We start from the raw sequence: 227874 nt of genomic DNA on the forward strand, positions 1-227874 counted from the left end.
GCCGACGCCGACGAGGTTGACGACGACCTGCGTCACCAGGGCGGTGACGGCGCCCGCGAAGATGGCGCCCCAGGACACTTGGTTGAGCAGCACGGCACGGGTGTCGGCATGCGCCTCCGTGGCCAGGGGGGAACCGGTGGTCTGGATGGTGCTCACGTTTCTACTCCGGGATTTGGTTGTTCACAGGTCTTGGGCGTGGGCTCAGTCGCGGGTCGCGTTCACGAGCAGGCCAAGACCGAAGCCGACGGCACCGGCGATGAGCAGGGAGGCGAGCGGGTACTCGGCGACCTGACCGCTCACGCCGCCATGGCTGTGGCGCAGGGCGCGGGAGCCGCGATCGTAGGCATCCTCGGCGTAGTCGTAGGCGTCGTCCGCCGCGCGGCGGACGGAGCGACGGGCACGGTCGTAATGGTCTTCGGCGGCACCCTGTGCGCGGCGGGCGCGATCCTCGACATCGTCGGAGCCGACGAAACCGCCCACCGTGTCGCGGATGCGGCCGCCGATGTCGCGAGCGGTGTCGGCGACGGTCTCGGCCGCATCGCGGACGGTGTCCTTGGCCTGACCGTAGAGGTTCTCGGCCTTGCCGGCGGCCTCGCGAGCCCGGCCCTCGGCCTGGTCATGCTTCGAGCCGGTCAGGTCGCCGACCGCGCCCTGCACCTTGCCACCGAATTCCTTGGCGGCACCCGTGATCCGATCCGTATCAACCATGTCGTTCTCCTGTCGGTGTGGTGTGTGATGGGGTGGCGCCCGGTTCGGCGCGTCCCGTGAAACCCGCGTCAGTCCCGGGCCGAGCGCGAAGGCTTGGTCCCGGAGGCTTGCCCGGCGTCTTGCGCCGCCTTCGAAGCTTCGGAGGCGTTGGCGTCGCGCTTCTGCCGCCGGCCTTCAGCCTCGATCCCGGCATCGCCGGTGAGCTTGCCGAGCGCCTCCTTGACCGAGCCCTTGAGATGCTCGGCGGAAGTCGAACTCCTGTCTTCGGGCATGGGTGCTCCATCGCGTTCGAGAAACCATGGACCGAGCGGAAGATGAGGCGGCGATCTTGGTCTTCAATGAGCAATCTATACTGGTAATAAGATCATTTTGTTCCGGTCGATTGCAGGGGGAAGCCATTTTCTCGTCCCCAGACCACTGCCTCGCTGCGTTTGTGGACGCCTATTTTGCGATAGAGAGCGGCCCCATGATTGCGCACGGTGTTGCGCGACAGGTCGAGTTTGCGGGCGATCGCCGCGTCGTCCAGCCCCGAGCAGATCAGGTTCAGAATCTGGCGCTCGCGCACGGTCAGGTTGAGCACGGCGGCGTCCGTCCGCCCCGGATCGGGTCTGCGTAGGTTGGCGAGCTTCTCGATCAGCCCACGGCTGAACCACGAGGTGTCGGCCATGACCGTCTCGATGGCGTCGAACAGTTCGCGCTCGGAATGCTTGCGGTCGGTGATGTCCTGCATCACCAGCAGCAGGAATGAGTCGTCGTCGATCTCGATGCGTTCGGCCGAGACGAGGCAGTCGAGGTTTGCTCCGTCCTCGCGTCGCAGGCACACCTCGGCGCCGAGCACGTAGCCCTGCCTGTCGAGCGCCGCCTCGATCTCCAGCCGCTGGGCGTCGTTTGCCCAGAGATTGGCCTCGTCGAGGCTGCGCCCCAGGACCTGGTCCTCGCCCAGGCCAAAGACGCGGGTGAAGGCCTCGTTGATACCCGTGATCCGCGAATCCTTGCCGCGCGCCAGCACGGTCGGGACCGGCGTCATCCGGAACGCCTTGGCGAAGCGCGCCTCGCTTTGGCGAAGGGCCGTCTCGGCTTTTCGGCGCAGTTCGAGATCGGCGAAGGTGAAGAGCATGCAGGGCTCGTCACCCATCTCGATCGGCTGGCCCGCCACGATGACGAAGCGGCTGCCTCCGTCGGGGGTGCGCAGGCACGCCTCCATCTGCGGGATGGTGCCGCCTTCCTTCAGACGCGAAATGGCGAGGTCGCGGTTGCGCGCTTCGGCCAGCACGTCGATCTCGTAGACGCTGCGCCCGATCACGGCGTCGCGGGTGAAGCCGGTCATCTCCAGAAAGCCGGTATTCACCTTGAGGTGGCGCAGGTCCGACAGCCGGGTGATGATCGCGGGAGCCGGATTCGCGTTGAAGGTCGCCTCGAACCGGTCCTCCGCCTCGAACTGGTCGGTGACATCCTTGAGGATGAGGGCGAGGCAACTCGGTTTGCCGTCGCGGTCGGTCGCGACGAGGCTGCGCAGGCTGTGCACGAAGTCCTGCTCGGGCCGGTCGGTGCGCCGGACCTCGACCACGACATCGTGAAACCTCTCGCCCGCCACGACCCGCTCGATCGGGTAGTGATTCGGGGTGACGTTGTTGCGGTAGCGCAGGCAGAATCGCTCGCGGTACTCATCGACCGTAGGCCCGAGTTCGGCGAGGCTGCCCGCCCCATGCATCGCGAGTGCGGCTTCGTTGGCGTAGGCGATGGTCTGGTCGGGCTCGACCAGGATCACTCCCTCGCTCAACCCGGCGATGATCTGCCGGAGTTCATGCCTGTCGACGCCCGCGGTCACGGCTCGCTTCGCCCTGTCGTCTCGCCGCTGCCCAAACGGCAGCGACGCAAGAACAGGTTGCGCGCAAGGCGGTTCCAAAATTTATGTTAGGATGATGGTACGTGCGTATCATCGCGCACGGCCGGGATCTCTATAGTCTCGACAGGCAACCCTGCCCTTCGTTGAGATCGCGCTCCCGGCGGCCTATGGATGGCCGATGGAGATCCGCACTCACGCCGAACAACCCGTGTCGGCCCTCACCTGCCGTCCGCCTGCCTTCGGAAAGGCGGCGCCGTTCCTGCCGATGAGCCTCGCCGAGATGTCGGCGCTAGGGTGGGACGCCTGCGACATCGTGCTCGTGACGGGCGACGCCTATGTCGATCACCCGAGCTTCGGCATGGCCATCATCGGCCGCCTGCTCGAATCGCAGGGTTTCCGGGTCGGCATCATCGCCCAACCGGATTGGCAGTCGGCCGAGCCGTTCAAGGCGCTGGGCAAGCCGCGGCTGTTCTTCGGCGTGACCGGCGGCAATCTCGATTCGATGGTGAACCGCTACACGGCGGATCGGCGGCTCCGCCACGACGACGCCTATACGGCGGGCGGCGAAGGCGGAAAGCGGCCGGATCGCTGTACCATCGTCTACACGCAGCGTTGCCGTGAGGCGTTCAAGGACGTGCCGGTCGTGCTCGGCGGCATCGAGGCGTCGCTGCGCCGGATCGCCCATTACGATTACTGGTCCGACAAGGTGCGCCGCTCGATCCTGGCGGATGCGAAGGCGGATCTGCTGATCTACGGCAATGCCGAGCGCGCCGTGGTCGAGGTCGCCCAGCGCATGGCGGCGGGCGAGGCGCCGCACGAGCTCGATTCGATCCGGGGCGTCGCCCTGTTCCGCCGCGTGCCCGCCCATTACACCGAGCTTCCGGCCGACGATCTCGAGTCGACGGACGAGGCGGCCTCGCGCAAACCCGGCGATACCGTGATCCGGCTGCCGGCCTACGAGGTGGTGAAGGACGATAAGGAGGCTTACGCCCGCGCCTCCCGCGTGCTGCACCGGGAAGCCAATCCCGGCAATGCGCGCCCCATGGTCCAGCGCCACGGCGACCGCGACCTGTGGCTGAACCCGCCGCCGATCCCGCTGAGCAGCGAGGAGATGGATGCGGTCTACGACCTGCCCTACGCCCGGGCTCCGCACCCGTCCTATGGGGACGCGAAGATCCCCGCCTGGGACATGATCAAGTTCTCGGTGACGATCATGCGCGGCTGCTTCGGCGGCTGCACCTTCTGCTCGATCACCGAGCACGAGGGACGCGTCATCCAGAACCGCTCGGAGGGCTCGATCCTGAAGGAGATCGAGAAGATCCGCGACAAGACCCCCGGCTTCACGGGCGTGATCTCGGATGTCGGCGGGCCGACGGCCAACATGTACCGGATGGCCTGCAAGGACCCAAAGATCGAGGCGGCATGCCGCCTGCCGTCCTGCGTCTTCCCCGATATCTGCCCGAACCTGAACACCTCTCACGACGACCTGATCCGGCTGTACCGGAAGGTTCGCGAGGTGAAGGGCGTCAAGAAGGTGATGGTCGCCTCCGGCGTGCGCTACGACCTCGCGGTCAGGAGCCCCGAATACGTCAAGGAGCTCGTGACCCATCACGTCGGCGGTCGCCTGAAGATCGCTCCCGAGCACACCGAGCGCGGCCCCCTCGACAAGATGATGAAGCCGGGGATCGGCACCTACGACCGCTTCAAGGAGATGTTCGACGAAGCGGCCAAGCAGGCCGGCAAGAAGTACTATCTGATTCCGTACTTCATCGCGGCCCATCCGGGCACGACCGACGAGGACATGATGCACCTCGCGCTCTGGCTGAAGAAGAACGACTATCGCGCCGATCAGGTGCAGACGTTCCTGCCCTCGCCCATGGCGACGGCCACGGCCATGTATCACACGGAGATCAACCCGCTGCGGGGCGTACGGCGCGGCGACAGCGAGCCTGTCGAGGCGATCAAGGGGATGCGCCAACGGCGGCTGCACAAGGCCTTCCTGCGCTACCACGATCCCGAAAACTGGCCGATCCTCCGCGAAGCCCTGCGCGAGATGGGCCGGGCCGACTTGATCGGCCCCCGGCCGGATCAACTCGTGCCGTTCTACAACCGCCCGGAACTGGCGCCGGCGCGGGCAAGACGGCGGGCCAGAACCGGCCCCACCGCGGCGCGCCGCGCTTCACGACCAAGGGCGTTCCCCTGCGCAAATAGCGCCCTCGTGCGACTGTGATCGCGTCTTCCCGGCCGGAGAACGCTCCGGCCGAATCGTCATGGCTTCGTCCCTCGCGCTGCGACGCAGACGTAGCCGGACGCCCGGCTTGCCTTCAAAATTGTCCTGCGATCCGCGCCCTTGGAGCGCGTCCGACGGCGGCACCATAGTGCTGGTCTCGCGCTTTCTTGCCTCTGGTATATTGCATACCTGCGTAGATCATGCAGGATGCAGCCGTGCGAGCTCGCAGAAGCCGCCAGGGAGGAAGCCAATGGTACACCGTCCAGCCCTGGGTACACCGGTGGTCCAACCGGATGGGCCCAAAGATGCCGAATCGGCCAAGTGGTGGCAGCTCGCCTTCGGCGTCCTTTGCATGGCGATGATCGCCAACCTGCAATACGGCTGGACATTGTTCGTCGACCCGATCGATAGCAAGCACCACTGGGGCCGCGCGGCCATCCAGATCGCTTTCACTATCTTCGTCGCGACGGAAACTTGGCTGGTGCCGATCGAGACTTGGTTCGTCGACCGCTACGGTCCGCGGATCGTGGTCTGCTTCGGCGGCTTCATGATCGCCCTCGCCTGGGTGCTGAACGCCCATGCCGACTCTCTCGCGATGCTGTACGTCGCGGCGGTGATCGGCGGCATCGGCGCGGGCTCGGTCTACGGCACCTGCGTCGGCAACGCGCTGAAGTGGTTCCCCCATCGTCGCGGCCTCGCGGCGGGCGCCACGGCGGCCGGCTTCGGCGCGGGCGCGGCCATCACCGTCGTTCCGATCGCCAAGACCATCGCGTCGAGCGGCTACGAGACCGCGTTCCTCACGTTCGGAATCGGCCAGGGGCTCGTCGTGATCCTCCTGTCGTTCCTGCTGCGCAAGCCGTCCTCGGTCGCCCCGCCGCAGAAGCGCAGCGTGCGCGTGCCGCAGACCAAGGTCGACCGCACGCCCAAGCAGGCGGTGCGCACGCCGGTCTTCTGGGTGATGTACGCCATGTTCGTCATGGTCGCCTCGGGCGGCCTGATGGCGGCGGCGCAGATCGCCCCCATCGCCCATGACTTCAAGGTCGCCGGGGTCCCGGTCAGCCTGTTCGGCCTTCAGATGACCGCCCTCACCCTGGCGATCTCCCTGGATCGCGTCTTCGACGGCTTCGGCCGCCCGTTCTTCGGCTGGGTGTCCGACAATATCGGCCGCGAGAACACGATGTTCATCGCCTTCAGCATCGCGGCGACGGCGATGATCGTCCTGCTCAACCTCGGCACCAACCCTTACATCTTCATCCTCGCCACGGCCGTGTATTTCGGGGTGTTCGGTGAGATCTACTCGCTGTTCCCGGCCACCTGCGGCGACACGTTCGGGTCCAAGTTCGCGGCGAGCAATGCCGGGCTGCTCTACACCGCCAAGGGCACGGCCGCCTTCCTCGTCCCCTTCGCCAGCATGATCTCGGCGAGCTTCGGCTGGTCGGCCGTCTTCGCCCTGATCATCTGTCTCAACATCGTGGCCGCTGCCCTGGCGATCTTCGTGCTCAAGCCCCTGCGTCGCCGCTACCTCACCGAGGAGCCGATGAAAGCTGCCGAAACGGCGAAGGGCCAAGCGACCCGCCTGGCCTGAGCAAGGCCGCGCGCCGACCCGAGGGGCCGGCGCGCATCCCGACCCTCGAAAATCCTTGTCCAGAAATCTGGCATACCATATACCAAATCCGGCAGGACAAGCCGGGCGCAACCATCCTCCGCCTGTGACCGGGCGTGATGGCATCGACCCCAAACCATAAAGCTGGGAGGCCCTAATGACCGCTACCGCACTGGCGAAGAAGATCGATACGTCGGCCGCCGATGCCGCCATCTCCGAGTTCTACTCGCCTCAGGAGCTGACGGACGGGTTCCACCTCGTGATCGATGCCCTGAAGCTCAACGGCATCACCACGATCTACGGCGTGCCCGGCATCCCGATCACCGATCTCGGACGCATGGCCCAGGCCGAGGGGATGCGCGTCCTGTCCTTCCGGCATGAGCAGAACGCGGGCAACGCGGCGGCCATCGCGGGCTTCCTCACCAAGAAGCCGGGCATCTGCCTCACCGTTTCGGCGCCCGGCTTCCTCAACGGCCTCACCGCGCTCGCCAATGCGACCACGAACTGCTTCCCGATGATCCTGATCTCCGGCTCCTCGGAGCGTGAGATCGTCGATCTCCAGCAGGGCGATTACGAGGAGATGGATCAGCTCGCCATCGCCAAGCCCCTGTGCAAGGCGGCGTTCCGGGTGCTCCACGCCTGCGATATCGGCATCGGCGTCGCCCGCGCCATCCGCGCCGCCGTCTCCGGCCGCCCCGGCGGCGTCTATCTCGATCTGCCCGCCAAGCTGTTCTCGCAGGTCATGGATGCGGAAGCCGGTGCGAAGTCGCTCGTGAAGGTGATCGACGCGGCCCCCGCGCAATTGCCCGCACCCTCGTCCATCGCCCGCGCCCTCGACGAATTGAAGAATGCCAAGCGCCCGCTGATCGTGCTGGGTAAGGGCGCGGCCTATGCCCAGGCCGACGACCTCGTCCGCGAACTCGTGGAGCGCAGCGGTATCCCCTACGTGCCGATGAGCATGGCCAAGGGGCTCCTGCCGGACACGCACCCCCTCTCGGCGGGCGCCGCGCGCTCGACCGCGCTGAAGGATTCGGATGTCGTCCTGCTGGTCGGCGCCCGCCTCAACTGGCTGCTCTCGCACGGCAAGGGCAAGACCTGGGGCGAGCCGGGCTCCAAGCGCTTCATCCAGATCGACATCGAGCCGCGCGAGATGGACTCGAACGTCGAGATCGTCGCCCCGGTCGTCGGTGATATCGGCTCCTGTGTCGCCGCCCTGCTCGACGGCATGGGCAAGGAGTGGAAGGGCGCGCCGGCCGAGTGGGTCGAGACGATCCGCACCAAGCGCGAGGCCAACATCGCCAAGATGGCCCCGAAGCTGATGAAGAACACCGCGCCGATGGACTTCCATTCCGCGTTGGGTGCCCTGCGCACGGTGATCAAGGAGCGTCCGGACGCGATCCTCGTCAACGAAGGCGCCAACACCCTCGACCTCGCCCGAGGCATCATCGACATGTACCAGCCGCGCAAGCGCCTGGATGTCGGCACCTGGGGCGTGATGGGCATCGGCATGGGCTTCGCCGTCGCGGCGGCCGTCGAGACCGGCAAGCCGGTCCTGGCCGTCGAGGGTGACAGCGCCTTCGGCTTCTCCGGCATGGAGGTCGAGACCATCTGCCGGTACAAGCTGCCGATCTGCATCGTGATCTTCAACAACAACGGCATCTATCGGGGCACCGACACCGATCCGACCGGTCGCGATCCCGGCACCACCGTCTTCGTGCCGGATTCCCGCTACGACAAGATGATGGAAGCTTTCGGCGGCGTCGGCGCGCAGGTCTTCACCCCGGACGAGCTCAGGCGCGCCGTCGAGACGGCGATGGATTCCGGCAAGCCGACCTTGATCAACGCGGTCATCGACCCGTCCGCCGGCAGCGAGAGCGGCAATATCGGCAGCCTCAACCCGCAGAGCGTGATCAAGCGCAAGTAACGGGGAGCTCTTCGTTCGGGATGAGACAGCAATTGATCCCGCCCTTGACCTCATCCTGAGGTGCCCGCCTTGGCGGGCCTCGAAGGAGGGCTCCAGAACTCCCAGCGATCTCTGGAGGTCTCCTTCGAGGCGGCTTCGCAGCACCTCAGGATGAGGGAGTGGGTGGGATCAGGCGTGGTAGCCGGGTTGGACAACGATCCCCGCTCCCGACTCCCGAACGGTACGGCGGAACGGGGACCTCTCATGATCGACCCCAAGCTCGCAGGACGGCTCAGCGTCCCGCTCCGGCTCCCGACGGAGGATCCTCTTCCGCCGGGAACCCACATCCTCGGCCTCTTCGCCGAGCGCGATGCGCGGCTTTACGTGCCGCAGGGGCTCGCCCCGCGCCGACCCGTTCCCCTCGTGGTGCTGTTCCACGGCGGAGGCGGCAGCGCCGAGAAGATCATGCCGATGCTGGCGGTCCATGCCGAGGCGCGCGGCTTCCTGCTTCTGATTCCGCAATCGCTGCATCCGACCTGGGATCTGGTCATCGCGGGCAACGGCCCGGATCGCGACCGCCTGGAACACGCGCTCAACGCCCTCGCCTCGCATTTTCTGCTCGATCCAGGCCGCATCGCCTTCGCGGGCCATTCGGACGGGGGAAGCTATGCTCTCTCCCTCGGTCTCACCAACGGAGACCTCGTGAGCCACGTGATCGTGTCATCGGCGGGCTTCATGTCCGTGCAGACGCAGGAGGGCACGCCGCGCGTGTTCCTCTCGCATGGCACGCGGGACGAGCAGATCCCCATCGACCGCAGCGGACGCACCCATGCGGCGCTGCTGCGCGAGGCGGGCTACGACGTCACCTATGTCGAGTACGACGGCCCGCACGCCTACGACCCTGCGGTCGTGCGGCGCGCGGTCGATTTCTTCATGAGCGAGCCGGAGCATCCCCGCGCGGCTTGATCTTCAACTGGTCGATCGCCCAGAGCCAGGTTCCGTCCGGCTGCCGACGCGCCGCCTCGACGGACAGGACGCCGTTGGCGAGCCGTGCGAAAGTCAGTGCGAGACCATCCTTGACCAGGGCGGGTAAGACCTCCGCCTGCGGGAAGTCCGACTTTCTGGCGAGAAGATCCGTGTAGAACCGGCGGATCTCGCCATGGCCCGTGGCGACGACCTCACCCGCCGCCAGAACCGCATCGGGCTCATAGAGCGCCACCAGACCCTCCACGTCGCCCGCATTGGCGCGTGTGTTGAACAGGGCCGCCAGTTCGCCCGGCTCCCTGGCGCCGTCCCGCGCGTGTTCTGCCATTGTGTTCTCCCTGTCGTTCACCGAAGCCGCTCCCCGTTCCCGTCCCGCACCGACACGGCGACGGGGATGCCGACCTTCACGCTCTCCGAGACCGTGCAGAATCGCTCGAACTGGGCGAGCACCTGCTCGATCCGTGGCAAGGACGCGGAGGCGGCACCGAGCGTGATGTCGACCTTGATCCCGCCGATGCGCAGGCGCCTGTCCGCGTTGCGGACAATCGCCGCCGAGGCCCGTGCACTGACACCCCGCCCGTCCTGACCGAACTTGCCCAGCGCGAAGGCGAGGCTGGCGCAGAGGCAGTTGCTCACGCCCGCAATCAGCAATTGCTCGGGTGACGGGCCCGACCCGAGCCCGATCGGCTCCGGCTCGTCCGTCTCCAGCGCCGGGAAGGCCGCGCCGAAATCGACCACGAACTTGAAAGCCTCGATCTGCGTGATCGTGATGCTGGGTGCGAGCGTCATGCCGTCCGCCTTCTCGCTGGTCATCGCAACGTCGCGCGAAGAACTGGCTTGACTGCCATTCTACATGTGGCATACCAGATACCAATCACCGAGTCACCCGGCGGGAGGGAGAGCCTCTCGTTCAGGAAGCAAGGGAGAGAACGCCATGACCGAGCCGAGCATCGTAGTCCGGCCGCGCGCGTGAGCGCCACCATGGCCGCCGATGTCGATCTGTCCGGGCTTGTGGATGCCGTCGGAGACGCCGTCGTGGTGTCCGATCCCGATGGCGCCATCGTGGTGTGGAACCCGGCCGCTGAGCGGATCTTCGGTTTCACCAGCGCCGAAGCCCTGGGCCAGCCCCTCGATCTGATCACCCCCGACCGCCATCGGCGCCGTCACTGGGACGGCTATGCCAACACGATGCGCACGGGGGTGACCAAGTACGGCACGAAGCTCCTGCGCGTGCCGGCCCTGCACAAGGACGGGCACAGCCTGTCCATCGCCTTCACCGTCGGCCTCCTCAAGGACGAGGACGGCGTGGTGACCGGGATCGTCGCCGTCATCCGCGACGAAACCGAGCGCTGGAGCGAAGAGAAGCGTCTTCGCCAGCGAATTTCGGACTTAGAAGCCGAAAGCAAAGAGCGCATTTCGTCTTGAGAGGCCAAGTCTTCCTAAGAAGACGAAGTCTTTTTCGGTGTCAGTGTTTCGATCAACGGGAGGAACTGAAATGACCCAGCCGCTCGAAGGCATCAAGATCATCGACTTCACCCACGTCCAGGCGGGTCCGGCCTGCACGCAGCTCCTCGCGTGGTTCGGCGCCGACGTGATCAAGGTCGAGCGCCCCGGCGCGGGCGACGTGACCCGCAACCAGCTTCGTCATATCGACGATGCCGATGCCCTCTACTTCACGATGCTGAACTCGAACAAGCGTTCGCTGACCCTCGACACCAAGACCAAGCAGGGCAAGGAAGTCCTCGAGAAGCTGATCCGTGAGTCGGACGTGATGGTCGAGAACTTCGGCCCCGGCGCGCTCGACCGCATGGGCTTCTCCTGGGCGCGGATCCAGGAACTGAACCCGGGCATGATCCTCGCCTCGGTCAAGGGCTTCTCGGATGGCCACCATTACGAGGACCTGAAGGTCTACGAGAACGTGGCGCAGTGCGCGGGTGGCGCGGCCTCGACCACCGGCTTCTGGGATGGCCCGCCCACCGTGTCGGCTGCCGCCCTCGGCGATTCCAACACCGGCATGCATCTCGCCATCGGCATCCTGACGGCGCTCCACCAGAAGACCAAGACCGGCAAGGGTCAGAAGGTCGCCGTGTCGATGCAGGACTCGGTGATCAACCTCTGCCGCGTGAAGCTGCGCGACCAGCAGCGCCTCGATGCCATCGGCTACCTCGAGGAATACCCGCAATACCCGCACGGCAAGTTCACGGACGTGGTGCCACGTGGCGGCAACGCGGGCGGTGGCGGCCAGCCGGGCTGGGTGCTGAAGTGCAAGGGCTGGGAGACCGACCCGAACGCCTACATCTACTTCACCATCCAGGGTCATGCCTGGGCGCCGATCTGCAAGGCGATCGGCAAGGAGGAGTGGATCGAAGATCCGGCCTACAACACGGCTCGCGCTCGCCAGGACAAGATCTTCGACATCTTCAACACGATCGAAGCGTGGCTGGCGGACAAGACCAAGTTCGAGGCGGTCGACATCCTGCGCAAGTTCGACATCCCGTGCTCGCCGGTGCTCACCATGAAGGAGATCGCCGAGGACAAGTCGCTGCGTGAGAGCGGCACGATCGTCGAGGTGGCGCATCCGAAGCTCGGCAAGTACCTGACGGTCGGAAGCCCGATCAAGTTCTCCGATCTTCAGGTCGACATCAAAGCCTCGCCGCTGCTCGGTGAGCACACGAACGACATCCTCTCGCAGCTCGGCTACTCGCAGCAGCAGATCGCCGAGCTGCACGACGCCAAGGCCGTCTAAAAGCCTCTCACGAACCTCCCCCTGCGCCGTCGAGGCCAGGGGGAGAACTCCCGGTGAACGGGAGTTCTGTGAAGACTTCCAAGTCGACGCGCCACGGTGACGGGGCGGAGCCGCCATGGCGGCTCCGCCCCCGCCCTTCCCTTGCAGCGGCGCATCCCCGGTGCGAAGACACGGTACGATGATGAGCCGCTTCCGAGACCGTTTCGTCCCGCGCGTGGCCCAAGTCAGCCTTCTCGAGCGTGCCCGTTCGGCCAGCGGCGCCCTGCTCGGCCTGCTCTGCACCGGCCTCGTGGCCCGCGCCGCCGTGGGCTCGGGCGCGGAACTGCCCATCCTGATCGCCCCGATGGGCGCCTCCGCCGTTCTGCTCTTCGCGGTGCCATCGAGCCCGCTGGCGCAGCCCTGGTCCATCCTCGGCGGCAACATCGTCGCCGCGCTGGTCGGCGTCACCGCCGCCGCCCATCTCGGCGATGCCATGCTCGCGGGCGCGGTCGCCGTGTCGGTCGCCATCGCGCTGATGATGCTGCTCGGCTGCCTGCACCCCCCGAGCGGCGCCGTCGCGCTGACGGCCGTGCTGGGCGGCCCGGCGATCCGCGACCTCGGCTACGGTTTCGTCCTGTGGCCCGTTGGGGCGAACTCGCTGCTGCTTCTGATCTGCGCGCTCCTGTTCAACAACCTGACCGGACGCAGCTATCCGCATGTCGCCGCAGCGCCAAGCCAACCGGGCGCGGCGATGGGCTCGAGCCTGACGGCGGCCGATATCGACGCGGCACTGGCGCAGTTCGACGAGGTGATCGACATTGACCCCGGCGACCTTCAGGCCATCCTGCGCCGGGCGCAGGTCCACGCCTCGTTGCGCCAGTCCGGCCAGACCACCTGCGGCGCGCTGGTGAGGCGGAGCACGCGGGCCATCGCACCGGATACCCCCCTGCGCGACGCCCTGGCGACCCTGCGCCACAACCGCGCCACGATGGTGCCGGTGACGGACGAAAGCGCGCGGGTGCTCGGCGTCGTCACGCAGAACGATGTGCTCGACAAGACGATCGGCTGGGAGCGCCGGGTACCGCGCCTCGGGTTCGGGCGACGGATCGCCCTCATGCTTCAGCGCGGTCGCGCTCCGCACGGCGTCGTCGCCGACGTCATGACGACGGGTGCCGTGACGTTGCAACAGAACACCGCTGCCGGACAGGCCGCGTGGGTGATGATGCAGGCGGGTCTGCATCAGGCGCCGGTGGTCGGGCCGGATGGCCGGTTGATCGGCATCGTCGATCAGATGGACCTGATCGGCGCCATGCTGGCCGACATCTCGACCGACCATGCCGCGCATGCCCCGGTGGACCGTCGACGTGCCGATCGTCGGGTCGGCTAGAGCCGTCTTCGACCGCGTTGGCTCGCGTGCCTTCGTCTTTGCTTCGCTGCGCTCGCAAGGACGGCCGGGAAGCCATCGACGGGGGGCGGCTCAACTCGGTCGGATACGAGTCCAGAGGGCTTTCCGGCGAAGCAGTCGCTGGTTCCTCGACAGGGCGCGCGTGAGAAAAAGATTATGAGCTGTCGACCAGAGGCCATCAGGGCCGAGACGCCTCACAGACGTTGACGAGCGGTATTCTGTATACCAAAGTAATCGCCGGGAACCGCTTCCATAATCGCGGACCCTAAGGAGGAGCGTGATGGCCAGCGCCTTAGGCCGGACGCACGACGCCATGGCCGCCCCGTCGGCCCGCCGCGCCGGATCCCCATCCGACTGCCGACATCCCCATGCCGAAGCCCATCCGAAGGTGCGGACGGCATGAGCGAACGTCCGCACGATCCCGTAACCGAGCCGGCGAGCGCCCCGATGAAATACCTGACCATTGTCGAATGCCCGGTCGTCTATCCGGCTGAGAACGAGCACGCCCTCGCCAGCAAGGACATGCTGCCGCGCTTCGGTGTGACGTCCGGTCTCGAAAGTCAGCACGTCCGCGTGCTCGATGAGAGGATCACCTCGGTCTGCATCTGGGCGAGCGAGTTCCTCGCCAAGCGCTATTTCGGTAAGGATTGGTCCGAGAAGGCCGACGCGATCTGGGGCGACCAGTATCAGATCCGGTTCGAGCCGATCGACGCCGCCGCAAACGCCTGAACCGGTGTCGGCCGAGCCCGGCTTCCACGCCTGGAATCCCGGCCTCACCTCGGGCCTGCCCCGCCACGTCCGGCCCCTGGCGACCGTCTTCCGCACCGAGAATGTCGAGACGCGTTTCGCCGAGAGCGAGGAACTGAGCGACTTCTGCGGTCTGCCGGCGAGCAGGCTCAGCCTGTTCCGGGCGGACCGCCTCGTCGTCCATGAACTGCTGGTGCGGGTCATGGCCGATCTCTCGATCCCCCTCGGTACGGTCTACGCCGATCTCGGGGTCAATTTCCGCCGCATGGTGGCGACGATCCTGAGCGAGGGGATTCACCCGCACCTGCCCGAGATCCGGGAGACGATGCGCGCGATCCGCGACGAGGCGGAGGTGATGCTTCGCCGCGAGATCGCGTTGCTCCTCGACGGACCCGCTCAGGATCCGGCGCCCGCGCAGCTGAAGCGGGGCTGGCTCGACCGGCTCACCTTCGGCTTGTGTGCGGCCACGCCAGGCACCCCGCGTCATGCTGCGGACCAGGACGGGCCGCCCCGTCCGGCCAGCACGGACGAACGGCCTGCAGGCCTCGAGCGGGCGGTGCAGGACGCTCTGCGCACCATCGCCGCGAGCCTCACCGCCCGGCACGGCTATCTGCCTCGGGATGCCGCGTTGCTGGGCAGGCTCGGGATGATCCTCGTCTCGAACGGCTACGGCAGCCGCCGCATCGGCGCGATGATCGAGCCCTGGTTCGAGGCCATCGTCGTGCGAGAGGGCTATCGCCGGGTCCGGGCCCAGGACCGTCCCGTCGTGATGAACGTCAAGGGCGCCTCGGCCTCCGGCAAGAGTACCATCCGTCCCTACCAGCGGGCGCTGGCCGAGCGGACCGGCGCCGATTGGCAGGATTTCGCGGTCATCACACCGGACGTGTGGCGCAAGTTCCTGCTCGATTACGACAGCCTCGGCGCCGACCGCCGCTATGCCGGGCCGCTGACCGGCTACGAGGTGGAGATCGTCGATGAGAAGCTCGACCTCTACATGGCCCAGAAGGCGACGGAGGGCCGGATCTCGCATCTGCTGATCGATCGCTTCCGCTTCGACAGCTTCGCGGTCGATGCCGCGTCTGACCGCCCTGGCCAATTGCTGACCCGGTTCGGCCACACGATCTACCTGCAGTTCATGGTGACGCCGCCGGAGGAGACGGTGGAGCGCGCCTGGAAGCGGGGCGAGGAGTTCGGCCGCTACAAGGCGGTCGAGGATCTGCTCGCCCACAATGTCGAGGCCTTCGCAGGCATTCCGCGCCTGTTCTTCCTCTGGGCTTTGTGTCGCGACAAGGTCGTCGCGTTCGAGTTCCTCGACAACACGGTGCCCAACGGCGAGGTACCGCGCACCATCGCCTTCGGCGGCAACGACGCGATGACCGTCCTCGACCCGGCCGCCCTCCTCGCCATCGAGCGGTTTCGCAAGATCAACGTCTACGCCCAGACGCGCGAGCAGGTTTATGCCGGGAGTGACCCGTCGCCGGAGAGGAATGTCGGCTTCCTGCGGGCCTGCCTCGCGCGGCTCGGACAGGTCCGTTTCGCCGAGCGCGAGACCGGACGCGTCTACGCCCGGTTCGAGCGCGGTAGGCTGGTCGCCCTCGACCGGAAGGGGCTCGATCGCGCCTGCGCGGATGCGACGACCCGGGCGACCTGTGAGGCCATCGGTCTGTTCGCGGAGGGCGTCGAGGCGGGCCTCTCGCCGGATTCATCACCGCTTACGGCCGAACTGACTCTCGGCGCCGGAGGATTCCGCAGCCTGCCCTCCCGCTGAACGCGTTTTGTGCCATGCACAAATCGCAGATGGGGCTTTGGCATTTTGCACTTGGTATACAATACGCCTGGATCTATATCGCTCTCATCGCAGCGCAACATAAACCCAGGAGAACACGATGATCGTCACCACCCTCGCCGCCTTCGTCTTCTTCGCCGCCGTCCAGGGCCTGCTCGTGGTTCAGCTCGCCGACAAGCTCACGCCCGGCGGCAAGGAAGCCAAGAGTGCCGCGCGCCCGGCGGCTGGCCAGGCCCAGTACGCCTGAGCCGACCCTCTGACTTGATCGAGAGGGCCGACGCGCCGCGGCGCGGCGGCCCTACTCGGCCGCGATCTTCGGCGTCGAGCCGATGGCGCCCGACCACATGATGGCGTCGATCTCGGTGGCCGAGCAGCCGAGCACGTCGCGCAGGATCTCGTCCGTATGCTCCCCCAGCAACGGGGACCGCTGGACCGTCACCGGATTGGCCGAGAGACGCACGGGGTTGCCGACCGTCAGGTAGGATCCGCGTGTGGGGTGATCGACTTCGACCACCGTTCCGCTGGCGCGCAGCGCCTCGTCCTCGGCGATCTCCTTCATCGACAGGATCGGTCCGCACGGTATGTCGTAGGCGTTGAGGATATCCATCGCCTCGAACTTGTCGTGCTTCATCGTCCACGCCTCGATGCGCGTGAAGATCTCGTTCAGGTGCGGCAGCCGTGCCTGCGGCGAGGCATAGTCTGGGTCCGTCTTCCAGTCCGGCTCACCGATGATGTCGCAGATCGGCTTCCAGACCGCCGCCTGCGCGATGAAGTAGATATAGGCGTCCGGATCCTGCTCCCACCCACGGCATTTCAGGATGCGGCCGGGTTGTCCCCCGCCCGAATCGTTGCCGGCCCGCGGGACGGAATCGCCGAAGGGAATCCCCTCGCCGTACTGGCTGTATTCCGCGAGGGGACCACGTGCGAGACGCTGCTGATCGCGCAGCTTCACCCGGCACAGGTTGAGCACGCTGTCCTGCATCGCGCAGTCGACGCGCTGCCCACGTCCGCTTTGCACCCGGTGATACAGGGCGGTGACGATGCCGAGGGCAAGGTGCAGGCCCGTTCCGGAATCGCCGATCTGGGCGCCCGTCACCATCGGCTTGTCGCCGCGCCAGCCGGTCGTCGAGGCCGCTCCGCCCGCGCATTGGGCGACGTTCTCGTAGACCTTGCAATCCTCGTAACGGCCGGGTCCGAAGCCCTTCACCGAGGCGAGGATGAGGCGCGGATTGGCGGCCTGGATCGCGTCCCAGGTCAGACCCATCCGGTCGAGGGCGCCGGGGGCGAAGTTCTCGACGAGCACATCGCACTCACGGATGAGGCGCCACAGCACGTCCTTGCCGGTCGCGTGCTTCACATCGATCGTGATCGACCGCTTGTTGTGGTTGAGCATCGTGAAATAGAGGCTGTCGACGCCCGGGATGTCCTGCAATTGCTGCCGGGTCGCGTCGCCGCCATCGGGGCGCTCGATCTTGATGACATCCGCCCCGAACCACGCCAGCAACTGCGTGCAGGTCGGGCCGGACTGAACATGCGTGAAGTCCAGAACCTTCACGCCCGCGAGCGGCGCGCCCATCATGGCTTCCTCCCTCGTGTCGACCTGGGTGACGACAATTCACGGGGGCTTGTTCGCCTTGCTCCGTGACGTGCCCCACCGGGCCGACATCGGGCCTGTTGCGGCCACGGGTCAGCGACACCAATCGAGCACGCGGCCATTCATGGCATACCAAATACCAAACGTCAAAGGATGGTATTCGGGGAGGCTTCAGGTGATCGGCGCCGGGTTGAACAGTGTGAGGTCGTTGAATAGGCCCCAGCGGTCGGACCAGGGGCGCTTTCGCCCGCTCGCCACGTCGAGGATGAGGTGGAACAATTCCCAGCCCATCTCCTCGATGGTCGCCTCCCCGGTGGCGACGCGGCCCGCATCGAGGTCGATCAGGTCGGACCAGCGTCGGCTGAGTTCGGTGCGGGTCGCCACCTTGATCACGGGGGCCTGGGCGAGGCCGTAGGGGGTGCCGCGGCCGGTCGAGAACACTTGTAACGTGATGCCCGAGGCGAGTTGCAGCGTGCCGCAGACGAAATCGCTGGCGGGGGTCGCAGCGAAGATCAGGCCCTTCTCACGCACCCGTTCGCCCGGCGCGAGGACGCCGGAAATCGCGCTGGTGCCCGATTTCGCGACCGAGCCGAGAGCCTTCTCGACGATGTTGTTGAGGCCGCCCTTCTTGTTGCCGGGCGAGGGGTTGGCACGCCGGTCGGCGCCGCCCTTCTCCAGGTAATCGTCGTACCACGCCATCTCGCGGATGAGCGCGTCCGCCACCTCCGGCGTCGCGGCGCGGGGTGTCAGGAGGTGGATCGCATCGCGCACCTCCGTCACCTCGGAGAACAGCACCGTGGCGCCGCAGCGGACCAGTAGGTCGGCGGCGAAGCCGAGCGACGGGTTCGCGGTGACGCCGGAGAAGGCATCGCTGCCGCCGCATTGCAGGCCGACGACGAGGTCGGAGGCCGGGCAGGTTTCGCGACGGCGCTGGTCCAGCACCGCCAGACGCGCCTCGGCCATCGCCATGATGCTGTCGATCATGCTGCCGAAGCCGTCGTGGCGCTCATCCTGCAAACGGACCACGCTGTCCTCGGGCGTCCCCCTGCCCTCGGGAACGAGGCGCTCGGAGACGAGCTTCTCGCAGCCGAGGCCGACCACCATCACCTCGCCGCCGAAATTCGGGTTCTTGGCGAGGCTCTGCAACGTCCGGATCGGGATCACCGCCTCGGGCGCGTTGATCGCCACGCCGCAGCCATAGGCGTGGGTGAGGCCGATCACATCGTCCACGTTGGGGAAGCGCGGCAGCAATTCCTCGCGAATGCGCTTGATCGCGACATCGAGGGTGCCGGTCACGCATTGCACGCTGGTCGAGATTGCCAAGATATTCTTGGTGCCGACGCTGCCGTCCGGGTTGCGAAATCCGTCGAAGGTGTAGCCTTCGAGGGGTGGCAGGGGCGCGGGCACCCGCGTCGCCTTGTCGAGGGCGTCGAGCGCGGGCGCCGTCGGGGTCTCGACGCAGGATTCCTCGACCCAGGAGCCCTGCGGGATGTCGCGCAGCGCGATGCCGACCACCTCGCCGTAGCGGCGGACATGGCCGCCCACCGGGATGTCGGCGAGCGCCACCTTGTGGCCCTGCGGCACGAACTCCGTGAGCGTCAGCCCGTCCGGAAAGACCGTCCCGGCCGGGAGCCCGAAGGCGTTGACCACGATCGCGACGTTGTCGTCGTCCCGCAGGCGGATCGTGCGGGGCACGTCGCCAGCGGAACCCGTCAAGGTGGGGGTGGAAACCGCGCTCATGGGCTGTCTCGCGTGTGAAGGACCGCTGGCTCGAGGGGGCCGAGGAGGCGCCGGTCAGGCGCCGTCGACGCTCCTCGGCAGCTGCGCCGGGTTCGCGTCGGTCAGGGCCTCGGGCAGCAGCGCCTCGGGCATGTCCTGGTAGCTGACCGGCCGCAGGAAGCGGTCGATGGCGAGGCTGCCGACCGAGGTGGTCCGCCCGTCCGAGGTCGCCGGGAACGGGCCGCCATGGACCATGGCGTGGCCGACCTCGACCCCGGTTCCGAAGCCGTTGACGAGGATACGGCCGACCTTTCGCTCCAGCACGGGCAGGAGGCCGCGCGTCTCGGCGTGGTCTGCGGCATCCATGTGCAGGGCGGCGGTCAACTGGCCTTCGAGGTCTTCGAGCACCGCCCGCAGCTCGTCCGCGTCCGCGCAGCGCACCACGAGGGAGGCGGCGCCGAACACCTCCTCGCCGAGGCGGTGGTCGGCACGGAAGGCGGCGCCGGTCGTGGCGAACAGAACCGGCTGGCCCTGCTGGCCGGTGCCCTCCTGTCCCTGCGCCACCCGCTCGACCGCCGGGTTGCTCTCCAGGGCGGCGACGCCCTCGCAATAGGCCTTGTGGATCCCGGGCGTCAGCATGGTCGCCGCCGCGACGCTTGGGAGAGCCTCGGAGGCCGCCGCCAGGAACGCGTCGAGGCCTGGGCCGTCGACCGCGAGGACGAGGCCGGGATTGGTGCAGAACTGGCCCGAGCCGAGGGTGAGCGAGGCAACGAAGGCTTTGCCGATCTCCGCGCCGCGCGCCTGCAGCGCCGCCGGCATCAGGACGACCGGGTTGATGCTGCTCATCTCGGCGTAGACCGGGATCGGCGTCGCACGCGCGGCGGCGATCTGCATCAGGGCGGTGCCGCCCCGGCGCGAGCCGGTGAAGCCGATCGCGGTGACTCGGGGATCGGCGGCGAGGCGCTGCCCGATGGCAATGCCCTCTTCGAACAGCAGGGCGAACACGCCCGCTGGCAGGCCACATTCGGTCACCGCCCTCTGGATCGCGCCTCCGACCAGGGCCGAGGTGCCGGGATGGGCCGGATGCGCCTTCACGATCACCGGGCACCCGGCCGCCAGCGCCGAGGCGGTGTCACCACCCGCCACCGAGAAGGCGAGCGGGAAGTTCGAGGCGCCGAAGACCAGCACGGGGCCGACGGCGATGCGGCGCAGGCGCAGGTCCGGGCGCGGCAGGGGCTTGCGCTCGGGCTGGGCCGGATCGACACGCAGGCCGAGGAAGGCGCCGCGCCGGACCACCTCCGCGAACATCCGCAACTGCCCGACCGTGCGTCCGCGCTCCCCCTCGATCCTCGGGCGCGGCAGGCCGGTCTCCGCCATGCAGCGGGTGACGAGGTCGTCGCCGAGATCGAGGATGTTGCGGGCGATGGCGTCGAGGAAGTCGGCGCGGGCCTGGAGCGGTGTCTCCCGATAGGTGTCGAAGGCCTGGGCCGCCAAGGCACAGGCGCGCTCGGCCTGCTCGGCCGTCGCCGAGGCGAAGGCGGGCTCCAGGGCGGAACCGGTGGCGGCTTCGACCGCGCGCCACGGCGCCCCGGCACCCGGCATGCGCTCGCCGCCGATCAGGTTGTCGCTGCTGAAGGTCATGCTGTCGCTCCGGTTCGAAGGGTCGGCAGGGTCTTACCCTACCGGACGAGGCAGGGCTTCTTGTTGTCGAAGGTCCAGTTCGGAACCAGGAACTGCATCGCCGCCGCGTCGTCGCGGGCGCCGAGGCCATGATCGCGGTAGAGGGCGTTCGCCTCTTCGACCGCCGCCCAGTCGAGCTCGATCCCGAGGCCGGGCCGCTCCGGCACCCGGACGAGGCCGCCCCGGATCGCGAGCGGCTCCTTCGTCAGGCCTTCGCCGTCCTGCCAGATCCAGTGCGTGTCGATGGCGGTCACGTTGCCGGGCGCCGCCGCCGCGACATGGGTGAACATGGCGAGCGACACGTCGAAATGGTTGTTCGAGTGCGAGCCCCAGGTGAGTCCGTGGTCGCGGCAGAGCTGGGCCACACGCACCGATCCGGCCATCGTCCAGAAATGCGGATCGGCGAGCGGGATATCGACGGCGCCGAGCTGGATCGCGTGATTCATCTGCCGCCAATCGGTGGCGATCATATTGGTGGCGGTGGGCAGGCCGGTGGCCCGGCGGAACTCGGCCATGATCTCGCGGCCGGAGAAGCCGCCTTCCGCACCGCACGGGTCCTCGGCATAGGCCAGCACATGGCCCTGCCCCTTGCACAGGCGGATCGCCTCTTCGAGGGACCACGCGCCGTTCGGATCGAGGGTCACGCGGGCCTGCGGGAAGCGCTCGTGGATCGCGGTGACGGCGGCGATCTCCTCCTCACCGCGCAGGACGCCGCCCTTCAGCTTGAAGTCGTTGAAGCCGTATTGCTCGTAGGCCGCCTCCGCCAGATGGGCGATGGTCTCAGGGCTCAGAGCCTCCTCGTCGCGGAGGCGGAACCAGCCGTCGCGGGCGGTCGGGACGCGGTAGCCGAGATCGGTCTTGGTGCGATCGCCGACGTAGAACAGGTAGCCCAACATCTCGACCGCGTCGCGCTGCTGGCCCTCGCCCAGAAGCGCGGCCACCGGCACGTCGAGATATTGCCCGAGCAGGTCGAGGAAGGCGGATTCGACCGCCGTGACCGCGTGGATGGTGATGCGCAGATCGAAGGTCTGCAGGCCCCGGCCCCCGACATCGCGGTCGGCGAAATGGTGGCGCATGGTGCTCAGCACGGCGTTCCAGGCGCCGAGGGGCTGGCCGATGACGAGGTCGCGGGCATCCTCGAGCGTCTTGCGGATGCCCTCGCCGCCGGGAACTTCGCCGAGACCGGTCGCGCCGGTCGAGTCGGTGAGCACCACGAGGTTGCGGGTGAAGAACGGGCCATGCGCGCCCGAAAGGTTCAGGAGCATGCTGTCATGCCCGGCGACGGGCACGACCTTCATGTCGGTGACGGTCGGGGTGTTGCGGGCGGCGTGACGGGGCTCGAGCGACATGGCATTCCTCCTGCGGATGCGCGGGCCGAAAGCTTCGGGTGAGGAGGGCCGGCGTCGCGCGCCGGCCCCGGAAGGCGTCAGACGCCCTTCAGTTCGACGCGGCGGATCTCGCCGACCACCACGAGGTAGCAGAAGCAGGCCACCAGGGCGTTCAGGCCCACGAAGACCAGGGCGCCGTTGAACGAGCCCGTCGACTGGACGATGTAGCCGATGGCGATCGGGGTGGTGATGCCGGCGGTGTTGCCGAAGGTGTTGAACAGGCCGCCGGACAGGCCGCCACTCTCACGCGGCGAGGTGTCGGACACCACGGCCCAGCCGAGCGCTCCGATGCCCTTGCCGAAGAAGGCGAGCGCCATCAGCCCGACCACCAATGCATCAGCCTGGACGTAGTTGCAGCCGATGATGCTCATGGAGAGCAGCATGCCGCCGACGATCGGGATCTTGCGGGCGGCGGTGAGCGAGTAGCCGCGGCGCAGGAGCATGTCGGAAATCACGCCGCCGAGGATGCCGCCGATGAAGCCGCACAAAGCCGGAAGCACCGCCGCGAAACCCGCCTGAAGGATCGACAGGCCGCGCTCCTTCACGAGGTAGACCGGGAACCACGTCAGGAAGAAATAGGTCAGCACCGTGATGCAGTACTGGCCGACATAGATCCCGAGCAGCATCCGGTTGGAGAGCAGCTCACGCAGGGTCTTGCCGGTATTGGTCCGCTTCGCGGTTCCCTGCCCGTCCATATCGAGGAGGGCGCCCCCCGCCTCGATGTAGTCGCGCTCGGCCGCGTTCATCATCGGGTGCTTCTTCGGGCTGTCGATGACCTGAAGCCAAAGCAGGGCGAAGGCGAGGCCGAGGATGCCCATGCTGGTGAAGACATGGTGCCAGCCGAACGTGTGGACGATCCACGCCATCAGTGGCGTGAACAGGACGGTCGCGAAGTACTGCGCCGAGTTGAAGAAGGCCGAGGCCATTCCGCGCTCGCGGGTGGGGAACCACGCGGCCACGATGCGGGCATTGGCCGGGAAGACCGGCGCCTCGGTGAGGCCGACCGCGAGCCGCAGGGCGAAAAGCATCACGACGGCGGTGAGGCCGGTGAAGAAGCCCACCGCGCCCTGCACCAGCGTGAACCCGGACCACAGGGCGATGGCCGCCGCATAGACCCACTTCACCCCGAAGCGATCGAGGAGCCAGCCGCCGGGGATCTGGGCGAGGACGTAGGACCACGCGAAGGCCGAGAAGACATAGCCCATCTGGACCGGCGTGAGGCCGAGTTCCTTGGCCATGGACGGCCCGGCGATGGAGATGGTGGCGCGGTCGGCGTAATTGATCGTGGTGGCTGCGAACAGCATCAACACGATGAGGATGCGGACGCGGGTGCGGCGCGCCGCGTCGGCACCGACGAGCGTCGCGCTCGTGGTGCCGCTCGTAGAGGCACTCATGGACGTTCTCCCTGGATGGGCGCCGCCCGGTTGAGCCCGGGCGATCAGTCGTGCCGCCGTTGCTTCGGCGGTCGTTCGTTCGGATCGGCCGATTAGCGGCGGTCGCCGATCAGCGCCTTCAACTCGGCGATCTCGGCGGCGTCGAAATCGGTGAGCGGCGGACGGACGGGGCCCGCATGACGGCCCACGGCGGTCATGCCCGCCTTGACGATCGACACCGCGTAGCCACGCTTGCGGTTGCGGATCGCGATGTAGGGCAGCACGAAATCGCGCAGTTCCCGGTAGACGCCGTCACGGTCGCGGCGGCGGACCATGTCGTAGAAGGACAGGGCCCATTCGGGGAGGAAGTTGAAGATCGCCGAGGAATAGGTGGTGACGCCCATTTCCAGGTACGGGAGGGCGAAGGTCTCGGCGGTGGGCAGGCCGCCGACATAGGTCAGGCGATCACCGAGCCCGGCATAGACCCGGGTCATCAGTTCGACGTCGCCGACGCCGTCCTTGAAGCCTACGAGGTTCGGGTTGCGCTCGCACAGGCCCGCGAGGGTCTGCTCGTTCAACTGAGCATTGGCGCGGTTGTAGACGATGATGCCGAGCGAGGTCGCCTTGCACACCGCCTCGATATGAGCAGCCAGACCGGCCTGCTCGGAGCCGACGAGGTAGGGCGGCAGCAGCAGGATGCCGTCCGCGCCCGCAGCCTCGGCCGCCTTGGCGAGTTCGACGGCCAGCGCCGTCCCCTGCCCGGCGGGGGCGATGACCGGCGTCCGGCCACGGGTTTCCTCGATGCAGGCGCGGACCACGCGGTCGATCTCGGCGGGGGTCAGCGAGAAGAATTCGCCGGTGCCGCCCGCTGCGAACAGGCCTGAGACCTTGTAATCGGCCAGGCGGCTGAGATTATCGCGATAGGCGGCTTCGTTGACCGAGTAGTCGTCGTTGAAATGCGTCACGGGGAAGGACAGGAGGCCGGAGCCGAGAACCTGCGCCATCTCCACGGGGGTCATCCGTGACATCTGTCTCACTCCCTGTTTCGCACCTTTCCGGCGTCGAGACAGGAATAGGTCGGTGCCTTTAATGCGTCCAACATTGATTTTAACTCAATTATCCCACATCGTGCATCAATGTTCGATCTGGGGCACGCACGCAGCTTCATCGCCGTCGCCGAGGAGATGCATTTCGGCCGGGCTGCAGCGCGGCTGAACCTCACGCAATCCCCCCTGTCCCGGCAGATCCAGATGCTGGAACAGTCGCTGGGCGTCACGCTGCTGGAGCGGACGACGCGGGCGGTGCGCCTGACCCCGGGGGGCCGGACTTTCCTGGCCGAGGCCTATCGGGTGCTGGCGGCAGTCGAGAGCGCCGCCCGTCTCACCCGCCGCACCGCGAGCGGGGAGAGCGGCACGATCAGGCTGAGTTTCACGGCGGCCTCTGCCTACAGGACGCTTCCCCGCATCGTCGCCCATATTCGCGCGAAGCTGCCAGCCATCGATCTCGTCCTGGAGGAGATGGTCTCCGACGAGCAGATCCAGGCCCTGGAGGAGAACCGCATCGATGTCGGCGTGCTGAGGCCCAGTCCAGCGCTTCAGGATGCCTGCACGCCGATTGCGACCGCCGCCATCGCGCACGAACAGTTGCTGCTCGCCATTCCGCGCCGCCATCCCCTGGCGAGCGGGGATGAGCCGACCCTCCGCGATCTCGATGGGGAGGCTTTGGTGACGTGGTCGCCACGCGGCGGGCGTTACTTCATCGATCTGCTGGACAGCCTGTTCAGTGAGGCCGGTATCCGGCCGCGGGTCGTGCAGCGGGTGAACCAACTGCACGCGATGCTGGCGCTCGTCGGCGCCGAGATCGGGGTCGCCCTGGTTCCGGACAGCGCCGTCGGCATCAGCATGACGGATATCGTCTTGCGGCCCATCGCGGCACCGGAGGCGGCGCGACCCAAACTCCTGCTGGCATGGCGGCAGGACAATCCCAATCCGTGCCTGCTCTCCTTCCGGTCGAGCCTTTTGGAGATGGCTGAGTCGCCGGACGCAGAGAGGGCAAGGCGCCCGGCGCGATGAAGGGCCCGGAGGATTTCTACGAGATCGTGGACGTGGTCGAGGGCGAGAGCGTGATGAACCCGCCCGACCTGTTCGGCTGCAAGCTCGGCTCCTACACCTGAGGAGGCCGTCATGCCGAGCACGGCGGTTCTCCTCTTCCAGGCCTTCAACGGCCTAGCCTACTGAAAGTGTGCGGGACGCGCGCGGAGTCCGTGCGTCCCATCGCGTGAGCGATAATAATATTGTGCCCTATATTTTAGCTCTCTATCGAAATCGAGCCATGACAGCGCCCCGGAGATTGCACTCTGAAGGCGATCCTCACAGCTTGACGGGCTAAGCTCGGCTGCCAAGTGGGTCGTGCAGGCACATTCGTCTTTGAAAGTGCCCTGAACGTCTCACGTGGTCGGCCGCATGAATTTCGTGATCTGTCTCGCTGCGTTGTTCTTTTTGATGACCGTCGCGTATCGCGGCTACAGCGTCATCCTGTTCGCGCCGCTGGCGGCACTGGGCGCGGTTCTGATCACCGATCCCTCCGCGGTCCCGCCGATCTTCAGCGGGCTGTTCATGGAAAAGCTGGTCGGATTTCTGAAGCTTTATTTTCCCGTCTTCCTCCTCGGCGCCGTCTTCGGAAAACTGATCGAGATTTCCGGCTTCGCCCGCGCGATCGTCAGCGCGGTGACCGGTCTCCTCGGGACCAGCCGCTCGATTATCGCCATCGTGCTGGTCGGCGCGATTCTGACCTATGGCGGCGTCTCCCTGTTCGTCGCCGTGTTCGCGGTCTATCCCTTCGCCGCGGAGCTGTTCCGCCAGAGCGATATCCCGAAGCGGCTGATCCCCGGGACCATTGCGCTGGGGGCCTTCACATTCACGATGGACACGCTGCCGGGCACCCCGCAGATCCAGAACATCATCCCCTCGACCTTCTTCAAGACCAACGCCTACGCTGCGCCCATCCTCGGCATCATCGGCTCGCTCTTCATCTTCAGCGTGGGGATCGCCTATCTCGAATGGCGCCGCCGCGCCGCCGCCCGACATGGAGAGGGCTACGGAACCGGACACACCAACGAGCCCGAGGCGGTCGAGGTGGCGAGGCCGATCCATCCCGCCGTGGCCCTTCTGCCGCTTCTGATCGTCGGCTTCGGCAACAAGATTCTCCTGGGGGTCATCGCGTCGGCCTACGGCGCGCAGGCCAGCGTCGCCCTGAGCCCGGAAATGGCTGCCCATCCGGTCACCGTCGACGTGAAGGCCGTGACGGCCATCTGGGCGGTCGAGGGGGCGCTGATCCTGGGGATTCTGGCGACGCTTATCCTCGGCTTCAGGAACATTCAGGGCCGCTTCGCTGAAGGGTCCAAGGCGGCGGTCGCGGGCTCTCTCCTCGCGGGCATGAACACGGCCACGGAATACGGTTTCGGTGCCGTGATCGCGGCATTGCCGGGCTTCAAGACGATCTCGGACGGGCTCGCCGCGATCCCCAACCCTCTCGTCAACGAGGCGATCACCGTGAACGTGCTGGCGGGTGTCACCGGCTCCGCGTCGGGTGGGCTTTCGATCGCCCTGGCCGCGCTGTCCGAGCGCTTCATCCAGGGAGCGCAGGCGGCGGGCATCCCCATGGAGGTTCTGCACCGGGTTGCCTCGATGGCGAGCGGCGGCATGGATACCCTGCCGCACAACGGCGCGGTGATCACGCTGCTCGCGGTGACCGGCCTCACACACCGGCAGAGCTACGGCGACATCTTCGCCATCACCATCATCAAGACAGCAGCGGTCTTCGTGGTGATTGCGGTTTACTATCTCACGGGAATTGTCTGAGGGCGCCATCGCGATCGGCCTCGCATCCCATTGATGCGAGGCCACTGAAGCCGCCTGCCCTTGCTCGTTGGCCAACGAGGGGCCCCCAAGGCCGCTGCCTGGGAATATCGCAGTGAGCAGAGATGGCTTGCAGAACTCGTTCGAGAGCTGGCGATCGTCCAAGCGCATGTAACGCCTGAATAAAAACAGCTTCTAACACTTGCCTGGGGTGAGTTCTATTAACTCTTGCTCAGTCACTTAGCGGACTGATGGTGCCCAGGGGCGGAATCGAACCACCGACACTGCGATTTTCAGTCGCATGCTCTACCAACTGAGCTACCTGGGCGTCGACGCGGGCCGTTTCGGCTGCGGACGGCGGGGGTATAGGGGGTGCCGAGGCTCCTGTCCAGCCTCTTCGTGCGCTTCTTTCCGATGGCAACGAACACGATGCCCGCGTGGGAGCACCCTCCCCTTTTGCAGAGCTTGCGCTAAGTCGGCGTGACCCCGTCGGATGGGTTCGGGCCGTGCGGCTCCGGCGCCGAACGGGCCGGAGCGTCTGCCGCATGGATCTGGCCAAGTCCGCCGCCGCCAAGTCTGCCGCCGCCAAGTCCGCTACCCCCAAGCCCCCCGCCGCTCCGCGGCATGATCTCGACCGGAAGGCCGTGGGGGCCGTCGTCCTCGGCAACGCCCTCGAATTCTACGATTTCACCGTCTACGCCTTCTTCGCGAAGGCGATCGGCGAGGCGTTCTTTCCCGCCACGGATGCCAGCCACAGTTTGCTCGCCTCCCTGGCCCTGTTCGGGGTCGGCTACGTCATGCGACCCATCGGCGGCGCCGTGATCGGCGCGCTGGCCGACCGCGCGGGCCGCAAGCCCGCGATGCTCGTGACCATCGCCCTCATGGCCATCGGCATGCTGATGCTCGCCGCCTGCCCCAGCTACGCGCAGATCGGCGGCTGGGCGCAGGTGATCGTCATTGCCGGGCGGTTGATCCAGGGGCTCGCGCTGGGCGGTGAGGTCGGCCCCTCGACCGCCTATCTCCTCGAAGCCGCGCCGCCCCGGCATCGTGGCTTCGTCACGAGCTGGCAGATCGCGAGCCAGGGCTGCGCCGCGCTCTTCGCGGGCCTCGTCGCCACGATCCTGGCCTTCGCCATCGGCGAGGCTCCCATGGCGGAATGGGGCTGGCGCGTGATGTTCCTGCTCGGGCTCGCCGTGGTCCCGGTCGGCCTCGTCATCCGGAGCCATTTGCCCGAGACGGCAGGCGAAGGGGAGGATCCGAAGGCCGCCGGCTCCGCCTGGGAGGTCGTCCGCCGTCTCCTGCGCGAGCACGGGCGGCTTCTGGCACTGACCTTCCTCGTCATCGCGGCCTCCACGGTCTCGAATGCGGTGGGCACGAACATGCCGGTCTATGCCGGGGCGACGCTCGGCCTCAGCACGACCGTCGCGACGGCGGTGCCCATCGCCCTCGGCCTCGCCTCGGTGGGCTTCCCGCTTCTTGGGGGCTGGCTTGCGGACCGGTATGGCCGCCGTCCGGTCATGATCTGGCCCCGGGCGGCGATCCTCGTCCTGGCCGTCCCGGCCTTCCTCTGGCTGCTGCACGCCCCTGGGCCGACCGCCATCTTTGCCGTCACGTTCTTGCTCTCGGCGCTGTCCTCGATCAACGCCGCCGCGATCATCGTCGGCATCCCCGAATCGTTGCCGCGCTCGGTGCGCAGCACCGGGCTCGCTTTGGTCTATGCCCTCTCGGTCTCGATCTTCGGCGGCAGCACCAATTTCATCATCAACTGGCTGGTCACCACCACGGGGGACCGGCTCGCCCCGGCCTATTACCTCGCAGCCTTCAGCCTCGTCGGTACGATCGCCGCGATGGTTCTGCCGGAGACCCGCGACCGCGACCTCGACGACGAAACCGCCTCGTCCACGCCCGTCCGCGCCACCACCGCGTGAGGGGGACGGCACACGAGGCGAGGGACGCTGCGGTCCACGCGCTGCTCCGCGGCGCACTGGAGGACCCCGAGACCGTCTGGACCTTCGGCAGCTTCGGGGCCCTCGCACAGTTCCGGCGCGATCCCGGCGAGGTTGGGATGCCGGTGCCGGATGGCCGTCTCGGACACGTCACGCGCCGGGGGGCGATCATCCTCACCCCCTGCCCCGAACTGCGTCCGCTGGCCTATGAGACGGCCTTCGCCTCCGGCTGGAGCCATGCGATCGCCCTGTGCCTGCCGGAACAGGCATGCGCCATGGCGGGGCGACGCGTCGTCACCGAACTCGGACCCGATCGGGAGGCCGCACGAGCGGAGGACCGCCAGGCGATCCTGTTCGATCTCGGCCTCGGCCTGCGCGCCGTGGACGCCTGTCTCCGCGTGTCCGATCCAGCCCTCCTCGTATTGCTGCGGGCGCGGGATGAGCCGACGCTGGCGCAGGCGATCGCGGATCAGCCGGTCGTCTTCCTCACGCGGATCGGGCGGATCGAAGTCTATCCGCAGCCCGAGGACACACCGAGGGACAAGCGCGTCTTCATCGAGAAGCCGGTTCTGCGAGCCGGGCGCACCCATCCCGCGACGGCGCCGATCCCGGTGGGGTATGTTCCCTGCGGTGCGCTCCACCCGCCGCATCCGTGCAAGGATGCGCACGGCCGGACGATCCCCTTCGAGCGGACGCGGCATGATGCGTTCCAGACCCTCTTGAGCAGCTGGGGCGATCCTGCCCTCGTGGCCGCCAAGCGCGCCGCCGAAGCGGGGACTGCCCCTCCCCCTGGACCGGACTTGCGCAATCGCTACCTTCGGGCGGCGCTACGGGCCGCCAGGGTTCAGGCGCCCTATCTACGCGGCGACGCCTCCCTCCGGTCAGACGGGTGACAGTGGTCCCTTCCCCCTCCGAGACATCCCGCCTCAGCCGGCGGATCACCATTCTGGCCGTGTTGCTGCTCGCCGCGAATGCGGGAGCGTGGCTTTGGGCCTGGACCGCATTCGCGGACAACCCCACCCTGCTCTCGACCGCCCTGCTCGCCTACGTGTTCGGCCTTCGCCACGCCGTCGATCCCGACCATATCGCCGCCATCGACAACGTGACGCGCAAGCTGCTGCAGGCCGGACAGCGGCCGGTCTCGGTAGGACTGTGGTTCGCGCTCGGCCATTCCACCGTGGTGGTTGCGGCCGCCGCCGCCGTAGCCCTGGCGACGACCAGCCTTCTCACTGCCTCCGACGAGTTCCGGCGCCTCGGCAATCTCATCGGGACCAGTGTGTCGGCCGGCTTCCTCATCGTGATCGGGCTCGTGAACCTCGTGGTGCTGCTCGGCGTGTGGCGCAGCTTCCGGCAGGTGCGACGCACCGGGCGTTACGTGGAGGCCGACCTCGACGGGATGCTCGCCGGTCAGGGCTTTCTCGCCCGCTTGCTGCGCCCGCTGTTCCGCCTCGTCACGCGGTCCTGGCACATGTACCCGCTGGGCTTCCTCTTCGCCCTCGGCTTCGACACCGCCACAGAGGTAAGCCTGTTCGGCCTCTCGGCGGCCGAGGCGAGCCGCGGGGCCGACCCCTGGTCGATCCTCGTTTTCCCCGCCCTGTTCACGGCTGGAATGGCGCTCGTCGACACTGCCGACGGCGTGCTGATGCTCGGCGCCTATCGCTGGGCCACCGTGCAGCCCATGCGCCGCCTGTTCTACAACCTCACCATCACGGCGCTCTCGGTAGTCGTGGCCTTGGGCGTGGGGAGCCTGGAAGCCCTGAACCTCATCGGCGACAAGCTCGGCCTCGATGGAAGTTTCTGGCGCTGGATCGGAGCCGTCAACGACCATTTCGGCGTTCTGGGCTTCGCCATCGTTGGCCTGTTCGCCGCCGCATGGCTGCTCTCCGCCCTCGTCTATCGTCTCGGCGGCTTCGACCGCGTCGCCGTCGCCCCCGCCGAGCCGCGCTGAGATCCGTAAGCCTCGTCCGCCGAGATGGAGGTCGGTTCGGCGGACGAGACGGCTCCCAAGGTACGGCGCATCGCCTGTGATCCGTGAATCGGTCAACGAAGGCGCTAGCTAGAGCCGTATCCCACCCAGTTGAGCCGCCTCCGTCAGATTCTCGGCCGTCTTTGCGAGCGCAGCGAAGCAATCCAGGGAGGCGCACCGTTCTGAAGCGCCCCGCTGCCCCTGGATTGCTTTGCTGACGCTCGCAAAGACGCAGGGACGTGAGCCAACTAGTCGAAGACGGCTCTAGATGGGGCCTGCTTCCTCGTTGAGACGAGCCGTCTTGGAGGCCTTGCCGGGGCGGCGGCGCTTCATGAGGGCTTCCGCCGGATCGCTTTTGAGGGTCTCCTCGGGGACGACGATTGGATCGTCGGGTGCCGGAGCGGATGGGGCCGGCGGTTTCGGACTGAGCAGGGCAGGCAGATCGCCTTGGAAGTAGAACGGGCCGACATGAGTCGCTCGCACCCACGGGGCCGCGTAGACCGGCCCGCCGATAGCCCGCCACCGCTTGCAGAAGGTCAGATCTTCCGAGAGGAGGCGCCCATCCGGCTCACGGTCGAAGCCGAAGAATTCGACCAGCGTCTCGACGTTCGGGACAAGGTGCCGGTAGGCATCCGGGAACCGGCTCCGCGCCATCGGATAGGCTGCGTCCAGGCTGATCAGGGCGGAGCGCGAGATCATCATGAGCCCCGCTCCGCCGCCATGGATCTCGTTGAGTCCATCCCCGCTGAAGCTCGAGTTGCCGTCCAGACCGTAAAAGTTCGTGCTGTAATCGGCCATGTGCAGCGAGAGCTCCTGAGGCGTCAGGTCGGGCCTCTGGCGCGCGCTCTCGATGATCGCAGTCCAGTTGATGTGCTTGGCCGGATAGGGACCCAGGACGACGTCCCGCTGCTCGGCGAACATCCGTACGATATCGAACCCCTCGAAGCCGATGTCGGCGTCGATGTAGATCATGTGCGACAGGTCGGTGTGGTTCAGGAAGGCAGCCGCAGCGACGTTGCGGTGCTCGTGCAGCAGCGCCGTGCCACTCACGTAGAAGTACTCGAACCCGATGCCGGCTGCCGCACAGGCCCGCTGAAGGGACAGAAGCCCCGTCACGTAGGGCATGTAGCACGCTGCCCCATAGACTGGGGTGGCGACGAAGAGGCCTGGGCGGGTGGGGGCCGGTTCGGCCATCGCGTCGATTGCTCCGTGATTGCGGACGATCCGTGCGAGCCTGTGCCGGCCCACACGGATCCAACGCGCTCTAGCTCAGAGTTCGTGCGCCGCCAAGACAATATTGAATGACAAATTCCAAGAATATAGTTCGCATAAATTGCAATTTTACTTTTATGCGGACTGATGGTTGTGTTTTCGAGGTTGCCGGATAGGCCCGCCGCTCAGTGGTGGTGGGAGCCGCCATGTCCGGCTTCAGGCGCAGCGCTGCCCGGTGCCTTGGCGGCCAGAGCCTCCACCGTGAACGACACCGGCACGGACCCGGCCTTGGCGAAGGAGAGGCTACCCTTCACGCTCTCGCCCTTCTTCAGAGGGTCCTTGAGACCGAGGAACATGAGGTGGAGACCGCCCGGCTTGAGCGTCACCGTCTCGCCCGGCTTGATGACGAGGCCGTTCTCGACGGGAGCCATCTTCATCACGCCGCCCTCCATCGACATGGAGTGGATCTCGACGCTGCCCGCCTGGTCGAAGGTGCCACCGGTCAAGGTATCGGGTTCGTTGCCGGTGTTGGTGACGGTGAGATAGCCGCCCGCGACCTTGGCGCCGTTCGGCGTCGCCCGCGACCAGGGCTGGCCGATCTTGAGCGAGCCTGCGGTGAAATCCTCGGCAGCCGCACCGCCGGCCAGGAGCGGCGAGAGGCAGAGCAGCACGACTCGGGCAGTGACACGCATGGATGATCTCTCCTTCGGCGGTCCCATCCCGGGGGTGAACCGCGCCGGGCCGATGGGTTAGCGTCCCGCCCGCTCGCCGGTCAACGCGCGACGCCGCGACTTCATCGCAGGATCAGAAACTTGCGATCTCCGGTTGCAGTCCTGCAGGATCGCCGAAATCTGCGACGATAGACGCGCAGGCGCCGCGCAGTGCTGCGACGACGGCTGACCAGTCCCCTGGCCGTGTCTGCCGTGCGACGCGCAACGTCGGGTACCAGAGCGCCCGCTCGCCGCGACTCGCCCAGTGCCAAGGCTGATGCGCACCGACCGCCGCCATCCCCGGCCGGCCGACGGCGCCCGCCAGATGCGTTGCGGCGGTGTCCGGCCCGATGATGTAATCGAGGCAGGCGACCGCTGCGATCATGTCGGCGAAGCCCTCGAGGCGCAAACCCGCATCGAGGGCCTCGGGCCAGCGCGCGAGGGCGTGCCGCCCCTCCCCCATCATGAGGCTGACGGGGGTCGCGCCGGGAGGAATGGCGGCCCGAACGTCCTCCATCGCGAGGCCCTGCGCGTCGAGGCTCCAGGTAAAGCCGATCCACGGGCGCGGGTGCTCTTGCAGCGCGTGTCGCCAGCGTGCCGCGAGTGCGGCATCCGCCGTCAGGTAGGGGCGCGGGTCCGCGAGCCAGTCGCGGTCGAGATCGAAGCACCGCAGCATGCCGGGAAGCGGCAGGGTTGCCTCGCCGGGCTGGGGAGGCCCTTCTTCGAAGCCGACCGGCAGGTGGGCGGCGAGCGGCAGGAAGTGCTCCCGTGCGTGCAATTTCACCCGGCCGTCTTCGTCCGCCAAGGCGGGCAGGAAGCGGCTGAGCAGGATGAACTCGCCGGCCAGCATGTCCGGCGGCACGTCGATGCGAACCCCGATTGGCACCGCGCTCCCTGAGCGCGGCGGGAAGCGGCCCTGCGCCAGGGCGATATCCTCCGACAGTTTCAGGGCCGGTGCGTGATCCGGCTCGCGCCGAAGAATTTCGCGGCAGAGCGCCTCGGCCTCGGCAAGCCGCCCGCTCTCTCTGGCGGTGTCGGCGAGGGCGCTCAGGGCGGCGGCGGAGCCGGGATTGGCCTTCGCGAACGCCGCGAGGTCGGCGAGCGCCGCCTCGGGTTCACCCCGCACGAGGCGGATGCGGGCCAGGAGGGCACGGGCGCTCACATGGTTCGGCGCGAAAGCCAGAAGCTTCGCGCACGTCGCCTCCGCGTCGGCAAGACGCCCGGCTTCGGCTTGGCAGCGGGCGAGATGATCGAGACCGTCCCGATCCAGGGGATCTGCCAGCCACGCGCGTTCGGCCAGCGCCAGGGCTTCCCCTGTCGCTCCCCGGTGCAGGCAGCAGATCGACAGACCGCGCAGGAGAGCGGAATCCCCGGCGCCGCGTTCCAGGGCCTCGCGAAACCGTCGCTCCGCCTCAGAATGGTCGCCTCGGGTCAGGGCGACGAGGCCGATAAGCTCGGTCGCCTCCGCGTTGTCCGGGTTGCGGGCCAGCGCCGCGGCGGCGGCCTCCCCCGCTTCATCCGGATCACCCGCCAGGAGACGCCCCCGCGCGAGTGCGAGCAGAGGACTCTGCGCATCCGGCGCCAGCACGACGGCGCGCTGCCAACAGTGCCGCGCCTCCATGTGACGCCCTGCCATCTGGTACGCCGCGCCGAGGTTGGCGCAGAGGCTCGCATGAGTGGGATAGGCCGTGGCAGCGGCGCCGAGGACGTCCGTCGCCCGCGGGAGATCGCCGCGTAGCAGCAGCAGGCTGCCGTAGGCGTTCAGCACGTCGGGGTCGCTTGGGCATACGGCAAGGGCCGCCTCAATCAGCGCGGCAGCTTCCTGGGTAGACCCGGCCGCCAGGAACCGGCTCGCCGCCGCGAGCCATTCGCCGAGCTGTGCCGCCCCTTCGGTAGACACGTTCATCACCGGCGTCGCTCAGCCCATGGAGATGCGTTTGCCGTCCATCCGCAGATCCTCCGAGACCGCGACGACCTTGCTCTGTGCCGTCTCGCTGGCGATCCCGGTGACCTTTACGAGATGCGTCTCCGCCCGCAGCGAGTCCGTGCCATCCACGATGGCCGTACGGTCGCCCGCCTTCTCGATCAGCGTCCCCGCGCTGGTCTCGTGGCAGCGGGCCGAGAGGGTGAAGCGCTCGACGACGCCGGTGATGGCATTGCCGAGCCACGTCGTCGTCTCGGCCATGAGCGCGAGGCTGCGTCCCTGGAGATCGAGCCGGTCGCCCCTGAGCGCGAGGCGGCGGCGGCCGGTCAGGGTCAGCGTTTCACCCGCGACGGCAATCGCCCCGTCGCCGGGCAGCGCCAGGACTGCCCCGGTCGAACCGTCCCGCTGGAGCACCTGAAGCACGAAGCTGTCCCCGCCCTCGCGGAGCACCAGAACGGAATCGCCGGGCCGGGGGCGGATCAGGCAGCCGAAAGCGATGCTGGCGGAGCGGAGCTGCCCCTCTTCGTTGAGGTCGAGCCTCTCTCCGGTCTCGGAGATCGCGATGACCGTCGCACGGGTGAACGAAGGCACGGGAATGGAGGCGGGCGCCACACGGCGCAATTGGCGGGTGCTCATAGGAACATCGTCATCCCTGCCTGGACGCTCTTGATCGCGTCGACCTTCTCCGACATGAGTTTGCCGGCCTTTGTCTCAATATCCTTCTTCGAGTCTTTGAAATCTGATTTTTCCAAATCTGTGTGATTCTTTGTAATAGATATATTGTTGATCGATATGCTCTTGTTTGTAAATTTTAGATCGGTCTGGCCGACAACTTTGAAGTCGCTGTCGGACAGGAACTTTCTGTCATTGACGCCATTTTTCTGATCGAGGCCCGTAACCGTCTTGAACGTATTTCCAAAATTAAATTTATGTTCAATCCCAATTATCGTGTCTTTCTTCGTGCCATTTATTGTGTTCTCCTGCCTGCCAATTGTATAATTTCTATCGCTTGAAATTGTCAGTGTTAGGCGACCTCCAAGCCTAATATATTGATCGAGGCCGACTATAATCGTGTGCGATGCCGATAATTTTACGACACTTTCGGCACCGACCATCAGCGTTGATTTAAGGCCGAGAAATTCTTCTGATTTCGCGCCAACAAAGACTTTGTGCGTATTTCCAGAAACCTTTTCTTTTAAGTCTCCAAAGGCGACCTGAGTCATATGCCCTTCCGCAACGATATGAATGTTGCTGGGTGCCGCCTTTGTCCCGGCGTGAAGGGTGATCCCGCTCTGCGCGAACAGGTCGTGCTTGCCGTTCAGAACCGAGTAGGCGGAGTCGCAATCGGTGACCTGGGTGACGTGGCCCTGCCCGTACTTCTGCAGCACGGCGCCGCCCACGGTCTCGTTGAGGTCGTGGTCGGTGTAGAGCAGGACGCCGTCGTTCGAGGACGCGATGGGGGCGGACGGGATCGCTTCCAGTGAAAGGGCGCCCGACGACGGCGCACCAAAGGAGGCGGAGTAGTCCGGGCCCATGAGGCCGACGCCGTCTGCCGCGCTTTCTTCCTGCATCGCGGGCGTGCCCGACACCTTGCTCCGCGTCGTGGCCAAGTGAGTGACCAGTGGGGTCTCCTCACTGTTGTAAGCGACGTAGCTTCCCAGGCGGAAATAGGAAGAGTCCTTGAACGGGGCGTTCGGTTGCTCCGGTTGCAACAAGCGCAGGAAGGGGCGCCCCGCCCGTCCGGTGTCGTTTTGCGTCGTGTTCGTCATTGGCACCTCCTCTCTCGGCATGGGCCTCAGCGCATCGCCATGACCTTGATCTGCGATGGGGCGACGGTGATCCCGATCACGTTGGGACACAGACCGTTCTGCTTCGCGGGCATCCCGAACTTCGCGACCGGCGATCCGCACACGAATACGTTGCTCGAGCCCATCATCGCACCCGCCGGGCCCATGACGAGCCCCGACATGACGCCCATCAGGACACCGGGACTGTCGCCCATCGTCATCGGCATCACGGTACACAGGTTGTGGACCGGCAGGTTCAGAGCGAACACATGGTACTGGCTCGGGACTGCGGTGCAGAGCATGACGATGTTGGCATAGGGGATCGGGACCGGAATCGGGCCGATCGGCGTCTTGCACACGTCCATGCAGCCCAGGTTCATGCCGCCTGCATTCGCATTCCAGAATGACATCGCTTCACACCTTGGCGGCGAGCGCCCGGACGACGCTCGGATCGTAGAGTTCGCCAACGGCGCGTGCGCTCACTGTGTCGAGCCTTGTGCCGCGGTGGCCGTGGAAGATTGCGCCGTCGGTCCGCGCGCAGTGGAAATTGGTGCGCAGGAAGTGGGCGTTGCTGAAATCCGCCCGGGCGAGGTCAGCATGGTGGAACTGCGCATCATCGAGCCGGGCCCCACGGAAGGTCGCGGCCTCCGCCTCGGCACGGTGAAAAACGGTGCAAGGAAGCTGGGCCGCGTCGAAGCAGGCTCCCGCCGCACGGGCATCCTGGAACACGGCGTTGTCGAGGTGCGCCCCAGTGAAATCCGCACCGCTGAGATTCGCCCCCGCGAAGATGGTGGATGACGCTTTGGCCCGCCTCAGCGTCGCGCCCATGAGGCTCGCGTCCATGAAGCCCGAGCCGGTGAGGTCGACACCGGACAGGTTCGCCCGGTCGAGTTTCGCCCTCAGCAGGTTCATCCGCGTCAGGGTGAGTCCTCGCAGATCCCGATCAGTGAGGTCGCACTCGGCGAGGAGAACAAGGTCGCAGCGTAGATCGGTGAGAACCGCCTGGCGCAGGTCGGCCTTGGTGAAGGCCACGTTGACGAGTGTCGCCCCGGATAGATCGATGCCTTGGAGCATGCAGTCCAAGAACACGGATTCCTCTGACCTGCAGCGGGCGAGCGCCGCCGCGGCGAGGTCGCAGCGGAGCAGGCTCGCCCGTGTCAGCGCGGCGGCGGCGAAGGACGATCCCGTCAGGGTGCAACTCGTGAAGGTCGCCCCGTGCAGATGGGCCTCGCGCCACGTGCTGTCCGGCATGGTGCAGCGGACGAAGGTCGTGTTCCCCATGCTGGCCCCGTCGAACCGGCAACCGGTCAGGTCGCAGTCGCAAAAGGTCATCCGCGTGAGGTGGGCATTGGTGAAGTCGGCGCCCCGAAGGCTGGTCGTCAGCACCGTGCCGTCCGTCAGTCTCGCCCCGGCCAAGGCAGCGCCGTCGAGGGTTCCGCCTTGGTAGGGATGGTCGTGGGCGAGATGGGCGAGCCAATCCTCAATCATCGCTCGCGACCTCGAACAGGGTCCGGCCGAGATTGGCACCGGCGAGATCGGCGCCGGTGAGACGAGCATCGGCAAGGTCGGCGCCATAGAGGTTGGCCGAGGCGAAGCAGGTCCCGCGCAGGTCCGCCCGGTTGAGCTGCGCCTCCCACAGGTTGGCAAAGCTGAAATCCGCCCCGCCGAGGTCGTTGCGCGACAGGATCGCCCGCTTGAGCGACGACGCCCGCAAGTTCGCCTGCGACAGCCTCGACTCCACGAAGCAGGCACCGTCGAGCCGGGCGCGCTCGAACGACGCCCCGCGTAGGTCCGTCGTCTGGGCGCTGAACCGCTGAGCCTTCATCCGGGTGAAGTGCGCGCCCCGCAGATCGACCTCGCCCGCGAAGGTCACCCGGGTGAGCGTCGCATCACTGAAGTCGGCTCCCTCCGCGCGGACCATCAGGAAGCCGATCTCCGTCAAACGCGATCCGGGGAAGGCGATGTTCGCGCAGTCGCTGTCCAGGATCTGGATCCGCTCGACGGACGCGCCGGTCCAGTCCGTTCCCGACAGCGCGCACCGTGTGAGGATGCAGCCCGAGACCCGTGCCCTCCGGAAGGAGGCGCCCTCGAGCGCGATTCCCATGGCGGTGACGTCGGACAACTCGGCCTCGTCGAAGATCGCCTCAGCGAAACGGGCCTCGGCGACGTTTGCGTCGGCGAGGCGCGCGCCAACGAACCTAGCCCGCGTCGCGTCCACGGCGGCGAGATTGGCCGAGCCGAGATCGCAGCCGGTGAAATCGGTGCCGACGAGCGAGGCGCCGCACAGGGTCGCCCCGGAAAGCCGCGCCCCGATCAGGGACGCCCCATCGAGCCGCACGCTCTCTAGGAACGCCCCCGAAAGGTCGCACCCGGAGAGGTCGGCTCCGGACAGGTCGGCTCCCGCGAGATCTCGCCCCGCCAGCGAAACACCGTTGTGGGCCTCATCGAGGATCAGATCGCCGAAGGAGCGGGCCACGGCGGGGGTGAGCGGTTCCTCCGGCCGGGTCGGCACCGGCGACGCCTGCCGCATCGCAGCCGCAGCCTTGAGGCTCGCGTCTTCCGCCGCCGCCATCCTCTCCGTCAGGTCGGCGGACAGGGAGGCCATGTCTGCCCTTGCCTGCGCCAGCGCCTCGGCGGGCGTAGCGTATGGATCGCGCGCCGGACCTGACGCCTCAATGAGCGCGGACACGGCCGCCATGGCCCCGCCCGGAGGAGCGTCGAGGTTGGGGTAGGAGCGGCGAAGCGCGGCGTCGATCTCTGCGAGCCCGCTCTTCACCGTCGTCGCGCTACCCTCCGGGAGGGCGGGATCGTTGTCGAGACGATCAAGGATTTCGGCGAGGGGGGCGTCTGCGGGAGGCTTCGTTTCGGTCGTCCGCCCGAGAGGCTCCCAGTCGCCACCCTCGGGGATGCTCAGCCCGTCCAGGCCGGCGAGCAGGCCTGCGAAGGGGCGACCCTCGGGTAGGCCGAGGAAACGTGCCCGCGCGAGCGCCAGTTGAGCGCTCTCATCGACGGCCGGACGGGCCGCCGCCAGTATGCTCCGGCGCCAATCCTTCGCCTCCTCCAGCGTCGCGACCAGATCCGCTTGGTCTCGCGCCGCCGGAGGCAGGGACGAGGGGGCGGGAAGGTGTGCGAGGGCCGCGTCGAGCTCGGCGGGCAGCTGCGGCTGATCGAGAGCGTCAAACAGACGGTCGATCGCAGTCGGGTCCGCCTGCTCATCGTTCAGGGCGGCCAGGGCTTGGCGCTTCGGCTCGAACTCGGCCTGCACGTCCGCGAGACGGGTCTCGGCGTCGCGATGGACCGCCTCCAACGCATCGAGCAACGCCGCAAGATCGATCTCTCCGGCTGCGATCTCCTCAGGGAGAGGCAAGGGCAGTTCGGGCTCGTCCGGTCCCACGCCCGGGGGGGACGGCCATAAGGCGGGCGGCAGGCCGGATTGCGCCAACTGGCGGTGCTGGACCCAGGCCAGATTTTCGGCACGCTTCTCTTGCTTCGCCGCGTCGCGCGCGCGGCGGGCGGCGGAGCGCGCGTCGATCAGCTCCCGTGAGCGGGCGGGCGTAAGCTGGTGGTCGGACAGGGCATCCGCGGCGGTGGCGGTCGCGCCACTGTCGAGAAGCGAGCGGATCATCCGGGCATTGGCCCGACGGGCGAGAATGAGCCGCAGTAACGTGCCGCCGAAGAACAGGACCAGGATCAGGGCGATCGCTCCCGCCCGGATCTCCACCGGGACGAGGGGCGCCCACGATCCGACGACGAGGAACGGCCCGCCGAGCCAGATCGCCGCGCAGAGAGCGGCGACCCCGATGAGGGCGAGCAATCCGCGAAGGCTGGCGAAGCCGAGGAGATAGGCGCGGATCACGGCGTGGCTCCCTGTGTGGGAGCACTGCGTTCGAGCGCCTGCATCGTGGCCACGACCGGCGCGGCCTCGGCCGCGAGCCTGTATCGCTGATAGCTGTAGACGCAGACGAGGAAGAAGCCCGCCAGCGCGAAGACGATCCAGAGGGGCAGAAAATCCCGCAGCGTCGCGTCGGCACCGGTGCCGCGCCAGCCGCGCGACAATTCGGCGGGCGGCGGCGGCAGGTGCCGTGCCAGGAGATGCCTCAGATCCTCGCGCAGGGCGTCGAGGCGGTCGCGGCCATCCTCGCGTACGCGGTACAGCCCCTCGAACCCGAGTAGGAGGGCCGCTTCGATGAGCTTCAGGAGTGGAAGGTTCGTCGCCGGATCGCGCTTCGCCCGTTCGAGGATGGCGAAGACGTTCTCGCCGCCCCAGGTCTCCCCGTGGAAGCGGTTCAGCAGCGAGTTCGTCGACCAATCGCTGGTCGTCCCCCAGGAGGTCGTCATGACCGCCTCATCGACCAGCGCGCACAGGATATAGCGCGCGGTTTGCACCTGCTGCGGCGGCGCCCCCGTGCGGGCGGCCGCCTCGTCGAAGCGATAGATCCGGTCGATGACCTCGCTGCGCAGCTTCGCCACGTCCGCTTGGGCAACGCCGCCGGCGAGGCGGGCGACGAGGGTGAGGAGCGGCGATGCTGCGGCCACCAGGGCATCCGGCGACGGCGCGCCCGAATCCGCTTGAGCGGCGGCCTCCGTCGCGTCGATCCCGGCGGACGGAGGTGTGGACGCCGGTAGGCGCGGGGAAGCGGGATCGAGACCGTCGAGGAGGCCGTTTGCCGGCAGGCCCGGCCCGCCCGGGGGGGACAATCGCGCCGGACGGTAGCCGATGACGGTCGGCGGATCGAACTCGAGCGAGGCACTCATGGCCGCTTGCCCCGAATGGCCCAGAATTCAAGATGGAGATCCGGGTAATCGCCGCTGACGTGGAAGGCGAAGGCCGCCGAGCGGACCAGTCCGCGCCAGAGTTCGCCGGTTCGATCGAGCTCGAAATAGACGGCACCCTGCATGAACGGTAGTTCCCGAGGGGCGGCGGGCAGAGCCCGCAAGGGCAAGCCGGGCAGTTGCAGGTTTACAAGGTCGCGGATGACGTCCACAGAGCCGATCTTGAGCGAGACCGGCAGCTGGCTCCGCACGGTCTCGGCCGGCATGCTGGCCATCGCGATCAGGACGAAGCGCGCATCCTGGAACAGTGTCCGGTCGCTGATCGCGGCGGTGCGCACCCCGTAGCCGCGATCCTCCAGCGGCAGCGCCACGGCGGTGCGGGACACGACCACCGTCAGCCATTGCCTCAACCGGTCGAGGACCGGGCGGAACGCCCCGTCGAGGGCGAGATGCCGGTAGGCGGGGAAGTCGTCTTCGCGGCGGCGGGACTCATGGAACGTCGAGAGCTGGCCTGCGAGCGCCAAGGCGGCCCGGTAGATCGGCTCCGGATGCAGGCCCGGCGTCGTCGCGAAGTGGTCGAACACCGCCTCCTGCCCGTTGATGACGGTCAGGGCGATCAGATCGACCAGCCTCGCGCTCTCGGTACTCGCCACGCCGGTCTCCGCCTGCCCCGCCAGGGTCTCGGCCCGGCTGCGCAACAGGGCGCGGATCTCCTCGACGATGCTCATCAGGCGTGGGGAGGCATGGGCATCGAGGCAGGGCGGGATATAGCTCTCGTCGAGAATCACCGCTCCGGCCGCATCGACCTCCGCGATCCGCGCGATGGGCAGCGTGACCGTGCCGTCCTCCGCCTCCCCGTCGAGGAGCAGCCGTACCGCGAGCTGGCCCACCATGAGGCTGACGGGTTGCCGTTCGGGCGCCGTCACATCCCGCGCCATCTGCTCAACGGGCTGGTACCGGTTGCCGGTCTCGCCGCCCAGCGCACGCAGGCCGACCGCGAGCTTTACGAGGACATTGCGCGCCTGGGGTGCGATGGCGCGCGGCTCGATGACGAGGCCCGTCTCGGTCTCGATCACCGTGCCGTCGGGCATCACCGCGCTGACGGAGCGGAGGGCGAAGCGGCCGAGCGGCAGCAATTCGCTGGCGAGGACGAGCCGCCGGACACCCCAGCCGAAGGCGCTGAGCCCGCCGACCCGACCCTCGACGAGAGATTCGATCCACCGGTCGTATTGCTGGAAATGCTGGGGGCGGACCAGCATCCCCTCCGACCAGAGCGGCTTGCTCACCACCGTCATCGCCCGGCGCTCCGGTGGCAGATCCTAAGTGCAGGAAGGCTAATCATCGTTCGACTAGAAGAGTCCGTACTTGCTCGAGGTGTGCTGGAGGGTCAGCGTCACCGTCGTCGCATTGATCTTGATGAGGAAAGCGTTGTCGCGTCCCTCCGCGAGATCGGCCGTGGCCCGCCACTCAGCGGCGCTGATCTGTCGAAATCCGGCGATGACGCCGATGTGCCGGGTCGCGGACGGTGTTTCCCGCGTGAACACCTTCTTCTCGCCCGGCTTCAGCTCGAATTCGCGCTTGGCTACGAGATCCGGTCCGAGCTTGCCCGTATCGTTGTCGAGCAGTTCGAAGAAACTCGCCTGCTCGAAGACGCTCGTGGCCTTGAGCTCGTAGATGCGAACCACCACCGGCGACGGCACGTCGCTTTCGTTGGTGTTGATCTCGTCATCCGCATCGAGGGTGAAAGCGAGCGCGGTCGTCTTCTCCGAGGCGGGGGTCACGGCGCAGGCGCTGACCCATGGGGCTACCATCCCGGCCGCCAGCCAGCCGCACAGATCGCGCCGCAATGGAACGGGTGGCCGAAGGCGTTTCACCGTCACTGCGCGCGCGCTCCGGCCGGCATGATCTCGGTTTGGATGAAGTGCCGGATCGTCAGATCGATAGCGCTGGCTGCCTCCGTCGGCAGGCCGACCGCACCCTCCTCCGTCGGGCTGCCCTGTGGCAGGATCCACCGGCGGCGGGGCCGCCTTCGCCGGTGTGGAGGGCGTTGGAACAGGAAGCCGGTTCCGGGCTGCCTCCTCCTCTTCACGTTGCCGTTCGGCCTCGGCGAGGGCGCGGCGAATGGCATCCCGATGAGCCGCCAAGGCTCGGGTCAGTTCGCGCAGCGAGAACGTGTCCCGCGTCATCCGCTCGGTCACGAGCTGGTCGATGTCGCCGATTGCATCGAAGGCATAGAGGATGGCCGCCGCGTCGTCCTCGCCCGGCGCTGCCGTGCAGAGATGCGCCGCGCGACCCGCCAGCCATTCGAGGGCGCCGATCCGTGCGCGCTTTCGTGAGACGGGCGGCTGCATGGTCGCCCAATGGCGACCGATCATCTCTCTCAGAAGACCGAGCCCGGCGGCAAGGCCGCGATACCCCTCCACCCGGAACAGCGCGTAAGCCAACCAGCAGCCGACCACGAGGTCTTTGCCGTAGCTCTCGAGAATGAACAGGCAGAGGCGCACGACTTCCGGCCAATCGACGGCCGCAGGCCCCTCCGCCTCCATTGCATGAAGTCGGGATTCGAGATCCTCGTATTCCGGCGTATCGCGCAAGTCATACGCGGCACCGGCCTTGTTGAAGTCCGAGGCGCCGATGACGATCCGCGGATCCGAGAATGTCGTGTGAGATTCTTGCACCGGTCGACTGTCGTTGGAAGCTGCCCACCTGTCCTTTCGAACCCACTGTCCACATTCGATGACGTTGCTGTGACGAACAGGCTTTTAGGCCGACAGATCCATATCAAAATTTGGATTAGTAGTCGTAAATTTGGCTATTTAGTCTATAATCTACCAGATATAACAACATTATTGAGCAACTTAGTATCAAATGCAACTCTCACGGCAATCACCGGCATTATGAAATTCGGTGGCTGATACAAAAAATCTGTTTTGCGTATAATCCGTGTAGTCAGATCAAAACAACGCAACTTAATGTATCTAGAATTTTGATAACAAATTCTTTGGTTGTATCTCAAATGCGTGATGCGTCACAAAACTTACATGGATGATGCGCAGGCATAAGGGACTTACATTGCGGGAAGACGGTTCGATCGTCCCCGGCTCGCTTCTTCGGCGGTATCGTCGGCGCCGGCGGTTGGCATAGGATGTAATGGCAGTTGAGTGCGAATATTCGATATCGATATTTTCAGATCGGTTGCTATAGCATCATGATTGTGGGTCTTGTCTGTCTATTGGCGCTCATCTTTCCGTCAATGCTTCCCGCGCCGAAGGTCGACGTACCCACGCAGATCACGGTGTCGCTTGGCTCGAAGCCCAGCCAGCTGGACCGGATCCGAGCGGCCCTCGCCGAGGAGATCGCCGCCGGATCCGTGGCAGTGGAGCCGTTCGGCAGTTGGATCGCCGTGCGCATCAGCAACGGCGTCGTCTTCGCCTCCGGCGAGCCGCACGTCATACCGGCCAGTCTGGCGATCCTACGCAAAATTGCCGACGTGGTTCAGGCCGAAAAGGGGCCGGTGCGTATCGTAGGCTACACGGACGATCAGCCAATCCGGTCGGCGCGGATCTTCCGGGACAATCAGGCGCTGTCCCTCGCGCGTGCGGAGGCGGTGGCCGCCCTGATCCGCCCTGCCCTCTCGGAGACCGGACGGATCACTGTCGGCGGGCGCGGCGCGGACGAGCCGATCACCGAGAATGCGACGCCGGAAGGCCGCGCGCGCAACCGCCGTGTCGAGGTGTTGATCACCCGGCAGCCGTGAGGGCGGCCGACGGTTCGCGACGACGCTGGCAGCATCCATCCGGTCGGCGACACGCCAACGAGCGATGACACGCCGCCACCGACGAAAATCCGCCCGCCACCCTTAATGCCAAGCTTGTCTCTTGCAGAACACTTGCGGAACGCTTAACGTGTTCGCGATTTGTTTCAACGCGCCCGCCGCCATTCTGCGAGACCTGATCATGCTCACGCGTAAGCAGCTGGACCTCCTACGCTTCATCCAGCAGCGGATGCAGGAATGTGGGGTGCCGCCCTCGTTCGACGAGATGAAGGACGCTCTCGATCTCAAGTCGAAATCCGGAATCCACCGTCTGATCACCGCGCTGGAGGAGCGGGGCTTCCTGCGCCGTCTTCCCAATCGGGCGCGGGCGATCGAGGTGATCCGCCTGCCGGACGCCCTCGGGCGTGGTCCGGAGGCCGCCGAGGCTGCCGCCGCCTCGGCACCGGAGCCGCGCCGGTTTACCCCGAGCGTGGTCGAGGGCGGTCTGTCCAAGCAGCCGCCTGCCTCCCCTGCCCCGGCCCAGCCACGGGCCTACGAGGAATTCCGGGGGGTCTCGATTCCCGTCATGGGGCGGATTGCGGCGGGCACGCCCATCGCTGCCATCCAGAACCAGAGCCACTCCGTCACCATGTCGCCGGACTTCCTGGCGGGTGGCGAGCATTACGCCCTGGAGGTGCGAGGCGATTCGATGGTCGAAGCCGGCATCCTCGACGGTGACCTCGTGGTCATCCGCAAGCAGGAGACGGCCAATACCGGCGACATCATCGTCGCGCTGATCGACGATGAGGAGGCGACCCTCAAGCGTCTTCGTCGGCGCGGCTCCTCCATCGCTCTCGAAGCCGCGAACCCGGCCTACGAGACCCGCGTGCTCGGACCGGACCGGGTGCGGATCCAGGGCCGCCTCGTCAGCCTCGTGCGGCGTTACTGATCGACGGGGGACTCCCACTCCGGCGGCGTCTCCTCGGCGGGCTTTGCGGCGGGGGTGGGTCGCCAGGGTGGATGGCGTCCGGACGCATGGGCGTGGAGCGGCGCGAGGGAGCCGCCACTCAGGCTTAGCGAGGCGGCGCCCTGATCGGACAGGCGTCGCCGGTCGAGGATGAGGGGCGCTGCGCAACTCGACGGGGCCGTCAGCGCCGTGATGACGATGGCCGCGCGGGCGCAATCCTCGGGGAAGGCGCGGCTGTCCTTCACCAGCGCGATCGCCCGTCCATCCGTGAGGTGGGCGGTGCAGCCGAGGCGGTCGCAGCGGCCCGGTTGGGACGCGGCGAGGAGGTCGGCGGCCCGGCGATCGTCGCCATCGGCCTTCAGCCATTGCTCCAGAACGAAGCGCGAGGGCTTGCCGAGCAGGGTGAGGTGTCCGTCCGCGCCGCGCAGGGCAGCGCCCGTCCCCTGGCGATCGACATAGAGATCCTGCCGTTGCGGAAAGGCCGCGAGGGCGAGCCCGGCCAGGGCCGGTAGGAGGGCCAAGCGGCGCAGGCGCGAGGCGGGCAACGTGGCCAGCAGGAGCGCCGCCGCCAGCAGCAGCAGCGCCCCGGTGCCGAAGGCGGGCACCACCAGCACGGAGCGTCCGAAACCGGCGATCCATTCGGAGATGGCGAGCATCCCGGCCACCGCTTGCCCCATCACCCACCAGACGGGGTGATCGAGGGCGAAGGGATAGGCCACTGTCCCGAGCACGGCGCAGGGCATCACGACCAGTGACACGAGGGGGAGTGTCAGGGCGTTGCCGAGTACGCCGAAGGGCTGAACCGTCTGGAAATGGTAGGTCGCGAAGGGGGCTGTCGCGACCTGTGCGACGAGGGTCGTGGCCAGCGTGCCGACGATCCCCCGTGCGACGACGCCCGCCACTCGTCCGACCCGGCCTGCGCCGGGGCTGAGGAACAGCCTGCCATCGATGAGTCGTGCGCAGGCGACGAGTCCCGCCACGGCACCGAAGGACATCTGGAAGCTCGGGCCGAGCAGGGCCTCCGGTTCGCGCGCGAGGCAGACCAGGGCCGCGAGCGCGAGGTTGCGCAGGGACAGGGCGGGACGGTCCACGAGGATCGCCCCCAGCATGATGAGCGTCATGATGAGGCTGCGCTCGGCGGCGATGTCCCAGCCGGAAAAGGCACAATAGGCGGTCGCCCCCGCCATGGCCGCCCCGGCCGCGATCTTCTTGATGGGCCAGAGCAGTGCGAGGTGCGGCACCAGGGCGAGCAGGGCCCGGACGAGCCAGAACACCACGCCCGCCGCCAGCACCATGTGCAGGCCCGAGATCGACACAACAATGTTGCGTGTTGGCCGGCGATTAGGTCGCGTGGCTGAGCGTTGCGGTTGGTCGAGAGCGAGCTTCCCGTAGCCGCTGTCGTAGGTGCGCACAGGTACCGCGAGCTTCGTCGGGCTTCTGAGTTTGTGCAGGGTTGTAGGACTGCCAGCGCGAAAGCCTGCAGACCTCGCTGCCACACCCAGAAGGCGTGGCAGCGAGCTGTAACGACGCGCTACGACATGTCTTCGCAGGAAGTTGGTCAGACCGCGCGTGCTGCGGTTAGGTTGGTGAGTTTTCGTCTTGCGCCATCAAATCCAGAACTGCGAGAGCTTGGCGAAGTCGCTGGCGTGCCTCCTCAACCCGGGTAAAGGCGAACCGGTCTGCGCGACCGGCGGAGTTAAGAAACGCCTCTAGCATTTCCGGACAATGTTGGACGAGGCCGCGAAAATGATGGCCACGTGGCGCGCAAGATCCCGAAAACCAGTTTTTGACGGTCCTCTCGCCGGCTCCCGTCCATCGCGCAACCAGCTTGACTGATGCTGGGCGGTCGCCCAGCGCCCCTCTCAGCACAGTAGAAACCATCTCGGCGAACGACACCTCGTCGTTGCCACGAAAATACTTGCCCGTCTTCGGAAATGACATTCCACGCTCCTGTGCCTAGCTACGCCAAGACGCGGACTCCGGCTGGCGTCCCGAGGGAAAGGTTGCGAGGGAGCGAGGCGTGCGGTTGGGCAGGGCCAAGGGCAACTCGGGAGACGAGGCAGTCCGCGCGGTTGCCTACGTGCGAATGTCGACTGATCTTCAGCGGTACTCGACCGAAAATCAGCTCGACCGCATCCGGCGCTTTGCTGAGGTTCGGGGCTTCGAGATTGTCCGGATCTATGAGGACGCCGGCCGCAGCGGCCTCACAATCGACGGGCGCGAGGCGCTCCAGCGGCTGATGGCGGACGTTACCTCTGGTGACCCCGATTTCCAGGCCATCCTAGCCTACGACGTAAGCCGATGGGGCCGCTTCCAGGACGCAGATGAGGGGGCTTACCACGAGCACGTCTGCCGCCGCGCCGGCATCAGCGTGCACTACTGCGCCGAGCAGTTTGAGAACGACGGCAGCATTGGATCTACCCTGCTTAAAGCAGTCAAGCGCGTGATGGCTGGCGAATACAGCCGGGAGTTGTCGGTCAAAGTCTTCGCTGGCCAGTGCAGGCTGGTCCAGCGCGGCTACCGGCAGGGCGGCATGGCCGGCTACGGCTTACGGCGTCTACTCGTTGACGAACATGGGGACACCAAGGCGGAACTCGCTCGCGGCGAGCGGAAGAGCCTCCAGACTGATCGCGTCATCCTCGTCCCTGGTCCGCGCCAAGAGGTGGAGACGGTGCAGCGCATGTACCGCTTGTTCACCTCGGGGGTGGGTGAGCGCGAGATTGCTGACGAACTTAATCGCGACGGGATCGCGACGGACCTTGGTCGCGCCTGGACGAGAGGCACGGTCCACCAAGTGCTCACAAACCCCAAGTACGTCGGCGACAACGTCTTTAATCGTGTGTCGTGCAAGCTGAGGCAGTGCCGAACCACGAACGACCCCTCACTGTGGGTCGTAGCCAAGGGCGCGTTCGCGCCCCTGGTCGAGGCATCCGTATTCGCACGTGCCAGAGCGATTGTCGAAGAACGCAGCCGTAGGTTCGACGACGGGGAGCTTCTGGCTCTACTGACCGAACTTCTGCACGTCACGGGGGCCCTATCGAGCCTCGTCATCGACGAGCGCGACGACATGCCGTCGAGCAGCGTCTACCGACACCGCTTCGGAAGCCTACTGCGAGCTTACCAACTCGTTGGCTACGCACCTGACCGCGACTACCGCTATCTGGAGGTCAACCGTCGTCTTCGTTCGCTTCATCCCGAGGTGGTAGCGATGGTTGTCGCAGGGCTGGAGGACGCGGGCGGCGAGGTATTCCGCGATCCAGTTACGGACCTGCTTGAGTGCAACGGCGAGTTCACCGCCTCGGTTGTGATCGTCCGGTATCAAGAGACAGCTGCTGGATCGGCGCGGTGGCGGATACGCTTCGATGCGGGCCTCGCCCCCGATGTCACCGTCGCCGTGCGTATGGGGCCGGGGAACACCGCGCCGCTCGACTACTACATCCTACCGCGCATCGACATGACAGAGCCGCAACTGCGCCTAGCTGAGTGGAACGGGCTCTCGCTCGACGGATACCGTTTTGATGACCTCGAATTTTTCTTCTCGCTAGCTGCAAGGGTCAAGCTCACGGAGGCTGCATGATGGAGGAAGTCGTGAGCAGGCGGGTTGATATGATCCCCGTGGACCGGATCACAGTGCTGAATCCTCGTGCTCGCGAAAAGCGCAAATTTAGGGAAATCGTCGAGAACATTAGTGCAGTGGGCTTGAAGCGCCCAATAACGGTCACACGCATTCCGTCGGATGACGGGGTCCCCGCCTACGGCGTCGTATGCGGCGAGGGGCGCCTCAAGGCTTGCGTTGCCCTCGGACAGACCGAGGTCGCTGCCGTGGTCGTAGAGGCCAGCGAGCAAGACTGCCTAGTGATGAGCTTGGTGGAGAACTGTGCCCGGCGGCAGCACCGCCCCGCAGACCTACTCCACGACGTCGGAACCATGCGCAAGCGTGGCTATTCTGACACCCAGATCGCGGCCAAGATCGGATTCACACAGCAGTGGGTTAGCATGGTCGGTGGCCTGATCGAGAGAGGGGAGGAACGCCTCCTAGCCGCGGTCGAGAGCGGCGTCCTCCCGCTACGTGTCGCCGCAGAAATTGCGCGGACCGACGAAGAAGGTCTGCAAGGTCTTCTCTCGCAGGCCTACGCTGAGGGGAAGCTCTCTGGTGGCAAGCTCGTCAAGGTGCGTCGCCTCCTTGAAGCCCGTAGCAGACGGGGGCGTAAGGCTGACGACAATCCTTATGGCAAGAAGCACCAGCCCCGGCGTCCAACCTCGACCGCTGCGCTGCTACGCGTCTTCCAGCAAGAGGCTGACCGTCAGCGGGTTTTTGTTAAAAAGGCCGAGGTCACACAGTCCCGGTTGATGTTCGTGGTCGAGGCCCTGCGTCAGCTCAAGGAGGACGGAAACTTCGTAACACTGCTTTGCACCGAAAACCTCGACAGCATGCCGTCTGACCTCGACGCCCGCGTTTCCGGGAGGCGGGCATGAGCGTGGTCGGGACGCGAGACTTCATCCTGGGATTCGAGCCCGAACTGCTCGTAGTCCAGATCGCTGCGCTGATGCCGGTCAAGACGTTGCGGCCCACGTTGAAGGCAAGCCACATGTACACCCAAATCTCCCAATCAATCCGGGAGATCGGCCTAGTGGAGCCCCCTGTTATCGCCCGAGATCCAGCAACTCCGGGCCGCTACCTGCTTCTCGATGGTCATCTTCGAATTGAAGTCCTCAAAGACCAGGGCCGGATTGACGTCGAGTGCCTTGTGTCTACTGATGATGAGGCCATGACCTATAATCGAAGCGTCAACCGGATCTCACCGGTGATGCAGCGAGCTATGATCTTGCGCGCCTTGGAACGAGGAGTGCCCGAGGCGAAGATCGCTGCCGCGATGTCCCTGGAGGCGGCCAGCGTGAAGCGGCGCGTGAAGATGCTCGACGGCATCTGCGCCGAGGCCATTTCGCAGCTCAATGATAGGCACTGTCCGCTCGCTGTGTTCGATATCCTTCGGAAGATGAAGCCATTGCGCCAGATGGCTGCCGCAGAGCTGATGATTCAGCACAACAATTTTAGCGTGGCCTACGCGTCCGCCATTTTGACTGGCACCCCGGTGGCAGACCTTGTCGGCGGGACGAAGCCAACGCCCAAGAATGTGACTCCGGCCGCGATGGCACGGCTGGAGCGGGAGCTAGACAATTTGCAATCAGCCGTAGGCGAGGTGCAGGAATCGTTCAGCCGCGATAATTTACATCTGACGGTTGCCAAAGGATACCTGAAGAAATTGCTAGCTAATCGGTCAGTGTATCAATTTTTGACCGACAACTATCCCGAAATTCTTGAGCAGTTCCAGACTATTGCGGACGTGACGTCGACCCTACCTTCAAATGCAGCTGCATAACGATATTGAAGACATTGCGACATGGTTGCGGGTAGGCCGGCATTCGTCTTACGAACAGGCGTGATGGAAAAGCCTGGGCGGTGACATGGCTGACAGGGGCGGAAGCGAAGCGGAGCCGGCCCCGGCAACCGCTTATTCATACATACGGCTGAGCTCGAAGCGTCAGTCGAATACTGGTGATAAGAAGGCCTATCGTGATGGCCTGAGGCGCCAGATCGCCCTCCGCGACGAGTATCTCGCCGCCCACCCACATCTCACGCTCGACACTACGTTCTCTCTCCACGACATCGGCGTGTCCGCCTTCACGATGGCCAACATCGCAAAGGGCGGCGACGGCAAGCTTGCACTGTTCCAGCAGGCGGTGGATGAGGGGCGCATCGCCAAGGGCAGCTACCTGCTCGTCGAAAGCCTCGACCGGATCTCGCGCGCGAGCGTCCCGGTTGCGCAGCACATGCTACTGAGCTTGGTGAACGCCGGCATCATCGTCGTGTCGATCTCAGACAGGATGACATATCGGCAGGCCCCGGACGATCTCACCTCCCAAGCCGCCTTCCTAGTCTCGGTGATGTCCCTCATGCGGGCGCACGAGGAATCATTGATGAAGTCCAAGCGTCTCAAGGAGACGTGGGAGGAGAAGCGGAGGAACATCGGGACCAGAAGGCTGACCTCCCGCGTCCCGGGTTGGTTGCACGAGGTCAATGGCGTCCTCGAAGTGCACCCGAAGCGCGGCGCCGTGGTGAAGGAGATCATGGAACTGCTCGCGGACGGCTGGGGCCGCGACCGCATAGCTAGGCACTTGAACGCGAACAACGTCGAATGCTGGGGGCACGGCCGTTCCTGGCACGGGGGAACCGTCCAGAAGATCACCGACAACAAGGCGTTGCTGGGCGAGTTCCAGCCGCACATGCTCAAGCACTCGGAACGGGCGGGTATCCGGGTCGCAAAGCGAGTGCCTGTGGGTGACCCGATACCCGATTATTTCCCTCGCGCGGTGAGCGACGAGCTTTGGGCCGCGGCCCGCGTAAAGGCCAACCAGAGGCGCCTTGGACGTGCCCCCAACGCTGGCGGCCGGCAGGGCACACGGGTCACCAACCTGTTCGGTGCGGTCGCTACATGCGCAGTATGCATGAAGCCAATGAACTACCGCGACCGTGGACCGCGCTCGACGCCGGTCCTGCGGTGCTCGTCGGAGCGGGCCGGTACCTGCACCAACGACTACCGCATCCCCTATCACGACACCGAGGCCGCGATCCTTCTCTGGCTGGTGAAGCTCGACCTGACTGGCGGCGCGCCCGGCGAGCTCGCAAGGCACGAGGAAGCCTTGCGAAGCAAGGCGGCCGAGCGTGACGAGCTTCAGGTCCGAGGTGAGACCATCGTGCGGGAATTCGAGGAGGATCAACGCTTCGCGAAGGCACACCTCGCCGAGATACGGGCCAAGGTGCAGGCATGCGAGGCCGCCATGGCCGACCTCACTGGCAAGATCGCCGCGTTGAGGCTCGACGGCGGTCATGACGTGCGCTCTGCGGCCATCGACCGTCTAAGGGACCTCCATAGGTTGGGAGCAAGCGATGAGGAGATCTTCGCGGCAAGGATGCGGATCCGGCAGATCATCCGGGACACCTTCGAGGCGATGTGGTGCTATCCGGACGGCTGCATCGAGATCTTCACCATCGACAGAGGTTACCACCTCTTCCGGGATGGATATTGGTGGAACGACGATGACCGTATCTGGGTGCCATCGGTCGGCGCGATGACCGGTATCCCATATCGCGCCACCAGGGCGGAGTTGGCGCGCCGGGCGCAGTGGCTAGAGCAAGCCCATCGCCATGTACCCCAGATCAAGCTCAGAAACGGAGAGACCCTTTAAGACCTGGCAGGGATTCCATCCTGAGGATTTAGGCAGCTGGTCGGGCTACGCTGCCATCGTCGAGCACACGCAGGTACCTCCCATATTTCGCGCGTACCTTCATCTTTTCCTTGAGGGTGCTAGGCGTCAACTTCTCCTTCGCCATGGAAGATCCTCGGGTGGTCCACGGTTTAAGCTGGGCCAGGATTTCTTCGGCCGTGATTGACCCCTCCGGCGGCAGGAGAGAGTGAACTTCCTGCATCACACGATCCCAGAAGGCTTCGGCGCGGGCATCACTCAATAGCTTGCTGGTTTTGTCGAGGGCCAACTGCAGTCGTTTTGCCTCCTCCTCTGCCGCGGCAAGCCGTGCGACCAAGCCGTTTACCGTCGCCTGCGCTTCATCCAACTGGCCGAGCAAGTTCTCTCGGTCCTCAGCCTCATCACGCCGAATGGTTTGGAGGGCATCGCGCTCGTGCTGCCATGCGTAAGCCGCCTCGACCTGCGCCGTTTTCCAGGCGTCCTTTGCGAATTCTGCCAGCTTCACACGAATTCGTTCTGGAACATCCTTTATGCCCAGGTCGGCTTTGTAGGCACGCTCGTCCCGCCATGCATCGAGGTGAGCAAGGATATCCCGGGGCGAGCCACCGTTAATGAGACGTTCCTGAATGTTGCGCCTAGATGGACGCTGGCCCGCTGCCCAGAGCTCATCGGCGACTCGAAATACCTCTTCTTTCGTCGGCACGGCATCACCTCTCCTCCGTGATTAAGGTGCCTCCGTTTGCCTAAGACTCTGTTGAGCACCCAGGGTACCAAGTACCGGTATATGGTACCTATGTGTTGTGGAAGGCCACACTGATCCCTTGCCCTGCAGCGTCGCCCAGGCGATCGGTCGGCAATCTCAGGAGGCCCTAATCGTGAAACGCCGCGCAGAAACCCAATCCGACTGATCCAGGAGCGCCCCGCTGGGTGCGGAGCCTCCGCGTTTTCGCGAGGCTCGAATGCCTACAAACATCCCTGTAAGCACCGCCAACCACTGTAGCCCTAGAGCCGAGCCGTTGCGCCTGTGGGCATTCAGTGACCTGCATCAGGAGCACGCGGAGAACGCTTGGGATCCGGCCGCCCCTGCGCCCGCCGGCGGCTTCGATGTCGCCGTGATTGCCGGCGACGTCCACATGCCCCTAACCCGAGCCCTCGACTGGCTGGGCGAGCGCATGCCCTGCGTCCCGGTCGTCTACGTGCCGGGCAACCACGATTTCTGGTGGGACCGGAGCGAGGACCGCTACACGATCTACGACCAGATGGAGCGTGGACGGGAGCGGGCGACCGCGCTCGGCATTCACCTGTTGCTCGACGATGCGGTCGTGATCGGCGGCACGAGATTCCTCGGCGGCACCCTATGGACGAACTTCCGATTGGGATCTTTCGGGCTCACGCACGCCCTCAGGACCGCCCAGGGCCGCAATGGTATGTTGGACTACCGGCGCATCAGGACGGGGCCCCGCTCCCGGAACAGGATCGAACCAGGCGAGGTGTTGGCGATGCACCGGGCGACGCAAGCCTTCATCGAAGGCGAGCTCACCCGGCCGCACGATGGCCCGACCGTGGTCGTGACCCATCACGCCCCGCACCCGTCCAGCCTGCCGGGACTGCATGCCGATTTGGCGTGGTGCTATGCATCGGACATGACGGACCTGATCCTGGACTGCGGACCCGACATCTGGATCCACGGTCACGTGCACCGGGCAGCCGACTATCGGGTCGGGCGGACGCGTATAGTCTGCAATCCGCGGGGGCACGCGGACGAGGTCACGGGTTTTCTGCCTGGCCTCGTCGTCGAGTGCGGTTGATCCTCAGGCGGCCGGCCGAAAGCTCACGATCTGGCTCACTCTGTCGCGGAGGAGATCGCTCCTGCGGAGCACCTCGACGCCGCCAGGAACGTCCCGGATGGCCGCCCCGGTCGTGATCCCAAGCTGAACGTTGTACCGGTTCCACTGCTGCCCACTCGGGTGCAGGACTCCGCCCAGGAGCCTGTCACCATCGATCAGCCCACGGGCGGCAAGGTTTTCCAGCACCAGCAGGGCGTTGATGCCGAATGGAACGATCCAGGCGTTCGACAAGCGGGCCAACTCGGGGACGAGGTTATCCTCGACCATGCGACGCATGAAGGGACGTGACATGATCCGTCGATCCCCGGCGAAGTTCGAAGCGTCCTTGAGGACCGGATAGCGCAGCACCGACGTCGAGTGGACGCGTGACGAGGCGGAGCCGAAGAGATCGGCGGTGCTGCGCACGCCGAACACCTGATGCAGGCCGAGATGATCCATGAGGCGGGCACCCAAGTCCCGCATGCCGGCGAAGGACGCGGTGGACTTGGCGGCCGCCGCGGCCTCCTCGACCGAAGCACCCTTCAAGGCGGCCGAACGGAGCGCCAGCAGGGCATCCTTTGCCTGGCGCCTTCCCGGAGTGACGCCAACGATGACGACGTCTGCCTGGTCATTGATCCAGTCGAATGGGGCATAGAAGGCGCTGAAGCGTCCCTCCCGACCGAGACCGAGAAAGTCGTCCCGGAAGGGCGAATGGCCCGCCGCGTCGATGCTGCGTGAGATCTCGTCCGCGGAACGGGAAGTCAGGGCGGTAAGTACGCGCTCGATCTGGGCACGGCTGGAGGCGTCGAGGCTCATCGGGGTGATCCTTTGCTGCTGGCGATTCGATTTTCGTTGGCGGTCAGAGTCGTGCGGCGGCGTCCGTGGCCATCCTGTCGAGGGCCGTCCGGGTGGTTCGCTCCCACCGGACCCCACGTGCCTGGGTCCGAAGTCCGCGCGGCGTCGGGCGCCGCCAGATCGGCTCGGGCGACCTTTGAAGCGCCGACAGCGCTTCCTCGAAGCTCGGCCAGGTCTTCTCCCGACCCGTGGGACCGGTCGTGAAGCCATCTTCACGACCGACGCCGGGATGGAAGGTCGAGCCGTCGGCGGCGACGGGAACGAACAGCATCTCCTCGTCCAACTCGTGGCGGTCGACCCTGGCGAGATCCTCGAACGTGTTCTGATCGCGCCAGGAGGAGGGGCGGAACAGCTTGCGCTGCTTCAGCCAATCCAGGGCCTGTGCTGCAGGCACCCCGCCGTCCTTCGGCTCGAAGACGCGCTCGCCTCCGGCCATCATGTTGCGGATGCGCCGCTCGCTGACGCCACCGAATTCGGCAAGCGCCCAGGGTTCGATGAGGTCACCCGTGTCGAGGGCGAAGCGACCGCGCGCCAGCCGCAGGGTGCGACCCGCATCGGCCGGATCGATCTCCCAAGACGCGAACGGCACCTTGTCCATGAAGGCGCCGGCCAGCGCGATCTCACTCTTAAGATAGGCTTCCCGGTCCTGCGGCGCAGACGCTCCAGTTAGCGCGATGCCGTAGTAGGCGTAGGCGTTCAGGTTATGGAACGTCTCTCCGAGCTTCCAGGAAAACGCGTCACCGAACGCATCATCCTTCAGGACCTCGGCCCAATCCTCGGGAGCTTCAACGCGGTAACCGAGCTGCCTGACTAGGGCTGCCATGCCGACGTCGGCGTTTTCCGACCCGACGATCTCGGCCAGCAATCGGCCGGTGCCGACCACGATGTCGATGAGTGTCGACCCCTCGAAGTCGTACCCGTTGCCGTATTGGCTATGAAACTGTTCGCGGAGCAGATCGGGGTCGGTCAAGGTGTCGGCGGTGGCCATTGTCTTCCTCGTGATAGCGGTCAATCCCGCCGTCACAAATGACTGTGCCAAAAGCCCGACGGCATCGCTACAGGAAATTCGTGATCCCGGTCAATCACGACGTACCGCGCCGACCGCAGGCTCGTTGAGCTTACGATGTTGCAGTTCGTTTGGCGGTATGAGCCGCCCGGATGAGCCGCATGGAGTCCGTCGTGTCCGATCTCCCCGTCTCGGTCCGCTACGTGAAGAACGGGGCGGGTGGCCGCTGGTGGCCCGATGCCAAGAGCATGTCGCGTCTGCACGCCGGCTGGGATCAGATACCCGACGAGACACTGCGAGAGAGCGACATCGCCTCCATCGGGTCCATCCTGCGCGAGCAATACGGCGCCAGGCCCGGTGCAACCCAGGATCTCAACGCGCTTCGGACACTACTGGAAGGACCGAGCCAGCACCTGTGGGTCACGTTCGAAGATGGCTTCTTGTGGTGGGCCACCGTACGCGATGGCATCACTGTCAGCCCGTCGAACGAGACGGCAGAACAGGGCCATTTCTGGCTCGATCTCGACCGGCCTTGGGACAATCGCTCCCTGGCCGGCCGCTACCTGGCTATGTCGGAATTGCCCGGCATCGTCACGACGACCGCCGGCTTCAAGGGAACGGTCTGCGAGCCGAAGGGGTGGCGCGAGATCCTTCGCCTGATCCGTGATGAGGAAGATGCCGACACGGCCGCCGCCATGTCGGCGCGGCTTGCATACCAGGCGGCCGTGGGCAAACTCGTCGCACGGCTTGGGCCAAGGGACTTCGAGGTGCTGGTCGACCTGATCCTCTCGCGGTCAGGCTGGACGAGGATCGCAAAGATCGGCGGGGCGACGGAGGGCATCGACGTTGAGGTCGAGAACCCTGCCATCGACGAGATCGCCTTCGTGCAGGTGAAGGGCCAGGCCGGGCAGGCCACCCTCGACGACTACGTCGCCAGGTTTAGGGCCCGCCGCGAACGATATCATCGCATGATCTTCGCAGTGCATTCGCCGAAAGGCGCGATCACCGCACCAGATGGAGATCCGGTCCAGGTATGGGATGGCGCGAAGGTTTCGGAACTCGTGGTTCGACTAGGCCTTGGCGATTGGTTAGCGAAGCGCGTCTAAACAAATTCAGATTTTGGTTCGTACTATGCGAAAGATGCCGAAAGTCGTGCAGCAATGACGGGTTCAATTTCCAATTGGCGGCCATCGGAAGCAGCCCAGACAAGTTTACCTCCCTTACTGGCTTCAGCATTGTGTCGAAACACATGGCTACGAGCATTCGGCGTCAATGCTTCAGTTAAAATATAGATTACGTACTGATATCGATGATCACTATGCTTCATTTTTTTATATTCATTTGGTGTGAGCTCTACCACGACGTCCTTACCGCTTAGGCCCTTCACTTCGACCTTAAGAATCGCACCGGTCGGTGCCGTTACGTTCAAATCCCAGCCAACACCATCCTTCTCGACTGAGTCGACGACCTGTGATCCGCCTTCCGCCGACTCATAGTAGGCGGTCGCATGCCTGACTGCCGCTAGTTCTATCTTCCTGCGAAGTTCGGGGTCGGTCTGTCGATTTGCGTACTTCGATTTCGAATTTGCCTTCTTCTCGGCAGGAAAATTTCCTCCAGAGTCGATGTAATCCTCCACGGCATCACGAAAACCTTGGTCTACGCCGTACCATACAGGACTTTGCCCAAGATTGCCCTTGGATTTCGCTGTGGGTATAGGATACAACCGGCGATCTACTGGCAGAAGCGTTGCATCATCGGCCTGCGCCACAATTTGATATCCTACCTCGAATCCGCCTTTCCTTTTTAGTTTGATATGCTCATTTTCTTTGTATACAGTAGCATTATTATACCATCCCACAATAAATGTTTTTTTGTTACTGGGATTTCGAGCGATCCAAACAACCGTAGCCGGATACACAAACTCGTCGATTCTCGATCCACCCAGATTTTTGAGATTGATCCGTGCAGACCGTGGCACATACCCGTAAACCTTGCCCTTAAGAGGCATGAAGTTCCATACCTCGTGCCCAATGTTGCCCTGCTTAAGATATCCATGGCCACCTACAGCCTGATCATTGACCGAAACACCGGCGTAGTCTTTCATCCATCCAATGTTGACAAAGACAATTTTGTTATGTGCCATTCTTTATGCCTCTGAAAGTTGCGCCGTGATTGAATGGCTCAGATGAACTGGTGCGCTTTCCAGCAATTTTTTATCTTCTTCTGTGATGGTTCAATCCGCATTCTTCGAAATGTTTACAGTCCTAAAGAGCGCAGGGCTACGCGGATCGTTGATAGGTGACATCCGAACATACAGTTCAGGATCCGCCATCACGGCAGGCATTTCATCGTCGGTAAAAGCAAACGATCGGGTTACAGCCTTCCATTGAGGATTGCCCACCTCATATCGAACAGCTCTGTACGAACCGTCTGCGTACCGATGGGGACTGCAGATCTGCCCCTTCTTGTTTGTAGACGTGAAAAACAATTCTCTACCAATCGAATTACTGCGGCTTTCATCGATAATTTTCATGCGCTTCGATCTTTCATTTTTGCTTAGCGAGCATAAAGTTTGCAAATCCGAAAACGATATATACCCCAACTACAACGAAAGCGTAGCCGAAGTTTAGCTTTCCGGCCGCATAAATGCCCAACAACGCTGCGGCCGCTGGTGAAGCGGCCGCAAGTGCTGCACGAATTATCTTGTTGAGCCCATCGGCCTCAGCGATGACTGGAAGCTCGAACCGCAGCTTCCATTTGCGCTTGTCCTCAGCGCTTGGTGAAGGCTCGTGCACGAAATTTAGGTAGGAGGCCGTTTGCACTTCCGGCCCTGTGCCCTGCACAATAAAGGTCTGTTTGTCATAGTCAGAATCGAGGGTCATCGCGCTTTGCGAAATGACCTTGATAGCATCGGAACTGGCGGAGATGCTGAGAACGTCAATGTTTTCGACTGCAGCCGGGGAGAAATAGCTGACTTGGATGTAGTACGGTACGCCAGCGCTGAGGGACATGGCCGTTCGGTAGTCCTGATGCCCTGCAGCGTCCTGGCTGAGGCCATACACCCGAAAGAAGCGTCCATACTTGGCATCCTTGAAGCCGTCGGAGCCTGCCAGCTTGGTGACGATCCTTTGCCAGGCATGATCGGAATTCGACGACTGAAATTTCGGGTCTTCGATTTGCCCGAAGAAGTATCTCACCCTTTCCCACTTGGACGCGGACTGCCCGCTGGGGACAGGGATTTCTCGGTCCAATCCCCCGAACCTGTCCTGAACATCGACGTTCTCGTCGATGTCGGGAAAGTCCGACAGCTTGAGGTCGAGGGTCATGAACCCTCCGACCACCTCGACCTTCTCGATGCTTGCGAACCGTGTCGGGACGATGCTGGGGAACAGCTCCATCTTCGAGGCGTCGAGGAAGCAGATCAGCGTCCGTTGCCCGTGAAGCTTTCCTGTCGACGCCGCGGCCAGAACCTTCGGATCGACAATCTTGGTCGCATATCTGAAACGGATGATCGCCCCAGGCGGCATGGATACCGAACGGGCGACATCCTCAAGGTACCGGACGCGGGAAGCCGACGAGAGGCAAACGTACATCGCTACCCGAGCCTCTCCTCGACCATCCTGACGGCGGCCGGAAGATTCCTTCGCACCAACAGGTCGTTCACGCAGATGATCGGCTCGGATTGCGCGTACGGGAGTTCCCTCAGCGCCCTGTCGGTCGGGATCTTGATGGCGACGGGTGAGGCCAGGGCAATCCAATGCTCCGCGCCCGTCTCCCGGTTGGTGGCAAGGATCGGTACGGTGACCTTCTTGCCTGCAGCAGTTCTCTCGACGCCCCGCTCGAACATGAACCTGTCAGAGAGTTGCCTCGTCACGTCCGAGAACAGGACGTCCAACGAGATAGCGGCTCTCTTGGGCGAATAGTCCGGGATGCCCCCCTCTAGGGCATGGCGCAGGAGCTGTTCCGCAAGTTGGCGGTCGAGCAATGGATGATCGAACTTGTTTTTGAAGCTCCTCAGGCACCGGTAGCAGGACGCGTCACAGCATTCCGGGCATTCGCTCAGGATGGCGAGCGTCGTCTTGAACAGGTCTCCGGCGCGATGGGCCAACTGGGGCGAGAAACCAGCGCCGCCGGCGAGGGTGTCGTAAAGGAAAATCTCCACCTCTTTGCCATGAGCCCCGGCAGGGGTCAGGGCCGGCCTGTATTCCGCGAGGATCTCCCCGCTCTCGATCTCCAAGAGCTTCGAGGCGGCCTTGGCCATCGCCTCGCACACCGTTCGAAGGGCCGTCTCTGTCTCCGTGTTCCCGGGCCGCAACTGGAGGGGCATCTCCAGCCGGATCGAGAAAAGGCAGATGTCCGCGATGAAGTCGGTGCCGAGCACCACATGCCTCGCGATCCGATTTCCCAGGCAGAGTTCCTCGTCGGAGTCCGGATAGGGAGGCTTGTGGGGCTGCCCCAGGTTCTCGTCCTGGTCTTTCTCGGCCTCGATGCGACCGCAGGCCGTGCAGTAGACGTACCCGTCCTCGCCGGGGCCCGTGTTCGAGACGAGTAGGTTTCTTCGCGTCGGGAATGCCCGGACGCGGTCGTTGACGGCTACCCAGCCATCCGCATCTCCCGGAGTGGACATGACCAGCTTTGCCCGTGTTGCGTACGCGGTCTCGCTCTTCTCATCCGGCTGGGATGTCGCGACCATGCTGAAGGGGTGGGCGAAACCAGGCGGACGGATCCAACTGACGGCGGGCCCGAAAGACCCCTCGGTCTCGCAAGCCTCGCAGGCTATGCGTTCGTTCCGCCGCTCCCGGTCGAAGTCCGTGGTCTTCGCGTGGTGGCAGACGTCGCACTCGTAGTAGAGCTTGCGCCCACGCCATGCCTTCTTGCGCTCTTCCTCGAAGGGTGAGTAGATCGCCTTCGACGTGTACTGCTTGTTCTTGATCCAAATCTGCTTGTTGGGTGCATACTGCGACAGGGCGATGTTCAAGCCTTGCGATGGGGCAAACAGCGTCTTGGCCTTGTACGAGGTGGAATTCGGATCGAACACGTGGAACGAGGCCACGTCCGTCGGAAAGGCATATCGCGGAAGCTTGCCGCGATAGAGCAATCGATCCAGCAGCTTGTCCGAACCGGGGTCAGCCAGTTCGTCATCCGCGCTGGGCACCTCAGCGACTTCCTCGGGGTCCTTCTCGTTTTCCTCCAAGGGCGGCGCCTCGACCGGAAGCGTCGGACCCTGATCGTCCACGGTGGCGTCGCCAGTCCAGTCGATGGCGTCCTCGACGTTCTTGAGGACGTCATCGCCATGGGTGGCGATGAGCAGGGCGCGATCCTCCGGCGTAAGCTCACTAGGGAGCCACCGGTCGAGCGCACTCTCAAGCTTCCCCTTCGATTCCTGCAGCCACGCAGCGAAGTCATTGCGGTTGAGAACCCCGCCGCCGCGAAACTCGTCGACCTTCCCTAGGACCGAGAACAGGTTCGCATTGGTGAGGGGATCGACACCGGGGATGCGATCCTCGGAGTAGCGCTGGATGATGAACGCGCGGACGTGGCGGCGGGCGATGTCCACGTTCTCAAGGGTCAAGCGAGGGTCGGTGACCGGCCCGGTGATCATCTCGTCCGGCTTGACGAAGTAATGGTCGTCGTGGCTGTCCACGCTCCCGAAGGCCACGACGGTCGCGACGGCGTTGCCCCTGCGACCGGCACGGCCCGCCCTCTGCTGATAGTTGGCCCGGCCCGGCGGCATGTTGCGCAAGGCGACGCCGGACAGCGCGCCGATGTCGATGCCCACCTCCATCGTCGTGGTGCTCGACAGTACGTCGATGGCCGGCTCCGACCGATCCGTCCCCCTCCATGCGAGGTTGATGTCTTGGAAGCGGATCTCGTGCGCCTCGGCCTGGGAGAAAGCGTCGTCGGCCTGGGCAGCGTTGAGCTGCGCGGTATGCTCGGCCGCGATCAGAGAGAAGGGGGCCTGAGCCTCGTCCTCCATCGCGGTGGTGACCGGCTTGCGATAGAAGCCCTTTCGAGCCTCGAAGACCTTGTCGTCACCGGGGTCGAATGACTGGACGTTCAAGGAACTGCAGTCGATGCAGGTCGGGACGCGGCTGATCGGACGGTGGACCGAACGGCAGGTTTCGCACCGCCGCCAGTCCCCTCCGAACTCCAGCATGAGGTTCTTCGCGAGAAGCCGCCTGCCGCCGTCATCGGCCGTCACGGTGAACTTCTGGAGCAACTGGGGGAGCCACTTCCCGTCGAACGCGGCGCGCGTGCCTTTCGCGACCAGCACCTTTTCCATCGGAGCGAACTTGCCCGCGTGGCCCTTGACCTCCTTCTGCCACCAGACCCCCGGCATGCCCTTGAACCAGATTCCCGGTTTGCGGACCCAGCACCGGAGCCAAGCCCTTACGACCTGGACCTTCTCCTCAGGTGTCGTGGCCAATCCCGGCAGGTCAGGAAGGGTCGGGATGAAGGCCTTATGCTTGTCAGCCTCGCGGACGCTCGCCACGGCGAGGGCTTCCAGGCCGAGGTGGTGATCCCGGATCACCCGGACGATGGCCGAGAGGAGGTTCTCGGGGCAGGTCTCGTCGAGCAACTCGTAGACCTGATCCTTGTCCACCTCGCTTCCGAAGGTGCCGGAACCGACCGTCGGCATGGTCTCGCCAGCGGCCAACTCGGGCCGAATGCGAACGCGGTGTCGCTGAGCCGCCACCATCAGGCCCGCGAAGGCGCAATCAAGCGTGACCTTGTTCCCAAGCAATTCGGGATCGCCCAGGATCTTGAGGCCGGCCGGGACGAGCGCCCTGACGGTGTCCCTCAACGAGAAGGTCTGCAGGGTCGGGGCGAGGCGGGCCGCCATCTGACGAGAATCGGAGAAGATCAGGACCTTCCGCCCACGGAGGGGCGCGAAATCGGAGGCATCCTGAGGCCCAGGCGGCTGGATGCGGATCTGCGTCGAGAGCAGGGCCTGGAAGGGCTGGTCGCCCTTCGTCTGGTGATCCTGAACCGAGGACTGGTTGTAGGCCGCTCTACCCTCACAGCAACCGCAGGGCACGAACTGGCCAGGCGTGGCGCGCCGAGGTTCGTTATCGTCATCGACGACCTCCGGAGCCTCGGGAGCGAGGTACACGTGCCGTACCCGGTTGCCCGGGATCTCAGGGTCAATCTTGCCGTTCATCAGGTCGTAAACGGCGATGCGATGAGCGTCCGGATCAGGCGGTACCTCAAGCATGAGGTCGAACGGCTGGAGCGCCTCGGCCCCGCCCTCGTCGTTGTGGATCAGGGAGCCGGGGGCGGCCCAGGTGTCCGATGGACGGTCAGGGCGGGTGGCATAGCCTCGGGCATACGAAATCCCGCAATCCCGACAGGTGAAGTATTCGAGGACGGTCGCGCCGCAGTCGCATCGTTCATGGGGCTGGGCATACATGCGCCCCGCCGGCCCGCCTCGTTCGTCGGGTGGCAGCGCCGAGCATTCCGGGTCCATGCAGACCCAAAGGCCGGCGAGCCCACGGAAGAACGTGTGGATGCGGCACGGCAGGAGGCTCGGCTGGTCGGGAGCCAGCTTGGCCCGGCTGCCGAGCGCGAGGAGGGACGTGATGGCCGTGTCCGCCCTGAGGCTTTCGACGCCCGGGAAGATGAGGTCGCCGAGGGCTCCCAGCGGCCGCGCGACCTTCATCGTCTCGTTCACGAGCATGTTGAATGGGGCGAAATCCTTGAGGGCGGCATGGAGGTTCGGCTCCAGGTCGCCTTCCGGTGTCTGACCGCGATACTTCAGGAACGAAGCCGTGGTCTGCCGCTGGAGGTCGGGGTCGGCCGAATAGAAGTCGTCCAGAACGACGCCTTCCAGGGCGGCCACGTCGGCCTCGTTGCCCGTATGGGCGGGCTTGCGGTGGTTCAGCGTCCCGGTCACGGGAACGAAGCTTTCCCTCGGCACACCGGTGAGCGCCGCGCCGAAGCGGTCAGCGTTCTTTGTGTCATCGAAGCTGGCGGTCGAGCAGATGACCTGCAGCCGGTCCGGGCCGATCCCGAGACGCTCGCGCAGGCGCCTGAGGAGAAGCCCCACCTCCGCGCCCTGGGCGCCGCGGTAGAGGTGCGCCTCGTCCATGACGATGAGGAGTTTCTCCTCGGGGTTGTCCTGCAGCCACTCCTTGGTCTTGTCGAAGATCGGCCGCTCGATGGGCCGGAGCATCATGTACTCCAGCATCGAGTAGTTCGTGATGAGGAGGTCCGGCGGGTTCTCCTGGACCTCGTGGCGGGTGATCAGTTCGGCGTCGTGGGGGCGGAGCACGCCGCGCTTGGACTGCTTGTTCTTGCCCGGCCAGTGGGTGCCCGGCTTGCCGAACCACGCGGAGACGCTTTCCTTTGACGGCCACTTGCCCCGCTTCGACAGTTCGGCGTGCAGGTGGCCCGCGCGCTCGTTCTCCTCCTCGCTGGTCGGCCCCTCAGTACCGGGCAGGGCCTTGGCGGCGTCCTCGATGGCGCCGAAGAAGGTTCCGATGGTGGCCAGCCGCTTGCCGTCCTTCGCGGAGGTCCGGACGCCGGCATAGGGGGTACGGCTGGTGTACCGGGCGAACCGTGCCGGGCGCCCAGCCCATTCCTCGAACATCCTGACCGTGCGGGTGTCGCCGAACATCAGGCGCAGGCGGCCGAGCTGATCATTGACGAGCGCGTTCATCGGATAGAGCACGATGGCGCGCACCGCGTCGTAGCGACGGAAGGACTTGGGCCTGTCGCGCGCCTCGATGGCGAGCTTCCCGAGGATGGGCAGAAGGAACGATTCCGTCTTGCCGGACCCCGTTCCGGTCATGACCATCAGGTTGCGCCCGTTGCCCAGCGTCTCCTGTATGGCGGTGGCCTGGTGGCTGTAGGGCGGGTTGAACACGAGGGGATCGCCCTCTGAGGTGTCCGCCAGCCTGCAGTAGGCCTCCTTGGCCGCCGCCGGCACGCCCTGCATGTCCTCGTACCGACCGCCGGGAACGTAGCGTGGCGTGCTTTCGAGGAACGGGACTTGGTGGATGTTGCCCACCTCGCTGAGCAGCCGGCGGCGTTGGTCCACCATGCCGGGATGGCCGATGTGGTAGGTGGCCTCGATATACTCGGTCAGGGTCCGACGGAGTTCGTCGACGGTCTGCTGGATGGTGGTTGTCATCGGGCGCTCAGTGCGTCGTTTCTTCGAGCCACAGGCAGTTCTTTAGGAAGTCCAGGACGTTCGGCAGTTCGCTGGGCCTGATCGCGAACGCCATCAGGCACCGGGGACGTTGGGCCCGGGCACCCGAGACGAGCAGGCGACGCTGTGCCCAGGAGGGCAGCGGCGAGAGGAACTCCAAGAAGGTGGCGTCGTCGTTCCGGGCCACCCGGAACACCTGCCGCCTACCGGCCAGGGCGTCCTGGGCCATCTGGATCCGCCAGGCGATGTCGCAGGGTCTCCGGAGATCGCCGGCGGACGTGACGTCGAGGAGGCGCACCGGACGGCCGCCGTCTAGTTCCACGATGCACCAGAGGTCCGCCCCGTAGGCCTGCGGCCTGCGCCCCACGAAGCGACCCGACAGCTTCTTGGGCTCCTCCCAGCGACCCTTGTAGTAACGGACGCTGCTCTCGACCGAGATGACGTGAAGGCCGTCGATCTCTCCGCTACGGTCCTGGGCCGCCAGCTTGTCCCACCAGACACGGAGGAAGGACCCCGGGGTCTCCTCACGGGGCAGGCGAAGCCAACCCTTCTGGTCGAGGGAGGGAAACCCGTTCTCCGCGAGCAGGGCGCTTAGGTCCGAGGATCCATCGCCCTGGAGGAACCGCAAGGCGCCGACGTGGTGGACACGGGCCAAGGTCGAGGCGGGAAGCGGCGTGATCTCCTCGTTTCCGAGACCGAGGATCACACAGGAATCCGCACCCCGCATCACGTGGTGCGGCGGGGCGGGCCGTATGACGAATGAGGCGCGGCCGGAGCCTTCAACGGGCACCTGCATCTCAAGAAGGTCGCCGTAGGCGAGCAGTTCCTCGGTGGCCTGCTCGACCGCCAGGGCGAGCGCAGACCTGTCGGACCAGAAGCCCCGGAGCGCCTCTACGGCTACGGCCTCCAGCGCCCCGCGACCGCAGGGCGTGACCGCAAGCGCGGCCCGGCGGATCACTTGGCAGATGAAGGCGACGGTTCGTTCTGCGTCCTGACCTGGGTCCGGAATGCAGAGGGATGACGCGATCCGGGTGAACGCATCCTTCGGCGGGATGACGGCGACCGTCATGCGGCTACCTCCTTCGGTGCCACCGGCTCCGCATCGACGGCAGTCACCGCGCGCACGAGGAATGCCCCCCTGGCAAGGCCCTTATTAGCGGCGATGCCCTCGAAGAGGTCGCGTCCCCTGCGGGGATCCGCGAAGGACAAAGCCGCAGGCTCCATGGCTATCTGCCATGCCGTCTTGATGGCATCGGCATCGGAGCAAACCTGATACCGGGTGGCTGCCTGCCGGAAGAGCGGCAGCCCTCCCCGCAACGCATCGGGCCTGCCCGCGAAAGCCTCCGACAGCGCTTTGGCGAATGAGGGGACCCCTACCATTTGCTGCAGGGTTCGGTCGCTCGTCACACGCCGCTCGGTGAACTCGCGCGTGGCCCTCAGCCAATGTTGACCGCACAGGATCTCCAGCAACCTGGCGTCCAGGTCCTGAATGGTCCGCCACCTGCGGATTGTCGCGAGGGGACCCATACAGTTCGCGCCTTTCCAGAGGCGCTGCAGGTTGATCAGCCGCGGGATCCGTCGGGGATCCTGACCGACGAAATCGAGAGGTGGCTCGAAAGCTAGGTCAGCGAGCGACGTCGACTTCCCCGATGGGGAGAGGGCAATCACCGTGCGGTAGCGCTTGCCATCCAGCATGGCGACGAACATGGACCCTTTCGCCGCGAGCGGGACGCCGGCCATGCATGCGTCGGGTGTCATCGCGATTTTCACGTCGGGCGCGATCAGGTCGTAACGCTCGACCGAAAGTTTTTCGGGCCGGTCTGCCTCATCGATCAGGCGAACCGTCATGCTCCCGCGCTCGCGCGAAACCTTCCAGCGGAGCGGCTCGACCTTATTGCGGAAAGATACGCGGGCGGATCCGAGTTCGCCGGCATCGAAGACGATGTCGACCTTGGGCGAGGACTGGATGAGGTCCCAGCACTTCTCCTTGTTGAGCGGATCGACGGCGCGCCTGAACCAATCAGGGTCGGCCGGGAGCTCCCTCTCGCCTAGGCGCTCGGCTGCCTGAACGTGACCGTTGACGTCGAAGAACTCCGCCTTGGCCGTGACCTTCCTGCGCGGCGGCCCGATAAGGGTGATCCGTGCCTGCCCGGCCAGGAGTTCGCCGAGCCTGGCCTCCGGTGGGTCGACGGAGACCTTCAAACCGCAGCGTTCGGAAGGCGCCTTCGACCATGGACGCGGTGCCCGCACGAGCGTTCGAAGCACCTCGGGCTGAACCCGCTCAGCCAAGCCTTTGTCCATCGGCACCGCGGCAACCGTGACCGTCCCCGGGCCGAGGGGAAGTCGTCCGCAGGTGCATAGGATCTCGGACCGCCCGTCACCGGGTATTCTGACGGCCGGCGAGGAGCCGACGGCCACCTGATATTCACGTACCGCGTAGTCGGCCGATAGCCTGAGGATGATTTCGTCGTCGGGCGACCAGATCGACTGGCCCGTCGAAGGATCGAGGCTCGGCACGATGCCGGCTGGGTCGATACGAGCTCCGAGGCTGTACCCCAGCCCGATCTTCTCCAACGCCGCCAGGCGGGTGCCGCTGAGCGCGTCAGGGACTTTCAGTTCATAAAGGTTGGATCCCTCCGCCTCACGGATCACGCCAAGCTTGAGTTCCTCGACCGCCGTGCGGGCGAGCGGTTGCGTGGACGCCAGCACGTAGGTCTGTCCGACGCGAACGTGGTGCCCGATGACCTGCCGGGCGACGCCGTCTGCCTGCACCCTCAATAGCCAGGGAGATGGTCCGGGGATCGAGATGGCACGGCGGAGGGCCTGCTCGACACCCGGCATCTTCGTCTCGAAGTCGATGACCCGATCCGTGGGCGGAAGGCGGGTGATCGCGGGTTCGGACTTGGAGAGGCTAAGGAGTGAACGTCCGGGTCGCCATGTGCCCTTCTCGTCAAAGAAGCGGATCCTCGTCTTATCGAGTTCCGGATTGCCGATCTTCGCCGCCTTGAGGATCGGCCTGAAGTCGGGAAGTTGCAGCCTCAGGGTCCATGACCCACCGCCGGCACGACGTGCGGTCAGTAGAGCGTGCCTCTCGATGGGCACCGCTTCGACGGGCCTCTCCTGAACCTGCTTGGGTTTGGCGGGCGCTGGCGCGAGGTGACGGGACTGCTTGAGGCTGGCCTCTCGGATCACCCGTCGGGCCTCGCGCAGCCACTCCTTGGCGGCCTGTCGCTGCTCAAGGTCGCCGATGATGCGAGAGAGGGTCGCCTTCTCGATGGGCGAGACCCTTTCGCCGATGCCCTCGTCGCGCAGGGCGATGAACAGCATGCCGGTCAGGTTGACCTGTTCAAGGAAATTCCCGAACCGGGTGTTCGTATCGGGGCCAGCCTTGCGCAGGAGTTCGCCGATCTTGTCAGCGCCTTGGTCCTGGATGCTGGCGAGCCGATACCTGCATTCGTAGAGGAGTCGTGCGAACTGGGACTGCAGGTCCTTGGGCAGGATCGAGTGCGTGATCGGCCAGGCGATGATGGAGAAGTGCTCGGCCCAGGGACCCTCCGGACGGATCCCGCTGAACCGCTCGCGGAAGCGCTTGTACCAGTCCCGGATCGTCGTGCGGCTGCCCATCGTCGACCAGCCGGGAACCGCCCCTTCGAACGAGGTCCAGAACTCGACGCCGTCGAAGGAGTAGCCCACCTCGGCGGCGGCGGCGATCCAGCAGAGCCAATGGGCGTGGTCGAGCTTGCCCTTCCTCTTCAATTCACCTGACAGGAAGAGCTTGAGCGAATGGATCTCCGGCTCGCTCAAGCCGTGTTCCAACGCGAAGACAGGTAGGCCGCTGGCGGCGCGCTGGGTGCGCAGGGTGGCGAATTGCCTGTCGAGCCGACGATTGAGGTCTGCCAGCATCGAGGTCTCCTTCACCCCGCCGCCGCGATGCCGGTCACGTCGGATGCGGCGACACGGCCCGACCCGTGGACGAGGTCAAGGATGCCCTGCCGCTCCCACGCGCGGAACTCGTCCCGCCTTCCCGCCCTCGGCACCATCCAGCGCTCGCGGGCGAGATCGCCGATCTGCGCCACCGTCAGCAGGTTCGAGGTGTCGAGAGTGCCCTGTCCGGTCCGCATGATCTCGGCAGCATTCGCGCCGAAAGGGGCGTAAAAGACTTCCCGCCGGATGCCGTGTTTCAACACGGCTTCGTTCAATCCCAATTCGCCGATGGCCGCCCTGATGGTGCGGAGCCGCCAGTTGGGGCCTTGCCCGAAGCTGTGCTCATCGGCGTATCGATGCCCGCGAAGCCGCAGGAACTTGCGCATCTCCGTGAACAGGTGGTCATTGATGTGGAAGTGGCCCCAGCCCGTCGTGTAGCCGATGCTCCTGAAATACGCATCATCGCCGAGCTTGAGGCGGTTGTAGATCGATGATCGACCCATCGAAGAGCTGGTCGTCACCGCCAGCAGCTTGGCGATCTTAGACTTGCCGGAAATGATCCCGGTGCTGCCGCCGTAGGTCTTCGCGAAATCCTCGAATACGTCCGTCGACCGGATGGCACAGGCGACGGCCTTGCCGCCCAGCAGCATGTTGTAGGGTGGGACGGCACCGAGGACGTATGCGTCGAGGATGCTGACGAGCCGATCCTTCCTGTCGGTTGCCGACCATCCGATGAGCTTGTCGCGTACGCTTAGGTTGAAGACCGGGTCACCGAGCGCGAAGATCCCAACCAGCTTGTCGTGGTGGTCGTCCCAGACGAGGTACCTCATCCTCCGACCGAACCCGAGTGAAACCGGCACGGACCAAGTCAGGGAGGCCAGGCGAAAAATCTCGGCATGAACGCCGCGCTGCGGCACCCGTATGAGCCGAAGCTTGATCTTCGACGGATCTATTTTTCGACCGTCCGCAAAATGCGGAAGCAGTTTCTCGCCCCGCTCCGTGATGAAGCGGAGGTTGCCGGAGACACGGTCGTTCCTTTGCGCCGCGTGAAGCCGACGCACATGTTCCTTTTCGCTGCCCGGAAGAACGAGCGAGCCATCTTCAGCTTTCGAAAATCCGAGATCCCGGAAGTGCTGCCGCAACTTGCGCTTCAAATGATCTTCTACGGGGTCGACGTGTATTACCGAATTCGACTGCATCTGACGAATCGCCCGACCACCCGCCTGCGCCAATGATCGCATGCAGCGTGGAAAGCGTCAGCTGGCGAAAACGTGGCCAACCCATCGCTCCCACAAGCGATTCATCCTTGGTTCGCTTTATGGTTGCATACGGAATTCATACGGCCAAGCTCTTTCGATGAGGTTGCCACATGACAGGTAAACACTCATCCGGATTTGAAACGCGACCGGGTCGACCCGAAGCCAGTGCGGCAAGGGGGCCGTCCTCAGCGTTAACCTTGTCGGATAATGCTTGTGCAGGCTATTGGCTGCTTACTTGCCATGCCAACTGTTTACCTTTTATTCGTACATGATGTTCGCGCAGACCAAATGCATGGCGCTCCGGGCGGGGATCCCCGCACCGGCCCACGCCGATTCCTCCCGAGGATAGCCACGCGCGCCCGGGAAGCCCTTTGAAGGTTCGCTCCCGATGACGACCACTCTCCGGAAAACCGCTGTCTCGTAGGCCAGCCCTCCCTGGCCGCCCCCGTCCGGGCGCTTTCGCGCCTGCCCGACATCCTCCTGGGCTGACCCGCCGCCATCGATTGCGGCCGGCTGCCCCGTGCGGAGGCAGCCTTCATGAACGATGCCCTGAAGCCACCCGGCAGGCTGTGTGACGCCTGTGCGGGCTCCGCCCTGACCGGGCCACCTCCGGACACGGAAGATTGCGCCCGGCACGTCGGCGAGATCTTCCGCCGGCTGATGCTCGCCAGCGAGACATACCCGGGCGAGGCTTTCACCCGCATCGTCAGAGCGATGCTCGTCGCCATGGGTCGTGCCTGCCTGATGGAGGCCGAGGCGCAAGCCCTTTGTCTCCGAGAACGCGCCGAGCCAAGCCGGCCGGGGATCAGGGTCAGCGCGACCGCCCGCCGTGTCGACTTCGACGCCTGGGACCCCGGCCCTCCAGAGTAGCCCGTCATCCTGAAGGATCAGCCCGATGTCCTGCCGCTTCCGCCTCAAACCGAAACCGCGCGCCGAACGGCGCCGGTGCCGCCTGACCGCGGCCGACACCCTTTCGATCAGATCCGAGACACCCCCCGGGGCCTGACCGGCGCGCATGGACGCGTGCGGCGGCCTTGCGATGGAGGCCGCCATGAGCAAGAAGACCCCGACACCGAAGCCCCCGGGCCGGATCCAGAACCTACGGAAGACTAGGAGCGCCGCGGAGGAACTCGACGAAGCGTTTGAGGCAGTCAATGCAAGCCGAGGCAAGCACCGGCTCCCTCTGACCGACGTGGCGGCAGACCTCCCCGTCTCGACGGTGCTCGCGGCGGCGATGCTGCACGAAGCCATGACACCCCGCGACCGCCGCCGGCTCTCCATGGGCCGGGGGCTCGCGATGACCGTCGCGGTTTCGACCGTGGACTGGGTCGAGCCCGTCGCGGACGCTCTCTACCGGGCGCACGAATGGAAGGACATCATCAAGCGCCACGGCGGCAGTCGGACGGTTGACCGTCCGGAGGTCGGCAACGAGTCCTGCGCCAACGCCCTGGGCGGTGGGCGCAGCATCGTCGGCGTATCGACCGCTCCCGAGCGCTACCTGCCCTCAGCCCTGATGGCGGCCGCCGACCTTCGGGTGACGCTCGGTAATCCATCTACGCAGGCGATCCGTAGGACGATCCAGATCATCACTGGACGCGTTCCCAGGCCTCTCGCGGATGGCTTGGCGCAGGGTCTCGCCCCGACAGAGATCGTCGCCTGCATCCGTAGAGGCAGTACCCCTTCAGCCTGCGTCCGACGTCTCCGGGCCGCCTCGGCCTCGAAGCGCACCGATGTGGAGGTCGGGCTCGAAGCCGTGCCGGCGCTCGCCGATTGCCTCGGCTATGGCGAGGCCCAGGAATGGGGGCTGCGGCTGGTCTCCGCAATTGAAGAGTATCGTCGTCATACACGTAGCTGGTCGTCCATAGAGGACCGCAACATCGTCCTGGCAGGAGATGCAGGAGTAGGAAAGACTTCCTTCGCCCGAAGCCTTGCCAAGTCAGCGGGCGTCCCCCTGATCGCGACGAGCGTCTCGACGTGGTTCGCGAGCACGGGCGGGTATCTCAATGATATCGTGAAGGCGGTCGATAGCCTGTTTGCCCGAGCCGCATCTATTGGCGGTCCTGTGGTAATACTACTCGACGAGTGCGATAGTATTCCTAATAGAGCTACCGTAGATAGTCGCCACAGAGACTATTGGGTGCCCATCATTTCCCATATTTTGTTGGCGTTGGACTCTGCGGTCTCTGGGGCAAACTCGCGTCTCATCGTGATTGGTGCGACGAACTTCCCCGAGCGCCTGGACGAGGCACTGGTGCGGCCAGGCAGGCTCAACCGCATCGTCCACATCCCGCGGCCGGACATCCCCGCCGTCGCCGGCATCCTCCGGCAGCACCTCGGCGACGCGCTGCCCGGCATCGACCTGATGCCGCTCGCCAACATCGGCGCGGGGGCCACTGGCGCCGAGATCGCTGGGTGGGCCAAGGGCGCCCGGATGGCGGCGAGGCAGGACGGTCGTGAGATGGTCCTCGGCGACCTGATCGATCAGATCGCCCCGCCGGAGACCCGTTCGCCGGACCTGCTCCGGGCTATCTCAAGGCACGAGGCATCGCACGCTTCGGCAACGATCCTGCTCGGGCTCGGAACGATCACGAACGTGTCCCTGGTCGCGCGGGGCGGGTACGCTGGTCGCACCTCGGCGCGTCTGCGTGATACCGACATGATGTCAGCCGCCGACCTCGACGCCCTGGTGGTGTCGATCCTCGCCGGCAGGGCCGCGGATGAGCACTGGGGCGGGATCACCTCTGGTGCCGGCGGTAGCCGCCAGTCCGACCTCGCGCACGCCACTGCGCTGGTTGCCGGCAAGCACGGCGCCTGGGGCCTCGGCGGATCGCTCCTCTACCGGGGGGACCAGGCGGAGGTCGTGTCGCTCACCCGGACAAATCCTGCTTTCGCGCAGGTGGTTGAGGCCGACCTCCAGGATCTCTTCGAAAGGGCGAGAAGGTTCGTACGAGCGAATGCTCGCACCATCGACCGGCTAGCTCGGCGCCTAATGGAGCGCCGCGTCCTTGGCGGCGACGAGGTTCACGACATCGTCGGCGTGCCGCCCCCGGAAGACGTCACTGACGCCCCAGTCACAACGCTCGAAGGTTTCAAGGTCGATCCCGCCCTCCCCTCAGCCCAAGGCGGTGGCGAAACGGCGGTTCAGGGAGGACAGCGTCATGGATGAGCGCATCCTCGCATTGCTCGGGACCCTGGCCGAGATCGAGAGGGAGCTTGGGGCGACCGTCTACGACGCGGCCGTCGAGCGAGCCCGGCTGGCCATCGCAGCGGAAGTCATGGTCGAGGCGGAGCGCCGAGCCCTGCGCTCGCGCCATCGGCATGGGGGCGACAACGTCGTCTACCTGCGCGTCGTGGACTCGGTCGGGGGAGGCTCCGATGCATGTCAATAGCCCTCGCGAACCGAGTCCAGGAACAATCCCCAGGCGATCTGGGCCCTGCGATGGTACGTCGCAGCCGCCTCGTTTTGGCGGTTCTAAGCGGACTTCGGCACTGGCTCGAACACCCGTCTTTTGGGTGTTTCGGCCGGGGTCCCGGGGGCCCGTTTTCGGCACCCCGTCATCCCGAAACAACCGTCGATTTGCTGGGTCCGGAGCCCGCGCGACGTGGTTGCCCCGGGCTGCTCGAAATCAAGAATCTGTGCACGAGTCCTGTAAGGACATAAGTCCTGATCCTTGCTTTGTCGGGGCTCACACGCCGTCCGACCCAAGGATCGTATATTCAATCCTAAGCGCCTCAGGAGGCCATCGGGGCGCCCCGTCAGGCCGCTCGGACTGGCTCTCGCGGATGCCCGGTGAGCCCGAAACCACCCGCTTGGAAGGCTCTCCGATCAGGACGGTTAATCAGCCTCGGACGGCGCGGAGAAGCTGGTCGTCGATAACCTCTCGGCGAGCCTACGACGCCGATTTGCGCCCTGGTCGCCGAGGGATAGACCTTGCGCTCGATCCCGAACCGAGCTGGGATGGGGGCACCCGATGAGCGGGCCAGGACCGGATGACGGTCAGGCCACGGTCACTGCGGTTCCCATCTCGATGGGCGACTTGATCACCGAGACGGAGGCCTACGAGGTCTACGGCGACGTGCTTGAGGACAAGCAGTTGCGGCGTGCCAGGCAGGAGCGCCGCATCGGGTACCTACGCAGAAAGCGTAGGATTTTATACCGAAGAGACGAACTCGAACAGTTCGTTCGGGACCTACTTACGGAAGGGTACGTGGAACCATGGAAGCCAGTGTCAGCAAGGCCGCCATCGTTGCGGCCGAGAACGCCCTCGTCGATCCCGGAGCGCCCCGTGTCGGCCGCTCGACCCGCCGCCACAGGCACTCTGTCCGAAGCGTCGCTTCGGCGCGCGGCCGCGCGGCTGGGCCGCCTTCCATCCGTAACGCGCTGAGGTGCCAGCGGAAGAATGCGGTCCGCCCGCCGAAGCTCGCCATCGTCCGCGCCCTCATCGCGATGGGCGAGGCCGAGCAGAAGGCGACCGGCAAGCACTTCGTGATCGATGGGCTCAAGCTGAAGCGTTTCGGCGTGTCCCCCAAGTGGTACGTCGCCAAGTACGATCCGTCGAAGGGCTACGACGACAAGGTCAGCCTCGATACGGAGGACGAGCAGGAGGCGAAGACCATGGTCGCCCTCCTCGCCGCCGACGATACGGGCGAGGCCTTCAGGGACAAGCCCGACCTTGAGCTCGACGTCGTGGTCGAACTCTATCTCCTCCGCCCGGGGAAGGGTGACAGCTGGAGCTCTCACTCCGGTTCGGTGCTCCGCGGGATCGAGGCGGCGCTCCCCGGTATCAAGGTGGGCGCCTTCACCCTGGGCGCGCAGAAGACGCTCATCAAGGCGCTGGCGGCCGGCGCTGCCGGGCGGCGCATGGGCCCGGGCACGGTCTCGAACTGCATGATCCTCATCAAGTCGGCGATCAACTGGGCACGCCGCCCTGATGACGACGACAGGATCCTCTGTGAGGTGCCGGAGAGGTTCATCCTGAACACCAAGAAGGACGTGGCCGGCGTCATGCGCGTCGACGCCCCTGGCGACCGAAACGATCACGCGACGCTCGAAGAGACGGCGGCCTTCCTCAAGCTCATCCAAAACCACGAGGCCCAGCGGAGGTGGATGCTGCTCGTCCTTGGTTTCGTGTGCCGGGCAGATGCGGCCGCGTCGGCCACCGCCGAGCAGATCGACCTGCGCAAGGGCGTCTACCACCTCAATCCCAAGGGCAGGCCCCAGAACTACAACAAGTACCGGCCGAGCCTGCCGATCCCGCCCTCCCTCCTCGCCGAGATCTCCTGCTGGGGAGACGGCCCCTGGATCGACGAAAGTGCCGACGATCTTCGGAAGCCTTTCAAGGCCGCCGGAGCGATCCTCGGGCTGGGTCCGGACTTCATCCCGTCGAGCGTGAGGGATTTCGGCGCCACGATGCTGCGGGAGGCCTATGTCCGTTACGGCGTCCCGTTCGTCCCGGACGAGCAGGTCAAGATGTGGATGGGGCACCGCGAGAGGAGCATCAACCACGGGTATGGCAAGTTCGGACCCAGCTACCTGCTGCTGGCTCGGAACGCCATCGAGTGCGTCCTGCATGAGCTCGATGAGCTCAGCGGCGGCGTCCTCTTCCGGAACGCCCGCGCTGCCGGCACGCTTCCGGCCGGCCCCGTCGTGATCGATCCGGCGGAGTTGCGCGGGAGCGGGATGCGCAAGCGTTCTGGCAATTCTGGCAACTCGCAGGCCCCTGCCGAAGGAGAGGAGGGGGACAAAATTACTGTGGGAGCCATTCCGACCCAGCGTCATGAGAGCGTGCGCCCCTGGGGCCGGGCGGTCATGATCGGTTCCAGCCGGGCGAAAACGGGGGGAATCGGGTCGCTTCAGGGCAATTTCTGGCAAGTCCAGGAAAGCCCGGCGTGGGCCAAGGAGGCCCCTGACAGCATCACTGCTCGCCTCATCGAGCAGGGCTTCCGGATCGTCGAGTTCCGCCCGGACGGCGACGAAAGCGGGCAGACGCAGCTGTTTGTCATCGGGAAGGCAGCGAAGCTGATGTCCGACGGGGATACTCAGCGCGTCTGCAACTCAGCCTGGGTCCGGTGGACCAAGGGGCGGCGAGCGAACGAGGCTGGCGCCCAGTCTCCGATGGGCATGATGATCGATGGCGAGTGCACTGAGGTCGCTCCGCTGGTCGAGATCACCCGTGTCCCGGCGCTCCCGCCGGCGCGTCGCAAGCCCGCCTCCAAGCGCCCCTAACCCCACCCCCTGCCGCGCGGGGTCTATCAACGCGGTTCACTACGCTCAAGAAGCAATCGACTTACAATCACTAAGAACGACCCCAACATCCAATTTTTGCCGGCCAACCCGCAAGCACGTCACGACGTGGTAGATGCCGGCTGCGCGGAGGGCGTCGTTGGCGGCCGGGCCGATGAGGCCGCGCTTGCCGGTGACGAGGGCTGCGGCGATGGCGCCGGGCTGGCCGCCATATCCCTCCGCGATCCGCCGGGTCAGGACATTGCGGGCATCGTCCAGGGCTGCGGCGAAGCGCAAGGCCAGGGGCAGGTCCTGCGTCGGCCGCACGGTGATCGGTCCCACCAGGGATCCTACCGCGCCGATCCCCTGGAAGTAGGCATCCCGCGCGAAGTCGTAGCCCCCCGGCCGGGCCGCCTCCGGTGGCGGCATCAGCCGGGCGGTCGCGCTCAAGGCGAGGCCGGGCTTGAGCGGCGGCGCCTTGCGGAACGAGACCCGAACGCGGCGGGGCATCGCCTCGGATGGCAGCGCGCCGAAACGCTCGACGCGCAGGATCAGGCGCGCGCCCTCCTCACGCTCGTCGAGGGCTTCGATGATCCCGGTGAGCGGTGCGACCATGGTCCGCGCGAGGATGGGGGCCGCCACGCTATGCACCCGCCACGCGGCGGCGGCGAAGCCGAGGCTGGCGAATCCAAGCCCGAGTGCCAGGGCCATGAGGGCCGGTCGGCCGCCGAGGCGGGTCGCGAGACCGAGACAGAGCGTGGCGCCGATGAGCGGTGCGGGGAGCCAGGGGGCCCCATCCGCTGCGGCGAAGAAGATGAGGATACCCACCCCGAAGGCGACGGCGAGCCACGGAAACAGTCGCCTCTGCCCGGCCTCGATCGCCAGGGCATCGCGGACGTGTCCGCTCAGGTCAGGCAGCGCCCGGCCGGGGACGCGGAGGCGGGCCACCGCGCCCTCCGCCGTCCCTGCGCCGAGTCCCCGCATCTCACGCCGTCCGCGATCCTGGCCCACGATGCCGCAGGCCCCCTCCGATCCTTAGCGCGCGGACGCGACGGGGCGACAGTCCGGGGCGCGGTATGAGACTTACTCGCCCCCAGGCACTTGACCCGGGGGGCCGAGCAATGCCCTGTCGCCGATAGCGAACCGCGCCGGAGCGACGACGCGCGGGATCGATCTCGTGCCGCCGCGCTTTCCACCGCAATCCGGGTCCCGGCCTCAGTCGGCCCTTCCTCCGCCAGTCCGAAATCAAGAGATGTCGTCAGCCGTCGTCACGCGCTTTGCCCCCTCGCCCACCGGCTTCCTGCATATCGGCGGGGCGCGCACCGCCTTGTTCAATTGGCTCTACGCGCGCCACCATGGCGGGCGGATGCTGCTGCGCATCGAGGATACCGACCGGGAGCGGTCGACCAAGGCCGCCATCGACGCGATCCTCGAAGGCCTGACCTGGCTCGGCCTCGATTGGGACGGCGACGTGGTGTTCCAGTTCGCCCGCGCCGAGCGCCACCGCCAGGTGGTTGAGGAGTTGCTGGCGGCGGGCCGCGCCTATCGCTGCTACGCCAGCCAGGACGAGCTGACGCAGATGCGCGAGCTGGCCCGCGCCGAGGGGCGGCCACTGCGCTACGACGGGCGCTGGCGCGACCGCGATCCGTCCGAGGCCCCGGCGGGCGTGAAGCCGGTGATCCGCCTGCGGGCGCCGACCGAGGGCGAGACGGTCGTGGACGACGCGGTGCAAGGCCGCGTCACCTGGGCGAATCGCGATCTCGACGATCTCGTCCTGCTTCGCTCAGACGGGACGCCGACCTACATGCTCGCGGTGGTGGTGGACGACCACGACATGGGCGTCACACAGATCATCCGCGGCGACGACCACCTCACCAACGCCGCCCGCCAGAGCCAGATCTTCTCGGCGCTGGGCTGGGAGGTGCCGAAGATGGCGCATATCCCGCTCATCCATGGCGCGGACGGGGCCAAGCTTTCGAAGCGCCACGGGGCGCTCGGCGTCGAGGCTTATCGCGACCTCGGCTACCTGCCGTCGGCGTTGCGCAACTACCTCGTGCGGCTCGGCTGGAGCCACGGCGACCAAGAAGTCTTCTCGACGCAGGAGATGATCGACGCATTCGACCTCGGCTCAGTCGGGCGCTCGGCCGCGCGGTTCGACTTCGTGAAGCTCGCCAACCTCAACGGCCTCTACATCCGCAACAGCGGCGATGCCGAACTGGTGGCCGACATCGAGGCGATTCTCCCCCAGGTCGGCCCCGAGCGCGGCATCCCCGTGCCGCTCCCCGACGATTTGCGGGACAAGCTGACTCTCGCCATGCCCGGCCTGAAGGAGCGGGCCAAGACGCTGATCGAACTGCTCGACAGCGCCTATTATCTCTACGCCGCCCGGCCGCTTGCCCCCGATGACAAGGCTCGCGCCCTGCTCTCCGACGAGGGCCGTGCGCGAATCGCGGCGGTGCTGCCGGCTCTGGAGGCGCTTCCCGATTGGAGCGCGGCGGCGACGGAAGGCGCGGTGCGCCAGCACGCCGAGAGCGCCGGGTGCAAGCTCGGACAGGTGGCGCAACCGCTACGTGCGGCGCTGACCGGCCGTACCACCTCCCCGCCTCTGTTCGACGTGATGGCCGTACTGGGCCGGACCGAGTGCCTCGCGCGACTCGGCGATCAGCTGTCGTAGGAGGTTTCGCGCGAACCGGCTCCGTCCCGTCGCGTTCCCGATGAGGGGGGGCGGGAGCGCATTCACCCGTCACCGGCCCGTTTTTCGCATTGCGGCTGACGGGCTTTGTCACCCGCCCCGTTGCCGCTGCACTGCCGTTCGGCTAACCGGAGGTTCTGTGAGCAACCGCAAAAATTTTGCGGTGCGCTCGCGAGACCGGGGTTGCCTCCGGGGAGCAGGTCCGGCCTCGTCACGTCCCATCAGAAGGGTCCACGTCCCATGAGCGGCACCAGCACCATCACCGTGGACGGGAAGCAGATCGACTTGCCGGTCAAATCCGGCACGATCGGCCCGGACGTCGTCGATATCGGCAAGCTTTACGCGCAGACCGGTGCGTTCACCTTCGATCCAGGCTTCACCTCGACCGCATCCTGCGAGTCGAAGATCACCTATATCGACGGTGACGAGGGCGTGCTGCTCTATCGCGGCTACCCGATCGAGCAGCTCGCCGAGCAGGGCGACTTCCTCGAAACCTGCTACCTGATGCTGTTCGGCACCCTGCCGACCGAGGCCCAGAAGGCCGATTTCGATTACCGCGTCACGCGCCACACGATGGTGCATGATCAGATGAACCGGTTCTTCACCGGCTTCCGCCGCGATGCGCACCCGATGGCGGTGATGGTCGCGTCGGTGGGCGCCCTCTCGGCCTTCTACCACGACTCGACCGACATCACCGACGAGAACCAGCGGCTGATCGCGTCGATCCGCATGATCGCCAAGATGCCGACGCTGGCGGCGATGGCCTACAAGTACTCGATCGGTCAGCCCTTCGTCTATCCGAAGAACGACCTCGATTACACGTCGAACTTCCTGCGGATGTGCTACGCGGTTCCGTGCGAGGAGTACGAGGTCAACCCGATCTTCGCCAAGGCGCTGGACAAGATCTTCATCCTCCACGCCGATCACGAGCAGAACGCCTCGACGTCGACGGTGCGTCTGGCCGGCTCCTCGGGGGCCAACCCGTTCGCCTGCATCGCGGCCGGCATCGCCTGCCTGTGGGGGCCTGCCCATGGCGGCGCCAACGAGGCGGCGCTGAAGATGCTGATGGAGATCGGCAAGCCCGAGAACGTCGGAAAGTACGTCGCGAAGGCCAAGGACAAGAACGATCCGTTCCGCCTGATGGGCTTTGGCCACCGCGTCTACAAGAACTACGACCCGCGCGCCCGCCTGATGCAGAAGGTGACGCATGAGGTGCTGAAGGAACTCGGCCATCAGGACGATCCGCTGCTCGAAGTCGCCGTGCAGCTGGAGCAGATCGCCCTGAAGGACGAGTACTTCATCGAGAAGAAGCTCTACCCGAACATCGATTTCTACTCGGGCATCACCCTGAAGGCGATGGGCTTCCCGACCGACATGTTCACGGTGCTCTTCGCCGTGGCCCGCACCGTCGGCTGGATCGCCCAGTGGGCCGAGATGATCGAGGACCCGATGCAGAAGATCGGGCGTCCGCGTCAGCTCTACGTGGGCCCGGCCCAGCGCGACTACGTGCCGATCAACTCCCGCGGCTGAGCGGGACGAAGGCGAGACGATCGAGAGGGCGGCCTTCGGGCCGCCCTTTTCTCGTTCTGACGCAGGAATCTGTCCGAATAATCTTTCCGGTCTTCCCAAGCGGATTTTGAAATGGGCCCGCTTCCCTTCGGAGACGCTCAAATTTCGTGGGAAGCACCTGCTTTCTCAGACTTTCGGCCCACTTGGAGGCTCTTCGCAACGCAGCTATAGCCAGAGCCATCAGAACCGCGGCAGTTCATAAGACCGCGAGTCAGTGAGGAGATGGGACATGGCGGCGAGCGCTGCGCTCCAATCGGCCGGGACCGAGGTCAAGGACCTCTACGAGATGGGTGAAATCCCCCCGCTCGGTCATGTGCCGGCCAAGATGTATGCCTGGGCAATCCGGCGTGAGCGCCACGGTCCGCCGGAACAGTCTCACCAGCTCGAAGTGCTGCCGGTCTGGGAGATCGGCGACGACGAAGTGCTGGTCTACGTCATGGCAGCCGGCGTCAACTACAACGGCGTCTGGGCTGGCCTCGGTGAGCCGATCTCGCCCTTCGACGTGCACAAGGGCGAGTACCATATCGCCGGCTCCGACGCGTCCGGCATCGTCTGGAAGGTCGGCCCCAAGGTGAAGCGCTGGAAGGTCGGTGACGAGGTCATCGTCCACTGCAACCGCGACGACGGCGACGACGAGGAGTGCAACGGCGGCGACCCGATGTTCTCGCCCTCGCAGCGGATCTGGGGTTACGAGACCGGCGACGGCTCCTTCGCGCAGTTCTGCCGGGTTCAGTCGCGTCAGCTGATGAAGCGTCCGCAGCACCTCACCTGGGAAGAGGCCGCCTGCTACACGCTGACCTTAGCCACCGCCTACCGGATGTTGTTCGGCCACGCCCCGCACACGGTGAAGCCCGGCCAGAACGTGCTGATCTGGGGCGCCTCCGGCGGCCTCGGCGTGTTCGGCGTGCAGCTGTGCGCGGCCTCCGGCGCCAACGCGATCGCCGTGATCTCGGACGAGTCGAAGCGCGACTACGTGATGAGCCTCGGCGCCAAGGGCGTCATCAACCGCAAGGACTTCGATTGCTGGGGTCAGCTGCCGAAGGTGAACTCCCCTGAATTCCATGCCTGGACCAAGGAAGCCCGCAAGTTCGGCAAGGCAATCTGGGACATCACCGGTAAGGGCAACGACGTCGACATCGTGTTCGAGCACCCCGGCGAGGCGACCTTCCCGGTCTCGGCGCTGGTGGTGAAGCGCGGCGGCATGGTCGTGTTCTGCGCGGGCACGACCGGCTTCAACATCACCTTCGACGCCCGCTACGTGTGGATGCGCCAGAAGCGCATCCAGGGCTCGCATTTCGCCCATCTCAAGCAGGCCTCCGCTGCGAACCAGTTCGTGCTGGACCGCCGGATCGACCCGTGCATGAGCGAGGTCTTCCCCTGGGACAAGATCCCCCAGGCGCACACCAAGATGTGGAAGAACCAGCACCCGCCGGGCAACATGGCCTGCCTCGTGAACTCGCCCCGTGCCGGTCTGCGGACCGTCGAGGACGTGATCGAGGCCGGTCCGCTCAAGCGGTAAGCCGCTCGTGGGGCAGCACCGCCGGAAGCGGTGCTGCCCTGCGTACTCCGCTCTTGCCCACGCCTGGGCGGGGCGCGACAACGGCGACGCTTGACAGGTGTTCGCCGCTTCCGGGGAACGCTGCGGCGGGAGCCCCGAGACGTGACCGGCGACGACGAATCCTACGTGTACGATGAAGCCACCGGCGAGTGGCTTCCGCCCGGCGCGGCCTCCTCGGCCCCCGCAGCGATCGTGGTCCGCGACGCGGCGGGCAACGCCCTGGCGGACGGCGATTCGGTGACGTTGATCAAGGACCTGAAGGTCAAGGGCACGAGCACGACCCTGAAGCAGGGCACGGTGATCCGCTCGATCCGTCTGACGGACGACCCCGACGAGATCGACTGCCGCCACGATACGATCAAGGGTCTGGTCCTGCGCACGGAATTCGTGCGCAAGCGGTAGGGTTTGACGCCCGGCAACTCTCCCACCCGACTGACCCCACCCACTGCCCTCATCCTGAGGTGCCCGCCTGAGCGGGCCTCGAAGGAGGGCTCCAGAAGTCTCCACGATCCCTTGAGCCCTCCTTCGAGGCGGCTTCGCCGCACCTCAGGATGAGGGCAGTGGGTGGGATGAGTGTGGCTTCCTCAAAAACTCGGTGGCGTGCAGGCGCTCACCACCTCGCAGGGATGCGGGCCGACGCAGCGGAAGCGGTGGGGGCGGCGGCTGTCGAAGCAGTAGGCGTCGCCGGGGCCGAGGATGCGCCGCTCCTCGCCAACCGTGACCTCCAATCGCCCGGTGAGCACGATCCCGCCCTCCTCCCCGTCATGGCTGAGGAGCACCCGGCCGGTATCGGCACCGGGCTCGTAGCGCTCCTTCAACAATTGCAACTTCCGGCCGAACAGGTTGTCGCCGACTTGGCCGTAGGAAATGCCGCCCTTGGCCGAGCGTCGGCCGATCTCGGTCAATTCCTCCGCGGCGAAGAAGACCTTGCGTTCCGGTTCGGGTTCGAGGGCGAAGAACTCGGCCATGCCGATCGGGATGCCGTCGAGGATGCGCTTCAGCGCGCCGACGGAGGGGTTCACCCGGTTGGCCTCTATCAGCGAAATCGCGGAATTGGTGACCCCTGCCCGCTTGGCCAGGGTGCGTTGCGATAAGCCGTGGCGCACCCGCACGAAGCGCAGGCGTTCACCGACATCGACGCTCATGGACGGGCTCCGTTGCGGGTGTTGCGGATGACGCAACATTGGCGCCCGTACCTCAGTCTCGGCAAGGGCTTGGCGTCGGACAGAAAAGGACTTGTTGCACCGCGCGATTGGGTATCCCCTGCGGTCGACGGAGCCGGAGCCCAACCATGACCGACCACCCCTTGCGCAACACGCCTTCGCTCGACGCCTTCTGGATGCCGTTCACCGCAAACCGGCAATTCAAGGCGGCGCCGCGCCTCCTCGTGTCCGCGCAGGGCATGCACTACACGGCCGATGACGGCCGGACGGTCCTGGACGGCACCGCCGGGCTCTGGTGTGTGAATGCCGGTCACGGGCGTCGGAACATTGCGTCAGCGGTGGAGCGCCAGCTTTCCACCCTCGATTTCGCCCCGACCTTCCAGATGGGCCACCCCATCGCCTTCGAATTCGCCGAGCGCCTCGCCGAGGTCGCCCCCGGCGGGCTCGACCGTGTATTCTTCACCAATTCCGGCTCGGAATCGGTCGATACCGCCCTCAAGATCGCGCTGGCCTATCAGCGCGCCATCGGCCAAGGCACCCGCACCCGTCTGATCGGGCGTGAGCGCGGCTATCATGGCGTCGGCTTCGGCGGCATCTCGGTCGGCGGCATCGTCTCGAATCGCCGGGTATTCCCGCAACTCGCGGGTGCCGACCACCTGCGCCACACGCACGATTTGGCGCGCAACGCCTTCGTGAAGGGCCAGCCCGAGCACGGGGCGGACCTTGCCGACGATCTGGAGCGCCTCGTCGCCCTGCATGGGGCCGAGACCATCGCCGCCTGCATCGTGGAGCCGCTCGCTGGCTCGACCGGCGTGCTGGTGCCGCCGAAGGGCTATTTGGAACGCCTGCGCGAGATCTGCACGAAGCACGGCATCCTGCTCATCTTCGACGAGGTCATCACCGGCTTCGGCCGCCTCGGCGCGCCCTTCGCCACCGACTTCTTCGGCGTGACGCCCGACCTCGTGACCGCCGCCAAGGGGCTGACCAACGGCACCGTGCCGATGGGCGTGGTCTTCGCGAGCCGTCAGGTCCACGACGCCCTGATGCAGGGGCCTGATGGGATCGAGCTGTTCCACGGCTACACCTATTCGGGTCACCCCGTGGCCTGCGCCGCCGGTCTCGCGACCCTGGACATCTACCGCGAGGAAGGGCTCCTCACCCGCGCCGCAGACCTGTCGGAGGATTGGGCCTCGGCTCTCCACGATCTGCGTGGGCGCAGGAACGTCATCGACATCCGCTCCCTCGGCCTCGTGGCGGGAATCGAACTCGGAGCGCGTCCCGACGCGCCGGGCAAGCGCGCCTATGATGTGTTCGTCGATTGCTTCCAGCGCGGGTTGCTGATCCGCGTCACCGGCGACATCATCGCCCTGTCGCCGCCGCTCATCGTCGAGCGGGAGCAGATCGGCGAGATGGTCGAGGTGCTCGGCGCGGCGATCGACCGGGCGGCCTGAACCCTCACGGGTCTCGGGGGTTGGGGCGGGGTGGGCGGTCCAGCGCGCCCCGCGTATCACCACAGGGTTCCCGATGACCAACACCGTCCTCATCGTCGGCGCGAGCGGCATCGTCGGCAGCGCGGCGGCGGAGCGCTTTGCCGCCGAGGGCTGGCGCGTCGCCGGCCTCGCCCGGCGGCCGGTGGAGCAGCCGGGCGTCATCCCCGTCGCCGCCGACCTGCAGGATCGCGGCTCGCTGGAAGCCGCACTGAAGGATCTCGCCCCGTCCCATCTGGTTCTAGCGACGTGGCAGCGCCGGGACACGGAAGCGGAGATGATCCGCATCAACGGCGGCATGGTCGAGACCCTGCTGGATGTGTTGCGCCCGCAAGGTAGCCTGCGCCATGCCGCCCTCGTCACCGGGCTGAAGCACTATCTCGGGCCATTCGAGGCTTACGGGAAAGGCACCCTTCCGCAGACCCCGTTCCGCGAGGACCAGGGTCGCCTGCCGGTCGAGAATTTCTACTACGCTCAGGAAGATGCCCTGTTCGGCGCTGCCGAGCGGGACGGCTTCTCGTGGAGCGTCCACCGCCCGCACACCATCATCGGCAAGGCGGTGGGCAATGCCATGAACATGGGCACCACGCTGGCCTGCTACGCGACGCTCTGCCGGGAAAAGGGCGAGCCCTTCGTGTTTCCCGGCTCGGCCATGCAGTGGAACGGTCTCACCGACATGACCGATGCCGCCCTTCTCGCGCGGCAACTGCTCTGGGCCTGCACCGAACAGAGCGCGCAGAACCTCGCATTCAACGTGGTGAACGGCGATGTCTTCCGCTGGAGTTGGATGTGGGGCCGCATCGCGGACTGGTTCGGCGTCGAGGCTGCGCCCTTCGACGGCGCCCATCGCCCCCTCGAACCGCGCATGGCGGGGGACGGCCCCCTCTGGGCCGAGATCGCCGCACGGCATGGGCTCGCAGAGCCGGACCTGAGCAAGCTCGCCTCGCCCTGGCACACGGATGCCGATCTCGGACGGCCCATCGAGGTGGTGACGGATATGAGCCGCAGCCGCCGTCTCGGCTTTACCGCCTACCAGCCCACGGACGACGCGTTCTTCGCCCTGTTCGAGCGCCTCCGCGCCGACAGGCTCATCCCCTGAGCGCGCTTTTCCGCTCGACCCCGCACCACTCGGCCACGAACAGGGCCATCGCGACGGTGCTGCGTTGCACGGAGGCGAGGCTCACTCGCTCATCGAAGCCGTGAATGTTTTCGGCGCGGGGGCCATAGCACAGGGCCGGGATGCCCTCGTAGAGGGCGTGGACGCGGGTATCGAGGTAGCTCGGTGACATGAAGCTCGTGAGCGCCCGCCCGGTCGCCCGCTCGTGGGCGCGACCGAGCACGGCTTCGGCCTCTGAGCCCTCTGCGAGGACATATCCCTCGGCCATGAAGCCATTGAAGGTCACAACGGGCGGGCTCTGCGCCAGGAAGGGATCGCCCGCCGCGAAATCCGCGACCGCGCGCTCGATCTCGGCGGCGGCGTCTGCCGCCCGCGTGCCGGGATAGAGGGCGATGCGGCACTCGACCCGCGCCCAGGCGGGCACGGAGGACGCCCAGTCGCCGCCGCTGATCCGTCCGATATTGAGGTTGATCGGGTGCGCCTCGGTTTCGAAATGGCGGTGGCGGGTGCGCTCGGCGTTCCAGCGCGCCTCGACCTCGCGGAGCGCCCCGACGACACGCCAGATCGCGTCGATGGCGTTTGCTCCCGCCCCCATCTCGCGGACATGAACCGGTTTGCCGCGCACCTCGACGGTGAACCAGACGACGCCGGTATTGGCCCTCACCAGGGCTTCGTCCTCCGGCTCGGGGATCAGCACGGCATCCGCCCGGTAGCCACGCAGATGCGCCGCCATCGCGCCGTTGCCGGTCGATTCCTCCTCGACCACCGATTGGATCGTGACGCTGGAGGCCGGTTGCAGGCCGAGCCGGGACAAGGCGTCGAGGGCGAAGAGGTTGGCCGCATGGCCCGCCTTCATGTCGCCCGCGCCACGTCCGTAGAGCCAGTCCCCCTCGATCACCGGATCGAAGGGCGGGTGGCGCCAGAGATCGAGGGGACCGGTCGGCACCACGTCGACATGGGCTTGTAGGATCAACGAACGCCCCGCCTGACCCGCTGGACGGTGATGTCCGACGACGATCGGTGCCTCGGAATGGCGCTCGTCGATCCGCCCGCTGCCGGGATGGGCGGCGAGCGCCGCCCGGTCCATGGCGAAGCGTTCGGTGGCATAGCCCCGCGCGCGGAACGCTTCGAATACGTAATCCTGGCAGCCGTGCTCGGCGCCCCGGAGCGTTGCGAACCGCACGAGGTTCTGCGTGTGCGCGACCTGATCAGCGAAGCCCTCCGCGACGGCGGATTCGATCTCGGCGGCGAGGGACGGTTCGAGGGGCATGAAGTCTCCGGCAATCGGAGCGATTGGGACGCGCGCCGGGCGCGGCTGTCAACGGGGCAGGCCACCATCCCCGATTGTCGCAGTTCCATCCCCTTGCCGAATCACGCCTTTGCTGCGTTGGCTTCGGGCCTCGCAGGCCGGGGGCCGCTCCCCTCGCCTGATCCGGAAGAGGGCATCGCATGAGCGAGACCGGGGATACCTTCAAGAAGGCGCCGAAGCGCAAGCCGAGCAAGGGCAAGAGCATCGCCGTCTCGCCGGAGATGCGCCAAGCCTATGCCGAACTGATCCGCGAGCGCGCCGAGAAGCAGGAAGTCTATGGCCGCCACCTGCCTCAGGACGAGACCCGGCGGCGCTAGAAGCCGTAGAGCCGCTTCGGGTTGTCCACGAACAGCATCCGGCGGCGTTCCTCGTCCGGCACCCATTCGGCCATCAGGTCGAGGAGCGCCGGTAATTTCGGCGGCCCGTCCCAGGCGGCGACATGCGGCCAGTCCGAGCCCCAAAGGCAGCGTTCCGGCGCGGCGTCGTTGAGCGCGCGGGCGAAGGGGATCGTGTCGGTATAGGGCGCCCCCTCGGTCGAGACCCGGAAGGCGCCCGAGAGTTTCACGTAGGCACCGTCCCGCACCAGCCCAAGCAGGGTCTGGAAGCCTGGATGCTCGATGCCGGCCGAGGCGGGCATATGGCCCATATGGTCGAAGACGAGCGGCACCTTCAGGCGAGACAGAGCATCCGTCATGGGCGGCAGATGGCGGGCATCGAGCAGGAATTGCAGATGCCAGCCCATCTCGCGAGCGAGCGCGCCGTAATCCTCCAACTGGTCGAGCCCGACGCCGCCGCCAAACAGCACGTTGAGCCTGAGCCCCCTGACGCCCGCTTCCTTCAGGGCGATGAGGTCGCGCTCGGGCAAGCCCAGCGGAATGACCGCGATGCCGCGCAGGCGCTGCCGGTTCGCCTGCAGCGTCTCGACCATCAGGCGGTTGTCGGTGCCGTGGACGCTCACCTGCACGAGGACACCGTGGGCCATGCCCGTGGCGTCGAGCATGGCGAGATAGTGCGCGGCGGGGGCCTCGGGCGGGGTGTAACTCCGCTCCGAAACGAAGGGATAGGCGGGCGGAAGGCCGATGACGTGGGCGTGGGTATCGACCGCGCCCGGCGGCACGGCGTAGCGCGTCGGGCCACCGGGATGCGGATCGGGAGCGGGGCAGTCGCGGATCTCGCTCATGCTCAGGTATCCGCGTGTAGGACGCGGCCCCGCGTCTCGGGCAAGGCGAAGGCCGCGATGAAGAACAGCCCGTAGGCGATGACCGCGAACAGGGCGATGGCGCTGGCGAGCCCGACCCGCTCGGACAGATAGCCGACGAGGGCGGGGAACAGGGCGCCGATGCCGCGTCCGAAATTGTAGCAGAAGCCCTGCCCCGAGCCGCGCAGACGGGTGGGATAGAGTTCGGTGAGGAAGGCGCCCATGCCGGAGAAATAGCCCGAGGCGAAGAAGCCAAGGGGGAAGCCGAGCACCCAGAGCACGCCGTTCGAGAGCGGCAATTGCGTGTAGGCGATGATGACCGCGATGGCGCCGACGGAGAAGATCAGGAAGAGCGGACGCCGCCCGAGCTTGTCCGCCAGCCAAGCGCCAACGAGGTAGCCCGTGAACGAGCCGATGATCAGCGCGGCGAGGTAACCCGTCGAGGACACGATGGACAGGTGGCGCTCGGTCGTCAGGAAGCGCGGCACCCAGGTCGTGATGGCGTAATAGCCGCCCTGGCAGCCCGCCGCCGCCAGCGAGGCGAGGATGGTGGTGCCGAGAATCGGACCGGAGAAGATCTCCCACAGCTTCGGCCGGTCGCCGGTCGCGGCGGCGGCGGCGCGTGTGCGGGCGGCGACCTCGGGCTCCTTCACGTGGCGGCGCAGGTAGAAGACGAGCAGCGCGGGGAGCGCGCCCACGGCGAACATCCATCGCCATGCAGTCTCGGGGGGCAGTGCCGAGAACAGGATCGCCTGCGACAGCACGGCGAGCCCCCAGCCGATGGCCCAGCCGGATTGCACCGAACCCACCGCCCGGCCCCGATACTCGGCGCGGATCGTCTCGCCGATCAGCACGGCGCCCGCCGCCCATTCGCCGCCGAAGCCGAGGCCGAGCAGCGCGCGGGCCACGAGCAATTGCTCGAAGTTCTGCACGAAGGCGCAGACGAGGGAGAAGAACGAGAACCAGAGGATGGTGATCTGCAGAGTCAGGACCCGGCCGATCCGGTCCGCCATGAAGCCCGCGATCCAGCCGCCCAGCGCCGAGGCCAACAAAGTCACGGTGGCCGCGAGGCCCGCCGTGCCGGGATCGACCTTCCACAGCGCGATGATCGTGCCGATCACCAGCGGGTAGATCATGAAGTCCATGCCATCGAGGCACCAACCCGCCGCGCAGGCCCAGAAGGTGTGCCGCTCCGGCGTCGTCATGGACCGGTAGAAGGCCGTCAGACTCGCATCGCGAATCTCGACCGCATCGGGCGTCGCTGTACCCCGTCCGCCGGCTGTATCCATGATTCACTCCCCTTTTCCGGGAGTATCGGCACGGTCGTCCGCCCGGTGCAACGCTTCCGAGCGTCCTTCCGCAACAAAAAGGGCCGCCCTCGCGGGCAGCCCCTTGTCGTCGTGACCGGAAACCCGGTCTCAGTAGCAGCGCTCGACCAGCACGCGGCGATAGCCGTAGGGGGTCCAACGCACGCGCGGTACGGTCACGCACTCGCCGCCGTAGCCGTAGCCACCGCCGTAATAGCCGACCGGGGCGTAGCCGTATCCGCCATAGCCGCCATAGCCGTAACCGGGATAGCCATAGCCGTAGCCGCCATAGAGGCTGCCCGCCGCGAGGCCGACGCCGAAGCCGGCGAGGCCCAGGCCGATGCCGCGGCCGTAGCCGCCGCGATAGCCGTAGCCGCCGCGCCAACCGCCATAACCGCCGCGCCAGCCGCCGCCGAAGCCTGCACCCCGGAAGCCCGCGCCGCGGAAGCCACCGCCGTGGAATCCGCCGAAGCCGCCACCGTGGAAGCCGCCACCATGAAATCCGCCGAAGCCGCGGGCCTCGGCGCTCACCGGCGCGAGCGCCAGGGCGCCAGCCGCGAGTAGCGCAGAACCAAGCACTGCACCCTTCATCTCACGTCTCCAAACTGAACGATGCCCCATCACAGGCGAAACGTATGAGTCGGGAAAGGGTTCGTGCCGCCTGCGCGTCAGGCGGTCACGGTCTCGTGCAGGAGGGGGCGAAGCCGGAAGCCCCTTGCGCCAATCCCGCCATGTTTCAAAAGCACAGGGCGCGACCCGAACGGCAGAAGGACGATGGTGCCGAGGTGATGATGCGTTCGATCCTCTCTCGCTTGGCCGGCGCGGCCGCCTTCGTCGTCGCCGTCTCCCCGGCGGCCTGGGCCGCCTCGAATTCCGCCGAGCCCTGCCGGGCCGTCGAGGCGCAGGGGGAGAGCTTCACGGTCTGCACCATCGACCTGAGGCGGCGCAGCGTGAAGCTGTTCTGGCGACGCCCGGACGGGCAGGCCTACGCGTCGCTTTCGGCGCTCGCCGAGGCGCAGGGGCCGAAACTCTCCTTCGCCATGAATGGCGGCATGTACGACAAGGATCAGGCGCCGGTCGGACTCTATGTCGAGGACGGGCGCGAATTGCATTCGCTCTCGACGGCGGATGGGCCGGGCAATTTCCACCTGAAGCCGAACGGCGTCTTCTACGTGAAGGGCGATCGCGCCGGGGTGCTCGATACCGGGCATTACGTCAAAGCCCGGCTCAAGCCGGATTTCGCGACGCAATCGGGGCCGATGCTGGTGATCGACGGGCACATCCACCCGAAGATCTCCGCCGATGGGCCGTCGCAGAAGATCCGTAACGGCGTCGGCACCCGCGAGGGCGGGCATGTGGCCGTCTTCGCCATCTCCGAGCGGCCGGTGAGCTTTGGCGCCTTCGCCCGCCTGTTCCGGGACGATCTGGGCTGCCGCAACGCCCTGTTCCTCGACGGCTCGGTGTCGAGCCTCTACGCGCCGAACCTCAACCGCTCGGATATCGGGCGCCCCCTCGGGCCGCTGATCGGCGCGGTGGCGAAGTAGGCGCCGCCTCGCCCCCTCTTCTCACCGGACCCCTCATCCTTCGCGGTTGTTTCGCGGCGTCGAAGGATGAAGGCTGTCGGCCTCACGGACCGGTAGACTCCCGGGCAGGATCTACCGCTGGCCGAAGGACGTGTCCTTGAACAGGTCCTTCAGGTGGTGCGGCTGCGAGCGCCAGTATTGCTTGGGGGCATGCACCCGCGCGCCGAGTTCCGCCGCCGCGTGCCAGGGCCAGCGCGGATTGTAGAGCATGGCGCGGGCGAGCGAGATCGCGTCCGCCTTGCCCTCAGCGAGGATGTCCTCCGCTTGGCGCGGCTCGGTGATGAGCCCGACGGCGATGGTGGCGAGGCCGGTCTCGGCCTTGATCCGCTCGGCGTAAGGCACTTGATAGCCCGGCCCGAGCTTGATCGACTGCTTCGGTGAGACGCCGCCCGTGGAGACGTGGATCACCGGCGAGCCGGCCTGCTTGAGCACCCGCGCGAGTTCCACGGTCTCCTCGAGGTCCCAGCCTTCCTCGACCCAGTCGGTGGCCGAGACGCGCAGCCAGACCGGCGAGCCGGATGGCACGACCTGCCGGACCGCGTCGTAGACTTCCATCGGGAAGCGCATTCGGTTGGCGAGGCTGCCGCCGTAGGCATCGGTGCGCTTGTTGGCGAGGGGCGAGAGGAACTGATGGAGCAGGTAGCCATGCGCGGCATGCAACTCCACCGCCTCGATGCCGAGGCGCACCGCGCGCTTGGCCGTGGCGACGAACTCCTCGCGCACCCGCTTCAGGTCGGCGTCGCTGAGGGCGTGCGGCGGCACTTCACCCTCTCCATGGGCCACGGCCGACGGTGCTTCCGTGCGCCAGCCGTAGGGATGCTCCGGCGGGATCTGCTTGCCGCCCGCCCAAGGGGCATCGCTCGATGCCTTGCGCCCGGCATGGGCGATCTGGATACAGACCGGGATGGGGGCGTATTCGCGCACCGCGCCGAGCACGCGGGCCAGGGCCCGCTCACAGCCGTCATTGTAGAGGCCGAGATCCCAGGCGGTGATGCGGGCCTCCGGCGAGATGGCGGTGGCCTCCAGCGTCAGGAGGCCCGCGCCCGACATGGCGAGTTGCCCGAGATGCATCGTGTGCCAGTCGGTCGCCTCCCCGTCGCGCGCCGAGTACTGGCACATCGGCGCGATGAGGATCCGGTTCTCCAGCGTGAGAGAATCCAGCGTCAGGGTCTCGAACAGGCGTGCGGTCATCAGGGCCTCCGGTACAGGGACAATCTGGGGCAGGCGTGGGGTGCGGCCAAGCGGAGCTCACCCCATCCGGTGGGGAACCCCACGCCATGACCTCCCGTTTTGCCACCGTCGCCGCAGTGCGGCGGCCGAAGCGAGCCGCCTGAGGGGGCGAGATCGCCCGAGGTCCCGACCATGATTCTCACGAAACTTGCCGCCCCGATCATCTTCGCCGCCGGTTGCGCCGCCTTCGCCGGAGCGTCCCAGGCCCAGCCCGCTGCCTTCGGTGGCCCGAAGATGCTGATCCACGGAAACTATTGCGGGCCGGGCAACAATGCCCCGCTGCCGCCCATCGACGCCCTCGACGCGGCCTGCGCCCGGCACGATGCCTGCACCCCCCAGGGCGGCTTGCCGTCGCGTGCATGCAATCTTCGGCTGCAACGCGAGGCCGAGATGATCTCCCGCGATTCGCGCATTCCCGAAAAGGAGCGCGCCATGGCCGGGATGATCGCCATCGGCGCAGGCGCCATCCCGACGAGTCCCGACGTCGCTCCGGTGTCGACGGGCTCGATCGGACGGGCGACCACGCCCGACGTCACCATCACCCAGCCCGACGACGACGGCGACGAGTAGGGCTCAGGCCCCTCCGATCCCACGGCCCTTGAGGCTGCTGCCGATCTCATCGAGGACGCTCGCGTCGTCGATGGTCGCCGGCATCGTCCAGGGCTCGTCATCGGCGATGCGCTTCATCGTGGCGCGCAGGATCTTGCCCGAGCGGGTCTTAGGCAGGCGCGGCACGGTGAGCGCCAGCTTGAACGCCGCCACCGGTCCGATTTCCTCGCGGACCTTGGCGACGAGTTCGCGCTCGATCTCCGAAGGATCGCGGGACACGCGGGCCTTCAGCACGACGAAGCCGCAGGGCACCTCGCCCTTCAGAGTGTCGCGGATGCCGATCACCGCGCATTCCGCGACATCCGGGTGGGCGGACAGCACCGCCTCCATCCCGCCCGTCGAGAGCCGGTGCCCGGCGACGTTGATGATGTCGTCGGTGCGTCCGAGGACGGTGATGTAGTCATCCTCGTCGATGATGCCCGCATCCGACGTGTCGTAGTAGCCGGGGAAGGTGGAGAGGTAGCTCTCCCGCATCCGCTGGTCCGAGCCCCACAAGGTCGGCAGGCAGCCGGGCGGTAGCGGCAGCCGGATGGCGATGGTGCCCATCGTGCCGCGTTGCACCTCCTTGCCGCCCTCGTCGAGGATGCGCACGTCGTAGCCCGGCATCGGCACGCAGGTGCTGCCATGCTTCACCGGCAGCAGGCCCAGCCCGATCGGGTTTCCCGCGATCGGCCAACCCGTTTCCGTCTGCCACCAATGGTCGATGACCGGCCGCTCCAGAACCCGCTCGGCCCAGGCGACGGAATCCGGGTCCGCCCGCTCGCCCGCCAGGAACAGCGAGCGGAAGGCCGAAAGGTCGTAGTCGCCGACCAGTTCGCCCTGCGGATCTTCCTTCTTGATTGCGCGCAGAGCGGTCGGGGCCGTGAACAGGCACACCACCTTGTGCTCGGCCAGAACGCGCCAGAAGGCCCCCGCATCCGGCGTGCCTACCGGCTTGCCCTCGTAGAGCACCGAGGTGCAACCGTGCAGGAGCGGCGCGTAGACGATGTAGCAGTGGCCGACGACCCAGCCGATGTCGGAGGCGCAGAAATAGGTCTCGCCCGGCGCGACGCCGTAGAGGTTCGGCATCGACCATGCGAGCGCCACGAGGTAGCCGCCCGTGTCGCGCACGACGCCCTTCGGCTTACCCGTCGTACCCGAGGTGTACAGGACGTAGAGCGGATCGGTCGCATCGACGCTCACGCATTCCGCCTTGGCACCCCTCGCCTTCGCGGCGGCGATGGTCTCGGCCCAGTTCTGGTCCCGCTCCGGCGTCAGCGCTGCCGCGCATTGCGGGCGCTGGAGGATCAGGCAGGCACCGGGCTTGTGCGCCGAGGCGGCGATGGCCGCATCAAGCAACGGCTTGTAGGCCACAACCCGGTTCGGCTCGATGCCGCAGGAGGCGGCAAGAACGACCTTCGGCTGCGCGTCCTCGATGCGTTTGGCGAGTTCGTTCGCCGCGAAGCCTCCGAACACCACCGAATGAACCGCCCCGAGCCGGGCGCAGGCGAGCATTCCGAACAGCGCCTCGGGCACCATCGGCATGTAGAGCACCACGCGGTCGCCCTTGCCGACCCCGAGATCCCTCAGCACGGCGGCGAGCGTCGCGACCTCATCGCGCAATTCGCCATAGGTGATGGCGCGCTTCGTGCCGCTGACGGGTGAATCGTAGACGATGGCGTTCTGGTCCCGGCGGTCGCCATCGGCGTGCCGGTCCACGGCGTTGTAGCATGCGTTGAGCCGTCCATCCGGAAACCAGCGGCCGTAGGGATCCTGGTCCGGGTCGAAGGCGCGCTTCGGCGCACGGTCCCAGTCGAGTGCCCCGGCCGCACCGAGCCAGAACGTCTCGGGATCGCGCATGGAGGCCGCATGGGTCTCAGCGTAGCGGCTGGCTGTCGTCATCGATTCGGCGCTTCCTCGCGGCCCGCTCTCCGGCGGTGGCGTGAAGGTAGCTGATTCGGCTGCTCGGGGGAGTCAAGCGAGGCTCGTCCCTTTGGGCAGTCAGGCCGCCGTCGCCGTCATCGGCTCGCCGGTCACCCGAAACGAAAAACCGCGCCGCCCGGAAGGACGACGAGGCCTTTCGCGATGTCTGGGTCGTGTCAGTGCAGGGTGCCGTTGGCCTGCAGCCGGTTCATCTCGTCCTTGAGGTGAAGCTTCCGGCGTTTGAGTTCGGCAATATGCTGGTCGCTAGACGAGGGCTTGTGGATGGCCTCCTGAATCTCACGCTCGAGGGCTTCGTGCTTCCGGGCGAGTTGGCTCAGATGCGTCTGCAGCGACATGAGGCGAATCTCCTGTCATCGTTCTGACACCGTCAGACTGGCACAGGTTCGCGCACCTGTCGAAGCGTTTTCGCTGGGCATCCTTTCACAAGGGTTGTACCCATCGCTTGCTCCCCGCTGAGGCGTGACGCATGCTTCTGACCTTCGAAGGGTGTTCGGTTTCCCAGGGTGTGATGGCGGCTGAGTCGGGTGACAACGGACAGGCTGACCTCGAATCCGAGCTCGCCCGCCTCCGCGAGGAACATCGCGACCTCGACAGTGCCATCGACGCGCTGGAGCGGAGCGTGGCCGGAGACCAACTCCAGATCCAGCGCCTGAAGAAGCGCAAGCTCACCTTGCGCGACCGCATTTCCTACATCGAGGACATGCTGACGCCGGACATCATCGCCTGAACGCGGCGGGTTCGCGGACCCTACGCCTTGCGATCCGCGATCCGCGCGGTTAAGCGCCCTCTTTTGCCGGAACCAAGCATGTCGGCGCCTCCCGTCGCGATCATCATGGGCAGCCAGTCGGACTGGGCAACCATGATCCATGCCGCGCAGACCCTCGATGCGCTGGCCGTGCCCTACGATGCCCGCATCGTCTCGGCGCACCGCACGCCGGACCGCCTCGTGGCCTTCGCCAAGGGCGCCCGCGACGCGGGTTTCAAGGTGGTGATCGCGGGCGCGGGCGGGGCGGCGCACCTGCCGGGCATGGCCGCTTCGATGACGAGCCTGCCGGTCTTCGGCGTGCCGGTCGAATCGAAGGCCCTCTCGGGCCAGGACAGCCTTCTGTCCATCGTGCAGATGCCTGCGGGCGTGCCGGTCGGCACCCTGGCCATCGGCCGGGCGGGTGCGGTCAACGCGGCGCTGCTGGCTGCGGCGGTGCTTGCCCTCTCGGACGAGGCCCTGGCGGGCCGCCTCGACGCGTGGCGCGCCGCGCAAACCTCCTCGGTGGCCGAACGGCCGGAGACTCAAGGTCCGTGACGACTCGTGCGATCGCCCCCGGCTCGGTGCTCGGGATCGTTGGTGGAGGCCAACTCGGCCGGATGATCGCCCTGGCGGCGGCGAACCACGGGCTCAAGGTCCATGTGTACGCGCCCGATGCGGACAGCCCGGCTTTCGACGTCGCCGCGCGCACGACCTGCGCCGCCTATGACGACGAGGCGGCGCTCGCTGCCTTCGCGGCCTCCGTCGATGTCGTGACCTACGAGTTCGAGAACATCCCCCGCGCGACTGCGGAGGTGCTGGCGCGCCACGCGCCGCTGCACCCCAATGCCGACGCCCTGGCCACCACGCAGGACCGGCTGTCGGAGAAGGCGTTCATCAATCGTCTCGGCATTCCGACCGCGCCGTTCCAGGCGGTCGACACTCCCGACGATCTCGCGCGCGCGCTGGACGTCATCGGTCTGCCCTCCGTGCTTAAGACTCGGCGCTTCGGCTATGACGGCAAGGGCCAGCGGATGATCCGCGAACCCTTCGAGGGCGACCGGAATGCGATCTTCGCCGAGTTCGGCGGCGCGCCGCTGATTCTCGAAGGCTTCGTGCCGTTCGAGCGCGAAGTCTCCGTCGTGGCTGCTCGAGCCGCGGACGGGAGTTTCGCTGCCTTCGACCTCTGCGAGAACGAGCACCGCAACCACATCCTCGCCTTCACCCGCGTGCCCGCTCAGGGCGTGTCGCCGGAGACGGCCGAGGAGGCGGTCCGCATCGCCCGCAGCATCGCGGACGCGCTCGATTATGTCGGCGTGCTGGCGGTGGAGATGTTCCTCGTGCGCGAGGGCGGGGAGCGCCTCGTCGTCAACGAGATCGCCCCGCGCGTCCATAATTCCGGCCATTGGACCATTGAGGGCGCCCTGTCCTCGCAGTTCGAGCAGCATGTGCGCGCGGTCTGCGGCTGGCCGCTGGGCAGCGCGGCCCGCACCGGCGGCCTGCCGTGCGAGATGGAGAACCTGATCGGCGATCAGGTCGATGCATGGCGCGCCCTGCTGGCGGAGCCCGGTGCGCATCTTCACCTCTACGGGAAGGGCGAGTCGCGCCCCGGCCGCAAGATGGGCCACGTGACCCGCCTCAAGGTCTGATCGCGACCGATCCCTGAGGCCGGTGTGCCACACCTGTAGGCCCGTGAGGCCGCCGGAGCGCCGGATTTCGCGGGGCGATGGCGCGGGCCATACCTTCGCCACATCCCGCCGCTTCCAACGATTCCAAGGTTCGCCCGGCCGTGATCGCGGCCCGGCTTAAGGGGGCATTCACCGCCTTGCGCGAATTTGCGCGCGGATTGCCGGAACCGGTCGCTGAGCGCCGGGGCGGACGGGGTTTAGGTCGGGGCACCGCGGGACAGGGTGGCTCCCGGGAGAATGGGGCGATGACGCAACGCAACGGGCTCGTTTCGAAGGCTGCGCTGGTCGGCGCGGCGGCGATCGCGGCTGCGGGGCTGGCGGGCTGCGAAACCGTGGGCTCCGCCGCGGGCGCGCGCCAGTACGCGGTCCTCGAAACGGATACGACGGGGGCCACGTCGAGCAACATCGCCTCCCTGTCGGAGGTCGTGCAGCGCAACCCCAATGACGCCGCCGCCTACACGACGCGCGGCGCCGCCTATGCTCGCGCTGGCCAGTTCAACGAGGCCATCGCCGATTTCACGAAGGCGATCCAGCTCGATCCGAATTCGGCCTCGGCCTACAACAACCGCGCGCTGGCGAGCCGCCAGATCGGCCGGGACTCTGCGGCCCTTCAGGATTTCTCGAAGGCCATCGCCATCGATCCGAACTACGGCCCGGCCTATATCGGCCGCGCCAATGTCGAGCGCGCGCAGGGCAACCTCGACGGCGCCCTCGGCGACCTCAACGTCGCGATCCGCCTGAGCCCGGAATCGGCCGAGGCGTATCATGCCCGCGGCCTCGTCAAGCAGAAGCAGGGGCTCGACACCCAGGCGATCGCTGATTTCGACGCCGCGATCGACCGCAACCCCTTCGTCTCGGCGCCCTACGCCGCACGCGGCCAGAGCCTGATCGCCACGAACCAGTATCCGAAGGCGATCGAGGACTACAACGCGGCGCTCAACGTGAACAACAAGGACGCCACGTCCTGGGCCTATCGCGGCTTGGCTTACGAGAAGTCCGGCCAGCGCAAGGAGGCGTTGGAGAACTACCAGCGCGCCGCCGGCATCGACGCGAACAACGCCGTCGCCAAGTCCGGCCTGTCGCGCCTCCAGGGCGGTCTCGGCTCCGTCTTCAACTGAAGCGTCCGCCCTCGGCGGCGAGTCTCGCCAGCAGCGGGGCGGGTTTCAGGGTGTCGTCGCCGGTCTCGGCGGCGAAGCGCGAGAGATCGGCGGCGATCCGGTCGAGGCCGACTTGGTCGGCCCAGTACATCGGGCCGCCCCGCCACGCCGGCCAATTGTAGCCGTTGATCCAGATCGTATCGATGTCGCCGGGCCGCGCCGCGATGCCCTCCTCGAGGATGCGCGCGCCCTCGTTGACCATCGGGTACATCAGCCGCGCCACGATCTCCTCGGCGGTGAAGCGGCGCCGAGCGATGCCGTGCCCGGTGGCGATCCGCCCGATCAGCACCTCGACCTCCGGGTCACGCGTGCCGGTGCGTGTGCCCTCGGGATAGAGATAGAATCCCCGTCCGGTCTTCTGGCCGTAGCGGCCCATCTCGGCGAGGGAATCCGCCACGGGGGCGCGGCCCCCGAAATCCTTGCGCGAGCGCCAGCCGATATCGAGCCCGGCGAGGTCGCTCATGGCAAAGGGCCCCATGCGGAAGCCGAACTCCGTCACCGCCGCGTCGATCTCATGCGGCAGGGCGCCTTCGAGGAGCAGCCGCTCGCCTGCCTGACTGCGCTTTTCCAGCATCCGGTTGCCGACGAAGCCGAAGCACACGCCCACCGCCACAGGGAGTTTGTTGAGCCGCCGGACGAGATCGAGGGCCGTCGCCAGCGCGTCCGGCGCGGTCTTCTCCGCGCGCACCACCTCCACGAGGCGCATCACATTGGCTGGGCTGAAGAAGTGCATCCCGAGCACGTCCTGCGGCCGGTCGGTGACGGCGGCGATGGCATCCACATCGAGATAGGAGGTGTTGGTGGCCAGGATCGCGCCCGGCTTCGCCACACGGCTGAGGTCTGAGAAGATCGTGCGCTTCACGCCCATCTCCTCGAAGGCCGCCTCGACGACGATGTCGGCCTGCGCCGCATGGGCCAGCCCGACCGCGCCGGTGATCCGGCTGATCCGCGCATCCCGCTCGGCCTCGGTGATCGAGCCGCGCTTGGCCGAGCCGGCATAGAGCCCGCGCACCCGGTCGAGCCCCTGCGCCAGGGCGCCCTGCTCGGTCTCGATGACCGTCACCGGGATGCCCGCATTGGCGAAGCACATGGCGATGCCGCCACCCATCGTCCCGGCGCCGATGATGGCGGCGCGGGTGATGTCCCGGCGAGGTGTATCCTGGGGCAGGCCCGGAACATCGGCGGCCTCGCGCTCGGCTAAGGCAGCGTGGCGCAAGGCCTTGGCGCGTGGATCGTCGCCATCCTCCCGGCCGTTGGCGCCGCCGCCGTGGTCGTCTCGCTCGCTCACGACACCCTCCCGTTCCGCTCAGCGGAATGTTGTTCTGTTTTGATGCAATGGTGGTCGCCGTACGGGCCGTCGGACCGGTGGCTGAAGCGCAGGCGCAGGATCTTCTCGCAACGATGTTCTGCCAAGCGGAACATCGCAACAGCCTCGTTTGACAGGTCCGGCGGGGGCGTGCGAACCAGCGTGCCGCTGCGAGACGGGACTCAACCCATTGCGGAGCGAAGCGGTTGCGGGTGGTTTCCCGCAAGGCCGAGGGAGAACGCCGCGTGACGTGCCGGATGAGAGTTTCGTGCCGCCCGATGCCGGGAGCCCGCTCGTGAGCGCCGCCGCCGAGAGCCGCCTTCCCCCGGTGCTGCGCGGGCGGCTTGCCCTCCCGGTCATCGCCTCGCCGATGTTCATCGTCTCGGGGCCGGACCTCGTGATCGCGCAATGCCTCGCGGGCGTGGTCGGCTCGTTCCCGGCGCTCAATGCGCGGCCGCAGGCGACGCTGGACGAGTGGCTGACGCGGATCAAGACCACGCTGGACGACGCCCAAGCCGCCGACCCTTCGCGAAAGATCGCCCCCTTCGCGGTAAACCAGATCGTCCACGCCTCGAACGACCGGCTGGCGCAGGATGTCGAGACCTGCGTCCGCCACGAGGTGCCGATCATCATCACCAGCCTGCGGGCACCGGATGCGGTGATCAAGCCGGTCCATGCCTATGGCGGCGTGGTCTTCCATGACGTGGTCTCGGTGCGTCATGCCGAGAAGGCGCTCGAAGCGGGCGTCGATGGGCTGATCCTCGTCTGCGCCGGGGCCGGTGGCCATGCCGGCACGCTGTCGCCCTTCGCCCTCGTGTCCGAGGTCCGCCGCTTCTATGACGGGCCGATCATCCTGTCGGGGGCCATCGCCACTGGGTCAGCGATCCTCGCCGCCCAGGCCATGGGCGCCGACCTCGCCTATATGGGCACGCGCTTCATCGCCACGCAGGAGGCGAACGCGGCGCCGGGCTATCGCGAGATGATTGCGGGCTCCTCGGCCAACGACATCCTCTACACGCCCTGCTTCACCGGCGTGCCGGGCAATTACCTGATCCCGAGCATCGTCAAGTCTGGGCTCGATCCCAACGCGCTGCCCGAGCGCGACAAGACCGCGATGAATTTCGGGGGCGACAAGGTGAAGGCGTGGCGCGACGTCTGGGGCGCAGGACAGGGCGTCGGCAGCATCACCGATGCCCCGCCGACGGCCGAACTCGTCGCGCGGCTGGCGCAGGAATACGCGCAGGCGAAAGCTCACCTCGCGGGCTGACCCCGCGAGGCTCAGCTCCTTGGGAAGGGGGTGGGGCTTAGCCCCGCGTCCCCCAGCGCGATCCCATGCGGCTGCTGCCCGCATCCGCGCCGATCGCCGGCCCGGCGGCTCGCTCGGGGCGGTGCGTGGAGGGCGCGGCCCCCGGCGTCGGAGCCAGGAGATCGGGCACACCGGCTAACGACTCGTTGCCCCGCCCTTCGGCGAACTGGCCTGCCTTGCGGAAGGTCCAGAGGTAGCCCGGCACGACGGCCTCGGCGGCGGTCGGGACGATACCCAGGCCCTCGATCGTCCGTCCCTCGGCCTTGGCCGGGTCGGACACCACGTTGTCGGTCTGCAGCAGGGTGACCTGATCGGTGGTGAGCTTCAGCTCGTCCGGCAGCATGCCGAGCGTCAGGGTGTTCACGACCTCCAGCACGCGCGCCTGGATCTTGGCGATGGGCAGCGGCAGATCCACCACGAGGCGGCTGCGCTGCGTCACCTTGAGCATGTAGCGCACGAGCCGGTCGAGGGTCGCGACCTCGGGGCCACCGAGTTCGTAGACCTTGCCCGGCGCAGCCTGCCCATCCACGGCGCGGGCGATGGCCTCGGCCACGTCACCGACGAAGACCGGCTGGAACCGGGTTTGCGCCCCTGCGAGGGGCAGCACTGGCAGGGCGCGGGCGAGCCCGGCGAAGCGGTTGAAGAAGCTATCCCCCGGCCCGAAGATCAGCGAGGGGCGCATGATGATCGCGTCCGGACAGGCGGCGAGAACCCTGGCCTCGCCCTCCGCCTTGGTACGGGCATAGACCGAGGATGAGTTCGCGTCGGCGCCGATGGCCGAGACCTGGATCATCCGGGCGCCGTTCGCGGCGGCGGCGCGGGCGATGGCCCCTGCCCCCTCGGCCTGGAGCTTGGCGAAGCGCTGAGGCCCGCTCTCCTGAAGGATGCCGACGAGGTTGATGACCACGTCCGACCGCTCGCAGGCGCGGGTGATCGAATCCGGGTAGCGAAGGTTGGCCTGCACGGCCACGATCTGCCCGACCTTGCCGAGGGGCTGTAGGAACAGGGCCAGATCGGGCCGCCGCACGGCGACGCGGATGCGGTAGCCGCGCTTGGCGAGGGCCCGGACGACATGGCGGCCGAGGAAGCCCGAACCGCCGAAGATCGTCACGAGCTGCGAGTCGGGGCGCCGCGCCGGACCGGCGGGGGTTCCCTGCTGGGATTCAGCTGTCGTCTCCTGGCCGGTCATCACCGTCGTCTCGGGCTCCTTGCAGTGCGGGAAGCCACTGCCGGGGCTTCCTTAGCCCAACCGGAGCCCGCAGGGGAGAGGCCCATAGCACGCGCGACGTTGTGAAGACGTGATCCGTCTCAACTGGGAACAGGCGGACGGCCGAATCATTCCCCGGATAGTCCGGTTCGACAGTCCAACGACGGGGGTCTCCCATGATACTCGGAATGTTCGCTTCGGCGCTCGTCGCCGTGTTCGGCCTGCTCGTGGCCATCGGCCAGATCGGCCATCCCGTGGACGCGCAGGCGGTTTCGCCCTTCGGATGGAGCGTCCTGATCGTGGGAGCGGCCCTGTTCGGGCTCTGTGCCTTCCGGCGCTACACCAATCCGCCGGGCAATCACCCGGCCTGACGGACAATCGTGAGGTCAGGCAACCCGGATCCGGCGGACGACGCCGGATGCCGGGCCGAGGGCATCCGGCAGATCCACCTGCTCGGCGCCCACCACCACCGATTGATGCTCACGGGCGATGAACGCGCTCGGCATCGCGGCCTTGAGATCGGCCTCCATGGCATGGAGCATCGTATCGGAATGCGCCGGATGGAGATGGATGATCGCCAGCGCCTTTACGCCGGCGGCTTCGGCAAGCTCGACGCCCTTCTGCCACGTGGAATGGCCCCAGCCTCGGCAGGTCGGATATTCGCAGTCGGTGAACATGCCGTCATAGACCATCAGGTCGGCGCCGGAGACGAACTCGGCGAGCGCCGGATCCGGCCACGGATCGCGATGCTCGATATCGCTGATGATGCACAGGCGTCGGCCGTTATGGTCGAAGCGATAGCCCACCGACCCCTGCGGGTGGTTCAGCAGGATCGTGTCGACGCGGGTTCCATCCTCGAAGACCAAGGGCTCGCCCGCCTCGAACCCGTGATGGGTGAAGGTGCAGCGCAGGTCGTTCAAGGTAACCGGGAAGAGCGGTGGCGCGAACAGACGATCAAGGGCCGCGCCGGCCGACTCGCCGCCGAGATTGCCGCAATAGGTATGGATCGTCCGGTCGCAGTCGAGCACCGCCGGCTTGAAGAAGGGCAGCCCCGATGTGTGATCGAGATGGAGATGGCTAAACAGAAGATCGACTTCGCGCGGTAAGTCCGCCCGGTGATTCTGTCCGAAATTGTACAGTCCCGAACCGGCATCGATGACGAACAGACGTTCGCCGCAGCGAACTTCCAGGCACGGGGTGCTACCGCCGAACTCAGCGTATTGGGGCCCGCTGACCGGCGTCGACCCGCGCACGCCCCAGAACCTGAGGACGAGATCGTCTTTCGCGATGCCCGGAAGGGGCACGGGATCGTGGGACATGGTGATCACTTCGGACGAACCTATCCGATCGATCAAGATCGGATCCCCGTCGTCGTTCCAGAGAAAGTGGGCGAAGTCCGGCAGAAGCGCATTACAGGACTACCGTTTCGTCCCTGAAGGACAATGAATTGGGGAATGAGACCGCGTCGTGATGTGCGAGGCCGCACATGATTGAGGGTCCAACCGTCGGCTTCCCACAAGGCAGACATGTCCGGCGTGCCTGACGCTAAAGCTTTGCCGGAACAAGTTTTTAGGGCATTCGGCGCTTCTCAGAGCGGAGCCGCCAGGGCGAGAAGACCGGCACGATGGGCCTGTGGGCCGTTCTCGCGATCGAGAGTGTCGCGCAGGAGCCTCGGCAGGCTGTCTGCATAGCGGACCGGGATCGGATCCGACAGGCTGGCGCGGGAATCGCGGGGCGTCGCATAAGGGGGCATGAACGGCGTCTGACCTGGCAGGGCTGCGGTCGCGGTCGCGATCCAGCCGGTCCAGACCGATTCGGCCACCGGGACCATCCGTCGCCGGGCGGGCACGACGACGACTTCCTGTGCGGCGAAGGCCAGGGCCTCCGGACGGCTGATGTCGCCCACCGCGCCGCCGCGCGAGACATAGGCCGCCCAGAACGCATTCTGGCCCCCATCCGAGTAGGTGGTGCGCAAGGCGGGCATCGTCTCGGTAGCGGCGGCAATGCGCGCCTCCTCCATGGCGTGACGCGTGACGAAGGCCGCCTCGCGACGCGGATCCTTCGATGGGGCGAAGGCGTAGCGCCCGCCGACCACCGAGACCTGCGGCTCCTCGCCGGTTGCCTCGAACCGATCCGAACCTTCCTTCAGGTTCTGCCAGAAGGCGTAGTTCGGATCGGCCCGGTGCTTGGCCAGGTTCTCCACGGTCATGTGGAACGGATAGGCCTGGAACTGAAAGGCCGCTTGCCCACCCGCCAGGGCCTCGCGGGCGATGGCGTAGATCTCCTCCACCGTCCCGTTCGTCATGGCGAAGCACCCCATGGACGAGCAGATGCCGTGAACCATGATGGCCGAGCCGGTGCGGCCATGCGCCCGGTCGTACTCGTTCGGGTATCCGACGTCGAAGGACAGGTGATAGCTGGAATTCGGGTTCATCTGACGGCGCGCCACCGAATAGAACCCCTCCGGCACCTGCCGGTCACCGTTGCGCTGCTTCGGGCCGAGCTGGCCCGACCAGCGGCAGATCGGGAAGGACTTGATGAAGACGTAGCCTTTGGCCGTCTTCTTCCAGACCTCCAGTTCCGATTCACGCTTGTAGGCGCGGAAGACCACAGGCGCCGAGGCGCTGGTGCCCTTGGCCGCCATCAGCGCCAGCGTGCCCGCCGGGATCGGGGCCGTAGCCTTGTCCTGTGCCGCCACGGCCGAGCCGAGCGTGAGGAGGACGAGGGTGGCGGCGAGGCATCTCCGGAAAGGCATGAACCGGGGCGGGATCCTGGGGCGCGATGCCGCGTGACTGAAGCAGCATCGTGCTTAACCGACTGTTAAGGCAGGCATCTTCGCCTCGCTTTGCGGCGCGCATGAGGCCGGATCAGGCGGGTTCCGGCATCACCTCTTCGTCACGCACGTCCGCTTGCGTCACGACCGTGTTGTTCTCCACCGGAATCACTGCGTCGAACGGTTCGATCCCCTCCGGCACGTCCGTGCCGTGCAGACAGACAATGAGTCCGCGCCCGGCGCGCAGGCGCCGCAGCCCCGCGATCCGCGTGGCGAAATCGTCCGGCTGACGGGCTTCCAGCACGCCCACGACGAGGATGTCGGGCTCGCGAGCGAGGCAGCGGATGAGTTCGATCGCGATGCGGTCGCGGCTGCCGATCGCCCCATCCGACAAGGCGCCGCCGCCCGCCGGATCGACCGGGCTGTCGAGGCCCCGGCGATAGACAGCGGCCTCCAGCCCCTCATCGGCGAGGAAGCGGCGGAGCAGCGCCCTCACTCGCGGCTCGGCATTGGCCTCGCCGAGGCTCACCCGGCCGAAGAGCAGGTTCTCTTCCAGGCTTGCGGCGGGGTTGATCCGCGCCGGATCGTGGAACTCCACCGCCCCGGCGAGATGGGCGGGCAGCATCCGCGCGAAGGAGCGGCGGGCCTGAAGCAGGCGCTCTTCGAAGGCGGGGTCGATCAGGCCGAAGCGGTGGCGGGTCTCGCTGTAGCGGAGCGCGAGGCCGATGAGGCGCTTCCGGTCGCGCTGGCCCGCCGGTCCCCTCCGCAGGGAGGCGGCCGAGGGCAGGCGCACCACGAGATCCTCGAAATAGCCCCGCTCGGCGGCCGGAAAGAGCGAGTAGGCGTCGAAGAGCGGGTGGTCGTTGGGCAGTTCGGAAAAGATCTCGACCGTCATGGCGGCGACGGCGAGGCCGATCTCGGTCAGCGGCCGGACCAGATCCTCCGCTTCCAAAACGGCGCGCATGTAGGGATGGCGGGCGAGCCGACCGGGCGCGAAAGCCCCACCGACCGGCGTGCCGAACAGGATGTTCTCGCCGACGCTCGCCTGATGATTGTAGCGATCCGGGTCGAACGGCTCGATCAGACGGCCCGCGCCCTCGGCGGCCAGCGCCGCCTGCATGCCCCGCCGGGCGGCGACGATGGCGGCACCGAGGTCGGTTTCGGCCTCCGAATCGAGGCGGCTTTCCAGGCCCCGGCTGTAGACGAACCCATCGAGCCCCGTGAGTCGGCACAGGCCGACCAGGGCGATGTCATCCGGAGCCTTCGCCGGATGGGCGCCGTAGAGGAGGTTCTGACGCAAGGTCCCTTCGACGAGGATCGCCTCGCCCCCCGCGAAGGCGATGCGCCGTGCGCGCTGGACGGGGTCGAGGGTCGCGAGGTCGAGACCCGCATAGGTCACGGTTCCGGCGGTCGGCTCGATCTGCCCGGCGAGCACCGCCGCCAGCACCCGCGCGCCGCTGCCCCGCCCGCCGCTGATCGCCACATGGCCCGGCATCGTCACCGCGACGTCGGCCCGCGCCAGACGCTCGCCGGTCGCCGAGTCGAAGGCGCCGACGCCCTGCGCGGCGAGGAGCCCGCCTTCCGGCAGCCGCCGGGTGGTGGGTGGCGCGGCGCGCGAACCTGTCCGCCCGTCGAGGGCTGCCAGGATGCGCGAGAGTTCGAGCAGGCGCGGCCTCACGCTCTGACGGGTCAGCCACAGGCGGACGCAGGCGCCCACGAGCCAGGCCGCCACACCGAAGGCCCCCGCCGCCGCCGCGAGGTCGGCGGTGTCGACCGGGAGCGAGGCCGGTTGGCCATGGGCGTTCGAGCGCCATAGGGCGGTGCCGATGGCCAGCGCGGGCAGGATGGCCGCCAGGGCCACGGCCGGGCCGCGCGCATAGGCGAGGCGCGCTTCCGCACGGGCGATCTTGGCGCGGTTCACCGCGACGCGGGCGGTGATCCGCGCCATCTCGAGGGCGCCTGCCCCGTGGTTGCGCACGGCGGGCAGGCGCCGCACGAGGTCGCCGATCCCCGCCTCGATCCGCGCGGCAGTGCGCAGGCGCAGTTCCTGCCGCTCCCGCCCGCGACGGAGCATCAGCGCGTCCGCAAGGCCCGCCGCCGCGAGGCCCACCGCCGCGGCCGGCACGAGACGGGGCGCGGCCAAGGCGGCGAACCCGAGTGCCAAGAGGAGCGCGACGAGGGTCATGGCCGGCACGACGATGCCCGCCGCGAGCAGGCGTTCGGTGCGGCCCAGAACCTCGCCGATCAAGCGGGAGACGCCGCGAATGTCGTCGCGCCCGCCCGCCGGAGCGGTGATCACCGCCCGGATCACTCGCTCGCGCAGCGCATCCTGCGCGCGATTCTGGGCGCGGAAGCACAAAGCGGCGACCAGCCAGCCCACCCCCGCCAGCGCCAGGGAGCAGGCGGCGACGCCCAGAAATCCGGCCAGTTCGAGATGCTCGGGCGTCATCGGCCAGCCCGGCGCGAGCACCCATTCCCCCTTCGGGAGCGCCACCGTCATTCGCAAGAACGGCACGCTCGGCGCCTCATCGCGGGGCATCACGCCGATCAGGTCGCGCATGCACAGGAGCGCGAGGGTGCAGAGCGGCGCACCGATGCCCACCGCGACGGCGACGGCCGTGGCGTGCAGGCGCCGGGCGCTCCGCCATGTGATGCGCAGGGGATCGGTATCCATCGGGCCTTTCGCGGCGTGGGACGGCACGGCGTCTTACACCCTTTCCGCCCCCCTTTCGCGCCGGATCTGCGGCCGGTCTGCCCCCCGCCCCCGTCATGACGGGCCGATCATTTCCGCAGGAGTTGCGCGTTTGGCCGCATTCCTGGGGCTGGCGGGGGTCTGGCACGACGCTACCTTCGCACGTGCACAGGTGCCGAGGGTCGGCGCATGGCGGAGGATGGTGGGTGAACGGGAACGCCGACGACCGGCCATCGGGCCCCGGGACGGCGCAGCTCTTCTCTCCCGGTGCCGATGCGATCTATCGCCTCGTCCTCATGACCCTGGCCGCCTGCCTGGTGGCCGTGCCTGTCCTGGGCGCCGGAATCGTCCGCTCCAGCTACGTCACGGGGGTGGGCATCGCCCCGAGCCAGCCCGTGCCCTTCAGCCACAAGCACCACGCGGGCGAACTCGGCATCGATTGCCGCTACTGCCACACCGGAGTCGAGAAGGCGGCGAGTGCCGGGATCCCGCCGACCGAGACCTGCATGACCTGCCATTCGCAGATCTGGACCGGCTCGGACATGCTGAAGCCGGTACGCGAGAGCTATGCGCAGGACAAACCGCTGGTCTGGCTGCGGCTGAACAAGCTGCCGGGCTACGTTTACTTCAACCACTCGGTCCATGTGACCAAGGGCGTCGGCTGTTCGAGCTGCCACGGCGACGTGACGGCGATGCAGATGACCTACCGGGCGAACGCCTTCGAGATGCAATTCTGCCTCGACTGCCACCGGGCGCCCGAAAAGAACCTTCGCACCCCGGCGGAGGTTTGGAACATGAACTGGAAGCCCCCCGCCGATCAGGCGAGCCTCGGGCCGAAGCTCGCCGAGCGCTACCACGTCCGCGGCGGCGAGCGGCTCACCGAATGCGGGATCTGCCACCGATGACCGGCGCGCCCGATCTTCCCGCCCTACGCGCCCGCCTTCAGGGCGGCGACGGCCCGCGCTTCTGGCGCAGCCTCGACGCGGTGGCGGATTCGGAAGAGTTCCGCTCCTACCTCGCGGTGGAGTTCCCCGCGGCGGCGCGCCTGGCGATGCAACCGGGACGGCGGGGCTTCCTGAAGCTGATGGCCGCGTCCTTCGCCTTCGGCGGTCTCGCGGCCTGCAGCCCGGACGGGCGCGACTACGAGGTGCCCTATGTCAAGGAGCCGGGGCGGATCGTGCCCGGCACCTCCCTCTCCTACGCGTCGAGCGCCCTGTTCGACGGGTTCGGCAACGGCATCCTCGTTACGACGCGCAACGGACGTCCGCTGAAGATCGAGGGCAACCCGGACCATCCCTGGAGCCTCGGCGGTACCGATGTGCTCGCCCAGGCGTCCGTGCTCGGCCTCTACGATCCGTTCCGCAGCCAGGCGGTGCAGCATCTCGGCCGTCCAACCTCCTGGGCCGATTTCGAGGCGGCGATGCTCGGGCGCACGGAAGGGTGGCGGGCATCCCGTGGCAAGGGCCTCGCCCTGCTCACCGGCCCGGTGACCTCGCCGACCCTCGCGGCCGGATTGGCCAAGCTGCGCGCAGCCTACCCGGAGATGCGCTGGTACGCCGGGTCGTCCCGCGACGGCTCGCACGAGGGGGCGCGCCGCGCCTTCGGCCGCCCGGTCGAGACCATCCCCGATTTCGCCAAGGCCCGCGCCATCGTCTCCCTCGACGGCGATTTCCTCGATCTCGGCCCCGGACAGGTCGGCCTGTCGCGGCGTTGGATCGAGGCCCGCCGGGCCGCTTTGGCACAGGGTCGCCTGCTCCCGCTCTTTTCCGCCGCGCCGACGCCGGGCCTGACCAGCGCCAAGGCCGATGACGCTTTCCCCGCCTCTTCCGGACAGGTCGAGGCGATCGCGCGGGCCATGCTCGCTGCCGCCTCGGGCGGGTCGCAACCCTCCGGAGACGACACGGCCGCCCGCTGGACGCGGCGGGCTTGGGACGCGCTCTCGACCGCGCGGGGAGCGGGGATCGTCACGGCGGGGCTCGCGGCGAGCCCCGCCGTGCACGACCTCGTGCATCGCCTGAACGGCGCCCTCGGCAATACCGGCGCGACGCTGCGCCATGTCCTGCCCGCCGCCGAGACCGGGGCGGGGTCGCTCAGCGACCTCGCCACCGCCATCGACGGGGGCGAGGTGGAGGCCCTGATCGTGCTGGGTGCGAACCCGGTCTACGACGCGCCGGGCGCCCTCGATTTCGCCAAGCGGATGGAGCGGGTCCCGCTCAAGATCCATGCCGGGCTCTATTACGACGAGACCGGTGCGCATGCCGATTGGCATCTGCCGCTGGCCCATCCCCTCGAATCCTGGGGCGACGTGCGCTCCCTCGACGGGACCGTGGGTCTGATCCAGCCGACCGTGTCGCCGCTCTACAACGGTCACACGCCGGAGGAGATCGTCGCCTCCCTGGCGCGCACGGGCGAGGTCACCGAGCCGCTCGATCTTCTGAAGGCCCGCTGGCGCAACGAGGGCGAGGACGAGGCGACCTTCTCGGCGCGTTTCGGCGAGGCCCTGCGCCAGGGCTTTTGGCCCGACAGCCACGCGCCCGCCGAGGCTGTGACCCTCACCGGCGCCACCCCCGCGCCCGCCCTGTCCGCTCCGGCGGGCGGAATCGACGTGGTGTTCCGGCCTGACGGCACCCTTTATGACGGCACCCATGCCGACCTCGCGTGGCTCCAGGAATTGCCGAAGCCGCTGACCAAGGTGGTGTGGGAGAACGTGATCGCCGTGAGCCCCGCGCTGGCCGCCCGGGAGGGACTGGCCGATGGCGATCTCGTGCGGATCGAGGCGGGCTCTCGCAGCGTCACCGGTCCGGCCTGGATCCAGCCGGGTCAGGCGGCGGATACCGTCACCCTCACCCTCGGCTACGGCCGGGACGTGCCCGACCATCTTTCGCGCGGCCTCGGCTATGATGCCGGGACGCTTCGGCCCCTCGACACGCCCTGGCGGCTCACCGGGGCGAAGCTCATCCGCACGGGCGAGCGGAAGATGCCCGCCACGACCCAGCATCTCGGCGCGCTGCCCGATGACGAGGAAGGCCGCGCCATCATCCGTACGCAGGTGCCGGGCGGCCCGCCCGCAGGCGATGCGAAGGGCCCTCCCGCGCCGTCCTTCTACCCGCCGCCCGAGTCCCAGGACCGCTGGACAGCCGCGCAATGGGGCATGGCGATCGACCTCGACGCCTGCATCGGCTGCAATGCCTGCGTCACGGCCTGCCAAGCGGAAAACAACATCCCGGTGGTGGGACAGGAGGAGGTGGCGCGCGGGCGCTGGCTCGGCTGGCTGCGAATCGACCGCTATTACGAGGGAGGCCCGGAAGCGCCCGCCACCCATTTCCAGCCGGTGCCCTGCATGCATTGCGAGGCGGCGCCCTGCGAACTCGGCTGCCCGGTGGAGGCGACGCTCCACGACAGCGAGGGACTGAACCTCCAGGTCTACAATCGCTGCGTCGGCACGCGGACCTGCCAGAGTTATTGTCCGTACAAGGTGAGGCGCTTCAACTACCTCGACTATTCCGGCGGGATGCCCCCTGTGGCGCAGCAGCAGCGCAACCCGGATGTGACGGTGCGCGCGCGTGGCGTCATGGAGAAGTGCACCTACTGCATCCAGCGCATCGCGACGGCGCGGATCGACTCCGCGAAGGACGCCCACGCGCCGATCCCCGACGGCGCCGTGGAGACCGCCTGCCAGGGCGCCTGCCCGACCCGCGCGATCATCTTCGGCAACATCGCCGATCCCGCAAGCAAGGCCGCCGCCGCCAAGCGCGACCCGCGCAACTATGCGCTCCTCGGCCATTTGAACACGAAGCCGCGCACCACCTACCTCGCCGGGCTCGTTCCCGAAGGCCGGGAGGGCTGAGCGTGTCCTCAGCCCAGAACCCCGCACCCGCGATTCGCCCTGGCGAGGATATGCGTTCCGTCGGCGAGGCGGTGACGGCGATCGCCCTGCACCATCCCGCAGGCCGTGGCTGGTGGATCGCCTTCGCGGCAGCGGCGGCCCTCGTCGGGATGTTCGTCTTCACCCTCGGATATCTCGTCTACGAGGGCGTCGGCATCTGGGACAACAACAACGCCGTCGTCTGGGCCCTCGACATCGCGAGCTACGATTGGTGGATCGGCGTGGCCTGCGGCAGCCTGCTCGTCTCGGGCATCCTGCTCCTGCTCGGCGTCGAGTGGCGCGGGCCGGTGAGCCGCGTGGCGGAGACGGTCGCCCTGCTCGCGACTGCGGCAGCGGGGCTCTACCCGATCATCCATCTCGGGCGGCCCTGGTACTTCTACTGGAACCTGCCCTACCCGAACACCTTCGGCCTATGGCCGCAATTCCGCTCGCCGCTCCTATGGGACGCCATCGACATCGTGTCGTTCCTCGTGCTCTCCGTGAGCCTCTGGTACATCGGCCTCCTGCCCGACATCGCCTGCCTGCGCGATCGCGCCTACGCCGAGGCGACCCGGCAGATCGAGGCCGTGGCACCGACCCGCAAGGTCGCTCTGTTCAGGGCGCGGGCCTACGGAATCCTCGCCTCGGGCTGGCGTGGCTCGGCCGCCCATTGGCAGATCCGGGGGCAGGCCTACCGGATCGTCGCCCTGCTCGGAATCCTCCTCGTCGTCGCCGTCCAGACTGGCGCCTCGGTGATGCTGGCGGGCTCGGTCATGCCGGGTTGGCACGGCACGCTTCTGCCGATCACCTTCCTGATCCATGCCGTGCTCTCGGGGGTCGGCGTCACCGCCGCGCTGATCGTGCTGGTGCGCGGCGTGTACGGCCTGACGACCCTCGTCACCGACCGGCATCTCGACGTGCTGGCCCGGCTAATGCTCTGCCTCGGCTGCGCCAGCGCCTACTGCTACGCCACGGAGATCTTTGGCACCTTCCTCCACGGCGACGCCGCGGGGCGGGCGGTGCTGATCCGCCGGATGGAAGGCGGCCACGCCCTCACCTTCTGGATCGCCGTGATCGGTCTCGTCCTGCCGCCGCAGCTGTTCTGGTCGGCCCGCGCCCGGCGCTCGCCGCTGGCGCTCGCAGTCGCGGGCATCCTCGTGGCGGCGGGGGCCTATGCCGACCATGTCATGGTCCTTGTCGTCACCCTGACGCAGGATTTCCTGCCCTCGTCCCGCCTGCCCTACCAGAGCGATCCCTGGGGCGTGGCCACCTTCGTTGGCTCGCTGGGCCTGTTCCTGGCCCTCATCCTGCTGTTCGTTCGCTACCTGCCCTCGCTCTCGATCACCGAAATCCGGCGTCTCGTCCCGGCGCCCGGCCAGGACGCGGCGGGTCGCCCCCAGCATGAAGGCGACCCGGTCCAGGGCGCTCCCCTCTGGGGCGTGGCCGCCTCGTTCCCGAGCGAGGGCGACCTCGCTGCCGCGTTGCAGGCCCTGTCGGCGCTTGGCGACAAAATCCGGCTCGATGGCTACGGCCCGGTGCCGATGCCCCGTACCTTGCGTCCGCTCGGCCTCGAGGGCCGCTCGATCCTGCCCTATGCGCTCGCCGGGGCGCTCGGCGGCGGCGCGGCCTTCTACGGGATGTGCATCTACGCCACGGCCTACGATTACGTGTTCCTGATCGGTGGTCGACCGCGCTTCTCCTGGCCCTCCTTCGTGGTGCCGAGCGTGTCCTTCGCCATGCTGTGCGGGTGCTTGGCCGTCCACGCGGCCCTGCTCTGGCTGAACCGCCTGCCGCGCTTGAATCACCCGGCCTTCAACATCCCGGATTTCCTGCGTGCTTCGCAGGATCGCTTCTTCCTCGCCGCCGAGTTGCGCGGCGACGGCACCGAAGCCGCACGCATCGAGCGTCGCCTGTCGAGCCTGCCCGTCGGCGGCGGACGCCCCCTCGCCCTGGCGAGGATCCCGCGATGAGCGCGCGCCCCTTCCTCGCCTTGCTCGCGCTCCTTCCGCTGGCCGCCTGCGGCGAGGCCAACATGGACGATCAGGCCAAGGCCCGCACCTGGGACAAGAACGCGTTCTTCCCCAAACAGATGACCATGCGCCATCCGGTGACCGGCACGGTGCCGCGCACCGACCCGGCCCGGGAGGTGCCGCAGCCGGCCGCCATCACCGCCACCCTGGTGGAACGCGGTCGCGACCGCTACGCCATCTACTGCACCCCCTGCCATGGACAGGATGGGCGCGGGGCCGGGATGATCGTGGCGCGTGGCCTGGCCCCGGCGGGCGACCTGACGTCCGGCCGATGGCGCGCGGCACCGGCCTCGGAGGTCTACGGCGCGATCTCCCAAGGCTACCGCAGCATGTTGCCCATGGCGTCGATGATTCCCTCGGCGGACCGCTGGGCCATCGTCGCCTATGTGCGCGCCCTGCAACTCAGCCGCGACGCCTCCGTCGCCGCCCTGCCCCCGGCAGACCGGGCGGCCCTGGAGGCGGCGCGATGAGGATGCCTCTCCTCGCCATCCTCGGCGCCGGGGCATTGGCCCTAGCGCTGTCCACCGGCAACCTGAAGGGCGTGGCGGCCTCATGCCTCGCGGCATGGCTGGTGCTCCTGGCTCTCCCCGTCGGCGCCCTGCCGGTGACGGTGGTGGCCGAGAGGTTCGGCCGGAAGGTGCGCGAGCGCGGCGGCGTCGAGATGCTTGCCGCCCTCCGGCGCCTGATGACGCTGATGCCCGCCGCCGCGCTGATCGGCCTGCCGGTGCTGGCGGCGAGCCTCCTCCTCTATCCGTGGATGCATGAGCCGCCGCGCACGGCCCTGGCCTCCTACTGGTTCACCCGGCCGTTCTTTCTGGCGCGGTGCGTCGCCTATCTCGCCGCCTGGACATGGCTGTGCTGGCGCTTTGCCAGACCCTTCGACGCGCCGGGCGAGGGCCGCACCGTGCCTGCGGTCGCCCTGCACGCGGTGGTGGGCACGCTGTTCGCCCTCGACGTGGTGGCCGCCCTTGATCCGAGGCTCGATTCCGCGCTGCTCGGCCTCCTGCTCATGACGGCCTGGAGCGGGCTCGCCTTCGCCGCTGCCGTGATGCTCGCCTGGGAGGAGCCGGAGCCGATCGGACGGGGCCGGGCCGTGCCGGGGCGGGGTCGGCTGATCCCCCTCGTCGTGCTGCTCGGCCTCTGGGCCTACATGCATTTCCTGCAGGCGCTGATCGTCTGGTCCGCGAACCTACCCGAGGAAGTCGCGTGGTATTCCGCCCGGGGCGGCTGGATGGGGCGCGGCCTCGCCGTCGCCTCCGGAGTCGTGGCGAGCCTCGCCGGGCTTGCGACCCTCCGGCCGGGCCGGGTCATCACCCGCGCGCTCGCCGCCGCCGCCCTCATCGTGCATGCGCTGGAAATGTTCTGGCTGGTCACGCCCGCGCTCCGCGACCGGTTCGTCCTGCGGTTGTCTGATGGTCTCGCCGCCCTGGCCGTGGCCTGCCTTGCGGCGGCGCTCAATCCGCTTCTGTCCGGCCGCCCCGCCCCCGCCCGCAGGAGGAAAACCCGATGAGCGGCGGCGGACGTACTCCGATCGGCCTCGTCCCCGCCATGCTGGCCGCCCTGGCCCTGCGGGCGAGTGGGCTCGTATCTCGCACCGGCCGTGAGCAGGAGCCCCGGCGTGGCGCGGACGGCCCGCCTTACGAGACGCGCGACGTGAACGTGCGCAACACCGTGCTGGTCATGGGTGGCCTTGCCCTGTCGGCCGCCGCCGTGATCGGCGGCATGGTGCTTTTCCTGCGCATCACCACTGAGCGCCAGCGGGCCGCGCTGCCGTCCCTGACCCCGCAACAGACGACCCGGCTCGTGCCGCCGCCGCCGAACCTGCAGCCGAACCCCTATGTCGACCTCGACCGCGAGCGGGCGCAGGCCCGCGCAGCGCTCGACGGCTACGGCTATCTCGATCCCGCCCGGACCCGCGCCCGCATCCCCCTCGACCGGGCGATGCAGGTCGTCGTCGGCCGCTCCCTCGACGGGGGGAGCGCCGCGCCATGACACCCGATCACGCCGCCCTGCAACTCTGGCCTGTTGCCGCCTCGGCCAAGGCCGTCGAGACGGATGAGCTGATCCTCGCCTTCACTGTGCTGACGTTGGCGCTGACCGTGCCGGTCTTCGTTGCGATCACATGGTTCGCCCTGCGCTACCGGGAGGGTTCGGAGGCCGACCGGTCGCCCTCGGGCATCCGCTCGAACCTGATCGAGATCAGCTGGATGCTGATCCCGTTCCTGCTCACCCTGGTGTTCTTCGTGTGGGGCGCGCGGGTCTTCGTGGAATCGAAGAACCCGCCACCCGATGCCATGGTCGTCGAGGTGATCGGCCGCCAGTGGATGTGGAAGTTCCAGCATCCGACCGGCCAGTCCGAGATCAACAACTTGCACTTGCCCATCGGCCAGCCGATCAAACTGCGGATCATCAGCCAGGACGTGATCCACGCCCTCTATCTGCCCGCCGTGCGGATGCAGGTGGCCGCCTTACCCGACCGCTTCACCGAAATGTGGTTCAAGGCCGACAAGGTCGGCACCTTCCACCTCTACTGCTCGGAATATTGCGGCACCGACCATTCGGTGATGGGCGGCACGGTGACGTTCATGAACCCCGGCGATTACCAGGATTGGCTGGTCCATGCGGGCGCCTACCAGGGCAAGGTGGCGGCGGGCCGCGCCCTTTATGAGGCCTATGGCTGTGCCGCCTGCCACGAGCCGGGCTCTCCGGTGAAGGCGCCGGGCCTCGCCGGCCTCTTCGGCAGCAAGGTCGCCCTCGCCGACGGTCGTACCGTCGTCGCCGACGAGGAATGGCTGCGCCAGAAGATCCTGAACCCCAACGGCGACAAGCTCGCCGGCGGGGGCAAGCAGGTGATGCCGAGCTTCGCCGGGCGGATCCCGGAGGACGAGCTTGGCCGCATCGTCGACTTCATCAAGGCCTATCCGGGTTCGGGCAAATCGGCGGAGGCGGCGCGATGAGCGCATCGGGCACCATCGAAGGCGCGGCCCAGCGCGAGCCGCATGCCCCCGAGGCCACGATCGGGCGCAAGCCCGATTACCTCCACGCGGAATCGACCCTGCGCTCGTGGTTCCTCGGTACGGACCACAAGCGCATCGCGATCCTCTACCTCGTGTCCATCACCGGCTTCTTCGTCATCGGTGCCCTGGCGGCGGGCGTCGTGCGGCTGGCGCTGATCGTGCCCAACGGCGCGATCATGACCAACGACACCTACAACAAGGCCTTCACCATCCATGGGGTGGTGATGGTGTGGTTCTTCCTGATCCCCTCCATCCCCGCGACCTTCGGCAATTTCCTGATCCCCCTGATGATCGGGGCCAAGGATCTGGCTTTTCCGAAACTCAATCTCACGAGCTGGTACGTGTTCATGGCGGGGGCGCTGTTCACCCTCGTCTCCGTGGTGCTCGGCGGCGTCGATACCGGCTGGACCTTCTACGCTCCCCTCTCCACCGCCTTCTCGAACACCTGGGTCCTGCCCGCCCTGATCGGCGTGACCATTGTCGGGTTCTCGTCGATCCTGACGGGGCTGAACTTCGTCGTCACGATCCACACCATGCGCGCGCCCGGCATGACGTGGTTCAAGCTGCCGATCTTCGTCTGGGCGCATTACGCCACCAGCCTGATCTTCCTGCTGGCGACCCCCGTCATCACCACGGCGCTCGTTCTGCTCATCGCCGAGCGCGCCTTCCATGTCGGCGTGTTCGATCCGGCCTATGGCGGCGATCCGGTGCTGTTCCAGCACCTGTTCTGGTTCTACTCGCACCCGGCCGTGTACATCATGGTCCTACCGGGGATGGGGGTGATCTCCGAGATCGTCCCCGCCTTCTCGCGCAAGAAGCTGTTCGGCTACCGCTTCGTCGCCTACGCCTCGATCGGGCTCGCCTCCGTGACGTTCTTCGTCTGGGGCCACCACATGTTCGTCAACGGCCAGAGCGACCTGGCGAGCCTCGTCTTCTCGGGCCTGTCCTTCGCGGTTGCCGTGCCCTCGGCGGTGAAGGTCTACAACTGGACCGCGACAATCCATAAGGGGGCTTTGCGCCTCGACACGCCGATGCTCTACGCGATGGGCTATATTGGCTTGTTCGTGCTCGGTGGGCTGACGGGACTGTATCTCGCGACGCTCGCCATCAACCAGCATGTCCACGCGACCTACTTCGTGGTCGCGCATTTTCATTACATCATGGTCGGCGGCACGGTGCTCGCCTTCCTCGGCGGCCTGCACTTCTGGTGGCCGAAATTCACCGGGCGGATGTACAGCGAGCCGTGGGGGCGGGTTTCGGCCCTGCTGATCTTCCTCGGCTTCAACGTCACCTTCTTCCCGCAATTCATCCTGGGGTATCTCGGGATGCCCCGGCGCTACGCGACCTACCCGCCGGAATTCCAGCTGCTCAACGTGCTGTCCTCGGCGGGCGCGACGATCCTGGCGGCGGGCTACCTCTTTCCGATGCTGTACCTCGTCTACTCCCTATGGTTCGGCCGCAAGGCGCCCGCGAACCCGTGGGATGCGAAGGGCCTGGAATGGGAGACCTCCTCTCCGCCTCCGACCCTGAACTTCACCAGCCCGCCGGAGGTGCCGCGCATCCCGTACGATTACCCGATCCAGGCCACCGAATCCAAAGACCAGCACCGATGAGCGAGGGGCTCGCCGAGGGCGTCGGCATCGCCCGCGCCCATCATTTCGAGACGGTGACGCAGCAGCGCCGGGCGACGACGCTCGGCATCTGGGCGTGGCTCATCACCGAGCTGCTGCTCTTCGCAGCCCTGTTCCTCGTGGCGCTGATCCTGCGCATCCTGCATCCCGAGGCGACGGTGGCGGCGGCCCGTCATCTGAAGTTCTGGATCGGCGCGACGAACACGGTGGTGCTCCTCGTCTCGAGTCTCACCATGTCCATGGCGATCGAATTCTCGCGCATGGGCTGGCAGCGGGCGATGGTGCGGGCCATGCTCGCCACCGCCGCGCTCGGAAGCCTGTTCCTCGTCTTGAAGGGCTACGAATATTACGTCGACTGGGACGAGCACATGATGCCGTTCCTGTCGTCGCGCCCCTTCGCGCTCGCCGAGACGCCGCCCGCGCGGCTCTTCGTCAACCTCTACTACGTCGCGACCCTGCTGCACGGGTTCCACCTGTTCACCGGCATCGCCCTTCTGCTCGGCATGACCTGGATGGCCGCCAAGGCGGGCTTCCTCGCCCGGCATCAGAACTGGATCGAGATCTACGGCCTGTACTGGCACTTCATCGATCTCGTGTGGATCCTCGCCTTCCCCATCCTCTACGTCGTCAACCGGGGACCGTGATCCATGCGCTCGCCCCTGCCCTCGCTTTCGCCCGAGGATCGCGCCCTCGTCCGGCACCGGCTGCGCAAGCCGGTCCTGACCTTCCTCGCCCTCCTCGGCCTGCTCGCGGTCAATGTCGGGCTCGGGGCGAGCCAGCCCTTCGCCCATGTCTGGGCGCTCGAACTCGGCATCGCCGGGCTGATGGCCGGCATCATCCTTCTCGTCTCGATGGAAGTGCTGAAGGAGCCGCCGCTGATCCGGTTGTTCTCCGGGCTCGGCTTCTTCTGGGTCTGCATTCTGGTCGGCATGACCCTCACCGATTTCCTCGGCCGCTGATTTCCAGTTGTTCAGGCAGGCCGGGGCGCTTAAACGGCTTGCCTCCCTCCCCCTTCACCTCTGCCCCGTCCGATGTGCGAACTGCTCGGCATGAGCGCCAACGTGCCGACCGACATCCGCTTCTCCTTCGCCGGCCTCGCCCGGCGCGGTGGCGAGACCGGTCCGCATGCGGACGGCTGGGGTTTGAGCTTCTACGAGGGGCGCACCACCCGCAGCTTCCACGAGCCGGAGCCGAGCTCGCGCTCGCAGCTCGCCCGGCTCCTGCGCGATATGCCGATCAAGAGTTGCATCGTCGTCGGCCATGTCCGGCGCGCCAATCGCGGCCGCGTCAGCCTGGAGAACACCCACCCGTTCTCGCGGGAACTCTGGGGGCGCCGCTGGACCTTCGCTCATAACGGACAATTGAAGGGCGTGAAGCGCCTCAAGCTCGGGGCGTTCACGCCCATCGGCACCACCGACAGCGAGTACGCCTTCTGCTGGATGCTCGGGCGGCTTCAGGACCGCTTCAAGACCCTGCCCCGGCCCGCCACCCTCGACCGCATGGTGGCCGACCTCTGCTCCGAACTGCACGAGCTCGGCGTGTTCAACATGCTGATGTCCGACAGCCGGACCCTCTACGCCCATTGCGGCAAGCGGCTCTGCTACCTCACCCGCCGCTCGCCCTTCGGCAAGGCGACCCTGATCGATGAGGATTGGACCATCGATTTCGCCCGGGAAACCACCGCCAACGACGTCGTGACGGTCGTCGCGACACAGGCGCTGACCCGCGACGAATGCTGGACCGTGGTGGAGCGCGGCGACATGCTCACCCTGCGCGAAGGCGAGGTTCGGGTGTTGAGCGGGCGCAACGGTTCCACTCCTGCGACCTGAGCGAGGGTGCAACCGGCCGCCCGATGCGCTACACATATCATAATTAGGCGCGCACAGGCGGGACGTTCACGCTGTCACCGGCCTTTAACCGCGCCCCTCGGCCGCTTTGGACCGGCGGTTGGGTCACGACAAGCTGACGAGTGCGACGAGCATGATCCGCGAAGACACCGCCGTCCTGCCCGCGCAGGACAGCTCCTCGGACGACCGCCCGAATCTGTCCTCCTCGATCCGGACCCATCTCGGCGAACACCTGCGCACCGCCTATGATCGGTTGGGCGAGGAGACGCTGCCCGCTCGGTTCGCGGAACTCATCGACAAGCTGGAAGCGGCCCTGCGGGCGCGCGGCGAGGCGATCGAGCCGGAATTCCGCGACGGCCTGTTGGCGGCGGTGCCTTCCTTGCGCGCCTTCGCCCTGTCGCTGACCTCGAACCCGGCGCGCTCGGACGACCTCGTTCAGGACACGCTGCTCAAGGGGTGGCAGCACCGCGCCCGCTTCCAGCCGGGCACGAACCTCAATGCGTGGCTGTTCACGATCCTGCGCAACATCTTCTACTCGGATCACCGCAAGCGCGTGCGCGAAGTCGAGGATCAGGACGGTTCCTACGCCGCCCGCCTTGCGACCGCGCCGCATCAGGGCGACCGGCTCGATGTCGAGGATCTGCAATCGGCCTTGGCCAAGCTGCCGCCGGATCAGCGTGAGGCGCTGGTGCTCGTCGGCGCCGAGGGGGTCTCCTATGAGGAGGCTGCCACGATCATGGGCTGCAAGGTCGGCACGGTGAAGAGCCGCGTCAGCCGCGCGCGCGGCCGCCTCGCCGAGCTTCTCGGTTATGACGAGGAAGATCTGGGCTCCGACCGGTTTATTCAATCCGCGATGCCCGACGCCTGAACGGGATCGGCAGGCCTCCGCGCTTCACCCGCCGAAGGACTCAGTCCTTTGGAAACCATGACGACGCGGCTCGGGTCAGAGGTCGCGAAAATCGATGCATCCTATTCCGATGATCGGGCGTTAGTGGCCCGAGCTTCGCTGCGTCCATGCGGCGGAACGACACGGAAACGGAGCATCCGTATGAACGTCAAGACCCTTCTCGCCGCTTCGGCCCTCGCCCTTTCGCTGCCGCTGGCCGCCCAGGCCCAGGGCCTCGTTCCCGGCGCCGAGCGCGGTGCTGCGGCCGGTGCCGATGCGGCTGGCCCGGTTGGCGCCATCGTCGGCGGCGCGGTTGGCGCGGCCACCGGCACCGTTGGCGGCATCCTCGGCGTCGACATGGCCCCGCGCTTCCGCAGCTACGTCCGTGAGCGCAATGTCCGCTCGTACGATTACGACGGCCGCGTCGCCGTCGGCACCACGCTGCCGACCTCCGGCGTGACCTACTATGACGTGCCGACCGAGTACCGCGTGCAGCCGGGCTACCGCTACACCGTGGTGAACGATCGCCCGGTGCTGGTCGACCGTGGTCACCGCATCGTCGAGGTCATCGACTAAGCGTTCGGGGTTTCACCCAGGGCTTTCCCGTCGGAACGATCACCGCTCCGGCGGGACAAGAACGACCCAGGGCCCCGGAGCGCCGCGCTTCGGGGCCCTCTTTTTGCGTGACGCCTGGACGTCGCGAGCGCGAAGGAGGGAGCGATCATGAACGACGACCCGACCGAAGGCGGGCCGGGCCTGCCCGAGCCGGTGCGGGACCATCTCGGCCAGCAATTGCGCGGCGCCCTGCCCGTGGCCGACAAGCCGCGTTTCCTCGGTGACGAGCCGCCGATCCCCGGCGAGTTCGAGCCGACCCTCCGCCGCCTGGAAACGCGCCTCAAGACGCATGAGGAAGGCACCGAGGCCGTGGAACACGCCCTCGACCGCATCCTCGACGCCTTCGGCGTGAAGCCGGAAGTGCCGAAGGAATAGGGGTGGTTTACACCTTCGGCTTGGACGCGAGGATGTCGCGGATCTCGCCGAGGAGCTTCACATCCGCCGGGACTTCGGCGACGGCCTCGGGCTTCTTCTCCTCGGCATGCTGCAGCTTGTTCATGGCGCGTATCACCATGAACAGCACGAAGGCCACGATGACGAAGTTGAGGGAGACGGTGAGGAACTGGCCGTAACCCAGCACCGCGCCCTGTTTCTTGGCTTCACTATAGGCAAGCCCGGTCTGCACCTTGGACGACAGGGGCAGGTAGTAGTTCGAGAAATCGAGCCCCCCGGTGATCGCGCCGATCGCCGGCATGAACAGGTCCTGCACCGCCGAGGTGACGATGGCGCCGAAGGCGGCGCCGATGATCACGCCGACCGCGAGATCGACGACGTTGCCCCGCAGGGCGAATTTCTTGAATTCCTCGATCATGCTCACCTCCGTCGGGGATGGGTGAGACGGTGCCTCAACCCTTCGCCCGGCGGGAAGTGGATCGGCGGGTCTATCCACCGTCGGTTGCGGAAGCGACCTTCTCCAGGGGCGCCGCGGCCTGCTCGGTTTTGAGGCGACGGCGATATTGGGCTGCGCCCACGGGAATGGTGAGGAGATAAGCCCCGCTCACCGCCACGAGCGCCTCGAACGGGTAGCTGATGAGCAGGCCGAAGGCCGCCACGCCGCACAGGAAGATCGGCAGGACGAGGCCGCGTGGCACGCGCTTGCCCATGGTCTTGCCGGAGAAGGTCGGCACGGTGGAGACGACCATCAGGGCGATGCAGAGCACGTAGACGAGCACGGCCGGGGCCGCCCAGGCATCGAAGGAGAGACCGAGGAAGTGGAGATAGAGCGGCAGCATCGCCGTCAGCGCGCCCGCGGGCGCGGGCATGCCGACGAAGAAGTCCTTCTTCCATTCGGGCCGGGACGGGTCGTCCAGCATCGCATTGAACCGGGCGAGGCGCAGGCACATGGCGATCGCGAAGATCAGCGCGACGATCCAGCCGAGCGACTTCAGGTGGAACAGCACGAAGCCGTAGAGGATCAGCGCCGGGGCGCAGCCGAAATTGACGAAATCGGCCAGCGAATCGAGTTCCGCCCCGAAGCGCGACGTGCCTTTGAGCAGACGCGCCACCCGCCCGTCGATCCCGTCCAGGACGCCTGCTGCCACCACCGCGATGACGGCGGGCTCGAACTTGCCTTCGAAGGCCAGCCGGATCGCCGTCAACCCGAGGCAGAGCGCCATCAGGGTGATCATGTTCGGCGCGATCATCCGGAACGGCACCGGCTTGAACCGGCGCGGGCGCGGCTCGTTGGGATCCGGCTCGAAGGGGGGGAAGAGATCGTCCACGGCAGGCCCCCTCAGATCCGGCGGAAGCTGCGCTCGGGGCCGCCGCCGAGGTCGGCGAGCACGGTCTCGCCCGCGATGGCTCTCTGGCCGAGGCCGACCATCACGCGGGTGCCCGCCGGCAGGTAGACATCCACCCGGGAGCCGAAGCGGATCAAGCCGAAGCGGTCGCCCGCCGCCAGCGTGTCACCGGCCGAGACGAAGCCCACAATCCGCCGCGCCACCAGACCGGCGATCTGCACCACGCCGATCCGCGCCGGGCTGCCGCGGTGGCTCGTCTCGATGACGAGGCCGTTGCGCTCGTTGTCATCGCTCGCCTTGTCGAGCTCGGCATTCAGGAACAGGCCCGGCGTGTAGTGGATCTGCCCGATGCGGCCCGCGACCGGCATGCGGTTCACGTGGCAATCGAACACGTTCATGAAGACCGAGACGCGAAGCGTCGGCACCTGCGGCAGGTCGAGTTCCGGCGGCGGCAGGACGGTCGCGATGAGGTTCACCCGGCCATCGGCGGGCGAGACGACGAGCCCATCGCCGCCCGGCACGACCCGTTCGGGATCGCGGAAGAAGTAGCAGACCCAGAGGGTCAGGATCAGGAAGATCCAACCGAAGAACTGGGAAAAGTATCCGGCCAGCACAGTCAGCACGATGCCGATCAGGATGAAGGGGTAGCCCTCCTTGTGAATCGGCACCAGCGTCCGCCGGATCGTCTCGATGAGGTCGGTCATTCTGAATGGGCTCGGGGGATCACATCTCTGCCGGGCGGATGGCAGTCCGTTAGGCCCGCGTCAACTTTTGGAGGCCGGGACGGGTCTTCGCCCGTCAGGAAAGCGGGCGGCGGGACGTGTGGCGAATCGTACGGATGACGACCTCGCTGGTCCCGACGCGGTAGGTCAGAAGATACGGATACGGTGAGATGACGATCCGCCTGATGTTTCGTCGCTCCGTCTTCAGACCCATGAATGGATGGTCTAACAGAAGGTAGCAGACCTCACGGATCCGTTCCTGAACGTTCCGCGCGCCGATTGGATGGTGGTCCGTGATTGTGTTGAGAATCCCGTCGAGTTGACGGAGAGCCGTCGAGGTAAAGCGTAGTTTCACAGGCCGTGCTTTGCCCAGAGCGCCCGAACCTCTTCGTCTGTCGCGTAGTCGCCCCGCGTCTCTTCGGCATCGGCTGCATCCTGTTCGGCCTCCTCCTCCGGTGTCAGCCGGTAGAAGGCCTCTTCCTCGCCCGCATAGCGCAGCAGCATGCGGGCGGCGTCGTCCTGCATGGCGTCCGGGAGCGCGCGGACGCGCGCGATGGCTCGTTCCAGTAGCTCGGTCATGGCGGCATGATACACGCCGCTAGGAAAAGAAGCGATTCCCTTCGGAGTTCAGGCGCTCATGATCCACCGCATCGCCTTCCTCGGCCTCGGCGCCATGGGTGCGCCGATCGCCCGGCATCTCGCGGCGAAAGGTGAGGCCCCGGCGACGGTCACGGCCTACGATGCCGATCCGGCTCGCCTCGCCGGACTCGACGCTCCCGGGCTCGTCGCGACGTCCGATCTGTCCCGGATCGACGGCGCGCAGGCGCTGTTCCTGTGCCTGCCGGACGGAGCAGTGGTGGAGGCTGTCCTGTTCGGACGGGACGGGGTGGCGGACCGCCTCGCGCCGGGTGCCGTCGTGGTCGATCTCAGCACGACGACGCATGCGGATGCCTTGCGTATCGGGCGCAGGCTTGAACAGGGGGGGCGTGCCTTCGTGGACGCGCCGGTCTCGGGGGCACCCGCCGGGGCCGAGGCGGGGACGCTCACCGTGATGTGCGGCGGCGCTCCGGAAGTCTTCGCGCGCCTGCGCCCCTTCCTCGAACGGTTCGGCGGCACCGTCCTGCACATGGGGCCCCTGGGGGCGGGCCAACTGACCAAGACGGTCAACAACGTGCTCTACGACATCAACATCGCGGCGCTGGCTGAGGTGCTACCCATGGCCGTGGCGATGGGGCTCGATCCGGCCCAACTCGGGCAGGTCGTCACCACCGGCACCAGCCGCAGCTACGCCTCGCAATACTTCGTGCCGAGGATCCTCAAGGGCGAGTTCGACGAGGGCTATCCCCTGGCCAAGGCCTACAAGGACCTCGTCAGCGCAGCCACCGTGGCCGCGGAGAACGGCTTCCCCCTCCCCGTCACAGCCGCCGCGACCGCGACCTACCAGACCGCCCTGCGCCAGGGGCACGGGGACCGCGACAAGGGCGCCATGGTCCTGCCCTTCGAGGATCTACTGGGGGTCAAGGTGCGGGGGTGAGCCTTAATCCACCGCCGGCGCGTGCAACTCCGCGTCGGTGAAGCGGGCCTGCTCCTCCATGACGAGCTGCCCCAACTCCCGCTTGATCGCATTGAACTCGGCGCTCGCCGGATCGCGCGGGCGGGGCATCGGCACCGTCACGTCGCGTTTGATGCGGCCGGGGCGGTAGGTCATCACGAGGATGCGGTCGGCGAGGTAGATCGCCTCCTCGATCGAGTGCGTCACGAAGACGATGGTCTTGCGGTACTCGGCCCAGATCCGCAGCAACTCGTCCTGCAACGTCCGCCGCGTCAGCGCATCGAGGGCGCCGAACGGCTCATCCATGAGCATGACCGGCGGGTCGAGGGCGAGGATGCGGGCGATGGCCACACGCTGGCGCATGCCGCCCGACAGATCCTTCGGATAGCGCTTCAGGAAGTCCGACAGGCCGAGCTTTTCGGTGATGCGGGCGACCGTCGCGTCCGCCTCTGCCCGCGCTACGCCCTTCACATCGAGGCCGAAGCGGACATTGTCCTCGACGCTCATCCACGGGAACAGCGCGTATTCCTGGAACACCATGCCCCGGTCCGGCCCCGGCTCCCGCACCGCGTTGCCGCCGACGGTGATCGCGCCGGAGGTGAGCGGCGTGAAGCCCGCCATGGCGTTCAGCAGGGTGGACTTGCCGCAGCCCGAGGGGCCGAGGAGGCAGAGGAACTGCCCCTCCGGCACCGTGGCGGTGATGTCTTGCAGGGCAGGCACGCCCGCGCTTCCGCTTCCGAACACCTTGACGGCGTTCGAGACGACGATCTCTGCCGACATGTCAGAATCCCCGCCGCATGACGTCGCCGGAACATCGGCTTCCACTTTTCCGCGTCATGTTCAGCGTTCCAGGCCGCGATGCCAGCGCAGCAGATGATCGTTCAACCGGCTCATGGCGCCGTCGATGATGAGCCCTAGGATACCGATCGTCAGCATGCCGCCGATGATCTTGTCGGACCACATGTATTCCCGCGCCTCGAGGATGCGGTAGCCGAGCCCGTCGGACACCGCGATCATCTCGGCGACGATCACGACGATGAAGGCCGTGCCGATGCCGATCCGCATCCCTGCCAGCACGAAGGGGCTGGCGGCGGGCAGGATCACCCGGCGGAACATCGTCCAGCGCCCGGCCCCGAGATTGCGGGCGGCGCGGATGTAGATCGAATCCACCTGCCGTACGCCCGCGATGGTGTTCACCAGAACGGGGAAGAAGGTTCCGAGCGCGATCAGGAACAGCGCGGGCGGGTTGCCGAGGCCGAACCAGACGATGGCGAGCGGGATATAGGCGATGGGCGGAATCGGCCGCAGAACCTGCAGAAGCGGGTTGAACAGGCCGTAGAGCTTGTCGCTCGTGCCGAGCAGCAACCCGATCGGCACGGCGAGACCCGCGCCGATGGCAAAGCCCGCGAGAACCCGGCCCAGCGACGAGACCGCGTCATGCGGCATCTCTCCGGAGAGCAGCCACGACCAGTAGCTACCCTCCTCCGGGTTGTACGGCAGGGCGGGCTGGAGTCCGGCCCACCATTTCGCCGCGACCGCCGAGGGCGGGGGCAGCACCACAGGGGAAACGGCCCCGGTGCGGCTCATGACCTCCCACAGGAGGAGCAGAGCCACCGGAACCAGGGCACCGCGCAATCGATAGAGCGCCATCGGGTCAGTTGACCTTCAGATTCGCCTTGGCCTTCTCGAGCAGGTCGAGCTTGACCCACTCGGCATCGGATTTCGGCGGGTTCTGCATCTTACCCAGGCCATACTTCACCATGTAATCGGCCGTGGTCTGCATATGCCCGGCAGGCATCACGTAGGTGTAGCTGGCGTTGGCCATTCCATCGCGGAAGTCCTGGCTCGACAGCTGGCCCTTGAACACCTGTTCGCGGACATACTTCTCAGCGAGAGCCGGATCGTCGATGAACGCCTTGGTGGCGGCCACGAAGAGGTTCAGCACCTTCTGCGCGACTTCCGGCCGCTCGTTGTACATCTTCTCGGTCATGACGAGGGGCCGCACCGGCTTGCCGATGGGCGTGTCGTAGGGCTTCACCAACTCGACGCCCCAGCCGGCGCTGATGGCCTGCGTGGATTGGGGCTCGGACTGGCAGATCACATCGACGTATTTCTGCGCGAGCGCTTGGTTCAGATCGGCGTAGTTGTTGAAATAGGTGAGTTGCACGTCCTTGCCCGGCCGCTCCGACCAGGTCATCCCGTGCTTGTCGAGCTCGGCGAGCAGCATCAGGTCCTGCGTGCCGCCCCGGACGGTGGCGACCTTCAGGCCCTTGAGATCGGCGGCGGTCTTGGCGGGCAGGTCCGGCCGCTTGAGGATGCGCACCCCCCCATCGGCGAAGCCCGCCACCACGAGAAGCTTCACGCCGTTGCCGCGAGCGGCCACCGCGCCGTCGCCACCCGAGGCCGCGATGTCGATCTGGTCCACCGCCATGGCGGGGTAGATGTCGGCCCCCTTGGCGAATTGGCGCTCATCGATCTTGAGGCCGTATTTCGGGGCGATCTCCTTCATGTAGGAGATGGCGCCGTAATGGGCGAACTTGAGATTGCCGAGACGTACGACGTCTTCCGCGTGGGCCGGAACGGCAAGCGCGACGGCGGCGAGGCAGCCCGCCAGTAGATGTCTGATCACGATACTCTCCCCGAGGACACAACGTCGTCCGACCGGCCTTCTTCGTGGGCCGTGTGCCTTCAGGGGTATAGCGCTTCGCCGCCCGAGTTAATCCCATCACCGGGCGTTTTCGGTAACGTCGGAGGAAAACCTTCTCTTCAAGGCGCCGCCGGTGCGACTCGACGCGCCGTCATCGTCCTGCTCATTCCGCCGCCACGGGCTTTCCCTGCGGGATGGACGGTGCGTCCGCCTCGCGCGCCAGCACCTCGCGAGCCGCATCCGCCTCGCGCTGGCGGGCCCAGAGGGCGGCGTAGATCCCGCCCTTGTCGAGGAGTTCCGTGTGCGTGCCGCGCTCGGCCACGATCCCCTTGTCGAGGACGAGGATCGCGTCGGCGTTGACGACGGTCGAGAGGCGGTGGGCGATCACCAGCGTCGTGCGGCCCTGCGCCACCCGGTCGAGGGCATCCTGAATCTCGGCCTCGGTGAAGGAATCGAGCGCCGAAGTCGCCTCGTCGAGCACCAGGATCGGCGGCCCCTTGAGAATGGTCCGCGCGATGGCGACGCGCTGCTTCTCGCCGCCGGAGAGTTTCAGGCCGCGCTCGCCCACGGGGGTGTCGTAGCCTTCGGGGAGACCCGAAACAAAGCGGTCTATCTGCGCCAGACGCGCGGCCTCGCGCATCTCCTCGTCGGTCGCGTCCGGGCGGCCGTAGCGGACGTTGTAGCCGATCGTGTCGTTGAACAGCACGGTGTCCTGCGGGACCATTCCGATCGCGGCGCGTAAGGATTCCTGCGTGACCATCGCGATGTCCTGACCGTCGATGGCGATCCGTCCGGATTGCGGCTCATAGAACCGGAACAGCAGCCGCGAGAGGGTCGATTTGCCCGCCCCCGAGGGGCCGACGATGGCCACCGTCTGGCCGGGCTGCACCTCGAAGGAGACTCCCCGCAGGATCGGCCGCTCGGGCGTGTAGGAGAACCGGACGTCCTCGAACCGCACGGTGCCGCCCGAGACGGCGAGCGGCTTCGCTCCCGGCCGGTCGGCGATCTCGGGATTCTGCCCGAGGATGCGGAACATGTCGTCGATGTCGATGAGCGCCTGTTTGATCTCCCGGTAGATCATGCCCATGAAATTGAGGGGCATAGCGAGCTGAACCAGCATGGTGTTGGCCAGTACGAACCCGCCGATCGTGGTGCGCCCGGCCATGATGTCCCGCGCGGCGAGCCACATCACCACCGTCATGCCTGCGGTGAAGATCGCCGCCTGACCCGCGTTGAGCACCGCGAGCGACACGTAGGTCTGCGTCGAGGCTTTCTCGTATTTCGCCATGGATTGGTCGTAGCGGGCGGTCTCGCGAGCCTCCGCGCCGAAGTATTTCACCGTCTCGTAGTTCAGCAACGAGTCGACGGCCTTGGTGTTGGCATCGGTGTCGGAGGCATTCATCCGGCGGCGGATCGCGATCCGGTACTCCGTCGCCTTGTAGGTGAAGCCAAGATAGGCCGCGACCGTGAGGAAGGCGGCCAGGGAATAGAGCCAGTCGAACTCGTAGGCGAGGATGCCGAGGACGAGGACGAACTCGACGATGGTCGGCACCAGGGTCAGCACCATCAGGCGCGACAATTCCTCGATGCCGGAACGACCCCGCTCCAACACGCGGGTCAGGCCGCCGGTCTTGCGCTCCAGGTGGAAGCGCAGGGACAGGGCATGCATGTGCTTGAAGGTGAGCAGGGCGAGGCGACGCACCGCATGCATCGCGACCTTGGCGAACAGCCCGTCGCGGACCTGCGTCAGCAGCGCCATCGCCACCCGTGACACGCCATAGAGGCCGATCAGGAGCATCGGCGCGGCGAGCAGGCCCGTCGGCACGCCCTTCTCCTGGCTGCCCACGGCGGCGACGAGGGCGTCGGTCGCCCATTTGAAGGTGAACGGCGTCACCATCGTCGCGAGCTTCGCGAGGAGGATCAGCCCGAAGGCGAGGAAGGCCCGCCGCTGAAGGTCCGGCCGCCCATGCGGCCAGAGGTGGGGCCAGAGGCGCCGATAGGTGGCGAGCAGGCCGGGACGCGCGGTCGGCGTCGTCCCGGCAGGGGACGCGGATGTGTCGGACATGGAACGGGTTCTGGGGCGGGATTACGGCGCATATAGGCACGTGCTGCCCTCACGGCATCCCGGACCCTGTGCGGGATGGGTATGCGCCGCCCCTACCCCCGCCGGTCGTTCGGCAGCACGAAGATCTGCCCTGGGTAGATCAGGTCGGGATCGCGGATCTGTGCTTGGTTGGCGTCGTAGATCACGGTGTACCGTTCGCCGCGCCCGTAGATCCGCTTGCTGATCTGCCAGAGGTTGTCGCCGCGCGTGATCCGTGCGGTGGCGATGCCCGGCACGAAGACCGCGCCCGCATCCATGGCCATGTCCGGGCCGGGCACGCGCCTGGCTCCGTCCAAGGGGGGCCTGTCGGCCGGGCTTCGAGGGCGCGTGGCCGCCATGGCGTCCGAGGGCGGCGTCGACCCGGCCTCCGCCCGGCCCGGCTCGGGCTTGAACTGGGTGGATTTCCCGGCTTCGGACTTGCTCGTATCGGATTTGGCCATATCGGATTTGGCATGGTCCGACCTGCTTTGGTCCGACCTGCCCGATGCGTTCTGCGACGCTTCGGCCACCTCCTGCGGCATGGCGAAAGGGACCTCGGCGCGGCGGAGTACGCGGTTGGTCTTCGGATCGATCTCATCGATCCGCACCTGATACCGGCCCGTCGCCACGCCGCTGCCGATGGTGAAGGTCACGCGGCCATCGGCGCCGATCCGGGCGGGTGCGATGAGCGTGTCGTTGAGGTAGAGCCGCACATCGGTGCCCGGCTTGCCCATGCCCGTGACGAACAGGCGCCCACCGGGCTCGGAATCGACGCTGACGATCCGCACAGGCGCGTCGGGCTTGCCCGGGGCGGCCTGATCGGCGGACTTCTTCTCCGTGCCATCCGCATCGCCGGGTTTGGCTGCCGCGACCGGCGGCGTCGCGGGGGCGCCTGGTTGCGAGAGCACGACGGTCGGCGCGTCGGGGGCCGTGAGGGCGACGAGGGGGCGAGCGTTGCCTTCCGGCGAGACCGAGACGGCGACGGTCTGGGACGAGCGCGTCTCCTGTCCGTCGGAGGTCTTCGAGCGGAGCGTGATCTCGCTGGAGCCCTTGGGTAGAGCGGGCGGGACGATGGCGAATTGGCCGTTCGGATCGGCCAGGGCGCGGGCGACGGGCTTGCCGTCCACCAGCATCTCCACGACCGTGTTGGGCTTGCCCCGCCCCGCCACCACGGCATCGCCGTTCGGCTCGACGCGGACGATGTCGAAACGCGGCGAATCCGCCTCGGCCGCCTTTTCCTTCGGCGCGGAGGTCTCAGGAGGGCTCGCCGATGCCGGTGGCTCTCCGCTGGGCTTCGGGCCCGGCGCGGTCGGCTTCCCGGCCTCGGGTGTATTCTTATAGGCGGGTGCCGAAGGGCCGCCCGGCGGCGTGCCGAGATTGGCCTCCGGTGCAAGGGCGGGCACCTTGCTCTGCGAAGCCATCTCGTCCTGCCGCACCAGGTCACCGAACCAGTGCACGCCCAGCACGATACCGAAGCCCGCGATGAGGCCCGCGAGCGCCAGGACGATGCCGCGCCGTAATCGACCCGTCGTCACCTTGAACGCCTCCCCCGGAACCCCGAACGAGGGGCTTCAACGCGATTTGCGCGGACCTCCTCGTGGAAACCCGTCGACTGCCAGGGCTATAATAACGTACACCGGCCCTGCACCAAGCCGCCCCGTCCTGAAGAACGGTGAATCCTGCGGGCATTCAGCACTTTGCTGCGCTTCGACCGGATTCAGAACGCAAGAATCATGAATGCGGGGGCGGCCCCCAAAACGCGTGAAGGAGGCCGCCGGATGGCCCTGGTGAGGACGGTCTGTGTCTATTGCGGTTCCGGTTTCGGCGCGAACCCGGCCTTCCGGGAGGCGGCGCAGCAACTCGGTACCGCGCTCGCCCAGGCCGGGATGTCCCTGGTCTACGGCGGCGGCGATGTCGGGCTGATGGGCACCGTCGCCCGCGCGGTCCTCGACCATGGCGGACACGTCACCGGCATCATCCCGGACTTCCTCCAAGCCCGCGAGAACATGCTTGAGGCGGTCAACGAGACCATCGTCGTGCCGGACATGCACACCCGCAAGCGCCTGATGTTCGAGCGCTCGGACGCCTTCGTCACCCTCCCCGGCGGGATCGGAACGCTGGAGGAACTGGTCGAGCAGCTGACATGGGCGCAACTCGGGCGGCACAAGAAACCCGTGGTGCTCGTCTCGGTGGACGATTTCTGGGCGCCGCTGCTCGGCCTGTTCGACCATATGCGGGGCCATGGTTTCATCCGCGAGGGGCTGGATCTCAGCTATCTCGTGGCCCAGGACGCGGCCGGGGTCGTGCCCCTCCTCCAGGCGGCCGGGCACGAGCCGGACGATCGTGCGGAAGAGCTCGTGACCAAGCGGATGTGATTCCGGTTATCTTCGCGCCGACCTCGTCCGCCGACACAATTTGCTTCTCGGCTGCTTGGATGCGATGCGCAGATGATCTGGAATACTCGGCAGTGTTAAGATGAATTGCTCGGGCTGATTTTGAGTCGACGAGCCTCCATCCGAGCCGTCGCCCAGAACCAGGGTGCCCTCTGCCCGACAGCGGCGCGGCGCAGACCGGCTCGAAGGCCTGGGACCAGCCGGGGCAACGTCACCGGCTGGTTCTGAGCGGAAGGCCCTTTCCCGCGGTCACCAGCGGGCAACCGCCTTCGGCCATCGGGCGGAAGGCTTGTTCGGGAGGAATCGTCTCGATCAGCTTGTAGAGGTCCCAATCGCCCGTCGATTCGGCGGGCGACTTCACCTCGACCAGATACATCGGGTGGAGCTTGCGTCCATCCGGACGGATCGTCCCCTGGCCGAAGAGCGGGTCGTCGGTGGGGATCTGCTTCATCGTCGCGACGACGGCGGCGCCATCCTTGGCCGAGCCCAAGGCCTTCACCGCCTTCAAGTAGTGCAGCGTGCTCGCGTAGACGCCCGCTTGGTATGAGGTCGGCATCCGGCCCGGCATCCTGCGTTCGAAACGCGTGGCGAAGGCGCGGCTGGCCTCGTTCCTGTTCCAGTAGAACGACGTGGTGAGGAACAGGCCCTGGGCGATATCGAGCCCCAGGGCGCGGATGTCGATGGCGGACACGAGGAGCGCGGCGAAAATTGGCCCGCCCCGCCGCAAGCCGAATTCATGCGCCTGCTTGATGGCATTGCCGGCGTCCTGCCCCGCATTGGCGAGCCCGATGACCTTCGCGCCCGAGGCCTGCGCCTGAAGCAGGAAGGACGAAAAATCCGGGTTGGGAAAAGGCGTGCGCACGCTGCCGACGATGCGACCCCCGCCCCGTTCGATCACCACTCTCGCATCTCGCTCCAGGGCGACGCCGAGGGCGTAATCGGCGGTGATGAAATACCATGTCTCGCCGCCGCGCTTCAGCAGCGCCGCCGCGGTGCCGTTGGCTTGGGCCGCCGAGTCGTAGGTCCAATGCACGGTATTGGGCGTACAGGCCGGTCCGGTAAGGTCGGCGGTACCGGCTCCGGAATTCACGAACGCCTTGTTCTTGTCGCGCGCGATCTGCGCCACGGCGAGCGCCACCGAGGAGGTCGGCACGTCGAAGATCGCATCCACCCCATCCCGGTCGAACCACTGCCGGGCGATGGCCGCCCCGACATCCGCCTTGTTCAGGTGGTCGGCGGCGACGATTTCGACGGTGAGCCCGTGCCGTTCCGGCCCGAAATCCTCGACTGCCATTTGCGCGGCGACGACCGAGCCCTCGCCGGTCGATTCGCTGTAGGAGCCGGAACGGTCTGTCAGGACGCCGATCTTCACCGGGACAGGCTCGGCGGCGCTGCGCGGCGCGGCCCCGAGCACGCCGAGGAGCGCGAGCGCTCCCGCAGCCAGGTGTCGGACCAGCATCCTCGTCTCCCAACCACACCCCGACGGTGCGAGCCGGGGTGCCTTAGGGCATTTCTAGTCGGCGCGGATACAGACTTTCCAAGGAACGATGCAGTCAAAGTGCCGGGTGGGGATGCTGTCCGTCACGAATGATGCAGTAGACACACTTTCTGCTCCCGCAATGAGCAGGCTGGCGCCGAAACCCGACCTCTACGAGAGGCCCGCCAGCATCGTCGCACCGAGTACCAGCACGAAGGCCGCCGCCACGAGTTCGAGGCCACCGACGGCGAGCGCGCCCCCTTGGCCTCGCCCCCCGGCGATGGCGAGAGCGGTGCGCTTGGCAAAGACCGCGAGGGCGGCCAGGGCGGTGGTGGTGATCGCGGTGCCGACGGACATCGCCAGCACGGCGAGGATGCCCGCCCAGGCGACGCCCTGCGACAGGGCGAAGACCAGCACCAGCACCGCGCCCGCGCAGGGGCGCGAGCCCGCCGCCAGGACGATTCCCGCCCGCTCGCGCCAGGATCGTGCGTTCCCGGCCGTTCGCGCATCGGGGCCATGCGTGCAGTTCGGCCCGCAGGACGCCGCGCCCCCGGCCAGTTGTCCCGCCTTGCGCCAAGTCAGGGAGAGCCCGGCTGCGGCGACGAGGGCGAAGCTCACCGTCTCGATGACGGTGCCCGCGCGGGTCATGGTGGCCGCCGTCGCGTTGAGGATGAGGCTTCCGACCCCGACCAGGGCCATCGCCACGAGGGATTGCAGCAGAGCGGCGCAGGCGCTGAGCGCGCAGCCCTGCCGGAAGGCGCGCTCGCCCGCCAGGATGTAGCCTGCGATCACCGCCTTGCCGTGGCCGGGACCGGCGGCGTGGAACACGCCGTAGGCGAAGGCGAGGCCGACGAGGGGTGTCCAGTCGCCCCCGCCCTTAAGGGCCGAGACGGCGGCATTCATGGCCCGGGAGAAGCTCGCCTGAAGCGAGAGGATGAGGCCCCCGAGGCCGGTGGCGGAGGGGGCCGCCTCGCGGAAGCCGATGCCGAAGGGAGAGCGCGGCGGCGGCGCGGCGATGCCCGGCGCGACGAGCCATGCCAGCAGCGCGACGAGCAGACCCGCGACGAGGATCGCCCCACCCATCAGCGCGAGGCGCCGGGGCAGGCGTGAGGCCGGGACGGCGGGCGTGATGCCAAGCCCTACGGACATGCCACGATGACCCGGTTGGCGAATTGCTCGCCGTAATTCGATGCGGCGGTCAGTGCCTCGAAGAAGGCCTCGCTCATGCCGGTCTTGGCATCGGCGACCTTCGCCCCGTCTCCCTTGGGCCGGGTGACCGAGGCGGTGCAGCCCTGTGGCGCGCCCGAGAGCGTCACGGCATCCTCCGCATCGGCGAAGGAGAAGGAGACGAAATAGGTCGGATCGTAGACTTCCAGCGCCGCCACGCCCCGGCCTGGCGCCGCCGGGCTCTTGAGCGGCAGAAGGAAGCTCAGCGTCAGGGCGTTGCCCTCCATTCGCATCGCGGGTTCCTTCGGCTCGGTGAAAGCCTGTTCCTTGCCCGCCACCTTGAGCTTGGTGAAGTAGCCGAACTCCGCGAGGTTCTCCGTGTTGGTCGCCGCCAGGGAGGCGAGTTCGTCCGGAGTGAGCGTCCCGTCTTTGTTGGCGTCGAGCCCCTGCGTCACGAAGGCCGAGTATTCCGGGTCGAACGACCAGGAATGGCGCACGCCCGTCACCTTGCCGTCCGCGTAGACGACCTGCGCCTTCGCGGTGACCCAGACGTGGGGATGGGCCTGCGCGGCGGTGCCTGAGCCGAGCAGAACTCCGGCGAGGACAAGGCTGCGGAAAGGGGCGGCGGTCGGCATGGGCGGCACGCTCGCGGATCTCTGGTCAAGCGATGGATGGTCCGCCCTTCCTCGCTCTCCCGTGGGGCGAAAGCGAGGCGCAGATCATGCTCGCAATTCGGCTGAGAATTGGGCTGCAAAGCACCGTTTTTGTTCATTTAGCGGCGCCGAGACCCGGTGGCGCAAAGCCCACGCTTGCGCTACGAGGTTCCAGGACGCAGCGTGTGCTTCCTCACCGAACCGGTCTCCAGTGCCGGTGGGGAGCGCTCCGACGGACGGATGCATGGACGTTTTCCTCCAGCAGCTCATCAACGGCCTGACGCTCGGCTCGATCTACGGGTTGATCGCCATCGGTTACACGATGGTCTTCGGCATCATCGGCATGGTGAACTTCGCCCATGGCGACGTCTTCATGGTCTCCTGTTTCATCGCGCTGATCGGCTTCCTTCTGCTGACGACGTGGCTCGGCATCTCCTCCATCGCGCTGGCCTTCCTTGTGGTGCTCGTGGTGGCCATGGCTCTGACCGCGCTCTGGGGCTGGGCGATCGAGCGGGTCGCCTATCGGCCGCTGCGCGGCTCTTTCCGTCTTGCGCCGCTGATCTCGGCCATCGGCGTCTCGATCTTCCTGTCGAACTTCGTGCAGGTGGTGCAGGGGGCCCGCAACAAGTCGATGCCGCCGGTTCTGTCGGGGGGCATCACGGTGCTGGAGCGGGACGGGTACACGGTGTTCCTGTCCTACAAGCAATGCCTCATCATGGCGGTGACGGCGGTGCTGCTGACCGGCTTCTGGTACCTCGTCCAGCGTACGCCCTTCGGCCGCGCCCAGCGGGCCTGCGAGCAAGACCGGAAGATGGCCGCCCTGCTCGGCATCGACGTGGACCGGACGATTTCGCTGACCTTCGTCCTCGGCGCCGCCCTCGCGGCGGTCGCGGGGGTGCTCTACGTCATGTATTACGGCGTGGTCTCGTTCTCGGATGGGTTCGTGCCCGGGGTGAAGGCCTTTACGGCGGCGGTTCTCGGCGGCATCGGATCCCTGCCCGGCGCAGTGCTCGGCGGGCTGATCATCGGCCTGATCGAAACCTTCTGGTCGGCTTATTTCTCGATCGAATACAAAGACGTGGCCGCCTTTTCGATCCTGGCGATCACCCTCATCTTCATGCCCTCGGGCATCCTCGGGCGGCCCGAGGTGGAGAAGGTCTGATGGCCCGCACCGCCTCCGACGCCCTCCCCGGCAGCGTGATGGGTGCGATCCTGCGCGACGCCGCGCTCTGCGCCCTGGTCGCTCTGGGCTTGTGCATCCCTCTCATTGCCTTCCGGATGGATCCGGGGCCCGGCAGCGACCTCGTTCTCGTCCCCCGCTGGGGGCTGGTGGCGATCCTCTGCGCGCTCACCTTCGCCGTGCGCCTCGTCCAGCGCCTGCTCCTGCTGCGGCGGGACGCGCGACGGGCCAAGAGTTCCGCCCTCACCCCCTCCCCCGCTCAGGCCACCGAGGCCGTGGGGGGGGAGCCCGATGCCGGGCAGAAATTCTCGAAGTTCGGCCTCACGGCCTTCGTGGCCGTCGCGGTCACCCTGCCGATGCTGGCGACCCTCGCGACGGGCGACCTCGGCGCGGCCCGTTACTGGATCGACCTCGGCATCCTCATCCTGACCTACGTGATGCTCGGCTGGGGCCTGAACATCGTGGTCGGCCTCGCCGGGCTCCTCGACCTCGGCTACGTCGCCTTCTATGCGGTCGGCGCCTATTCCTACGCCCTGCTCTCGACCACCTTCGGCCTATCCTTCTGGGTCTGCCTGCCGCTGGCGGGGCTCTTCGCGGGCCTCTGGGGGATGCTGCTGGGCTTCCCTGTCCTGCGCCTGCGGGGCGATTACCTCGCCATCGTGACGCTCGCCTTCGGCGAAATCATCCGCCTTGTTCTCATCAACTGGACGGACGTGACGGGCGGCGCGGCGGGCGTCTCCTCGATCCCCCGCGCGACCTTCTTCGGCATCCCCTTCTCGGCGGACGAGGACGGGTTCGCGGCGCGCTTCGGCCTCGAATACGATTCCATGCACCGGGTCGTGTTCCTCTACTACCTGATCCTCGTGCTCGCGCTGATCACCAACCTCGTGACGCTCCGCCTGCGCCGTTTGCCCATCGGCCGCGCCTGGGAGGCGCTGCGCGAGGACGAGATCGCCTGCCGCTCGCTCGGCATCGACACCACGGCGACGAAGCTGACGGCTTTCGCGCTTGGGGCGGCCTTCGGTGGCTTCGCCGGATCGTTCTTCGCCGTGCGCCAGGGCTTCATTTCCCCGGAGAGCTTCACCTTTCTGGAGAGCGCGATCATCCTGGCGATCGTGGTGCTCGGCGGCATGGGCAGTCAGTTCGGCGTCGCCATCGCGGCGGTGGCGATGGTCGCGGGCCCCGAGATGTTGCGCAACCTCGGGGGGCTGAAGGCCGTGTTCGGCGAGGGGTTCGACCCCAACGAATACCGGCTCCTCCTGTTCGGCCTCGCCATGGTGGCGATGATGGTCTGGCGCCCACGCGGGCTGATTTCGGTGCGAATGCCGTCGGTGACATTGGGTAAGAGGCGGGCGATCTCCGGCGCCCACGTGAGCGAGGGGCACGGCTGATGGCGGCCCCCGTCCTCAAGGTCGATCATCTGACCATGCGCTTCGGCGGCCTAACCGCCATCGGCGACCTGTCCTTCGAAGCCAAGCGGGGCGACATCACGGCCCTGATCGGGCCTAACGGGGCCGGGAAGACCACGGTCTTCAACTGCATCACCGGTTTCTACAAACCGACCGAGGGGATGCTGACCCTCACCCACGACGACGGCAGCGAGCACCTGCTGGAGCGCTTGCCGAACCATGAGGTGAACCGGACGGCGCGGGTGGCGCGCACCTTCCAGAACATCCGCCTGTTCCCGGGCATGACAGTGCTGGAAAACCTCTTGGTGGCCCAGCACAAGACCCTGATGCGGGCGTCCGGATACACCGTGCTGGGGCTCCTCGGCTTCAAGGGTTTTCGCGATGCGCAGGCCGCGGCCATCGAGAAGGCCAAGGGTTGGCTCGCGCGGATCGACCTGACCGAGCGTGCCGACGAGCCGGCGGGCAGCCTGCCCTACGGGGCGCAGCGGCGCCTCGAGATCGCGCGGGCGATGTGCACCGATCCGGTGCTACTGTGTCTCGACGAGCCCGCCGCCGGTCTGAACCCGCGCGAGTCGCTGGAACTGAACACGCTCCTCCGCCACATCCGCGACCACGAGGGCACCTCTGTCCTGCTGATCGAGCACGACATGTCGGTGGTCATGGAGATCTCCGACCACATCGTGGTGCTCGACTACGGCAAGAAGATCGCCGACGGCACGCCGGAGGAGATCCGCACCAACCCGAGCGTCATCGCCGCCTATCTCGGTGTCGAGGACGAGGAGGTCGAGGCGGTGGAGGCCGAGGTCGGCCTGTCGCTGCCGCACGAAGGACATCCGGCATGAGTGCTTGGCGGAACAGTCCTTTTGCACCTCCGTCATTGCGAGGAACGAAGCAATCCAGGGCGGCGGGACGCTCCCGAACGTCGCGGATCCCTGGATGGCTTCGCTGCGCTCGCAAAGACGGGGGTGGCCTTCGCCTTTCCATCGAGACTCTGAGGGCGCACCGTTGAGCGTCGCCGGCATCAACGTGCTCGTGGACGAGACGCGGGCGATCCAGGCGGGGGGCAAGCCGCCGCTCCTCGCGGTGCGGGGAGTCTCGACCTATTACGGCAGCGTCGCTGCTCTGAAGGGCGTCGATCTCGATGTCGGCGAGGGCGAGATCGTCACGCTGATCGGCGCCAACGGCGCGGGCAAGTCAACCCTGATGATGACCGTGTTCGGCTCGCCCCAGGCGCGCTCCGGCACCATCACCTACGAGGGCCGGGACATCACCCGCGTGCCGACCCACGCCATCGCCCGGCTCGGGATCGCCCAGTCGCCGGAGGGCCGCCGGGTCTTCCCGCGCATGACCGTCTACGAGAACCTGCAGATGGGCGCCGCCCTCCATGACGGGCGGTTCTTCGCGGAGGATCTCGAGAAGGTCGTCGCGCTGTTCCCCCGCGTCGGCGAGCGGCTGAACCAGCGTGCCGGCACCATGTCGGGAGGCGAGCAGCAGATGCTCGCCATCGCCCGCGCCCTCATGAGCCGACCGAAGCTCCTGCTGCTGGACGAGCCGTCGCTCGGCCTCGCGCCCCTGGTGGTGAAGGGCATCTTCGACGCGATCCGCCGCCTCAACCGGGAGGATGGGATGACCATCTTCCTCGTGGAGCAGAACGCGTATCACGCCCTGAAGCTGGCCCATCGCGGCTACGTGCTGGTCAACGGACGCATCACCATGAGCGGCACCGGACGCCAGTTGCTGGACGATCCGTCCGTGAAGGCGGCCTATCTCGAAGGCGGGCACGGTGCCCCGGCGGGGGGCGACCATGCTTGACGGGCTGCTCTACGAGGAAGGTTCGGTTTGGCTGTTCGTCCTCGTCACGGTGGTGATGGGCGGCTGGGCGGCCTGGATGGCGGCCCGCGGCATCGCCAAGGGCTGGCGGCCGTATTGGCACTGCGTGCCGGCCCTGCTCCTCGTGGCGACGGCGGTGCGATTCATCCACTTCGCCCTGTTCGGCGGAACGCTGCTCTCGGCGCATTACTATCTGGTCGATGCGCTCGTCGTGCTGCTGATTGGTTCTGCGGGCTTTCGCTATACGCGCACCCGCCAGATGACGAGCCAGTATCGCTGGCTCTACGAGAAGACCTCACCGCTGACGTGGCGTCCGCGCTGAGTCCTTGAGCTTTCGGCATCTCGATCCACCCGGACTTTCCGGGTGCAGACAGGGGAGTGTGGCGATGCGATCGATACTTCTGGCGGGCCTCGCGCTCGGCGTCCTGACCTCCGGCCCTGCCCTGGCGCAGGTCAAGATGGGCGTCGGCGCGCCGATCACCGGCAACAGCGCAGCCTTCGGCGCGCAGCTCAAGAACGGCACCGCCCAGGCGGTGGAGGACTTCAACAAGGGCGGCGGTATCAACGGCCAGAAGGTCGAGCTGAGCGTCGGCGACGACGCCTCCGATCCCAAGCAGGGCGTGTCGGTCGCCAACAAGTTCGCCTCGGACAAGGTGAAGTTCGTGGTCGGCCACTTCAACTCGGGCGTCTCGATTCCGGCTTCCGACGTCTACGCCGACGCTGGCGTCATCGCGATCAGCCCCGGCTCCACCAACGTGAAGTACACCGAGCGCGGCCTGTGGAACACGTTCCGGGATTGCGGCCGTGACGACCAGCAGGGCCAGGTCGCGGGCGATTACCTCGCCGACAAGTACAAGGGGAAGAAGGTCGCCTTCGTCCACGACAAGACCCCCTACGGCAAGGGGCTGGCCGACGAGACCCTGAAGGCGTTCAAGGCCAAGGGCGGCAAGGAGGCCCTCATGGAGGGTATCAACCCCGGCGAGAAGGACTACTCGGCCCTCGTCTCCAAACTGAAGCAGAGCGGCATCGATATCGTCTATTTCGGTGGCTACTACACAGAGGCCGGGCTGATCCTGCGCCAGATGCGTGATCAGGGCCTGAAGGCGCCGATGATGGGTGGCGACGGCATGGTCGACCGGGAGCTCGTGGCCATCGCCGGCCCGGCCGCCGAGGGTACGCTCACCACCTTCCCGCCGGATGCGCGCAAGAAGCCCGCCGCCAAGGACGTGGTCGCCGCCTTCAAGGCGAAGGGCATCGATCCGGAAGGCTACACCCTCTACGCCTATGCCGCCGCGCAGATCTTCAAGCAGGCCATCGAGGGCGCGAAGTCCACTGATGGTAAGAAGGTCGCCGCCTACATGCACGAGGGCAAGCCGTTCCAGACGGTGATCGGCCCGATCTCCTTCGACAAGAAGGGCGACATCACCAAGCCCGACTACGTAATCTACGAGTGGAAGAAGGGTGCCGACGGCCAGATCGGCTATGCCGGCAACGAATTGACCCAGTAAGCATCCGGCAAGAACACAGAAGCCGCTCCGCATTCAGCGGGGCGGTTTTGCATTGCGAAACAGCCGAATTCGTCAGTCAGGACCTGTGGGCTCAGGGTGCTGCCCCGATGCGCCCGCCCGAAAATCATGCAACATGCCCCAGCACGGGCGCTCGGCCCGGCTCCGACTGCTCGGAGAGGCGGTGATCGTGGCGTTCGGCGGATCGACAGGGGTCTGTGACCGGAATTCGGCCCGTCAGGTCTTGGACAGCGAAAATTCCTACGCCGTCGTGCCTCTTCGGCATCAACGTTGCAAAGGCCCCGCCCATGCGGTCGGGCCTGCACCCGACACCGCCTGCCGACCTCACTCGGCTAGACCCAGGAGTTCCGTACCGATGCAGTTCGTTAACGCACGCCGTGGCCTCGCCGCGGCGCTCGGCCTGAGCCTCGCCGTCGCTCCTCTCGCGGCCAAGGCCGAAGATCTGACCGGCACCCTCAAGAAGGTGAAGGATACCGGTGCCATCACCATCGGCTACCGCGATTCCTCCGTGCCGTTTTCCTATCTCGGCGCCGACGAGAAGCCGGTCGGCTACGCCATGGACATCTGCTACAAGATTGCCGACGCGGTGAAGGCCAAGCTCGGCCTGCCGAAGCTCGACGTGAAGTTGAACCCGGTCACCTCCGCCACCCGCATCCCGCTGATGGCCAACGGCACGATCGACCTCGAATGCGGGTCGACGACCAACAACGCCGACCGCCAGAAGCAGGTGGGCTTCACCAACAGCCACTTCCTCACCGCGACGCGCTTCGTCTCGAAGAAGTCGAACAACCTGCACACGATCGAGGACCTGAAGGGCAAGACCGTCGTCTCGACCTCGGGCACCACGAACATCCGGCAGATCAACGAAGCCAACACCGAGAAGAAGCTCGGCCTCACCATCCTGCCCGCCAAGGACCATGCCGAGGCGTTTCTGATGGTCGAGACCGGCCGTGCCGTCGCCTTCGTGATGGACGACGTGCTCCTCGCCTCGCTCGTCGCCTCGTCCAAGGATCCGGGCGCCTACGAGATCTCGAAGGAAGCCCTTTCGAAGCCTGAGCCCTACGGCATCATGGTCCGCAAGGACGACGCGCCGTTCAAGGCCGTCGCCGACGAGGCCACCGCCAAGCTCTACACGAGCCCCGAGGGCAAGGCGCTCTACGACAAGTGGTTCACGCAGCCGATCCCGCCGCGCAACATCAATCTCAACCTCCCGATGAGCGATGAGATGAAGAAGCAGTTCACGAAGCCGATCGATAGCGCCGATCCGGCTGCCTACTGATTTCCACGTGATGGCGTGTCCCGCGGCTCGACCCGCGGGACACGACGAGAAACGGCAACGGGGCCGGGCTGCCAATGAACTACAATTGGAACTGGAGCATCTTCTTCGACCAGTCCCCGGAGGGGACCGGTACCTATGCGGACATGCTCCTGTCCGGCCTGTACTGGACGATCGTGACCGCCCTCTGCGCCTGGGTGATCGCCTTCTTCCTTGGTTCGCTCATCGGCGTCTTGCGCACCCTGCCGAACAAGACAGCCAACGCCATCGGCACGACCTACGTCGAGATCTTCCGTAACGTGCCGCTGCTGGTCCAAATGTTCCTTTGGTACTTCGTGCTGCCGGAAGTGCTGCCGAAGAGCCTCGGCGATTCGATCAAGCAAATGCCCGACGCGCCGTTCTACACGGCGGTGGTGTGCCTGGGCTTCTTCACCGCCTCGCGCGTGGCCGAGCAGGTGCGCGCGGGCATCCAGGCCCTGCCGCGCGGCCAGCGGATGGCGGGCACGGCCATGGGCTTCACCACCGGGCAGACCTACCGCTACGTGCTGCTGCCGAACGCCTACCGCATCATCCTGCCGCCGCTGACCTCCGAGTTCCTGAACAACCTCAAGAACACGTCGGTCGCCCTCACCATCGGCCTGCTGGAACTGACCGGCCGGGCGCGCTCCATGCAGGAGTTCTCGTTCCAGGTGTTCGAGGCGTTCACCGCCGCGACGATCCTCTACGTGGCCATCAACCTCGTCGTCGTCGTCTGCGCGGGCCTCCTCGAGCGCGCCGTCGCCATCCCCGGGCAGCGCTGACCGCCCGCCCCCGCTGCAACCTGCCGCCCCCGGCGGCGATCGTGCGCAGGCCGAGATGCTTTCGAACTTCGATTTCTCCGTCGTCCTGACCTCCCTCCCCTACCTGTTCGGGACGGGCATGGTCTTCACCCTGTCGCTCACCGCCATGGCGGCGGCGGGGGGCGTGGTGCTCGGCACCCTCCTCGCGATGGCGCGGCTGTCGGGCATTCCCGGCCTTTGGCATGTCGCCAAGGGCTACGTGGAACTATGCCGCTCCCTGCCCCTCGTGCTGGTGATCTTCTGGTTCTACTTCCTGGTCCCGTATATCGGCGCCTACGTGGTCGGCTCGAAGACACCGATCCAGGTCGGCGCCTTCCCCTCGGCGCTCATCACCTTCACGGCGTTCGAAGCGGCCTATTTCGCCGAGATCATGCGCGCGGGTATCCAGTCGATCCCCAAGGGCCAGACCGCGGCGGCGCAGGCGCTCGGCATGAATTACTGGCAGACCATGAGCAACGTGGTTCTGCCGCAGGCCTTCCGCAACATGCTGCCCCTGTTGCTGACCCAGACGATCGTGCTCTTCCAGGACACGTCGCTGGTCTACGTGCTGTCGCTCACGGATTTCATGGGCGCCGCCTCGAAGGTCGCCCAGCGCGACGGACGTCTCGTGGAGATGTATATCTTCGCTGCGCTCGTCTACTTTGCGATCTGCTTCACAGCTTCCTTCCTCGTGCGCCGCCTGCAGCGTCGCGTCGCCATCATCCGCTGATCAGGGGATTTTCATCATGACCTCCTCCCCGATGCCGGCCCCGAACGCCTCGCAGCCCGCCGTCGACGCCGACCACGCCCCGAAGGATGCCGGCCTCCAGCCGGGCTCCCTCGTCTCAGGCCAGCCGAAAGCCGCGCTGGGCGAAACGATGATCGCCATCGACAACATCAGCAAATGGTACGGCGAGTTCCGGGTGCTGACCGATTGCACCACGAAGGTCGCCAAGGGCGAGGTCGTCGTGGTGTGCGGCCCTTCGGGCTCGGGCAAGTCGACGCTCATCAAGTGCGTCAACGCGCTGGAGCCCTTCCAGAAGGGTCAGATCACGGTGGCGGGCACCAAGGTGCTCGACAAATCGACCAACCTCCCGAAGCTTCGCTCGCGGGTCGGCATGGTGTTCCAGCACTTCGAGCTGTTCCCGCACCTGACCATCACCGACAATCTCACCATCGCCCAGCGCAAGGTGCTCGGCCGTGGATCGGACGACGCCAAGAAGCGCGGTCTCGACCTGCTCGCCCGCGTCGGACTCGGCGCCCACGCCCACAAGTTCCCCGGCCAGCTCTCCGGCGGCCAGCAGCAGCGCGTGGCCATCGCCCGCGCCCTGGCCATGAACCCGGTCGTGATGCTGTTCGATGAGCCGACCTCGGCCCTCGATCCCGAGATGGTCGGCGAGGTGCTGGATGTGATGGTCGAGCTCGCCAAGGAAGGCATGACCATGATGGTCGTGACCCACGAGATGGGCTTCGCCCGCAAGGTCGCCGACCGGGTGATCTTCATGGACCGGGGCGAGATCGTCGAGGATGCCACGAAGGACGATTTCTTCGGCAGCCCTCGGTCCGAGCGTGCGCAGACCTTCCTGTCCAAGATCCTGCAGCACTGACGCCTTCGTCGTCCTTGCGAACGCAGTAAAGCAATCCGGGGGCAGGCCGCTTTCGAGCGTGGCCTGTTCCTGGATCGCTTCGCTTTGGTGGAAGAAAGAGGCTGTCCGTCAGCCCGCAAGCTGCTCCTGCGCCTGGCGATAGTCACGGCCGTGCTGGCAATAGCTCTCGACGATGCGCAGCATCATCGTTCGGCGGTCGGCATCGAGGGGTGAGAGGATCCGGGCGGGGCGTCCACCCCAGAGGTAGCCGGATTCGAGGATCTGGCCCGGATCGGTGGTCGCCCCCGCGGCGAGCATCACGTCGTCGGCAATCAGCGTGCCCGGCGCCACCACCGCACCGATCCCGATGAGGGAGCGCGCGCCGATCCGGCAATCGGCGATGCGGACATTGTGCGCGATGGTCGTATCGCGCCCGATCACGACGCCCTCGCCTCGGCTGCGGATCACCGTGTTGTCCTGGATGTTGGTGTCGGCGCCGACCACAATGGGGCCCGCTTCCGCCTCAAGGGCGCAGCAGAACAACACGCTCGCTCCCGCGCCGAGGCCGACGCGTCCCCGCAGGCGTGCGGTGCGGGCTACGAACACGTCCGGGTCGATATCCTGTGGCGGGTCGGAATCGGGGCCGATCCCCTCGGCGCTGCGCTCACGGATGCGCTCGGCCCGTTCGGCCACCTCGCCGAGTTCGATGGGGCGCACCGGTCGCGCCGGGCTCCCCGCATAGGCGAAGCCGCCCGCGAGTTCGGCGCGTGGGAACACCGTGGCGCCCGCCTCGATCACCGCGCCGTCGCCGACGCTCGCCCCATCGAGGATCACCACGTCGTCCTCGACCACCACGTCCGAGCCGAGGGTGCAGGCGTGGATCACGCTGTTGCGCCCCACGGTCACCCGGTCGCCGCAGGTCGTGCCCTGGTCGAAGGTCGCGATATGCACCGTCGAGCGGTGGCCGAGCCAGAAGCGGTCGCCCAGCACCACCGGCTGGCCATCCGCGCGGATCACCGCCGCATCGCCGAGCCAAGCCTGCGCGCCGATCCGCGCCGAGCCGATCACGGTGCTGTCGCGCCCGCACCAGACAGGACGGCTGGCGAAGACGGGGGTCTCGCCCCCGAAAGGCAGCGTCATCTCTGGATTCATCGATGCCTCATGCCTCCTGCCAATCCCGGTTCGGCCCGGCCGCCCTCCGTGCCATATAGGGCGCTGCACAACCAGTCAGGCGCCTGACAAGAGACCGCCATGGAGTATCCGATGTCCGCCGCGACGGTCTCGATCCAATCCGAGCCCTTCGACCTTGCTCAGGAGGTCGCCCGCCTCGAAGCCGGGCTCGCGGGCCGGGCGGGAGCGGTCGTGACGTTCTCCGGCCTGTGCCGTGACGAGGCCGGTCGCCTCGCCGCCCTCGAACTGGAGCATTATGCCGGCATGGCCGAGGCCGAGATCGGCCGGGTGGTCGAGGACGCCTTCGCCCGCTGGCCGCTCCTCGCGGCGCGGGTCATCCACCGGCACGGGCTGGTCCGGCCCGGTGACGGGATCGTTCTCGTAGTCACCGCCTCCGGCCACCGGATCGCGGCCTTCGAGGCGGCGAGCTTCCTGATGGATTATCTGAAGACCCGGGCCCCCTTCTGGAAGCGCGAGCATCTCGCCGACGGCACGACCGGACGCTGGGTCGAGGCCACCGCCGCCGACGATGCGGCGGCGGATCGCTGGCTGACGGCGAAGGCCTGAGGGCGAAGCCTCAGACGGAAGCCTCAGACGATTGCGTTCAGCAGCACCGCGACGGCTCCGCCCGCCACGGCAAGGCCGAGAAGGATGACGCTGCTGAGCTGATCGCGCTTGTCGATGTTGTCGCCGGGGGCGAGGTGGTTGAAACGGGTGCTGCCGTAATTGTCCATGGACGACATCTCCTGACTTTCGATCGTGCCGTCACAACGCACATCTTGCGATTTGGTCGCCGGGGGTTGACCGGGCGGCCGGGGCAGCGTTCGACGGGGACCGCAGGTCGGCAAGGAGCCCCATGACCGAATCGAAGCTCGACGCCCTCAAGGGTCCGGTCGGACCATGGCGGGGCGCGGCGCCGCTCGCCGGCTCCGGCATCGCCGTAGTCTGTTTCGCTGCTGCCCTCGCCCTTGCCTGGATGTCGGCGGGAACGCTGCTCCTGATTTTCGCGGGTATGCTGCTCGGCGTGTTCCTCGACGGTCTGACGCGGGCACTGGCCTATGTCCTGCCGCTGCCGCGCAGCCTGCGCCTGATCCTGGCGAGCCTCACCGTCGCGCTCTTTGCCCTGGGCTTCGCCAGCTATGGCGGCGCGACCATCGCTCAACAGGGGCGCGACCTCGGCGGCACCATCAAGACCCAGGCGGAATCGGTGAATAGCTGGCTCGCCGATCACGGAATCGACGTGCCGCTCCTCAACTCGACGTCGAAGGAGGATGGCCGCGCCGGGCGGGAGCCGGGCCAGCAGGAGGGGGGACTCGGCGGCCTCGCCTCCGGCCTGCTCAAGAGTTCGAGCTCGGTGCTATCGAGTGCGGGCAGCGTCCTCGGTCCGGCGACGGCGGTGGTGCTCGGTCTGATGGATGCGGTCGGCAACCTGCTGGTGATCGTCTTCCTCGGTGTCGCCTTCGCGGCCGACCCGGCGAGTTACCGGGACGGGGTGCTCCGCTTCATCCCGCCCCGGAAGCGCGCCCGGGCCTCGAAGGTGCTCGATGGGGCGGGCGAGACCCTGCGCCACTGGCTGTTCGGCCAGTTGCTGACCATGACGGCGATCTTCCTGTTCACCTGGGCCGGGCTCGCCTTCCTCGGTATCGGCGGGGCGCTGATCCTCGGCCTCCAGGCGGGGCTCTTGGCTTTCGTTCCGACGGTGGGGCCGCTGGTGGCGGGGGTCGTCATCCTGCTCGCCGCCCTCGCCTCGGGGCTGAAGGCGCTGCTCGGCGCCCTCGGCGTCTACCTCGCGGTGCAATGCCTGGAGAGTTACGGGCTGACGCCGTTCATCCAGAAGCGCGCCCTCGACATCCCCCCGGCGACGATCTTCGCCGGTCAGTTGATCCTCGGCGTGATCTTCGGTCTCTGGGGCATCGCGCTGGCCCTGCCGATGCTCGCGGTGATCAAGGTGCTGCTGGAGCAGCTCTATGTCGAGGATACGCTCGGCGAGCACGCGGCCTCTTGAGCTTGCGGGGGGAGATTTACCCCCGCAAGGCCCCCTCGATCAGCCGCGCCACCGCGAGGGCCTGACCATCACCGCCGAACCGGCCGACGACCTGCACGCCCACCGGCAGGCCGTCTCCCGGCACGGGGACGTTCACGCAGGGCACGCCCATCATCGTCCAGAGCCGGTTGAAGCGGGGATCGCCCGTCGAGGCGAGGGTCGCCGGGGCCGGGCCCGGGGCCGAGAAGGTGAGGATCGCATCGAACCCGCCGAACAGGTCCTTCAAGACCCGCCGGGCGCGGTGAGCATGGCGGCGGGCATCGTCGTAGGCCGCCGGAGCAACGGCATCCCCGGCTTCGAGGTTGCGGCGCGCCTCGGGCGGCAGCGCGTCCCGGTGGTGGGTGAATTCGAAGCCCAGGGCCTGCCGCGCCTCGAAATCCTGGAGGGCGCCATGGCGTTCCCAGGCGGTGGCGAGTTCCGGCGGCAGAGACAGATCGAAGACCTGAGCGCCCGCCTTTTCGGCGGCTGCCCGCGCGGTCGCCAGGGCAGCCTCGGCGGCGACCTCGGGTGACCCAGCGAAGTCCTGTCTCACCACCGCGATGCGCGGGGTCGAGGCCATCTCCCCCTCGATCCCGTCCCGGCCGGTGATGGCGGCGAGCGCGTAGGCGAGATCCGGCACGCTGGCCGCGAACAGGCCGACCGTGTCGAGCGCCCAGGACCACGTCTTCACCCCGACGGTGGGGATCAGCCGGAAGGACGGCTTGATCGCCGCGCAGCCGCAGAAGCTCGCCGGGCGGATCACCGAGCCCGCCGTCTGGGTGCCCAAAGCCAGAGGCAGCATCCCCGCGCCGACCGCCGCCGCCGAGCCTGCGGAGGAGCCACCCGGCGTATGGCCGGGATCGTGCGGGTTACGGGTCGCGGTGGGGTCGGAGCTGGCGAAGGCGGTGGTGGTGGTCTTGGCGAGCGCCACGGCACCGCGCTCCTTGAGCCGCGAAACGATGGCCGCATCGGCCCTCGGTTGCCAGCCCTCGTAGATCGCGGCGCCCATCTGGGTCGGCAGGGTCGCGGTGTCGATGATGTCCTTGATGCCGACCGCGATGCCCGCGAGCGGCCCATCCTGCGGGATCACGGGATTCTGATCGATGGCCACGAACGCCCCGATGGCAGGATCGCGGCTCGCGATCGCCTCCCGGCAAAGGTCGATGGCGCCGGCCGGGGTCAGCGTTCCGGCGGCGATACGGGCGCGAAGATCGAGGAGCGATAGCATTCCTTATCTGGTCGACCGGAGCGGGGGGCTGTCAACAGCCTGGGTTGCGAAAGGCGCGTGCCACACCGGTCCGCGAAGCGAAAACGCGCTTGACGAAGCGTTTACGGGATCGTGCGCAACGTCCTGATCATGCGGCGTAGCGTACTCGCGTTTTCAGGCCTTGCCCTGTTCGGGGCGGCCCTCACGGCCTGCTCGGTCAACCGGTTCGAGCGGCGCGATCCCTGGCGCGATCAGGCCGAGCAGGTCTGCCTCGCCAAGAAACTCGTGACCCAGACCGAGTTCATCACCCCCGCGGCCGCCATCGACGGCCCCGGCCCCTGCGGCATGCAGCAGCCGTTCCGGGTGACGCGGCTCGGGCAAGGATCCGTGCTGCTCAAGCAGCGCATGACCCTCGGCTGCCCGGCGCTCGCCGAGGCCGAAGCGTGGCTCGCCGATACGATCCAACCCGCCGCCGAACTCTATTTCGGCGTGCCCGTGGCCGAGATCAACGCGGGTTCCTATTCCTGCCGCGGCCGCAACAACCAGCCGGGCGCCAAGCTCTCCGAACACGGCTTCGGCAACGCCGTCGACATCATGTCGTTCAAGCTCGCGGACGGGCACGTTATCACCGTGAAGGGCGGATGGCGCGGCACCGAGGCGGAGCAGAGCTTCCTGCGCGAGGTCTTCCTGGGCGCCTGCCAGCGCTTCACGACGGTGCTGGCGCCGGGCTCGAACGTGTTCCACTACGACCATATCCACGTGGACCTCGCCCGCCACGATCCGCGCGGCCTGCGCCGGATCTGCCAGCCCTTGATCAAGTTCACGCCGCAACTCGGCGGTGATGGGCCGCGCCCGCTTTCGAAGCCCGTGCCGCCGCCGCGCCAGCCCGCGCCGCCGCAGGCGCCGGTGGATATCGAGGAGGATGACCCCTACGGCGTCTCGCCGATGTCGCGGGCTCATAGCGCGACGCAGGTGGCCCGTGCGCCCGTGCGCGCTCCGGCCCAGGCGCCCTCGGCCTACACCTCGGTGCAGGCCCGCCCGGCCTATGCCCCGCGCCCCGCCCCCCGGGTCGCCGCCATGCCCGAGGAGCCCGCTGGGGACGAGGGCGAGCCGTTGCAACTCGGCGCACCGCCCCCTTCCGTGGATGGCCCGATCTACTGATCGACGATGAGCGCCCTATACCGACGGTATGCGACGCTTACTGCTCGGCGGGTTCATCTCCGCGATCTTCATCGGCATCCTCTCGATCGGCTTGTGGTGGACCAAGGCGACTCCCGTCGTCCCGGCCACGCCGCCGGACACCGCCTCGACGCCGCGATAGGTTCGAGACGTTCGTCTCATCACCGTGGCCCGCGCGCCGCACCGGGCGGTCAAACCGTGTGCGCGGCCCGGTGGCGGCTTGACTGGCGTCGCGTCGCGGCCATCGTCTCGGCATGCTGGTTCGGACTCATGTCATGCGCTCCCATCTCGTCCGCCTCACCCTCGGAATCGCCCTCGGGCTGACCGCTTTCAGCGCCGCCGAGGCTCGCTCTGCCCGCGAGGATATCGAGCCCGCCGAGGAACGCGTGTTCCCCTACGACGCGCAGATCCCCGGCTGCCAGGATCCGGACGTGCTGGAGAAGGTGGCGACGAACTTCGCCGAGAAGGAAGCGAAGTACTGGAACTCGTCCATGACGATCGTGTCCTTCGACCGGATCGAGCGGACGGCGTGGCGCCCCTGGGGCCTCGACACGATTCCGCGCCGCTTCTGCTCCGCCGTCGCCACCACCTCGGACGGCCTGCGCCGCAAGGTCGATTATTCGGTGCGCGAGAGTCTGGGCATCATCGGTGCCACCTGGGGTGTCGAACTCTGCGTTCACGGGCTCGACCGCGACCTGTCCTACGCCTACTCGACGGCCTGCCGGATGGCGCGGCCCTGAGCGGACGCACGCCCATGCGTCACCACGCGATCCGCACCGGCCTCGCCATTTTGGCGTCGCTGTCCGCCGCCCTGCCCGCCGCCGCGCAGGATTACGGTGGTTTCGGCCGCCGGGGATCGCCGGGCGATTTCGACTTCTACGTCCTCGCCCTGTCTTGGTCGCCGACCTATTGCGAGGGCGAAGGCGCCCGCCGCGACGAGCCGCAATGCGCCCCGGGACGCGGCCTCGGCTTCGTCGTGCATGGGCTCTGGCCGCAATATTCGCGCGGTTATCCGCAGAACTGCTCGGCCGTGCAGCGACCCATCACCCGTCAGGCGATGGACGTCGCGGGTCAGGTCTATCCGAGCGAGGGTCTGGCCCGCTACGAGTGGCGCAAGCACGGCACCTGCTCCGGCCTCGATCCGGCGGCCTATTTCTCGGCGGCCAAGCAGGCGCGGACGGCCGTGACGATCCCCGACACGCTGAAGACCGGCGGACAGAGCCTCGCGCCGATCGAGATTGCCCGGCGCTTCGTGGCCGCCAATGACGGTCTGCGGCCGGACATGATGGCGGTGTCCTGCGCCAGGGGGCAGCTTACCGAGGTGCGGATCTGCTTCTCGAAGGATCTGCGCGGCTTCACCGCCTGTCCCGATCTCGCCCGCAGCAATTGTCGCGCGCCGCAGATCACCCTCGATCCGGCGCGCTGAAGACCATTCTGCCAAGAAAATGTGGGCTCGGTGCTGGACCGGCGGCGCTGGATCCGCTTGACCGGGGCCCATGAATTACCGGCACGCCTTCCATGCGGGAAACCACGCCGATGTGCTCAAGCACCTCGTGCTCGCCCGCGTGCTCGCCCATCTCTGCCTCAAGGACAAACCGTTCCGGGCGCTCGACGCTTTCGCGGGCCTCGGCTTCTATGATCTGGAGGCGGACGAAGCCCGCCGCACGGGCGAGTGGCACGAGGGCTGGGGGCGGCTCGCCGAGCCCTTTCCCGAGCCGGTAGAGGCGCTGCTCGCGCCCTATCGCGAGGCGGTGGCCGCGACCCGCGAGCGTCATGGTCCGGCGGCCTATCCCGGCTCCCCGGCCGTGATCCGCGAATTCCTGCGGCCGGGCGACAGGGGCGTGTTCGTGGAACTGCACCCGCAGGACGCCGCCCTGCTCAAGGAGCGGTACAACGGCGATTCGCGGACCAAGGTGCTGCACCTCGATGGCTGGACGGCGGTGAACGCCCAGATCCCGCCGCCCGAGCGGCGCGGCCTCGTGCTGATCGACCCACCCTACGAAATCCCCGGGGAGGTCGAGCGCCTGGGCGCCCATCTCCTGCGCGCGGTGGCCAAGTGGCCGACCGGAATCTTCCTCGCGTGGTATCCCGTGAAGGATGCCGCCGCCATCGACCGGATGGCGGCCGAACTCGACGCGGGCCTCGCTCGCCCGGCGCTCCGCCTCGATCTGCTGATCGAGCGCCCCGACGATCCGGCCCGTCTCGCCGGAAGCGGCCTCATCGTGGTGAACCCGCCCTGGCGGCTTGCCGACGAGGCGATGGTCTTCCTGCCCGCCCTGGCGGAGCGACTCGCACGGAGCGGATATGGGGGCTTCCGCTGCGATCCACTTGGCTCTGCCAGCGCCGATTGAGTTCGTGCGCGTCTTACCAAAAGGTTGCAAGCATTCGTTCGGTCTCGCTCAGATGTGGCGAGTATGTCACAGGATGAAATAGACCCGCACTGCAGCATGAATTTTGCCCAAAAAGTGTGCAAGTGCCAATTCTTTGATTTTGTGTCGAAAAGCACCGGATGGCAGCTTGGCCGTGGATTTTTCGAACCGGGCCTCGACACATGCCTCAGCGTTTTCCCCTGGCCGGTTTGGCCGCCCTGCTCCTCTCCTCCACGGCGGCGTTTTCGGCTGATCTCGCGGCGAAGGCGCCCGTTCCGGTTCCGCCTCCCGCCGAGCCCTGCAAGGCCACGCTGATCGGCCCGGCCTATGGCGGCGTCATCAAGGCGAACCCGAACCCGACCTGCTTCGCGGTGGGTGCCCTGGGCGACATCTATGTCGGCGGCGCGCTGACGGGCTACGGCTACACCCAGAACAACCCCTTCCCGACCGCCTTCGCCCCTCCCGGCTACGCGGCCGACCGCGCTGCGCGGTTCGACGTCTCGAACCTCCAGGGCTGGATCCAGAAGCCCGAGGGCACCTTCCAGTTCTTCATCCAGGGCGGCCTCTACGCGATCCCCGGCCTCGGCGTGCAGAACCTGAGCGCGCTGGACCAGACGGACCTCCTGTTCACGCCGCTGCCGGTGGCCTTCGGCAAGATCCAGATCAACGACGCGTGGTCGGTGCAGGGCGGTCGCATGCCGACCATCATCGGTTCCGAGGCGCCCTTCACCTTCCAGAACCTGAACATCAACCGCGGCCTGCTCTTCGCGCAGGAGAACGTGATCAACCACGGCGTGCAGCTGAACTGGGCCGAGGGTCCGTGGTCGGTCTCGGTGGCGGGCACCGACGGCTTCTTCTCCGGCGAGATCTCCTGGTTCACCGGTAACGTCGCCTACAAGATCGACGATTCGAACACGATCGGCGTGAACGGCGGCGTGAATCTCGGCCGCCAGAACGTGCTGGCCAAGAGCCTGCGCTACCAGTTCGCCACCCCGCTGAACCAGCAGAACAGCGGCATCTTCAACATCAACTACACCTACTCGAACGGCCCGTGGATCATCACGCCGTACTTCCAGTACACGAACGTCGAGGCCGATCCGCGCATCGGCATCCTGCAGAGCGCGTCGACCTACGGTGGCGCCCTGCTTGCGGCCTACTCCTTCACGGATAATTTCGCCCTCGCGGGTCGCGTGGAGTACGAGGAGCAGACCGGCGTGCGCGGCTCGGGCACCACGAGCCTTCTCTACGGGGCGGGCAGCAACGCTTTCTCCGTCACGATCACGCCCACCTTCACCTGGGATCGCTACTTCCTCCGTCTGGAATACGCCCACGTCGAGCTCGGCGGCATCACCCGCGGCAGCATCGCGAACGGCACGCTGGGCACCGGCTTCGGCCGCGACGGCAACCGCACCTCGCAGGACCGCTACATGGTCGAGACCGGCATCACCTTCTGATCGCCGACACGTTGGACGAAACGACGCCCCGGACCTGGTCCGGGGCGTCTTCGTTTGGGCTGTCCGTCAGGGGCGCTCCAACGAGAGCAGCTTCCTGCCGGGCCGGTGGCCATCCTCGCCGGTCTCCTCGAAGCCGAGCTTGCGCAGCAGCCCCCAGGAGGCCGTGTTGGCGGGACGGCACTCCGCCACCAGGATTCGGGCGGGAAAGCGCCGCATGAGGAGTGCGGCGAGTTCCGAGACTGCCTCGAAGGCAAACCCCTGTCCCCGCGCGGCGCCGCCGATCCAGTAGCCGATCTCGATCAGGCCCTCCCCGCGCAGATGCGCGCCCGCCACGCCGACGAGTTCCCCGTCACGGCCCTCTGCCCGGCCTCGGATGCCGAGGAATCGGTCGCGCTCGCGGCTGCCGCCATGGATCAGCCCCTTCGCGTCCTCCAGGGTGAATGGCGTCGGCAGGAAGTCGATCGCGCCGGTGATGGCCGGATCGTCCGTGAGCCGGGCGAGCGCGGGCGCATCCTCCGGCGACAGGCCGCCGACTGTCAGCCGCGCCGTCTCCAGGCGGGGAAGATCGATGAGGGAGTCGCGCGGCCTGCCCAGTGTGAACATCGCAAGGATGTGGGGTGCTGCGCCGTCGCGGAAAGTCGCATCCCGCCCCGATGCGCTCCGCTGCATTGCATGCAAGGTCGCCCTGATCAGACTTCTTATGGTGAACGGGAACGGTTGCTTAACCTGAATCCGGCTTCATTGCGGCATCGGGTAGCGTTGTGGTGGCGGGTGCGTCGATGCGGGTGCGTGGAGCGATCAGAGGGTTTCGGACGCTGTCTCGCGTCGCCCTCGTCGGGATCATCGGGGGCGGCGCGGCAGCGTGTTCCTCCGACGCCTCTCGGCTGAGCAGCCCTTTCAGCAATCCTTTTTCCGAGCCTGCCGCAACGGGCAGCCTTCCGGATGACGATGTGAAGCCGGTGGCGCCCCTGCGCACCGGACGGATCCAGTCCGAGGCGCTCGGCGCCCCTGGCGGGTCGCGCCCGGCGCCGATGGCCAGCACCCTGCCGCCGCCCGCTGCCGCGACGCCGACCAAGGTCGCCTCCGTCGGCTCGACCGGCTGGAGCGCCCAGGGTGGCACCCGTATCACTGTCGCCAAGAACGACAGCCTCGCCCAGATGGCGACCCGCTACGGCGTGCCCGCTTCGGCGATCCTTCAGGCCAACGGCCTGTCGAGCGCCAGCCAGGTCACCCCTGGCCGCGAGATCGTCATCCCCGCCTACAACAACGTGTCCGGCCTCAATCCTTCCGCCGCCTCCATGAGCGCTCGCCCCGCGCGTGCCGCCGAGGAGAAGCGCGAGGATGCCAAGATGCTGGAAGCCAAGGAAGCCCGCGAGCGGGATGCCAGGGCCCAGGAAGCGAAGGCGCAAGAGGCCAAGGCACAGGAGGCCAAGCGCGTCGCAGCCCGCGAGAAGGAAGCCCGCGAGGCGAAGGACGCGAAGGACCTCGCCGCCCGCAAGGCCGCCGAGGCCAAGGTCGCGGAAGCCAAGGCTGCCGAAGCCAAGGCCGCCGAGGAGAAGGCGCGCAAGCTCGCCGCCCTGAAGGAGAGCGAGAAGAAGCACGTCCGCCCCGGCCAGACCAAGGTTGCCGAGGTGAAGACCGAGAAGGCCGACGCGAAGTCCGCCGCCGACAAGGCCAAGGTGGCGAAGGACGCCGCCAAGGAGGCGGCGAAGGACGCCGCCAAGACCGCTGCCAAGGCTGAGGCCGCCCAGAAGCTCGCCGAAGCCAAGGCCGCTCGCGAAGCCGCCAAGGAGGCTGCCAAGGAAGCCTCGAAGCAGGCTGCCGCCGAGAAGGCCAAGGCCGACGTCGCGAAGGCCGAGACCAAGGCTGCGCCGAAGACCGAAGTCGCCAAGGCCGAGCCCGCGAAGCCGGAGCCTGCGGCGACCGGTTCCGTCGCCCAGGCCAGTGCACAGGCGAGTGCCGACAACTTCCGCTGGCCCGCCAAGGGCCGGGTCATCTCCGGCTACGGCAGCTCGGGCAACGAGGGCATCAACATCGCCCTGCCGGAAGGCACGCCGGTCAAGGCCGCCGAGGATGGCACCGTCGCCTACGCCGGCTCCGACGTGAAGGGCTACGGCAAGCTGGTGCTGGTGCGGCACTCCAACGGCTTCGTCTCGGCCTACGCCCATAACGGCGAGCTAGACGTGAAGCCGGGCGACAAGGTGAAGCGCGGCCAGACGATCGCCAAGTCCGGCGCGTCCGGCAACGTGACCTCGCCGCAATTGCACTTCGAGATCCGCAAGAGCGGCGCGCCGGTCGATCCGATGTCCCAGCTCGCCAGCAACTAAGACCCTCGACGCGAAACGAAACGGCGGTCCCTCGGGGCCGCCGTTTGCGTTTGGGCCACCCTCAGGCCTGCGGCGGTTGAAGCTGGCCGTTCGGGCTGTGCTGATCGACCGCCTCGGGCAGGGTCTTGGCCAGCGTGGGGAAGAGTTGCTCCACCGGGATGCCGAGCTTCGCGGCGATCTCGCGGACCTGGGCGTTGCCCATCACCTTCTGCAGATCGTCGGCGGTGATCGGCTCGTTCGGCCCCCGCCCGAGCCAGGAATTCACCTGCGATTCGTAGCCGCTCTTGCGTAACTGATCGAGCAGGGCGTTGAGGCCGCCGGGCAGCACCTGCTGCAAGATGCCCGGCAGCGCCTTCATCGCCATGTCGCCGAGGGAGCCGAAGATACTCATGTGTCGTCCTCCGCCGGGGCCGGACAGCCCGATCGGCGGAAGGATAATGGTGTTTCACGTTCGAGTCGTCGCAGCGCAGCGCGTAACCTGTGGTTCGGTCGCCTCAGCCTGCCGGTTTGTCGATCACCTGGGTGCTGGCGAAGACCGGCTGCGGTGTCAGGCGCCCGTTCTTGCTCACTCCCGTCACGGCAGCGGGCAGGAACTCCGCGAGGGCGACCGGCAGGCGTTCGCGGGAGACCGAAAGATCGGTCGCGAGGCTATCGGCGACGGGATCCGGGATGGCCTGCATCAGGGTCGAGGCCGGGACGGCGCGCGGATCGGTGCCGCTCAGCCAGGAATCGACCTCGGTGCCGTGACCGTCCTGACGGAGACGGTCGAGGAAGCCCTGGAGGCCGCCGGGGTAGAACTTGGCGAAGGCCAGAGGGATGTTCTGCCCCCCGATCTCCGCAATCGTCCGCTCCGTCGCCGCAGCGAGATCGCCGAGCACATCCTTCACCCCGTCCAAGAGCCCCATCGCCCGCCCGTCCTTCGATTGGAGAATGACGACGTAGGTCGGGCGCTGGACAGGTGCGGCAAGCCTATGCGACCCGATTGCTCGCGTGTCGAAGTAATGGAGCCTGGATCCATGGTGTCAGCCGGTGCCGAAAAGCACATCCGTGCGGGTGTTCTCGATGTCGCCTATCGCGAGATCGGTCCCGCCGATGGGCCACCTGCAATCCTGCTGCACGGTTTCCCCTACGACATCCATGCCTGCCTCCCGGCGGCCGAGATCCTCGCCGGAAGGGGCGTGCGCTGCCTCGTACCCTTCTTGCGCGGCTACGGCCCGACGCGCTTCGTCGAGGCCGCGACGCCTCGCTCCGGCGAGCAGGCGGCTCTGGGCGCGGATCTTTTAGCCTTCCTCGACGCGCTGGGCATTGGGCAGGCCGTTCTGGCGGGTTACGATTGGGGCGGGCGCGCCGCGTGCGTCGTCGCGGCCCTCTGGCCGGAACGGGCGCGAGGACTCGTCTCCGGCGGCAGCGGCTACAACCTGCACGACGTTGCACGCTCCTGCCGCCCCGCTGCGGCAGAGGCCGAATCCCGCCTCTGGTACCAATACTACTTCCACACCGAGCGCGGCCGCGCTGGGCTGACGGAGAACCGCGCCGGAATTGCGGAATTGCTCTGGCGGCAATGGTCGCCGAACTGGCACTTCGACGCCCAGACCTTCGCGCGCAGCGCGGCGGCCTTCGACAATCCCGATTTCGTGGAGGTGGTGATCCACTCCTACCGCGTGCGCTACGGCGTCGTGCCGGGCGATCCCGCCTATGCCGGGATCGAGGCGCGCCTCGCCGCGCAACCCACGATCACGGTTCCGACGCGGGTGCTGGAAGGGGGCGACGGCGGCGTCTTCCCGCCGAACTCCGAGACCGGCGACTCGGCGAAGTTCAGCGGCCCGTACCGCTACCGCCGCCTGCCGGGCATCGGCCATAACGTTCCGCAGGAAGCACCCGAGGCCTTCGCGGAAGCCGTGCTCGAATTGGTGTGAGGCAGGTCAGGTCGGCATCCTTCCAGACATGTGGCGGCTTCCGGGATTGCCTCGCCACCCTTGCGAGGACAGAAATTTGATTTGATCCATGCAGCCCGCCAATGCTTCGGCTTTATGGTGGGGCTTATTTTTGATTATGTTGTAAAACTATTTGGCGAAAGTCGCGACAGAATAGTTTATGCTAAATAAATATGCCAAGTGACTTTCGAGGCTACTTATCTGCTGAATGATTATCCTGACGTATCGAACAACAGGAAGATACGATCATGACGCAATCGTCTGGGAAGAGCGAGCATCGCGGCGGTTCCGGCAACTTCGCCGAGGATCGTGAGCGCGCGGCGGAAGCGGGCCAGAAAGGCGGCCAGAGCAGCGGCGGCGGCCAATCCTAGCCGCCGTCGTCGCTCACCCCGCCGCTCGCGGCAGGGTGAGCGTGAAGCATGCGCCCCCGAGGCGGCCTGCGCAGACGCCGATGGTCCCGCCATGGGCCTCGGCGATCTGGCGGGCTATGGCGAGCCCCAACCCGCTGCCGCCGGTCCGGCGGTTGCGGGAGCCTTCGATGCGATAGAACGGGCTGAAGATCGCGGCCGCCTCGGCGCTGCCGACACCGGGGCCGTCATCCTCCACCCGGAGGCTGCACGAGTCGGTCCCGGCCTCGACGGCGATCTCGACCCGGCCCCGGCCGAACTTCACCGCATTGTCCACGAGGTTGGCGATCACCCGGCGCAGGGCGACCGCATCGCCCGGCACCGTGGCTTCGGCCACCTCGTCGCCTGCCAGCACCACCGGCTGACCGAGCGCCGAGCGTTCGGCCGCCTCCACCGCCGCGAGGTCTGCGAGATCGACCCGCCCCCGGATCTGCGAGACGGTGGTGCCGCGCGCGAAGGCGAGCGAGGTCTCGATCAGGTCGGTCATGCCGTCGATATCGGCGGCCATGCGCTCGCGGCCCTCCGCATCCGGTAAGGATTCGGCGCGCAGGCGCAGGCGCGTCAGGTAGGTCTTGAGATCGTGCGAGATCGCGCCGATCAGGAACGAGCGCTCCTGCAGCAACGCGGCCACCCGTTCCTGCATGGCATGGACCGACCGGGCGAGGCGTTGCACGTCCGGTGCGCCCGTCACCGGGATCGGCCCTGCGGGAGGCGAGCCGTCGAAGGCTTCCGCCGCCGCGCTGAGACGGCGCAGAGGGCGCATCTCCCGCTGCGCGCCGAGCAGCGCGAGCCCCGCCACGGCGATACCGAGGATGCCGATCCAGAGGCCCGGCGCCAGCCCGAACAGGGTGAGGGAGAGGCCCCTCACCGGCTCGATCTCGTCGAGCACGAGCGTCTTCCCATCCGAAAGGCGGGCGGTGATCCGCACGGGGCGCGATCCCGTTCCCACGCCTTCCGGGTTGGCCAGGGCGCGGAGCCCGTCGTCCGGGCTGGGTTCCGGCCGGGGCAGCACCTCGGAGAAGGCGCGCAGCATCGCCTCGGCGCGGGGAAGGCGGCGCATTCCCTCCTCCTCGGGCGGCGGTGCATCCTGAATCGTCGCGTGGAGGCGAAGGCCGCTCACCGCCCGCAGGATCGTCGGCCGCAAGGCGGGTTCGGCGCGTGTGACGAGATCGATCACCCCCGCCGCCTGTTCCAGACGCGGATAGGGCGCCACCTGCGTGGTGCGGGTGTTCGTGCGCTCGATCCGGCCCAGCGCGATGGCGGCCACTATGACCGCGCCGAGCGCAGCCATCAGGATCAGCATGATCCGGCCGAGCAGGCCGATGCGGCTCAGCATCGGATCAGGCCGGGCGGACGGGGGCGGCGAGGATGTATCCGGCGTTGCGCACCGTCTTGATCATGGCCGAAACATCGCTGCCGCTCTCATCGAGGCGCTTGCGCAGACGACTGACCTGCACGTCGATGGTTCGATCGAACACGTCGGCCACGCGGCCCCGCGTCCAGTCGAGGAGCTGGTCGCGGGACAGGACCCGCTGCGGGCGGGTGACGAAGCACATCAGCAGGTCGAACTCGGCGCTGGTCAGGGTGATCTCGTGGGGCGCCGCGCCCTCCCCCGCCGCCTGGACCGAGCGCGCGGCCGGATCGACCACGAGGTCGGCGACGCGCAGCCGCTCCGCCGCCGTTGGCTCGGTTTGGGCTCCCCCGCCCTTCGTTCGACGTAGCACGGCGCGGATGCGGGCGAGCAGCACGCGGGGGTTGAACGGCTTCGAGACGTAATCGTCCGCGCCCATTTCGAGCCCGAGCACCCGGTCGATATCCTCGTCCTTGGCGGTCAGCATCACGATCGGCGGCCCGCCCTCCTCGCGCAGGCGGCGACAGATCGACAGACCGTCCTCGCCGGGCAGCATCCAGTCGAGCACGATCAGGTCCGGCGCCGGACCCTGCGCGAGCCGCCGGTCGAGGGCCGCGCCGCCGTCGAAGCGTTCGACGCGGAAGCCCTCTCCTTCCAGGAAACCGCCGAGCAGCGCCCGGATCTCGGGATCGTCCTCGACGATGGCGAGTGTGGTGCCCTCGTTCATGGGGGAAAGAATAGGCGCCGCCCTGCGCCCCGCAACGGTGGAAGCGCCGCCGTCACAAAACGTTACAGGACCAAGGCACGGCTTTACCTCGGCCGTTTCGGTGCCATAACGCCCTCACGAGGAACGCCAAGCCAGAAGGCCCGCCGATGAAACTGCCCCGCCGCTTTTTCCAGCCCCTCGCCACCGGCGCGCCGGCCCCCTACCGCGACCTGCCGGTGAAGCTGGAGCGGATGATTCACTTCGTGCCGCCGCACAACGACAAGGTGCGCGCCCGGGTGCCGGAACTCGCGGGCACGGTCGATGTGGTGCTCGGCAACCTCGAGGACGCCGTTCCCGCCGACCAGAAGGAGGCGGCGCGCAAGGGCTTCGTCGCCATGGCGCAGGCGACCGATTTCGCTGCCACCGGCACCGGCCTGTGGACGCGCATCAACGCCCTGAACTCCCCTTGGATTCTGGATGACCTGTTCACCATCGTCTCCGAGGTCGGCGACAAGCTCGACGTGGTGATGGTGCCCAAGGTCGAGGGACCGTGGGACATCCACTACATCGACCAGCTGCTGGCGCAGCTCGAAGCGCGCCACGGGGTCAAGAAGCCGATCCTCGTCCACGCCATTCTGGAGACCGCCGAGGGCGTCGCCAACGTCGATGCCATCGCCTGCGCCTCGCCGCGCATGCACGGCATGAGCCTCGGGCCCGCCGACCTCGCGGCCTCACGCGGCATGAAGACCACCCGCGTCGGCGGCGGCCACCCGGATTACCGCGTGATCGCCGACCCGGCGGGCGATGCCGCCCGCGCCAGTGCGCAGCAGGATTTGTGGCACTACACCATCGCCCGCATGGTCGATGCCTGCATGGCGAACGGCATCAAGGCCTTCTACGGGCCGTTCGGCGACTTTTCGGACGCGGCCGCCTGTGAGGTCCAGTTCCGCAACGCCTTCCTCATGGGCTGCGCCGGGGCCTGGACGCTGCATCCGAGCCAGGTCGCGCTGGCGAAGAAGGTCTTCGCGCCCGATCAAGCCGAGGTCGCCTTCGCAGCCCGCATCGTCGCCGCCATGCCCGACGGGACCGGCGCGGTGATGCTCGACGGCAAGATGCAGGACGACGCCACGTGGAAGCAGGCCAAGGTCATCGTCGACCTCGCCAAGCTCGTCGCGGCGAAGGACCCGGATCTGGCGAAGGTCTACGACCTGGGGTGAAGTCCCCTCTCCCCGCGTGCGGGGCGCGAAGCCCCGCGCGTCACACGGTCTCTGGTCCCCAGAGCCACGCGGCTCCGCGCACGCCGGAATCGTCGCCATGGAGGCTGGCTCGGACAGGGGTGTCGAACGTGTCCGAGAAGATGTGCGGTCGCATCGCGTCCGGCAGGCCCGCGATCAGCTCGGGTAGTCGGGAGAGGCCGCCGCCGATGACGATCACATCCGGATCGAGCACGTTGACCACCTGAGCCGCTGCGCGACCGAGCCGTTCCAGGTGCAGGGCGAGCGTGTCTCGCGCTGCCGCGTCGCCCCTGCGCGCAGCCTCCACCACCGCCTCGGCCGTCGGTACGCCACCATGGCGTCTCGCATGATCCGCCGCCAGCGCCGGGCCGGAGACCCAGGTCTCGACGCAACCGTGCCGTCCGCAATAGCAGGGCGGGCCCGGTCGCTCGTCATCGCGCGGAGCCGGAAGTGGGCCGTGGCCCCATTCCCCGGCGAACCCGTTGCGGCCCGGATGCAGCCGACCGTCGAGGGCGAGACCGGAGCCCACGCCCGTGCCGAGGATCACCGCCCAGACCACGCGAGCGCCCGCGCCCGCCCCGTCCGTCGCTTCGGAGACGGCGAGGCAGTCGGCGTCGTTGGCCAGCCGAACCGGGCGGTCGAGCCGCGCGGCGAGGTCTGCCTCGAAGGGTTGACCGATCAGCCAGTGGGAATTGGCATTGCGCACGAGGCCGGTGGCGGGCGACACGCTGCCTGGCATGCCGATGCCGACGCTGCAGAAGCGGCCCGCCTCCCGCTCCAGGCGCAGGACGAGGCCGGACACTGCCGCGAGCGTGGCGCCGTATTCGCCCCGCGGGGCCGGGATCCGCGCCTGCGCGAGGCGCGTCCCGTCATGGTCGAGGACGACCCCGGCGATCTTCGTGCCGCCGAGGTCGATACCGAGCCGTGCCTGCGACGGCATCACTCCGCCGCGGCGACCTTCGTCTCGGTCTTGACCGGCGCGGGCGGGCTATCCGTCACGGCGGTGCCGATGGCGATGGGGTTGGCCATCACCTCGTTGAGCTTGTTCCGGTCTAGCTCGCCCTCCCAGCGGGCGACGACCACGCAGGCCACGCCGTTGCCGACGAGGTTCGTCAGGGCGCGGCACTCGGACATGAACTTGTCGATGCCGAGAACCAGGGTCATGGCCGCTACCGGGACGGGTGTGTTCGGGATGGCCGACAGGGTCGCGGCGAGGGTGATGAAGCCCGCGCCCGTCACGCCCGAGGCCCCCTTAGAGGTCAGCATTGCCACGAGGATGATCGTCGCATACTGGCCGACCGTCAGATCCGCTCCCACCGCCTGCGCGAGGAAGAGGGTGGTGAGCGTCATGTAGATGTTGGTGCCGTCGAGGTTGAACGAGTACCCGGTCGGGACCACGAGACCCACGACGGAGTCCGACGCACCGAGGCGGCGCATCTTGGTCATGATGTGCGGCAGCACCGTCTCGGAGGAGGAGGTGCCGAGCACGATCAGCAACTCGTCCTTGATGTAGGCGAGGAACTTCAGGATCGAGAAGCCCGCCAGCCGCGCGATGGTGCCGAGCACCAGCAGCACGAAGAGCAGCGAGGTCAGGTAGAACGTGCCGACGAGGGCGCCGAGGTCGTAGACCTTCTGGATGCCGTACTCGCCGATGGTGAAGGCCATGGCGCCGAACGCGCCGAGCGGCGCGAGCTTCACGATGATGCCGATGATGCGGAAGAAGATCTGCCCGGCCGTATCGATGGCGCTGCTGACGGCGGCGGCCCTCTCACCCAGCCCGGTGACGACGCAGCCGGTCAGGATCGAGATGAGGAGCACCTGCAGCAGGTCACCCGTGGCGAAGGCATCGAAGAAGCTCTTCGGGATGATCGCCATGATGTGGGCGACGGTCGAGTCGGCGGCGGCCTTGCTCGCGTAGGTCGCGACCTTGCTCGCATCGAGCTTCGTCGGATCCGCGTGGAAGTTCGCACCGGGCTGGACGATTTCACCGACCACGATGCCGATGAGCAGGGCCAGGGTCGAGACCACTTCGAAGTAGATCAGAGCCTTCAGGCCGACGCGGCCGACCTTCTTCAGGTCTCCGATCGAGGCAATGCCGTGGACGATGGTGCAGAAGATGATCGGCGCGATCATCATCTTGATGAGGGCGATGAAGGCGTCGCCGAGCCACTTCATCGACTTGCCGGTGGCGGGATCGTACCAGCCGAGCAGGATGCCGAGCGCGATCGCGATCAGCACCTGGATGTAGAGCACCTTGTACCAGGGCTCCTTGGGGGCGGCGGCGGTACTGCCTGCCGCATGGATCGCCTGCGCCATGCTTATGTCCTTCTCGCGCGATCCCGCGCTCTCCCTATGGGTCACGCTAGCGGCCTTCGGCAGCGTTCTCAACGCCGTCCGGGTCGTCTGCCTCGGGCGCTTCGTGACAAAAACCCGTCTATTGACCCTGCTGAGCCACGTTCACCGCAGCCGCGCGGGATTACGGCACGCGCAGAGACGTAGCCGTGCCGGATGCACTGCCACAGACTTCGAGGAACGTCACGGGGATGGCGGGACCGCCGACGGAGGGCTGGTCTTCACCGCATGTCACGGCCTGGGGGCCAACCCGTTCCCGCTCTCCGGGAGCTCTCGCGGGGCCGCCGTGATCATCGGGCCTTGAACGTCCCGGCACGCATCGCGGCGCGCCGGATCCTGGGGGCTTGGAACCTCTCACAGAACTCCCCCTGCGCCGTCGAGGCCAGGGGGAGAACATCCAGTGAAAGGGAGTTTTGTCGGGAGTTCTTAGCCCTGGGTCTGGGTGCGGCGGGGACGGACGGTCCACCGCTCGAACACGGCGCCCGGATCCTCCTGCTTCTCGGCCTGGGCCGGGTTCTGGTGGATGGCGGCGCCGAGCGCGGCCGACAGGCTCTCGATCACGTCGTCGATACGGGCATCGCCGTGGACAGCCTCGGCCGGAGTGGCGGAAGGCTTGGCCTGCTCCTCGGCGCGCGGCTCCTCGTGATGGGGCTCCGGCGCGGGCTCGTGATGCACGACCGGCTCGGGAGCCGGGGTCTCGGCGATGGCCGGAACGGGCTCGGGCGCGGGCGGCACGGGGGCCGGAGCCAGGATCTCGGGCTCAGGGGCGGTCAGGACGGGGGCTGCCGCCGGGGCGGCCGGAGCCGAAGTCGGGGCCGGACGGCGCAGGGTGCCCGCAAGGGTATCCAAGCTGTCGCTGGTCCGGGGCGAGGCGCCGTACCGGCCGAAGCCGAAGCGCGGCTCGATCAGGTCCAGCACCGCGTCGAGGGCGGCGTTGCTGAGGGACAGTTCGGACGTCGCCGGAACGCCCTGGATGGCCAGGGCCGAGCGCTCGAAGGTCGGCTCGCTGGTCACCTCGCGGCCGAACCAGATCGGCGCCTGGAAGGCCGAGGCCTGGGACTCGTCGTCGAAGGTCACGCTTACGAGGTCGAGGCTGCCAGGGGAGACGTAGCGGTCGATGATGATCTCACGACCGCCGGAGGCCATGGTCGTGCGGTCGTAGGCGGCCTTGCCGGGGCAGACGTCCAGGAGGGCGTCGCCGTGAGCGCGCGGCACCTCAGTGCGCTCCTCCACGCCGTTATTGACCAGGATGAGCTGGCAGGCCTGCCCATCCACGCGGACGAAGGAATTGCGGCCGCCCTGCGGGGCGAAGTGACCCTCGGTGATCCGGCTGCTGCCACGCTCCTTGCGGATGAGGCGGACCAGGGCCGGGGCGACGAGGAACCTGCGGGTTGTGCTCATGGACTGTTTCACTCCTCACGCCCTGCCCGGCGTGGCGCTCGGGAACGACCGATGAGACCGGCCACCTTCGACGCACCGGGTCGAGTGCAAGCCGAGCGAACGGTTCGGCGGGTATTCCCCTATGTTGCGATGCAGAACACTTAAGCCTGACTTGAGCGTTCCACGGCACGCAGAAGGCGAACCCCGTAGTCTATAAAGCGACTACGCATAATGACGCCGAAATCAAGGCAGTGCCCTCGAAGCGAGCGGGATTGGGGGAGAACTTTCCCCATGATCCCCGCATGTGGATACCCGCTCGCCTGAACTTGCCCGGTCAGGCCGGTTCGAAGGACAGGGCCGCGCCGTTCATGCAATAGCGAAGGCCGGTCGGAGCGGGGCCGTCCTCGAAGACATGGCCGAGATGGCCCTTGCAGCGGGCGCAGTGAACCTCCGTGCGGACCATGCCGTAGCTGCGGTCGCTGGTGGTCTCGACCGCGCCTTCGAGGGGCGCGAAAAAGCTCGGCCATCCGGTGCCGGACTCGTACTTGGTGCCCTGCTCGAACAGGGGTTGGCCGCAACCCGCACAGGCGAAGGTGCCAGCCCGTTTCTCGGCGAGCAGGCAGGACGTGCCGGCCCGCTCGGTGCCGTGCTCGCGCAACACGCGGTACTGGTCCGGGCTCAGGCGCGAGCGCCACTCCTCGTCACTAAGAACCTCGGGGGCGGTGGTGGTGCTGTCGGACATGGGGATCTCCTTCGCTCCCCATATAGGGAGCGCGTCGGGCACCGTCAGGCGGCGGCGCCCACCGTGTCGGCCATCCGCGCCTGGCGCGCGCCGAGCGGCAAGGGCTTGCCGGTGGTGGTGTCGCGTCCTGTCTGATGTTCGATCTCGGCGTTGATCTCGCCGCCGAGCAGGACGATCGTCGACGAGATCCAGATCCACGTCATGAAGCCGATCACCGCCCCCAGCGACCCATAGGTCTCGTTGTAGGTGCCGAAGTTCGACACGTACCAAGAGAAGAGCAGCGAGGCGATGAGCCAAAGCAGCCCCGCGATCAGGCTTCCCACGCCCACCCATCGCCAGCGGGCATGCTCGCGGCTCGGGCCGAAGCGGTAGAGCACGGACAGGGCGCCGAGGATCACGACCAGCATCGCAGGCCAGCGCAGGGCGGCGATCAGCCACGCTTCGGAGCCGAGCCCGAGAAAATTGAGCACCACCGGCACGACGACGATGGCGTTGAGCGCCAGCACGATGAAGAACAGCCCGCCCACGGTGAAGGTGAGAGAGCGGAGGTTCAGCATGAAGAAGTTCCGCTTCTCTTCTTCCTCGTAGACCACGTTCAGGGCATCGAACATCGCCTTCATCGCGGCGTTGGCGCTCCAGATCGAGACGAGCAGACCGGTGAAGAAGGTCAGGCTGAGCGTGCCGCTGGGCTTGGCGGCGATCCGCTTCACCTGATCGCCGATGATCTCGACCGCGCCGGTCGGCAGCACCGCGTGAAGCTGCGCGAGATGGTCGTTGATGACGTTGGCATCCGCGAACAGGCCGTAGAGCGTGACCAGGGCGATGATGCCGGGGAACAGCGCGAGCAGGCTGTAGAAGGTGACGCCCGCCGCCACGGCGAGCACGCGGTCCTTGATGAATTCGAGATAGACTCGGATCGCGATATCGCGCCATCCGGCTGCGGGAATATCCGCCGGGGTCTCGGCGTGGCGGCCGCGCTCGGGTTGCGTGGCCGCGATGAGCCGGGCCGCCCGACCCTCGATGGAGCGCGCGCCGCCATTCGTGGCGCGCTGGCGGTCTGCCTCCGCATCCGGCTGCGGCACGGGCGTCGCGGGTTGCGGATGGGCCATCCGCCGAGGCTGAGCGACGGCCAGGGCGACCAGCGCCGTGCCGAGCATCAGGACCCAGAGGGTGGAGGCTTGGTCTGGCGATCCGCCTGGGCGGGAGGAAGGCGTCGTCATCGAGGTTTTTGGCCGGGCCGGAGGTGGGCGGTATTGCCACGCTCCCATCAGGCCAAACGTCGGCGTCGTCACCGCGTTCCGCGTGACCGAAAGGCGGCTCGTGCGTTGGGACGGGATGCAAAGCCATGCTTCACCCTCCGTCCCACCGCCGAAGGCCCGCCTCGGCTTCTGCTGCACCTTCGTGCTCGATGAGCCGCCGGGCACGCATGCCACCCTGAAGGCCGCGCGCGAGGCGACCCGCGCCATGAACCTCACCACCGTGACCATGGCGCACCTCACCAAGCTCGACGCCTCCGCGCGGCGGGACAAGCTCGCCGGGGTGGTGGCGCACAACCTGACGGCGCTCGCCCGGCAGATCGCCTGGGTCGGCGCCCGCCCGCCCCTCGAACGGCTCCTGCGCATGGGGAGCAACGTTCTGCCGGGCTACACGCACCTTGCCGTGCAGGCGCTCTATGCCGAGCCCGATCTGCGCAAGGTCGTCGAGACCGGCCTTGCGGAGGCAGGCGAACTCGCCCGGCGTCTCGGTGTGCGCCTGAGCTTCCATCCCGGCCCGTTCTGCCTGTTGGCGAGCCGCAACCCGGCGGCGATCGAGAATGGGCTGTCCGAACTCGACTACCACGCCGAGTTGTTCGGTCTGATGGGCTATGGCGGCGGCTGGCATCCGCATGGCGCCCACATCAACATCCATGTCGGGGCGGGCGACCCCGGCGTCGCGGGCTTCCGCGAGACCCTGCCCCGTGCGAGCCGCCTCGCCCGGGACCTCGTGACGGTGGAGAACGACGAGAACCTGTTCGGTCTCGATGAGGTGCTGCGCCTCTCCGATCTCGTGCCGGTGGTCCTCGACCTGCATCATCACTGGGTGGAGAGCGGCGGCGCCTATCTCGAACCGGACGATCCGCGCATCGCCCGGGTGATCGAGTCCTGGCGTGGGGTGCGGCCAGTCGCGCATATCAGCGTCTCGCGGGAGGCCGTCATCGCCGATGGGGCGGAGGATCGCCTGCCGGACTTCCCCGCCCTGCGTGAGGCAGGCCATTCCGTACGCGATCTTGCGGCCCATTCGGAGATGATGTGGAACCGCGCCGTCAACGACCTCGTGGCCCGCCATCTTTCGTGGGCCGATTTCGAGATCGAGGCCAAGGCGAAGAACCTCGCTTCCATGCAGATCGCCGCGCAGATCTCGAGGCTGGAGGCCGCCGCCGCATGACGGCGCGAGGCTTGCGCGGCGCGGGCGCCCTGCACTAGGCATCGCACCATGAAGACCGCCGATTGCGACATCCTGATCGTCCCCGGGCTCGGAGGGTCCGGAGAGGGTCATTGGCAGGCGCGGTGGGCCGAGCGCCTCCCGACGGCGCGTGTCGTCTCTCAAGACGATTGGCACGTTCCCACTCCTGAAGCCTGGTGCGGAAAGGTGGCCGAGGCGGTGGCGCAGGCCACACGGCCGGTCATCCTCATCGCCCACAGCCTCGGCGTGGTCGCCTGCGTCGAAGCTGTCCCACTCTTCCCCGAAGGCGTGGTGCGCGGTGCCCTGTTCGTGGCCTTCCCCGATGTCGAGGAGGCTCCGGACCTGCCCGATCTCGTCCGTGCCTTCGCCCCCGTGCCACGCGATCCCCTGCCCTTCCCGGCGCTCGTGGTGGCGAGCCGCACCGATCCCCACTGCGCCTACGATCGTGCCGACGATTTCGCCCATGCCTGGGGCGCCCTCACGGTGGATGCAGGGGAATCGGGCCACATCAACATCGCGAGCGGCCATGGACCCTGGCCGGAGGGGTTGATGCGCTTGGCGGGGTTCTTGAGGGGGTTGTGAGGGCCGATGGCTCGTGGTGGCAGGCCTGCTTGCCGGGACGGAAGTGACGCGTAGAATAAGGTTATGGCACGTGTGCTGATCGATCCCACCGCCGTCGCTTTCCTCGATCCGGCTCGCCGTAGCGCCCTTGTCGCGCTGGCTGAGACCCAATCGCGCTCGCCCACCGACCTCCTGAACGAAGCTATCGATGCTCTGGTCGATGCCGACCGGTGGCATCGTGCCGAGATCGAAGCTGGTTTGCGCGAGGCCGATGCCGGTGATTTTGCCTCAGCCGAAGAGGTCGAGGCCGCGTTCGCCCCACGGTGAAGATTAGGATCACCCGGCGTGCCCTGCGCCATCTCGATGAAGTCAGGGCCTATATCGCCGTCGATAATCCCGCTGCCGCCAACAAGACGATTGCCCGCTTGCGCGAGGCAATCAACGGTCTGACGCTCTATCCCGAGCGTGGCCGCCCGGGACGCATCGTTGGAACACGCGAACTCGTCGTCTCGGGAACTCCCTACATAGTCCCCTACCGCTTGACCGGCGACGCGATCGACATTCTTGCGGTCTTGCACGGCGCGCGTGCCTGGCCGGGATCACGGCCCATATCGCGACCGCGTTAACCCCGCGTTTACCCACGCGGCGTCGAGTGGCGGCTTGGGGCGGCTGGTTTCGCCCCCGGAGAGCCACGTGACGCGCAAAGAGCTTCTCGCCCGCCTCGACGCGGTCCAGACCGCCCTGGGTCCTCGGGCCCACAAGACCTTCAACTCGTCGCTGTTCAACGACGCGGCCCTCTTGAAGCGGATCGAGGCGTTCGAAGCCCAGGTCGGCGAGCCGGAAAAGCCGAAGGCCGCCGATTACACGGGCAACATGTTCTCCCGCATCGCCAACCGGCGGGCTGCGACCGCCGGGCGCTGAACGCCCGGCGTCCCTGGAGCCGAAACCGACCTGATCGTATCAGGTCGGCGGCTCTCGTTTCTGACCGCAGCAAGTTTTCTCACCGCGAACCGGCATCCCCTTCATCGGGATGCGCTCCAGGGCTGTCAGGCCGTTTCGGCCTCGCCCTCGCTGTCCTCCTCACCCTCGATATGCTCCACCGAAACGACCTTCTCGGTCTTATCGGTGTTGAACACGGTGACGCCCTGTGAGGCGCGGCCGACGATGCGGATATCGTCCACCGGCACGCGGATGAGCTGGCCGCCATTCGTGACCAGCATGATCTGGTCCGAGGTCTCCACCGGGAACGAGGCCACGAGGTGGCCATTACGGGCGTTGACGCGCATGGCGGTGATACCCTTACCGCCACGCCCCGAGGTCCGATATTCGAAGGACGAGGACCGCTTGCCGAAGCCGCGTTCGGAGATGGTGAGCACGTATTGCTCGGCCGCGCCCATCTCGGTGTAGCGTTCGGTCGAGATCGCGGCCGCCTCGGCGCCCTCCTCCGGCTCCTCGTTGCCGTCCTCGGCCTCGCCTGTCACGGCGCGGCGCATCTTGAGGTAGCTCGCGCGCTCCTCGGCGCTGGCATCGAAGGCGTTGAGGATCGTCATCGAGATCACCCGGTCGCCTTCAGCGAGGTTGATGCCGCGCACGCCGGTGGAGTCGCGGCCCTTGAACACGCGGACATCCTCGACCGGGAAGCGGATGCACTGGCCGAGCGCGGTCGTCAGCAGCACGTTCTGGTCCGGGCGGCAGATCTCGACATGGACGATGTGGTCGCCCTCATCGAGCTTCATGGCGATCTTGCCGTTGCGGTTCACCGTGGTGAAATCCGACAGCTTGTTGCGCCGGACGTTGCCGCTGGCGGTGGCGAACATCACGTCCAGCGTCTCCCAGGACGATTCATCCTCGGGCAGCGGCATGATGGTGGTGACGCGCTCTGACGTGTCCTGCAATTGCAGGATGTTCACCAGCGCCTTGCCACGGGCGTTCGGCGCGGCCATCGGCAAACGCCACACCTTCTCCTTGTAGGCTTGGCCCTGGCTGGAGAAGAACAGCACCGGGGTGTGAGTGTTGGCCACGAAGAGCCGCGTGACGAAATCCTCGTCACGGGTCGCCATGCCGGAACGGCCCTTGCCGCCGCGCCGCTGCGAGCGGTAGGTCGAGAGCGGGACGCGCTTCACATAACCCGCGTGGGACACGGTGACGACCATGTCCTCCTTCTGGATCAGGTCCTCGTCCTCGACGCTCGAGTCGTAATCGACAATCTCGGTGAGGCGCGGCGTGGCGAATTGCTCGCGCACCTCCGCGAACTCCGCCTTCACGATGCCCTGGATCCGCGCCCGCGAGCGCAGGATGTCGAGATAATCCGAGATCTCGTCGGCGAGCTTCTTCAACTCGTCGCCGACCTCGTCGCGGCCCAGAGCCGTGAGGCGCTGCAAGCGGAGGTCGAGGATCGCCCGGGCCTGGGTCTCGGACAGCCGATAGGTGCCGTCCTCGGCCACCCGGTGCCGGGGATCGTCCACCAGGGCGATGAGCGGGGCGATGTCGTGGGCCGGCCAGTCGCGGGCCATCAGCGCTTCGCGGGCGGTGTTCGGATCCGGCGAGGTGCGGATCAGGCGGATCACCTCATCGATGTTGGCGACCGCGATGGCGAGGCCGCACAAGACGTGCGCGCGCTCTCTCGCCTTGCCGAGGAGGAACTTGGTTCGGCGGGAGACGACCTCCTCGCGGAAATCCACGAAGGCCTGAAGCAGGTCCTTCAGGTTCATCAGCTCCGGGCGACCGCCGTTGAGCGCCACCATGTTGCAGCCGAAGGAGCTTTGCAGGGGCGTGAAGCGGTAGAGCTGGTTGAGCACCACCTCGGCCATGGCATCGCGCTTGATCTCGACCACGATGCGCATGCCGCTGCGGTCGGATTCGTCGCGGAGGTCCGAGATGCCCTCGATCCGCTTCTCCTTCACCAGCTCCGCGATCTTCTCGATCAGCGTCGCCTTGTTCACCTGATACGGGATCTCGGTGAAGATCAGCGCCTCGCGCTCCTTGCGCAGCTCTTCGACATGCGACTTGGCGCGCATGATCACCGAGCCGCGCCCGGTGGTGTAGGCCTGCCGTGTTCCCGCGCGCCCGAGGATCATGCCGCCGGTCGGGAAGTCCGGGCCGGGAACGATCTGGTTCAGTTGCTCGATGGTCAGGCCCGGCTCGTCGATGAGAGCGATGCAGGCGTCGATCAACTCGCCGAGGTTGTGCGGCGGGATGTTGGTCGCCATGCCGACGGCGATGCCGCCGGCCCCGTTGACGAGGAGGTTCGGGAACCGCGCGGGCAGGACGAGGGGCTCCTCGCGCGACTCGTCGTAGTTCGGTCCGAAATCGACGGTGTTCTTGTCGATATCGGTGAGGAGCGCGATGGCCGGCTTCGCGAGGCGGGATTCGGTGTAGCGCATGGCCGCCGGCGGATCGCCGTCGACCGAGCCGAAATTGCCCTGTCCGTCGATGAGCATCAGGCGCATCGAGAAGTCCTGGGCCATGCGGACCAGGGCGTCGTAGATCGATTGGTCGCCGTGCGGGTGATAGAGACCGATCACGTCGCCGACGATGCGGGCCGACTTGACGTATTTGCGCTCCGGCAGGTGCCCGGATTCGAAGGCCGAATAGAGGATGCGGCGGTGAACGGGCTTCAACCCGTCGCGGGCATCCGGCAGCGCGCGGCTCACGATCACGCTCATCGCGTAATCGAGGTAGGAGCGGCGCATCTCGTCGGTGATGGAAACGGGGCGGATGTCGCTGGCGGGCGGCGGGGCGCCCGTCGGATCGGTCTCGGCCAAGTTGTCTGTCCGTCTGTGTCCGGGCCTCTGGCAGCGTCCTGCCGGGGCCACGCGGGGCGCTTTGGAAGCGCAAAGATATCAGACGGTTGGTTAAGTCTTTTCGCGTGCGCGCGCAAGGCGCGCCCCTGCCCTCCGGCAGGGACGCGACCCTGTCACTCAGTAGAAGAAGGCCGGGCCGCGACGGTAGCCGTAGTGGCGGTGGCCCCAGCCACGGTGATGGCCCCAATGGCGGCGGTAGCCGTAATGGGGACGCCAGCCGTAATGACGGCGCCAGCCATAGTGGCGGTGGCCCCAATGGCGGCGGCGGCCGTAATAGTACTGAACGTTTTCCACGGCGGCGGCCGGGGCGGTCTGGGCGGCGGCCATCGGCACGGGGAGCGGAGCAGCGCTCACCGGGGCGGTGGTCGGGCCGAAGAAGAAGGCGGCCAGCAGAAGCAGGAGCGGCAGTCTCAAGGAGCGCATCGTCTCGTCATCCTCCCAATATCGGAACACGGTCCGCGGGAAAGGCGGTCCGTTGGCGAGCAACGGCGCAGGACGCGAAACGGTTCGCTTGTTCCTGCATAGCTTGCAGTGCCGACTACGCAGACGGCTAACCGGAAGTGACTCGCGGGGGACACGGCGCCGCATCGGCCCTTGCGGATGCGGACTGAAATCCCATTATGCCGAACCTCGATCAGATCCGGCGAGTATCCCTTCATGTCCGCGCTGTCCGAACGTCTCCGCGCCCTGCTTCCGGGCCGCCTGCGGAACCGGCGCCCGCGCGTCGCGGTGGTGCGCCTCTCCGGGGCGATCGGTGCCGTCTCGCCGCTGCGGCCCGGCCTCTCCATCGCCGGGGTGGCGGGTAGCCTGGAGCGGGCCTTCACGTTGCCGGGGGTGAAGGCGGTCGCCCTCGTCATCAATTCGCCCGGTGGTTCTCCCGCGCAGTCGCACCTGATCCATCGCCGGATCCGGGCGCTGGCTGAGGAGAAGTCCCTCCCGGTCGTCGCCTTCGTGGAGGATGTCGCGGCCTCGGGCGGCTACATGATCGCCTGCGCCGCCGACGAGATCGTCGCGGATCCGACCTCGATCGTCGGCTCCATCGGCGTGGTTTCGGCGGGGTTCGGCTTTCCCGGCCTCCTGGAAAAGCTCGGCATCGAGCGCCGGGTTCACACGATCGGCGAGGCCAAGGCCATGCTCGATCCGTTCCGTCCGGAGGATCCCGCCGATATCGAGCGCCTGAAGCGCATCCAGGCCGACGTGCAGGCGCTGTTCACGGAACTCGTCTCGTCCCGTCGCAAGGCTCTGCCGGTGGGCGAGAATCTGTTCACCGGGGCGGTCTGGACCGGTCGTCAGGCCCTGCCGCTCGGCCTCGTGGATGCGTTGGGAGACCTGCGCGGGACGATGCGGGCGCGCTTCGGTGAAAAGGTCGAGCTCGTGGTCGTCGCAGAGGCTCGGGGTGGCCTCATCAGCCGCCTGCTCCGGCGGGGAGCGCCCGGCAAGATCGGCGAGGCGGCCGCCTCGCTCCCCGCAGAGGCCATGGCGGCCTTCGAGGAGCGGGCGGCCTTCGCCCGTTACGGTCTGTAGATCGTCAGGCCGCGACCTGCGCCAGGAACTGGCCGATCTCGCTTTCGAGTTCCGAGGCGACGGCGTCCACGGAACCCGCGGCCGCGGTCACGGTCTCCGCCAACCGGGCCGAGCGTTGGGTCGCGTCGCTCACCACGTTCATCCCATGGGCGATGGCACCGGTCGCCCCGGCCGTCTCCGCGACGTTACGCGAGATCTCGGCCGTGGCATCCCCCTGGGCGGAGACGGCGATCGTGATCCCGGCCGTGGTCGCCTGAACCGCGCGCATCTGCTCGCCCATCCGGCCGATCGCGGCCACCGTCGTACCCGTCGCGGCCTGGACGGCGCCGATCTGGTCGGCGATCTCCTCCGTGGCACGGGCAGTCTGCGAAGCGAGCTGCTTCACCTCGGCGGCGACGACGGAGAAGCCGCGCCCGGCCTCTCCGGCTCGGGCGGCCTCGATGGTCGCGTTGAGGGCGAGAAGGTTCGTCTGTTCGGCGATGGTGCGGATGAGGCCCACGACGGTGCCGATCCGAGCGGCAGCTTCAGCCAGCCCGCCGATCTGCAACTCCATGGCGGCGGATTCCCCCGCCGCCGACGAGACCAGGGATTCCGCTTGGCCGAGCTGGCCGCCGATCTCGGAGATGGAGGCGGTGAGTTCCTCGGCGGCGCTCGCCACCGTCTGGACGCTCGATGACGTTTCCTGAGACGCCCGCGCCGTGTCCGCGACGGCGGACGCAGCCTCCCCGGCGCTCAGGCGCATCTCCTCTGCCCGGCCGCGCATGTCGCCCGTGCTGAGAGTCAGTGTCCCTTTCAGCGCATCCACGCGGCTGCGGAAGGCGGCGATGGTCTGGTCGAGCATCATCCGGCGGCGCGAGGCCAGTTCCGCGTCGCTGCTCTGAAGGCCTTCCAGTTCCCGCGCCCGGCGCACGGCCTCGCGGAGCGTTTCCAGGGAGCGAGCCACGGCGCCGATCTCATCGCCCCGCCGCATGTCGCCGACCGGGCTCTCGGTATCACCCGCCGCGAGCGCCTCGATGCGGCTCGACATCGCGGCGAAGGGACGGAACAGACGGGAGGCCGCGATACCGACGACGGCGCAGGCGACGATGGCGATGACCAAGGCGGCGATGCCGAGGCGGCGCATCGTGTCCCAATAGGCGTCGTAATACATCTCGATCGGAAGGCCGGTGAAGAGAACGCCGTTCACCTTGCCCGCGCCATCGAAGACCGGCTGATAGACTGTGTAGAACCGGCGCCCGAACAGGATCGTCGGGCCCTCGTAGGTCTGGCCCGCGCGCAACACGGGAAGTGCCGGGCTGTCGGCCGCGAGCGCGGTGCCGACCGCGCGGGAGCCATCCTCCTTGCGCACGGTCGTCTGGCGGCGGACGAAGGCGTCCTTGGCCGCGTCGTAGGCGAACACCGTGGCGACGCCCCCGGTATAGGCGACCGCGTCGTCCACCACCGAGGCGTCGGAGAATGCTGTCAAATCGGCTGCGGTCACGCGCGAAACCCGCGGCCCGTCGAGGTCCGCCTTCGCCCCCGGAAGGCGTCCGGCAAGGACGAGAGCGAGCGTCCGCAGGTTGCGTTCGCCATTGAGACGCTGCCGGTCCTCCATCTGCGACCAGGTTTGGCGCGACATCGTGAACCAGATCGCGCCCGTTGTCAGAGTGACCGCGAGCATCGCGAGCAGGATGACTTTGGCCGAGAGCGTGAGAGCCTTGGACCTGCGGCGAACGAATGCAGACATGACGGTATCTCGATAATCGAAGACTCGTCATTGGCTCCCGACTTTCAACGATTGCTTAAAATCGTCGAATTCCGTTCACGGTGTCGTGACATAGTGGACAGTGTCTCAGAGGGGCGCACCGGGAATCACTCACGGCGCGATGCGCCCTGTTGGGGGGCAGGCGACCTATCGGTCTGCCCGCCGCCGCCGGGACACTTCGGCCAAGGCCGCAAGGTCCTTGTCGCCGTCCCCACGGGCCATCGCCTCGATGAGCCCGTCGCGCAGGACGCTGGCGAAAGGCATCGGCACCCCTGCCGCCTCGCCCGCCTGAAGCGCAAGGCGGATATCCTTGGCGCCGAGGCGCAAGCCGAAGCCCGGTGGCTCGTAGCGACCGGCGGCGATGGCCGCGCCGTAGTTCTTGTAGACCGGGGCAGCGAAGATCGTGTTCGACATCAAGGCGAGAAACTCGGCGCCCGGCACGCCGTGGCCCTCGGTGAAGGCGCAGGCTTCGCCCATGGCTTCGATGGCCGAGATCAGCATGAAATTGCCCGCAAGCTTCACGGCATTTGCCCGCTTCGGCTCCTCGCCGTAGCGCCAGGTCTTGGCGCCCATGGCATCGAGGAGGGAGGCGGCGGCCGAAACCGAGGCCTCCGGCCCGGCCACAACGATGTTGAGCTGACCCGCCTCGGCCACGTCCGGCCGCCCGAAGACCGGTGCGGACACATAAGGTATGCCCGCCCGCTCGTGGATGGCGGTCAGCCGCTCGGCGAGAGCCACCGAGATCGTGCTCATGCCGAGATGCACGTCCGGCCGTCCGGCTCCGTCGAGCAGCCCGCCCTGGACCAGCACCGATTCAAGGGCCGCGTCATCGGCCAGCATGGTGATCACGGCATCGCCCCTGAAGGCTTCCGCCGCGCTGCCCACGGCCGTCACCCCCGGAACGCCCTGCGCCGCTTCCGGCGAGCGGTTCCAGGCGCGGACGGTGTGACCCTGCTGGGCGAGTCGGGCGGCCATGCCGCGACCCATGCGCCCCATTCCGATGAATCCAACGTCCATGAGCACCTCCTGGGATATGGTCGGCAAGATGGGAACCGCTGGGCTGAGGGAAAGTGCGCTTGGCCGATGCCGATCCCGTTCCCGCCCTCGCCGGAACGTGGCAGCCTCGATCGATGAGCGAATCCCGCCTGCGTGGTCTTCTCACCGACATCCCCGGCATCAAGGTCGGGAATGCCGCCGACCTGCGCGTGCGCAGTGGCGTCACCGCCATCCTGTTCGATCGACCGGCGGTGGCCTCGGTCGATGTTCGCGGCGGTGGGCCGGGGACCCGCGAGACGGATCTGCTCGATCCCGAGCGCACGGTGGAGGCGATCGACGCGCTGGTTCTATCGGGCGGCTCGGCCTTCGGCCTGGACGCTGCCGCCGGGGTGACGGGCTGGCTCGCGAACCAGGGGCGTGGCTTCCCCGTGGGTGGGATGCGCGTGCCGATCGTGCCCGCCGCGATCCTGTTCGATCTGCTCAACGGCGGCGACAAGGAATGGGCGGACGATCCGCCCTATCGCGACCTCGGGCGGAAGGCCGCCGAGGCAGCGGGCGACATCTATGCCCTGGGCTCGGTCGGAGCCGGGACCGGCGCCCGCACGGCCAGCCTGAAGGGCGGTCTCGGCTCGGCCTCGTCCACCGTTCCGGGGACGCCGTTCCGTGTCGCCGCCCTCGTCGCGGTCAATGCCTTTGGAAGCGCGGTGGTGGGGGATGGGCCGCATTTCTGGGCGGCGCCGTTCGAGCGGGGTGACGAGTTCGGAGGGCTCGGCCTGCCCAAATCCGTGCCCGAGGACGCCCATGCCTTTCCCGCTCGTGCCGCCCCCGGCACTGCGACGACGCTTGCCGTTGTGGCCACCGACGCGATTCTCACCAAGGCGCAATGCCGCCGCCTCGCCGTCGCCGCGCAGGACGGCCTCGCCCGCGCACTGGTGCCCGCCCATACGCCGCTCGATGGCGACCTCGTCTTTGCCGCCGCCACCGGGCATGTGCCGCTCAACGACCCCATCGCCGACACGGCCCGGCTCGGGCATGCGGCGGCGCGGGTATTGGCGCGGGCCATCGCCATCGGCGTGTATCAGGCAACGAGCCTGCCGGGCGTGACGCCGATGCCTCCGGGCGAGCGGCGGTTCGACGGATTGCCGCCCGCATGGCGCGATCTGTTCGGGCGCCGCTAAACGGCGTCCTTCGCATCCGAGAGCAGTTCCGCGAGGCCCTTGTCGACTTCGGCGGCGAGCATGGCACGCTCGGCATCGGTCAGGTCGCCGGCCCAGCCCTTGCCGCCCGCCTCCTTGTTCGTGAAGCCTTCGGTGCAGCGTGCGCGCTCGGAGGCGAGGAAGGCTTCCGTTTCCTCGGGCCGGGTGCGCATGGCGTGGACGAGGCCGAACCATGCGGCTCGCTCCACCACCGCGAGGCGGGCGCGCAGGCGGATCGCCACCGCCTTGTCCGGGTCGATCGTGTCGCTCATCCGTCCTTCTCCGCCAGTTGATCGATCAGGCCCTGGATACGGCCCGGCATCGTCTCGGAATCCGAGCGCGCGTAGAGCACGCGCAATTGTCGGCCAATCTCCGCGAGGCTGAGCGATCCCTTCGTGATCACCCTGTCCGTCTGGGCCCCGAGGCTCGCCTTCTCGGCCGCCGTGATCTCCTTGGCGGTTAGCACCACCACGGGCACGTCGCCGTCTGGGCGGGCGCGCAGGGCGCGCAGGAAGCCGAACCCGTCCATCTCCGGCATCATCAGATCGAGCAGGATCAGGTTGGGCCGCGCGCGGTCATACTGCTCCAAGGCGATCCGCCCGTTGGGGGCCTCGTCGACGTTCCAGCCCTCACGGGACAGGGAGCGGCGCATGCGCTCACGCCCGTCCGCGTCGTCATCGACGACGAGCACCCGCGCCTCGGCCGGAGCCTGGGGCCGGTAGCGTTCCATCAGCCCCTTCAGCCGGTCCCAATCGATCGGCTTCACGAAGTAATCCGTGGCACCGAGGGCCTGTCCAAGACCCTCCTCGGCCACCACCGAGGTCATGATGACGGGGGTTCCGGCCAAATCCGGATCGTTACGCACGGCGTGGAGCACGGCCCAACCATCCATGCGCGGCATCTCGACATCGAGCAGGATCGCCCGCGGCTTCAGTGCGCGCGCCAGGGTGAGGCCTGCGCGCCCATCGGCGGCGGTGCGGACCTGGAAGCCCTCCCGTTCGAGGAAACGCTGCAGTAATTCCCGCGCCGCCGGATCGTCGTCCACGAGGAGCACGGTGTCGTGCTGTTCATGTGCTGCGACCGCTGGCGGTTCCTCGCCCGGCTCCTCCTCGGCCACCAGCACCGAGGGCAAGCGGATGGTGAAGGTCGCGCCCTTGCCTGGCTCACTCTCGACGCCGATGTCGCCGCCCATGGTGCGGCAGAAGGCCCGTGTGATGGCGAGCCCCAGCCCCGTGCCGCCGAATTGCCGCGTGGTCGAGTCGTCGGCCTGAACGAAGCGCTGGAACAGCTTGCCGATCTGCTCCGGCGTCAGGCCGATGCCGGTGTCCGACACTGCGAAGGACAGCCAGTCGGCTTCCTCCTCCCGGTGGCGGCGCGCCGTCAGCGTGATCGTCCCATTCTCCGTGAACTTCGCGGCGTTGCCCACGAGGTTGAGCAGGCATTGCCGGATCTTGGTCTGATCCTGATGCATCGCGCCGAGATCGTCCTCGGCATCGAGGACGAAGCGGTTCGCCTTCTTCTCGATGAGCGAGCCGGTCGCGTCGGTGACGTCCTGCAGCAGCTCGGACACGGTGAAGGTCTCGGCCGAGGCGGTGACGCGCCCGGCCTCGATCTTCGAGATATCGAGCACGTCGTTGATGAGCGAGAGCAGGTGGCGAGCGGCCGATTCGATCTTTCGCAGATCGGGCAACAGGGCCGCCTGACCGATATCCTCCAGTTCCTCGCCGAGCATCTCCGAATAGCCGATCACCGCCGAGAGCGGCGTTCGCAATTCGTGGCTCATGTTGGCAATGAACTGGCTCTTCGCCCGGTTCGCCGCCTCGGCGGCCTGCCGCGCCCGCTCGGCTTCGGCCTCGGCCTCCTTGCGCTCGGTAATATCGGTATGGGTGCCGACCCATTCCCGCAGCGACCCATCGGCCGCGAAGACCGGCACGCCGCGCGCCTCCATGTCCCGCCACGCGCCGTCATGGCGGCGCAGACGGTGGGTCACCGCATAGGGAACCCGCTCCTCGACGGAACGGGACCATGCTTCGGCGATCTGCTGGCGATCATCGGGATGGACCGCCTCGATCCAGCCCCAACCCTGGTAGCCTTCCTCGGTCTGGCCTGTATAGGCGCCCCAACGCGGCTGCGGCGGCAGCAATTCGCCCTCGGCGTTCGTATTCCAGATCACCGCCGCCGAGGCATCGACGAGGGCCCGGAAGCGCTCCTCGGAGTGGCGCAGGCGTTCTTCGGTGACGCGGCGGCGGGAGATGTCGGTGTTGGTCCCGTACCAGCGCAGGATCGTCCCGTCCGGCGCCCGGTGCGGCATCGCCTGGGATAGGAACCAGCGGTACTCGCCATCCGCGCCGCGCAGGGGGAACGTGTCTTCCCATGAAACCCCCGCCTCGATGGCGAGACGGTAGCGCACCTCGACGGCAGCGAGGTGGTCCGGGTGGTGGACGTTGCGCCAGCCCCAGCCGTGCATCTCCTCCCGAGTGGTGCCGGTGTAGTCGTACCAGCGGGCATTGTACCAGACGATGTGACCGTCAGCCCTGGCGATCCAGGCGAGCTGCGGCAGCACATCCGCAAGGTTGCGGAAATCGTCATCGGTGACGGCATCGCCGCCCACTGGTTCGGTCATCGGCTCCGCCGGTGTTGAGGCTTCGCTTCAGCTAGTGCGCGGCGGGGCGAAGGGTATCCGCGCCGCTCACGCCTTGAGCGCTGCCGCCCTCGTCTCGATGCGCCGTCCGCGCAGGGCATCGATGGTGTAGAGGGCCAAGCCCAGCCAGATCAGCCCGAACATCGCCGCCCGGTGCGGTTCGACCGTTTCGCCGAACACGAGGACGCTGAGGATCAGCAGGCAGGTCGGGGCCACGTATTGCAGCAGGCCGAGCGTCGTCAGGCGCAAGCGCACGGCCGCTGCCGCGAACCAGATCAGCGGCAAGGCCGTGGTGAGACCGGTGAGCATGATCAGGCCGAGCTTGTGCGGATCGGCGGGGAGGAACGGTTCCGGCGTGAGGATGAGCCAGCCGACCGCGATGGGCAGAAGCAGCAGTGTCTCTGCCAGGAAGCCGACCAGGGAATCGACCGCCAAAATCTTCCGCGTCAGCCCATAGAGGGCGAAGGAGATGGCAAGCGATAGGGACATCAGCGGCAGGTCGCCCGCCCACAGGACGGCGACGAGCACGCCAGCCGCGGCGATGCCGATGGCCAGAGCCTGAACCGGTCGTAGGCGCTCTCCCAGGATGATCCGGCCGAGCGCCACGTTCATCAGCGGATTGATGTAATAGCCGAGGCTCGCATCGAGCAGGTGCCCGCGGTCGATGGCGATCAGGTAAAGCAGCCAGTTCACGCCGATGAACGTCGCCGACAGGACGAGCAGGAGATGCTTGCGCGTCAGCGGCACCGGCAGCCGCAGGCGCCTGCGCCACGCCAGCGCCAGAAGGCCCGCGAACAGCGTCGACCATACGATGCGCTCGGCCAGGATGTACCAGGGGCTGAAGCCGCCGAGCAGCCGGAAGTGCAGCGGGACCACGAGGCCCCAACTCAGATAGGCGGCGAGCGCGTAGACGAGGCCCACGGCGTTTCCCTCAAGCCGGTTCCTGGCACCGGTTGAGGGTCTTTATCCGAGCGGAGGCCGAATGGTCAGCCGCTTGACTGCAAAGCTGCCATCCCGACGTCACCCGACAGGTCCGCTCGGCGCTCCTCGGCGAGAATCCAGTTGCGGAAGCGACGGATGCCGTGAGCGTCATCGTCGCGGGCGCGCCAGCACAGAAAATGAAGATCGCGGCGAATGCCCTCGCACTGTGCTCCGCCGAGGCGGACCAGGGCGCCCGAGGCGATCTCCTCTTCGGCGAAGCGAAGGGTTTCCAGGGCGACGCCAAGCCCCTGAACCGCCGCCGAGATCACGAGGGAGCCCCGGTCGAAGGCCGGGCCGCCCCGCGTCTTCGGTGGCGCGAGGCCGTTCAGGGCGAACCAATCCGCCCAGCGCACGGGACTGAAGGACGATTCGAGCCAGCTCAGCCGGGCAATACCCTCCGGCGTCAGGCTCCCCGGCTCCGGGGCCATGTCCGGGCGGCAGAGGGCGACAATCTCCTCCGGCCCGAGGGGCTCGACCCGCAAGCCCGCCCCACGCGGCTTTTGCCCATAGGCGATCAGCACGTCGATCCCGGGATGACGCATCAAATCGACCAGTTCCGCCCCCGAGGACAGGCGGATCGCGATGGTCGGGTTGGCCTCCATGAAGCCCGGCAGGCGGGGTCCCAGCCACTTGGTGGCGAAGCTCGGTGTGCAATGGACCGAGAGGCCCGTGCCCGAGGAGGGCATCAGTTCCGCGCACGCGGCCTCGATCGCATCGAAGGCGCGAGACAGGCCCGCGAGCAGGCGTTCGCCGTCTGCGGTGAGGTTGGCCTGCCGGTTCTCCCGCCGGAACAACGCCCTGCCGAAATGTCGTTCGAGGGCGCGGATCTGATGGCTGACGGCCGAGGGCGTGAGGCACAGTTCCTCGCTCGCCCCGGCGAAGCTGCCGAGCCGTGCCGCCGCCTCGAACGCGCGCAGGGAAGGAAAGCTCGGGATCCGCCGCATCGCTCGATCCATGAATTCTATTCACCTGTCGGTGAAAATTCGTCGTTTGTCAAAAGGGGATGGGAGGAAGAGATTGGCGTCATAAGCCGCGAAGACGGCACGCCCCGAAGTCTCTTGGAGGAACGCCATGCTTGATGACGAGCACGCCCATCACGACAGCGTCGCCATCGACCTGCCGAACGACGATTCCGGTCGCAAGCGCACCTCGATCTACCAGCCGGAGCAGTCCGGCCTGATCTTCCCGGAGATGCCGGAATTCGCCAACCACGCCGAGGAGCGTGAGTATCGCAAGAAGCATCTCGTGGCCGCCTGCCGCGCCTTCGCGATGCACGGCTTCGACTATGGCTTCGCCGGTCACCTGACCATCCGCGATCCCGAGCGTCCGGAACTCTACTGGACCAACCCGATGTGCGTTCACTTCTCGCAGGTGAACCTGTCGAACCTCATCCTCGCCGACCATAACGGCCGGGTGGTCGAGGGGCGCTACGCCATCAACCGGGCGGGTTTCGTGCTGCACGCGGCCGTGCATGACGAGTATCCCGAGGTCATGGCCATGTGTCATGCGCACACGACCTACGGCACCGCGTGGTGCGCCACGGGCCGCCCGCTCGACATGATCAGCCAGGACGCCGCCGCCTTCTACAACAGCCATGCCGTGATCGGCGCCTCCGCGGGCGCCGTGGCGGTGGAGAAGGACAGTGGCCTGTCGGTGGCGCAGCAGATCGGCCGCAACCGCGGTGTGCTGCACCAGAACCACGGCCTGCTGACCTGCTCGCATCACAGCATCGACGACGCGGCCTTCTGGTTCATCGCCCTGGAGCGCGCTTGCAAGCAGCAGCTTCTGGTGGAAGCCACCGGCATCAAGCCAGCTCTGCTTTCCGAAAAGACCGCCCGCTACAGCCGCGAGCATGTCGGCAGCGACTATATCGGCTGGCTGCACTTCCAGACGATCTACAACCACATCGCGGCGACCCAGCCGGATATGTTCGCCTGAAGGGGGGCTTCCTTCGCGGGAGGCGTGAGGGGGTGGTGCCGCGAGGCGCTGCCCCTTTTTTTCATGACTTGAGGCTACGGTGCCACCCAGCCTCCCTCCCACCCGAACTCGTCCCGGAACCATGCCGCGCGGCGATGGCCCCGCCGGTCGAGGTAGAGGAAGTCGAGGCGGCTCGCCTTCACCACCACCGCGCAGAAATTCCGGCGGCCCGTCGTCGTCGCCGTGGTCTCGTCGGCAAGGGTGTAGGCGTTGCCGGTCAGGAGTGCGGTGCCGGGGGGCGGTTCGGCGGCGTAGCACACCCTGCTCATGGGACGCGATCCGGTCCAAGCCACCTCGGCGACGGAATCGTCCGTATGGAGGACGGCGCGACCCTCCACGCGGATCTGGATCTTGGTCTCGCCGTCATAGGCCGCGAGGGCGCAGGCCGGGTTCGCGGCCAGTTCGAACGCCTTGTCCGAGCGCCGGTCGCAGTGGAAACGGAGGGTGCCCGTCGTCCTGTCTGCCTCGCGCAGCACCACGGTGCGCAGCCGTGGTCCCTCGTCCGCGACGGTGGCAAGGGTCGGGAGGTGGAAGCCGCTGCGCCCATGCGCGGCCCCCTCCGCCATCAGCCGCCAAAGCTCCGCGAAGCTCGCGTCGAGGTCGTCGTAGAAGGCGGGGAGCGGGGTCACGCCGCGCCGCCGCTTCTCCGGGTCCGTTCCCGGAAGATCAGCGCGAGGTTGCGCACGTAGATGCCTGTCGAGAGACCTTGGCCGATGATGATCACCGGCTCCTTGCGCACGAAACCATAGACCAGCGTCATCAGCCCCCCGGCGATAGAGAGGAACCAGAAGGAGAGCGGCATGACGCTCTTTCCGGCCCGCTCGCTGGCGATCCATTGCAGGATGAAGCGCGAGCCGAAGATCAACTGCGCGAGGATGCCGAACACGAGCCAGAAATCGAAGCGCGTGACGAACACGTCGTAGAAATAGTCGGGTAGATCGTGGGCAAGCTGGATCAGCATCCGACGTCCTCGTTCCTCACCGCCTCAGCCTGGGGCGCCATCACCTCGACGGCGCGCGGCGTGGCGCGCTTGCGCCGGATGAGCCACCACACCCCCGCGAGATCGAGTAGACCGACCCAGAGCCGGTCGAACATCCCGTAATTCGACGTTCCGGTGAGACGCGGCCGGTCGATCACATCCCGGTGGACGACCGTGTAGCCCTCGCGGAATACGAGGGCCGGCATGAAGCGGTGGAGCGCATCGAAATAGGGAAGCCGCAGGTAGACGTGCCGCCGGAACACCTTCAGCCCACACCCTGTGTCGCGGGTGGAATCCTTGAGGATGCGACCGCGCACACCGTTGGCGATGCGCGACTGGAGCATCTTGAAGCGTCCGTCCTTGCGCCCCCGCCGCTGGCCCTGGGCGAGGCCCGCGCCCTCCCCGGCCTCGTCGAGGGCGGCGAGAAGCGACGGAATGAAGGCCGGATCGTTCTGGCCGTCTCCGTCGAGGGTGGCGATGACGGGGCCACGGGCGGCCAGCACGCCGCTCCTCACCGCCGCCGATTGGCCCGCGCTCGCCCCGTGCCGAAGCACCCGCAGCCAGGGCCGCACGGCGCGGACCTCTTCAAGGATGGCGGGGGTCGCATCGCTCGATCCATCATCGACGTAGATCACCTCGAAGGGGAAATCGGCACAGGCGCGCTCGATCTCGGCCACCAGGGGGGCGATGTTCCCCGCCTCGTTCTTGACCGGGACGACGACGCTGAGGCGTGGAGAATCCGGCTGGGTCATGGCGCTGCCGCATAGGCCGTCGCGTAGACGCGCCGCCCGTTGTTGAGGTTGAAGCCCTCGACCACGCCCAGGGGCGGCGGGGCGGGACGGCCCACGGGCCATGCGAAGTTGAATGCGTCGCGCTCGCGGCCTTCCACGAACAGCAGGCGGCAGCCGCCTCCCTGCAGGAACGCCTTGGCGGCATCCCCGTCCGGCAGCATCACGAGGTCGGTGCGGGTGAGGAAGACGAGGCTCGGCTCACGATAGCCGAGGGTCCCCACGAGCGGATCGCGGCAGGGCATCGTGTTCTGGAACGCGGCGAGGCGCGGCGAGACCTTGAACGTCGGCAATTGCCGCTGCGCAAGGCCGAGCACCCCCGGCCCCAGCAGGCCGGAGGCGAGGATCGCGAGGGCGACGGCCCGTTCGGGGAGATCGCGCGCGAAGGCGAGCCAGCTCGCACCGGCCGCGAGACAGGCGGCGGCGAGGACGGGCAGGGAGATCCAGGGGATCGTGTGGTTGTCGAGCTTCCAGCCGGTGACGCACAGGCCGAGTGTCAGACCGAGGGGAATGGCGGGCACCAGCAGCGCCACGGCACGCGCGCCCCGGCGGCGGGGCGTGACCTCGCCGCGCGTCAGAGCGATCACCGTCAGCACCGCGATCCAGGGCATCAGCGGCAGAACGTAGTGCGGCAGCTTGGTCGGTACGGCCTCGAAGATCAGCCACGCCGGGAGGATCGTCGCGATCAGGAAGGCCATGGCGTCGGTGCGCCGCTCCCGCCACGCTAGCGGCACGCTCATGGCGGCGAAGGCGGCGCCGGGCCAGAAGGTCGCGAAGAAGGCAAGCGCGTAGGCGCCGGGCGGCCCCCAATGCCGCTCGGCCGCGCCGCCGACCTTGCCGAGCATGTCCTTGCCGACCGCCTCCGCATAGAAGGCGCCGCCGCTCTTGAGAGTGATCGCCACGAACCACGGGGCGACGATCACGGCGGTCAGGGCGAGCCCGGCGAGCGGTCGCAAGGGACGAAGCCAGGAGGCGGAGCGCGCCTTCCACGACAGGAACAGCGCGGGCAGGACGACGAACAGGGGCACCATCGGCCCCTTCACGAGGATGCCGACGGCGATCCCGAGCCAGAAGGCGAGGAAGACCGGCCGTCCGATCCGCGACTCCCGCCGCAGCCACACCCGCGCCAACGCCGCGAGGCTCGCAGTGGCGCAGGCGGCGAGAAGCGCATCGGTCTTGGCGAGATGCGCCTCGGCATTCAGCATCAGGCAGGCGCCGTAGAGCGCGGCGGCGAGCAGCGCCTCCCGGCTCGCCAGGAAGGCGAGCGCTCCCCAATAGGCGAGCAGGACCGAGGCCAGCGCCCCGAGAAGCGAGGGAATGCGGTAGAGGGCGATCTGCGTCCGTGCATGGGGCACACCGAGCGCGTCGCCCGCCGCGACGGCGGCAGCTTGCGCCCAATAGATTCCCACCGGCTTCTTGTTGCGCGCCTCGTCCTGAAAGCGGATCGCGACGAAGTCGCCCGTTTCCAGCATCTGCTTGGTGGCCTGGGCGAAGCGCGGCTCGTCCCGGTCCATGGGCTGGAGCGAGGCCTGCCCCGGCAGGAAGAGAAGAAGGCACAGCAAGGCCAGCGCCGCGCAGGCGCGGGCATGGCTCGCGGACAGCCGGTCTAGGAGGGTGATGCGCCCAGCGCGCAGGCCGCCGGGCTGGGCTTCGCCGTTGCGCGGACGCGCACCGGCTGAGAGGCGTGTGGTCATAAGCTCCGGGTCGCGGCTCTCCGGTCCCGGTTCCTCAATCGGGATCGGGCCGGGAATGTCAAATCTCCCCGGCCGCCTCCCTCAGTCGCACGAACCCGGCATCGAGGTCCGCCTTGAGGTCGGCCGTGTCTTCGAGGCCGATATGGAAGCGCAGCGTCGGCCCGCCCGGCTCCCACCGGGTGGCCGTGCGGAAGGGCGTGCAATCGAAGGGGATGCACAGGCTCTCGAAGCCGCCCCAGGAAAAGCCCATCCCGAACAGTTCGAGCCCGTCGAGGAAGGCGGCGAGCGCCGCCTCCGGCACCGGCTTGAGGACGATGCTGAACAGGCCGGATGCGCCCGTGAAGTCCCGCTTCCAGATGGCATGGCCGGGATCCTCCGGCAGGGCGGGATGCAGCACGCGCAGCACCTCCGGGCGGGCCTGGAGCCAGCGGGCCATGTCGAGACCCTGCTTCTCGTGCTCGCGCAGGCGCAGGCCCATGGTGCGCAGGCCGCGCATGGCGAGGAACATGTCCTCCGGCCCGGCGCAGACCGAGAACTGATGGTAGGTGCGGTTCAGCTGGGGCCAGTATTTCGCGTTGGCCGAGGTGAGGCCGAGCAGCAGGTCCGAGCCGCCGCTGAGATACTTGGTGCCCGCCTCGATGGCGATGTCGACGCCCTTCTCGTGCGGCGGGAACAGGAGCGGCGTCGCCCAGGTGTTGTCCATGATGACGCAGGCGCCGCGCGCATGGGCGACCTCGGCGATGGCCGGGATGTCCTGCATCTCGAAGGTCAGCGAGCCTGGCGCCTCGACCAGCACGGCCTTGGTGGTCTCGCGCATCAGGTCCGCGATGCCCGCCCCGACCAGCGGATCGTAATAGGTGGTCTCGACGCCGAAGCGCTTCAGCACCTCGTCGCAGAAGATCCGCGTCGGGCGGTAGGCCGAGTCGCTGACGAGCAGATGGTCGCCCGCCGAGAGGGCGGCCATGAGTCCGATGGAGAGTGCCGCGAGGCCCGACGGCGTCGCGACCGTGCCCGCCGCCCCGGCGATTTCGCTCCAGGCATCGCAGAGTGCGTCCGAAGTCGGGGTGCCGTGGGTGCCGTAGGTGTAGCGCCCGCGCCGGTTCTGGATGTCGTCGTAGGTCGGGAAGAGGACCGTGGAGCCGCGATAGATCGGCGTATTTACGAAGCCGTGCTGCTCGGACGGATCGCGCCCGGCATGGACGAGCCGGGTGGCGGGGGCGAACCGCTTCTTGGATTCGGGCTTCGGCGTCAGGGACATCGGGACCTGGACTCGCGTGGCGGACGAGCGGCACGAAGCCGAGGGCGCCCCCATCCGTCAAGCGCCGCCTTCAGTTGAAGGCCACACCGACCTCACCGAGGCGCCGCCAGACCACGCGGCAGGACCAGCGATCTTCGGACGGATCGAGGGAGAGAAGGAAGGTGTCCGGGACATGTCCCGCCTCCGGGAGAAGAAGCCGGGCGCCCGCCGCCGAGATGTCGCGGACGATGCAGGCGTGATGGCCGCTTTCGCCCGCCACGACGCGCCCGGGACGGTCGAGGGCGACACGCTTTCCCTGCCTGATATCCATGGGTCTCGCTCCGCCCCGCGCCGTCACAACGTCAGGCAAGCTAAGATGGAGCGGCGTGTTAACAGGCCATCCCGGCGATCCTCGGATTTACCTCGCAAGGAACGCTCGGGACGGTTTCAAGTGGAACGGCGTTAGCGGATGGTTTTCGGCGGATCGGATTGTTGCGCTTCTTCGTAAGCTTCCATCCACGCCTTGTGATCGTCGGAGCCTTCGGGGTACGGGCACTCGCTTTTCGGCTTTCCGTAGACCCGGGCATTGCGGCCCTGGATGAAGGGGCTGTCGCTGGCGGTGGCTTGAGCGTTCGGCATGAGATCTCGCGCACGCAGTGGGAGCTTCGTTAACGGCCCTGTGTGCAATCTGTTGCCGTTCCCCTAGTGCGTTCCCGAGTCCTGCGACGTGCGTATCCTGCGTCCCTTCCTCGGCGGTCTCGTCGTGACCCTCTCGACCGCCGTCGTGGTGTTCGTGACGGCCGACCGGCTCACTCACCTCGCGCCTCCGGCTCCGGTGGCACGCGCGGTGACGCTTGAGCCCTCGGCGACGGGCTCGATCCCGGCTCCGATGCCCGCCCCCGTCGCGGCCATGAAGAAGGCCGCCCCGTCCATTCCCAACGGTTATGACACCGAGCGGCTTCGCGCGCTGATGGCGGGCGATCCGATCCTGCGGGGACGGTAGGCCCTCGCCCCCGTCGTCATTGCGAGGGACGAAGCCAATCCAGGGGTTCGCCGCCCCTGGATTGCTTCGCTCACGCTCGCCGTGACCGGGTGACTCGTCACCGCGCCGTGCGGAACACCTGCAGGTCGAGATCCCGCACCTTCTTGCGCAGCGTGTTCCGGTTCACGCCGAGGAGTTCCGCCGCGCGGATCTGGTTGCCGCGCGTGGCGGCGAGCGCCGCCCCGATGAGTGGACCTTCGATTTCCCGCAGGATGCGGTGATAAAGGCCGGGCGGTGGCAGGGTGTCGCGGTAGCCCGAAAAATAATCCGACAAGTGCCGTTCCACGGCGCTCGACAGGGTCTCCGACTCTCCCGTGGGCTTGCGCCCCGCGCCGTTGGCTCCGCCTTGAGCGGGGCTCTGCGCCAGCGGCAGCGTATCGAGTTCGGCCTCGATGACCGGCCCGGTGATCGTCTCCTGCGGATAAAGGGCGGCGAGGCGCCGGACGAGGTTTTCGAGCTCCCGGACGTTGCCCGGCCAGCGGTACCGCTTGAGCTTCTCCATCGCGTCGCCGTCGAGGGTCTTGCGGGTCAGGCCCTCGCGCTCGACCAGCACGAAGAAGTGGCGGACGAGATCCGGCACGTCCTCCGACCGCTCCCGCAGCGCGGGCAGGCGCAGGGGCACGACGTTGAGGCGGAAGAACAGATCTTCGCGGAAGATGCCCTGCTGGATCGAGACCCGCAGGTCCTTGTTGGTCGCCGCGATGATGCGAACGTTGGTGCGGATCGGGACCCGGCCGCCCACGGTGGTGTATTCGCCCTGCTGAAGCACGCGGAGCAGGCGGGTCTGCGCCTCCATCGGCATGTCGCCGATTTCGTCGAGGAACAGCGTCCCGCCCTCGGCTTGCTCGAACCGCCCGGCCGACCGCTGGAGCGCCCCGGTGAAGGCACCCTTCTCGTGGCCGAACAATTCCGACTCGATGAGATCGCGCGGGATCGCGGCCATGTTCACCGGTACGAACGGGCCGGTGCGGCGGCGGCCGTAATCGTGGAGCGCTCGGGCGACCAGTTCCTTGCCGGTGCCCGACTCGCCGGTGATCATCACCGTGAGGTCGGTGGGCATGAGGCGGGCGAGCGCCCGGTAGATCTCCTGCATGGCCGGTGAGCGGCCGACCAGCGGGATGTCCTCGTTCTCCGGCCCGGCCCCCTGCGCGGGGGCGCCGCGCGGTCGCGACAGGGCGCGGCCGACGATGGCGATCAGTTCCTTCAGGTCGAAGGGCTTGGGCAGGTATTCGTAGGCGCCGCGCTCGGAGGCGCGGATCGCGGTCATGAACGTGTTCTGCGCGCTCATCACGATGATCGGCAGTTCCGGCCGCACGCGCTTGATGCGCGGCAGAAGGTCGAACACGTTCTCGTCGGGCATCACCACGTCGGTGATGACGAGGTCGCCCTCCCCTTGCGCGACCCAGCGCCAGAGGGTGGCGCAATTGCCCGTCGATCGGACCTCGTAGCCCGCTCGGGACAGCGCCTGATTCAGGACGGTGCGGATGGCGGCGTCGTCGTCCGCGACGATGATGTGGCCGTTCGGCATGACTGTTACTCAAAACCTCCGGCAGGCATCCCGATCATGGCTCGACATTGGGCTCGCGCCCATCACGCGCACTCGACATGGGAAGAAGGATGCGGAACGTCGTCCGGCGTGGGGCGGGATCGCACTCGACGATCCCTCCATGGTCGCCGACGATCTTGGCGACCAAAGCAAGACCGAGGCCGGAACCCTGCGCCTTGGTCGTCACGAACGGATCGAACATGTCGCTCAGCATCTCGGCGGAGATGCCGGGGCCATTGTCGCGGATTGCCACCTCAATGGGCAGGCTCACGCGCTCGCGGGATCCGGGGATCTGAAGCCGAAGGCCGGTGCGGAAGGCGGTGGCCAGGGTGATCTCGCCCTCCACCGCATCCGGCCCGATGGCCTCGGCGGCGTTCTTCACGAGGTTCAGGATCACCTGGATCAGCTGGTCGCGGTTTCCGAGGACCGGCGGCAGCGACGGATCGTAGGTCTCGATGAAGCGGATGTGCCGGGCGAAGCCCGACTGCGCCGAGCGCTTCACCTGATCGAGCACCCCGTGGACGTTCACCGGGCCGCGCTCGGCCGGGCGCTCATCCCCGAACAGCTCCATCCGCTCCACGATGCGGACGATCCGGTCCGATTCGTCGCAGATCAGGCGTGTGAGGAGCCTGTCCTCCTCCGCGCCTGTGCTCTCCAGAAGCTGGGCCGCGCCGCGTATGCCCGCCAGCGGGTTCTTGATCTCGTGGGCGAGCATGGCGCCGAGGGCCACCATCGACCGCGCTGCGCCGCGATGGGTGAGCTGGCGGTTCATCTTGTCGGCGATGGTGCGCTCCTGCAGCATCATCACCACGGCATCGCCCTCGTCGAGGGGCGTCGCGAAGACGTCGACGCTGCGCTCGGTGCCGGTGCGGGGCTGCGAGATTTCGACCCTGTACTCGCTGACGCTCGCCTTCCGCCGCCGCACTTCGGCCACGAGGGCGATGATCGGCGAGGCGAAGGGGATGATGTCGCGCAGGCGCCGCCGCTGCATCAGCCGCGCGGAATAATCGAAGAAGGCTTCCGCCGCGTGGTTGCACTGGAGGATGCGCTCATCGCCGCCGATCGTCAGCACCGGCAGCGGCAGGGCGTTCAGAACTGCCTCGCTGCCGGAGAGCTTGAAGCCGGAGGGGGGGAATTCGTCGCTGGTCACGCCGCTTCCCTCATCTCGGGGGCCGGGCCCGCGAAGGCACGGGACAGGAGGACGAGCGCCGCCTGCGGGTCGGTGGTGGTCAGGAGCGCGCTCCGCTCGGCCGCGCTCAATGCGCCACCGGTCTCGGCATAGGCCGCCAGATGCTTCCGCGCATGGCGGACACCCATGTGGTGCCCGTAAAGCGACAGCAATCCCTCGTAATGCTCGGCGGCCATGGCGGCCTGTTCGCCGCGATTCGGCGCCGCCACCTCGCGCCCGGCGAGCGCCGCCGCCACCTGCCCGACGAGCCAGGGCCGCCCGGTCGCCGCGCGCCCGATCATCACCCCCGCCGCGCCCGAGGTTTCGAGACAGGCCCGCGCCTCGTCGACTCCGGTGACGTCGCCATTGGCGATGACGGGAATCGACACCGCCTCCACGACGGCACGGATCGCGGGCCAATCGGCCCGGCCTTTGTAGAACTGTTGGCGGGTGCGGCCGTGGACCGTCACCGCGTTGAGCCCCAACCGCTCGGCCCGCCCGGCAAGGTCGGCGGCGTTGCGGGACGCATCGTCCCAGCCGAGCCGCATCTTCACCGTCACGGGAATGGACACCGCGCCGCGCACGGCAGCGAGCAGGCGCTCGGCATGGTCGAGGTCGCGCATCAGTGCCGAGCCGGAGGCGATGCCGGTCACGATCTTGGCGGGGCAGCCCATGTTGACGTCGATCGCGTCGGCCCCGTTCGCCTCCGCCAGCCGGGCGGCCTCGGCCATCGGCGCGGCCTCGCATCCCGCGAGCTGGACGATATGCGTGTCGATGCCCGCGCCTTCCGCGCGGAGGGTCGCCTCGACAGAGCCTCGGGCGAATTCCCGCGCGGCCACCATTTCCGACACGACGGCGCTTGCCCCGCAGCGCAACGCGATGCGCCGCATGTGCAGGTCCGTCACGCCGGACAGCGGTGCCAGGAGGCAGAGAGGCGGATCCCCTGCCGACAGCCCGCGGCGCAGGGCGCCCAAATAATGGTCAGTCTTCATTCTGCTCAACAATGAGGCAAAGCCGGGCCGGACGCAAGCGGCATCATCGCGTTGATTTCGCCCCCTGCCCCGCTTAAACGACGGGCATGTTTCACAGGTATGGCGCCGGCCGCGCGGCAGGTCTGCCGCCGTTCGAGCCGGGATCCTCGCCCCCATGTCCGCCGCCTCAGAGAATGGAAGCGTCGCCGCCATCGTCGTGGCGGCCGGGCGCGGCATCCGCGTCGGCGGTGGGGTGCCAAAGCAATATCGCCGGATCGCCGGTCAGGCCGTCCTGACCCGCACGCTGGCTGCCCTCGCCTCCCATGCCGACGTGGCGACGATCCAGCCTGTCATCGCCGCCGACGCGGCCGACTTTTTCCGCGAGTGCCTGGAAGACCTCGATCCTTCGATTCGCGCCCGGATCGCGGAGCCGGTCGAGGGCGGTGCCACCCGTCAGATGTCCGTCCGCGCTGGCCTGGAGGCCCTGGCCGCCGGGGCGGCGCCGGAGATCGTTCTCGTCCACGATGCGGCACGGCCCTTCATCCGCCCGGACCTGATCGCGCGGGCCATCAAGGCCGGGCGCGATCACGGCGGCGCCGTGCCGGGCGTCGCCGTGACGGACACGGTGAAGCGCGTCGAGGAGATCGAGCCCGGCATCGGCCGCGTGACCGAGACTCCGGCGCGGGACACGTTGCGCGCGGTGCAGACCCCGCAATCCTTCGCCTTCGGTCCTCTGCTCGACGCCCACCGCGCCGCCGCCGCCCAGGACCTGCACGCCTTCACCGATGACGGGGCGCTGGCCGAATGGGCCCGCCTGCCGGTCGTGGTATTCGCGGGCGATATCGACAACCGTAAGATCACCCAGGCCTCGGACCTGATCGAGGCCGACCGGGCCTTCTCATCCGACGCCGCCGGAGCCACAGCGATGACCCAATATGTGACCCGCCTTGGCACGGGGTTCGACGTTCACGCCTTCACCGAGGGCGATCATGTCTGGCTCGGCGGCATCCGCATCCCGGCCGACCGGGGCGTGCTCGCCCATTCGGACGGTGACGTCGCCCTGCACGCCCTGACCGATGCGCTGCTCGGCGCCATCGCGGACGGCGATATCGGCACCCATTTCCCGCCCTCCGACGAGAAGTGGCGCGGCGCCTCGTCCGACCAGTTCCTGGCCCATGCCTGCGAGTTGGTGCGGGCGCGCGGCGGCCGGATCGACCACCTCGACATCACCGTGCTGGCGGAGGCTCCGCGCATCGGCAAGCACCGCGAGGACATCCGCGCCCGCATCGCGGCCATCGCCGGGGTGCCGCTGTCGGCCGTCTCGATCAAGGCGACGACGACCGAGAAGCTCGGCTTCGTCGGCCGCGCGGAGGGCCTTGCCGCGCAAGCCGCCGCCACCGTGCGTCTGCCGGACGAGGAGGCGGACGCCTGAGGGCGCCCGTCCGCTTCAGAGCAGCAGCAACACCGCCGCGATCAGCATCGTCCCGAAGGTGAGCAGGATGCCGCCGCCGCGGCAGGCGAACTGGCGCGGGCTGTTGGGCGGGGCGAACATGCCGACCGGATGCAGGATGCGGCCCAGCAGAAGGGCGATCAGAAGCGCCTGGACCGTGCCGTGCGAGGTGCCGCGCGCCTCCAGCAGACCGATCAGGATGATCGCCAGCGGCACATACTCGCCGAAATTGGCGTGGCTGCGGATGCGCTTCTGCAGGTCGTCGCTGCCGCCATCGCCATGGAGCACGTTGCCGGACAGACGCCCGGCCATCACCCAGCCCGCCAAGCCGAGATAGAGAAGGGCGAGCAGCGCGGCATAATAAGCCGTGGTCGCGGGGAAGATCATCGGGTCGCGTTCTCCGTGATTGAGCCGCCAGCCCCTGTGGGGCTAGGGTGAAGGCTTCAGCGACATAGGGCGCGTGACGCCGCCGGGAGTCCTCTTCGCGATGCTCGACGATCCCGAACTGCTCGCCCGCGCCGAAGCCCTCGTCGCGGCCTATGCGAAGGCCGGGCGGACCCTCGCCACGGCCGAATCCTGTACGGGCGGCCTCGTGGCGGCCCTGCTGACGGCGGTGCCGGGCTCCTCGGCCGCCGTGGAGCGCGGCTATGTCACCTATTCGAACGCCGCCAAGGCCGAGGCGATCGGCGTCGATCCGGCGCTGATCGAGACGCATGGAGCGGTGAGTGAGCCGGTGGCCCGCGCCATGGCCGAGGGCGCCCGGGCGGCCTCCCGCGCGGATATGGCCGTGGCGATCACCGGTATCGCCGGGCCGGGCGGCGGGAGTGCCGAGAAGCCGGTGGGCCTCGTCCATCTCGCGGTGTCGGGACCCGGTGGCACGACGCATCTCGCCCGTCGCTACGGCGACCTCGGACGGGCGGGGATCCGCCGCGCGGCCGTGGCCGACGCGCTCGGCTTGCTCGATGATGCACTCAAATATTCTAAGTAAATCCGCGCTCTGCCTCATTTTTAGCGCAGCATGCAGCGTGCTTTAACCATGATGGAATAGTTGTCCGCTTCTGTAACAAAATCTTCGATATCTTCGCGAATCATGTGCCGGATTTTCCCGTGGCCGCGATGCAGATCGATCTCCAAACTCTCTACTGGCTGACGGTCGGCACGCTGCTCGTCGCTGCGGCGATGATGCTGTGGGAGCGGATGGCGCAGCCCCTACGCGCTGCCGCTCTCGGCCTCTGGGCGGCGGGGGCTCTTGTCTTCGCCGTTGCCTGCGTCGTCGCCATGGTTCGCACGAGCTTTCCCGGCGTGAGCGGCCTCGCCGCGGCGAACATCCTGTTCCTCACCGGGTATCTGCTCTGGCTGCACGGGGTGCGGCGCCTTGATGGGCCGGCGGGCGGGCTGCGCTGGTACGCCCTGCTCCTCGGCGGCATGGCCGTGTTGTGGACCGTGGCGGGTGTGCATTTCCCGCAGGCCTTCTGGAATCACGTCGCCGCCCTTCCCATCGCGGGAATCTGCGGTGCGACGGCCCTCGTCACCCTGCGCTGCCGGGCTCTTCGGGGCCTGCGCTCCCGTCCCGTCGCCATCGCGATTCCCGCCGGGCACGCGCTGTTCTATGTCGGTCGTGCCTTCATCGTGCCGACCCTCGCCGCCACCTATGGCAGCGAGATCCTGATGAGCGTCGCCAAGGCCACGATGTTCGAGGCGGTGCTGTTCTCCGTCGCCATGCCGATGACCTTCGTCGCCCTGGTGCGTGAGGAGGCGCAGGAGCGTCTGAAGGCCGCCGTGCAGACCGATTACCTCACCGGCCTGTCGAACCGGCACGGCTTCTTCGAACAGGGCGACCGGGTGCTGGCGACCAGCGCGAAGGATGCCCCGATCTCGCTGCTCGCCTTCGACCTCGACCATTTCAAGTCGATCAACGACCGCTACGGACACGGGGCGGGCGACGCGGTGATCCGGCTCTTCGCCGTAGTGGCGCGCGATCACATCGCACCAGAGGCCATCGTGGCGCGGCTCGGCGGCGAGGAATTCGCCGCGCTCCTGCCGGGGGCCGGTCTCGCGGAGGCTCGACAGATCGGCGAGGCGGTGGCCTCGCGCTTCGCCGAATCCTCCGTCGAGGGTGTCCGGGCGACGGTCAGCATCGGCCTCGCGGAGACGCGTCCCGGCGGTAGTGATCTCGGCCAGCTCCTCGCGAGCGCCGACAGGGCGCTCTACCGCGCCAAGGCGCTCGGCCGGAACCGGGTGGAGGCAGAGGGGCCTGCCGCGGCGGCCTGAACGATCAGGCCGTGCCGTAGATGCGAGCCGCGCGGCCCTCGAACGCGTCGGTGAACTTGCGGAAGGCGCGGTCGAACATCGAGCCCATGAGCAGGCCGAGTGTCCGGCTCTTGAACTCGTAGGTGATGAAGAAGTCGACGTCGCAGCCGCCGCCTTCGGCGTCCTTGAACGTCCAGCGGTTCTCGAGGTGACGGAACGGTCCGTCGATGTATTCGGCCACGATCTTGCGTGCCTCCGGATCGAGGCTGACGCGGGTGGTGAACCGTTCGCGGATCGCCTTGTAGCCGACGCCCATCTCGGCCACGAGAACCTGCCCGCCCTCCGGTTTGTCCTGGCGGCGGATGACGCGCAAGGATTCGCAGAGCGGCAGGAATTCGGGATAGCGTTCGACGTCGGCGACGAGGTCGTACATCTGCTCGGCGCTGTGTCGCACCCGGCGCGTGACCCGGAAGGATGGCATTCCGAAGGGACTTTCTCAGGCCGACAGAACGGGGGACAGCTTGGCGTTCCGCGCCGCCTGAAGCTTGGCGAAATCCTCGCCCGCATGATGCGACGACCGGGTGAGCGGCGTTGCGGAAACGAGCAGGAAGCCCTTGGCGTAGGCCGTGGTCTCGTAGCCCTTGAACTCGTCCGGCGGCACGAAGCGCATCACCGCGTGGTGCTTCTTCGAGGGCTGGAGGTACTGGCCGATGGTCAGGAAATCGACATCCGCCGAGCGCAAGTCGTCCATCAACTGGAGCACCTCGTTCCGCTCTTCGCCCAGGCCGACCATGATGCCGGACTTGGTGAAGATCGACGGGTCGAGTTCCTTCACCCGTTGCAGCAGCCGCACGGAATGGAAATAGCGGGCGCCGGGGCGAACGGTGAGGTACTTGGAGGGCACCGTTTCGAGGTTGTGGTTGAACACGTCGGGCCGCGCCTCGACCACGATCTCAAGGGCGCCGTCCTTGCGCAGGAAGTCCGGTGTCAGGATCTCGACGGTGGTGCCGGGGCTCGCCCGGCGGATCGCCGCGATGGTGCGGGCGAAGTGCATGGCGCCGCCATCCGCCAAATCGTCCCGGTCCACCGAGGTGATGACCACGTGGTGCAGGCCGAGCTTGGCGACCGAATCGGCGATCTTCTCCGGTTCGCCGGTATCGAGGGCATCCGGCAGGCCGGTGCGCACGTTGCAGAAGGCGCAGGCCCGCGTGCACGTGTCGCCCATGATCATGAAGGTGGCGTGCCGCTTCTCCCAGCATTCGCCGATATTGGGGCAGCCCGCTTCCTCGCACACCGTGACGAGGCCGTGCTCGCGCACGATCTTCTGCGTCTCGGTCCAGGCCTTGGAGCCCGGTGCCTTCACGCGGATCCAGTCCGGCTTCTTCGGCTGCGCCGCCTGATCCGGCCGATGAGCCTTCTCCGGGTGGCGCGGAGGCCGCGGATCATTCTTGATAAGGTCGAGGACGACGGCCATCGGGAACCGGATCGCGCCTGTGCGCGCCTTCGAGGAGATGATGCTGACTTAGGGCCTTCCCGCCCGCGTCGCAAACGGGCGCGACGCTGGGGCGCGACGGGAGCCTCCGCCTGTCTCAGGATCGGGCGAGGCGCGGAAGCGGGTCGGCGATCGGGGCGTGGTCCGTAAAACGTCGATGTCTGTACAAAATATGAGATAATTCAAAATTGTATTTGAAATAATTGCTACTTGCGGCTGATTGACCTGCGGTTTTCGGCGTGCATGGTCGATTTTTCAGGTGATGATACAGTTTTTCCAGTGATGCTATCCTTGCTCGATACGGTGGAGAGCGCCATCGCCGCCGGAGAATTCGAGGTTGCGGAGGCGGATGCCGAGGTCGGGCTCGCTGAGTCGCCCGACGATCTGGTTCTTCGCGGGAAACTCGCCTTGTGTCTGACGAAGCAATTGCGCTTCGCCGAGGCGATGTCGCATTGGCGCCTCATTCTCGATGCGCCGCAGGCGGGCTTGTCCGATCGAGTGCCCGCCACCTTCGGCCTTGCGATCTGTGCCGCGCAAAGCGGCGAGCCGCATTGGGCGCGCCCCTACATCGACCGGCTGGATATGAGGTTTTCACCCCATCCGAGCGATTGGTGCTGGCGGCCCCGAATCCTTGCGGCAGCGGGCTTCGGGGATGAGGCCGAGGCCGAATTGCGGTCGCTCCTGTCCGACAGGCCCGGCGACCCGTTCATTGAGCAGGCGCTCGGCATGGTGATGCTTCAACGGGGCGATCCCGAAGGCCATAGCCTCGCGCTGGCCTTCTCGAGCCGCGCCTTCTACCAGATCTATTATTCCGGAACGCCGCTGATCGAGCGGATGTGGCAGGGCGAGCCCCTTGAGGGCCGGTCGATCACCATCGTTCCGCATGGCGGCTTCGGCGACCTTTTCCAGTTCATTCGCCACGTCCCCCGGCTTCGGAACCTTGGCGCCGGATCCATCACCGTTGCCGCTACATCCCGGTGTCACGGGCTGCTCCGAAGCGCGGGTGTCGATGACCTCGTTGGCCTGGAGGAACTCGAGGCGGCCCGCAGCCGGAGCGAATGCTGGATCGGCACCTTCGGCCTTGCCCGCGCCGGGGGCGAAAGCGCATCGGGGTATCTCCGGGCTCCGCCGAGCGCGCAGGCAGACGCGATCTTGCGGCAAGCACGGAGCCGGGCGGCGGGCCGCCCCTGCATCGGCCTCTACTGGCACAGCGACATGGATCTCGGTGAGGCGAAGAGCATCCCGCTCCCTGCCCTCGCGCCGCTTTTCGCGCGCACCGACATCCACTGGGTCATCCTTCAGCGCGGCTTCGGGCTTCGGCGCCTGCAAGCGGCCGAGATCGCTCGCGACGCCACGGTGACGAGGGTCGAACTGCCTTTCGATGATGCGGGCGCGCTCATCGCGGGACTCGATGGTGTCGCCTCGATCTGCGCGTGGCCCTTCCACCTCGCGGGGGCATTGGGCGTGCGGACATGGTTGCTCGCGGGACGCGTGCTCGACGGGCGGCATCTAAACCGCGAACGGGATTCCGTCGTCTACCCGGCTTGCGCCACCCTGGTGCGCCAGCCGACCGTCGGTGATTGGCCGGGCGCCATCGCCCTGCTGATGGGCGAACTCGACGCGCTTACCCGGCCGCAGGGGCCTGCTGCGCTTCCCGCACCAGAGCCATGTTGAGGCGCGGGTCGTTGTACATCTTGAACTGGCGGTAGGTGCGGAATCGCGCCCGGCCCTGGCGGCATTCGGCGAGGAGGGCGTCGAGGCAGCCGGACAGATCGCTCCGCTGGAGGCGAAGCCGCGCGAGCTTGTCGGCGCAAGCGGCGCGGTGCGCGTCATCGACGTCCCCTCTCTCCACCTGCGCCCCCATGTGGAAGATCTTGAGGCTGGCGATGGAGAGCCGATCGATGATCGAGCCGGGGGTTTCGCTGTTGAGCCGGGCTTGCGCGGCGGCGGGCGCCGACATCAGCGTCTCCAGCACCTCGTCCATGCGTTCGACCGCATCGTTCCGCGCTTGGTTGAACCGGTCGATCGCCCGCTTGTTGGCCGCGATCTCCGCGTCGCGCACATGCGTTCGCCGGGCGAGATCTTCCTCCGCCCAGAGCTGCATGTTGTTGCGATGATTGTCCGCCAGGGCCAGCCAGAGCGCGGTCCCGTTCGGCGGCGGCAAAAGGCTCCCGTCCACGAAGTAGGCCCGTGTTCCCTCGGCGTGGAAGGCCGTGACCGCATCACCCGTGACGGGCAGAAACATCCCGGCGCTCATGCGTCACGCGTCAGCAAAAGATCGCAGGCGCTCAAGGGGTTCGTGCCATCGAGGCGGGCGCGGATCGCTGCAATGCCCTCCCCGGTCGCGGGGAAGGCCGGCATCTCCGGTGAATTCGCCACGGTCAGCCGGGTGAAATGCTCGCACAGGAAGGCCGCCAAGCCATCCATCATGCCATTGCGCTGGAGGCCGTAAGGCCAGAACTCGATGACGATGGGCACCCCGGCCGCGACGGCGGCTCTCGCCCCGAGGAGGACCTGTAGCTCCCAGCCCTGCACGTCGATCCAGATCAGGGAGCGGGGGAGCCGTTCGGACAGTCCCTGGCGGGTCAGGAGGTCGTCCAGACGCGTCGATTCCACCCGATAGGTCGACCAGGCCTCCTCACCGAACGCGCCCGGTTCCGAGGAATGCTTGACCCGATGGTCGCCCTTGTTCTCCGGCGAAAGCTGGAACTCCAGAAGCTCGCCCGAGGTGGCGCCCGCGGCGGTATTGATGGCCACCACACGATCCTGAAGATCGTTGAGGTACAGGTTCGCCATCAGCGTCCGGTAATTCAGCCGGTCCGCCTCGACGGCCAGAACCTGCTTGGCATGGCCCCGGGCCGCTGCCGGAATCGTGACCGTGCCGAGGTTGGCGCCGACATCGACCAGAAGATCGCGCGGTCCGCCCAGATGCGCGAGGGTGCGCTCGAAGGTTTCGAACTCGAAGCTGCCGTTTCTGGCGAGGGAGCGCGAGATGTAATTGTCGCCGTGAAGCGAGACGAAGACTTCCGGCCCGACATTCGAAAGGGCAAAGAGGCTATCGTTGCCTTCTTCGTATTCGATCTCCCTCAAATCCGGCAGGTTGGTCGTCCGCGTAAGGCGGAGCATGGCGCGCCAGAGATCGCCGAGTTGCCTGGTATCGATCAATCCTGAGGGACGGAGGGTTTGCGGGTTGCGACTATGGGTCGAGACATACGACATGATTTTCTCGTCCCGCGACCCGGGGCAATGACCCTCAGAGACTCTCGCAAAACTCCCGCTGAGCCGTCGAGGCCAGGGGAGAACTCCCGGTGAACGGGAGTTTTGTGAGGAGCACTAAGAGGGTGTCATCGCCCTCAGGCTTCATTATCTGCCAGTCATCTGGCTTTTAACCCCCCTTATATTCTGTTTCTACTGGCTATAGATTGAATATAATCTGTGATAACCACCGGAGATTGTTTTAAGTGATCGTCAAAGGCCCAATATGCGCACGAACAGCCCCGCCAGGACTGCTCCGATCGCTGGTCCGGCCACGGGGATCGGCGCATAACCCCAATCCGACGACCCCTTCCCCGCGATGGGCAGGACCGCATGGGCGATACGGGGGCCGAGATCGCGGGCGGGGTTGATGGCGTAGCCGGTGGTGCCGCCCAGCGACAGGCCGATGCCCCAGACCAGCATCGCCACGAGATAGGGTGCCACGCCGCGTGAGAACGTGCCCGTGCTGCCGGAGGTGCTCGTCACCAGGGCGGCGATGGTGAAGACGAGGAAGAAGGTGCCCACGATCTCCGAGATCATGTTGGCTCGGGTGTTGCGGATCGCCGGGCCGGTGCAGAACACCGCAAGCTTCAGGTCCGCCTCGGGCGTCTCGGCCCAGTGCGGCAGGTAGTGCAGCCACACCACCACCCCACCCAGGAAGGCGCCGAGGAACTGAGCCGGCAGGTAGACCGCGAGTTTCGAATAATCGCCGGTGCTGACCGCCCCGCCCAGCGTCACCGCCGGGTTGATATGGGCGTCGGCGCTGCCGGTCGCATTGGCCACGAACACCCCGGCGAGCACCGCGAAGGCCCAGCCGGCGGTGATGCCGATCCAGCCCATGGCCTCGCCCTTGGAGCGCTTGAGGAGCGCCCCCGCCACCACCCCGTCGCCGAGCACGATCAGCGTCATCGTACCCAGCATCTCGCCCAGGAACGGCGATGCCATGATGTGTCCTCCCTTGATGATTTGTTGGTATTCGTCCGACCCACCCCCTCATCCCGAGGTGTGGCGTCAGCCGTCTCGAAGGAGGTCCAGACATCTCGGCGCTATCTGGAGGCCTCCTTCGTTGCCCGCCGGGGCGGGCACCTCAGGATGAGGAGGCGAGTGGCCGTGAAGCCTCGGGAGGGGCGTCTGCCCTCAGTCCTCGTCCGCCTTCCAATCGAAGGAACGTTGCACCGCGCGGCTCCACATGGCCGCGGTTGTCTCGCGGCGGGCCGCGTCCATCTTGGGCTCCCAGCGCTTGTCGACGCCCCAGTTGCGCTTGAGGTCGTCGAGACCCTTCCAGTAGCCGACCGCGAGGCCCGCCACGTAGGCCGCGCCGAGGGCCGTCGTCTCCGAGACCTTCGGGCGCACGACCGGCACATCGAGGATGTCCGCCTGGAATTGCATCAACGTGCCGTTGGCGACCATGCCGCCATCGGCGCGTAACTCTTTCACGGGGATGCCGGAATCCTTTTCCATCGCGGCTAGCACTTCGCGGGTCTGAAAGGCGGTCGCCTCCAGGACCGAGCGGGCGATGTGACCCCGGTTGGCGTAGCGGGTCAGGCCGATGATCAGGCCGCGCGCGCCCTCGTTCCAGTGGGGCGCGTAGAGGCCCGAGAACGCGGGCACGAAATAGACCCCGCCATTGTCTTCGACCGTCCCGGCAAGGCTTTCCACCTCGGCCGAGTCCTTGATCATGTGCAGGTTGTCGCGCAGCCACTGCACCAGCGCACCCGTGATGGCGATGGAGCCTTCGAGGGCGTAGACCGGCTTCTGCCCGTCGAGCCGGTAGCCCAAAGTGGTCACGAGGCCCGCCTTGGAAGGCACGGCCTCCTCGCCCGTGTTCATCAGAGCGAAGCAGCCGGTGCCGTAGGTGTTCTTGGCTTCGCCGGGGGTGAAGCAGGTCTGGCCGAACAGGGCCGCCTGCTGGTCGCCGAGGATGCCCGCGATCGGCACGCCCGCGAACTCACCCTTCGCTTCGCCGTAGACTTCGCTCGACGAAACGATCTTCGGCAGCATCGCGCGGGGGATACGGAAAGTGGACAGCATCCCATCGTCCCAATCCAGGGACTTGAGGGACATGAGTTGCGTGCGGCTGGCATTGGTCACGTCTGTGGCGTGCAGGCCACCGTCCGGCCCGCCGGTGAGGTTCCACAACAGCCATGTGTCGATGTTGCCGAACAGGACATCGCCCGCTTCGGCCCTCTCCCGAGCGCCCTCTACGTGGTCGAGGAGCCAGCGCAGCTTCAGACCGGAGAAGTAGCTCGCCAGCGGCAGGCCGGTGAGATCGCGGAAGCGGTCGCGCCCGCCGTCATGGGCGAATTCCGAAACGAGACGATCGTTGCGGGTATCCTGCCAGACGAGGGCGTTGTGCAGAGGCTGGCCCGTCTTCCGGTCCCAGATGACCGTCGTCTCGCGCTGGTTGGTGATGCCGATGGCCGCGAGGTCTTTCGGCGTGAGATTGCCCTTGGCGAGAGCTTCCTTCATCACCTTCTGTGTCTTCGCCCAGATCTCTGCGGCGTCGTGCTCGACATGGCCCGGCGCGGGATAGATCTGTGCGTGTTCTTCCTGCGCGACCGTGATGACGGTCCCCTCACGGTCGAACACCATGAAGCGGGTGCTGGTCGTGCCCTGGTCGATGGCCCCGACATAACGGCTCATCGTTTCCTCCTTGGTTCATCCCCACCGGTCTCGGCCGGTTCGGGGGCTGGAATTGGCAACCGGGCCGCAACGGCCCGCTTCTCAGAATGGCGTCTTCGCCCGCTCATTCCCGCGCTGGCTGCTCGCTTCCGAACCCGTGTCGTTCGTATGCGAGGCACGCTCGGTCGGCCCGGTGAGCCAAGACCTCACGGTTGCGACGGAACTTGAAGAATTCGGAATGGGGCGGAATGGGTGATTCCAGCGTGAGACGCCGGGGCCATCACCGCAAAGAGTCCGCTCAGGGGCGTGCAATCCGCCATTGTCTCCATCCCTGTATGCTTTTCCTGCGATCTTACGTCGCCCTTCTGTTTTCGCAAGCGAAAATTTCGTGTTCGCTAGACGTCACTGGCGACGGCGAGCGTCACCCCCTCGCGCTCCATCATGGCGGCGATGCCGGGTGGAGGCATCCGGTCGGTGAAGAACGTGTCGATCTGCGAGAGATGACCCGCCTGCACCATCGGTCGGCGGGTGAATTTCGTGTGGTCGGCCACGAGGAAGGTGCGCTTGGCGTGGGCGAGGATCGCCTGCGTCGCGCGGACTTCCTCGTAATCGTAATCGAGAAGCGCCCCATCCGCGTCGATGCCGCTGATGCCGATCACCGCCACATCGACCCGGAACTGCCCGAGCGTGTCGCTGGTGAGTTGCCCGAGGACGGCGCCATCGCGATTGCGCACCGTGCCTCCGGCCACGACGATGCGGAAGGCGGTGGCGTCGGCGAGCGAGAGCGCCACATGCAGGTTGTTCGTGATGACGCTGAGATCGTCGTGGCGGGTCAGCTCACGGGCCACCGCCTCGGGTGTAGTGCCGATATTGACGAAGACGGAGCAGTGCGACGGGATGCGGCTCGCCGCGAGGCGACCGATGCGGGTCTTCTCCGCGAGGAGGGTCACGCGGCGGTCGGCGTAATCGATATTCTCGACGCTGGAGGGCAGGCCACCGCCGCCGCGGTAGCGTTCCAACCGTCCCTCGGCGCTGAGTTCGTTGAGGTCCCGGCGGATCGTCTGGACCGTGACGCCGAACTGGCTCGCCAGGGCTTCGATCGTCATGAAGCCGCGATGGCGGACCGCCGCCACGATCGCGTCGCGTCGCGCCTCGACGCCGCCCTCGCCCCGGTGCTCCACCGGCTGCGCCATTCCGTTCCTCCGCCCCTTGTTTTCGCTTGGCAACATAGCGTTGCGGCGATGGCGCGCAAACGCGCGAGGGGAGAGGCGTCCTCAGAAAAAAGGCCCGCCGATCCGGCGGGCCTCAAGACACTTACATGCCGTGGCGCATGCGGCGGTGATGCATCTTGCGGTGATGGTGCATGCGCTTGTGCATGCTGCGCTTCATCATCGGGCGGGCGGCCGGGCGTTCCATCTCGGCACCCTGGGCCGAACGCTCCATGCCGCCACGGGGGCCACCAGCCTGCGAGCCCGACATATTGTAGGGCGAGCCGCCCTGGGCGAAGGCCGAGCCTGCGACCAGCGTGAGCGCCGCAGCGCCGAACAGAATGCTCCTCATGGGTGTCGTCCTTTCCTATGCGACCGGGCGGGCGCCACCTGTGGCGCCCCGATCGCCGTGCCTCGCAAAGACGCGGCGCAGGACATGGTTCCGCAGTTAAGACATTTTCGATGGGCAATTGCCGATTGCATCGGCCCGGCTAGCTTCATGCCGGTAAGGGGAGGCCGGGGTGGCGGGCGAATCGACGGCTTATCTGATGCTCGACGTGGCGGGCACAGTCTGCGCGCTCCCCCACGAGGCGGTGGCGGAGGTGTTGCCCCTGCCCGAACTCCAGGCGGCTCCCGCCTCGGGGGGCTGGCTCGCGGGTTTCGTCAATCTCGGCGGGCGGCCTGTGCCGGTCCTCGACCTCGCGCCCATCCTGGGCCTGCGCGAGGCCAGCGCGGGCGCAGGACTCTATGCCCATCTCGTCCTTGCCCGGGACCGGTCCCTTGCGTGGCTCGTGGACCGGGTGGCCGATCTCGCCCTCGTGCCCGCTTCCGCCCAACGTCCGGCCGATCCGGCGGCGAGCCTGAACGGTTGCGTCGCGGCGGGGCTCGCCCTGTCGGACCGCCTTGTGCCCGCCCTCGACCCGGAGCGGCTTCTCACGGAAGCGGAGCGGGCGCGCATCGAGGGTCTGGCGCGGGCCGCCGCGTCGCGCCTCTCCGCCCTGCCCGATCCTGCGACGGCCTGAGCCGGATGCGCCGGACCGGCCGCTTCCGCTTCGATCCCGAGGTCGAGCCTGCCTATGCCGGGCTGAAGGCGCGCATCATCGCGCGCACCGGCCATGCCTATTACGCGGACAAGGACGAACTTCTCCTCGAGCGGCTCTATCGCCGCCTGCGGGCGACCGGCGTCCCGGACCTCGCCGCCTACCATTCCCTTCTGGCCGATGGGGTCGCGGGGGAGAGTGAGTGGGCGCGGCTCGAGGCCGAGATCACCATCGGGGAAACGTTCTTCTTCCGCTACAGCGAGCAATTCGCTGCCCTGCGCGGCACGATCCTCCCCGGGCTCGTCGCCGCGCGAAGGGCCGAGCGGCGCCTGCGGATCTGGAGCGCGGGCTGCTCCACGGGGGCCGAGCCGTATTCCCTGGCGATCCTCGTGCGCGAGATCCTGGGTGAAGCCCTGCCCGACTGGCGGGTGAGCATCCTCGGCACCGATATCAGCGCCGAAGCCATCGCGACGGCGCGCGCGGGGGATTACGGGCGCTGGGCGCTGCGGACGATGCCGCCGGAGGAGCGCCTGCGCTACTTCACCCATCTGCCGCCGGAGCCGGGGATCCGCCGCGAGGGCGGTTTCGCCCTGCGCCCCGAATTCCGGCAGATGGTCCAGTTCAAACAAGGGAATCTGCTGGCCGTCGTTGAGCCCCCTGGGAACGAGGAGGGCTACGATCTCATCCTCTGCCGCAACGTGCTGATCTATTTCGATGCGGCCACCGTGACGCGGGTGGTGCATGGCCTTGGGCGGCGTCTGCGGCCGGAGGGCTGGCTGCTGCTAGGTCATGCCGAGCCGAACCCGACCTTTTCCGCCTTCCTCGACCCGGTGAGCCTCCCGGGCACCGTCGCCTACCGGCCGGGGGGCACCCTGGCAGCGAACGTCACGTTCCAGGCTCCCAGCATCGAAACACCCACGTCCTTCCCCGCGCCCGACCCGGAGGGGCCCGCCTGGACGGGCCTTGAAGCAGGGCTTCGGGGCTCGCAGAGCCTGCCGGAGCCCCCCCTAGCGGTCGCTCCGCTGAACCTTGTGATGAGTGAGGTGGAAGGCAGCGAGGGCAACTCTGACGAACTGCCCTTCGACACTCTCCCCGAGGATCCCCTCGACCGGGTCCGGGTCCTGGCGGATGCAGGCGAGACCGGCGCGGCGTGGCGGGCGGTGCGGGACGCGCTCGACGCCGATCCGACCCATCCGCGGCTGCGCTTCTACGAGGGGCTCGTCGCGGCGAGCCTCGGACGGGAGGTCGAGGCAGAGCGGGCCCTACGGGCGTCGCTCTATCTCGACCGAAGCTTCGTGATGGCGCATTACCATCTCGGATTGCTGCTGCTCGGCCTCGGCCGCCGGGCAGAGGCGGCCCGCGCCCTCGACAACGCCTTCGCCCTCAGCCAATCCCTGCCACCGGATGCGGTGCTGCCGGAAGGCGACGGAGCGCTCGCCAGCGAGGTCGCGGCCGGGGTCGAGGCCGCGCTCGGCCGGAGCGGTAAGACGATGCGGGGGCGGGCCTGACCATGCGCGAGCAGACGGAGCGTGATCTTGCCCGCGACAGGCAGATCAAGGCCGCGCGCACCCTCGCCCTCGCCCGCCGCGCCGAGGAGGCGGACGGGCCAGAGCAGGAGACTTTCCCGTATCTGGTCTGCACCTGCGGCGGCGACCGGATCGGCCTGCCCCTTCCCGCCGTGGCGCGGGTCCTGCCCGGCCGTCCTTGCACGCCGGTGCCGGGAACGGGCGCGGCGCTGTCCGGCCTCGTCGCCCTGTCGGGGCGGATCGTGCCGGTCATCGGCCTCGCCCGCGCCCTCGGACGGCCGGAGGTGGAGGGCGACGCGCGGGAGCACCTCGTTCTCCTGCGCGGAGAACCGCCCGTGGCGCTGAGCGTCGAGCGCGCCCTCGGCATCGTTCGGGCCGCGCAGGATCCGGCCTCCCTCTCGCAAGCCGAGGCCTCCCCCCTGGGAAACGGCTCCGCTCCGTTCTATGTCCCCGCCGCCGAGGGCAGCCCGGACTTCACCATCATCGATCCCGCGCAAGTCATGCGGCGGGTGATCGCCTGACCCCTCCCATGCCTGGAGTTCCGCTCTGACCCTCTCGATCGGACGACGCATCCTCCTCGGCTTCTTCGCCGTCACGGCGGTGCTGGTGGCGCTCGGCATCTATGCCATTGGGCAGGTCGGCGCCGTGCGCGAGACGACGGACCGGATCGTTGCCCGCGATCTCCTGATCATGCGCCAGCTCGACGAGTTGGGGAATCAGACGCGCGACATGGGCGTGCTCCGCCGCGACGCGGTGATCGCCTCCCTGCTGAAGTCCCAGGGCCGACAGGCCCGCGAGGCGGACATCCTGAGCCTGTGGCGGCGCAACGGCACCGTCTCGGACAAGATCCTCGGTGATCTCCTGCGGGAGGCCGACGAGTTCCGCAGGAACGCGGTCTCGACCGAGCGGGCGGCGACCTTCGACAAGCTCCACTCGGCGATCGCCGAGGCCACGACCACCTTCCACCGTTACCGGGAGAGCGGCGAGCGGCAGATCCGTGCGGCGGTCGACGGCAACGTCGAGGCGGTCGATGCGGGTAACGACGAACTCGGCCGCCAATACGCCGCGACGACCAGCGCCGTGGAGCGCGCCCGCTCGGCCCTGGACGAGAGCGTCAATGTCGGCCAGCGGACCGTGCGGGAGATCTACGAATGGTCGCGCCTGTCGATCCTGTTCACGCTGCTGGCCTCCGTTCTGCTGGCTTTTGCAGTCACCTACCTCGTCACCCGCGCGGTGGTTCGCCCGCTGAACATCGTGATGGGCTTCGTCTCGCGCGTCGGTGATGGCGACCTGACCGGGCGTCTGAATTCGCGTGGGCAGGATGAGATCGCCCGCCTCGGGCGCACCCTCGACGGGATGGTCGAGAGCCTGTCCGACCTTGCGCGGACGAACCGTGCGGCGACGTCCGACCTGAACGCGGCGGCGGCGGAGATCCGGGCCTCGGCGCAGGAGCAGGCGGCCTCGGTGGAGGAGCAGTTCGCGGCGGTGCAGGAGACGGCGGCGACGGTCGATGAGATCACCCATTCGGGTGCGCAGATCTCGAAGCGGGCGAGCGAGGTGATCGCCACGGCCCAGGCCACGGCCAAGACCTCGCGGCAGGGGCTGCGGGCGGTGTCGGACACCGCGCAGGCGATGGACGCGATCCGCGAGCAGGCGGAGGCGGTGGCGGGCAACATCGTCGGGGTCTCGGAGAAGACGCAGGCGATCGGCGAGATCATCGAGAGCGTCAACGACATCTCGGAGCGGACGCACCTCCTGGCGCTGAATGCGGCGATCGAGGCGGCGGCGGCGGGGGAGAGCGGGCGCAGCTTCGCGGTGGTGGCCTCGGAGATGAAGCTTCTGGCTGATCAGGCGAAGGCGGCGACGGGCCAGATCCGGGCGATTCTGGGGGAGATCCAGCGGGGCATCAACACGTCGGTGATGCTGACCGAGGAGGCGGTGAAGCGCTCGGCGGTGGGCAAGACGCGGTCTGACACGACGCAGCGGACGATCGAGGAGATCACGGCGCGCTTCGAGGAGAACGTGCAGACGTTCCAGCAGATCGTGGCCTCGACGAACCAGCAGCAGCTGGGCATCGAGCAGGTGATGGGGGCGCTGCAGAACATCCGCCAGGCGAGCCAGCAGACGGCCGCCGGGACGCGGCAGGTCGAGACCGCCTCCGCCAACATGACCGAACTCGCCCAGGCCCTCATGGCCCTGGCGGAACGGTATCGCACCTGAGAGCGCGGCCATGGCGACCGACATCCGCCAGCTGCTGCTCGCGGCTTTCGACATCGAGCACCGCGAGCATGTCGGCGCCATCCGGGCGGCCCTGCGTGCCGAGGCGCCCGACTGGAACGACGTGTTCCGGCGGGCGCACAGCCTGAAGGGCGCTTCCCGCGCCGTCGACCTGCCTGCGGTGGAGGCGGTTTCCCATCGGTTGGAGACCCTGTTCGAACGGGTCCGCACCGGAGGCATGGCGCTGGATCGCGAGGCGGCCTCCACGGTGGAACTCGCCCTCGACCGGATCGAGACCTACGTGGCCGGTCTGTCCGGCGGCGCCGGGCCGGACATGCCGGGCGATGCCATCGACGCCCTCGGGCGGTTGCTCGGCCAGCCGGCGAGCGCGCAGTCTTCTGCCCCTGCCCCTGCCCCTGCCCCTGCCCCTGCCGCCGCTTTCGCTCCACCAGCGCCACCCACGCCCGCCCCCGTCGAGCCCCCGCCGCCGCCCAAGAAGATCCCCGCCGAGCGTCCGGCCGAGGCGTCGGAGCCCGCCGCCGCCTTCCTGCGGGTGCCTGCCGAGACGGTGACGGCCCTGCTCCGGGCCAGCGCGGACCTCTCGACCTCGCTCGCCGCCAAGGCTTCGGCGGCGGAAGGGCTCGGCCGGATCGCAGCGACCCTCCGCGACCTTCACGCCAAGGCCGAGGCGCTGGATTCCGCCAAGGCCGGTCCCGGCCAGCGGGTCCTTGCCGCCGGGCTTGCGGCTCTGGCACGCGAGGCGGCCGACCATGCGCGGCGCCAGGCTGCCGCCCTCGGCGCCGTCGAAGGCGCGGCGACGCGCGTCCGTACCGAGACGGAGCGTCTGGCCCTCGTGCCTGCCGAAACGGTGCTCGGCCCCCTTGCCCGCACCATCCGCGACACGGCCCGTGAACAGGGGCGCGAGGTCGATCTTGAGGTGACCGGCCTCGACGTACCCGTGGAGCGTGCAACCCTTCAGGCGCTGAAGGACCCTCTGCTCCATGCTCTGCGCAACGCCCTGAGCCATGCCTGGCAGCCGCCGGAAACCCGCCAGGCCGCCGGCAAGCCGGAGACCCTCGCGCTGACCCTCGAAGTGGCCCTGCGCGGTGGCCGCCTGCGGGTCGCGGTGCACGACGATGGACCGGGACCGGACCTCGCGCGGATCGCGGAGACGGCACGGGCGCGGGGGCTCCTCGGACCGGATGAGGTTGCCGATCCCGAAACGCTGCTGCGCCTCGTCTTCGAGCCGGGCTTCTCCACGGCGGAGGCCATCGATACCCTTTCGGGGCGGGGCTACGGCCTCTCCGTGGCGGCCGACGCCGCCCGCTCGCTCCAGGGCAGCGTGCGCCTCGAACCGCGCTCGCCTGCGGGCACCAGCCTCGTCTTCAGCCTGCCGCTCTCGGCGGCACGGCGGAGCCTGCTCCTCGTGGAGGCGGGCGGCCATACCTGCGCCCTGCCCTCCTCGGCGGTGGAGCGGCTCGTCAGGCTACCGCGCGCCGACCTTCCCCTCGCCATGGGGCGCCTGCTGCTTCCGTCCGAGGTCGAGGGCGAGGCCGCCCTGCCTGTGTCCGACCTCGCCACCCTGCTCGGGGCGGCGGGCGATCCCGATGCGGGGCAACTCGTGGCGATCGTCCTGCGCTCGGAGCATGGGCGTGCCGCGATCGCCGTGGACCGCCTGAGCGACGTGCGCTCGCTCCTCGTGCTGCCTGCGCCCGAAGTCGGGGGTGACTCCGCCCTGATCGCGGGGACGGCCATCCTGCCCGGCGACAGGCCTGTCCTGGTGCTGGATGCGGATGGCCTCGCCGAGCGGGCGGGATTGGCCGGAACCCAGGGGCAGGCGCCACGTTCGGACCCGAATACCGCGACGAAGCCACGGGCCGGCGAGCAGGCCCGCACGACGATCCTCGTCGTGGATGATTCGATCACCACCCGCACCTTGGAGAAGGGCATCTTGGAGGCCGCAGGCTACCGTGTCGTCGTCTGTGTCGACGGGCAAGACGCGCTCGACCGGCTGCGCGCCGAGGTCGAGCCGGTCGCGCTCGTCCTCGCGGATGTGGAGATGCCCCGCCTCGACGGGTTCGGCCTGCTCAAGGCCCTGCGGGCCGACGATCGCTTCGCCCGGCTTCCCACGGTGCTCATGACATCGCGGGGCGACCCCGAGGACGTGGCCCGAGGCCTCGAACTCGGTGCCGACGCCTACCTGACCAAGCAGAGCTTCGACCAGCGCAAGCTCCTCGATACGATCGGGCAATTGCTGTGACCACACGCCTCGCACGCGATGACGGCGCCGGGATCGCCGTGGGAGATTTGCCGTGAGCACCGTCCGGGTGATGATCGTCGAGGACAGCCTCGTGGTGCGGGAGCTGTTGCGCTACATCGTTTCGCGCGATCCCCGCCTCGAGCTCGTCGCAGCGGTGGCCTCCGGCGAAGAGGCTCTGGCGGCGATCGGCAGTGCGCGCCCCGATGTGATCTCCATGGATATCCGCCTGCCGGGCATCGACGGGCTGGAGACGACGCGTCGCATCATGGCCGAACGGCCGACGCCCATCGTGGTGATCGCCGACGCGGTGGAGGATTCCTCCCTGCACATTTCCATGAACGCCCTGCGCGCGGGCGCCCTGTCGGTGGTCGAGAAGCCCGTGGCCACCACCCATGCGGGTTATGAATCCGTCGCGGGTGAGATCTGCACGCAGCTGCGCATCATGGCGCAGGTGCCGGTGATCCGGCGGCGGCCCATCGGCTCGGAATGGGCCGGACGCAGCGCCGCGGCCCCCTCCGCCCCGGCGCCGATGCCGCTTGCCTCGGGCCAGTCGCCGAGCGTCTTCGGCATCGCCGCCTCGACCGGCGGACCGCCCGCCCTCGCCAAGGTGATCGGCGCGCTGCCCGAAAACTTCCCGCTGCCGATCCTGCTCGTCCAGCATATGGGGCCCGCCTTCATGGAGGGCTTCGCGGCGTGGCTCGACAGCGTCGTGACCTTGCCGGTCGGCCTCGCGCGCGACGGCGAGCGCGCCGAGCCCGGCCGGGTCTATGTCGCCCCCGGAGACCGGCATCTCGAACTCGGCACCAACCGGGTGATGCGGGTGATCGACTCCGCTCCGGTGTCGGGCCAGCGCCCCGCCGCGACGGTGCTGTTCCGCTCCATCGCCCGCCATGCGGGCCCCTCCGCCATCGGCGCGCTGCTCACCGGCATGGGTGAGGATGGGGCGGTCGGCCTCGGCGACATGCACGCCGCCGGGGCGCAGACGGTGGCGGAGCACGAGAGCACGGCCGTGGTCTATGGGATGCCCGCCGCAGCGGTGCGCCTTGGCGCCGCGCGCGCGGTGCTGCCGCTCGATCGGATCGCCGCGCATGTCCTGAGCATCGCCATGCCGGGGGCGTATCCGTGACAGCCTCCGCCGCGAGTGATCCGGCGAAAATTCTCCTCGTGGAGGATTCCGAGACGCAGGCCCTCGAACTGCGCCTGTTTCTCGAGGCCAACGGCTTTTCCGTCTCGCGCTGCGCCAGCTCCGAGACCGCCCTCGACGCCTTGAACGAGTCTCAGCCCGATCTCGTCGTGGCCGATTACCATCTGCCGGGAATGAACGGCGATGAGCTGATCCGCCAGATGCGCCTGTCGCTCCGCACCCGCGCGCTGCCGGTGCTGATGCTGACCGGTGGCAGCGGCGGCGAGCGCCATGGACTGGAGAGCGGCGCCGACGCCTATCTGCCGAAATCCGCCGACCGCGACCTCATGGTGCTCCGCATCCGCGCGCTGCTGCGCGAGAGGCGGGCGGGCGGCGACAATCCCGGCGCGGCGGCCTTCCGCCGGGGGCGCATCCTCGTCATCGATGGCAGCGCCACCTACCGCACCTTTCTTGCCGGTCTGCTCGGGCAGGACGGGCACCGCGTCACCGTCGCGGTGGGGGCGGAGGATGCGATCGCCGCCCTCGACGGCGATGGCAACGCCTTCGACTGCATCACCCTCGACCTGCTCGGCCACGCCTATGACGGTCTCGCCCTGTGCCGCGAGATCGACCGCCGCCGCGAGGGCAAGGCCGGGGCGGGCTTCCACCTCGTCGCCATTTCCGGCAGCGATCCGGCCAAGGATTTTCTCGTCCAGGCTTTCGCGGCGGGGGCCGACGACGTCATTTCCAAAACCGACGCCGAGGTGCTGGCGCTGCGCGTGCGCGGCTTTGTTCGCCGCCGCCTGCTGGAAGAGGACGACCGCCGCATCGCCGGCGAGTTCGGGGAGCGCGAACGCGCCGTGGAGCGCGCCCGCGCCGAGGCCGACGCCGCCGAGGCGCGGGCGAGTCTCGCCGATGCCCTGGAACGGGCGAACCAGGACCTCGCCGATGCCAATCGGCGGCTGACCGATGCGCAGGCCAAGCTCGTCCAGGCGGCGAAGATGGCCTCCCTCGGCGAGCTGGTCGCGGGAATCGCCCACGAGATCAACAATCCGCTCGCCTTCATCCTGGCTCACCAGGGTACGGTCGAACGGTTGCTCGGGGAGCTTCCCACCGCCGATCCCGCCACCGCCACGCGCTCGGTCGAAAAGGCGCGCAGCCGCGTCGGTGCCATGCGGCTCGGCCTGACCCGTATCCAGGATCTCGTCCTGAACCTGCGCAAGTTCTCCCGCCTCGACGAGGGCGAGCGGTCCCTCGTGAACGTGCCCGAGGCGATCGAGACGGTGCTCGCCCTGCTGCACCACAAGCTCGGAGAGCGGATCGCGGTGACGCGCACGTTTTCCGGCCGACCGGAGATTCATTGTACCCCGGCGCTGCTCAATCAGGTCGTGATGAACATCATCGGCAATGCGGCGGATGCGATGCCGGACGGTGGCACGATCACCATAACGACCCGTTCCGACGATACTTGCGACGAGATCAAGATCTGCGACACCGGCCCCGGGATCCCCGAGGATCTGCGTGAAAAGATCTTCGAGCCCTTCTTTACCACGAAGCCGGTCGGCGCCGGGACGGGGCTTGGGCTGGCGATTGCATACAGCGTCGTTCAGGCGCATAGCGGCTCGCTGACCGTAGAGACGGCCCCAGGTGGAGGTGCCTGCTTCGTGATCGGGATTCCGCGGCAGGCGGCGCGCGCTCATGAGTGACATCGGGGGAGGCATTGGGGCTCGGGCGGGCACGATTCTGGCCGTCGACGACGAGCCCGACATCCTCATCGCCCTTGAGGATCTCTTCGAGGACACGTACCGCGTCCTGACCGCGAGCAGGCCCGCCGACGCCCTCGAAATCCTGCGAGCCGAGCCGGACATCGCGGTGATCCTGTCTGACCAGCGCATGCCGGGGCTGACCGGGGACGCGCTCCTCGCCGAGGCCCGTGCCTTCCACGAGGCGCAGGCGATCCTGCTCACGGGTTATGCCGACATCACCGCTGTCATCGCTGCCCTGAACCGGGGTGGCATCGTCGGCTACGTCACCAAGCCGTGGGATCCCGGCCTGCTACGCGGCACCGTCGCCCAGGCTTATGAGCGGCACCGCCTCGGGCGCGACCTCGCCACCGAGCGGGCGCTGCTGCGCGGCCTGCTCGACCATTCCATCGACGCGATCAGTTTCAAGGACGCTGAGGGGCGCTTCGTGCGGCTCAACGCCCGCAAGGCCGCCCTGCTCGGGCGCGACCTGCCCGCCTGCCTAGGGCTGCGCGAAGCCGACCTGCCCGAGGTGAAGGCCCAGGCCGATGCAAGCGCCGACGAGGCGGCGATGCGCGATGGCCGCGTCGCCGAGGTGCTGATCAGCGAGGGACCGCCCGGCGCTGAGAAGTGGAGCCAATTCACCCGCGTGCCGATCCGCGACGGCGGCGGCGCGGTCTCGCACCTCGCGGTCATCGAGCGGGACGTCACCGAGCAGAAGAGCCTGGAGGCCAGGCTTCGCCAATCGGACAAGATGCAGGCCCTCGGCACGCTGGCGGGGGGCATCGCGCACGACTTCAACAACCTGCTCACGGCGATCCTCGGCAGCCTCGAACTCGCGGCGCCGAAGGTCGCCGACCAGCCGCGGGTCCAGCGCCTGATCGAGAACGCGCGCGGCGCGGCCGAGCGCGGCGCCTCGCTCACCAAACGTCTTCTGAGCTTCAGCCGCGCCCATGATCTTCAGGCGCGGGCGACCGACGTGAATGCCCTGATCGAGGGTATGAGCGAATTGTTCACGAGCAGCCTCGGCGGCCTCGTCAGCGTCCGCACCGATCTCGCCCCGAGCCTGTCGGCGGCGCAGGTCGATCCGGACCAGCTCGAACTCGCGGTGCTCAACCTCTGCATCAACGCCCGCGATGCGATGCCGGAGGGAGGCCGCATCACGATCGCCACGCGGCGCATGGCGATCAACAGCGATCCCGAGATCGCCGACGGCGCCTACCTCGCGATCCGCGTGAGCGACGAGGGTACAGGCATCCCGGAGGAAATCCTGCGCCGGGTCTGCGAGCCGTTCTTCACCACCAAGGCCGTCGGCCAGGGCACGGGCCTCGGCCTCGCCATGGTGTTCGGCCTCGCCCAGCAATCCAAGGGTCGGCTCACGATCGAGAGCGAGGTCGGGCGCGGCACATCGGTCGAACTCGCGCTGCCCTTCGCGGCCACGACGCCGGTGAAGGATGCCGAGGGCGAGGCCACCGTGCCCGCCGCCGCGCGACCTGCGCGCATCCTCGTGGTCGATGACGACCCGGAAGTCCGGCACGTCACCGCCTCGTTCCTCTCGGGCTTCGGCTATGACGAGACCGAGGCCGGCAATGGCCACGCCGCCCTCGACCTGCTGACGCGTGCGAGCTTCGACCTCGTGGTTGCCGACCTCGCCATGCCGGGCATGAGCGGCGTGGAACTCGCCTCCGAGGTGAAGGCCCGCCATCCGGGCCTGCCGGTGTTGATCCTCACCGGTCATGCCGAGGCGATGAAGATCCCTGCCGATCTGCCGGTTCTTGCCAAGCCCTTCCGTTCGGCCGATCTCGCGACCCGTGTCTCGGCCATGCTCGATCCCGGCCGGGCGGCCTGATCGCCGCCCATCAGCCCTTCCATGACCGACGCGTCTTCTCCGGCCGCTTCCGAACAGCGCCTCAGCCGCCTGATCGTGCGGGACTTCCGCAACCATGCGGACCTCGACCTGCAACCGCAGGCGCGGCTCGTCGCCCTGGTCGGTGAGAATGGCGCGGGCAAGACCAACATTCTGGAAGCGATCTCCCTCTTTGCGCCCGGGCGCGGCCTGCGCCGGGCCGAATTCTCGGCCATGGCGCGCAAGGGAGGTCCGGGGGGCTTCGCCGTTTCCCTCACCCTCGACCGGGACGGGGCCGAGCACCGGCTCGGCACGGGGATGGAGCCGCCGGGCTTCGATGGCCGCGCGAGCCGCCTGTGCCGGGTGGATGGCTCGTCCGCCGCCTCGCCCGTGGCCTTCAGCGAGTTCTTTCGGGTGGTCTGGCTCACGCCCGATTTCGACGCCCTGTTCCGGGGGCCTGCGGGCGACCGCCGCCGCTTCCTCGACCGGCTGGTCCTGGCCGTCGATGCCGGGCACGGCGCGCGTGTCTCGGCGATGGAGCGAGCCCTGCGCTCGCGCAACCGGCTCTTGGAGGAGCCGGGCCAGGACGCCCGCTGGCTCGACGCCATCGAGCGCGAGATCGCCGAACTCGGCGTGGCCGTGGCGCTCGCGCGCCGCGAGACTGTGGAGCGGTTGGATCAGTTGATCGCCCAGACCCGGGACGACGCGCAGCCCTTTCCCTGGGCTTCGGTGCGCCTGGAAGGCGACCTCGACGATCTCGTCGCAGTCTGGCCCGCGATCGAGGCCGAGGATCGCTTCCGGCAGGCCCTGCGCCAGGGCCGCCCCCGCGACCGGGCGGCGGGCCGCACCCTCAGCGGGCCGCAGACCAGCGATCTCGTCGTCCGCCACGGGCCGAAGGACGTGCCCGCCGGGACTGCCTCGACAGGAGAACAGAAGGCGCTGCTGATCGGCCTCGTCCTCGCCCATGCCCGGCTGGTGCGGGCGATGAGCGGCATCGCCCCGGCGATCCTCCTGGACGAGGTCGCCGCCCATCTCGATCCACGCCGGAGGCTCGGCCTGTTCGAGGCACTGGACGCCCTCTCGGGCCAAGTCTGGATGACCGGAACCGACGCGGATGCATTCGCTCCGGCCGGGGCGATGATCGAAACGGTGCGCATCGGCGGCTGACCCGCGCGGCCATGGTGGCGCACTTCCCCAAAGGGCGCGGCGCTTTACATCTGTCCCATCCCGTCCACGGAACCGACGACATCATGGCCAAGCCCGTCCACAGCATGATCCGCGTCCGCGATGAGGCGCGCTCCAGGGATTACTACGGGCGCGCCTTCGGCCTGGAGCCCGCCGACCGGTTCGACTTCCCGGACTTCACCCTTCTCTACCTGAAGGATCCGTCCTCGCCCTTCGAGCTGGAACTGACGGTCAACAAGGATCGCGAGAAGCCCTACGAACTCGGCGACGGCTACGGCCATCTCGCCTTCGTGGTGGAGGATCTCGAAGCCGAGCATGCCAAGCACAAGCAGGCGGGCTTCACCGTGACCGACGTGAAGACGCTGAAGCACGGCGACACCCCGCTCGCGACCTTCTTCTTCGCCACCGATCCCGATGGCTACAAGATCGAGGTCATCCAGCGTGGCGGGCGCTTCGCCTAACGCTCTCGCCCAGCAGCCTTTTCATCTCACAACTTCAGGTGCCATGACCGAGTCCACGCGCATCGTCTGCATCCGTCACGGGGAATCGACCTTCAACGCCGCCCACCGGGCGACGGGGATCGATCCGGACCATCGCGATGCGCGCCTCACACCCAGGGGCGAGGCGCAGGCCCGCCACGCTGCCGCCGCGCTCCGGGACATTCCCTTCGAACTGGTCGTGGTCTCGCCCCTGACCCGGGCGATCCAGACCGCCACGCTGCTCTTCGACGGGCACCCGGCCGAGCCGCGCATCCTCGTGGAGGTGCTGCACCGGGAATGCCAGGAAAGCAGCTGCGATGTCGGCCGCGCGGCGTCCGAGCTGGCTGCGGAGTTTCCGCATCTCGAGGTCGGTCACCTGCCGGAGGTGTGGTGGCACGCCGAGGACGGGGCCGAGACGATCTTCGGTCTGCCGATCGAGCCCCGGCCCCTGTTCGACCGGCGTGTCGCCGCCTTCCGCGAGTGGCTGCGAGCGCGGCCCGAGCACACCATCGCGGTGGTCGGCCACGGCACCTTCTTCTACCACCTGACCGGCACGTTCCTGGAGAACTGCGCCACGCTGGAACTCGACCTCGACGCCAAGCCTGCGGCGGCGTGAGGCGCGCTTTGTCAGTGCGAACGGAGTGAAGCAATCCAGGGAGGCGCCCCCGCTAAGAGGCGCCCCATTGCCCCGGATTGCTTCGCTATCGCTCGCAATGACGGCGGAGTTGACTACTCCATCACCGGAGCGAGCTTCTTCACGCTCTGGACGTCTTCACCGAGCCACGCCGCGTTCTTCGCCGTGCCGTCGAAGGTCGCGCTGGTCTTGAACAGCTCATACTTGCCTTCGAGCGCGTAGGGCTTCGAGCGCGACAGCAGTTCGGCCACCTTGGCCTTGTCCATCGGCTGGAAAGTCTTCACCGCCTCGAACGCCTGATCCATGTCCCGCTGGTTCTGGATGCCGGTGATCACCACCGAGACCGGCAGGTTCAGGGAGAAGTGGAGGTATTCCAGCGGCTTGATCGGCGCGTCCGACTTCAGGATCACCCCGTCGCCGAAGGTCTTCATGGCGAGCGGGGCGATGCCCTCGCGCACGAGATGCGGCAGCACGAGGTGGCCGAACGAGCGGAAATGCGCGTCCATCACGTTGATCGGCATCTGGCAGGAATCGAAGTGGAAGCCCCGCTCCTGCGCCACGGAGAGCATCTGCAGGTGGATGCGCGGATCCTTGTGGCCGGTGAAGCCGATGTAGCGGAGCTTGCCCTGCTTCTTGGCTTCCATGAAGCCTTCCATCGCGCCGCCCTCGGCGAAGACCCGGTCGGGATCGTCGAAGCGCAGGATCTCGTGGTGCTGCACGAGGTCGATATGGTCCGTGCGCAGGCGGCGGAGCGATTGCTCGATCTGCTTGAGCGCCTCCTCCTTGGTCCGCCCGTCCATCTTGGACATCAGGAAGACCTTCTTGCGGTAGCCGTTCTGCTCCAGGGCGATGCCCATCCGCTCCTCGGACCGGCCCTGGTTGTAGTCCCAGCAATTGTCCATGAACGTGATGCCACGGTCGATCCCCTGGTGGATCAACCGGGTCGCCTCATCGTCCGAGACGGCGCTCTTGCCGAGGTGGAACCCACCCATGCCGATGGCCGAGATCATCTCGTCGGTCTTGCCGAACTTGCGATAGAGCATCTCACCCCGGCGCTCGCCGGGATCGGTGACGAAGGGCAGGTCCGCCGGGTCCTGCGGACGGGTGTTGGGCAGGCCGGGGTCGCTCACGGCCGCCCCCGCAGGGCTGACCGCCGAGAGGCCGGCGCCGAGCGCCGCCCCTTTGAGGAAATCGCGGCGTTCCATATCGCTCTCCGTAATATCGTGGGATCGAAGGTCATGGGCGCGCTCCGGGTTGTTGAAGGCCAACTGCCGGAGGGCGTCAGCGTTCGGAGGCTCGAGCGAGGCGCTCGGCCGCGTGCAGGAGCCGCAAGGCCGCGCAGGCCGCCCCGTAGCCGTTGTCGATGTTCACGACGGTGATGCCGGGCGCACAGCTCGCGAGCACCGAGTTCAGGGCCGTGTGTCCGCCCTCCGCGACGCCGTACCCGACGGAGGTCGGCACCGCGATTACGGGCGACGAGACGAGACCGCCGACGACGCTCGGGAGAGCCGCATCCATGCCCGCCGCCACGATGACGACGGGATGGGCGCGGATCTCCTCGACCCGCTGGGTCAGCCGCCACAGGCCCGCGACGCCGACATCGGCGATGAGGGTCGCACCCCGGCCCTGGTAGTGCAGCGTGCGAAGGGCCTCGCGGGCCACGGGCACGTCCGAGGTCCCCGCCGCGACCACCGCGACGGCGGGGATCGCCTCCACGGGGCGGGGCTCGCCGAAGAAGGCGGTGCGTGAGACGGCGCAATAATCGAGGGCGCGGCGGTGATGGCCCGGCAGGGCCTCCAGCTTGTCCCCGTCGAGGCGGGTCAGCAGGAAACGCGCGCCCCGCTCCGCCGCCGCGTCGAGGATGGCGGCGATCTGCTCGGCCGACTTGCCCGCGCAGTAGATCGCCTCTTCGAGGCCGATGCGCTCGGCGCGGCCGAAATCGAGGAGGAATTCGTCGCGGGTGCTCATGCCGCATCTCCGGTCAAGAACGCGCTGCCGACGCGGTAGGGCTGGAAGCGGATGCCGTTGCTCGCGAGGCCCGCAGGCGCGACCGCCGCGATCCGTGCCGCGAGATCGTCCCGCGCGAAATCGTGCAGCGCCGCTAGGCTCGCCGCATCCAGTTCGATCACCACGCCCGCCGCGCGCACTCGGCAGCGGACCGACCGGCTCGCATCGCCGACGCCCAGCGCACCGCCGACCATCCCCTCCACCGCATGGATGAAGGCGAGCGTCCCGGGTTCGATCCGCAGGCCGGTCTCGACCCGGCTCGACAGGCAGGGCGCCGAGGGCAACTCCGCCACGTCGGCGAGGCCCAGCTCGCGGGCCAGCGCCCGCACGGCGGCCTTGTCGAGCCCCGCCTCGACGTAAGGGTGGCGCACGCCATGCTCGCGCGCGGCATCGAGGCCGGGCCGGTACTCGCCGAGGTCGTTCAGGTTGGCGCCCGAGACGATCGGCAGGTCTGTCACCGTACGGACGGTGCCGTACAGGTTGGTCTTGCAGAAAAAGCAGCGATTGACCGGGTTCGCCCGGTAGCGCGGATCGGCGAACTCGCCCGCCTCCACAACAGTGAGCGACCAACCCTCGCGGGCGGCCTCGCTCCGCACGCGCGCCGTCGCCTCGCCCGGCACGGCGGGAGAGGCCGCGTGGACCATGGCCGCGCCGGTGCCGAGCACACGATGGCTGAGGGCGGCCAGGGTCAGGCTGTCGACGCCCCCACTCACCGCGACGGCGAGGGGGCCGATGCCGGACAGGACGTCTTCGAGCTTGTGGCGCAGGGAGCCCGTCATCTCTCGTCTCTCCCCTTGAGGGCGATCGCTTCTGCCGCGCGGCGCAGGCGGGCCCGGGCCGTGTGGTCCTCGCCGGCGAGCGCGTCGTCGGCCTCGGCCTTGGCCGTGCGGCCCCCCGGCCGCTCCACGAGCTTCACCCTCACCGCGTGGCCCTCGGCCTCGACACTCACGCTCTCGCGCTCCAGCGCGATGCCCGCCTCCTTGCGGAAACGCAGGCCGATCGTCGTCGTCTCACGGAAGCAGGCACCGATGACGGCATCCAGAGCCTCGGCGCGGGCGAGAACCCGCACATGGCTCATCATCCGGCCCTTCTTGCCGAAGACCGGCATCTGCACCGCATCGAGCACGCCGTCCTGGGCGCGGATGCGGTCGAGCCCCTGCGCCAGATCCTCGCCGGATTGGTCATCGACCTCGAACTCGACGATGCCGATTTCCCGATGTCCCGCCGGGACGGACGCCGCGTCCTCCTCGAAAGCCAGGACGCGGAGGCAATTGCTGATGCCGGGCAGACGCCGCCCGCCGAAGCCGGTGCCGGAGCGGGCGAGCACCCGTGTCCCTGCCGCCCGGCTCGTCCTGCCGCCGCAGAGATGGCGCAGGATCGCTGCGCCCGTCGGCGTCACGCGCTCGCCGTCAATGCCGTCATCGACCATGGCGAACCCGTCGAGGAGAAGCGTCGTGGCCGGGGCAGGCACCGGTAGTGGGCCGTGCTGCGTCTTCACCCGGCCGCCGCCGAGCGGCAGGGCCGAGACGGTCCAGGCACTCGCAGCGATCGCGGCTACGAGATGGGCGGCGGCGACGATGTCGGCGATGGAATCCCAAGCCCCGACCTCGTGGAAGGCGACCTCGTCCACCGGGATGCCGTGCACCCGCGCCTCGGCCTCGGCGAGATGGCCGAAGATCGCCAGGGCATGATGCGTCACCTCCGGCGTCAGGTCCGCCCGGCGGAGCCCGTCACGGATTTCGGCCCAGTGCCGGTGGCCGTGGACGTGATGCGCAGGGTCGTGGCTGTGGTCGTGAGGATGATGATCACCATGGTGGTGATCGTGGTGATGATAAGCGTGGTGGTGGTGCCCGTTCTCCTCCGCGGGCTTGCCGTCGCGGGTCACGCGGAAGCGGCGCCCGGTGAGGATACCGTCCGAATGGGGGGAGAGGGTACAGGTGATACCGGGTGCCGCCTCCGGGGCGGCCGCGTCCAGCGCGGAGCGCACGCTGCGGCCAACCCCCGCTTCGTGCTCGGGGAAGGCATCGAGGAGAGCCGCCACGACCATGTCGCCGGCCACGCCACCCAGGGCATCGAGGTGAATCTGCATCACGCCTGAGGTCGGGCGCGGATCGATTTTGTCGAGGGCGACAAGGCGCCCTACCGTACGATCCTCAGCCTTCGATAATCCCGAGCGCCCGCGCCTCGTCGAGCAGCAGGTCGACGACCCGTTCGGGCGCCTCTTCGTGGGCAAGGTGGCCGAGGCCGCGCACCAGCGCCACCCGCGCATCGGGCAGGCGCTTGGCCAGGGTAAAGGCGGTGTCGGGCGCGATCGCCTTGTCCTCACTGCCGACGACGAGCAGGCAACGCGGCCCGAGCCGGGACAGGTCGCGGTGTAGCCGGTCGAGGTTCCAGTTCGCCATCATGCCGAGCGCGCCGCGCACATGGCCCGGCCGGGCGAAGAGGCGCCGGTAGAGATCGAGCCCGGCCGGATCGAGGCGTGAGCCCGTGCCCTCGATCAGCCGCCGCACCGCCGCGCGGTCGGCGGTCCAGGCGAAGAGGCGGGGCGTGAACGGGTTGAGGAACAAGAGCCGCGCCATGCTGGGGAACAGCAGGTTCGCCGCCCCCGGCAGGGGCGCGAGCGCCCCGTTGAAGGCCACGATCAGGCCGGGCGAGGCGAGACCGTCGAGGCAAATCCGTGCCAGGATGGCCGCCCCGGCGGAATGCCCCGCCACGATGGCCGGCGACAGGCCGAGCGTCGTCATCAACGC

General features: G+C 67.5%; 207 protein-coding genes, 1 tRNA gene and 3 pseudogenes (1 of these 211 only partly in view). 104 read left to right on the plus strand and 107 right to left on the minus strand.

Going from position 1 to position 227874, the window contains the following annotated elements; genetic code table 11:
- The 4 genes and pseudogenes from J4O73_RS14490 to J4O73_RS14505 all read right to left on the minus strand — a co-directional run.
- Window positions 1-156, minus strand: a pseudogene (locus J4O73_RS14490) (PhnA-like protein); the annotation flags it as partial.
- Between the two features lie 45 nt (window positions 157-201).
- Window positions 202-708 carry a CsbD family protein gene (locus J4O73_RS14495; RefSeq protein WP_426218393.1) on the minus strand — a complete coding sequence of 169 codons (507 nt, stop codon included), beginning with the start codon at window positions 706-708 and terminating at the stop codon, window positions 202-204.
- A gap of 68 nt (window positions 709-776) precedes the next feature.
- Window positions 777-980, minus strand: coding sequence for a CsbD family protein (locus J4O73_RS14500; protein ID WP_426218395.1), 204 nt, complete (start codon window positions 978-980; stop codon window positions 777-779).
- Window positions 981-1072: 92 nt separating this feature from the next.
- On the minus strand, window positions 1073-2536 hold the full coding sequence (locus J4O73_RS14505; RefSeq protein ID WP_426218397.1) for a helix-turn-helix transcriptional regulator: 1464 nt from the start codon (window positions 2534-2536) through the stop codon (window positions 1073-1075).
- A 196-nt stretch (window positions 2537-2732) separates the two neighbouring features.
- On the opposite strand from J4O73_RS14505, the gene J4O73_RS14510 reads away from it, so the two are divergent.
- The 4 genes from J4O73_RS14510 (at window position 2733) to J4O73_RS14525 (ending at window position 9256) form a co-directional block, all read left to right on the plus strand.
- Window positions 2733-4784, plus strand: coding sequence for a YgiQ family radical SAM protein (locus tag J4O73_RS14510; protein WP_426218399.1), 2052 nt, complete (start codon window positions 2733-2735; stop codon window positions 4782-4784).
- A gap of 250 nt (window positions 4785-5034) precedes the next feature.
- Window positions 5035-6369, plus strand: a complete 1335-nt coding sequence (gene oxlT, locus J4O73_RS14515) for an oxalate/formate MFS antiporter (RefSeq protein WP_426218401.1) — start codon at window positions 5035-5037, stop codon at window positions 6367-6369.
- A 175-nt stretch (window positions 6370-6544) separates the two neighbouring features.
- Window positions 6545-8311, plus strand: a complete 1767-nt coding sequence (gene oxc / locus J4O73_RS14520; protein ID WP_426218404.1) for an oxalyl-CoA decarboxylase — start codon at window positions 6545-6547, stop codon at window positions 8309-8311.
- Window positions 8312-8554: 243 nt separating this feature from the next.
- Window positions 8555-9256, plus strand: a complete 702-nt coding sequence (locus tag J4O73_RS14525; RefSeq protein ID WP_426218405.1) for an alpha/beta hydrolase — start codon at window positions 8555-8557, stop codon at window positions 9254-9256.
- On the opposite strand, the gene J4O73_RS14530 is transcribed toward J4O73_RS14525, so the two are convergent.
- Entirely contained in the window at window positions 9222-9602 is a 381-nt protein-coding gene (locus tag J4O73_RS14530; RefSeq protein ID WP_426218407.1) for a hypothetical protein, read from the minus strand. The genes J4O73_RS14525 and J4O73_RS14530 overlap by 35 nt on opposite strands.
- Window positions 9603-9619: 17 nt before the next feature.
- Window positions 9620-10063: an OsmC family protein gene (locus tag J4O73_RS14535; RefSeq protein WP_426218952.1), complete on the minus strand. Its 444-nt coding sequence runs from the start codon at window positions 10061-10063 to the stop codon at window positions 9620-9622.
- Between the two features lie 192 nt (window positions 10064-10255).
- Between J4O73_RS14535 and J4O73_RS14540 the strand changes: the two genes are divergently transcribed.
- The 6 genes from J4O73_RS14540 to J4O73_RS14565 all read left to right on the plus strand — a co-directional run bounded on the left by J4O73_RS14540 (window position 10256) and on the right by J4O73_RS14565 (window position 16184).
- Window positions 10256-10699, plus strand: coding sequence for a PAS domain-containing protein (locus tag J4O73_RS14540; protein WP_426218954.1), 444 nt, complete (start codon window positions 10256-10258; stop codon window positions 10697-10699).
- Window positions 10700-10769: 70 nt separating this feature from the next.
- Window positions 10770-12020, plus strand: a complete 1251-nt coding sequence (frc, locus tag J4O73_RS14545) for a formyl-CoA transferase (RefSeq protein ID WP_426218409.1) — start codon at window positions 10770-10772, stop codon at window positions 12018-12020.
- 178 nt (window positions 12021-12198) lie between these two features.
- Window positions 12199-13386 (plus strand): HPP family protein, encoded by a 1188-nt coding sequence (locus J4O73_RS14550; protein ID WP_426218411.1) that lies wholly within the window; start codon window positions 12199-12201, stop codon window positions 13384-13386.
- A gap of 417 nt (window positions 13387-13803) precedes the next feature.
- Window positions 13804-14133: a hypothetical protein gene (locus tag J4O73_RS14555; RefSeq protein WP_426218413.1), complete on the plus strand. Its 330-nt coding sequence runs from the start codon at window positions 13804-13806 to the stop codon at window positions 14131-14133.
- A 4-nt stretch (window positions 14134-14137) separates the two neighbouring features.
- Window positions 14138-15919 (plus strand): zeta toxin family protein, encoded by a 1782-nt coding sequence (locus J4O73_RS14560; protein ID WP_426218415.1) that lies wholly within the window; start codon window positions 14138-14140, stop codon window positions 15917-15919.
- A gap of 118 nt (window positions 15920-16037) precedes the next feature.
- Window positions 16038-16184: a hypothetical protein gene (locus tag J4O73_RS14565; protein ID WP_426218417.1), complete on the plus strand. Its 147-nt coding sequence runs from the start codon at window positions 16038-16040 to the stop codon at window positions 16182-16184.
- A 51-nt stretch (window positions 16185-16235) separates the two neighbouring features.
- Here the strand turns inward: J4O73_RS14565 and frc (J4O73_RS14570) are convergent, their stop codons facing one another.
- From frc (J4O73_RS14570) to kdgD, 6 genes are all read right to left on the minus strand, one after another.
- Window positions 16236-17513: a formyl-CoA transferase gene (frc, locus tag J4O73_RS14570; RefSeq protein WP_426218957.1), complete on the minus strand. Its 1278-nt coding sequence runs from the start codon at window positions 17511-17513 to the stop codon at window positions 16236-16238.
- Between the two features lie 189 nt (window positions 17514-17702).
- Window positions 17703-19271, minus strand: coding sequence for a galactarate dehydratase (garD, locus tag J4O73_RS14575; protein WP_426218419.1), 1569 nt, complete (start codon window positions 19269-19271; stop codon window positions 17703-17705).
- A gap of 54 nt (window positions 19272-19325) precedes the next feature.
- Complete coding sequence (locus J4O73_RS14580; RefSeq protein ID WP_426218420.1) at window positions 19326-20891, minus strand: aldehyde dehydrogenase (NADP(+)); 1566 nt, start codon at window positions 20889-20891, stop codon at window positions 19326-19328.
- A gap of 38 nt (window positions 20892-20929) precedes the next feature.
- Complete coding sequence (gene gudD, locus J4O73_RS14585) at window positions 20930-22279, minus strand: glucarate dehydratase (RefSeq protein ID WP_426218422.1); 1350 nt, start codon at window positions 22277-22279, stop codon at window positions 20930-20932.
- Between the two features lie 77 nt (window positions 22280-22356).
- Complete coding sequence (locus J4O73_RS14590; RefSeq protein WP_426218424.1) at window positions 22357-23712, minus strand: MFS transporter; 1356 nt, start codon at window positions 23710-23712, stop codon at window positions 22357-22359.
- A 92-nt stretch (window positions 23713-23804) separates the two neighbouring features.
- Window positions 23805-24719 (minus strand): 5-dehydro-4-deoxyglucarate dehydratase, encoded by a 915-nt coding sequence (kdgD, locus tag J4O73_RS14595; RefSeq protein WP_426218426.1) that lies wholly within the window; start codon window positions 24717-24719, stop codon window positions 23805-23807.
- 108 nt (window positions 24720-24827) lie between these two features.
- Between kdgD and J4O73_RS14600 the strand changes: the two genes are divergently transcribed.
- Window positions 24828-25763 (plus strand): LysR family transcriptional regulator, encoded by a 936-nt coding sequence (locus J4O73_RS14600; protein ID WP_426218427.1) that lies wholly within the window; start codon window positions 24828-24830, stop codon window positions 25761-25763.
- Window positions 25764-26153: 390 nt separating this feature from the next.
- Window positions 26154-27551, plus strand: coding sequence for a GntP family permease (locus tag J4O73_RS14605; RefSeq protein WP_426218429.1), 1398 nt, complete (start codon window positions 26154-26156; stop codon window positions 27549-27551).
- Window positions 27552-27800: 249 nt separating this feature from the next.
- Here J4O73_RS14605 and J4O73_RS14610 read toward each other — a convergent pair.
- Window positions 27801-27876: transfer RNA gene (locus J4O73_RS14610), tRNA-Phe, on the minus strand.
- A 217-nt stretch (window positions 27877-28093) separates the two neighbouring features.
- On the opposite strand from J4O73_RS14610, the gene J4O73_RS14615 reads away from it, so the two are divergent.
- From J4O73_RS14615 to J4O73_RS14625, 3 genes are read left to right on the plus strand one after another with little or no spacing between them, the layout of a single operon-like run.
- Entirely contained in the window at window positions 28094-29476 is a 1383-nt protein-coding gene (locus tag J4O73_RS14615) for an MFS transporter (RefSeq protein ID WP_426218431.1), read from the plus strand.
- Complete coding sequence (locus J4O73_RS14620) at window positions 29473-30387, plus strand: DUF6925 family protein (RefSeq protein ID WP_426218432.1); 915 nt, start codon at window positions 29473-29475, stop codon at window positions 30385-30387. The genes J4O73_RS14615 and J4O73_RS14620 overlap by 4 nt, the downstream gene beginning before the upstream one ends.
- Window positions 30384-31442 carry a HoxN/HupN/NixA family nickel/cobalt transporter gene (locus J4O73_RS14625; RefSeq protein ID WP_426218434.1) on the plus strand — a complete coding sequence of 353 codons (1059 nt, stop codon included), beginning with the start codon at window positions 30384-30386 and terminating at the stop codon, window positions 31440-31442. The genes J4O73_RS14620 and J4O73_RS14625 overlap by 4 nt, the downstream gene beginning before the upstream one ends.
- A 282-nt stretch (window positions 31443-31724) precedes the next feature.
- On the opposite strand, the gene J4O73_RS14630 is transcribed toward J4O73_RS14625, so the two are convergent.
- The 11 genes from J4O73_RS14630 to tssJ all read right to left on the minus strand — a co-directional run bounded on the left by J4O73_RS14630 (window position 31725) and on the right by tssJ (window position 44544).
- Window positions 31725-32654, minus strand: coding sequence for a hypothetical protein (locus tag J4O73_RS14630; protein ID WP_426218435.1), 930 nt, complete (start codon window positions 32652-32654; stop codon window positions 31725-31727).
- A gap of 203 nt (window positions 32655-32857) precedes the next feature.
- Entirely contained in the window at window positions 32858-33364 is a 507-nt protein-coding gene (locus J4O73_RS14635) for a copper chaperone PCu(A)C (RefSeq protein WP_426218437.1), read from the minus strand.
- Window positions 33365-33476: 112 nt separating this feature from the next.
- Window positions 33477-35288 carry a tetratricopeptide repeat protein gene (locus J4O73_RS14640; RefSeq protein ID WP_426218439.1) on the minus strand — a complete coding sequence of 604 codons (1812 nt, stop codon included), beginning with the start codon at window positions 35286-35288 and terminating at the stop codon, window positions 33477-33479.
- A 12-nt stretch (window positions 35289-35300) separates the two neighbouring features.
- Window positions 35301-35942 carry a DUF3540 domain-containing protein gene (locus J4O73_RS14645; RefSeq protein WP_426218440.1) on the minus strand — a complete coding sequence of 214 codons (642 nt, stop codon included), beginning with the start codon at window positions 35940-35942 and terminating at the stop codon, window positions 35301-35303.
- Window positions 35939-37075 (minus strand): hypothetical protein, encoded by a 1137-nt coding sequence (locus tag J4O73_RS14650; RefSeq protein WP_426218442.1) that lies wholly within the window; start codon window positions 37073-37075, stop codon window positions 35939-35941. The genes J4O73_RS14645 and J4O73_RS14650 overlap by 4 nt, the downstream gene beginning before the upstream one ends.
- A 26-nt stretch (window positions 37076-37101) precedes the next feature.
- A complete protein-coding gene (locus tag J4O73_RS14655) occupies window positions 37102-37503 on the minus strand; it encodes a PAAR-like domain-containing protein (RefSeq protein ID WP_426218444.1) in 402 nt (133 codons plus the stop codon).
- A 4-nt stretch (window positions 37504-37507) separates the two neighbouring features.
- Window positions 37508-38581, minus strand: coding sequence for a pentapeptide repeat-containing protein (locus J4O73_RS14660; RefSeq protein ID WP_426218445.1), 1074 nt, complete (start codon window positions 38579-38581; stop codon window positions 37508-37510).
- Window positions 38574-40949 (minus strand): pentapeptide repeat-containing protein, encoded by a 2376-nt coding sequence (locus J4O73_RS14665; protein ID WP_426218446.1) that lies wholly within the window; start codon window positions 40947-40949, stop codon window positions 38574-38576. Before J4O73_RS14665 ends, J4O73_RS14660 begins: the two co-directional genes overlap by 8 nt.
- A complete protein-coding gene (gene icmH / locus J4O73_RS14670; RefSeq protein WP_426218448.1) occupies window positions 40946-41848 on the minus strand; it encodes a type IVB secretion system protein IcmH/DotU in 903 nt (300 codons plus the stop codon). The genes J4O73_RS14665 and icmH overlap by 4 nt, the downstream gene beginning before the upstream one ends.
- On the minus strand, window positions 41845-43161 hold the full coding sequence (tssK, locus tag J4O73_RS14675; RefSeq protein ID WP_426218450.1) for a type VI secretion system baseplate subunit TssK: 1317 nt from the start codon (window positions 43159-43161) through the stop codon (window positions 41845-41847). Before tssK ends, icmH begins: the two co-directional genes overlap by 4 nt.
- Window positions 43162-43215: 54 nt before the next feature.
- The gene (tssJ, locus tag J4O73_RS14680) at window positions 43216-44544 is read right to left on the minus strand and encodes a type VI secretion system lipoprotein TssJ (RefSeq protein WP_426218452.1); all 1329 of its coding nucleotides are present in this window, start codon (window positions 44542-44544) and stop codon (window positions 43216-43218) included.
- A 479-nt stretch (window positions 44545-45023) separates the two neighbouring features.
- On the opposite strand from tssJ, the gene J4O73_RS14685 reads away from it, so the two are divergent.
- Together J4O73_RS14685 and lexA are read left to right on the plus strand one after the other, a co-directional pair.
- Window positions 45024-45623, plus strand: a complete 600-nt coding sequence (locus tag J4O73_RS14685; protein ID WP_426218454.1) for an OmpA family protein — start codon at window positions 45024-45026, stop codon at window positions 45621-45623.
- 199 nt (window positions 45624-45822) lie between these two features.
- Window positions 45823-46569, plus strand: a complete 747-nt coding sequence (gene lexA, locus J4O73_RS14690) for a transcriptional repressor LexA (protein ID WP_426218959.1) — start codon at window positions 45823-45825, stop codon at window positions 46567-46569.
- Here lexA and J4O73_RS14695 read toward each other — a convergent pair.
- Window positions 46563-47906, minus strand: a pseudogene (locus tag J4O73_RS14695) (ComEC/Rec2 family competence protein); the annotation flags it as partial. The gene lexA and the pseudogene J4O73_RS14695 sit on opposite strands and share 7 nt — an antisense overlap.
- A gap of 259 nt (window positions 47907-48165) precedes the next feature.
- On the minus strand, window positions 48166-48528 hold the full coding sequence (locus J4O73_RS14700; protein WP_426218456.1) for a hypothetical protein: 363 nt from the start codon (window positions 48526-48528) through the stop codon (window positions 48166-48168).
- A gap of 79 nt (window positions 48529-48607) precedes the next feature.
- Between J4O73_RS14700 and J4O73_RS14705 the strand changes: the two genes are divergently transcribed.
- The 4 genes from J4O73_RS14705 (at window position 48608) to J4O73_RS14720 (ending at window position 53835) form a co-directional block, all read left to right on the plus strand.
- Window positions 48608-50164 carry a recombinase family protein gene (locus J4O73_RS14705; protein ID WP_426218458.1) on the plus strand — a complete coding sequence of 519 codons (1557 nt, stop codon included), beginning with the start codon at window positions 48608-48610 and terminating at the stop codon, window positions 50162-50164.
- Window positions 50161-51063 carry a plasmid partitioning protein RepB C-terminal domain-containing protein gene (locus J4O73_RS14710; RefSeq protein ID WP_426218460.1) on the plus strand — a complete coding sequence of 301 codons (903 nt, stop codon included), beginning with the start codon at window positions 50161-50163 and terminating at the stop codon, window positions 51061-51063. The genes J4O73_RS14705 and J4O73_RS14710 overlap by 4 nt, the downstream gene beginning before the upstream one ends.
- The gene (locus tag J4O73_RS14715; RefSeq protein ID WP_426218462.1) at window positions 51060-51968 is read left to right on the plus strand and encodes a plasmid partitioning protein RepB C-terminal domain-containing protein; all 909 of its coding nucleotides are present in this window, start codon (window positions 51060-51062) and stop codon (window positions 51966-51968) included. The genes J4O73_RS14710 and J4O73_RS14715 overlap by 4 nt, the downstream gene beginning before the upstream one ends.
- Window positions 51969-52053: 85 nt before the next feature.
- A complete protein-coding gene (locus J4O73_RS14720; protein ID WP_426218464.1) occupies window positions 52054-53835 on the plus strand; it encodes a recombinase family protein in 1782 nt (593 codons plus the stop codon).
- A 28-nt stretch (window positions 53836-53863) separates the two neighbouring features.
- On the opposite strand, the gene J4O73_RS14725 is transcribed toward J4O73_RS14720, so the two are convergent.
- Window positions 53864-54556 carry a DNA-binding protein gene (locus J4O73_RS14725; protein ID WP_426218466.1) on the minus strand — a complete coding sequence of 231 codons (693 nt, stop codon included), beginning with the start codon at window positions 54554-54556 and terminating at the stop codon, window positions 53864-53866.
- Window positions 54557-54812: 256 nt separating this feature from the next.
- Here J4O73_RS14725 and J4O73_RS14730 point away from each other — a divergent pair, with 256 nt between their 5' ends.
- Entirely contained in the window at window positions 54813-55661 is an 849-nt protein-coding gene (locus J4O73_RS14730; protein ID WP_426218468.1) for a metallophosphoesterase, read from the plus strand.
- A gap of 3 nt (window positions 55662-55664) precedes the next feature.
- On the opposite strand, the gene J4O73_RS14735 is transcribed toward J4O73_RS14730, so the two are convergent.
- Both J4O73_RS14735 and J4O73_RS14740 read right to left on the minus strand, forming a co-directional pair.
- On the minus strand, window positions 55665-56495 hold the full coding sequence (locus J4O73_RS14735) for a hypothetical protein (RefSeq protein WP_426218470.1): 831 nt from the start codon (window positions 56493-56495) through the stop codon (window positions 55665-55667).
- Window positions 56496-56538: 43 nt separating this feature from the next.
- A complete protein-coding gene (locus J4O73_RS14740; RefSeq protein ID WP_426218472.1) occupies window positions 56539-57522 on the minus strand; it encodes a hypothetical protein in 984 nt (327 codons plus the stop codon).
- 179 nt (window positions 57523-57701) lie between these two features.
- On the opposite strand from J4O73_RS14740, the gene J4O73_RS14745 reads away from it, so the two are divergent.
- Window positions 57702-58646, plus strand: coding sequence for a restriction endonuclease (locus J4O73_RS14745; protein WP_426218474.1), 945 nt, complete (start codon window positions 57702-57704; stop codon window positions 58644-58646).
- 23 nt (window positions 58647-58669) lie between these two features.
- Here J4O73_RS14745 and J4O73_RS14750 read toward each other — a convergent pair whose 3' ends face one another.
- From J4O73_RS14750 to J4O73_RS14775, 6 genes are all read right to left on the minus strand, one after another.
- Entirely contained in the window at window positions 58670-59683 is a 1014-nt protein-coding gene (locus tag J4O73_RS14750) for a DUF3883 domain-containing protein (RefSeq protein WP_426218475.1), read from the minus strand.
- Window positions 59684-60086: 403 nt separating this feature from the next.
- On the minus strand, window positions 60087-61133 hold the full coding sequence (locus J4O73_RS14755) for a hypothetical protein (protein WP_426218477.1): 1047 nt from the start codon (window positions 61131-61133) through the stop codon (window positions 60087-60089).
- A 2-nt stretch (window positions 61134-61135) separates the two neighbouring features.
- Window positions 61136-66673 carry a DEAD/DEAH box helicase gene (locus tag J4O73_RS14760; RefSeq protein ID WP_426218479.1) on the minus strand — a complete coding sequence of 1846 codons (5538 nt, stop codon included), beginning with the start codon at window positions 66671-66673 and terminating at the stop codon, window positions 61136-61138.
- A 7-nt stretch (window positions 66674-66680) separates the two neighbouring features.
- Entirely contained in the window at window positions 66681-67760 is a 1080-nt protein-coding gene (locus J4O73_RS14765; protein WP_426218481.1) for a hypothetical protein, read from the minus strand.
- Window positions 67757-70594, minus strand: a complete 2838-nt coding sequence (locus J4O73_RS14770; RefSeq protein ID WP_426218482.1) for a hypothetical protein — start codon at window positions 70592-70594, stop codon at window positions 67757-67759. Before J4O73_RS14770 ends, J4O73_RS14765 begins: the two co-directional genes overlap by 4 nt.
- A gap of 11 nt (window positions 70595-70605) precedes the next feature.
- A complete protein-coding gene (locus J4O73_RS14775; RefSeq protein WP_426218484.1) occupies window positions 70606-71856 on the minus strand; it encodes a Druantia anti-phage system protein DruA in 1251 nt (416 codons plus the stop codon).
- Between the two features lie 555 nt (window positions 71857-72411).
- Between J4O73_RS14775 and J4O73_RS14780 the strand changes: the two genes are divergently transcribed.
- The 4 genes from J4O73_RS14780 (at window position 72412) to J4O73_RS14795 (ending at window position 78100) form a co-directional block, all read left to right on the plus strand.
- On the plus strand, window positions 72412-72744 hold the full coding sequence (locus J4O73_RS14780; RefSeq protein WP_426218485.1) for a hypothetical protein: 333 nt from the start codon (window positions 72412-72414) through the stop codon (window positions 72742-72744).
- A gap of 181 nt (window positions 72745-72925) precedes the next feature.
- Window positions 72926-75040: an AAA family ATPase gene (locus tag J4O73_RS14785; protein WP_426218487.1), complete on the plus strand. Its 2115-nt coding sequence runs from the start codon at window positions 72926-72928 to the stop codon at window positions 75038-75040.
- Window positions 75033-75263, plus strand: a complete 231-nt coding sequence (locus J4O73_RS14790; RefSeq protein WP_426218489.1) for a hypothetical protein — start codon at window positions 75033-75035, stop codon at window positions 75261-75263. The genes J4O73_RS14785 and J4O73_RS14790 overlap by 8 nt, the downstream gene beginning before the upstream one ends.
- An 827-nt stretch (window positions 75264-76090) precedes the next feature.
- Window positions 76091-78100 (plus strand): hypothetical protein, encoded by a 2010-nt coding sequence (locus J4O73_RS14795; RefSeq protein WP_426218490.1) that lies wholly within the window; start codon window positions 76091-76093, stop codon window positions 78098-78100.
- Window positions 78101-78217: 117 nt separating this feature from the next.
- Here J4O73_RS14795 and J4O73_RS14800 read toward each other — a convergent pair.
- Window positions 78218-79081 (minus strand): annotated as a pseudogene (locus J4O73_RS14800) (ComEC/Rec2 family competence protein); the annotation flags it as partial.
- Window positions 79082-79349: 268 nt separating this feature from the next.
- Here J4O73_RS14800 and gltX point away from each other — a divergent pair.
- The 4 genes from gltX (at window position 79350) to J4O73_RS14820 (ending at window position 84318) form a co-directional block, all read left to right on the plus strand.
- On the plus strand, window positions 79350-80771 hold the full coding sequence (gene gltX / locus J4O73_RS14805; protein ID WP_426218491.1) for a glutamate--tRNA ligase: 1422 nt from the start codon (window positions 79350-79352) through the stop codon (window positions 80769-80771).
- Window positions 80772-81029: 258 nt separating this feature from the next.
- The gene (gene gltA / locus J4O73_RS14810; RefSeq protein ID WP_378971876.1) at window positions 81030-82319 is read left to right on the plus strand and encodes a citrate synthase; all 1290 of its coding nucleotides are present in this window, start codon (window positions 81030-81032) and stop codon (window positions 82317-82319) included.
- A 268-nt stretch (window positions 82320-82587) separates the two neighbouring features.
- Window positions 82588-83877, plus strand: coding sequence for a crotonyl-CoA carboxylase/reductase (gene ccrA, locus J4O73_RS14815; RefSeq protein ID WP_426218493.1), 1290 nt, complete (start codon window positions 82588-82590; stop codon window positions 83875-83877).
- 141 nt (window positions 83878-84018) lie between these two features.
- Window positions 84019-84318: an alkylphosphonate utilization protein gene (locus J4O73_RS14820; protein WP_426218495.1), complete on the plus strand. Its 300-nt coding sequence runs from the start codon at window positions 84019-84021 to the stop codon at window positions 84316-84318.
- A gap of 182 nt (window positions 84319-84500) precedes the next feature.
- Here J4O73_RS14820 and J4O73_RS14825 read toward each other — a convergent pair whose 3' ends face one another.
- On the minus strand, window positions 84501-85061 hold the full coding sequence (locus J4O73_RS14825; protein WP_426218496.1) for a cupin domain-containing protein: 561 nt from the start codon (window positions 85059-85061) through the stop codon (window positions 84501-84503).
- A gap of 146 nt (window positions 85062-85207) precedes the next feature.
- On the opposite strand from J4O73_RS14825, the gene J4O73_RS14830 reads away from it, so the two are divergent.
- Both J4O73_RS14830 and J4O73_RS14835 read left to right on the plus strand, forming a co-directional pair.
- Complete coding sequence (locus J4O73_RS14830) at window positions 85208-86530, plus strand: aspartate aminotransferase family protein (RefSeq protein ID WP_426218498.1); 1323 nt, start codon at window positions 85208-85210, stop codon at window positions 86528-86530.
- 73 nt (window positions 86531-86603) lie between these two features.
- Window positions 86604-87665 carry an SDR family oxidoreductase gene (locus J4O73_RS14835; RefSeq protein WP_426218500.1) on the plus strand — a complete coding sequence of 354 codons (1062 nt, stop codon included), beginning with the start codon at window positions 86604-86606 and terminating at the stop codon, window positions 87663-87665.
- Here J4O73_RS14835 and J4O73_RS14840 read toward each other — a convergent pair.
- Complete coding sequence (locus J4O73_RS14840; RefSeq protein ID WP_426218502.1) at window positions 87655-88953, minus strand: ArgE/DapE family deacylase; 1299 nt, start codon at window positions 88951-88953, stop codon at window positions 87655-87657. The two genes, J4O73_RS14835 and J4O73_RS14840, sit on opposite strands and share 11 nt — an antisense overlap.
- Before the next feature lie 179 nt (window positions 88954-89132).
- Here J4O73_RS14840 and J4O73_RS14845 point away from each other — a divergent pair, with 179 nt between their 5' ends.
- Window positions 89133-89309: a hypothetical protein gene (locus J4O73_RS14845; RefSeq protein WP_426218504.1), complete on the plus strand. Its 177-nt coding sequence runs from the start codon at window positions 89133-89135 to the stop codon at window positions 89307-89309.
- On the opposite strand, the gene J4O73_RS14850 is transcribed toward J4O73_RS14845, so the two are convergent.
- From J4O73_RS14850 to J4O73_RS14860, 3 genes are all read right to left on the minus strand, one after another.
- Entirely contained in the window at window positions 89306-90172 is an 867-nt protein-coding gene (locus tag J4O73_RS14850) for an amidohydrolase family protein (RefSeq protein WP_426218506.1), read from the minus strand. The two genes, J4O73_RS14845 and J4O73_RS14850, sit on opposite strands and share 4 nt — an antisense overlap.
- A gap of 2 nt (window positions 90173-90174) precedes the next feature.
- Window positions 90175-91479, minus strand: a complete 1305-nt coding sequence (locus J4O73_RS14855) for an MFS transporter (RefSeq protein WP_426218507.1) — start codon at window positions 91477-91479, stop codon at window positions 90175-90177.
- Window positions 91480-91608: 129 nt separating this feature from the next.
- A complete protein-coding gene (locus J4O73_RS14860) occupies window positions 91609-92088 on the minus strand; it encodes a hypothetical protein (RefSeq protein ID WP_426218508.1) in 480 nt (159 codons plus the stop codon).
- Between the two features lie 197 nt (window positions 92089-92285).
- On the opposite strand from J4O73_RS14860, the gene J4O73_RS14865 reads away from it, so the two are divergent.
- On the plus strand, window positions 92286-93041 hold the full coding sequence (locus J4O73_RS14865) for a phosphodiester glycosidase family protein (protein WP_426218510.1): 756 nt from the start codon (window positions 92286-92288) through the stop codon (window positions 93039-93041).
- A gap of 111 nt (window positions 93042-93152) precedes the next feature.
- Here J4O73_RS14865 and J4O73_RS14870 read toward each other — a convergent pair whose 3' ends face one another.
- On the minus strand, window positions 93153-94271 hold the full coding sequence (locus tag J4O73_RS14870) for an NADH:flavin oxidoreductase/NADH oxidase (protein ID WP_426218511.1): 1119 nt from the start codon (window positions 94269-94271) through the stop codon (window positions 93153-93155).
- A 171-nt stretch (window positions 94272-94442) separates the two neighbouring features.
- On the opposite strand from J4O73_RS14870, the gene J4O73_RS14875 reads away from it, so the two are divergent.
- On the plus strand, window positions 94443-94880 hold the full coding sequence (locus J4O73_RS14875) for a hypothetical protein (RefSeq protein WP_426218513.1): 438 nt from the start codon (window positions 94443-94445) through the stop codon (window positions 94878-94880).
- A gap of 3 nt (window positions 94881-94883) precedes the next feature.
- Here the strand turns inward: J4O73_RS14875 and J4O73_RS14880 are convergent, their stop codons facing one another.
- Complete coding sequence (locus tag J4O73_RS14880) at window positions 94884-96800, minus strand: propionyl-CoA synthetase (RefSeq protein WP_426218515.1); 1917 nt, start codon at window positions 96798-96800, stop codon at window positions 94884-94886.
- Between the two features lie 197 nt (window positions 96801-96997).
- Window positions 96998-97177: a YdcH family protein gene (locus J4O73_RS14885; RefSeq protein ID WP_378971848.1), complete on the minus strand. Its 180-nt coding sequence runs from the start codon at window positions 97175-97177 to the stop codon at window positions 96998-97000.
- Window positions 97178-97350: 173 nt separating this feature from the next.
- On the opposite strand from J4O73_RS14885, the gene J4O73_RS14890 reads away from it, so the two are divergent.
- From J4O73_RS14890 to J4O73_RS14905, 4 genes are all read left to right on the plus strand, one after another.
- Complete coding sequence (locus J4O73_RS14890) at window positions 97351-97569, plus strand: YdcH family protein (protein ID WP_378975542.1); 219 nt, start codon at window positions 97351-97353, stop codon at window positions 97567-97569.
- Between the two features lie 78 nt (window positions 97570-97647).
- Window positions 97648-98142 carry a 5-(carboxyamino)imidazole ribonucleotide mutase gene (gene purE / locus J4O73_RS14895; protein WP_378971846.1) on the plus strand — a complete coding sequence of 165 codons (495 nt, stop codon included), beginning with the start codon at window positions 97648-97650 and terminating at the stop codon, window positions 98140-98142.
- Window positions 98139-99233, plus strand: a complete 1095-nt coding sequence (locus J4O73_RS14900) for a 5-(carboxyamino)imidazole ribonucleotide synthase (RefSeq protein ID WP_426218517.1) — start codon at window positions 98139-98141, stop codon at window positions 99231-99233. Before purE ends, J4O73_RS14900 begins: the two co-directional genes overlap by 4 nt.
- Window positions 99234-99517: 284 nt before the next feature.
- Window positions 99518-100390, plus strand: a complete 873-nt coding sequence (locus J4O73_RS14905) for a tetratricopeptide repeat protein (protein ID WP_426218519.1) — start codon at window positions 99518-99520, stop codon at window positions 100388-100390.
- Here the strand turns inward: J4O73_RS14905 and J4O73_RS14910 are convergent.
- Window positions 100383-101717 carry a 3-hydroxyacyl-CoA dehydrogenase NAD-binding domain-containing protein gene (locus J4O73_RS14910; RefSeq protein ID WP_426218521.1) on the minus strand — a complete coding sequence of 445 codons (1335 nt, stop codon included), beginning with the start codon at window positions 101715-101717 and terminating at the stop codon, window positions 100383-100385. The genes J4O73_RS14905 and J4O73_RS14910 overlap by 8 nt on opposite strands.
- Before the next feature lie 388 nt (window positions 101718-102105).
- Here J4O73_RS14910 and J4O73_RS14915 point away from each other — a divergent pair, with 388 nt between their 5' ends.
- Window positions 102106-103002 (plus strand): NAD(P)H-dependent flavin oxidoreductase, encoded by an 897-nt coding sequence (locus J4O73_RS14915; protein WP_426218961.1) that lies wholly within the window; start codon window positions 102106-102108, stop codon window positions 103000-103002.
- A gap of 37 nt (window positions 103003-103039) precedes the next feature.
- On the opposite strand, the gene J4O73_RS14920 is transcribed toward J4O73_RS14915, so the two are convergent.
- Complete coding sequence (locus tag J4O73_RS14920) at window positions 103040-104230, minus strand: complex I NDUFA9 subunit family protein (protein WP_426218523.1); 1191 nt, start codon at window positions 104228-104230, stop codon at window positions 103040-103042.
- 206 nt (window positions 104231-104436) lie between these two features.
- On the opposite strand from J4O73_RS14920, the gene J4O73_RS14925 reads away from it, so the two are divergent.
- A complete protein-coding gene (locus tag J4O73_RS14925) occupies window positions 104437-104619 on the plus strand; it encodes a hypothetical protein (RefSeq protein WP_426218525.1) in 183 nt (60 codons plus the stop codon).
- Between the two features lie 15 nt (window positions 104620-104634).
- Here the strand turns inward: J4O73_RS14925 and J4O73_RS14930 are convergent, their stop codons facing one another.
- The 3 genes from J4O73_RS14930 to J4O73_RS14940 all read right to left on the minus strand — a co-directional run bounded on the left by J4O73_RS14930 (window position 104635) and on the right by J4O73_RS14940 (window position 109695).
- Entirely contained in the window at window positions 104635-105567 is a 933-nt protein-coding gene (locus J4O73_RS14930; protein ID WP_426218526.1) for an MBL fold metallo-hydrolase, read from the minus strand.
- Between the two features lie 269 nt (window positions 105568-105836).
- On the minus strand, window positions 105837-107003 hold the full coding sequence (locus tag J4O73_RS14935; protein ID WP_426218528.1) for a L,D-transpeptidase family protein: 1167 nt from the start codon (window positions 107001-107003) through the stop codon (window positions 105837-105839).
- 112 nt (window positions 107004-107115) lie between these two features.
- Complete coding sequence (locus J4O73_RS14940) at window positions 107116-109695, minus strand: ABC transporter ATP-binding protein (protein ID WP_426218530.1); 2580 nt, start codon at window positions 109693-109695, stop codon at window positions 107116-107118.
- Window positions 109696-110009: 314 nt separating this feature from the next.
- On the opposite strand from J4O73_RS14940, the gene J4O73_RS14945 reads away from it, so the two are divergent.
- From J4O73_RS14945 to J4O73_RS15010, 14 genes are all read left to right on the plus strand, one after another.
- Window positions 110010-110618, plus strand: coding sequence for a cytochrome c3 family protein (locus tag J4O73_RS14945; RefSeq protein WP_426218963.1), 609 nt, complete (start codon window positions 110010-110012; stop codon window positions 110616-110618).
- Window positions 110615-113560: a TAT-variant-translocated molybdopterin oxidoreductase gene (locus J4O73_RS14950; RefSeq protein ID WP_426218532.1), complete on the plus strand. Its 2946-nt coding sequence runs from the start codon at window positions 110615-110617 to the stop codon at window positions 113558-113560. Before J4O73_RS14945 ends, J4O73_RS14950 begins: the two co-directional genes overlap by 4 nt.
- Window positions 113561-113562: 2 nt before the next feature.
- A complete protein-coding gene (locus tag J4O73_RS14955) occupies window positions 113563-115548 on the plus strand; it encodes a quinol:electron acceptor oxidoreductase subunit ActD (protein WP_426218533.1) in 1986 nt (661 codons plus the stop codon).
- A complete protein-coding gene (locus J4O73_RS14960) occupies window positions 115545-116078 on the plus strand; it encodes a c-type cytochrome (RefSeq protein ID WP_426218534.1) in 534 nt (177 codons plus the stop codon). Before J4O73_RS14955 ends, J4O73_RS14960 begins: the two co-directional genes overlap by 4 nt.
- On the plus strand, window positions 116075-117118 hold the full coding sequence (locus J4O73_RS14965) for a hypothetical protein (protein ID WP_426218535.1): 1044 nt from the start codon (window positions 116075-116077) through the stop codon (window positions 117116-117118). The genes J4O73_RS14960 and J4O73_RS14965 overlap by 4 nt, the downstream gene beginning before the upstream one ends.
- A complete protein-coding gene (locus J4O73_RS14970) occupies window positions 117115-117600 on the plus strand; it encodes a hypothetical protein (RefSeq protein WP_426218536.1) in 486 nt (161 codons plus the stop codon). Before J4O73_RS14965 ends, J4O73_RS14970 begins: the two co-directional genes overlap by 4 nt.
- Window positions 117597-118565 (plus strand): cytochrome c oxidase subunit II, encoded by a 969-nt coding sequence (gene coxB / locus J4O73_RS14975; RefSeq protein ID WP_426218538.1) that lies wholly within the window; start codon window positions 117597-117599, stop codon window positions 118563-118565. Before J4O73_RS14970 ends, coxB begins: the two co-directional genes overlap by 4 nt.
- Window positions 118562-120238, plus strand: coding sequence for a cytochrome c oxidase subunit I (locus tag J4O73_RS14980; protein ID WP_426218540.1), 1677 nt, complete (start codon window positions 118562-118564; stop codon window positions 120236-120238). Before coxB ends, J4O73_RS14980 begins: the two co-directional genes overlap by 4 nt.
- Window positions 120235-120900, plus strand: coding sequence for a cytochrome c oxidase subunit 3 (locus J4O73_RS14985; protein ID WP_426218542.1), 666 nt, complete (start codon window positions 120235-120237; stop codon window positions 120898-120900). The genes J4O73_RS14980 and J4O73_RS14985 overlap by 4 nt, the downstream gene beginning before the upstream one ends.
- A 3-nt stretch (window positions 120901-120903) precedes the next feature.
- A complete protein-coding gene (locus tag J4O73_RS14990) occupies window positions 120904-121215 on the plus strand; it encodes an oxidase (RefSeq protein ID WP_426218543.1) in 312 nt (103 codons plus the stop codon).
- A 72-nt stretch (window positions 121216-121287) separates the two neighbouring features.
- Window positions 121288-122085 (plus strand): class II glutamine amidotransferase, encoded by a 798-nt coding sequence (locus J4O73_RS14995; RefSeq protein ID WP_426218544.1) that lies wholly within the window; start codon window positions 121288-121290, stop codon window positions 122083-122085.
- A 151-nt stretch (window positions 122086-122236) separates the two neighbouring features.
- Window positions 122237-122971 carry a NepR family anti-sigma factor gene (locus tag J4O73_RS15000; protein WP_426218546.1) on the plus strand — a complete coding sequence of 245 codons (735 nt, stop codon included), beginning with the start codon at window positions 122237-122239 and terminating at the stop codon, window positions 122969-122971.
- Window positions 122972-123151: 180 nt separating this feature from the next.
- Window positions 123152-123565: a DUF1236 domain-containing protein gene (locus J4O73_RS15005; protein ID WP_378971804.1), complete on the plus strand. Its 414-nt coding sequence runs from the start codon at window positions 123152-123154 to the stop codon at window positions 123563-123565.
- A gap of 147 nt (window positions 123566-123712) precedes the next feature.
- On the plus strand, window positions 123713-123979 hold the full coding sequence (locus tag J4O73_RS15010) for a hypothetical protein (RefSeq protein ID WP_426218549.1): 267 nt from the start codon (window positions 123713-123715) through the stop codon (window positions 123977-123979).
- 7 nt (window positions 123980-123986) lie between these two features.
- On the opposite strand, the gene mscL is transcribed toward J4O73_RS15010, so the two are convergent.
- The 5 genes from mscL to J4O73_RS15035 form a co-directional block, all read right to left on the minus strand.
- Window positions 123987-124415, minus strand: coding sequence for a large conductance mechanosensitive channel protein MscL (gene mscL, locus J4O73_RS15015; protein WP_426218550.1), 429 nt, complete (start codon window positions 124413-124415; stop codon window positions 123987-123989).
- A gap of 70 nt (window positions 124416-124485) precedes the next feature.
- Window positions 124486-125325: a CDP-alcohol phosphatidyltransferase family protein gene (locus tag J4O73_RS15020; protein WP_426218551.1), complete on the minus strand. Its 840-nt coding sequence runs from the start codon at window positions 125323-125325 to the stop codon at window positions 124486-124488.
- Between the two features lie 11 nt (window positions 125326-125336).
- Window positions 125337-126047 carry a phosphatidylserine decarboxylase gene (locus J4O73_RS15025; RefSeq protein ID WP_426218553.1) on the minus strand — a complete coding sequence of 237 codons (711 nt, stop codon included), beginning with the start codon at window positions 126045-126047 and terminating at the stop codon, window positions 125337-125339.
- A 94-nt stretch (window positions 126048-126141) separates the two neighbouring features.
- Window positions 126142-126420 carry a type II toxin-antitoxin system RelE/ParE family toxin gene (locus J4O73_RS15030; protein WP_426218555.1) on the minus strand — a complete coding sequence of 93 codons (279 nt, stop codon included), beginning with the start codon at window positions 126418-126420 and terminating at the stop codon, window positions 126142-126144.
- Window positions 126417-126644: a hypothetical protein gene (locus J4O73_RS15035; protein WP_426218557.1), complete on the minus strand. Its 228-nt coding sequence runs from the start codon at window positions 126642-126644 to the stop codon at window positions 126417-126419. Before J4O73_RS15035 ends, J4O73_RS15030 begins: the two co-directional genes overlap by 4 nt.
- A 58-nt stretch (window positions 126645-126702) precedes the next feature.
- On the opposite strand from J4O73_RS15035, the gene J4O73_RS15040 reads away from it, so the two are divergent.
- Complete coding sequence (locus J4O73_RS15040; RefSeq protein ID WP_426218559.1) at window positions 126703-127599, plus strand: NAD(P)-dependent oxidoreductase; 897 nt, start codon at window positions 126703-126705, stop codon at window positions 127597-127599.
- A gap of 3 nt (window positions 127600-127602) precedes the next feature.
- Here the strand turns inward: J4O73_RS15040 and J4O73_RS15045 are convergent, their stop codons facing one another.
- From J4O73_RS15045 to J4O73_RS15065, 5 genes are all read right to left on the minus strand, one after another.
- Window positions 127603-128397, minus strand: a complete 795-nt coding sequence (locus tag J4O73_RS15045) for an ABC transporter ATP-binding protein (RefSeq protein WP_426218560.1) — start codon at window positions 128395-128397, stop codon at window positions 127603-127605.
- A gap of 60 nt (window positions 128398-128457) precedes the next feature.
- Complete coding sequence (locus J4O73_RS15050; RefSeq protein WP_426218561.1) at window positions 128458-129267, minus strand: ABC transporter permease; 810 nt, start codon at window positions 129265-129267, stop codon at window positions 128458-128460.
- 4 nt (window positions 129268-129271) lie between these two features.
- Entirely contained in the window at window positions 129272-130243 is a 972-nt protein-coding gene (locus J4O73_RS15055) for an ABC transporter substrate-binding protein (protein ID WP_426218965.1), read from the minus strand.
- A 184-nt stretch (window positions 130244-130427) separates the two neighbouring features.
- Entirely contained in the window at window positions 130428-132329 is a 1902-nt protein-coding gene (locus tag J4O73_RS15060; RefSeq protein ID WP_426218562.1) for an ABCB family ABC transporter ATP-binding protein/permease, read from the minus strand.
- 92 nt (window positions 132330-132421) lie between these two features.
- Window positions 132422-133882: a LysM peptidoglycan-binding domain-containing protein gene (locus tag J4O73_RS15065; protein WP_426218563.1), complete on the minus strand. Its 1461-nt coding sequence runs from the start codon at window positions 133880-133882 to the stop codon at window positions 132422-132424.
- 243 nt (window positions 133883-134125) lie between these two features.
- Between J4O73_RS15065 and J4O73_RS15070 the strand changes: the two genes are divergently transcribed.
- Entirely contained in the window at window positions 134126-134722 is a 597-nt protein-coding gene (locus J4O73_RS15070) for a TIGR00730 family Rossman fold protein (protein WP_426218565.1), read from the plus strand.
- Window positions 134723-134951: 229 nt separating this feature from the next.
- On the opposite strand, the gene J4O73_RS15075 is transcribed toward J4O73_RS15070, so the two are convergent.
- From J4O73_RS15075 to J4O73_RS15085, 3 genes are all read right to left on the minus strand, one after another.
- Window positions 134952-136199: an ABC transporter substrate-binding protein gene (locus J4O73_RS15075; RefSeq protein WP_426218567.1), complete on the minus strand. Its 1248-nt coding sequence runs from the start codon at window positions 136197-136199 to the stop codon at window positions 134952-134954.
- A gap of 189 nt (window positions 136200-136388) precedes the next feature.
- Window positions 136389-137366 carry a nickel/cobalt transporter gene (locus J4O73_RS15080; RefSeq protein WP_426218568.1) on the minus strand — a complete coding sequence of 326 codons (978 nt, stop codon included), beginning with the start codon at window positions 137364-137366 and terminating at the stop codon, window positions 136389-136391.
- Entirely contained in the window at window positions 137357-138019 is a 663-nt protein-coding gene (locus J4O73_RS15085; RefSeq protein WP_426218570.1) for a DUF1007 family protein, read from the minus strand. The genes J4O73_RS15080 and J4O73_RS15085 overlap by 10 nt, the downstream gene beginning before the upstream one ends.
- Window positions 138020-138281: 262 nt before the next feature.
- On the opposite strand from J4O73_RS15085, the gene J4O73_RS15090 reads away from it, so the two are divergent.
- The 10 genes from J4O73_RS15090 to J4O73_RS15135 all read left to right on the plus strand — a co-directional run bounded on the left by J4O73_RS15090 (window position 138282) and on the right by J4O73_RS15135 (window position 147683).
- Entirely contained in the window at window positions 138282-139199 is a 918-nt protein-coding gene (locus J4O73_RS15090; RefSeq protein WP_426218572.1) for a branched-chain amino acid ABC transporter permease, read from the plus strand.
- The gene (gene livM / locus J4O73_RS15095; protein ID WP_426218574.1) at window positions 139199-140608 is read left to right on the plus strand and encodes a high-affinity branched-chain amino acid ABC transporter permease LivM; all 1410 of its coding nucleotides are present in this window, start codon (window positions 139199-139201) and stop codon (window positions 140606-140608) included. The genes J4O73_RS15090 and livM overlap by 1 nt, the downstream gene beginning before the upstream one ends.
- A complete protein-coding gene (locus J4O73_RS15100) occupies window positions 140608-141468 on the plus strand; it encodes an ABC transporter ATP-binding protein (RefSeq protein WP_426218576.1) in 861 nt (286 codons plus the stop codon). Before livM ends, J4O73_RS15100 begins: the two co-directional genes overlap by 1 nt.
- 163 nt (window positions 141469-141631) lie before the next feature.
- Window positions 141632-142438 carry an ABC transporter ATP-binding protein gene (locus tag J4O73_RS15105; RefSeq protein WP_426218578.1) on the plus strand — a complete coding sequence of 269 codons (807 nt, stop codon included), beginning with the start codon at window positions 141632-141634 and terminating at the stop codon, window positions 142436-142438.
- Window positions 142431-142778, plus strand: coding sequence for a DUF6867 family protein (locus tag J4O73_RS15110; RefSeq protein WP_426218580.1), 348 nt, complete (start codon window positions 142431-142433; stop codon window positions 142776-142778). The genes J4O73_RS15105 and J4O73_RS15110 overlap by 8 nt, the downstream gene beginning before the upstream one ends.
- Before the next feature lie 64 nt (window positions 142779-142842).
- Window positions 142843-143964 (plus strand): branched-chain amino acid ABC transporter substrate-binding protein, encoded by a 1122-nt coding sequence (locus J4O73_RS15115; protein WP_426218582.1) that lies wholly within the window; start codon window positions 142843-142845, stop codon window positions 143962-143964.
- A 373-nt stretch (window positions 143965-144337) separates the two neighbouring features.
- Window positions 144338-145261, plus strand: coding sequence for an amino acid ABC transporter substrate-binding protein (locus J4O73_RS15120; RefSeq protein WP_426218584.1), 924 nt, complete (start codon window positions 144338-144340; stop codon window positions 145259-145261).
- A gap of 74 nt (window positions 145262-145335) precedes the next feature.
- Window positions 145336-146058, plus strand: a complete 723-nt coding sequence (locus J4O73_RS15125) for an amino acid ABC transporter permease (protein ID WP_426218585.1) — start codon at window positions 145336-145338, stop codon at window positions 146056-146058.
- Window positions 146059-146113: 55 nt separating this feature from the next.
- A complete protein-coding gene (locus J4O73_RS15130) occupies window positions 146114-146806 on the plus strand; it encodes an amino acid ABC transporter permease (RefSeq protein ID WP_378971763.1) in 693 nt (230 codons plus the stop codon).
- Window positions 146807-146954: 148 nt separating this feature from the next.
- Window positions 146955-147683, plus strand: coding sequence for an amino acid ABC transporter ATP-binding protein (locus J4O73_RS15135; RefSeq protein WP_426218967.1), 729 nt, complete (start codon window positions 146955-146957; stop codon window positions 147681-147683).
- 108 nt (window positions 147684-147791) lie between these two features.
- Here the strand turns inward: J4O73_RS15135 and J4O73_RS15140 are convergent, their stop codons facing one another.
- Window positions 147792-148814 (minus strand): DapH/DapD/GlmU-related protein, encoded by a 1023-nt coding sequence (locus J4O73_RS15140; RefSeq protein ID WP_426218587.1) that lies wholly within the window; start codon window positions 148812-148814, stop codon window positions 147792-147794.
- 111 nt (window positions 148815-148925) lie between these two features.
- Between J4O73_RS15140 and J4O73_RS15145 the strand changes: the two genes are divergently transcribed.
- Window positions 148926-149399 carry a molybdenum cofactor biosynthesis protein MoaE gene (locus J4O73_RS15145; protein ID WP_426218589.1) on the plus strand — a complete coding sequence of 158 codons (474 nt, stop codon included), beginning with the start codon at window positions 148926-148928 and terminating at the stop codon, window positions 149397-149399.
- Between the two features lie 23 nt (window positions 149400-149422).
- Here J4O73_RS15145 and J4O73_RS15150 read toward each other — a convergent pair whose 3' ends face one another.
- Entirely contained in the window at window positions 149423-149566 is a 144-nt protein-coding gene (locus J4O73_RS15150; RefSeq protein WP_426218591.1) for a hypothetical protein, read from the minus strand.
- 122 nt (window positions 149567-149688) lie between these two features.
- On the opposite strand from J4O73_RS15150, the gene J4O73_RS15155 reads away from it, so the two are divergent.
- The gene (locus J4O73_RS15155; RefSeq protein WP_426218592.1) at window positions 149689-150837 is read left to right on the plus strand and encodes an AI-2E family transporter; all 1149 of its coding nucleotides are present in this window, start codon (window positions 149689-149691) and stop codon (window positions 150835-150837) included.
- 16 nt (window positions 150838-150853) lie between these two features.
- Here J4O73_RS15155 and J4O73_RS15160 read toward each other — a convergent pair whose 3' ends face one another.
- Window positions 150854-152083, minus strand: coding sequence for an amidase (locus J4O73_RS15160; RefSeq protein ID WP_426218594.1), 1230 nt, complete (start codon window positions 152081-152083; stop codon window positions 150854-150856).
- A gap of 129 nt (window positions 152084-152212) precedes the next feature.
- On the opposite strand from J4O73_RS15160, the gene J4O73_RS15165 reads away from it, so the two are divergent.
- The 6 genes from J4O73_RS15165 (at window position 152213) to J4O73_RS15190 (ending at window position 157064) form a co-directional block, all read left to right on the plus strand.
- Window positions 152213-153223 (plus strand): extensin family protein, encoded by a 1011-nt coding sequence (locus J4O73_RS15165; protein ID WP_426218969.1) that lies wholly within the window; start codon window positions 152213-152215, stop codon window positions 153221-153223.
- 28 nt (window positions 153224-153251) lie between these two features.
- Window positions 153252-153383 (plus strand): hypothetical protein, encoded by a 132-nt coding sequence (locus J4O73_RS15170; protein WP_426218595.1) that lies wholly within the window; start codon window positions 153252-153254, stop codon window positions 153381-153383.
- Between the two features lie 133 nt (window positions 153384-153516).
- The gene (locus J4O73_RS15175) at window positions 153517-153981 is read left to right on the plus strand and encodes a hypothetical protein (RefSeq protein ID WP_426218597.1); all 465 of its coding nucleotides are present in this window, start codon (window positions 153517-153519) and stop codon (window positions 153979-153981) included.
- A 14-nt stretch (window positions 153982-153995) separates the two neighbouring features.
- Entirely contained in the window at window positions 153996-154667 is a 672-nt protein-coding gene (locus J4O73_RS15180; protein WP_426218598.1) for a ribonuclease T2 family protein, read from the plus strand.
- A 70-nt stretch (window positions 154668-154737) separates the two neighbouring features.
- A complete protein-coding gene (locus J4O73_RS15185) occupies window positions 154738-155592 on the plus strand; it encodes a 23S rRNA (adenine(2030)-N(6))-methyltransferase RlmJ (RefSeq protein WP_426218600.1) in 855 nt (284 codons plus the stop codon).
- A 200-nt stretch (window positions 155593-155792) separates the two neighbouring features.
- Window positions 155793-157064: a porin gene (locus J4O73_RS15190; RefSeq protein ID WP_426218602.1), complete on the plus strand. Its 1272-nt coding sequence runs from the start codon at window positions 155793-155795 to the stop codon at window positions 157062-157064.
- Window positions 157065-157130: 66 nt separating this feature from the next.
- Here the strand turns inward: J4O73_RS15190 and J4O73_RS15195 are convergent, their stop codons facing one another.
- On the minus strand, window positions 157131-157667 hold the full coding sequence (locus J4O73_RS15195) for a GNAT family N-acetyltransferase (RefSeq protein WP_426218604.1): 537 nt from the start codon (window positions 157665-157667) through the stop codon (window positions 157131-157133).
- A 356-nt stretch (window positions 157668-158023) separates the two neighbouring features.
- Between J4O73_RS15195 and J4O73_RS15200 the strand changes: the two genes are divergently transcribed.
- The gene (locus tag J4O73_RS15200; RefSeq protein ID WP_426218606.1) at window positions 158024-159391 is read left to right on the plus strand and encodes a peptidoglycan DD-metalloendopeptidase family protein; all 1368 of its coding nucleotides are present in this window, start codon (window positions 158024-158026) and stop codon (window positions 159389-159391) included.
- Between the two features lie 61 nt (window positions 159392-159452).
- Here the strand turns inward: J4O73_RS15200 and J4O73_RS15205 are convergent, their stop codons facing one another.
- Both J4O73_RS15205 and J4O73_RS15210 read right to left on the minus strand, forming a co-directional pair.
- Window positions 159453-159782: a YidB family protein gene (locus J4O73_RS15205; RefSeq protein WP_426218608.1), complete on the minus strand. Its 330-nt coding sequence runs from the start codon at window positions 159780-159782 to the stop codon at window positions 159453-159455.
- Between the two features lie 103 nt (window positions 159783-159885).
- Window positions 159886-160296, minus strand: coding sequence for a YidB family protein (locus tag J4O73_RS15210; protein WP_426218609.1), 411 nt, complete (start codon window positions 160294-160296; stop codon window positions 159886-159888).
- Window positions 160297-160407: 111 nt separating this feature from the next.
- On the opposite strand from J4O73_RS15210, the gene J4O73_RS15215 reads away from it, so the two are divergent.
- Window positions 160408-161307, plus strand: coding sequence for an alpha/beta fold hydrolase (locus J4O73_RS15215; protein WP_426218610.1), 900 nt, complete (start codon window positions 160408-160410; stop codon window positions 161305-161307).
- 266 nt (window positions 161308-161573) lie between these two features.
- On the plus strand, window positions 161574-161696 hold the full coding sequence (locus tag J4O73_RS15220) for a KGG domain-containing protein (protein WP_426218612.1): 123 nt from the start codon (window positions 161574-161576) through the stop codon (window positions 161694-161696).
- A 13-nt stretch (window positions 161697-161709) separates the two neighbouring features.
- Here J4O73_RS15220 and J4O73_RS15225 read toward each other — a convergent pair whose 3' ends face one another.
- Together J4O73_RS15225 and J4O73_RS15230 are read right to left on the minus strand one after the other, a co-directional pair.
- A complete protein-coding gene (locus J4O73_RS15225) occupies window positions 161710-163068 on the minus strand; it encodes an ATP-binding protein (protein WP_426218614.1) in 1359 nt (452 codons plus the stop codon).
- A gap of 4 nt (window positions 163069-163072) precedes the next feature.
- A complete protein-coding gene (locus J4O73_RS15230) occupies window positions 163073-163810 on the minus strand; it encodes a response regulator (protein WP_426218616.1) in 738 nt (245 codons plus the stop codon).
- A gap of 146 nt (window positions 163811-163956) precedes the next feature.
- Between J4O73_RS15230 and J4O73_RS15235 the strand changes: the two genes are divergently transcribed.
- Window positions 163957-165006: an HpcH/HpaI aldolase/citrate lyase family protein gene (locus J4O73_RS15235; RefSeq protein ID WP_426218617.1), complete on the plus strand. Its 1050-nt coding sequence runs from the start codon at window positions 163957-163959 to the stop codon at window positions 165004-165006.
- A 40-nt stretch (window positions 165007-165046) separates the two neighbouring features.
- On the opposite strand, the gene J4O73_RS15240 is transcribed toward J4O73_RS15235, so the two are convergent.
- The 5 genes from J4O73_RS15240 to J4O73_RS15260 all read right to left on the minus strand — a co-directional run bounded on the left by J4O73_RS15240 (window position 165047) and on the right by J4O73_RS15260 (window position 170718).
- Entirely contained in the window at window positions 165047-165964 is a 918-nt protein-coding gene (locus tag J4O73_RS15240) for an ROK family protein (protein WP_426218619.1), read from the minus strand.
- Complete coding sequence (locus tag J4O73_RS15245) at window positions 165964-167340, minus strand: dicarboxylate/amino acid:cation symporter (protein ID WP_426218621.1); 1377 nt, start codon at window positions 167338-167340, stop codon at window positions 165964-165966. Before J4O73_RS15245 ends, J4O73_RS15240 begins: the two co-directional genes overlap by 1 nt.
- Window positions 167341-167802: 462 nt before the next feature.
- Window positions 167803-168777, minus strand: a complete 975-nt coding sequence (locus J4O73_RS15250) for a hypothetical protein (protein WP_426218622.1) — start codon at window positions 168775-168777, stop codon at window positions 167803-167805.
- Window positions 168778-169090: 313 nt separating this feature from the next.
- Window positions 169091-169498, minus strand: coding sequence for a peptide-methionine (R)-S-oxide reductase MsrB (msrB, locus tag J4O73_RS15255; protein WP_426218623.1), 408 nt, complete (start codon window positions 169496-169498; stop codon window positions 169091-169093).
- 44 nt (window positions 169499-169542) lie between these two features.
- Window positions 169543-170718, minus strand: coding sequence for a YihY/virulence factor BrkB family protein (locus tag J4O73_RS15260; protein ID WP_426218625.1), 1176 nt, complete (start codon window positions 170716-170718; stop codon window positions 169543-169545).
- A gap of 115 nt (window positions 170719-170833) precedes the next feature.
- Between J4O73_RS15260 and J4O73_RS15265 the strand changes: the two genes are divergently transcribed.
- The 5 genes from J4O73_RS15265 to J4O73_RS15285 all read left to right on the plus strand — a co-directional run bounded on the left by J4O73_RS15265 (window position 170834) and on the right by J4O73_RS15285 (window position 173422).
- Complete coding sequence (locus J4O73_RS15265) at window positions 170834-171922, plus strand: UV damage endonuclease UvsE (RefSeq protein ID WP_426218627.1); 1089 nt, start codon at window positions 170834-170836, stop codon at window positions 171920-171922.
- Between the two features lie 48 nt (window positions 171923-171970).
- The gene (locus J4O73_RS15270) at window positions 171971-172522 is read left to right on the plus strand and encodes an RBBP9/YdeN family alpha/beta hydrolase (RefSeq protein ID WP_426218629.1); all 552 of its coding nucleotides are present in this window, start codon (window positions 171971-171973) and stop codon (window positions 172520-172522) included.
- 63 nt (window positions 172523-172585) lie between these two features.
- Window positions 172586-172828: a CopG family ribbon-helix-helix protein gene (locus J4O73_RS15275; protein WP_426218631.1), complete on the plus strand. Its 243-nt coding sequence runs from the start codon at window positions 172586-172588 to the stop codon at window positions 172826-172828.
- Window positions 172825-173127 (plus strand): type II toxin-antitoxin system RelE/ParE family toxin, encoded by a 303-nt coding sequence (locus J4O73_RS15280; RefSeq protein WP_426218633.1) that lies wholly within the window; start codon window positions 172825-172827, stop codon window positions 173125-173127. The genes J4O73_RS15275 and J4O73_RS15280 overlap by 4 nt, the downstream gene beginning before the upstream one ends.
- Window positions 173128-173194: 67 nt before the next feature.
- Entirely contained in the window at window positions 173195-173422 is a 228-nt protein-coding gene (locus J4O73_RS15285; RefSeq protein WP_426218635.1) for a hypothetical protein, read from the plus strand.
- A gap of 125 nt (window positions 173423-173547) precedes the next feature.
- On the opposite strand, the gene gyrA is transcribed toward J4O73_RS15285, so the two are convergent.
- Window positions 173548-176265 carry a DNA gyrase subunit A gene (gene gyrA / locus J4O73_RS15290; RefSeq protein ID WP_426218637.1) on the minus strand — a complete coding sequence of 906 codons (2718 nt, stop codon included), beginning with the start codon at window positions 176263-176265 and terminating at the stop codon, window positions 173548-173550.
- A 156-nt stretch (window positions 176266-176421) separates the two neighbouring features.
- Window positions 176422-176727 (minus strand): hypothetical protein, encoded by a 306-nt coding sequence (locus tag J4O73_RS15295; protein ID WP_426218639.1) that lies wholly within the window; start codon window positions 176725-176727, stop codon window positions 176422-176424.
- 234 nt (window positions 176728-176961) lie between these two features.
- Here J4O73_RS15295 and J4O73_RS15300 point away from each other — a divergent pair, with 234 nt between their 5' ends.
- Window positions 176962-177828, plus strand: a complete 867-nt coding sequence (locus tag J4O73_RS15300; protein WP_426218641.1) for a S49 family peptidase — start codon at window positions 176962-176964, stop codon at window positions 177826-177828.
- Between the two features lie 4 nt (window positions 177829-177832).
- Here J4O73_RS15300 and J4O73_RS15305 read toward each other — a convergent pair whose 3' ends face one another.
- Both J4O73_RS15305 and J4O73_RS15310 read right to left on the minus strand, forming a co-directional pair.
- On the minus strand, window positions 177833-179554 hold the full coding sequence (locus J4O73_RS15305) for a methyl-accepting chemotaxis protein (protein WP_426218643.1): 1722 nt from the start codon (window positions 179552-179554) through the stop codon (window positions 177833-177835).
- 165 nt (window positions 179555-179719) lie between these two features.
- Window positions 179720-180589: an NAD(P)-dependent oxidoreductase gene (locus J4O73_RS15310; RefSeq protein ID WP_426218644.1), complete on the minus strand. Its 870-nt coding sequence runs from the start codon at window positions 180587-180589 to the stop codon at window positions 179720-179722.
- 113 nt (window positions 180590-180702) lie between these two features.
- On the opposite strand from J4O73_RS15310, the gene J4O73_RS15315 reads away from it, so the two are divergent.
- On the plus strand, window positions 180703-181746 hold the full coding sequence (locus J4O73_RS15315; RefSeq protein ID WP_426218646.1) for a P1 family peptidase: 1044 nt from the start codon (window positions 180703-180705) through the stop codon (window positions 181744-181746).
- Here J4O73_RS15315 and J4O73_RS15320 read toward each other — a convergent pair.
- The 4 genes from J4O73_RS15320 to J4O73_RS15335 form a co-directional block, all read right to left on the minus strand.
- Window positions 181743-182036, minus strand: coding sequence for a hypothetical protein (locus J4O73_RS15320; RefSeq protein ID WP_426218648.1), 294 nt, complete (start codon window positions 182034-182036; stop codon window positions 181743-181745). The two genes, J4O73_RS15315 and J4O73_RS15320, sit on opposite strands and share 4 nt — an antisense overlap.
- A complete protein-coding gene (locus J4O73_RS15325) occupies window positions 182033-184387 on the minus strand; it encodes a response regulator (protein WP_426218649.1) in 2355 nt (784 codons plus the stop codon). The genes J4O73_RS15320 and J4O73_RS15325 overlap by 4 nt, the downstream gene beginning before the upstream one ends.
- Before the next feature lie 66 nt (window positions 184388-184453).
- Window positions 184454-185326 (minus strand): EamA family transporter RarD, encoded by an 873-nt coding sequence (gene rarD / locus J4O73_RS15330; RefSeq protein WP_426218651.1) that lies wholly within the window; start codon window positions 185324-185326, stop codon window positions 184454-184456.
- Between the two features lie 65 nt (window positions 185327-185391).
- Complete coding sequence (locus J4O73_RS15335) at window positions 185392-186330, minus strand: LysR substrate-binding domain-containing protein (RefSeq protein ID WP_426218653.1); 939 nt, start codon at window positions 186328-186330, stop codon at window positions 185392-185394.
- Between the two features lie 127 nt (window positions 186331-186457).
- Here J4O73_RS15335 and J4O73_RS15340 point away from each other — a divergent pair, with 127 nt between their 5' ends.
- Window positions 186458-187324, plus strand: coding sequence for a class II aldolase/adducin family protein (locus tag J4O73_RS15340; RefSeq protein ID WP_426218654.1), 867 nt, complete (start codon window positions 186458-186460; stop codon window positions 187322-187324).
- A 74-nt stretch (window positions 187325-187398) separates the two neighbouring features.
- Here the strand turns inward: J4O73_RS15340 and J4O73_RS15345 are convergent, their stop codons facing one another.
- From J4O73_RS15345 to J4O73_RS15375, 7 genes are all read right to left on the minus strand, one after another.
- Window positions 187399-187992, minus strand: a complete 594-nt coding sequence (locus J4O73_RS15345; RefSeq protein WP_426218656.1) for a pyridoxamine 5'-phosphate oxidase family protein — start codon at window positions 187990-187992, stop codon at window positions 187399-187401.
- Complete coding sequence (locus J4O73_RS15350; protein WP_426218658.1) at window positions 187989-188324, minus strand: lipid-A-disaccharide synthase N-terminal domain-containing protein; 336 nt, start codon at window positions 188322-188324, stop codon at window positions 187989-187991. The genes J4O73_RS15345 and J4O73_RS15350 overlap by 4 nt, the downstream gene beginning before the upstream one ends.
- Complete coding sequence (locus J4O73_RS15355; RefSeq protein WP_426218660.1) at window positions 188318-189094, minus strand: glycosyltransferase family 2 protein; 777 nt, start codon at window positions 189092-189094, stop codon at window positions 188318-188320. Before J4O73_RS15355 ends, J4O73_RS15350 begins: the two co-directional genes overlap by 7 nt.
- Complete coding sequence (locus J4O73_RS15360; RefSeq protein WP_426218662.1) at window positions 189091-190824, minus strand: ArnT family glycosyltransferase; 1734 nt, start codon at window positions 190822-190824, stop codon at window positions 189091-189093. Before J4O73_RS15360 ends, J4O73_RS15355 begins: the two co-directional genes overlap by 4 nt.
- A gap of 58 nt (window positions 190825-190882) precedes the next feature.
- The gene (metC, locus tag J4O73_RS15365; RefSeq protein WP_426218664.1) at window positions 190883-192082 is read right to left on the minus strand and encodes a cystathionine beta-lyase; all 1200 of its coding nucleotides are present in this window, start codon (window positions 192080-192082) and stop codon (window positions 190883-190885) included.
- Between the two features lie 70 nt (window positions 192083-192152).
- Window positions 192153-192392 carry a PilZ domain-containing protein gene (locus tag J4O73_RS15370; RefSeq protein ID WP_426218666.1) on the minus strand — a complete coding sequence of 80 codons (240 nt, stop codon included), beginning with the start codon at window positions 192390-192392 and terminating at the stop codon, window positions 192153-192155.
- 131 nt (window positions 192393-192523) lie between these two features.
- Window positions 192524-192700 (minus strand): ribosome modulation factor, encoded by a 177-nt coding sequence (locus tag J4O73_RS15375; RefSeq protein ID WP_378971650.1) that lies wholly within the window; start codon window positions 192698-192700, stop codon window positions 192524-192526.
- An 88-nt stretch (window positions 192701-192788) separates the two neighbouring features.
- Between J4O73_RS15375 and J4O73_RS15380 the strand changes: the two genes are divergently transcribed.
- Window positions 192789-193064: a hypothetical protein gene (locus J4O73_RS15380; protein WP_426218668.1), complete on the plus strand. Its 276-nt coding sequence runs from the start codon at window positions 192789-192791 to the stop codon at window positions 193062-193064.
- A gap of 97 nt (window positions 193065-193161) precedes the next feature.
- Here J4O73_RS15380 and ntrC read toward each other — a convergent pair whose 3' ends face one another.
- From ntrC to dusB, 3 genes are read right to left on the minus strand one after another with little or no spacing between them, the layout of a single operon-like run.
- Window positions 193162-194631 (minus strand): nitrogen regulation protein NR(I), encoded by a 1470-nt coding sequence (gene ntrC / locus J4O73_RS15385; protein ID WP_426218670.1) that lies wholly within the window; start codon window positions 194629-194631, stop codon window positions 193162-193164.
- Between the two features lie 34 nt (window positions 194632-194665).
- Window positions 194666-195799 (minus strand): two-component system sensor histidine kinase NtrB, encoded by a 1134-nt coding sequence (locus J4O73_RS15390; protein ID WP_426218672.1) that lies wholly within the window; start codon window positions 195797-195799, stop codon window positions 194666-194668.
- Window positions 195796-196809, minus strand: a complete 1014-nt coding sequence (gene dusB, locus J4O73_RS15395) for a tRNA dihydrouridine synthase DusB (protein ID WP_426218674.1) — start codon at window positions 196807-196809, stop codon at window positions 195796-195798. Before dusB ends, J4O73_RS15390 begins: the two co-directional genes overlap by 4 nt.
- A gap of 154 nt (window positions 196810-196963) precedes the next feature.
- Between dusB and J4O73_RS15400 the strand changes: the two genes are divergently transcribed.
- The gene (locus J4O73_RS15400) at window positions 196964-198220 is read left to right on the plus strand and encodes a bifunctional 2-C-methyl-D-erythritol 4-phosphate cytidylyltransferase/2-C-methyl-D-erythritol 2,4-cyclodiphosphate synthase (RefSeq protein ID WP_426218675.1); all 1257 of its coding nucleotides are present in this window, start codon (window positions 196964-196966) and stop codon (window positions 198218-198220) included.
- Window positions 198221-198235: 15 nt separating this feature from the next.
- On the opposite strand, the gene J4O73_RS15405 is transcribed toward J4O73_RS15400, so the two are convergent.
- A complete protein-coding gene (locus J4O73_RS15405) occupies window positions 198236-198625 on the minus strand; it encodes an MAPEG family protein (RefSeq protein ID WP_426218677.1) in 390 nt (129 codons plus the stop codon).
- 100 nt (window positions 198626-198725) lie between these two features.
- On the opposite strand from J4O73_RS15405, the gene J4O73_RS15410 reads away from it, so the two are divergent.
- Both J4O73_RS15410 and J4O73_RS15415 read left to right on the plus strand, forming a co-directional pair.
- Window positions 198726-199226, plus strand: coding sequence for a CinA family protein (locus J4O73_RS15410; protein ID WP_426218971.1), 501 nt, complete (start codon window positions 198726-198728; stop codon window positions 199224-199226).
- Window positions 199227-199354: 128 nt separating this feature from the next.
- A complete protein-coding gene (locus tag J4O73_RS15415) occupies window positions 199355-200509 on the plus strand; it encodes a diguanylate cyclase (protein ID WP_426218972.1) in 1155 nt (384 codons plus the stop codon).
- Between the two features lie 4 nt (window positions 200510-200513).
- On the opposite strand, the gene J4O73_RS15420 is transcribed toward J4O73_RS15415, so the two are convergent.
- On the minus strand, window positions 200514-200969 hold the full coding sequence (locus J4O73_RS15420; RefSeq protein ID WP_426218679.1) for a type II toxin-antitoxin system RatA family toxin: 456 nt from the start codon (window positions 200967-200969) through the stop codon (window positions 200514-200516).
- 15 nt (window positions 200970-200984) lie between these two features.
- Window positions 200985-201962, minus strand: coding sequence for a lipoyl synthase (gene lipA, locus J4O73_RS15425; RefSeq protein WP_426218680.1), 978 nt, complete (start codon window positions 201960-201962; stop codon window positions 200985-200987).
- A gap of 297 nt (window positions 201963-202259) precedes the next feature.
- Here lipA and J4O73_RS15430 point away from each other — a divergent pair, with 297 nt between their 5' ends.
- A complete protein-coding gene (locus tag J4O73_RS15430) occupies window positions 202260-203654 on the plus strand; it encodes a tetratricopeptide repeat protein (protein ID WP_426218682.1) in 1395 nt (464 codons plus the stop codon).
- On the opposite strand, the gene J4O73_RS15435 is transcribed toward J4O73_RS15430, so the two are convergent.
- From J4O73_RS15435 to J4O73_RS15460, 6 genes are all read right to left on the minus strand, one after another.
- Window positions 203605-204225 (minus strand): DUF4254 domain-containing protein, encoded by a 621-nt coding sequence (locus J4O73_RS15435; RefSeq protein ID WP_426218684.1) that lies wholly within the window; start codon window positions 204223-204225, stop codon window positions 203605-203607. The two genes, J4O73_RS15430 and J4O73_RS15435, sit on opposite strands and share 50 nt — an antisense overlap.
- Window positions 204226-204233: 8 nt before the next feature.
- Window positions 204234-205199 carry an FkbM family methyltransferase gene (locus J4O73_RS15440; RefSeq protein WP_426218686.1) on the minus strand — a complete coding sequence of 322 codons (966 nt, stop codon included), beginning with the start codon at window positions 205197-205199 and terminating at the stop codon, window positions 204234-204236.
- 249 nt (window positions 205200-205448) lie between these two features.
- The gene (locus J4O73_RS15445; RefSeq protein ID WP_426218688.1) at window positions 205449-206180 is read right to left on the minus strand and encodes an MIP/aquaporin family protein; all 732 of its coding nucleotides are present in this window, start codon (window positions 206178-206180) and stop codon (window positions 205449-205451) included.
- A 192-nt stretch (window positions 206181-206372) separates the two neighbouring features.
- Window positions 206373-207878 carry a glycerol kinase GlpK gene (gene glpK / locus J4O73_RS15450; RefSeq protein ID WP_426218689.1) on the minus strand — a complete coding sequence of 502 codons (1506 nt, stop codon included), beginning with the start codon at window positions 207876-207878 and terminating at the stop codon, window positions 206373-206375.
- A 374-nt stretch (window positions 207879-208252) separates the two neighbouring features.
- On the minus strand, window positions 208253-209050 hold the full coding sequence (locus J4O73_RS15455) for a DeoR/GlpR family DNA-binding transcription regulator (RefSeq protein ID WP_426218691.1): 798 nt from the start codon (window positions 209048-209050) through the stop codon (window positions 208253-208255).
- Between the two features lie 121 nt (window positions 209051-209171).
- Complete coding sequence (locus J4O73_RS15460; protein WP_426218692.1) at window positions 209172-209417, minus strand: hypothetical protein; 246 nt, start codon at window positions 209415-209417, stop codon at window positions 209172-209174.
- 169 nt (window positions 209418-209586) lie between these two features.
- Between J4O73_RS15460 and J4O73_RS15465 the strand changes: the two genes are divergently transcribed.
- The 11 genes from J4O73_RS15465 (at window position 209587) to J4O73_RS15515 (ending at window position 223099) form a co-directional block, all read left to right on the plus strand.
- A complete protein-coding gene (locus J4O73_RS15465) occupies window positions 209587-210087 on the plus strand; it encodes a chemotaxis protein CheW (RefSeq protein WP_426218694.1) in 501 nt (166 codons plus the stop codon).
- A gap of 5 nt (window positions 210088-210092) precedes the next feature.
- Window positions 210093-211613 (plus strand): CheR family methyltransferase, encoded by a 1521-nt coding sequence (locus J4O73_RS15470; protein WP_426218696.1) that lies wholly within the window; start codon window positions 210093-210095, stop codon window positions 211611-211613.
- A gap of 2 nt (window positions 211614-211615) precedes the next feature.
- Window positions 211616-212152, plus strand: a complete 537-nt coding sequence (locus J4O73_RS15475) for a chemotaxis protein CheW (RefSeq protein WP_426218697.1) — start codon at window positions 211616-211618, stop codon at window positions 212150-212152.
- A gap of 25 nt (window positions 212153-212177) precedes the next feature.
- Window positions 212178-213851 carry a methyl-accepting chemotaxis protein gene (locus J4O73_RS15480; protein WP_426218974.1) on the plus strand — a complete coding sequence of 558 codons (1674 nt, stop codon included), beginning with the start codon at window positions 212178-212180 and terminating at the stop codon, window positions 213849-213851.
- Window positions 213852-213861: 10 nt separating this feature from the next.
- Entirely contained in the window at window positions 213862-216108 is a 2247-nt protein-coding gene (locus tag J4O73_RS15485) for a hybrid sensor histidine kinase/response regulator (protein WP_426218699.1), read from the plus strand.
- A 70-nt stretch (window positions 216109-216178) separates the two neighbouring features.
- Window positions 216179-217234, plus strand: coding sequence for a chemotaxis-specific protein-glutamate methyltransferase CheB (gene cheB / locus J4O73_RS15490; RefSeq protein ID WP_426218975.1), 1056 nt, complete (start codon window positions 216179-216181; stop codon window positions 217232-217234).
- A complete protein-coding gene (locus J4O73_RS15495; protein ID WP_426218701.1) occupies window positions 217231-218937 on the plus strand; it encodes a response regulator in 1707 nt (568 codons plus the stop codon). Before cheB ends, J4O73_RS15495 begins: the two co-directional genes overlap by 4 nt.
- Window positions 218930-220822 (plus strand): response regulator, encoded by a 1893-nt coding sequence (locus tag J4O73_RS15500; protein WP_426218703.1) that lies wholly within the window; start codon window positions 218930-218932, stop codon window positions 220820-220822. The genes J4O73_RS15495 and J4O73_RS15500 overlap by 8 nt, the downstream gene beginning before the upstream one ends.
- A gap of 21 nt (window positions 220823-220843) precedes the next feature.
- The gene (gene recF / locus J4O73_RS15505; protein WP_426218704.1) at window positions 220844-221986 is read left to right on the plus strand and encodes a DNA replication/repair protein RecF; all 1143 of its coding nucleotides are present in this window, start codon (window positions 220844-220846) and stop codon (window positions 221984-221986) included.
- A gap of 83 nt (window positions 221987-222069) precedes the next feature.
- A complete protein-coding gene (locus J4O73_RS15510) occupies window positions 222070-222465 on the plus strand; it encodes a VOC family protein (protein WP_426218706.1) in 396 nt (131 codons plus the stop codon).
- Between the two features lie 43 nt (window positions 222466-222508).
- Window positions 222509-223099, plus strand: coding sequence for a histidine phosphatase family protein (locus J4O73_RS15515; protein WP_426218708.1), 591 nt, complete (start codon window positions 222509-222511; stop codon window positions 223097-223099).
- Between the two features lie 113 nt (window positions 223100-223212).
- Here J4O73_RS15515 and J4O73_RS15520 read toward each other — a convergent pair whose 3' ends face one another.
- From J4O73_RS15520 to bchO, 5 genes are all read right to left on the minus strand, one after another.
- Window positions 223213-224322, minus strand: coding sequence for an aldo/keto reductase (locus J4O73_RS15520; RefSeq protein ID WP_426218710.1), 1110 nt, complete (start codon window positions 224320-224322; stop codon window positions 223213-223215).
- 76 nt (window positions 224323-224398) lie between these two features.
- Window positions 224399-225085, minus strand: a complete 687-nt coding sequence (gene larB, locus J4O73_RS15525) for a nickel pincer cofactor biosynthesis protein LarB (protein WP_426218712.1) — start codon at window positions 225083-225085, stop codon at window positions 224399-224401.
- A complete protein-coding gene (locus J4O73_RS15530) occupies window positions 225082-225903 on the minus strand; it encodes an adenine nucleotide alpha hydrolase (RefSeq protein WP_426218714.1) in 822 nt (273 codons plus the stop codon). Before J4O73_RS15530 ends, larB begins: the two co-directional genes overlap by 4 nt.
- Window positions 225900-227213 (minus strand): LarC family nickel insertion protein, encoded by a 1314-nt coding sequence (locus tag J4O73_RS15535; protein ID WP_426218977.1) that lies wholly within the window; start codon window positions 227211-227213, stop codon window positions 225900-225902. The genes J4O73_RS15530 and J4O73_RS15535 overlap by 4 nt, the downstream gene beginning before the upstream one ends.
- Window positions 227214-227277: 64 nt before the next feature.
- Window positions 227278-227874, minus strand: partial view of an alpha/beta fold hydrolase BchO gene (bchO, locus tag J4O73_RS15540; protein WP_426218716.1) — the 3' portion only. Its footprint extends 309 nt past the window's final position; only the last 597 of its 906 coding nucleotides appear in the window; the start codon falls outside the window, past its right edge — the gene reads right to left on this strand; it ends in the stop codon at window positions 227278-227280.

This window comes from Methylobacterium sp. NFXW15 (assembly GCF_049887755.1).
Lineage (GTDB): Bacteria > Pseudomonadota > Alphaproteobacteria > Rhizobiales > Beijerinckiaceae > Methylobacterium.

Coding starts and splice junctions, on each gene's coding strand:
- J4O73_RS14495 (WP_426218393.1), bottom strand. CDS start 708: ATGGTTGATACGGATCGGATCACGGGTGCCGCCAAGGAATTCGGTGGC.
- J4O73_RS14500 (WP_426218395.1), bottom strand. CDS start 980: ATGCCCGAAGACAGGAGTTCGACTTCCGCCGAGCATCTCAAGGGCTCG.
- J4O73_RS14510 (WP_426218399.1), top strand. CDS start 2,733: ATGGAGATCCGCACTCACGCCGAACAACCCGTGTCGGCCCTCACCTGC.
- oxlT (WP_426218401.1), top strand. CDS start 5,035: ATGGTACACCGTCCAGCCCTGGGTACACCGGTGGTCCAACCGGATGGG.
- oxc (WP_426218404.1), top strand. CDS start 6,545: ATGACCGCTACCGCACTGGCGAAGAAGATCGATACGTCGGCCGCCGAT.
- J4O73_RS14525 (WP_426218405.1), top strand. CDS start 8,555: ATGATCGACCCCAAGCTCGCAGGACGGCTCAGCGTCCCGCTCCGGCTC.
- J4O73_RS14530 (WP_426218407.1), bottom strand. CDS start 9,602: ATGGCAGAACACGCGCGGGACGGCGCCAGGGAGCCGGGCGAACTGGCG.
- J4O73_RS14535 (WP_426218952.1), bottom strand. CDS start 10,063: ATGACGCTCGCACCCAGCATCACGATCACGCAGATCGAGGCTTTCAAG.
- J4O73_RS14540 (WP_426218954.1), top strand. CDS start 10,256: ATGGCCGCCGATGTCGATCTGTCCGGGCTTGTGGATGCCGTCGGAGAC.
- frc (WP_426218409.1), top strand. CDS start 10,770: ATGACCCAGCCGCTCGAAGGCATCAAGATCATCGACTTCACCCACGTC.
- J4O73_RS14550 (WP_426218411.1), top strand. CDS start 12,199: ATGATGAGCCGCTTCCGAGACCGTTTCGTCCCGCGCGTGGCCCAAGTC.
- J4O73_RS14555 (WP_426218413.1), top strand. CDS start 13,804: ATGAGCGAACGTCCGCACGATCCCGTAACCGAGCCGGCGAGCGCCCCG.
- J4O73_RS14565 (WP_426218417.1), top strand. CDS start 16,038: ATGATCGTCACCACCCTCGCCGCCTTCGTCTTCTTCGCCGCCGTCCAG.
- frc (WP_426218957.1), bottom strand. CDS start 17,513: ATGGGCGCGCCGCTCGCGGGCGTGAAGGTTCTGGACTTCACGCATGTT.
- garD (WP_426218419.1), bottom strand. CDS start 19,271: ATGAGCGCGGTTTCCACCCCCACCTTGACGGGTTCCGCTGGCGACGTG.
- J4O73_RS14580 (WP_426218420.1), bottom strand. CDS start 20,891: ATGACCTTCAGCAGCGACAACCTGATCGGCGGCGAGCGCATGCCGGGT.
- gudD (WP_426218422.1), bottom strand. CDS start 22,279: ATGTCGCTCGAGCCCCGTCACGCCGCCCGCAACACCCCGACCGTCACC.
- J4O73_RS14590 (WP_426218424.1), bottom strand. CDS start 23,712: ATGAGTGCCTCTACGAGCGGCACCACGAGCGCGACGCTCGTCGGTGCC.
- kdgD (WP_426218426.1), bottom strand. CDS start 24,719: ATGTCACGGATGACCCCCGTGGAGATGGCGCAGGTTCTCGGCTCCGGC.
- J4O73_RS14600 (WP_426218427.1), top strand. CDS start 24,828: ATGTTCGATCTGGGGCACGCACGCAGCTTCATCGCCGTCGCCGAGGAG.
- J4O73_RS14605 (WP_426218429.1), top strand. CDS start 26,154: ATGAATTTCGTGATCTGTCTCGCTGCGTTGTTCTTTTTGATGACCGTC.
- J4O73_RS14615 (WP_426218431.1), top strand. CDS start 28,094: ATGGATCTGGCCAAGTCCGCCGCCGCCAAGTCTGCCGCCGCCAAGTCC.
- J4O73_RS14630 (WP_426218435.1), bottom strand. CDS start 32,654: ATGGCCGAACCGGCCCCCACCCGCCCAGGCCTCTTCGTCGCCACCCCA.
- J4O73_RS14635 (WP_426218437.1), bottom strand. CDS start 33,364: ATGCGTGTCACTGCCCGAGTCGTGCTGCTCTGCCTCTCGCCGCTCCTG.
- J4O73_RS14640 (WP_426218439.1), bottom strand. CDS start 35,288: ATGAACGTGTCTACCGAAGGGGCGGCACAGCTCGGCGAATGGCTCGCG.
- J4O73_RS14645 (WP_426218440.1), bottom strand. CDS start 35,942: ATGAGCACCCGCCAATTGCGCCGTGTGGCGCCCGCCTCCATTCCCGTG.
- J4O73_RS14650 (WP_426218442.1), bottom strand. CDS start 37,075: ATGACGAACACGACGCAAAACGACACCGGACGGGCGGGGCGCCCCTTC.
- J4O73_RS14655 (WP_426218444.1), bottom strand. CDS start 37,503: ATGTCATTCTGGAATGCGAATGCAGGCGGCATGAACCTGGGCTGCATG.
- J4O73_RS14660 (WP_426218445.1), bottom strand. CDS start 38,581: ATGATTGAGGATTGGCTCGCCCATCTCGCCCACGACCATCCCTACCAA.
- icmH (WP_426218448.1), bottom strand. CDS start 41,848: ATGAGTGCCTCGCTCGAGTTCGATCCGCCGACCGTCATCGGCTACCGT.
- tssK (WP_426218450.1), bottom strand. CDS start 43,161: ATGACGGTGGTGAGCAAGCCGCTCTGGTCGGAGGGGATGCTGGTCCGC.
- lexA (WP_426218959.1), top strand. CDS start 45,823: ATGCTCACGCGTAAGCAGCTGGACCTCCTACGCTTCATCCAGCAGCGG.
- J4O73_RS14700 (WP_426218456.1), bottom strand. CDS start 48,528: ATGTCATTTCCGAAGACGGGCAAGTATTTTCGTGGCAACGACGAGGTG.
- J4O73_RS14710 (WP_426218460.1), top strand. CDS start 50,161: ATGATGGAGGAAGTCGTGAGCAGGCGGGTTGATATGATCCCCGTGGAC.
- J4O73_RS14715 (WP_426218462.1), top strand. CDS start 51,060: ATGAGCGTGGTCGGGACGCGAGACTTCATCCTGGGATTCGAGCCCGAA.
- J4O73_RS14720 (WP_426218464.1), top strand. CDS start 52,054: ATGGCTGACAGGGGCGGAAGCGAAGCGGAGCCGGCCCCGGCAACCGCT.
- J4O73_RS14730 (WP_426218468.1), top strand. CDS start 54,813: ATGCCTACAAACATCCCTGTAAGCACCGCCAACCACTGTAGCCCTAGA.
- J4O73_RS14735 (WP_426218470.1), bottom strand. CDS start 56,495: ATGAGCCTCGACGCCTCCAGCCGTGCCCAGATCGAGCGCGTACTTACC.
- J4O73_RS14740 (WP_426218472.1), bottom strand. CDS start 57,522: ATGGCCACCGCCGACACCTTGACCGACCCCGATCTGCTCCGCGAACAG.
- J4O73_RS14745 (WP_426218474.1), top strand. CDS start 57,702: ATGGAGTCCGTCGTGTCCGATCTCCCCGTCTCGGTCCGCTACGTGAAG.
- J4O73_RS14750 (WP_426218475.1), bottom strand. CDS start 59,683: ATGGCACATAACAAAATTGTCTTTGTCAACATTGGATGGATGAAAGAC.
- J4O73_RS14755 (WP_426218477.1), bottom strand. CDS start 61,133: ATGTACGTTTGCCTCTCGTCGGCTTCCCGCGTCCGGTACCTTGAGGAT.
- J4O73_RS14760 (WP_426218479.1), bottom strand. CDS start 66,673: ATGACAACCACCATCCAGCAGACCGTCGACGAACTCCGTCGGACCCTG.
- J4O73_RS14765 (WP_426218481.1), bottom strand. CDS start 67,760: ATGACGGTCGCCGTCATCCCGCCGAAGGATGCGTTCACCCGGATCGCG.
- J4O73_RS14770 (WP_426218482.1), bottom strand. CDS start 70,594: ATGCTGGCAGACCTCAATCGTCGGCTCGACAGGCAATTCGCCACCCTG.
- J4O73_RS14775 (WP_426218484.1), bottom strand. CDS start 71,856: ATGCGATCATTGGCGCAGGCGGGTGGTCGGGCGATTCGTCAGATGCAG.
- J4O73_RS14780 (WP_426218485.1), top strand. CDS start 72,412: ATGAACGATGCCCTGAAGCCACCCGGCAGGCTGTGTGACGCCTGTGCG.
- J4O73_RS14785 (WP_426218487.1), top strand. CDS start 72,926: ATGAGCAAGAAGACCCCGACACCGAAGCCCCCGGGCCGGATCCAGAAC.
- J4O73_RS14790 (WP_426218489.1), top strand. CDS start 75,033: ATGGATGAGCGCATCCTCGCATTGCTCGGGACCCTGGCCGAGATCGAG.
- J4O73_RS14795 (WP_426218490.1), top strand. CDS start 76,091: ATGGAAGCCAGTGTCAGCAAGGCCGCCATCGTTGCGGCCGAGAACGCC.
- gltX (WP_426218491.1), top strand. CDS start 79,350: ATGTCGTCAGCCGTCGTCACGCGCTTTGCCCCCTCGCCCACCGGCTTC.
- gltA (WP_378971876.1), top strand. CDS start 81,030: ATGAGCGGCACCAGCACCATCACCGTGGACGGGAAGCAGATCGACTTG.
- ccrA (WP_426218493.1), top strand. CDS start 82,588: ATGGCGGCGAGCGCTGCGCTCCAATCGGCCGGGACCGAGGTCAAGGAC.
- J4O73_RS14825 (WP_426218496.1), bottom strand. CDS start 85,061: ATGAGCGTCGATGTCGGTGAACGCCTGCGCTTCGTGCGGGTGCGCCAC.
- J4O73_RS14830 (WP_426218498.1), top strand. CDS start 85,208: ATGACCGACCACCCCTTGCGCAACACGCCTTCGCTCGACGCCTTCTGG.
- J4O73_RS14835 (WP_426218500.1), top strand. CDS start 86,604: ATGACCAACACCGTCCTCATCGTCGGCGCGAGCGGCATCGTCGGCAGC.
- J4O73_RS14840 (WP_426218502.1), bottom strand. CDS start 88,953: ATGCCCCTCGAACCGTCCCTCGCCGCCGAGATCGAATCCGCCGTCGCG.
- J4O73_RS14845 (WP_426218504.1), top strand. CDS start 89,133: ATGAGCGAGACCGGGGATACCTTCAAGAAGGCGCCGAAGCGCAAGCCG.
- J4O73_RS14850 (WP_426218506.1), bottom strand. CDS start 90,172: ATGAGCGAGATCCGCGACTGCCCCGCTCCCGATCCGCATCCCGGTGGC.
- J4O73_RS14855 (WP_426218507.1), bottom strand. CDS start 91,479: ATGGATACAGCCGGCGGACGGGGTACAGCGACGCCCGATGCGGTCGAG.
- J4O73_RS14860 (WP_426218508.1), bottom strand. CDS start 92,088: ATGAAGGGTGCAGTGCTTGGTTCTGCGCTACTCGCGGCTGGCGCCCTG.
- J4O73_RS14865 (WP_426218510.1), top strand. CDS start 92,286: ATGATGCGTTCGATCCTCTCTCGCTTGGCCGGCGCGGCCGCCTTCGTC.
- J4O73_RS14870 (WP_426218511.1), bottom strand. CDS start 94,271: ATGACCGCACGCCTGTTCGAGACCCTGACGCTGGATTCTCTCACGCTG.
- J4O73_RS14875 (WP_426218513.1), top strand. CDS start 94,443: ATGATTCTCACGAAACTTGCCGCCCCGATCATCTTCGCCGCCGGTTGC.
- J4O73_RS14880 (WP_426218515.1), bottom strand. CDS start 96,800: ATGACGACAGCCAGCCGCTACGCTGAGACCCATGCGGCCTCCATGCGC.
- J4O73_RS14885 (WP_378971848.1), bottom strand. CDS start 97,177: ATGTCGCTGCAGACGCATCTGAGCCAACTCGCCCGGAAGCACGAAGCC.
- J4O73_RS14890 (WP_378975542.1), top strand. CDS start 97,351: ATGGCGGCTGAGTCGGGTGACAACGGACAGGCTGACCTCGAATCCGAG.
- purE (WP_378971846.1), top strand. CDS start 97,648: ATGTCGGCGCCTCCCGTCGCGATCATCATGGGCAGCCAGTCGGACTGG.
- J4O73_RS14905 (WP_426218519.1), top strand. CDS start 99,518: ATGACGCAACGCAACGGGCTCGTTTCGAAGGCTGCGCTGGTCGGCGCG.
- J4O73_RS14915 (WP_426218961.1), top strand. CDS start 102,106: ATGTTCATCGTCTCGGGGCCGGACCTCGTGATCGCGCAATGCCTCGCG.
- J4O73_RS14920 (WP_426218523.1), bottom strand. CDS start 104,230: ATGACCGGCCAGGAGACGACAGCTGAATCCCAGCAGGGAACCCCCGCC.
- J4O73_RS14925 (WP_426218525.1), top strand. CDS start 104,437: ATGTTCGCTTCGGCGCTCGTCGCCGTGTTCGGCCTGCTCGTGGCCATC.
- J4O73_RS14930 (WP_426218526.1), bottom strand. CDS start 105,567: ATGTCCCACGATCCCGTGCCCCTTCCGGGCATCGCGAAAGACGATCTC.
- J4O73_RS14935 (WP_426218528.1), bottom strand. CDS start 107,003: ATGCCTTTCCGGAGATGCCTCGCCGCCACCCTCGTCCTCCTCACGCTC.
- J4O73_RS14940 (WP_426218530.1), bottom strand. CDS start 109,695: ATGGATACCGATCCCCTGCGCATCACATGGCGGAGCGCCCGGCGCCTG.
- J4O73_RS14945 (WP_426218963.1), top strand. CDS start 110,010: ATGACCCTGGCCGCCTGCCTGGTGGCCGTGCCTGTCCTGGGCGCCGGA.
- J4O73_RS14950 (WP_426218532.1), top strand. CDS start 110,615: ATGACCGGCGCGCCCGATCTTCCCGCCCTACGCGCCCGCCTTCAGGGC.
- J4O73_RS14960 (WP_426218534.1), top strand. CDS start 115,545: ATGAGCGCGCGCCCCTTCCTCGCCTTGCTCGCGCTCCTTCCGCTGGCC.
- J4O73_RS14965 (WP_426218535.1), top strand. CDS start 116,075: ATGAGGATGCCTCTCCTCGCCATCCTCGGCGCCGGGGCATTGGCCCTA.
- J4O73_RS14970 (WP_426218536.1), top strand. CDS start 117,115: ATGAGCGGCGGCGGACGTACTCCGATCGGCCTCGTCCCCGCCATGCTG.
- coxB (WP_426218538.1), top strand. CDS start 117,597: ATGACACCCGATCACGCCGCCCTGCAACTCTGGCCTGTTGCCGCCTCG.
- J4O73_RS14980 (WP_426218540.1), top strand. CDS start 118,562: ATGAGCGCATCGGGCACCATCGAAGGCGCGGCCCAGCGCGAGCCGCAT.
- J4O73_RS14985 (WP_426218542.1), top strand. CDS start 120,235: ATGAGCGAGGGGCTCGCCGAGGGCGTCGGCATCGCCCGCGCCCATCAT.
- J4O73_RS14990 (WP_426218543.1), top strand. CDS start 120,904: ATGCGCTCGCCCCTGCCCTCGCTTTCGCCCGAGGATCGCGCCCTCGTC.
- J4O73_RS14995 (WP_426218544.1), top strand. CDS start 121,288: ATGTGCGAACTGCTCGGCATGAGCGCCAACGTGCCGACCGACATCCGC.
- J4O73_RS15000 (WP_426218546.1), top strand. CDS start 122,237: ATGATCCGCGAAGACACCGCCGTCCTGCCCGCGCAGGACAGCTCCTCG.
- J4O73_RS15005 (WP_378971804.1), top strand. CDS start 123,152: ATGAACGTCAAGACCCTTCTCGCCGCTTCGGCCCTCGCCCTTTCGCTG.
- J4O73_RS15010 (WP_426218549.1), top strand. CDS start 123,713: ATGAACGACGACCCGACCGAAGGCGGGCCGGGCCTGCCCGAGCCGGTG.
- mscL (WP_426218550.1), bottom strand. CDS start 124,415: ATGATCGAGGAATTCAAGAAATTCGCCCTGCGGGGCAACGTCGTCGAT.
- J4O73_RS15025 (WP_426218553.1), bottom strand. CDS start 126,047: ATGACCGACCTCATCGAGACGATCCGGCGGACGCTGGTGCCGATTCAC.
- J4O73_RS15035 (WP_426218557.1), bottom strand. CDS start 126,644: ATGACCGAGCTACTGGAACGAGCCATCGCGCGCGTCCGCGCGCTCCCG.
- J4O73_RS15040 (WP_426218559.1), top strand. CDS start 126,703: ATGATCCACCGCATCGCCTTCCTCGGCCTCGGCGCCATGGGTGCGCCG.
- J4O73_RS15045 (WP_426218560.1), bottom strand. CDS start 128,397: ATGTCGGCAGAGATCGTCGTCTCGAACGCCGTCAAGGTGTTCGGAAGC.
- J4O73_RS15050 (WP_426218561.1), bottom strand. CDS start 129,267: ATGGCGCTCTATCGATTGCGCGGTGCCCTGGTTCCGGTGGCTCTGCTC.
- J4O73_RS15060 (WP_426218562.1), bottom strand. CDS start 132,329: ATGTCCGACACATCCGCGTCCCCTGCCGGGACGACGCCGACCGCGCGT.
- J4O73_RS15070 (WP_426218565.1), top strand. CDS start 134,126: ATGGCCCTGGTGAGGACGGTCTGTGTCTATTGCGGTTCCGGTTTCGGC.
- J4O73_RS15075 (WP_426218567.1), bottom strand. CDS start 136,199: ATGCTGGTCCGACACCTGGCTGCGGGAGCGCTCGCGCTCCTCGGCGTG.
- J4O73_RS15080 (WP_426218568.1), bottom strand. CDS start 137,366: ATGTCCGTAGGGCTTGGCATCACGCCCGCCGTCCCGGCCTCACGCCTG.
- J4O73_RS15085 (WP_426218570.1), bottom strand. CDS start 138,019: ATGCCGACCGCCGCCCCTTTCCGCAGCCTTGTCCTCGCCGGAGTTCTG.
- J4O73_RS15090 (WP_426218572.1), top strand. CDS start 138,282: ATGGACGTTTTCCTCCAGCAGCTCATCAACGGCCTGACGCTCGGCTCG.
- livM (WP_426218574.1), top strand. CDS start 139,199: ATGGCCCGCACCGCCTCCGACGCCCTCCCCGGCAGCGTGATGGGTGCG.
- J4O73_RS15100 (WP_426218576.1), top strand. CDS start 140,608: ATGGCGGCCCCCGTCCTCAAGGTCGATCATCTGACCATGCGCTTCGGC.
- J4O73_RS15110 (WP_426218580.1), top strand. CDS start 142,431: ATGCTTGACGGGCTGCTCTACGAGGAAGGTTCGGTTTGGCTGTTCGTC.
- J4O73_RS15115 (WP_426218582.1), top strand. CDS start 142,843: ATGCGATCGATACTTCTGGCGGGCCTCGCGCTCGGCGTCCTGACCTCC.
- J4O73_RS15120 (WP_426218584.1), top strand. CDS start 144,338: ATGCAGTTCGTTAACGCACGCCGTGGCCTCGCCGCGGCGCTCGGCCTG.
- J4O73_RS15125 (WP_426218585.1), top strand. CDS start 145,336: ATGAACTACAATTGGAACTGGAGCATCTTCTTCGACCAGTCCCCGGAG.
- J4O73_RS15130 (WP_378971763.1), top strand. CDS start 146,114: ATGCTTTCGAACTTCGATTTCTCCGTCGTCCTGACCTCCCTCCCCTAC.
- J4O73_RS15135 (WP_426218967.1), top strand. CDS start 146,955: ATGATCGCCATCGACAACATCAGCAAATGGTACGGCGAGTTCCGGGTG.
- J4O73_RS15140 (WP_426218587.1), bottom strand. CDS start 148,814: ATGAATCCAGAGATGACGCTGCCTTTCGGGGGCGAGACCCCCGTCTTC.
- J4O73_RS15145 (WP_426218589.1), top strand. CDS start 148,926: ATGTCCGCCGCGACGGTCTCGATCCAATCCGAGCCCTTCGACCTTGCT.
- J4O73_RS15150 (WP_426218591.1), bottom strand. CDS start 149,566: ATGGACAATTACGGCAGCACCCGTTTCAACCACCTCGCCCCCGGCGAC.
- J4O73_RS15155 (WP_426218592.1), top strand. CDS start 149,689: ATGACCGAATCGAAGCTCGACGCCCTCAAGGGTCCGGTCGGACCATGG.
- J4O73_RS15160 (WP_426218594.1), bottom strand. CDS start 152,083: ATGCTATCGCTCCTCGATCTTCGCGCCCGTATCGCCGCCGGAACGCTG.
- J4O73_RS15165 (WP_426218969.1), top strand. CDS start 152,213: ATGCGGCGTAGCGTACTCGCGTTTTCAGGCCTTGCCCTGTTCGGGGCG.
- J4O73_RS15170 (WP_426218595.1), top strand. CDS start 153,252: ATGCGACGCTTACTGCTCGGCGGGTTCATCTCCGCGATCTTCATCGGC.
- J4O73_RS15175 (WP_426218597.1), top strand. CDS start 153,517: ATGCGCTCCCATCTCGTCCGCCTCACCCTCGGAATCGCCCTCGGGCTG.
- J4O73_RS15180 (WP_426218598.1), top strand. CDS start 153,996: ATGCGTCACCACGCGATCCGCACCGGCCTCGCCATTTTGGCGTCGCTG.
- J4O73_RS15185 (WP_426218600.1), top strand. CDS start 154,738: ATGAATTACCGGCACGCCTTCCATGCGGGAAACCACGCCGATGTGCTC.
- J4O73_RS15190 (WP_426218602.1), top strand. CDS start 155,793: ATGCCTCAGCGTTTTCCCCTGGCCGGTTTGGCCGCCCTGCTCCTCTCC.
- J4O73_RS15195 (WP_426218604.1), bottom strand. CDS start 157,667: ATGTTCACACTGGGCAGGCCGCGCGACTCCCTCATCGATCTTCCCCGC.
- J4O73_RS15205 (WP_426218608.1), bottom strand. CDS start 159,782: ATGAGTATCTTCGGCTCCCTCGGCGACATGGCGATGAAGGCGCTGCCG.
- J4O73_RS15210 (WP_426218609.1), bottom strand. CDS start 160,296: ATGGGGCTCTTGGACGGGGTGAAGGATGTGCTCGGCGATCTCGCTGCG.
- J4O73_RS15215 (WP_426218610.1), top strand. CDS start 160,408: ATGGTGTCAGCCGGTGCCGAAAAGCACATCCGTGCGGGTGTTCTCGAT.
- J4O73_RS15220 (WP_426218612.1), top strand. CDS start 161,574: ATGACGCAATCGTCTGGGAAGAGCGAGCATCGCGGCGGTTCCGGCAAC.
- J4O73_RS15225 (WP_426218614.1), bottom strand. CDS start 163,068: ATGCTGAGCCGCATCGGCCTGCTCGGCCGGATCATGCTGATCCTGATG.
- J4O73_RS15230 (WP_426218616.1), bottom strand. CDS start 163,810: ATGAACGAGGGCACCACACTCGCCATCGTCGAGGACGATCCCGAGATC.
- J4O73_RS15235 (WP_426218617.1), top strand. CDS start 163,957: ATGAAACTGCCCCGCCGCTTTTTCCAGCCCCTCGCCACCGGCGCGCCG.
- J4O73_RS15240 (WP_426218619.1), bottom strand. CDS start 165,964: ATGCCGTCGCAGGCACGGCTCGGTATCGACCTCGGCGGCACGAAGATC.
- J4O73_RS15245 (WP_426218621.1), bottom strand. CDS start 167,340: ATGGCGCAGGCGATCCATGCGGCAGGCAGTACCGCCGCCGCCCCCAAG.
- J4O73_RS15250 (WP_426218622.1), bottom strand. CDS start 168,777: ATGAGCACAACCCGCAGGTTCCTCGTCGCCCCGGCCCTGGTCCGCCTC.
- msrB (WP_426218623.1), bottom strand. CDS start 169,498: ATGTCCGACAGCACCACCACCGCCCCCGAGGTTCTTAGTGACGAGGAG.
- J4O73_RS15260 (WP_426218625.1), bottom strand. CDS start 170,718: ATGACGACGCCTTCCTCCCGCCCAGGCGGATCGCCAGACCAAGCCTCC.
- J4O73_RS15265 (WP_426218627.1), top strand. CDS start 170,834: ATGCAAAGCCATGCTTCACCCTCCGTCCCACCGCCGAAGGCCCGCCTC.
- J4O73_RS15270 (WP_426218629.1), top strand. CDS start 171,971: ATGAAGACCGCCGATTGCGACATCCTGATCGTCCCCGGGCTCGGAGGG.
- J4O73_RS15275 (WP_426218631.1), top strand. CDS start 172,586: ATGGCACGTGTGCTGATCGATCCCACCGCCGTCGCTTTCCTCGATCCG.
- J4O73_RS15295 (WP_426218639.1), bottom strand. CDS start 176,727: ATGCGCTCCTTGAGACTGCCGCTCCTGCTTCTGCTGGCCGCCTTCTTC.
- J4O73_RS15300 (WP_426218641.1), top strand. CDS start 176,962: ATGTCCGCGCTGTCCGAACGTCTCCGCGCCCTGCTTCCGGGCCGCCTG.
- J4O73_RS15305 (WP_426218643.1), bottom strand. CDS start 179,554: ATGTCTGCATTCGTTCGCCGCAGGTCCAAGGCTCTCACGCTCTCGGCC.
- J4O73_RS15310 (WP_426218644.1), bottom strand. CDS start 180,589: ATGGACGTTGGATTCATCGGAATGGGGCGCATGGGTCGCGGCATGGCC.
- J4O73_RS15315 (WP_426218646.1), top strand. CDS start 180,703: ATGAGCGAATCCCGCCTGCGTGGTCTTCTCACCGACATCCCCGGCATC.
- J4O73_RS15320 (WP_426218648.1), bottom strand. CDS start 182,036: ATGAGCGACACGATCGACCCGGACAAGGCGGTGGCGATCCGCCTGCGC.
- J4O73_RS15325 (WP_426218649.1), bottom strand. CDS start 184,387: ATGACCGAACCAGTGGGCGGCGATGCCGTCACCGATGACGATTTCCGC.
- J4O73_RS15335 (WP_426218653.1), bottom strand. CDS start 186,330: ATGCGGCGGATCCCGAGCTTTCCTTCCCTGCGCGCGTTCGAGGCGGCG.
- J4O73_RS15340 (WP_426218654.1), top strand. CDS start 186,458: ATGCTTGATGACGAGCACGCCCATCACGACAGCGTCGCCATCGACCTG.
- J4O73_RS15350 (WP_426218658.1), bottom strand. CDS start 188,324: ATGCTGATCCAGCTTGCCCACGATCTACCCGACTATTTCTACGACGTG.
- J4O73_RS15355 (WP_426218660.1), bottom strand. CDS start 189,094: ATGACCCAGCCGGATTCTCCACGCCTCAGCGTCGTCGTCCCGGTCAAG.
- J4O73_RS15360 (WP_426218662.1), bottom strand. CDS start 190,824: ATGACCACACGCCTCTCAGCCGGTGCGCGTCCGCGCAACGGCGAAGCC.
- metC (WP_426218664.1), bottom strand. CDS start 192,082: ATGTCCCTGACGCCGAAGCCCGAATCCAAGAAGCGGTTCGCCCCCGCC.
- J4O73_RS15370 (WP_426218666.1), bottom strand. CDS start 192,392: ATGGATATCAGGCAGGGAAAGCGTGTCGCCCTCGACCGTCCCGGGCGC.
- J4O73_RS15375 (WP_378971650.1), bottom strand. CDS start 192,700: ATGCCGAACGCTCAAGCCACCGCCAGCGACAGCCCCTTCATCCAGGGC.
- ntrC (WP_426218670.1), bottom strand. CDS start 194,631: ATGCCGAACGGCCACATCATCGTCGCGGACGACGACGCCGCCATCCGC.
- dusB (WP_426218674.1), bottom strand. CDS start 196,809: ATGAAGACTGACCATTATTTGGGCGCCCTGCGCCGCGGGCTGTCGGCA.
- J4O73_RS15400 (WP_426218675.1), top strand. CDS start 196,964: ATGTCCGCCGCCTCAGAGAATGGAAGCGTCGCCGCCATCGTCGTGGCG.
- J4O73_RS15405 (WP_426218677.1), bottom strand. CDS start 198,625: ATGATCTTCCCCGCGACCACGGCTTATTATGCCGCGCTGCTCGCCCTT.
- J4O73_RS15410 (WP_426218971.1), top strand. CDS start 198,726: ATGCTCGACGATCCCGAACTGCTCGCCCGCGCCGAAGCCCTCGTCGCG.
- J4O73_RS15415 (WP_426218972.1), top strand. CDS start 199,355: ATGCAGATCGATCTCCAAACTCTCTACTGGCTGACGGTCGGCACGCTG.
- J4O73_RS15420 (WP_426218679.1), bottom strand. CDS start 200,969: ATGCCATCCTTCCGGGTCACGCGCCGGGTGCGACACAGCGCCGAGCAG.
- lipA (WP_426218680.1), bottom strand. CDS start 201,962: ATGGCCGTCGTCCTCGACCTTATCAAGAATGATCCGCGGCCTCCGCGC.
- J4O73_RS15435 (WP_426218684.1), bottom strand. CDS start 204,225: ATGTTTCTGCCCGTCACGGGTGATGCGGTCACGGCCTTCCACGCCGAG.
- J4O73_RS15440 (WP_426218686.1), bottom strand. CDS start 205,199: ATGTCGTATGTCTCGACCCATAGTCGCAACCCGCAAACCCTCCGTCCC.
- J4O73_RS15445 (WP_426218688.1), bottom strand. CDS start 206,180: ATGGCATCGCCGTTCCTGGGCGAGATGCTGGGTACGATGACGCTGATC.
- glpK (WP_426218689.1), bottom strand. CDS start 207,878: ATGAGCCGTTATGTCGGGGCCATCGACCAGGGCACGACCAGCACCCGC.
- J4O73_RS15455 (WP_426218691.1), bottom strand. CDS start 209,050: ATGGCGCAGCCGGTGGAGCACCGGGGCGAGGGCGGCGTCGAGGCGCGA.
- J4O73_RS15460 (WP_426218692.1), bottom strand. CDS start 209,417: ATGAGGAGCATTCTGTTCGGCGCTGCGGCGCTCACGCTGGTCGCAGGC.
- J4O73_RS15470 (WP_426218696.1), top strand. CDS start 210,093: ATGCGCCGGACCGGCCGCTTCCGCTTCGATCCCGAGGTCGAGCCTGCC.
- J4O73_RS15475 (WP_426218697.1), top strand. CDS start 211,616: ATGCGCGAGCAGACGGAGCGTGATCTTGCCCGCGACAGGCAGATCAAG.
- J4O73_RS15485 (WP_426218699.1), top strand. CDS start 213,862: ATGGCGACCGACATCCGCCAGCTGCTGCTCGCGGCTTTCGACATCGAG.
- cheB (WP_426218975.1), top strand. CDS start 216,179: ATGATCGTCGAGGACAGCCTCGTGGTGCGGGAGCTGTTGCGCTACATC.
- J4O73_RS15500 (WP_426218703.1), top strand. CDS start 218,930: ATGAGTGACATCGGGGGAGGCATTGGGGCTCGGGCGGGCACGATTCTG.
- recF (WP_426218704.1), top strand. CDS start 220,844: ATGACCGACGCGTCTTCTCCGGCCGCTTCCGAACAGCGCCTCAGCCGC.
- J4O73_RS15510 (WP_426218706.1), top strand. CDS start 222,070: ATGGCCAAGCCCGTCCACAGCATGATCCGCGTCCGCGATGAGGCGCGC.
- J4O73_RS15515 (WP_426218708.1), top strand. CDS start 222,509: ATGACCGAGTCCACGCGCATCGTCTGCATCCGTCACGGGGAATCGACC.
- J4O73_RS15520 (WP_426218710.1), bottom strand. CDS start 224,322: ATGGAACGCCGCGATTTCCTCAAAGGGGCGGCGCTCGGCGCCGGCCTC.
- larB (WP_426218712.1), bottom strand. CDS start 225,085: ATGAGCACCCGCGACGAATTCCTCCTCGATTTCGGCCGCGCCGAGCGC.
- J4O73_RS15530 (WP_426218714.1), bottom strand. CDS start 225,903: ATGACGGGCTCCCTGCGCCACAAGCTCGAAGACGTCCTGTCCGGCATC.
- J4O73_RS15535 (WP_426218977.1), bottom strand. CDS start 227,213: ATGCAGATTCACCTCGATGCCCTGGGTGGCGTGGCCGGCGACATGGTC.